The organism is Bradyrhizobium sp. 35, assembly GCF_023073215.1.
Lineage (GTDB): Bacteria > Pseudomonadota > Alphaproteobacteria > Rhizobiales > Xanthobacteraceae > Bradyrhizobium > Bradyrhizobium canariense_D.
Map to the genome: position 1 here is coordinate 1 of NZ_JADPJC010000043.1, position 176,359 is coordinate 176,359.

The 176,359-nt window shown below is 63.7% G+C and carries 153 protein-coding genes, 1 other RNA gene and 6 pseudogenes; 68 read left to right on the forward strand and 92 right to left on the reverse strand.

What is annotated here, in order from left to right:
* Positions 1–90: pseudogene (locus tag IVB36_RS06595) on the forward strand (IS5/IS1182 family transposase); the annotation flags it as partial.
* A 61-nt stretch (positions 91–151) separates the two neighbouring features.
* Here IVB36_RS06595 and IVB36_RS06600 read toward each other — a convergent pair.
* The 8 genes and pseudogenes from IVB36_RS06600 to IVB36_RS06635 form a co-directional block, all read right to left on the reverse strand.
* Entirely contained in the window at positions 152–355 is a 204-nt protein-coding gene (locus IVB36_RS06600) for a 4Fe-4S binding protein (protein WP_148740553.1), read from the reverse strand.
* Between the two features lie 619 nt (positions 356–974).
* A complete protein-coding gene (locus IVB36_RS06605; RefSeq protein WP_247391032.1) occupies positions 975–2,189 on the reverse strand; it encodes an EAL domain-containing response regulator in 1,215 nt (404 codons plus the stop codon).
* A gap of 1,692 nt (positions 2,190–3,881) precedes the next feature.
* Positions 3,882–4,762: pseudogene (locus tag IVB36_RS06610) on the reverse strand (SMP-30/gluconolactonase/LRE family protein); the annotation flags it as partial.
* Positions 4,763–4,770: 8 nt separating this feature from the next.
* The gene (locus tag IVB36_RS06615) at positions 4,771–5,586 is read right to left on the reverse strand and encodes a citryl-CoA lyase (RefSeq protein ID WP_247391033.1); all 816 of its coding nucleotides are present in this window, start codon (positions 5,584–5,586) and stop codon (positions 4,771–4,773) included.
* Positions 5,587–5,641: 55 nt separating this feature from the next.
* A complete protein-coding gene (locus IVB36_RS06620) occupies positions 5,642–6,907 on the reverse strand; it encodes a CoA transferase (protein WP_247284004.1) in 1,266 nt (421 codons plus the stop codon).
* Positions 6,908–6,961: 54 nt separating this feature from the next.
* Entirely contained in the window at positions 6,962–7,984 is a 1,023-nt protein-coding gene (locus tag IVB36_RS06625) for an ABC transporter substrate-binding protein (protein ID WP_247336565.1), read from the reverse strand.
* Between the two features lie 33 nt (positions 7,985–8,017).
* Complete coding sequence (locus IVB36_RS06630; RefSeq protein WP_247391034.1) at positions 8,018–8,791, reverse strand: ABC transporter permease; 774 nt, start codon at positions 8,789–8,791, stop codon at positions 8,018–8,020.
* On the reverse strand, positions 8,775–9,563 hold the full coding sequence (locus IVB36_RS06635) for an ABC transporter ATP-binding protein (RefSeq protein ID WP_247299133.1): 789 nt from the start codon (positions 9,561–9,563) through the stop codon (positions 8,775–8,777). The genes IVB36_RS06630 and IVB36_RS06635 overlap by 17 nt, the downstream gene beginning before the upstream one ends.
* A 166-nt stretch (positions 9,564–9,729) precedes the next feature.
* Between IVB36_RS06635 and IVB36_RS06640 the strand changes: the two genes are divergently transcribed.
* The 3 genes from IVB36_RS06640 to IVB36_RS06650 all read left to right on the forward strand — a co-directional run bounded on the left by IVB36_RS06640 (position 9,730) and on the right by IVB36_RS06650 (position 13,869).
* A complete protein-coding gene (locus IVB36_RS06640; protein WP_026232770.1) occupies positions 9,730–10,419 on the forward strand; it encodes an IclR family transcriptional regulator in 690 nt (229 codons plus the stop codon).
* A 920-nt stretch (positions 10,420–11,339) separates the two neighbouring features.
* Positions 11,340–11,552 carry a hypothetical protein gene (locus IVB36_RS06645; protein WP_247391035.1) on the forward strand — a complete coding sequence of 71 codons (213 nt, stop codon included), beginning with the start codon at positions 11,340–11,342 and terminating at the stop codon, positions 11,550–11,552.
* A gap of 610 nt (positions 11,553–12,162) precedes the next feature.
* Positions 12,163–13,869 (forward strand): outer membrane beta-barrel protein, encoded by a 1,707-nt coding sequence (locus tag IVB36_RS06650; protein ID WP_247391050.1) that lies wholly within the window; start codon positions 12,163–12,165, stop codon positions 13,867–13,869.
* A 470-nt stretch (positions 13,870–14,339) separates the two neighbouring features.
* Here the strand turns inward: IVB36_RS06650 and IVB36_RS40370 are convergent.
* Both IVB36_RS40370 and IVB36_RS06665 read right to left on the reverse strand, forming a co-directional pair.
* A pseudogene (locus IVB36_RS40370) lies at positions 14,340–14,882 on the reverse strand (glutamate dehydrogenase); the annotation flags it as partial.
* A gap of 723 nt (positions 14,883–15,605) precedes the next feature.
* Positions 15,606–17,033, reverse strand: a complete 1,428-nt coding sequence (locus IVB36_RS06665; RefSeq protein ID WP_247391036.1) for an MATE family efflux transporter — start codon at positions 17,031–17,033, stop codon at positions 15,606–15,608.
* Between the two features lie 786 nt (positions 17,034–17,819).
* Between IVB36_RS06665 and queD the strand changes: the two genes are divergently transcribed.
* Both queD and IVB36_RS06675 read left to right on the forward strand, forming a co-directional pair.
* On the forward strand, positions 17,820–18,182 hold the full coding sequence (queD, locus tag IVB36_RS06670) for a 6-carboxytetrahydropterin synthase QueD (protein ID WP_018454585.1): 363 nt from the start codon (positions 17,820–17,822) through the stop codon (positions 18,180–18,182).
* Between the two features lie 1,781 nt (positions 18,183–19,963).
* Positions 19,964–21,667 (forward strand): recombinase family protein, encoded by a 1,704-nt coding sequence (locus IVB36_RS06675; RefSeq protein WP_018454587.1) that lies wholly within the window; start codon positions 19,964–19,966, stop codon positions 21,665–21,667.
* On the opposite strand, the pseudogene IVB36_RS40375 reads toward IVB36_RS06675, so the two are convergent.
* From IVB36_RS40375 to IVB36_RS06705, 6 genes and pseudogenes are all read right to left on the reverse strand, one after another.
* Positions 21,649–21,729: pseudogene (locus IVB36_RS40375) on the reverse strand (acyl-CoA thioester hydrolase); the annotation flags it as partial. The gene IVB36_RS06675 and the pseudogene IVB36_RS40375 sit on opposite strands and share 19 nt — an antisense overlap.
* Before the next feature lie 69 nt (positions 21,730–21,798).
* Complete coding sequence (locus tag IVB36_RS06685; protein WP_018454588.1) at positions 21,799–22,716, reverse strand: metallophosphoesterase; 918 nt, start codon at positions 22,714–22,716, stop codon at positions 21,799–21,801.
* Positions 22,717–22,844: 128 nt separating this feature from the next.
* On the reverse strand, positions 22,845–23,903 hold the full coding sequence (gene ruvB / locus IVB36_RS06690) for a Holliday junction branch migration DNA helicase RuvB (protein ID WP_026232771.1): 1,059 nt from the start codon (positions 23,901–23,903) through the stop codon (positions 22,845–22,847).
* The gene (gene ruvA / locus IVB36_RS06695; RefSeq protein WP_018454590.1) at positions 23,900–24,517 is read right to left on the reverse strand and encodes a Holliday junction branch migration protein RuvA; all 618 of its coding nucleotides are present in this window, start codon (positions 24,515–24,517) and stop codon (positions 23,900–23,902) included. Before ruvA ends, ruvB begins: the two co-directional genes overlap by 4 nt.
* Complete coding sequence (gene ruvC, locus IVB36_RS06700; RefSeq protein WP_018454591.1) at positions 24,514–25,041, reverse strand: crossover junction endodeoxyribonuclease RuvC; 528 nt, start codon at positions 25,039–25,041, stop codon at positions 24,514–24,516. The genes ruvA and ruvC overlap by 4 nt, the downstream gene beginning before the upstream one ends.
* Before the next feature lie 71 nt (positions 25,042–25,112).
* Positions 25,113–25,859, reverse strand: coding sequence for a YebC/PmpR family DNA-binding transcriptional regulator (locus IVB36_RS06705; protein ID WP_018454592.1), 747 nt, complete (start codon positions 25,857–25,859; stop codon positions 25,113–25,115).
* 205 nt (positions 25,860–26,064) lie between these two features.
* On the opposite strand from IVB36_RS06705, the gene IVB36_RS06710 reads away from it, so the two are divergent.
* Both IVB36_RS06710 and IVB36_RS06715 read left to right on the forward strand, forming a co-directional pair.
* Complete coding sequence (locus IVB36_RS06710; protein WP_247336586.1) at positions 26,065–27,813, forward strand: methyl-accepting chemotaxis protein; 1,749 nt, start codon at positions 26,065–26,067, stop codon at positions 27,811–27,813.
* 109 nt (positions 27,814–27,922) lie between these two features.
* On the forward strand, positions 27,923–29,347 hold the full coding sequence (locus tag IVB36_RS06715; protein WP_247294131.1) for a methyl-accepting chemotaxis protein: 1,425 nt from the start codon (positions 27,923–27,925) through the stop codon (positions 29,345–29,347).
* 742 nt (positions 29,348–30,089) lie between these two features.
* Here IVB36_RS06715 and IVB36_RS06720 read toward each other — a convergent pair.
* A complete protein-coding gene (locus IVB36_RS06720; RefSeq protein ID WP_231191003.1) occupies positions 30,090–30,479 on the reverse strand; it encodes a hypothetical protein in 390 nt (129 codons plus the stop codon).
* Entirely contained in the window at positions 30,445–30,708 is a 264-nt protein-coding gene (locus IVB36_RS06725; RefSeq protein WP_083926371.1) for a hypothetical protein, read from the reverse strand. The genes IVB36_RS06720 and IVB36_RS06725 overlap by 35 nt, the downstream gene beginning before the upstream one ends.
* A gap of 175 nt (positions 30,709–30,883) precedes the next feature.
* Between IVB36_RS06725 and IVB36_RS06730 the strand changes: the two genes are divergently transcribed.
* From IVB36_RS06730 to IVB36_RS06750, 5 genes are all read left to right on the forward strand, one after another.
* On the forward strand, positions 30,884–31,219 hold the full coding sequence (locus IVB36_RS06730) for a hypothetical protein (protein WP_083926372.1): 336 nt from the start codon (positions 30,884–30,886) through the stop codon (positions 31,217–31,219).
* 366 nt (positions 31,220–31,585) lie between these two features.
* Complete coding sequence (locus tag IVB36_RS06735) at positions 31,586–33,490, forward strand: ATP-binding protein (protein ID WP_247336589.1); 1,905 nt, start codon at positions 31,586–31,588, stop codon at positions 33,488–33,490.
* A gap of 435 nt (positions 33,491–33,925) precedes the next feature.
* Positions 33,926–34,390 (forward strand): (2Fe-2S)-binding protein, encoded by a 465-nt coding sequence (locus IVB36_RS06740; protein WP_018454596.1) that lies wholly within the window; start codon positions 33,926–33,928, stop codon positions 34,388–34,390.
* Between the two features lie 8 nt (positions 34,391–34,398).
* On the forward strand, positions 34,399–36,576 hold the full coding sequence (locus tag IVB36_RS06745) for a molybdopterin cofactor-binding domain-containing protein (protein WP_026232772.1): 2,178 nt from the start codon (positions 34,399–34,401) through the stop codon (positions 36,574–36,576).
* Positions 36,573–37,916 (forward strand): cytochrome c, encoded by a 1,344-nt coding sequence (locus IVB36_RS06750; protein WP_018454598.1) that lies wholly within the window; start codon positions 36,573–36,575, stop codon positions 37,914–37,916. Before IVB36_RS06745 ends, IVB36_RS06750 begins: the two co-directional genes overlap by 4 nt.
* Before the next feature lie 190 nt (positions 37,917–38,106).
* Here the strand turns inward: IVB36_RS06750 and IVB36_RS06755 are convergent, their stop codons facing one another.
* From IVB36_RS06755 to IVB36_RS06775, 5 genes are all read right to left on the reverse strand, one after another.
* Entirely contained in the window at positions 38,107–38,931 is an 825-nt protein-coding gene (locus IVB36_RS06755) for a TIGR00282 family metallophosphoesterase (RefSeq protein WP_018454599.1), read from the reverse strand.
* Positions 38,909–39,505, reverse strand: a complete 597-nt coding sequence (locus IVB36_RS06760; protein WP_018454600.1) for a 5-formyltetrahydrofolate cyclo-ligase — start codon at positions 39,503–39,505, stop codon at positions 38,909–38,911. Before IVB36_RS06760 ends, IVB36_RS06755 begins: the two co-directional genes overlap by 23 nt.
* A gap of 228 nt (positions 39,506–39,733) precedes the next feature.
* Positions 39,734–39,893: non-coding RNA, 6S RNA (gene ssrS, locus IVB36_RS06765), on the reverse strand.
* Between the two features lie 48 nt (positions 39,894–39,941).
* Positions 39,942–40,325: a cell division protein ZapA gene (locus tag IVB36_RS06770; protein ID WP_007599950.1), complete on the reverse strand. Its 384-nt coding sequence runs from the start codon at positions 40,323–40,325 to the stop codon at positions 39,942–39,944.
* Positions 40,322–40,612: a DUF4164 domain-containing protein gene (locus tag IVB36_RS06775; protein WP_007599949.1), complete on the reverse strand. Its 291-nt coding sequence runs from the start codon at positions 40,610–40,612 to the stop codon at positions 40,322–40,324. Before IVB36_RS06775 ends, IVB36_RS06770 begins: the two co-directional genes overlap by 4 nt.
* Between IVB36_RS06775 and IVB36_RS06780 the strand changes: the two genes are divergently transcribed.
* From IVB36_RS06780 to IVB36_RS06820, 9 genes are all read left to right on the forward strand, one after another.
* Positions 40,611–40,769 (forward strand): hypothetical protein, encoded by a 159-nt coding sequence (locus IVB36_RS06780; protein ID WP_018454601.1) that lies wholly within the window; start codon positions 40,611–40,613, stop codon positions 40,767–40,769. The genes IVB36_RS06775 and IVB36_RS06780 overlap by 2 nt on opposite strands.
* A gap of 185 nt (positions 40,770–40,954) precedes the next feature.
* The gene (gene tkt / locus IVB36_RS06785; protein WP_018454602.1) at positions 40,955–42,940 is read left to right on the forward strand and encodes a transketolase; all 1,986 of its coding nucleotides are present in this window, start codon (positions 40,955–40,957) and stop codon (positions 42,938–42,940) included.
* Positions 42,941–43,087: 147 nt separating this feature from the next.
* Positions 43,088–44,095, forward strand: coding sequence for a type I glyceraldehyde-3-phosphate dehydrogenase (gene gap, locus IVB36_RS06790; RefSeq protein ID WP_018454603.1), 1,008 nt, complete (start codon positions 43,088–43,090; stop codon positions 44,093–44,095).
* 152 nt (positions 44,096–44,247) lie between these two features.
* Positions 44,248–45,444, forward strand: coding sequence for a phosphoglycerate kinase (locus tag IVB36_RS06795; RefSeq protein WP_018454604.1), 1,197 nt, complete (start codon positions 44,248–44,250; stop codon positions 45,442–45,444).
* Positions 45,445–45,511: 67 nt separating this feature from the next.
* Positions 45,512–46,579 carry a class II fructose-bisphosphate aldolase gene (gene fba / locus IVB36_RS06800; RefSeq protein ID WP_018454605.1) on the forward strand — a complete coding sequence of 356 codons (1,068 nt, stop codon included), beginning with the start codon at positions 45,512–45,514 and terminating at the stop codon, positions 46,577–46,579.
* Between the two features lie 274 nt (positions 46,580–46,853).
* Positions 46,854–47,879, forward strand: coding sequence for a class I fructose-bisphosphate aldolase (locus IVB36_RS06805; protein WP_018454606.1), 1,026 nt, complete (start codon positions 46,854–46,856; stop codon positions 47,877–47,879).
* 3 nt (positions 47,880–47,882) lie between these two features.
* On the forward strand, positions 47,883–48,557 hold the full coding sequence (locus IVB36_RS06810) for a thiamine phosphate synthase (RefSeq protein ID WP_018454607.1): 675 nt from the start codon (positions 47,883–47,885) through the stop codon (positions 48,555–48,557).
* A gap of 8 nt (positions 48,558–48,565) precedes the next feature.
* Positions 48,566–49,660 (forward strand): tetratricopeptide repeat protein, encoded by a 1,095-nt coding sequence (locus IVB36_RS06815; RefSeq protein WP_018454608.1) that lies wholly within the window; start codon positions 48,566–48,568, stop codon positions 49,658–49,660.
* An 85-nt stretch (positions 49,661–49,745) separates the two neighbouring features.
* Positions 49,746–50,531: an inositol monophosphatase family protein gene (locus tag IVB36_RS06820; RefSeq protein ID WP_018454609.1), complete on the forward strand. Its 786-nt coding sequence runs from the start codon at positions 49,746–49,748 to the stop codon at positions 50,529–50,531.
* A 33-nt stretch (positions 50,532–50,564) separates the two neighbouring features.
* Here IVB36_RS06820 and IVB36_RS06825 read toward each other — a convergent pair whose 3' ends face one another.
* From IVB36_RS06825 to IVB36_RS06840, 4 genes are all read right to left on the reverse strand, one after another.
* The gene (locus IVB36_RS06825) at positions 50,565–51,704 is read right to left on the reverse strand and encodes an AAA family ATPase (protein ID WP_018454610.1); all 1,140 of its coding nucleotides are present in this window, start codon (positions 51,702–51,704) and stop codon (positions 50,565–50,567) included.
* A 262-nt stretch (positions 51,705–51,966) separates the two neighbouring features.
* Positions 51,967–55,119, reverse strand: a complete 3,153-nt coding sequence (locus IVB36_RS06830) for an efflux RND transporter permease subunit (RefSeq protein ID WP_018454611.1) — start codon at positions 55,117–55,119, stop codon at positions 51,967–51,969.
* Between the two features lie 6 nt (positions 55,120–55,125).
* A complete protein-coding gene (locus IVB36_RS06835) occupies positions 55,126–56,319 on the reverse strand; it encodes an efflux RND transporter periplasmic adaptor subunit (RefSeq protein ID WP_085351844.1) in 1,194 nt (397 codons plus the stop codon).
* Between the two features lie 231 nt (positions 56,320–56,550).
* On the reverse strand, positions 56,551–57,570 hold the full coding sequence (locus IVB36_RS06840; RefSeq protein WP_247294142.1) for a cyclopropane-fatty-acyl-phospholipid synthase family protein: 1,020 nt from the start codon (positions 57,568–57,570) through the stop codon (positions 56,551–56,553).
* 216 nt (positions 57,571–57,786) lie between these two features.
* On the opposite strand from IVB36_RS06840, the gene IVB36_RS06845 reads away from it, so the two are divergent.
* From IVB36_RS06845 to IVB36_RS06860, 4 genes are all read left to right on the forward strand, one after another.
* Complete coding sequence (locus IVB36_RS06845; RefSeq protein WP_018454614.1) at positions 57,787–58,806, forward strand: flagellar motor protein MotA; 1,020 nt, start codon at positions 57,787–57,789, stop codon at positions 58,804–58,806.
* 4 nt (positions 58,807–58,810) lie between these two features.
* Complete coding sequence (locus IVB36_RS06850; RefSeq protein WP_018454615.1) at positions 58,811–59,839, forward strand: peptidoglycan -binding protein; 1,029 nt, start codon at positions 58,811–58,813, stop codon at positions 59,837–59,839.
* Entirely contained in the window at positions 59,839–60,285 is a 447-nt protein-coding gene (locus IVB36_RS06855) for a GNAT family N-acetyltransferase (RefSeq protein WP_018454616.1), read from the forward strand. The genes IVB36_RS06850 and IVB36_RS06855 overlap by 1 nt, the downstream gene beginning before the upstream one ends.
* A gap of 110 nt (positions 60,286–60,395) precedes the next feature.
* Positions 60,396–60,614 carry a hypothetical protein gene (locus IVB36_RS06860; RefSeq protein ID WP_018454617.1) on the forward strand — a complete coding sequence of 73 codons (219 nt, stop codon included), beginning with the start codon at positions 60,396–60,398 and terminating at the stop codon, positions 60,612–60,614.
* Between the two features lie 15 nt (positions 60,615–60,629).
* Here IVB36_RS06860 and IVB36_RS06865 read toward each other — a convergent pair whose 3' ends face one another.
* From IVB36_RS06865 to IVB36_RS06880, 4 genes are all read right to left on the reverse strand, one after another.
* On the reverse strand, positions 60,630–60,800 hold the full coding sequence (locus IVB36_RS06865) for a hypothetical protein (RefSeq protein ID WP_157642917.1): 171 nt from the start codon (positions 60,798–60,800) through the stop codon (positions 60,630–60,632).
* A 146-nt stretch (positions 60,801–60,946) separates the two neighbouring features.
* A complete protein-coding gene (locus IVB36_RS06870) occupies positions 60,947–61,120 on the reverse strand; it encodes a hypothetical protein (RefSeq protein WP_018454619.1) in 174 nt (57 codons plus the stop codon).
* Between the two features lie 25 nt (positions 61,121–61,145).
* Complete coding sequence (locus tag IVB36_RS06875) at positions 61,146–61,355, reverse strand: hypothetical protein (protein ID WP_018454620.1); 210 nt, start codon at positions 61,353–61,355, stop codon at positions 61,146–61,148.
* Between the two features lie 422 nt (positions 61,356–61,777).
* On the reverse strand, positions 61,778–63,604 hold the full coding sequence (locus tag IVB36_RS06880) for an ABC transporter ATP-binding protein/permease (protein WP_018454621.1): 1,827 nt from the start codon (positions 63,602–63,604) through the stop codon (positions 61,778–61,780).
* 220 nt (positions 63,605–63,824) lie between these two features.
* Between IVB36_RS06880 and rpmE the strand changes: the two genes are divergently transcribed.
* Entirely contained in the window at positions 63,825–64,052 is a 228-nt protein-coding gene (gene rpmE / locus IVB36_RS06885; protein ID WP_018454622.1) for a 50S ribosomal protein L31, read from the forward strand.
* 88 nt (positions 64,053–64,140) lie between these two features.
* Here the strand turns inward: rpmE and IVB36_RS06890 are convergent, their stop codons facing one another.
* Positions 64,141–64,650, reverse strand: a complete 510-nt coding sequence (locus IVB36_RS06890; protein ID WP_018454623.1) for a DUF1465 family protein — start codon at positions 64,648–64,650, stop codon at positions 64,141–64,143.
* Positions 64,651–65,180: 530 nt separating this feature from the next.
* Positions 65,181–65,366, reverse strand: a pseudogene (locus IVB36_RS06895) (DUF1192 domain-containing protein); the annotation flags it as partial.
* 111 nt (positions 65,367–65,477) lie between these two features.
* Here IVB36_RS06895 and IVB36_RS06900 point away from each other — a divergent pair.
* Both IVB36_RS06900 and IVB36_RS06905 read left to right on the forward strand, forming a co-directional pair.
* Positions 65,478–66,476: an NAD(P)H-quinone oxidoreductase gene (locus IVB36_RS06900; protein WP_018454625.1), complete on the forward strand. Its 999-nt coding sequence runs from the start codon at positions 65,478–65,480 to the stop codon at positions 66,474–66,476.
* A 154-nt stretch (positions 66,477–66,630) separates the two neighbouring features.
* On the forward strand, positions 66,631–69,507 hold the full coding sequence (locus IVB36_RS06905; RefSeq protein WP_026232774.1) for an EAL domain-containing protein: 2,877 nt from the start codon (positions 66,631–66,633) through the stop codon (positions 69,505–69,507).
* Positions 69,508–69,520: 13 nt separating this feature from the next.
* Here IVB36_RS06905 and IVB36_RS06910 read toward each other — a convergent pair whose 3' ends face one another.
* Positions 69,521–69,790: a hypothetical protein gene (locus tag IVB36_RS06910; RefSeq protein WP_018454627.1), complete on the reverse strand. Its 270-nt coding sequence runs from the start codon at positions 69,788–69,790 to the stop codon at positions 69,521–69,523.
* Between the two features lie 144 nt (positions 69,791–69,934).
* Between IVB36_RS06910 and IVB36_RS06915 the strand changes: the two genes are divergently transcribed.
* On the forward strand, positions 69,935–71,431 hold the full coding sequence (locus IVB36_RS06915; protein ID WP_247294148.1) for a diguanylate cyclase: 1,497 nt from the start codon (positions 69,935–69,937) through the stop codon (positions 71,429–71,431).
* A gap of 106 nt (positions 71,432–71,537) precedes the next feature.
* Here IVB36_RS06915 and IVB36_RS06920 read toward each other — a convergent pair whose 3' ends face one another.
* On the reverse strand, positions 71,538–72,413 hold the full coding sequence (locus IVB36_RS06920; protein ID WP_026232775.1) for a UTP--glucose-1-phosphate uridylyltransferase: 876 nt from the start codon (positions 72,411–72,413) through the stop codon (positions 71,538–71,540).
* A 203-nt stretch (positions 72,414–72,616) separates the two neighbouring features.
* On the opposite strand from IVB36_RS06920, the gene IVB36_RS06925 reads away from it, so the two are divergent.
* The gene (locus tag IVB36_RS06925) at positions 72,617–74,014 is read left to right on the forward strand and encodes a lytic murein transglycosylase (protein ID WP_198293349.1); all 1,398 of its coding nucleotides are present in this window, start codon (positions 72,617–72,619) and stop codon (positions 74,012–74,014) included.
* Positions 74,015–74,229: 215 nt separating this feature from the next.
* A complete protein-coding gene (locus IVB36_RS06930; RefSeq protein ID WP_018454631.1) occupies positions 74,230–75,918 on the forward strand; it encodes an SGNH family hydrolase in 1,689 nt (562 codons plus the stop codon).
* Between the two features lie 174 nt (positions 75,919–76,092).
* Here the strand turns inward: IVB36_RS06930 and IVB36_RS06935 are convergent, their stop codons facing one another.
* Both IVB36_RS06935 and IVB36_RS06940 read right to left on the reverse strand, forming a co-directional pair.
* Positions 76,093–76,461 carry a CsbD family protein gene (locus tag IVB36_RS06935; protein WP_018454632.1) on the reverse strand — a complete coding sequence of 123 codons (369 nt, stop codon included), beginning with the start codon at positions 76,459–76,461 and terminating at the stop codon, positions 76,093–76,095.
* A 73-nt stretch (positions 76,462–76,534) separates the two neighbouring features.
* Complete coding sequence (locus IVB36_RS06940; RefSeq protein WP_018454633.1) at positions 76,535–77,272, reverse strand: SDR family oxidoreductase; 738 nt, start codon at positions 77,270–77,272, stop codon at positions 76,535–76,537.
* A 99-nt stretch (positions 77,273–77,371) separates the two neighbouring features.
* On the opposite strand from IVB36_RS06940, the gene IVB36_RS06945 reads away from it, so the two are divergent.
* Positions 77,372–78,151, forward strand: a complete 780-nt coding sequence (locus tag IVB36_RS06945) for an SDR family NAD(P)-dependent oxidoreductase (protein WP_018454634.1) — start codon at positions 77,372–77,374, stop codon at positions 78,149–78,151.
* A gap of 201 nt (positions 78,152–78,352) precedes the next feature.
* Positions 78,353–79,240 (forward strand): TauD/TfdA family dioxygenase, encoded by an 888-nt coding sequence (locus IVB36_RS06950; RefSeq protein WP_018454635.1) that lies wholly within the window; start codon positions 78,353–78,355, stop codon positions 79,238–79,240.
* 157 nt (positions 79,241–79,397) lie between these two features.
* Here IVB36_RS06950 and IVB36_RS06955 read toward each other — a convergent pair whose 3' ends face one another.
* Positions 79,398–80,042: a YqgE/AlgH family protein gene (locus IVB36_RS06955; protein ID WP_018454636.1), complete on the reverse strand. Its 645-nt coding sequence runs from the start codon at positions 80,040–80,042 to the stop codon at positions 79,398–79,400.
* Positions 80,043–80,184: 142 nt separating this feature from the next.
* Here IVB36_RS06955 and IVB36_RS06960 point away from each other — a divergent pair, with 142 nt between their 5' ends.
* The 3 genes from IVB36_RS06960 to IVB36_RS06970 all read left to right on the forward strand — a co-directional run bounded on the left by IVB36_RS06960 (position 80,185) and on the right by IVB36_RS06970 (position 83,535).
* Positions 80,185–81,024: a protein-disulfide reductase DsbD domain-containing protein gene (locus IVB36_RS06960; protein WP_018454637.1), complete on the forward strand. Its 840-nt coding sequence runs from the start codon at positions 80,185–80,187 to the stop codon at positions 81,022–81,024.
* Positions 81,025–81,162: 138 nt separating this feature from the next.
* Positions 81,163–82,521 carry a flippase gene (locus tag IVB36_RS06965; protein ID WP_018454638.1) on the forward strand — a complete coding sequence of 453 codons (1,359 nt, stop codon included), beginning with the start codon at positions 81,163–81,165 and terminating at the stop codon, positions 82,519–82,521.
* 189 nt (positions 82,522–82,710) lie between these two features.
* Positions 82,711–83,535 (forward strand): sulfite exporter TauE/SafE family protein, encoded by an 825-nt coding sequence (locus IVB36_RS06970; protein ID WP_018454639.1) that lies wholly within the window; start codon positions 82,711–82,713, stop codon positions 83,533–83,535.
* Positions 83,536–83,582: 47 nt separating this feature from the next.
* Here the strand turns inward: IVB36_RS06970 and IVB36_RS06975 are convergent, their stop codons facing one another.
* From IVB36_RS06975 to cysG, 12 genes are all read right to left on the reverse strand, one after another.
* The gene (locus IVB36_RS06975; protein ID WP_018454640.1) at positions 83,583–84,371 is read right to left on the reverse strand and encodes a 3-hydroxybutyrate dehydrogenase; all 789 of its coding nucleotides are present in this window, start codon (positions 84,369–84,371) and stop codon (positions 83,583–83,585) included.
* Position 84,372: 1 nt separating this feature from the next.
* Positions 84,373–85,548 (reverse strand): patatin-like phospholipase family protein, encoded by a 1,176-nt coding sequence (locus IVB36_RS06980; protein WP_018454641.1) that lies wholly within the window; start codon positions 85,546–85,548, stop codon positions 84,373–84,375.
* Between the two features lie 78 nt (positions 85,549–85,626).
* Positions 85,627–86,130, reverse strand: a complete 504-nt coding sequence (locus IVB36_RS06985) for a CAP domain-containing protein (protein ID WP_026232777.1) — start codon at positions 86,128–86,130, stop codon at positions 85,627–85,629.
* A gap of 90 nt (positions 86,131–86,220) precedes the next feature.
* Positions 86,221–87,258, reverse strand: a complete 1,038-nt coding sequence (locus tag IVB36_RS06990) for a sulfate ABC transporter ATP-binding protein (RefSeq protein ID WP_026232778.1) — start codon at positions 87,256–87,258, stop codon at positions 86,221–86,223.
* Positions 87,248–88,159 carry a sulfate ABC transporter permease subunit CysW gene (gene cysW / locus IVB36_RS06995; RefSeq protein WP_018454644.1) on the reverse strand — a complete coding sequence of 304 codons (912 nt, stop codon included), beginning with the start codon at positions 88,157–88,159 and terminating at the stop codon, positions 87,248–87,250. Before cysW ends, IVB36_RS06990 begins: the two co-directional genes overlap by 11 nt.
* A 10-nt stretch (positions 88,160–88,169) precedes the next feature.
* Positions 88,170–89,006, reverse strand: coding sequence for a sulfate ABC transporter permease subunit CysT (gene cysT / locus IVB36_RS07000; RefSeq protein ID WP_083926373.1), 837 nt, complete (start codon positions 89,004–89,006; stop codon positions 88,170–88,172).
* A gap of 36 nt (positions 89,007–89,042) precedes the next feature.
* Positions 89,043–90,056 carry a sulfate ABC transporter substrate-binding protein gene (locus IVB36_RS07005; protein WP_018454646.1) on the reverse strand — a complete coding sequence of 338 codons (1,014 nt, stop codon included), beginning with the start codon at positions 90,054–90,056 and terminating at the stop codon, positions 89,043–89,045.
* Positions 90,057–90,164: 108 nt separating this feature from the next.
* Positions 90,165–90,896, reverse strand: coding sequence for a phosphoadenylyl-sulfate reductase (locus IVB36_RS07010; protein WP_018454647.1), 732 nt, complete (start codon positions 90,894–90,896; stop codon positions 90,165–90,167).
* The gene (locus IVB36_RS07015; protein WP_018454648.1) at positions 90,893–91,408 is read right to left on the reverse strand and encodes a DUF934 domain-containing protein; all 516 of its coding nucleotides are present in this window, start codon (positions 91,406–91,408) and stop codon (positions 90,893–90,895) included. Before IVB36_RS07015 ends, IVB36_RS07010 begins: the two co-directional genes overlap by 4 nt.
* Positions 91,395–93,050 (reverse strand): nitrite/sulfite reductase, encoded by a 1,656-nt coding sequence (locus IVB36_RS07020; protein WP_018454649.1) that lies wholly within the window; start codon positions 93,048–93,050, stop codon positions 91,395–91,397. The genes IVB36_RS07015 and IVB36_RS07020 overlap by 14 nt, the downstream gene beginning before the upstream one ends.
* Before the next feature lie 11 nt (positions 93,051–93,061).
* On the reverse strand, positions 93,062–93,379 hold the full coding sequence (locus IVB36_RS07025; RefSeq protein ID WP_007599842.1) for a DUF2849 domain-containing protein: 318 nt from the start codon (positions 93,377–93,379) through the stop codon (positions 93,062–93,064).
* Entirely contained in the window at positions 93,376–94,800 is a 1,425-nt protein-coding gene (gene cysG / locus IVB36_RS07030; RefSeq protein ID WP_018454650.1) for a siroheme synthase CysG, read from the reverse strand. The genes IVB36_RS07025 and cysG overlap by 4 nt, the downstream gene beginning before the upstream one ends.
* Positions 94,801–95,045: 245 nt before the next feature.
* Here cysG and cysD point away from each other — a divergent pair, with 245 nt between their 5' ends.
* The 3 genes from cysD to IVB36_RS07045 all read left to right on the forward strand — a co-directional run bounded on the left by cysD (position 95,046) and on the right by IVB36_RS07045 (position 100,236).
* Positions 95,046–95,840: a sulfate adenylyltransferase subunit CysD gene (gene cysD / locus IVB36_RS07035; protein WP_026232781.1), complete on the forward strand. Its 795-nt coding sequence runs from the start codon at positions 95,046–95,048 to the stop codon at positions 95,838–95,840.
* 19 nt (positions 95,841–95,859) lie between these two features.
* The gene (cysC, locus tag IVB36_RS07040) at positions 95,860–97,776 is read left to right on the forward strand and encodes an adenylyl-sulfate kinase (RefSeq protein WP_018454652.1); all 1,917 of its coding nucleotides are present in this window, start codon (positions 95,860–95,862) and stop codon (positions 97,774–97,776) included.
* 294 nt (positions 97,777–98,070) lie between these two features.
* The gene (locus tag IVB36_RS07045) at positions 98,071–100,236 is read left to right on the forward strand and encodes a malate synthase G (protein ID WP_018454653.1); all 2,166 of its coding nucleotides are present in this window, start codon (positions 98,071–98,073) and stop codon (positions 100,234–100,236) included.
* Positions 100,237–100,334: 98 nt separating this feature from the next.
* On the opposite strand, the gene IVB36_RS07050 is transcribed toward IVB36_RS07045, so the two are convergent.
* Positions 100,335–100,490, reverse strand: coding sequence for a Thivi_2564 family membrane protein (locus tag IVB36_RS07050; RefSeq protein WP_007599832.1), 156 nt, complete (start codon positions 100,488–100,490; stop codon positions 100,335–100,337).
* Between the two features lie 273 nt (positions 100,491–100,763).
* On the opposite strand from IVB36_RS07050, the pseudogene IVB36_RS07055 reads away from it, so the two are divergent.
* Positions 100,764–102,856: pseudogene (locus tag IVB36_RS07055) on the forward strand (methyl-accepting chemotaxis protein).
* A gap of 48 nt (positions 102,857–102,904) precedes the next feature.
* On the opposite strand, the gene IVB36_RS07060 reads toward IVB36_RS07055, so the two are convergent.
* On the reverse strand, positions 102,905–103,558 hold the full coding sequence (locus tag IVB36_RS07060; RefSeq protein ID WP_018454654.1) for a DUF2865 domain-containing protein: 654 nt from the start codon (positions 103,556–103,558) through the stop codon (positions 102,905–102,907).
* 17 nt (positions 103,559–103,575) lie between these two features.
* Positions 103,576–104,394: a L,D-transpeptidase gene (locus IVB36_RS07065; protein ID WP_204513289.1), complete on the reverse strand. Its 819-nt coding sequence runs from the start codon at positions 104,392–104,394 to the stop codon at positions 103,576–103,578.
* 210 nt (positions 104,395–104,604) lie between these two features.
* On the opposite strand from IVB36_RS07065, the gene IVB36_RS07070 reads away from it, so the two are divergent.
* The 5 genes from IVB36_RS07070 (at position 104,605) to IVB36_RS07090 (ending at position 108,715) form a co-directional block, all read left to right on the forward strand.
* Entirely contained in the window at positions 104,605–105,717 is a 1,113-nt protein-coding gene (locus tag IVB36_RS07070; RefSeq protein ID WP_026232782.1) for an AI-2E family transporter, read from the forward strand.
* Between the two features lie 78 nt (positions 105,718–105,795).
* A complete protein-coding gene (locus IVB36_RS07075; protein ID WP_026232783.1) occupies positions 105,796–106,167 on the forward strand; it encodes a DUF883 family protein in 372 nt (123 codons plus the stop codon).
* A 76-nt stretch (positions 106,168–106,243) separates the two neighbouring features.
* Entirely contained in the window at positions 106,244–106,699 is a 456-nt protein-coding gene (locus IVB36_RS07080) for a hypothetical protein (protein WP_018454658.1), read from the forward strand.
* Between the two features lie 176 nt (positions 106,700–106,875).
* A complete protein-coding gene (locus IVB36_RS07085) occupies positions 106,876–108,018 on the forward strand; it encodes an OpgC domain-containing protein (RefSeq protein ID WP_018454659.1) in 1,143 nt (380 codons plus the stop codon).
* Positions 108,019–108,085: 67 nt separating this feature from the next.
* Positions 108,086–108,715, forward strand: a complete 630-nt coding sequence (locus IVB36_RS07090; protein ID WP_026232784.1) for a TetR/AcrR family transcriptional regulator — start codon at positions 108,086–108,088, stop codon at positions 108,713–108,715.
* A 7-nt stretch (positions 108,716–108,722) separates the two neighbouring features.
* Here the strand turns inward: IVB36_RS07090 and IVB36_RS07095 are convergent, their stop codons facing one another.
* From IVB36_RS07095 to urtA, 15 genes are all read right to left on the reverse strand, one after another.
* Entirely contained in the window at positions 108,723–110,381 is a 1,659-nt protein-coding gene (locus IVB36_RS07095) for an HWE histidine kinase domain-containing protein (RefSeq protein ID WP_018454661.1), read from the reverse strand.
* Positions 110,382–110,676: 295 nt separating this feature from the next.
* A complete protein-coding gene (gene ureG / locus IVB36_RS07100; RefSeq protein ID WP_026232785.1) occupies positions 110,677–111,300 on the reverse strand; it encodes an urease accessory protein UreG in 624 nt (207 codons plus the stop codon).
* 158 nt (positions 111,301–111,458) lie between these two features.
* Positions 111,459–112,187: an urease accessory protein UreF gene (locus IVB36_RS07105; protein WP_018454663.1), complete on the reverse strand. Its 729-nt coding sequence runs from the start codon at positions 112,185–112,187 to the stop codon at positions 111,459–111,461.
* Entirely contained in the window at positions 112,168–112,785 is a 618-nt protein-coding gene (locus IVB36_RS07110) for an urease accessory protein UreE (protein WP_018454664.1), read from the reverse strand. The genes IVB36_RS07105 and IVB36_RS07110 overlap by 20 nt, the downstream gene beginning before the upstream one ends.
* A gap of 14 nt (positions 112,786–112,799) precedes the next feature.
* Positions 112,800–113,099 carry a putative quinol monooxygenase gene (locus IVB36_RS07115; protein ID WP_007599815.1) on the reverse strand — a complete coding sequence of 100 codons (300 nt, stop codon included), beginning with the start codon at positions 113,097–113,099 and terminating at the stop codon, positions 112,800–112,802.
* A 142-nt stretch (positions 113,100–113,241) separates the two neighbouring features.
* Positions 113,242–114,957: an urease subunit alpha gene (gene ureC, locus IVB36_RS07120; RefSeq protein WP_018454665.1), complete on the reverse strand. Its 1,716-nt coding sequence runs from the start codon at positions 114,955–114,957 to the stop codon at positions 113,242–113,244.
* A 37-nt stretch (positions 114,958–114,994) separates the two neighbouring features.
* The gene (locus tag IVB36_RS07125) at positions 114,995–115,534 is read right to left on the reverse strand and encodes an HD domain-containing protein (RefSeq protein ID WP_026232787.1); all 540 of its coding nucleotides are present in this window, start codon (positions 115,532–115,534) and stop codon (positions 114,995–114,997) included.
* Positions 115,535–115,591: 57 nt separating this feature from the next.
* A complete protein-coding gene (locus tag IVB36_RS07130; RefSeq protein ID WP_007599812.1) occupies positions 115,592–115,897 on the reverse strand; it encodes an urease subunit beta in 306 nt (101 codons plus the stop codon).
* Between the two features lie 9 nt (positions 115,898–115,906).
* A complete protein-coding gene (locus IVB36_RS07135; RefSeq protein ID WP_018454667.1) occupies positions 115,907–116,209 on the reverse strand; it encodes an urease subunit gamma in 303 nt (100 codons plus the stop codon).
* A gap of 24 nt (positions 116,210–116,233) precedes the next feature.
* Positions 116,234–117,064 carry an urease accessory protein UreD gene (locus IVB36_RS07140; protein ID WP_018454668.1) on the reverse strand — a complete coding sequence of 277 codons (831 nt, stop codon included), beginning with the start codon at positions 117,062–117,064 and terminating at the stop codon, positions 116,234–116,236.
* Between the two features lie 30 nt (positions 117,065–117,094).
* Positions 117,095–117,790: an urea ABC transporter ATP-binding subunit UrtE gene (gene urtE, locus IVB36_RS07145; RefSeq protein WP_007599806.1), complete on the reverse strand. Its 696-nt coding sequence runs from the start codon at positions 117,788–117,790 to the stop codon at positions 117,095–117,097.
* 3 nt (positions 117,791–117,793) lie between these two features.
* On the reverse strand, positions 117,794–118,555 hold the full coding sequence (urtD, locus tag IVB36_RS07150) for an urea ABC transporter ATP-binding protein UrtD (protein WP_018454669.1): 762 nt from the start codon (positions 118,553–118,555) through the stop codon (positions 117,794–117,796).
* A complete protein-coding gene (gene urtC / locus IVB36_RS07155; protein WP_026232788.1) occupies positions 118,552–119,730 on the reverse strand; it encodes an urea ABC transporter permease subunit UrtC in 1,179 nt (392 codons plus the stop codon). The genes urtD and urtC overlap by 4 nt, the downstream gene beginning before the upstream one ends.
* A complete protein-coding gene (gene urtB, locus IVB36_RS07160; RefSeq protein ID WP_247391039.1) occupies positions 119,727–121,334 on the reverse strand; it encodes an urea ABC transporter permease subunit UrtB in 1,608 nt (535 codons plus the stop codon). Before urtB ends, urtC begins: the two co-directional genes overlap by 4 nt.
* A gap of 84 nt (positions 121,335–121,418) precedes the next feature.
* Positions 121,419–122,741 (reverse strand): urea ABC transporter substrate-binding protein, encoded by a 1,323-nt coding sequence (gene urtA, locus IVB36_RS07165; protein ID WP_026232789.1) that lies wholly within the window; start codon positions 122,739–122,741, stop codon positions 121,419–121,421.
* Positions 122,742–123,220: 479 nt separating this feature from the next.
* On the opposite strand from urtA, the gene IVB36_RS07170 reads away from it, so the two are divergent.
* The 3 genes from IVB36_RS07170 (at position 123,221) to IVB36_RS07180 (ending at position 125,555) form a co-directional block, all read left to right on the forward strand.
* Entirely contained in the window at positions 123,221–124,762 is a 1,542-nt protein-coding gene (locus IVB36_RS07170) for a DEAD/DEAH box helicase (RefSeq protein WP_247391041.1), read from the forward strand.
* A gap of 23 nt (positions 124,763–124,785) precedes the next feature.
* Positions 124,786–125,073 (forward strand): translation initiation factor IF-1, encoded by a 288-nt coding sequence (gene infA, locus IVB36_RS07175; RefSeq protein WP_007599789.1) that lies wholly within the window; start codon positions 124,786–124,788, stop codon positions 125,071–125,073.
* Positions 125,074–125,342: 269 nt separating this feature from the next.
* Positions 125,343–125,555: a cold-shock protein gene (locus tag IVB36_RS07180; protein ID WP_007599788.1), complete on the forward strand. Its 213-nt coding sequence runs from the start codon at positions 125,343–125,345 to the stop codon at positions 125,553–125,555.
* Positions 125,556–125,656: 101 nt separating this feature from the next.
* Here IVB36_RS07180 and IVB36_RS07185 read toward each other — a convergent pair whose 3' ends face one another.
* The 4 genes from IVB36_RS07185 to IVB36_RS07200 form a co-directional block, all read right to left on the reverse strand.
* A complete protein-coding gene (locus IVB36_RS07185) occupies positions 125,657–126,277 on the reverse strand; it encodes a TadE/TadG family type IV pilus assembly protein (RefSeq protein WP_039799130.1) in 621 nt (206 codons plus the stop codon).
* 23 nt (positions 126,278–126,300) lie between these two features.
* Complete coding sequence (locus tag IVB36_RS07190; RefSeq protein WP_026232791.1) at positions 126,301–126,873, reverse strand: TadE/TadG family type IV pilus assembly protein; 573 nt, start codon at positions 126,871–126,873, stop codon at positions 126,301–126,303.
* A 270-nt stretch (positions 126,874–127,143) separates the two neighbouring features.
* Positions 127,144–127,638 carry a pilus assembly protein N-terminal domain-containing protein gene (locus IVB36_RS07195; RefSeq protein WP_018454676.1) on the reverse strand — a complete coding sequence of 165 codons (495 nt, stop codon included), beginning with the start codon at positions 127,636–127,638 and terminating at the stop codon, positions 127,144–127,146.
* Between the two features lie 152 nt (positions 127,639–127,790).
* Positions 127,791–128,618 carry a sterol desaturase family protein gene (locus IVB36_RS07200; protein WP_018454677.1) on the reverse strand — a complete coding sequence of 276 codons (828 nt, stop codon included), beginning with the start codon at positions 128,616–128,618 and terminating at the stop codon, positions 127,791–127,793.
* Between the two features lie 261 nt (positions 128,619–128,879).
* On the opposite strand from IVB36_RS07200, the gene IVB36_RS07205 reads away from it, so the two are divergent.
* The 10 genes from IVB36_RS07205 to IVB36_RS07250 all read left to right on the forward strand — a co-directional run bounded on the left by IVB36_RS07205 (position 128,880) and on the right by IVB36_RS07250 (position 137,800).
* Positions 128,880–129,044: a Flp family type IVb pilin gene (locus IVB36_RS07205; RefSeq protein WP_007599783.1), complete on the forward strand. Its 165-nt coding sequence runs from the start codon at positions 128,880–128,882 to the stop codon at positions 129,042–129,044.
* A gap of 73 nt (positions 129,045–129,117) precedes the next feature.
* Entirely contained in the window at positions 129,118–129,258 is a 141-nt protein-coding gene (locus IVB36_RS07210; protein WP_162496356.1) for a hypothetical protein, read from the forward strand.
* A gap of 122 nt (positions 129,259–129,380) precedes the next feature.
* Complete coding sequence (locus IVB36_RS07215) at positions 129,381–129,905, forward strand: prepilin peptidase (RefSeq protein ID WP_018454679.1); 525 nt, start codon at positions 129,381–129,383, stop codon at positions 129,903–129,905.
* A 127-nt stretch (positions 129,906–130,032) separates the two neighbouring features.
* Positions 130,033–130,830 carry a Flp pilus assembly protein CpaB gene (gene cpaB, locus IVB36_RS07220; protein WP_018454680.1) on the forward strand — a complete coding sequence of 266 codons (798 nt, stop codon included), beginning with the start codon at positions 130,033–130,035 and terminating at the stop codon, positions 130,828–130,830.
* A gap of 11 nt (positions 130,831–130,841) precedes the next feature.
* Positions 130,842–132,317, forward strand: a complete 1,476-nt coding sequence (locus IVB36_RS07225; RefSeq protein WP_026232792.1) for a type II and III secretion system protein family protein — start codon at positions 130,842–130,844, stop codon at positions 132,315–132,317.
* A gap of 17 nt (positions 132,318–132,334) precedes the next feature.
* A complete protein-coding gene (locus IVB36_RS07230) occupies positions 132,335–133,072 on the forward strand; it encodes a CpaD family pilus assembly protein (RefSeq protein ID WP_018454682.1) in 738 nt (245 codons plus the stop codon).
* Positions 133,069–134,337, forward strand: a complete 1,269-nt coding sequence (locus IVB36_RS07235) for an AAA family ATPase (protein WP_018454683.1) — start codon at positions 133,069–133,071, stop codon at positions 134,335–134,337. The genes IVB36_RS07230 and IVB36_RS07235 overlap by 4 nt, the downstream gene beginning before the upstream one ends.
* 21 nt (positions 134,338–134,358) lie before the next feature.
* On the forward strand, positions 134,359–135,822 hold the full coding sequence (locus IVB36_RS07240) for a CpaF family protein (RefSeq protein WP_026232793.1): 1,464 nt from the start codon (positions 134,359–134,361) through the stop codon (positions 135,820–135,822).
* Positions 135,823–135,838: 16 nt separating this feature from the next.
* Positions 135,839–136,816: a type II secretion system F family protein gene (locus IVB36_RS07245; RefSeq protein ID WP_026232794.1), complete on the forward strand. Its 978-nt coding sequence runs from the start codon at positions 135,839–135,841 to the stop codon at positions 136,814–136,816.
* A gap of 9 nt (positions 136,817–136,825) precedes the next feature.
* Entirely contained in the window at positions 136,826–137,800 is a 975-nt protein-coding gene (locus IVB36_RS07250) for a type II secretion system F family protein (protein ID WP_018454686.1), read from the forward strand.
* A 74-nt stretch (positions 137,801–137,874) separates the two neighbouring features.
* Here IVB36_RS07250 and IVB36_RS07255 read toward each other — a convergent pair whose 3' ends face one another.
* From IVB36_RS07255 to IVB36_RS07265, 3 genes are all read right to left on the reverse strand, one after another.
* Entirely contained in the window at positions 137,875–138,702 is an 828-nt protein-coding gene (locus IVB36_RS07255) for a tetratricopeptide repeat protein (protein ID WP_026232795.1), read from the reverse strand.
* Positions 138,703–138,796: 94 nt separating this feature from the next.
* Complete coding sequence (locus IVB36_RS07260; protein ID WP_247391043.1) at positions 138,797–140,341, reverse strand: metallophosphoesterase; 1,545 nt, start codon at positions 140,339–140,341, stop codon at positions 138,797–138,799.
* 245 nt (positions 140,342–140,586) lie between these two features.
* The gene (locus tag IVB36_RS07265; protein WP_018454690.1) at positions 140,587–140,790 is read right to left on the reverse strand and encodes a hypothetical protein; all 204 of its coding nucleotides are present in this window, start codon (positions 140,788–140,790) and stop codon (positions 140,587–140,589) included.
* Positions 140,791–140,992: 202 nt separating this feature from the next.
* Here IVB36_RS07265 and IVB36_RS07270 point away from each other — a divergent pair, with 202 nt between their 5' ends.
* Entirely contained in the window at positions 140,993–142,366 is a 1,374-nt protein-coding gene (locus IVB36_RS07270) for a leucyl aminopeptidase family protein (RefSeq protein WP_085361623.1), read from the forward strand.
* Complete coding sequence (locus IVB36_RS07275) at positions 142,359–143,249, forward strand: NlpC/P60 family protein (protein WP_018454692.1); 891 nt, start codon at positions 142,359–142,361, stop codon at positions 143,247–143,249. Before IVB36_RS07270 ends, IVB36_RS07275 begins: the two co-directional genes overlap by 8 nt.
* Before the next feature lie 6 nt (positions 143,250–143,255).
* On the opposite strand, the gene IVB36_RS07280 is transcribed toward IVB36_RS07275, so the two are convergent.
* The 6 genes from IVB36_RS07280 to IVB36_RS07305 all read right to left on the reverse strand — a co-directional run bounded on the left by IVB36_RS07280 (position 143,256) and on the right by IVB36_RS07305 (position 151,745).
* On the reverse strand, positions 143,256–144,893 hold the full coding sequence (locus IVB36_RS07280; protein WP_018454693.1) for an ABC transporter ATP-binding protein: 1,638 nt from the start codon (positions 144,891–144,893) through the stop codon (positions 143,256–143,258).
* Positions 144,894–144,897: 4 nt separating this feature from the next.
* The gene (locus IVB36_RS07285) at positions 144,898–146,079 is read right to left on the reverse strand and encodes an ABC transporter permease (protein WP_018454694.1); all 1,182 of its coding nucleotides are present in this window, start codon (positions 146,077–146,079) and stop codon (positions 144,898–144,900) included.
* Positions 146,079–147,188 (reverse strand): microcin C ABC transporter permease YejB, encoded by a 1,110-nt coding sequence (locus IVB36_RS07290; RefSeq protein ID WP_018454695.1) that lies wholly within the window; start codon positions 147,186–147,188, stop codon positions 146,079–146,081. The genes IVB36_RS07285 and IVB36_RS07290 overlap by 1 nt, the downstream gene beginning before the upstream one ends.
* A complete protein-coding gene (locus IVB36_RS07295; protein WP_018454696.1) occupies positions 147,185–149,065 on the reverse strand; it encodes an extracellular solute-binding protein in 1,881 nt (626 codons plus the stop codon). Before IVB36_RS07295 ends, IVB36_RS07290 begins: the two co-directional genes overlap by 4 nt.
* A 14-nt stretch (positions 149,066–149,079) precedes the next feature.
* Positions 149,080–150,981 carry an extracellular solute-binding protein gene (locus tag IVB36_RS07300; protein WP_026232797.1) on the reverse strand — a complete coding sequence of 634 codons (1,902 nt, stop codon included), beginning with the start codon at positions 150,979–150,981 and terminating at the stop codon, positions 149,080–149,082.
* Positions 150,982–151,190: 209 nt separating this feature from the next.
* Positions 151,191–151,745, reverse strand: coding sequence for a cytochrome c family protein (locus tag IVB36_RS07305; RefSeq protein WP_018454698.1), 555 nt, complete (start codon positions 151,743–151,745; stop codon positions 151,191–151,193).
* A gap of 219 nt (positions 151,746–151,964) precedes the next feature.
* Here IVB36_RS07305 and IVB36_RS07310 point away from each other — a divergent pair, with 219 nt between their 5' ends.
* Complete coding sequence (locus tag IVB36_RS07310; protein WP_018454699.1) at positions 151,965–152,705, forward strand: 3-deoxy-manno-octulosonate cytidylyltransferase; 741 nt, start codon at positions 151,965–151,967, stop codon at positions 152,703–152,705.
* A gap of 21 nt (positions 152,706–152,726) precedes the next feature.
* Positions 152,727–153,572: a prephenate dehydratase gene (locus IVB36_RS07315; protein ID WP_018454700.1), complete on the forward strand. Its 846-nt coding sequence runs from the start codon at positions 152,727–152,729 to the stop codon at positions 153,570–153,572.
* A gap of 45 nt (positions 153,573–153,617) precedes the next feature.
* Here the strand turns inward: IVB36_RS07315 and IVB36_RS07320 are convergent, their stop codons facing one another.
* Entirely contained in the window at positions 153,618–154,631 is a 1,014-nt protein-coding gene (locus IVB36_RS07320) for an LLM class flavin-dependent oxidoreductase (RefSeq protein ID WP_018454701.1), read from the reverse strand.
* Positions 154,632–155,031: 400 nt separating this feature from the next.
* Between IVB36_RS07320 and metF the strand changes: the two genes are divergently transcribed.
* From metF to IVB36_RS07335, 3 genes are all read left to right on the forward strand, one after another.
* Entirely contained in the window at positions 155,032–155,952 is a 921-nt protein-coding gene (gene metF / locus IVB36_RS07325) for a methylenetetrahydrofolate reductase [NAD(P)H] (RefSeq protein WP_204513271.1), read from the forward strand.
* A 6-nt stretch (positions 155,953–155,958) separates the two neighbouring features.
* Positions 155,959–159,822: a methionine synthase gene (gene metH / locus IVB36_RS07330; RefSeq protein WP_247391045.1), complete on the forward strand. Its 3,864-nt coding sequence runs from the start codon at positions 155,959–155,961 to the stop codon at positions 159,820–159,822.
* A gap of 448 nt (positions 159,823–160,270) precedes the next feature.
* On the forward strand, positions 160,271–161,278 hold the full coding sequence (locus IVB36_RS07335) for a DUF3592 domain-containing protein (protein WP_247294164.1): 1,008 nt from the start codon (positions 160,271–160,273) through the stop codon (positions 161,276–161,278).
* Between the two features lie 6 nt (positions 161,279–161,284).
* On the opposite strand, the gene IVB36_RS07340 is transcribed toward IVB36_RS07335, so the two are convergent.
* Positions 161,285–161,914, reverse strand: coding sequence for a glutathione S-transferase family protein (locus IVB36_RS07340; protein WP_018454705.1), 630 nt, complete (start codon positions 161,912–161,914; stop codon positions 161,285–161,287).
* 157 nt (positions 161,915–162,071) lie between these two features.
* On the opposite strand from IVB36_RS07340, the gene IVB36_RS07345 reads away from it, so the two are divergent.
* Together IVB36_RS07345 and IVB36_RS07350 are read left to right on the forward strand one after the other, a co-directional pair.
* Positions 162,072–163,019, forward strand: coding sequence for a threonine/serine dehydratase (locus tag IVB36_RS07345; RefSeq protein ID WP_204513269.1), 948 nt, complete (start codon positions 162,072–162,074; stop codon positions 163,017–163,019).
* Positions 163,020–163,298: 279 nt separating this feature from the next.
* Positions 163,299–163,652 (forward strand): hypothetical protein, encoded by a 354-nt coding sequence (locus tag IVB36_RS07350; protein WP_247391047.1) that lies wholly within the window; start codon positions 163,299–163,301, stop codon positions 163,650–163,652.
* A gap of 151 nt (positions 163,653–163,803) precedes the next feature.
* Here IVB36_RS07350 and IVB36_RS07355 read toward each other — a convergent pair whose 3' ends face one another.
* The 9 genes from IVB36_RS07355 to IVB36_RS07395 all read right to left on the reverse strand — a co-directional run.
* Complete coding sequence (locus tag IVB36_RS07355; protein ID WP_018454707.1) at positions 163,804–164,397, reverse strand: GNAT family N-acetyltransferase; 594 nt, start codon at positions 164,395–164,397, stop codon at positions 163,804–163,806.
* Between the two features lie 94 nt (positions 164,398–164,491).
* Positions 164,492–166,939 carry a penicillin acylase family protein gene (locus IVB36_RS07360; protein WP_018454708.1) on the reverse strand — a complete coding sequence of 816 codons (2,448 nt, stop codon included), beginning with the start codon at positions 166,937–166,939 and terminating at the stop codon, positions 164,492–164,494.
* A 46-nt stretch (positions 166,940–166,985) separates the two neighbouring features.
* Complete coding sequence (glpK, locus tag IVB36_RS07365; protein ID WP_018454709.1) at positions 166,986–168,488, reverse strand: glycerol kinase GlpK; 1,503 nt, start codon at positions 168,486–168,488, stop codon at positions 166,986–166,988.
* A gap of 356 nt (positions 168,489–168,844) precedes the next feature.
* The gene (locus tag IVB36_RS07370) at positions 168,845–169,618 is read right to left on the reverse strand and encodes a glucose 1-dehydrogenase (protein ID WP_085351716.1); all 774 of its coding nucleotides are present in this window, start codon (positions 169,616–169,618) and stop codon (positions 168,845–168,847) included.
* Positions 169,619–169,768: 150 nt separating this feature from the next.
* On the reverse strand, positions 169,769–170,911 hold the full coding sequence (gene pimD / locus IVB36_RS07375) for a pimeloyl-CoA dehydrogenase small subunit (RefSeq protein WP_018454711.1): 1,143 nt from the start codon (positions 170,909–170,911) through the stop codon (positions 169,769–169,771).
* Positions 170,912–171,043: 132 nt separating this feature from the next.
* Entirely contained in the window at positions 171,044–172,234 is a 1,191-nt protein-coding gene (pimC, locus tag IVB36_RS07380) for a pimeloyl-CoA dehydrogenase large subunit (RefSeq protein ID WP_018454712.1), read from the reverse strand.
* Positions 172,235–172,389: 155 nt separating this feature from the next.
* Positions 172,390–173,577, reverse strand: coding sequence for an acetyl-CoA C-acyltransferase (locus IVB36_RS07385; RefSeq protein WP_247294166.1), 1,188 nt, complete (start codon positions 173,575–173,577; stop codon positions 172,390–172,392).
* On the reverse strand, positions 173,574–175,268 hold the full coding sequence (pimA, locus tag IVB36_RS07390) for a dicarboxylate--CoA ligase PimA (protein ID WP_018454714.1): 1,695 nt from the start codon (positions 175,266–175,268) through the stop codon (positions 173,574–173,576). Before pimA ends, IVB36_RS07385 begins: the two co-directional genes overlap by 4 nt.
* A gap of 217 nt (positions 175,269–175,485) precedes the next feature.
* Positions 175,486–176,359: 3-hydroxyacyl-CoA dehydrogenase family protein (locus IVB36_RS07395; RefSeq protein ID WP_247391049.1), on the reverse strand; the 874-nt coding region annotated here is incomplete at its 5' end.

Below are 176,359 nucleotides of genomic sequence, written 5' to 3' on the forward strand. Positions count from 1 at the left end.
AGGCGTGTTGCTACTCGCTACGACAAACTTGCCAGAAACTTCTTGGCCGCCGTCCACCTCGCCGCTCTCGTCGCTTATTGGATCAATTGAGTCTGAACCCTAGTCCTTCGTTCGCGAAATCGAGCGGTGAAGCCTTCTGGACGCGGGCTGCTTATGCTGTCTTAGACGGGACACAGGTGTCAGGCACCGGACAGACCACAGCGCATTGCGGCGTGTCGGAATGGCCCTCGCACTCCGTACACTTTTTTGCATCGATAACGTAAATGTCGCGCTTGAGGCTGATCGCCGCGTTGGGACACTCGAACTCACATGCCCCACAAACGGTACATTGCGAAGCGACGATCTTGTAAGCCATGCCTTCCGACTCCTTAGGCGAGCGATGCCATTGGCGATCCCTTTCAAATGCCGTGCCAAGGACAGGCGCGCTCAATGATGGGCAATTTGCCCAATGGTGCTGTGCGGGGTCTGAGACCATGTTGCATCTGCGACAGCATGGGCCGCTTCAATATCAAGCCGTGCGAGCCCTCGGGCCCCTACTCCGATAGCCAGTCGCGACTCGACTGCAGCGAGCTTCCGTCGGTTTGTCTGGCATGGCAGCGCGGGGCCAAGCGACGCTCGACGATTCCCGAAACCGGCAGCGCGAGTAAAAGCCGCGAGCCGACGCACGTCTACGCCGGATGTCGGCAAACCTCCGGTCACACGCCCTGACCGGAGATTTTGTCCAAGCCGCGCTCACGCCTGCAACGTTAACTCCGCGGATTGACTCGCTGGAGCCTTGCCAAAAGGGCTTTGTGCTACAATAACCTTCGGCATCGCTTCGGAGGGAAATGAAGTTCGGCCGGGAGGAGCGATACTGGGTTTGCAAAGCGACCGATTAAATTGCAGTCAGCCGCATGCCTGGTGCCGAGTAGGCATGCCGCGCGGGCCAGCGCTGGTACGCTTTGCCTGGCTGTGCTCAGTCACTCCTCATACAACTATTTTGGACGAAGTGGAACAGGGCTGAAAGATGAGTGTGCAAATTGCTTCAGCGGCATGGCCTTTCCGAACAGATGGCCCTGCGCAAGGTCGAAGCCGAGTTCGGTCACAGCGATCAGGTCGGCGTGGCTCTCCACGCCTGCGGCGACGGTGCGCACACTGTACTCTTTGGCTAGATCGACGATATGGCGGCACACCGTTCGCTTCAGGGGCCCATTTCCGCAACCGGCGACGTACTGCCGGTCCACTTTTAATTTCATGAACGGGAATTTTTCGAGCCCCATCAGCTGCGGCCAATTGGCGCCGATATTGTCGATTGCAAGGCCAATGTTGTGAAAGCGAACCTCACGCGCGACCTCGATCAGGAGATCTAGGTTCTGGATCGCTTCCTCGCTCTCGATTTCGATCGTCAAGCCGCCGAAAGCGGGGTGCGACGGCATGCGCTGACAGAGATCGCGTACCGCCTGCGGGTCAATCAGGAATGCTGCCGGGAGATTGATGGAGAGATCGGTCGAAGTTTGCTGCTCCAGAAGATACTTCCAATCCTTGATCGCGCGGTCGATCACGAACTGCGACAAGTCTCTAAAATGCGGATCGTGAGCCTCCGGGATGAAATACGCTGGTGGAACAACGCCCCAGGTCGGATGCCGCATTCGCACAAGCGCCTCGGCGCCGCGGCGGCTGAGGGTACACGGGTCAAAGTTCGGCTCATACCAGAGCTCAAGCCAGCCAGCGTGTAAGGCTTCTCCGACATGGACTGCGGGACGGGGCGCCGGCTCTCTGGGCAAGAGCATGGCGACCCGATCGCGCAGCGTCTCGGCTGCAAACGGCGTCCTCAGCGGCGGCAGCATATCAAGTCCATATTCGCCCCCGACCTGCTGCACTGCCGTCATGACGATCGACTCGCGGGCGCCGAACGCCAGCACTCTGCCTGCAAATTCTTCGCGTACGAGTATCTCGAGCAATCGTCCAGGCTCGATGCGATCCGAGCCAATGCCGAGCAGGATCAGATCAGGGAAGTCCGTGCAGAGTACGCGCGGCAGCTCGTCAGCAGTCCCGCATTCGCTGATCACAAACCCCATATCCTCTAGCACATCGCGTAGAAAGGCGCGCAGATGCCGCTTGCCCACGGCCACGCACGCTCGCGGCCGCACCTTACGCTGGCCGAAGATTACAGGTTTCCCTCCGACCAGTTCGGCCTGCCCATGCTCCATCGCAACCACTCCCCTTCCGTGAAGGTCCCTTAAACGAGGAGCGAAGGTCCAAACAAGCATTGCTTGCCATTATCTTTCGATTCTTCGAGGTAAGCTTAAGATAGTGCATTAGCGTGCAAAATCTTTTCGCTATGTTGTTCAGACGATTTTGTCGGGCGAACGCGTATGATACCTGTCCCGGCTCGCGCAACTTTGTACGAGTGACGCACACGAGTGTGGGGAATCTCACCTTCGGACGCGCCGAGCTGATGCGCCCTATGCCACGGCGATGATCATGCTACATGATGTACTGAATCGACTCTCGTGAGTGATGATCAGCAATCTCTCCTACGAAATGTTTGATCGGCATGGCCGGCCTGCCCACGCGCGAATGTGCCGTCTCGTGGATTCCCTATCTAGTCGAAGGAGATCCAACTGAGTTCGCAGCGGGTCAAGCCGCGGTCGATTCTGAGAACGGCAACAGCTTGCACTTACCTCACCTCTGTTGGTTATAGCGAGTGCGGACGTCCTATTCCCTATCGAGCTTGATAGTTTCTCTCAGTTGCGTTCTCTGTATCCTTCTGAACATGGATATCCTCAAGGGGACTGGAGGGACTAACGTGACGGGTGTTCGTGTTGGCGCTGAAGCGCAAGGCTTGCCCCACGGGGGCACGGCTTTGCGCAAAGGCGTGCCAGGAGATGAGAACGCGATCGTAGAAGCCGTCGGAAAGCTACTTTCTGAATTAGGTGGTCCCGGACCAGAGTTCAGGCTTGAAGGCGCAAAGCAGACTGCTTTGCGCCTGATTCAGGATCCCGAAGAGGGCTTCATTTTTGTCATCGAGGAACAAGCCACCGGGCAGATTGTAGGGATCGCTGCCATCTCCGCCGTACTGGCCGTGAGAGCAGCTGGAGCGTACGGCTGCTTCAGGAGCTATGGATTTCTCGGGACTTCCGAAGCTCTGACCGCGGTGGGCATCTGCTCGAGGCGGTACGTTCGGAGGCGAAGCGCCGAGGCTGGCAGATGATTGAGGTTGCGTTGCCCCCTGATGGCTATCCGGCCTTAGAACGGGTACGCCGTTTCTACGAGGAGAGGGGATATCGGGTTGGAGGATTGCGCGCGCGCAAGAGGCTATGACAGTACTGCGACCTCTGCTCCACACTTAAAAGCGCTCCTGGTCCTGTCACTAAAGACTTTCAAGGCAGAAAATCCTGCTGCTTGTTGCTTCTCGAAACGAACGCTCCAACGCGTGCGTCGCGGCCGAGGACAATCGAGAACCTCGGCGCTGATGCGGTGCTTACTCCCACTGCGAGCGGGTTACCTCTTCGACTTTTTTGGCGGGTATCAACCATCAAATCGTTCTTCATGGTGCGGAGCGATACGATGGTCTTGTCAAGGCTCGTGGACCGCGAGCGGAAACCTGCCCGGCTAGAAGGCGCGGAGCCAGGTCGGCGGCGGCCCGTTGCGGGCGAAGCCCGACCCAGCCTTACAAACGATAGCCGAGTGGTTCTTTCGTGCTTCCCACACGATGCCGCCAGTTTGGGATCACCGCACACAAATGCGATCCATTCGTCGCCAAGTCCAATGCCTCGGCAACTGGCAAGCCAATCATCTATGGGGCTTCTTCCTGCAACTTGATTCGGTGGACCGTCGCGTAAAGGGATTCGGTACCACGCTGTCGCTCCTGCTGGCGAACGTTCAAGGAAGGTGACGAAATCAGCCATCAACACTGATTCGGTAGAGGATTCCGTAATGAGCAATGTGCCGTTTGCCGCCTCCAATACGAGGTTCGTGCAGGTCGCCCCAGCGCAGGACTTGATGCGCCCGATCGTTTCGCCGTTCGGCGCCATGATGAAGACGTGGCCGAGGGAGGCGAGCGCGACAAAGAGCCGCCCGTTTTGATCCATCGTCAGCCCGTCAGGACCGCTGGTCCCGAAGGACAAGCTGAACCGTCCCACCTTCGCAGCCCCGCCGTCACGCATCAGCGGCACGCGCCAGCTGCTGTTGTCGCGCGTCATTGCAACGAACAACACGGCCTCGTCGGCGCTGAGCACCAGCCCGCTCGGGCTTGGCCAGTTCGAAATCAGGCAATCGAGCCGGCCGGCAGGACACAGTCGGACACCCAGCCGGTCGGATCGTGCACTCCAGTTCGCCCCTGATCGGTGAAATAGATGTCGCCGTTAGTCGCGGTATGCAGGTCGTTGCAGCCTCTGAAGGACTCGCAATTGCGGTTGCCCCAGAAGCGGGCTGATAGTATCCCGCTGCGGATCGAGCTCCATGAGGCCGTTCATGTAGTCGGCCACCAGCCCCCGGCCATCAGGTGCGATCTTCAGACCAATCGGCCAGCCGTCATATTCGATTGTCAGAGACCAGATCCCGTCGCGCGAAATCCGGAAAATGGGGCCGAAGGGGATATCGACGACGTAGAGATCCCCGGACTTGTCGAACGACGGCCCCTCGATGAAACAATCCACCGATGGCCTCCGCGGTTGGCATCCGGCCCATTTCGAGGAAACACCACGGCGACGAAATTCCGCGGCATCGACGAGAACACGCGGGTCTCAGCCAGCTGAGGCGGCTTGTCGAGATACATCATGACGGGCCTCACAGCGTGCGGCGCGGCTGTCCCTCATATTTGTAGCCAAACTGCTTGGGCATCGGTCCCTTGTTACGATCCTTGCGCCTGGTCTGTTCCCAGGCGTGGGCCAGGATTCCGACCGCGCGCGACAGGCAGAAGACGCCGCGCGCCAGCGGCGGCGCGAATCCGAGCTCGCCGTAAATGACCGCGGTCGCGCCATCAATGTTCATTGGGATGAGTTTGCCCTTGCGCTGCTGCATCACCCGCTCGATCGCGCGGGCGGCCTTGGCATAGTCGCCGCTGACACTGCCCTCAGCACTTGCGTCATCCACCAGCGCCAATAGCGGTGCGGCGCGGGGGTCGACCGAATGAAACCGGTGGCCGAAGCCGGGCAGATATTTGCCGCGCCTTGCAGTGAAATGGTCAATTGCGGCGGCCGCGGCCTCGCCGATCTCTAGGCCATCGCGCCTCCGCAGCACATCTTCGTAGAGTTCGACCGCCTGCTCCCCTGCTCCGCCGTGCACCTCATCGAGTGTATTGATGGCGGAGGCCATCGCACCATTCAGGGGCAGCCCGCAGCTCACCGCCATCTGCGCAATTGCGATGGAGGGCGCGTGCGGACCGTGGTCAACGGACGCGACCAGCGCAGCTTGCAGCAGCCGCTCCTGCGCTGGCGTCGGCAGATCGCCGCGCAACATCAGCCAGATCATGGCGGGAAAGGAAATCCGGCCGATCAAATCTTCGATTGGATAACCCCGATAGGCGATGCGACCGGGCGCGATGTCGCAGATGGAGGTTCGCCACCAACGGGCCGCTTGCTGCCGCAATTCTTCTTCGCTCATTTGCGGTTCCGCCCCTTCAACCCTGCCATTGCCGATCGCCGCAAGCCGTCGAATATCATGATATTGGTCCGTCCGCGGCTACGCGGACGGGCAGGAAATCAGCCGCCCGTTGCTTTGGCGTCCCGACGGCCCGGGTTGAGACCAGCTGCTCGACCTCCGCATACGAATAGCCGAGCCGCTGCAGCCATCGCTCGGTGTCTGCTCCGAGCGTCGCAGGTGGTGAAGGCACCGAAAACTCCTCATCCAGCCGGAAGCCCGGCCGCATGATTCGTAACGGCTGCGCACCATCTTGTTCTGGGGCCAAAGTCTCGACGAATCCGCGCTCGAGGAGCTGTGGCTGCTGCAAGATTTGGGAGACCGTCAGCACGCAGCCTGCGGGGACTCCAGCCAGATTCATTTGGGCCTCCCATTCTTCAGCGGGCTTGCAACTCAACGCCTGGTTCAGCTCCGTGTTCAGCGCTGCGCGATGGACCTTGCGTATCTCGCGCTCAGCAAAGCGTGGATCCGTCTTCAGGTCCGGTCGGCCAATCAGGTCGCATAGGGCTTGGTACTGCTTCTGCTCGTTGGCGGAAATGTTCAGCGGGCCTGTTGCGGTGCGGAACGTGCCGGAGGGAGCCGCGGTGAAGTTCTCGTTGCCGATGGGCTGCGGCTCGACACCAGCGTTCAGGTGGTTGGAGACGACCCATCCCATCGCTGCAACGGTGGCTTCGAGCAGGGACACGTCAATGAACCGACCGCGGCCGCTATGCCGCTGTTCGACCAGAGCCGCGGCTATGGCAAAGGCAGCAGTCAGTCCCGCAATCGTGTCCGAGATCGGAAAGCCGGTACGCAGGGGAGCCGAGGCCGTATCGCCAGTGACGCTCATGGCACCAGACAGACCCTGAACGATCTGGTCATAGGCCGGACGGGCGGACCACGGCCCGCTCTGCCCAAAGCCGGAGATCGCGCAGTAGACGAGACGCGGGTTGTGCCTGCTGAGCACATTAAAGCCTAGGCTAAGCCGTTCCATCACCTTCGGCCGGAAGCTTTCGAGCACCACATCGGCTTCCTTGACGAGTCGCAAGAATACCTCGCGGCCCGATTCCGACTTCAAGTCCAGCGCCACGGATTGCTTGCCGGCGTTCACCGCGACAAAAGAGAGGCCCTGCAAGCGCTCTGCCCTTTGCGGATCGGCGCCGAGGCGCCGCGCGAGGTCGCCGCCGTTCGGATTTTCGACTTTGATGACCTCCGCGCCAAGACGCGCGAGATGATAACCGCAGAACGGACCGGCCAACACGTTCGACAGGTCCAGGACGCGGATGCCGGTGAGCGGCAGAGACATCTGAAGACGCCTTCCTTTAGGTGATCCGATGGTGAGGGCTTGGCCGGCTGGCAGCTATTTCAGTTGTTGTGCGGCGCGTTCCGCGAAACGATTGGTGAAGGTTTTGTTCAAGTCGATCTTTGCGGCAGCGATTTTTGGATCAAAGTCGCTTAAGACAGCCAGCGGGACCTTGGCCGCCTCGATGTCCATCTGTCCGGTTGGCGAGAAGAGCGCTTTCGATGCGTTCATGATTTCGATATTCACCTCGCGATTGTCAGTCTTGTAACCAGGAGGAATCGTATCGACGAGCTGCTCCGTCGGCGTTGCGTTGATCCAGCGGTGAGTTTTGAGCAAGGCGTTGACCAGGCGCTGGACCGTTTCGGGATTTTTGTCGATGAAAGTCTGCTGAAGGTAGAGACACGCGGTCGGATAGGACCCGCCGAAGGCCTGCTTTGAGCCTTCGATCGTGCGCGCATCGAACAGCGCTGTCGCGTTCTTTTTGCGCGCGAGAAGCGTCGCGATGGGATCGAAATAGACCAGGGCATCGACATTCATGGCCTCAAGCGCCACCATGCCCGGTGCGCCGCTGCCGACGGCAATGATGTTGACATCGCGTGAACCCAATCCTGACTTCTTGATGTAGTAGCGCGCCATACTCTCCGTCGATGACCCCGGCGCCGTGATCCCGAGCCTGAGACCCTTCAGGTCGGCGCCGGTTCTGACCTTGTCGGCGAGGTCGCTGCGGACACCGAGCAGGACGCCGGGAATGTCATTCAGCAGGAACACGCAGGAAATTTGCTTACCCAGCACCTGCATCTGAATGGTATGATCGTAAAAGCCGATAGTCCCGTCGACAGAGCCGCCGATCAGGGCCTGCAGAGCCTTAGAGCCACCGGCCTGGAAGTTCTCGACGGTAACGTCAAGGCCTTCTTCCTTAAAGGAGCCAAGCTTCACTCCAAGTTCGACAGGCATATAGTTGAGGATTTTTGACCCCACCGCGATCTTCAATTTTGTTTTCTCGGGCTCGGTGGCATGCGCCAAAATGACCGAGAATGCGGCGAGCGCCACCACCGGCATCAACCTTATGGAAACGTGCATGCGAACCTCCATAATTGATGGGAGAGCGTACGATCAGCTTTCGTGCGCAGGCGCCGGCCGCCAGACCAGGAGCCGCTTTTCCGCGCAGTCGACGATGGCATCGAGGGCAACGACGAAGGCGGAGAGAACGACAATTCCTGCGAACACTCCGGTCGCATCGAGGACGCCTTCGGCCTGCGCAATTAGGTGCCCCAATCCTGCGGACGAGCCGAGATATTCCGCGACCACGGCTCCCATCACAGCCATGCCGACGGACACCCGCAGGCTCGACAGAATCCAGGTCGTGGCGGACGGCAGGTAGACGTGCCGTAGCAGGGACGACTTCGAAGCACGCAGCAGGCGGGCATTCGCCAGCACGACCGGATTGACCTCGCGGACGCCTTGGAACGTATTGAAGAATGCGACGAATAGAACCAGCGTGACGCCGAGCGCAACCTTGGAGGTGAGGCCCAATCCGAACCAGATGACGAAAATGGGTCCAAGCAAGATCCGCGGGATTGCATTGAACATCTTGATAAAGGGCTGAACGACTTCGGCAGCAAATGGGCTTAAGCCCAGCCAGATCCCAAGTGCTGTGCCGATCCCGATGCCAGCCAGGAACGACAGGACCGTCTCCAGCAATGTTATGCCAATATCGCCCCAAAAGTCCGCCGTCGACATCCACTCCCCGATCCTCACGACAAGTGTCGACGGCGCCGGAAAGAAGAAGGGATCAATCAGTCCGGCCCAGACGCCCAATTCCCAGATCAGGATCATGCCAAGCAGGATGGCGAACTGCGTGAGAGCGACCCTACCCCTGCGTGACATAGCTTTTCTCCACTTCGGCGCCGAGCAGCGACCAAATTTCACGATAGAGCGCGACGAATTCGTCGGTGGTCTGCAGCGCAGAAACATCGCGCGGACGAGGGAGCGTGATCCTGACGTCGGCAACCATGCGGCTGGCGGGACCGGCAGACATCACAACGACGCGGTCCGCCAGCGTGATCGCCTCATCGAGATCATGGGTGATGAAGATGAGCGAGCGCCGGTCCGCCTGCCAGAGGTCGAGCAGGATGCGGTGCATGAGTCGGCGTGTGTGAACGTCCAGCGCGGAGAACGGCTCATCCATGAGAACGATTTTGGGCTCCATGATCAGGGTTTGTGCCATCGCAACGCGCTTGCGTTGGCCGCCGGACAATTGATGCAGATAGCGCTCCTCGAATCCCTTCAATCCGACCTTGGCGAGCCAGGGCCGTGCCTGCTCGCGCGCTTTCGCGACCGACCTGCCCTGAAAGACGAGCCCGAGGCCGACATTGTCCTGGGCGGTCTTCCAGGGCAGCAGCCCTTCCTGTTGAAGCATGTAGCCGGACTGACCGTTCAGGCCCGTAAGAGACTTGCCGAAAATGCGAACGTCGCCGGCGGCGGGCTTCAGCAGTCCGGTGACAGTGTTGAGAATGGTCGATTTTCCGCAGCCGGTCGGACCCACCACTGCAACGAATTCCGTCTCGGCCACCTGGAGGTTCATGCTTTTGACTGCCGTGAAGTCGCCGAAGCGAATCATGACGTCGTGCAAGTCCACGGCAAGTCCCGGCCGCCCCATTGTTTCGCTCCATAGAACTTGTTCTGAAACCTGGAACCGAGTAGCTCGCGTTCTCACGAGGAGTCAATCGTATTATTCTGACGTGCGGAATTGTGCTCGCGCTAGCTTGGTGGACTCCTGGCGTCAGTTTGACTATTGGTTCTGCACAGCAGGACTAGAGGTATCGATGGTAAGAACAGGCGTTGATGCGGTCACGCGGGCACTGGCAATCCTTAAGGCGTTCGACCCGGAGCGCGCCGCGATGACGCTGACGCAGATTGCGGATGCGACTGACCTCTACAAGAGCACAGTCCTTCGCCTTGCCGCATCTCTGGAGGCGGGTGGGTTCCTGGTGCGGGGTACGAACCGGCTATTTCGACCCGGACCGGAGCTATGGCGCCTTGGGGCGCTCTATCAGCGCGGGCTCGACCTTGGTGACCTGATCAGACCCTCGCTCCATCGTCTGGTCGAGGCTACCGGAGAGACCGCATCCTTCTACATCGCGGAGGGCGACGAGCGCATCTGCCTTTATCGCGTCAATTCTCCGCGTTCGGTCCGGCATCACCTCGAAGAGGGTCACCGATTGCCGATTGACCGCGGCGCTGCCGGCCGTGTTCTTACCGCCTACCGCGATTCTGCATCAACCGATGGAAAGAAGGTCAGAGATCGTGGCTTCTACGTCTCGATCGGCGAGCGGGATCCTGAGGTCGCGGCTGCAGCTGTGCCTGTGATCGACGTTCATGGCCAATTGCGCGGCGCTCTCTCGGTGTCCGCCATTCGGAGGCGCTTTGATGCAGATGCTCGGAAGGCTGCGATTCTAGTTCTGAAGTCCGAGGCTAAAGCGCTGATCGGTCTGCTGCCCGCAAGCGAGCGCTGAGCTACAATGGCAGCGTTCCGTTTATGACGCACAGCTCAGCGGGTGCCGCAAGGGCCTCTCCTGAGCGCAGCGTGCATTTTTTACATTGTTGAGGAGCATCGGGACGCGAATCGGCGAGGCGTTCTTTTGCGACAAGAATTTGGTGGTGGAAGGAATGCCCTGACAAACGACAGAGCGTCGTGCAGTGGTGACGCCCCTGAAGCCGTTCCTGGAGTCGTTCCAAGTGATCCCGCCGCAGATCATCCTCGAGCTCGACGCCACCTACCTGTACACGGGCATAAGGAGGGAGGCTTCTTCAAAGGCTACGCTGCTGGATATATGTGCTGGGCGCGCTGACATCGATGCAAGCGCGGCCAGAACGTTGCGCAGTTGTGCGGCCGTTCGACCCATTTGGCCCCCATCTTCGGCGTGGTGGTGTTGAACTGGCGCGCGGCGGCGTGCATTCCTCAGTGCCGTTTCCACACACCGCACCATGGCCTCTCGACCTTTCGGCGCTCCTTGAGAGCTTCTGGCAGGCTCGACATCCGCCTGATACGCCGCCTATCTCAGTCCGTCATCACCCAGCTTATTCAGAGATCGAAGTGATCGATGATGATCTCGGTCGTTCAGCCGCCGGCGGCTTACACACGCCGGCTTCGAGCGAATGGTAGCGGAGGTTTGCCTTGGTAGGGTTGGTGCGGTTTGCGCCCGCGACGTCTCGCGCTTCGCTCGCAACAGTCGGGATTGGCAGCAACTCATCGAGATGTGCCGCGTGGCCGATACCGGTTCTGGTCGATCAGGAGACCATCTAAGCGCTGAGGCATGGCAACGACCGCCTGCTGCTCGGGGTAAGGGGCAGCCTCAACGAGTACGAACCGGATCTGTTGCGCCAGCGCTCGCTCTCGGCACGCTGTGAGAAGGCGCTCCGGGGCGAGTTGGTTATGGCAGCGCCCGTCGGCTTCATGAAGGCCCTTATGAGAAAGACCCGGATCGGCGCGTCCAGGATCAAGATGGTGTTCGACCAGGTCGAGGAACTGGGCGGATCGCGACAGGCGCGTTGCTGGCGCCACGGGTCCAATCTCGATCCCGGTGAAGCAGACCAACGGGGACACGGCCCGGCGGCGACCACACTACTCCGCCATCGGCAGGCTTAAACACCGGGATATGGTAGTTCGAGCGCATTGATGTGACGCGCTCGGGGTACGCGATTGCCGTTGCCGGTCTTGAGGCCATTGCGATTGAGGGGGCGGCAATGAGATCGTCGCTGGCGATCAGCACCAGTCGGCGCGCGGTTGGATGGTGTCGGCGGAGAGCATCACGCAACTGATGCCGCCGTTCTTTAGCTCTCTTGCCGGCCGCGGTTGCAGCGGCGATCGCCCCGGGGACCGACGACACCAAGCCGCGCTTCCTCGATCACCGCGCTGAACGATGCGGAGTTGCATGCCCTACACCGGCGTATTGAGGGCGATGGGACAACTGTTCGAAGCGCGACGCCCTGTCGGACGATAGCAGCGCAGACTGTCAGTCTCGAGACAAATGTCAGCAACTTGACGCTACACACCTCACGGAGTGCCTGCAGAGCTTCGAACTCTCTTCGGCACGAGGTTTGCTTTACTCAGTCATCATCATCACCACGCAGTGCGATGGTCTTCGGGACGGGCTCGGCGCATCGCCGTTAGCGTCTGGTCCGCCCGACGTTTTGCTGCGGCGATAACTTAAGGGCGCTCGGTTGTCGACCGAGAAAATGCAGGGAAGGAAGTATTGGTGCGATCTGGAGTTTTTCTTTCGGGAGCCACAACAATTGCGCTCATCGCAACCGGTGCAGCCAATGCGGCGGACCTTGAGCCAGAAGTGAAACTGCCACCAGCAGTGTGGAGCTGGTCCGGAGGCTATATTGGCGGGCACGTCGGCGGTGGGTACGGCCGAACCTCCTTCGGTAATCCCTACGGTCCGTCAATCTATGGCGGCGTCGTCGATACCCCAGTGTTCCTCGCAGGAGGCCAGATCGGCTACAATTGGCAGAAGAACGGCTGGGTCTTTGGCGTCGAACTAGATGCCAGCGGCGCTGTCTCCGATGGCACAAATACTTGTCTGGCCGCCTCCGGCTTTGTTGTGAGCGCAAACTGCACGGCTGGTCCAAACCTCTTTACCACCGGGACCGGTCGCGTCGGTTACGTGTTGGACGCTCTCGGCCATACGCTGGCCTATCTCAAGGGAGGCGTGGCTTGGCAATACAATCAGGGCAACGTCCTCAATAACTACGAATTCAATGACCTCGGGCTACAGAAGAAAACTCATTTCGACTATGGTCAGGTCGGTGGCGTCATCGGGCTGGGCGTCGAACAAGCGCTTACGCCTGCATGGTCGGTCAACGTAGAGTATGACTATCTGCATTTCGGTGGGCCAAGCGTCGCAACGCCTCCGACGGTGCAGCTTCCGCCGTTCGCAATTCTTCCGGCGAACACAACGAGCCTGTCCAGCAGCTATCACATCGGAAAGATCGGGTTGAACTACCATTTTGGCGCCGCCCCATGGGCGGCGCAATGGGCCGATGCGCCGCTGTATGCGAAAGCACCTGCCGGCGCGCCGCCGATTGCTTACACGGCCGGTTGGTCGTTCGAAGGCGGATCGCGGCTCTGGCTCAGCCGGGGACGATTCCAATGGGACGCCAGCGCTGTTCCCCATGGGATCGCTACTGGAGATCCTAACATTCTTGTATCAAGGCTCACATACCATGGCCTCGACGGACTTTCCGGGGAATTATTTGGCCGTCTTGACAGCCCGTGGGGAGTGTTCCTGAAGAGCAACGTCGGCATCGGGCGCTTCGATAAAGGAAAGATGAACGATGAAGATTGGAGCCTCCCTCGCGGGGTCTCTTATAGCAACACGATATCGGGCCAGGCAAACGGAAGGTTCACCTATTATACGGTCGATGCGGGTTACGATTTTTTGCGCGGCGCCAACTACAAGCTCGGCGGATTTATCGGCTGGGCCTATTACGCCCAGAACTCCGATACGATGGGATGCATGCAGATTGCCAACCCCATGACACTATGCCCGGCGTCGGCTGATCAAATCATTGGCAGCCAGGATACGCAGTGGAATGCACCTCGCGTCGGCCTGAGCGCCGAAACCATGCTTACCGAGCGTTGGCGTTTAAGCACGGATGTCGCTTACCTGCCTTGGACCGATTTCGCTGGTCGCGACCACCATCTGTTGCGCCCGAGGACTACCTTTATTGATCATCGCGGGAATGGAGGCGGGGGTGTACAGGTCGAAGGCGTGTTGTCCTACTTCATCACCGATAATCTCAGCCTCGGCGTCGGCGGGCGCTATTGGGCAATGTGGACCCAAAAGGACAGCGAAGCGATATGCACAGGCTGTTATCCGGGAACCACTGCGGCTCAGTTTTCAAAGTTCAGCATGGAGCGCTGGGGTACGTTCTTTCAGGCATCTTACAAGGTCAATTGAAAACGCCCCACCTTAGTCAGCTCCAGACACCAGCCCTGCTGGACGAGCATCCTGAAGCCGTACGCGTTTCCCTGGCAGAAGTATCTTGAACCGTCCTAGGCGTTTTCGAAGCTGGAAGTCATTACCGGCGTGGCCCGCCCGGATTTACGTTGGATTCCGCCGCCAAATAATAGTGAGATACTGTCGAGCAGCTGATGGAAACGTGGAAGCGGCGCCAGGCTGAAATCGGTAACTTCAACAAGCTCCGCATTTGCCTTTGTAGGACGATTCGCGAAGTGTGACGGGTGAAAACAAGGTTCAATTCTGATCGACGGGCGGTTCGTAAGACGCACGCACTCACTCACTAGTAAAGAAGGGGCCGCCGCCGTGAACTTCGGCGGTGACCCACCTAGGCCTACGGTGCAGAAACTCCGGTCCGTCATCGGCCCAACATATCGAACTTGATAACAAAGACATTCAGCGAGATCACATTAATGGGGATACCGTCCGCGTGTTTCTTTTGCTCCACGAACGCGCTCGACACCTATCGCGATGGCTGCCGTGCGATTGTTTTCACGTTTGCTTCGCGCCAAGACGCGCTCGAAAGCACGATCCAAAGTTGTTACTCCCTACTCGTGACTTCCTCCTCCTCCCAGAATAGTCGTTGGAAGCCCTGCACCCCCCATTCAAAGTAGCTGACCACGACACCGCCCGAGTTGCGGAGAATATGGGGATGAGAAAGATCTGCTTCTGATGGCCTTGCTACTGGCTGTTTCGGGGTCGATGCCCCGTTCCGGGCAGCCGGAACAAGCACGTCACACGGGATCGTCAGCAGCTCGCCTGGGTCTAGAGCAAGCTCGCTGGAGTGGCCATCCAGGCTACCTAGGAGGCAGCATGTCCGACCAGCTGTGGTATATCGAGCGCCGAGGTCGATAAAGCGCGCCCGTGTGATCTCTGACTCCGATCACTTTCGCTCGCATATTGTGTAGCTCGAGTGCGGTGATCGAACCGACATCTCCAAAGCCTTGAACAATACCGTGACAGATTCCTTCGGCATCAGCAGGCGGGTTCTTAGGTCGTCTGGTATCCTCGGGATAATTCGCGATCAGTTCGAATTGCTTTACGGCCATCTCAAACACTTGCCCAGTGCAGACAGTCACGGATAGCTCCTGAGCCTGGATATGAAACGTCGGAATGCTTGTGCTTCAGAGCACCGAGCTCCCTGGTGCGTGTTGCGCGTTTCAGACGCGGGTGAGACAACTAGTCCAATCAGCAAGATTGCGTCTCGCGGTCACGCCAGAAATATCACCAATGCGATGAAAGCGAGATTGACCGAGGCGGCCACGACGGCCCAACAGCAAATCGTGGCAGGCGAAAATTCAAGAGCGTCCTGCGAAGTGTCGACCCAAAGCGGCGGCATTCAAGTCAGCTCCAAAGACGCGGGTTAAGAGACAAACCTGCATAAGCGCAGAAACCACCCACTCTGCTAAAGCCGAGCCTTTCGACCTTGCGTAGAGCCCTTGCCACCCCGCCTGGCGAGCGGGAGCACATCGGCTATCGCTCGCCGAACTGCCCGATCCGTCCGCTAGGCGAGCCGGTGCGATCCGCGAGTGCGAGGAGCACGGCTGGAGGACGGACCGCGCGGATCGCACGCCCGCGAGCCCGCAAAATCCGTGCCCACTGGCAGCCCGTCTTGCCGCGAGCTTCTCGGGAGGCTTGCGCCCAATGCTCTGGGTTCGATGACATCCATTCTAAGGTCAACCCGCTATCCCGATCGCTCTTGAGCCACGGTGCCGGAGCGCTCGTCTGAGCTCACCGAACTGATGGAACATGACGAACAGAGCGATCATTCCGGCGCCCAGCTCAGCGATTGCTTGACTGGCTAACAGCCCATCGAAACCCGCAACCACCGGGAATAACAGTACGGCCGGTATGAAGAGATAGCCCTGCCTCGCCAGGGCCACAATTGCACTGAGGCGTGCTCTCCCAAACGCTAGAAGCATTGCCGTCACGAAACTCTGAACCCCAAACAGTCCAAAGAAGAGATGGAACACGATGCAGGACGAGACGGCTATTTCCGTGACATTCTCGTTATCGCTAAATAGACTCACCAAAGGCCTTGCAAAAACAACAACGGCCGCAGAATACGCGATGGAGAATGCGACCGTCACGAAGAGCATGAACTTCGCAGCCTTCAGAATACGAACATAGTCGCGTGCGCCCCAACCGAAACCCAGGATAGCTTGAGCGCCTATGCAGAACCCGGTGATAGGCAGTGCGCCGACCATCAAGATTCGCACAGCTATTCCAACTGCAGCGATGGAATCATCGCCGAACGGTGCGGCAGCTCCGTACAAGAGCATAACCGCAAGAGCCGATAAGATACTCGTCATTGTCGCTGGCGCGCCCACCAACGCGAGCTGTCTGATGCGATCTGCTCGCAATGATATGTGAGATATCCTGACGAGAACTGTCCCGCCAAGCTTCGCAAAATACGCAATATACAGTCCAATAGCGGCGATCTGCGATACCAGCGTTGCGAGGGCTGCGCCACGCACACCAAGGTCAAACAAGAATATGAAGACAGGGTCAAGCACAGCGTTCAGTAGAAACGAGGTAAGCATCGCCCACATGCTGAATCGCGTATCGCCTTCGGCTCTGACAATGAACCCGCTAACGATGTTTAGAAGCATCAGGGTGTTCCCGAACAAAAGCGTTCCCGCGTAGTCGAGCGCCACGGGCATGATGGTTGGAGTCGCTCCGAGGATTGCGAATATCGCTGGCAGACTTGGAAGCAGAGCGACGGTAACTATGATGCCAATCGGAGCGGTGAGCGCGAGAGCTGTACTTGCGCCTCGACTCGCCTCTAGGTACTCACGAGCGCCCAGATGACGAGATATGAAGGACGCCGTTCCAACACCGATTCCCTGTGCGGCTGCCGCGAGCAGGACCATGATCGGCAAGGTCATGCTCACAGCTGCGGTCGCCTGCGCGCCAAGTGCGCCAACAAAGATCGCATTGACGACCTGCTGTAAAGCATGGATCGATAAACCAACAACAGATGGAATGGCGAGCCGCAGGATAAGGCTCGAGAGATTCGGGTCCGATAGATCGATGTGCTGTTTCTTCTGTGGCATCAAACTTCGCTCGCTCTCGAGCGCGAATTCCGTATCCGGCTCATTCATGCATGAACGTGTCGCGATTTTCCAAATTCGCTGATCGCGCACTCAGCGCAAGCTTTTCCGATCCGCTCTTGCACAGCGGTACATAAGTTTATCTGCGCCGATCGATCGTCGTGATCGCGTGGACCCGTTTGACGTTTCACAAGCTGATTTTTGCCTTGGTCGATTTTCCCTAGGCATGACGCCTCCCGCCAGTCGCAGGCTTCTGCGGCTCTTAAGTAGAACAACGAGGATCCTGATTGAGGTGTCCGTGCGTAGCCACCTAGGTTCTGCCAGTCATATTGTGCCGTTCTGCCCTTTGTTGACTTCTCATCCGTTGCGTTTTTCCTCGATGATGATCGGCGGGGGAACGCGGCCGGACCCTAGAGCCTCAACTTGGCTTTGGCATCTACCGGATCTTGTAGTAGACGCTCCATCGTCTGCATGGCACACGCAAGGAACGTGCCCAGAACCAGTGTTAGGTTCGGCGACGATGTCGTGCAAGCGCTCCATGATCTCGGGTTCCTTGTCGCGATCGAGACGAACGGCAGGCTGCTGGTCCCGGCCGGCGTGGTAACTGGGTTTGCGGCAGCAAATCGCGCCGCACTGGCCATCGCTCGCGGACACGAACTCAAAATTCGTGTAGCCGCAGCCGTGTGCCGGCGGTTCGATGAGAGGGCTCGGACGATTTCTGCTTCGGCCCACAGACGGCCCTGGCGCCGTCGACCACATGCGGCAGGCCGTCGCGCAACGCCTGACTCATCGGAAATGGCGAATCAGCGTGCAATGTCACAAACATCCCGGCATCAGATGAAGATATCCCAGGTATTTAAGTTCGAGGCAGCGCACCGACTTCCAACCGTCCCGCAGACACATCGCTGTCATCGGACGCACGGTCATTCCTATCGCGTCGAGGTCGTGCTGAACGGGCCCGTCGATCCGCACACCGGGTTCGTAATGGATTTCTTCAGCATGGAAGAAGCGTTCGGTCTTCTTCTAAAGAAGCTCGATCACCATTGCCTGAACGAAGTCCCGGGACTCGAAAATCCGACGGCGGAAAATATCGCCATCTGGATCTGGCAGCACGCGAAACCGCGCCTTGCGCAACTCTCGAGCGTGAGGGTGTACGAGACGACAGATTGTTGGGCCGAATATGAGGGGCCCGATCGCTGAATTCCGCGCTCATTTTGGGCTGTATTGATGCGGCGCGCCTGTCCTTCTTCGGCTCCGAAACCGACGATCTGCGCTTCGGCTCCTCATCGGCCCGATCCGCGGGCAGATTCCCTCGCTCACGGGAGGCCCTTTGGATCTCGCGGGAGGTCAGACGACGGCGCCCTGCAAGGCTAGGATCTCAAGGAGCGCGAGGCAGCCATCGACAGCGCCATGAGCCGCCGCCTTCATCAGCAAATGCGGCAGCCGTAAGCCTCCGAAGCCGCCGGACCAATTGCCCGGGTTGAGCGGATTTATGCCTCCCGCGACGACCTGGTGTATGTGCCTGCATGGATGATGATCAGGACCTTTACGCGAGAGGCGGCCTTGAGGGACGACCGGGTTTGACGGGAATCTGAGTCGAGAAGGCCCTCATCATAGGGCACTTTCGGCTTCGGTAGGTTCCCCTTCCACGCCACGCTCGTCGAGCGCTTGACGCGCCGCGCCGGTGAAGCCATCCGGCGTCAGCCTCGAGGGACTGGCACGGCGCGAGCCGTACAAGACGGCCCTTGCGCAGAGGGGTGCGAAGCGCGCGCAAGGCCTGATCTTCACCGCCGAGCTTGGTGAACTCACACACTAGGAAGACAGCGTCATCCTTCTTGCGCTCGATCTTTTCAAGCGAGGTCTGATGCTTTTGCATCGTGGTCTCCGTTCCCACAAAACATGGACGCATAAACGCGAAGACGTTCAATAAAATAGGACAAAACATAATTACACCACTCCGACGCACCGAGGCGGCCATCCTAATGCCTCGACGGAGCCGCGATTCCCGTTGCGGGCTGGCTGATTCCTCGTGGAAAACGGCGAAGGTATCCTGTCCAACCCGATCTTGGCCGAGACGGCAGACTCGGCGTGCTCTTCCCACCACAGGCCAGCGGGTCGCGTATATCGCCAGCGCTGGTGAGGCGCCACGGGGCATCATCGACGGTGTGTCGCCAGCCGACAGGGAGGAAATCCGCGGGGATCCAGACGCCGGACGGGAGCTGAAGCGAGTTCAGTTTTGAACTACTTGGATGCCGGAACGGGAGGACTCTGTCAGAAGTAAGCGTTTTTCTGACAGTGCTTTTTCGACGCGCGCTTGCGGAGCTCACCCACACGCGAGTGCTTGCTCTTGGAGGCTCGACGCAAGGGTCATCGAACCAACGGAATAAGAAAGCCCCAACCAGCGACGGTTCCTTGGGTCGAACCACGGCGTCTGGGCTGTGCGCGACAATCCGTCCGCCAGCGGTTGATGGACGAGCCGGCGCTCCGCGCCGGCCACTACACATCTGTACGAGAAGCCTCATGAACCGAGAACGGGTCCGCTAGGCACAGCTCACGCAGCCACGGACTTCGTCGCCGTCACCCGCAAGTATTTTTACTCCGCTTTGCTTAGCGTATCTGCTCTCGACTACGCGCCTCATCGCTAGGAATGCCCTCACGCGCGCCGCGGCACTTCAACAATTTCATTTTCATTCGACGCTGCCGAAGTCAGCATGCGAGAAGCGTTGCGAGTAATCGCTGCGGCTTGGCTGTAGCGCAGCGCAGAAATTTAGGCTAGCTTCTGCTCGCGAGTTTGCAAATGCGTACCCGCACCCGATCTCTCCGAAGACAACGAGCGATCATTCGACCGCTCGCCCCCTCACATCCTCAGAGCTGGGATAATCCGGACAATGAGGAAATCTGGTTTGAGTTGGCGCGCGCTATCGGACGTCAGGTCGCACGGAATGAAAATCACGGCTCGGGGCAGCCGATAAAGGACCGACATGACGACAGCGTCATCGAAGAAAACGGCCGTACTATACGCCCGTTATTCCAGCGACATGCAAAAGGCGACCTCGATTGATGGTCAGCTATTGCTCTGCCGGAAGGTCGCATTGCGCAACGACCTCGATGTCATCGGCGAGTTTGTCGATGCCGCAAAATCTGGTCTTACCGAAGGTGCGCGGGACGGCTATCAGCGTTTACTCAACGGTGTGAGAAACCGGGACTTTGACGTAGTCGTCGTTGAGCATTTCGACCGCTTGTCGCGCGATCCCGCAACCATCCAGCGTCTCAAGCAGGTCTTCGAGTTCAACGGCGTTGAGCTGATGGATCAGAAGGGGGTCTATGCGACCGCCACTGACATCAGCATCGCAAGTCTCTACAACACGATTTACAAGCCGCAGCTCGCCGAAAAGGTTCGGCGCGGCCATGACAACGCTGTTGCCAACGGAAGAATTCCTGGCTCATGCGCCTATGGTTATCGGCCGAGGCCGGGCGCGCCGGGCGAACGCGTGATCGATGACAACGAAGCAAAGATTGTGCTCCGCATCTTCAGCGAATATGCAGCGGGCCGCTCGACCCGAACTATCGCCGCTGATCTCACCCGCGAAGGCGTGCCCTCACCAGGGGCAACTCGTCACAAGAACAAGGCTGATCGTACCACCTGGAATCACCAGTGCATTACAGGCGGCCGGCATGGTCGCGGTATTATCGGCAACGATCTATATATAGGCGAGATACATTGGAACGTTCGCTCGACAATTCTCAACCCGGAGACCCAGAAGAAACAGAAGCGCCGCAATCCAGAAGAGCGCCACATCATAGTTAAGAAGCCGGAGCTACGGATCGTGCCGCAAGCGCTCTGGAATCGAGCGCATGAGGTTCGTAGCGCGCGCGCCGTATCTATGTTCGGACCGACTGGCAAGCCGCGGCGTCGCGCCGTGATCCCGCGCAACAACGAGCACCCGCTTGCCGGTGTGCTCCGGTGCGGCGTCTGCAATGGCCACATGCGAATCGCTCAATCCTCGCGTAACGGTGCACCGCGCGCGGCATGCGCGAGCGCGCATCAGCGGGGCACGTGCGAGCACACCCGTAGCTTCGACATGGACGTTCTGCTCGAGGATGCCTCCGACAAAATCCAACTGAAATTGCTTTCGCCGAAAGCCATTGAAGAGGCGATGTGTGCCTGGAAGGAGGAGCGCAAAAACGATCGGAACAAGGGCAGCGAACACTCTAAGCTAGAGCGTCGACGCCGCGTGTTGACTACCGAGATGGAACGCCTGTCATATGCCATCGCAAATAGCCGCCGGAAGCCGGACGAGTTGCTCAAGCGCATCGATGAGTGCGACCTGGAGCGGGAAAGCGTTGAAGAGCGCTTGCGGCTGCTGGGCGCTGGCGGCGAAAATGTCATTGGCTTCGATCACCCGAAATTCGGTGACCGATACCGTTCGGAGGTTAGAAGACTGGTCACCGCGCTCAAGGCCAATCCGAAGGCGATCGAAACTCGCGTAGCCTTCCGCAACTTGATCGAATGCATAGTAGTGCATCCGGTTCGCAAGCGGATGCCCTACGAATATACGCCCTACCTGAACAGCTCCGCGCTTTACGGCAAGAACCTTTTCCCAGAAAACCGCAGCAAGGCGCGAGAAATCAGCACGTTTGCCTACTACGACAATGGCAAGTCAGGGAAATCCGTGTCCTCGTAATAGACGCGGACCTGCATATGGTGGCTTCCGTCGCGGATCTCGCCGTCGAGATGAGCTGTCACGTCGCGAGCCTCTTCGCTTTTCGGTAACCAGCCCGTTTTGCGCAAAAACGGCCGGCTGCGCAAGCGTGGCTAGACCACCGCCGGCCCACGCCCCAGCGTCACCTCGACGATCTCCGGCGGCACGCCGACGCGGAGCGGCATGATGCTGCAACCGAGGCCGCCGGAGATGATGACGTCGCATTTCAGCCGGACATGACCATAGGCGAGCCGGATGCCGTGCTGCGGCGGAACCGCCGGCGACCAGCCGAGCAGGCGGACCTGGCCACCATGGGTGTGGCCGGACAGTTGCAGCGCGACGCGGGCGGGCATGCGCGGCGCGATATTGGGCTCATGCGCGAGCAGGATGATCGGCGCGTCGTCGGTGACCTTGGCAAGCGTCGCGTCGAGATCGTCGGCGCCGAAGCGTCCCGTGCTCCGGAAGCGTCGCGCCGGCAGAAAGGCGAGTTGATCGCCAAGGCCGGCGAGCCAGAATGCGCGGCCATCCTTGGCGAGCCGCACGACGTCGTTCTCGTAGACGGGAATGCCGGCCGCCTCCAGCGCGCGATGCGCGACCGTCGGCCCGTGGCCGGCCTGCTGCACGGTCCTATCGGCCCAATAGTCATGGTTGCCCATGACGGCATGGACGCCGAGCGGCGCTTTCAGGCCGGCCAGCACCTTGGCCCATTCGCTCGCCGGAATGATGCGCGTGACCTGGTGCAGACCGGCAACATAGTCGCCGAGCAGCACGATGATATCCGCGCTGAGCGCATTGGTGCGGTCGACGATGGCTTCGATCCGCTCCAGCGGCATCCAGGGATCGCAGGCATGGATGTCGGCGATCACGGCAATCTTCAGCGGGAAGTCCGCCGGCCATTGCCGCGGGGTTGGATGATAGCGGGTGACGCGAAGCCGCAGCACCGGCTCGACGCCGACGCCGTAGGCCGCGGTCGAGACGGCGAGAGCGGAGAGGCCGCCGAAGGAACGGATGAGGTGACGGCGCGTGATCATGGCAGCCCGATCGTGATGCAGCTTGTTGATGCGACCCGATTGAAGCGGAAATGGGGTGCGCTTGTGCAGACCCTCTGCACGAGATCACCGGAAATTCATGACGGCCCGACCGTCCGTACTTGCGCAGATCAGTCGTCGCTCTCGTCGGTGCCGAACAGGCCGAACTGTGCCGCCGCATCGCGCGATGGCTCGCTGATGCCGAGATGGCGAAAGGCGTGCGAGGTGAGCAGGCGGCCGCGCGGAGTGCGCTGCAGATAGCCGCACTGGATCAGATAGGGCTCGATGATGTCTTCGATCGCATCGCGCGGCTCCGACAGAGCGGCGGCCATCGTCTCGACGCCGACCGGGCCGCCGCCATAGTTCTGCGCGATGGTCGTGAGGTAACGGCGGTCCATCGCGTCGAGGCCGGCGGCATCGACCTCGAGCGCGCTCAGCGCGTGGTCGGCAATCTTGCGATCGATCCTGTCGGCATCGGCCGCCGAAGCAAAATCGCGCACGCGGCGCAGCAGCCGGCCGGCGATACGCGGCGTGCCACGCGCGCGTCGCGCGATCTCGTTGGCGCCATCCGCGCTCATGCCGACGTTGAGCACGCGGGCACCACGGGTGACGATGCTTTCCAGCTCCTCGATGGTGTAGAAATTCAACCGGACCGGAATGCCGAAGCGGTCGCGCAAGGGATTGGTGAGCAGACCGGCGCGGGTGGTGGCGCCGACGAGGGTGAATTTCGATAGCTCGATCTTGACCGAGCGCGCCGCCGGACCCTCGCCGATGATGAGGTCGAGCTGGAAATCCTCCATCGCGGGATAGAGTACTTCTTCCACCGCCGGGCTCAGGCGATGGATCTCGTCGATGAACAGCACGTCGCGCTCTTCGAGATTGGTGAGCAGCGCGGCGAGATCGCCGGCCTTGGCGATCACCGGGCCCGACGTGGCACGAAAGCCGACGCCGAGCTCCTTGGCCACGATCTGCGCCAGCGTGGTCTTGCCGAGGCCGGGAGGACCGACGAACAACACGTGATCCAGCGCCTCGCCGCGCTTGCGCGCCGCCTCGATGAAGATGGACAGATTCTTGCGCGCCTGCTGCTGGCCGACGAAGTCGGACAGCGATTGCGGACGCAGCGCAGTGTCGCCGACATCGTCGCTGCGGCGCTCGGGCGTGACCATGCGGTTGGCCTTAGGATCGCTCACTTCGCGAGCTCCTTCAGGCCAAGGCGAATGAGCTGCGCGGTCTCCGCATTCTCACCCGCGCTGCGCGATGCAGATGCAATGGCCGCGGCAGCTTGCGGCTGGCCGTAGCCGAGATTGACCAGCGCGGAGATCGCGTCCGCCACGGGCCGCGGCGCGCGCTGGTCGTCGACGGCGCCGGCGAGGTGCACGACCGCCGGATCGACATTGGCAAAGGCCGGCGCCTTGTCCTTCAACTCGGTGACGATGCGCTCTGCGACTTTGGGGCCGACACCCGGCGTGCGCGCCACCGCAGCCTTGTCGCGCAACGCGATCGCGTTGGCGAGGTCGGACGGCCCAAGCGTGCCGAGCACGGCGAGCGCGACCTTGGCGCCGACGCCCTGCACGGTCTGAAGCAGGCGAAACCATTCGCGCTCCTGATCGCTGCGGAAGCCGAACAGCTTGATCTGATCCTCGCGAACATAGGTCTCGATCGACAGCACGGCGGCCTCGCCCGGCGAGGGCAGATGCTGCAGCGTGCGCGTCGAGCAATGCACCTGATAACCGACCCCGCCGACGTCGAGGATGACGAAATCCTCGCCGTAGGAATCGATCAGGCCCTTGAGCTTGCCGATCATAAGCCTGCCACCTTCAGCCGCAGCGCGGTGCTCTGGCGATGATGGGCATGGGTGATGGCGATGGCGAGCGCGTCGGCGGCGTCCGCGGACGGCGGATCGGCCTTCGGCAGCAAAATCTTGAGCATCATCGCGATCTGCTGCTTGTCGGCGTGGCCGGCGCCGACCACCGTCTTCTTCACCTGGTTCGGCGCGTATTCGGCAACACTGATGCCGAACATCGCAGGCGCGAGCATGGCGACGCCGCGGGCCTGGCCGAGCTTCAGCGTCGCGACGCCGTCCTTATTGACGAAAGTCTGCTCGACCGCGGCTTCCATCGGCTTGTGACTGGACAGGACGGCGGCCAGCCCCTCATGGATCGCGAGCAGCCGGCTCGCCAGCGGCAAATCGTCCGGCGGCTCCACCGAGCCGCAGGCGACGTAGATCAGGCGGTTGCCCTCGGCCTCGATCACGCCCCAGCCGGTGCGGCGCAGGCCAGGGTCGATGCCGATGATGCGAACGGGGCCACGAATCGGGAGCGTCGTCATGAGCCAGTGATAGCGGCTGGCCGCCGTGGGGGAAACAGAAACAGAACGGAAGTAACAGGGGAAGTGCCCCCCTACCCGCCCATCTTCGCCAGCAGCGCGTCCGACACCTCGAAATTGGCGTAGACGTGCTGGACGTCGTCGTGCTCGTTGAGCAGGTCCATCAGCTTGAGCAGCTTCTCGCCGGTCTCGTCGTCGACTGCGACCGTGTTCTGCGGCTTCCAGATCAGCGCGGCCTTGCGCGGCTCGCCGAACTTGGCCTCCAGCGCCTTGGCGACGTCGCGATAGCCTTCGGTCGAGGCGTAGATCTCGTGGCCGCCTTCGCTCGAGATCACGTCGTCGGCGCCGGCCTCGATCGCGGCATCCAGCACCGCATCGTCGGAGGCGATGCTGCGGTCGTATTCGATGATGCCGGTTCGGTCGAACATGAAGGAGACCGAGCCGGTTTCACCGAGATTGCCGCCGGACTTGGCGAAGAAGGAGCGGATGTCGGAAGCCGCGCGGTTGCGATTGTCGGTCAGCGCCTCGACGATGACGGCAACGCCGCCCGGGCCGTAACCCTCGTAGCGGATCTCGTCATAATTCTCGCTGTCGCTGCCGAGCGCCTTCTTGACGGCGCGCTCGATATTGTCCTTCGGCATGTTCTCCTGGCGCGCCGCGGTGATGGCGGCACGCAGGCGCGGGTTCATGTTGGGGTCGGGCGTCCCCAGCTTGGCCGCGACGGTGATTTCCCGCGCCAGCTTGCCGAACAGTTTCGACTTCTGGGCATCCTGCCGCCCCTTGCGGTGCATGATGTTCTTGAATTGGGAATGTCCGGCCATGCGTGATCTTCTCTAGGGACTCGTGCGCCAAGGTGAGCGTGGGAAGCGCGGCCTTATAGGCCGCGCCCCCCCTGGAAAGAAAGAGGCTCTACGACTTTAAGGTAACACCGTACGGGCCCGTGCCTAGATGTCAGGCATCGTTAACCCTGATTTCATTCCAGCCTGCGAAAATAGCCTCCGACCGTCCCGTGACAAGAGAGAGCTGATGGCATTCGAACTATTTCGGAAGCGTCTGCCGGACATGGCTGCAACTGCGGCTGCCCCGCAGGCCGCGCAGCCGGCGGCCCATCCCGAGCCTGCCGCGGCCGTCGAAAGCGATTCGGCCAAGGAAATCCTGGAACTGCTGGAACTCGAGCTGGGCGCCATGATTCGCCAGCTCGAGCGCGCCGCCAATTCGGTGGCCGGCGGCGCCGAGGCGACCGCCACGACGCTTGCCGCCATTCGCGACCGCACCGACGCCCTGACCGGCCGGACCAACGCCGCGCAATCGAATGCCTCCACCTTCGCCCATGCCGCCGACAAATTCACCCAGTCGGCGCTGGGCATCGGGGCGCAGGTTCGCGAGGCCGGCAAGCTCGCCGACGAGGCCAGTGCCGCGGCACAGGAAGCCCGCGCCAATGTCGATCGCTTGCGCGAATCCTCGGCCGCCATCGGCAACGTCGTCAATCTGATCGCACAGATCGCGCGGCAGACGACGCTGCTCGCGCTCAACTCGACCATCGAGGCCGCGCGCGCGGGCGCTGCGGGAAGAGGCTTCGCGGTCGTCGCCACCGAGGTCAAGGCACTCGCGGTGCAGACCCAGGGCGCGACGGAGGAGATCACCAAAAAGATCGACGCTCTGCAGCGCGACGCCGCCGGCTCAGCAGATGCGGTGCACCGCATCTCGCAGGCGATCGAGGCGATCCGTCCGGTGTTCGAGACCGTCAACGGCGCGGTCGCCGAACAGAATGCCACCACCAGCGAAGTCTCCGGCAACGCGACCAGCGCGTCGCAGTTCATCATCTCGGTCGGCGAAAGCGCAGCCGAGATCGATGCTGCGACCAAGGCGGCCGAGAGCCACGGCGAGCACGTCGCCAGCGCAGGCAAGGCCGTGACCGCCTTCGCACAGAAACTGAAATCGCGCTGCGCCGTGCTGCTGCGCCAGAGCGAGCACGACGACCGCCGCAAGACCGAGCGGCTGCCCTGCCATCTCAAGCTCGAAACCGCCCGCGGCGTGCTGCCGGTCTACGAGATAGCGATGGACGGCGTGCTGATCGGCGGCGCGGACGCGGGCCGCCTTGCATCGCAAGCCATGGTCGAAGGCACCCTCGAAGGCGTCGGTGCCTGCCGCCTGCGCGTGGTCGAGCAGTCCAAGGCCGGGGCCCGCGCGCAATTCGTTAGTCCCAATGCCGAGCTACGCGAGAAGATCGAGGACAGGCTGTGGTCGATCCACGAGGAGAACACGGAGTTTGTCACCCGCGCCATGGAGGCGGGTAACGCGCTGACCGCGATCTTCGAGCAGGCGGTTGCCCGCGGCGAGGTGAAGATCGACCACCTCTTCGACACCGATTATGCCGAAATCGCCGGAACCAATCCGCAGCAGTACCGCACCAGATATCTGGATTGGGCCGATCGCGCGCTGCCGGCGTTCCAGGAAGCCTTTCTGGCGAAGGACCCGCGCATGGCATTCTGCGCCATGGTCGATCGCAACGGCTTCCTGCCGGTGCACAATAGGATCTATTCGCATCCGCAGCGGCCTGGTGATGCCGCCTGGAACACGGCCAACAGCCGCAACCGGCGGATGTTCAACGATCCGGCGGGGTTGGCTGCCGCGCGCAACCTGCGCTCGTATCTGGTGCAGAGCTATGCACGCGACATGGGCAACGGAAATACGGTGATGATGCGCGAGATCGACGTTCCGATCCGCGTGCAAGGCCGGCACTGGGGCGGATTCAGGACGGCCTACAAGCTCTAGTGCGCGCTCAGGCAAGACGCCAAAGCGCGAATCACCTCCTAAGATCGATATTGGAATGGGAATGCCGCGGAGAGCCGGCGAATGGCTCTGACTGGAGGACTCTCAAGACATGTCCGTCGTACAACTTGCAGTACTGGACACCGGCTCCAACCGAACACTTTCCGAACGGCTGATCGATCAGCTCGCCGACCGCATCGGCGGCCTCGGCGTGGAACTGGCTGACATCGCCGGCAACGTCCAGGAAGTCGCAAGCCGCGTCGCGAACCAGTCGGAACGTTTCCACCACCTCCAGGAAACCGCCGAGACGATGGTGTCGGCCAACCACGACATCGCCAATGCGTCACAGGCGGTGCAAACGACCACGTCAGCGGCGGTCGGCGAGATCGCGCAGTCGCGCGGCGCAGTCGACGCCGCGGTTAGCCACATCTCCGAACTCGTTGCAGCCGTCGAACGCATCGAGGCGCGGCTCAGCGCAGTCGGCTCCGCGCTGGCACAAGTCGCAAAGGTCTCCGGCTCGATCGAGGCGATCGCGAAGCAGACCAATCTGCTCGCGCTCAATGCCACCATCGAGGCGGCACGCGCCGGCAATGCCGGCCGCGGCTTCGCGGTGGTGGCAAGCGAGGTCAAGAACCTCGCGGAAGCCACCCGCCAGGCCACGCACCAGATCTCCGACACCGTGCGCGATCTCGACGGCCAGATCGAAGGTCTGATCGGCGAGAGCAGCGATGCCTCGCAGCGCGCGAAGACGGCCGGCGAAGGCGCCCAGCGGATCTCCGGCATCATCTCGCGGGTTCAGCAGGGCTTCGCCTCGGTGGAAGCGGAGATCGGCAGCGTCACGCGCGCGGCAACCTCCAACCTCGGACACTGCGACACCGTCATCAGCGAGCTCAACGAACTCGCCAAGGGCGTCGATCTCTCCTCACGCGATCTCAAGAACGCCGATCAGCGCGTGACCAAACTGCTCGACACGTCGGAAGGGCTGATCGCGCTGATCGCCGACAGCGGCGTCGAGACATCGGATGCGCCGCTGATCCGAATTGTCGTCGAGATCGCAAAGCGGATCTCGGACGAGTTCGAAGCCGCCATCGGCCGCGGCGAGATCACGCTCGACCAGTTCATGGACGAGAACTATCGGGAAATCCCCGGCACCGATCCCAAGCAGTACAACACCAACTATGTCGACTTCACAGACCGCGTGCTGCCCGCGATCCAGGACCCGATCCAGAAATCCGATCCCCGCATCGTGTTCTGCGTCGCCTGGGCCAAGGGCGGCTATCTGCCGACGCACAACCCGAACTACCGCCTGCCGCAGGGCAAGGACCCGGTCTGGAATAACGCCAATTGCCGCAACCGCCGCCTGTTCACCGATCGCGCGGTGCAGAAGGTCGCGGCCAACACCAAGCCGTTCCTGCTGCAGACCTATCGCCGCGACATGGGCGGCGGGCAGTTCGTGCTGATGAAGGACCTGTCCTCGCCGATCATGATCCGCGGCAAGCACTGGGGCGCCTTCCGGATGGGCTTTCGGCAGAGCTGAGGGTCGTCGCGACGCGCTTGCGGCGGGGGCGCATGGTCTCCCTGAATCAGAAACCTCGAAAACAACCCCATGCACAGTAGCCGGGGCGGGCAGAATCAATGGCTTAAGCGCCTGATGAATCCCTCGATCCAGACGCCTCTGAAGCGCTTGCGCCGTCGGGCAAAACAGGCGTATACTGCTATTATTCCGAAATTTCCATCCCCTCCTCTTCTCCCCTCGCGAGAGAAGCCGATTTCGATAGCCCCGCCCCGCTTTCCGTAGACGGCGCTGGCCGCGCGCTGTACGGCCTTCCGGGCCTACGCTTGGGCGGCCCGGTAGCTGTGCTTGGCAATGAACGGACTACTTCTTTTGCTCGGTGGTCGTCGTGGCGGCCGGGGTGCCGTCGCGAGCGTCCCGTCGCTCGTCGCGTCCCGTACGCCTCTCTTGGCGCCGCTCTGTGCGTCCCGTGCGGCGTTCCTGGCGGCGCTCTGTTCGCCCGCTGCGCCGCTCCTGGCGGCGTTCTGTGCCTGACTTCGGCGCGTCCGCTGGCGGCGTGGTAGGCGCGGCGGCTGGCGCAGTGGTTTGAGCAACAGCCTCTGAGGCCGCCAAAATTGAGGACGAAACCACAAGCCCAAACACCCCTGCGTATCCAAGGAAGGTTAGTGCGTTGCGACGACAGACCTGTTTCGGCTCCGAACGTTCATTCATGGTCAGGCTCCCGGTTGCTGCCCCTTAGAGCATGTCACCAGCGTCGGTGGCCTAGTTATTGATCTGGATCAACTTGGTTCGGTGCTTCGAGCCACGTTGGGATTTCGGCCGATGGGATCGACACTCTCGGAAAGTGAGGGATGACAGTCCCTGCACTGACGATCAGTCCGTCGTTGAATTTGGTTCGCGCAAAATCCTTGGCTGCTGCTTCGCTTTCAAACGTGTTGGTTAGCCGCGGATGTCGCCGTCTTGACAGTGTGCCATCCAGCGGCACTTCAAAAGTGACGTACCAAGTGTGTTTCATGCCTAAAGCCGCCCCGTCGGTACCGTGGCCTATCCCCGCCAGACAAAGCAAAGCCGCCACCGGGACGAAGCGATGGCGGCTTCTTCCTGGCTTGCGAAACCGGCCTTTACCGCCTGGCTCCGACACGATTGACGCCACCATTCGCATTGCCGCCGGCGTTATGACGGACTGCGGCGCGCGCCACCGGGCGGGGCCTGAGCACGACGCCTGCCCGAGCAACGCAACCCGCTGGGTAGGCAGTGTATTGGCAATACACGACCGCATTGGCTGGGCCTGGATTGAGCGTGAGACCTGCAAGGCCCAACAGGGCGCTGGCAGCAATCCCGGCAACAGTCGCTGACCTGATCGAAAGATGCTTGCTCGGATGCATGGCGGACCTCTCTCTTGGAACTTGCGCAACTGAGGCTCATCGCCTTCTCAGGTGCGGCAGAACACAGCGTAGTCGCCGCAGTGCGCGGGTTCGATTGATCTACATCAAGCTCCTGCGCGGAGAGAGCCGCAATCTCGCGAGCGGGGCTTAAGGAATTCATGGAAGGGTTTCTGTCATGCTCCGCTTCATTCTTGCTTCTCTTGCAGCTTTCGTTTTGCTCACCGCCTGCTTGATCCCCGATGATGCCGAGGCTCGGCGCGGCGGAGGTGCCTATCGGGGTGGCGGCGGTTATCGCGGCGGTGCGGTCGCAGTTCGAGGACCGCGAGGCGGCGGCGCTGTTGCGGTGCGCGGCGCAGGCTACCGTGGCTACGGCTATCGGGGCGGCTATCGCGGCTACGGCTATCGGGGCTACGGTGTAGGAGCGGCAGCGGTAGGCGCGGCTGCCGTTGGCACTGCTGCGTACCGCCGCAGTTGCTACGATGCTTACGGAAACTATATTTGCGCCTATTAACCCGTCGACCGCGACTTCCATCGTCTTCCGCTCAAGTCCGCGCCTGATCGAGCGAATAGGCGTGGACGGTGAAGAGCGGCTTCGGGCTTTGGCCGGGACCGGCTGATAGACGGTGAACGGCTTCGGGCTTCGCATGGCTTGCTCCTGTTGAAGCTCGGGCGAACCCCGAGCTTCAACTTTCAGCCACCGTTAGCGCGTGCAGTTAAACCAAGATTTCGGCTGGAATTCATTGTCCCCGGAATCGTTGCGGTCCGCTGCCGCTGGGTCCAGTCCTGATCGCTCTCCCCGGCCAAGCCGCCGACAGCCGTTTTTCGGCCTATTAAACATTCGGCCGTGCCATTAGGCTCCGGGACCGAGGGGACTAGGATGGCAATGCGGTTTTGCCTGTTCTCACTATCCTGGCGATCCTTTTGCAGGCGGACCTTCGCCGCCCCGCTGGTCGTCGCATTGTTGCTGGCAACACTGGGGCCGGGTCGGGCGGCTGATCCTGAGCCCAAGCGCGTTTTGATGCTGCAATCATTCGGCCTCCGCTTCAAACCGTGGACCGATTTCGCTGAGTTTCTTCGCCCTCAAATGATCAAGCAATCGAAAGTCCCAATCGACTTTCAGGACCACTCGCTGCTAAGCGCCCTTGTGGACGACGACAAGGCGCTCGCACCCTTTATCGGTTACCTCCAAGCATTGTACGGGGCCAAACCTCCCGACCTCATTGTCGCCCTCGGTGCGCCAGCTGCCGAGTTTGTGCAGCGGTATCGCGCTCAGCTTTTCCCCAAGACACCAATGATGTTTACTTCCGTCGAGGCGCGACGGGTCCAATACGACAAGCTGACCGAGTATGACACCGTGGCCGCTGCGGCTCATAATTTTCCTGCCGCCATCGAAACTATTCTGAAGGTGTTGCCCGACACGAAAGTGATCGCCGTCGTGAATGGGGCTTCGCCCAATGAAACATTTTGGCAAGGGGTATTGGAGCGAGAACTCGCACCGTTCAGCGGGCGGGTTGAACTACGATGGTATAACAAGCTGTCATTTGAAGATATCCTGAAAGACGCGGCACATCTTCCACCTCACAGCGCCATCTTCTGGCATCTGATGAGCGTTGATGCGGCGGGTGTTACACATGAGGGCACTGCCGCCTTGCACAGGCTCTCGGCTGCCGCCGATGCTCCCATCTTTTCCTATCTTGACGGATTTTTTGATGGCTCGATTGTCGGCGGCTCTATGCATTCGATCGAGAAGGGCATGACTATCGCAGCCGCGGCGGCAATCCGTATTCTAAACGGTGAAAAAGCTGGCGACGTAAAGGTCGCACCCAGCCAATTCGAGCTGCCAAGGTTCGATTGGCGGCAAATGCAGCGGTTCGGGATCAGCGACAGCCACCTGCCGCCCGGCAGCACGGTCTACTTCCGCGAGCCATCGGTGTGGGAACGGTATTTATGGCTGATCGCATCCGTCGTCGCGGTTTTTCTCATACAAGCCGGGCTTATTGCTATCCTGCTACGTGAGCATCGCCGTCGTCAATTCGCCGAAGTACAGTCGCGACAGCGCATGACTGAACTGGCCCACGTTAATCGCTTCGCGACCGCTGGCGAACTGACCGCCTCGATTGCTCACGAGATCAACCAGCCGCTTGGGTCTATTCTGACGAACGCCGAAACCGCAGCCGCGATCCTGCAATCGCAGCGTCCCGATATCGCTGCACTTTCCGATGTCGTTGAACTCAGGGAAATTGTGAACGATATTTTACAGGATGACCGGCGTGCCACCGAGGTCATTCGCAGGATGCGCAGCCTCCTAAAGAAGGCGCCGTTCGAATTGAAGCAACTGGACCTCAATGAGGTTGTGCAAGAGACGGTCAGATTTCTTTCGGCGCTAACCGTCAGCCGAAAATTCGAAATGGTCAACGTGATCACGCCAGATGCGCTACCGATCCTCGGCGATCGCATTCAGCTTCAACAAGTCATTTTGAACCTTGTGCTGAACGGGGTCGAGGCTATGAAGGACACGTCTCACGAAAGCCGCACTATCAGCATCCGGACCGCGCGCGTCGAGCAATTCGCCGAGCTATCCGTGTCAGATCGCGGACCCGGCATTCCAGAAGACAAATTGAAACAGGTTTTCGAGCCGTTTTACAGCAGTAAAGCGGAAGGCATGGGCATGGGCTTGTCCATTGCGCGCACCATTATCGAAGCACACAACGGGTTCATATCAGCGAGCAATCGGGAGCATGGCGGTGCCTCGTTCGCGATCAGGCTTCCCTTTGTCGCTTGATCCAAAACGGCGCCCGTACGCGGAGACGGACCCCTCACCCGAATGAGCCTGCGTCTACCGGCCTCGCTGCCCTCTCCCACAAGGGGAGAGGGCACAACAATGAGTCGCGGCAATTGATCGCGCCGTCGATCGACTTCCACAATCGCACGAGTTTCGTCATCGCATGATTTTGCGCATTCGCACGATCTTCTGTGGCCATCAATGACGCTTGTGAGCAAAATGCGTCAGAAAATGACGATTATCATATCAATTAGCCCAAAATTACTGCAGTGATCGCCGCACAAATTCGTGAACGTCATGGCCTAACGCGCTCACTGCGCAAAAATGCATTGCCGGACATGTCGACGCTTCATCGTTTCGCATCGATATGATTATTGTGCGCGCAAATTCGCTGACTAGATCGCCGCAAGCGATCGAGCGAGCAAGGGGATGCATATGGCAACTGTTCTCACCATCAACGGCGAAACGAAATCGTTCGACGCGCCACCTGACATGCCGCTGCTGTGGGTGCTGCGCGACGTCCTTGGGATGACCGGCACCAAGTTCGGCTGCGGGATTGCGCAGTGTGGCGCCTGCACCGTGCACGTCGACGGCAAGGCAGTCCGCTCCTGCGTCTTGCCGGTCAGCGCGGTCGCGAACCGCGCCATCACCACGATCGAGCATGTCGGCAGCACGCCAGCGGGCGCAAAGGTGCAGAAGGCCTGGCTCGATGCCGAAGTGATCCAGTGCGGCTACTGCCAGTCCGGCCAGATCATGTCGGCCGCGGCACTGCTGGCGGCAACGCCCAGCCCTGACGATTCCGACATCGACGCCGCGATGGCCGGCAACATCTGCCGCTGCGGCACCTATGTGCGCATCCGCGAGGCCATCAAGCAAGCCGCCTCCGGCCGTCAGTCGTGAGGTCCGCCATGATCACCGACAAGACTCTTCCTGACGTCTCCCGCCGTGCGGTTCTGACCGGCGGTCTCGCCACCGGCTTCCTGCTCGCCTTCCATCTGCCGCTCCGCGCCGCCGTCAACGAGCCGGAGCAGCCGAAGGACACGACCGACGGCAAATTCGCGCCGAACGCCTTCATCCGGGTCGAAGACACCGGCCGCACCGTGCTCCTGATGCCGCAAGTCGAGATGGGCCAGGGGGTCTATACCTCGATTGCGATGATCCTGGCCGAAGAGCTCGACGCGGATTGGGCAAAGGTTGCGGTGCTGCACGCGCCGCCCAACGACAAGCTCTACGCCAATCCGGCGTTCGGCCTGCAGGCCACGGGTGGTTCGACCTCGATCCGCGCCTGGTGGAATCCGTTGCGCGCCGCCGGCGCCAGCGCGAAGGCGATGCTGGTGCAGGCCGCAGCGGCGCAATGGCAGGTCGAGCCGGCAAGCTGCACGACATCGAAAGGCGAGGTCGTGCATGCCGCAAGCGGCCGCAAGCTCGGCTATGGCGAACTGGCACTGGCCGCACAGGGCCAAACGCCGCCGAAGGACGTCCGGGTGAAGGACCCCAAGGACTTCGTCATCATCGGCCAGCCGCTGAAGCGGCTCGACACGCCGGACAAGGTCAATGGCAAGGTCGTCTACGGCATCGACGCGATCCTGCCCGGCATGAAGATCGCCGCGATCGCCAATTGCCCGGTCTTTGGCGGCAAGGTCGGCAAGGTCGACGACAGCGCGGCGGTCAAAATTGCGGGCGTACGCAAGGTCGTGGTGCTCGAGGATGCGGTCGCGGTGATCGGCGATCACATGTGGGCCGCAAAGAAGGGCCTCGATGCGCTCAAGATCGAGTGGAACGAGGGACCGAACGCGAAGCTCAGCACGAAGGACGTCTGGCAGCATCTGCGCGCCGCCAGCGAGAAGGACGGCGTGGTCGCGAAATCGGTCGGCGACATCGCCAAGGGGCTCGCCAGCGGCGACAGGTTCGAGGCAAGCTTCGAACTGCCGTTCCTTGCGCATGCCTCGATGGAGCCGATCAACGCCACCGTTCACGTCAGGCCGGATGCCTGCGAGATCTGGACCGGCACGCAGATCATGACGCGCGTGCAGTCGGAGGCGGCGAAGGCTGCGGGCCTCCCGGTCGACAAGGTGATTGTCAACCAGCATCTGCTCGGTGGCGGCTTCGGCCGCAAGCTCGAGCCGGATATGGTGGTGGCCGCCGTGAAGATCGCAAAGCAGGTCGACTATCCCGTCAAGGTGATATGGACCCGTGAGGAGGACATCCAGCACGACGTCTACCGTCCGGTCTATCGCGACCAGGTCACGGCGTCGCTGGTCGACGGCAAGGTCGCGGCCTGGAAGTACAAGGTCGCCGGTTCCGCCGTGCTGGCGCGCTGGCTGCCGCCGGCGTTCCAGAAGGGTATCGACATCGACGCGGTCGATGCCGCCGTGGATGCACCCTACGACTTCACCAACTTCCATGTCGAATATGTCCGCGCCGAACCGCCGGCGGTGCCCACCGGCTTCTGGCGCGGCGTCGGTCCGAACAACAACGTGTTTGCGGTCGAATGCGCGATGGACGAGCTCGCGCGCAAGGCCGGCAAGGATCCGGTCGAATTCCGCCGCTCGATGCTGACGAAGAATCCGCGCATGCTCGCGGTGCTCAATCTTGCCGCCGAGAAATCTGGCTGGGGCCAACCGCTGCCACCGCGCGTCGGCCGCGGCGTCTGCGTCCAGCCGTCGTTTGCAAGCTTCCTCGCCACCGTGGTGGAAGCGGAGATCGACGATATCGGCGAGATCGTGCTCCGCCGTATCGTCTCGGTGGTCGACACCGGCATCGCGGTCAACCCCGACACGGTGAAGGCGCAGATCGAAGGCGGCCTGGTGTTCGGCCTCACCGCCGCACTCTATGGCGAGATCACCATCGAGAAGGGCCGCGTGCAGCAGTCGAACTTCCACGACTACCGCATGATGCGCATCAATGAGACACCGAAGATCGAGGTCGTCGTCGTCAAGAGCGGCGAAGCGCCCGGCGGCATCGGCGAGGCCGGCGTCAACGCCGGCCCGCCGGCGCTGCGCAACGCCATTTACGCAGCAACCGGCGTGGCGCTGCGGCGCCTGCCGATCGATCGGAAACTGCTGGCTGCGGGGAAAAAGGCATGAGCGGCAAGATGCGTATCCTCACTGGCATCGTCGTGATCGCCATTGTCGTCGTGGCGCTCGGCGTCTGGATCATCCGCGGGCCCGGCCCGCTCGACTTCGCCGGCGGCACCAAGGTGGCGCTGGCGGATTACCGTGCCGGCAAACCGGCCGGCGTGCCGGCAAAGTTGGAGAAGGCGAGCCTGGTCGAACGCGGCGAATACCTGGCGAAGGCGGCCGACTGCATGGTTTGCCACACCAAGCCCGGCGAGACGGACTATTCCGGCGGGCTCGGCTTCAAGCTGCCGTTCGGCACGCTCTATTCCACCAACATTACGCCGGACACGGACACCGGCATCGGCAATTACAGCGACCAGGATTTTCTCAACGCCGTCCAGCGCGGCAAGCGCCATGACGGCGCCCGGCTCTATCCGGCGATGCCCTACACGTCCTACACCTACATGACCGACGACGACGTGCTGGCGGTGAAGGCCTATCTGTTCAGCCTGCCTGCGGTGCGCGCGAAGCCGCCGGAGAACACGCTGTCCTTCCCTTTCAACCAGCGCTGGGCGATGATTGTCTGGTCGGCCGTGTTCAATCCGGACACGCGCTTTGCGCCCGATACGTCGAAGAGCCCGCAGTGGAATCGCGGCGCCTATCTCGTGGAGGCGCTGGCGCATTGCGGCGAATGCCACACGCCGCGCAATCTCGGCTTTGCGCTGGACAACCGCAAGAAATTTGCAGGCGCGATCACGGCCGGGTGGCGCGCCTTCAACATCTCCTCCGACAAGGCCACCGGCCTCGGCAGCTGGCGTGACGAGGACCTGGTCTCCTATCTGTCGCTCGGCCATGCGCCGGGCCACGGCTCGGCGTCGGGTCCGATGGGCGAAGCGGTCGACCACAGCTTTAGCCAGTTCGCGCCTGAGGACATAAGCAGCATCGTCGCTTATCTGCGCAGCGTGCCGCCGCAGCCCTCGCCCGACCTGCCCGCAATCACCGCGCCCGTCGCACCCGCCTCGCACAAGGACGGCGTCACGGCGGATGCGCGCGGCAAAATGGTGTTCGCCAGCGCCTGCGCCAGTTGCCATGGCTGGAGCGGCGAAAGCCCGGTCTCGCCGATGGCGACGCTGACCGGCACCTGGGCCGTCAACGACCCCGCCGCCACCAACGTCGCGCAAATCGTGCTGTCAGGCACCAAGCGCGACACGCCGGACGGCGCGCTGTCGATGCCGGCGTTCGGCAAGGCCTATAGCGACGACGAGATCGCGGCGGTGGCGAACTACGTGACAGCGCGGTTCGGCGCGAAGGGCTCGAAGCTGACGGCGAAGGATGTTGCGGAGTTGCGGGAGCAGACGGCGGAGTAATTCTCGCGCCGACTGACGCTGCACCCTCTCCCCTTGCAGGAGAGGGTGGCTTCGCGAAGCGAAGCCGGGTAAGGGGTTGTCTCCACGCGTCCAACTCGCATTTGAATTCGCGGAAGCGACCCCTCATCCGGCGCTTCGCGCCACCTTCTCCCACAAGGGGAGAAGGTGCAGCGGGATCTGCCGCTGCAATTCAGCTCAGCCAGAATTTCGGCGTCGTCGGCTCCAGCCTGCCGCCGGCGCGCACCGGCCCAATACGGAGCGCAAGCCCCGTCGCGTCATCCGTCTCGACCGCAACGCCGCTGAGCGTCGCAGCGCCCGCTGCCGGCTCGAAGCGGCCTGAGGGGATCCCGGAGGTGAACCTGCGCAACGGCTCCTCCTTCTGCATGCCGATGATGGAATCGTAGTCGCCGGTCATGCCGGCATCGGTCATGTAGGCGGTGCCGCCCGACAGGATCTGGTGGTCGGCGGTCGGCACATGGGTGTGGGTGCCGACGACGAGGCTGGCGCGGCCGTCGCAGAAGAAGCCGATGCCCTGCTTCTCGCTGGTCGCCTCGCAATGGAAGTCGACGACGATGGCGTCCGCGGCAATGCCGAGCGGGCAGGCGCCGAGCTCGCGCTCGAGGGCCGCGAAGGGATCGTCGAACGGGGTCATGAAGACGCGGCCCAAAGCGTTGACGACGAGCGCGTGCTTGCCGTTCTTGGTCTCGACCAACGCGGCGCCACGGCCGGGCGTCCCGCGCGGATAGTTCGCCGGCCGCACCAGGCGCTCCGCGCGCTCGATGAACACCAGTGCTTCGCGCTGATCCCAGGAGTGATTGCCGAGCGTCACCGCGTCGGCGCCGGCGTCGAGAAACTCCTGATAGATCGCTTCCGTGATGCCGAAGCCGCCGGCGGAATTCTCGCCGTTGACGACGACGAAATCGAGCGACCAGTCCTTGACCATGCCAGGCAGATATTCGGCGATGGCATTGCGCCCGGCACGGCCGACGACATCACCCACGAAGAGAATGCGCAACTTCAGAACTCCGGAAATCGAATACGTCCGATTCCGTTAGCACATAATCCAGCGCCACGTCGTGGGCTAGTGCCGGAACCGCCTTGATCTCCTGCGCTGCAAAAGCGAGCCCGATGCCGACGATGGTCTTGGTTTTTCGCAGATGCGCGAAGGTGTGGTCGTAGTGCCCCGCGCCATAGCCGATGCGATGGCCGAGACGATCGAAGGCAGCGAGCGGCGTCAGCATGATGTCGGGAATGACTTCAGCGGCCCCAGGCGACGGCTCGGGAATGCCGAGCGGGCCGAGCATCAGGCGATCGTTCGGATGGAAGATGCGGAAGATCAGCGCCTGGCCCCGCGCAGTGACGCAAGGCAGCGCAAGCCTGGCACCCTGCTCGGCGAGCTTCTTCAGCAGCGGCATCGGATCGATCTCGCTGCGGATCGGCGAATAGCCCGATACGATGCTGCCAGGCAGAAGCTGGAATGGCAGCCCGCGCTTGGCGAGCTTGGCGGCGGCGGCGATGCGTTTCTTTTCGCTCAGCGCATCGCGCGCCGCGAGGGCTTTGGCACGGAGTTCGGCTTTGGTGTTGGTCATGCGCGCTTGCTCCGAAGGCTGAGCCTTGCTCCGCCGTCATCACCCGCCTTGTGCGCCCTTGCGCACTGGGGCGGGTGATCCAGTATTCCAGAGACGCCAATGCAAAAACCTCGACAGCGCGGCGTACTGGATGCCCCGCCTGCGCGGGGCATGACACCGAAATCAAACCGCGAGCGTGTCGGGGACGCAATTTCGACAGGCACGAACCAGAAGGAAGAAAAACAAAAGTGCGAAGCCGCGAACGCCGTTGAAGCACTCGATCCCGGAGTTCCCTACGAAAGTAGGTGGGCACCATATGTCCGAGCCCACGGGCCCGGCCAGGGACAGTTCCCTAAAGGATCGATAAGGCCCCGGGGATAATGGCTCCTGACGCGCGTCGCAGCCCCGCTTGGGCAATGTAACAACGATGCTGACGAATCGCCAGCCCGGTGAAGGGTCAGCCGATGGCGATCCCGTTGCCGACGGTGCGGTTCAGGACCTGGGTCGACTTCTCGATGCGCTCGGCGGCAGAGTTCAGTGCGTTCACGACCGCGGTCTGGGTCAACCGGGCGCGCTCGACGGCGGCGTTGCGGAAATCCCGCAGTTCGGTCAGCTCCTGCTCCATGGTCCGGATGCGGTTGCCGGCATCGACCAGTTCGTCGCAGACGGTCAGCGCCGCCATCACGGTGAGCCTGGCATCACCGATCTCGCCGAACTTTCCGCGCAGCGACTGAATCCGCGTCTCCAGGCTTTCAGCCAGCTTGAGCAGCCGCACCTCCTGGCCTTCCTCGCAGGCCATGCGGTATTGCCGGCCGTTGATGGTGACGTTGATGTGGCTCATCCGTCCTCTCCGGTATCGAGCACCGAACGTATCGTGACGATCGCGGAATCCAGCCGATCGGAGATCTCGCGGCTGGAGCGCTCGAGCTTGCGTGCCTTCACCAGCGCGCCGTCGAGCTCGTCGGCAAGCCGCGAGCGGTCCGCGCCGAGCGCCTGAATCCGCGCCGCGAGCTCGTTCTCGTCGCGATCGGCATCGCGCCGCCGCTCCACCGCGCTTTCGAGCGAGTCGAGCGCCGCCATGAGCCTGCGGGTCGCGATCTCGATCTCGACGGCCGAGGACTCGGTCATGGCAGAGCTGTTGGATACGCGATCGTTCATGCAGTCAGCGGCGGAACCTGTGGCCTTGCCCTTGGAGTTTTCCTTTGGGCTTTTCCTGGGGCTTGCCGTCCGGCAAAAGACTCGGTTCGGCAAGCGGTTAGAAGCAGAAATTTACGTGGCAAGCTAGGGAATCGCAACGCCGCCGCGAAACCTATGCACTGCTAAGCAACTTTTGCGGCCAAACCGGCGTTTGATTGCCTTGGCCTGTCGGAACCGAGATGCTATCCCAGCCGCGACCCCAGCGGCCGAAAGGCTCCTTCCGGCGCGGCCAAATCCAGCCACAAGCGCCTCATTTCAGACGGATTTTCAGACATGACGCAGGTCGATCACAACCGTATGGCCAATGCGATCCGCGGCCTTGCCATGGACGGCGTCGAGAAGGCGAAATCGGGTCATCCGGGCCTGCCGATGGGCGCCGCCGACATGGCGACCGTGCTGTTCACGCAATTCCTGAAATTCGACGTCGCCGCGCTGGACTGGCCGGACCGCGACCGCTTCGTGCTCTCGGCCGGGCACGGCTCGATGCTGATCTATTCGCTGCTGTATCTGATCGGCAGCCCAGAGATGACGATCGACCAGCTCAAGGACTTTCGCCAGTTGGGATCGCTGACACCCGGACATCCCGAGCACGGCCACACCAAGGGCATCGAGACCACCACCGGTCCGCTCGGCCAGGGCATTTCCACCGCCGTCGGCATGGCGCTCGCCGAGAAGATGCTCGCCGCCGAGTTCGGCAAGAAGATTGTCGATCACCATACCTATGTGATCGCTTCCGACGGCGATTTGATGGAAGGCGTGTCGCAGGAAGCGATCGCGTTGGCCGGGCACTGGAAGCTCAACAAGCTGATCGTGCTCTATGACGACAACGGCATTTCGATCGACGGTCCGACCTCGCTTTCCGACTCCGTCGACCAGGTGAAGCGGTTCAAGTCGGCGGGCTGGGCCGCCGAAAAGATCGACGGCCACGACCAGGCCGCAATCGCCGCCGCGATCACGCGCGCGCAGAAATCAAACAAGCCGACGCTGATCGCCTGCCGCACCACCATCGGCTTCGGCGCCCCGCATAAGGCCGGCACCAACAAGGTGCACGGCGAAGCGCTCGGCGCCGACGAGCTCAAGGCCGCCAAGGAAAATCTCGGCATTTCGCTGGAGCCGTTCTCGGTGCCCGACGACGTGCTCAAGGCCTGGCGCGCGGCCGGCAGCCGCGGCGCGGCGGCACGACAGGAATGGGAAGCAAGGCTCGGTGAACTCGGCAGCCGCAAGCGCGCCGAGTTCGAGCGTCGCCTGCGCCACGAGCGCCCGGCCGCGCTCGCGAAGGCGGTGCGCGCCTACAAGAAGGAGCTGCTGGAAAAGCCGATGAATGCGGCGACCCGCAAATCCTCCGAAGCCGTGATCGAAGTGATTGCCGGCGCGATGCCGATGGAATTTCTGGCGGGCTCGGCCGACCTCACCGGCTCCAACAACAACAAGGCGAAGTCCGCAACCGCGTTCTCGGCCAAGACGCCGAAGGGCCGCTTCATCCATTACGGCATCCGCGAGCACGGCATGTGCGCGGCGATGAACGGCATCTTCCTGCACGGTGGTTTTGCGCCGAACGGCGCGACCTTCCTGGTGTTCACCGATTATGCGCGGCCCGCGATGCGGCTCGCCGCATTGATGGGGACCGGGGTCGTTTATGTCATGACCCACGATTCCATCGGCCTCGGCGAAGACGGCCCGACCCACCAGCCGGTCGAGCATCTCTCAGCACTTCGCGCCATTCCCAACATGCGCGTGTTCCGTCCGTGCGATTCCATCGAGGTTGCCGAGTGCTGGGAGCTCGCGCTCAACCGCATCGACGGCCCGACAGTCTTGGCGCTGACCCGTCAGAACCTGCCGCAACTGCGCACCACCGCACCGAACGAGAGCCCCTGCCGGTTCGGTGCCTACGAGCTGGTGGCCGCCCAGGGCGAAGCCAAGGCGACGCTGTTCGCCTCGGGCTCCGAAGTGGAGATGGCCGTGGCCGCCCAGAAGCAGCTCGCCGAGCGCGGCATTCCGACCCGGGTGGTTTCGGTTCCCTCGCTCGAGCTCCTGCTAGCGCAACCAAAGGAGCGCCGCGACGAGATCATCGGCAATGCCCCCATCAAGGTCGCAATCGAGGCCGCCGTGCGCTGGGGCTGGGACGCCGTGATCGGCCAGGATGGCGAGTTTATCGGCATGCACTCCTTCGGCGCCAGCGCCCCTCTCAACAAGGTATTCCAGCACTTTGGCATTACCGCCGAGGCCGCGGTTAACGCCGTTCTGAAACGCGTTTCCTGAGAGTTGAGATTACCGAAAAAAAGGACTACCTAACGTCCCATATGATCAAGCCCCGCCCGGCCGAACCGGGCGTCCGCCCTAAAAAAACCCTCGCAGGCGCGCTAGCGCGTTGTGCGGGATGACAACGGTCATTGAAGGAGACGAAACATGGCAGTCCGCGTCGGAATCAACGGTTTTGGCCGCATCGGCCGCAACATTCTGCGGGCCATCGCTGAGTCCGGCCGCAAGGACATCGAGGTCGTCGGCATCAACGACCTCGGCCCGGTCGAGACCAACGCCCATCTGCTTCGCTTCGACAGCGTCCATGGCCGTTTCCCCGGCACCGTGACCGTCGATGGCGACACGATCAGCCTCGGTGGCAACAAGATCAAGGTGACCGCCGAGCGCGATCCCTCGAAGCTGCCCTGGAAAGATCTCGGCATCGACATCGCGATGGAATGCACCGGCATCTTCACCTCGAAGGACAAGGCCTCCGCGCATCTGACTGCCGGCGCCAAGCGCGTTCTCGTTTCTGCGCCCGCCGACGGCGCCGACGCCACCATCGTCTACGGCGTCAACCACGACACGCTGACCCGGGAACATCTGGTCGTCTCCAACGGCTCCTGCACCACCAACTGTCTTGCGCCGATCGCCAAGGTGCTGAACGACCTCGTCGGCATCGAGACCGGCTTCATGACCACGATCCACGCCTATACCGGCGACCAGCCGACTCTCGACACCATGCACAAGGATCTCTATCGCGGCCGCGCGGCTGCGATGTCGATGATCCCGACCTCGACCGGCGCCGCCAAGGCGATCGGCCTCGTGCTGCCGGAACTGAAGGGCAAGCTCGACGGCGTCGCGATCCGCGTGCCGACCCCGAACGTCTCGGTCGTCGATCTCAAGATCGTGGCCAAGCGCGCCACCGATCCGAAGGAAATCAACGAGGCGATGAAGCGTGCCTCCGAGCAGCAGCTCAAGGGCATTCTCGGCTACACCACCGCGCCGAACGTCTCGATCGACTTCAACCACGACCCGCACTCCTCGACATTCCACATGGACCAGACCAAGGTGCAGAACGGCACGCTGGTGCGCGTGATGTCCTGGTACGACAACGAGTGGGGCTTCTCGAATCGTATGGCGGATACCGCCGTCGCGATGTCGAAGGTGATCTAACTCCGCTCTCGTGTCCCGGACGCGACGTAGCGTGAAGCGCTGCGTCGCAGAGCCGGGGCCCGTTTAACTAACCGCGGGACTCGCCGCAATTTGGGTCCCGGTTCTGCACGGCGGCACTACGCGCCGCGGTGCGCCCGGGACAAGGGCCTCCGATGACGAAATCATTCCGCACCCTCGACGACGTCGATGTGAAGGGCAAGCGCGTGCTGCTGCGCGTTGACCTCAACGTGCCCATGGAGAACGGCCGCGTCAGCGACGCAACCCGGCTCGAGCGCGTCGCGCCGACCATCACCGAAATCTCGGACAAGGGTGGCAAGGTCATCCTGCTCGCGCATTTCGGCCGGCCGAAAGGGCGCGATGCCAAGGACTCGCTCAAGCCCGTGGCCGAGGCGCTGTCGAAGGTGGTGAAGAAGCCCGTCGCCTTCGCCGACGACTGCATCGGCGAGCCCGCGGTCAAGGCCGTTGCCGGCTTGAAGGACGGTGACATCCTCTGTCTCGAAAACACCCGCTTCCACAAAGAGGAAGAGAAGAACGATCCGGCCTTTGTCGCGGAGCTCGCAAAACTCGGCGACATCTGGGTCAATGACGCGTTCTCGGCCGCGCACCGCGCCCACGCCTCGACCGAAGGCCTCGGCCACAAGCTGCCCGCCTATGCCGGCCGCACCATGCAGGCCGAATTGGTCGCGCTGGAGAAGGCGCTGGGCTCACCGACCAAGCCTGTCATCGCTATCATCGGCGGCGCCAAGGTCTCGACCAAGATCGACCTGCTCGAAAACCTCGTGACTAAGGTCGACGCGCTCGTGATCGGCGGCGGCATGGCCAACACCTTCCTGCACGCCCAGGGCGTCGGCATCGGCAAGTCGCTGGCCGAGAAGGATCTCGCCGCGACCGCGTTGCGCATCATGGAAAAGGCCGAAGCCGCCAACTGCGCCATCATCCTGCCGGTCGACGCTACCGTCGCCTATCATTTCGCGGCCAACGCGCCGTCGCACGCCTATGGCCTCGACGCGATCCCGGCCGACGGCATGATCCTCGACGTCGGTCCGCAGTCGATCGCACGTGTCCATGCCGCGATCGACGATGCGGCGACGCTGGTCTGGAACGGACCGCTCGGTGCCTTCGAGATGCAGCCGTTCGACCGCGGCACGATGTCCGCCGCCAAGCATGCCGCCGAGCGCACCAGGGCCAAGAAGCTGATCTCGATCGCGGGCGGCGGCGACACCGTCGCGGCTCTCAACCAGGCCCATGTGGCCGGTCAGTTCACCTATGTCTCGACCGCCGGTGGCGCATTTCTTGAATGGATGGAAGGCAAGCCCCTGCCCGGCGTCGAAGTTCTGCGCACCAAGTAATCGGTCGGCAAGTCGTCAGCCGCCTTCAAGCAGTGGCCTTGCAGGCCCAAACGGGAGAAAAACACAGATGGCTCGGATCACGTTGCGTCAATTGCTCGACCATGCGGCGGAGAACGATTACGGCGTCCCGGCCTTCAACATCAACAACATGGAGCAGGCGCTGGCGATCATGGACGCGGCCAACCAGGTCGACGCGCCCGTCATCATCCAGGCCTCGCGCGGTGCGCGCTCCTACGCCAACGACGTCATGCTCAAGCACATGATGGACGCGGTGACCGAGATCTACCCGCACATCCCGGTCTGCGTGCATCTCGACCACGGCAACGAGCCGGCCACCTGCATGACCGCGATCCAGGCCGGCTTCACCTCGGTGATGATGGACGGCTCGCTCAAGGCCGACGGCAAGACCCCCGGTGACTGGGGCTACAATGTCGGCGTCACCAAGACCGTAACCGACATGGCCCATCTCGGCGGCATCTCGGTCGAGGGCGAGCTTGGCGTGCTCGGCTCGCTCGAGACCGGCATGGGCGACAAGGAAGACGGCCACGGCGCCGAGGGCAAGCTCAGCCACGACCAACTCCTGACCAATCCGGATGAAGCCGTGAAGTTCGTCCAGGAGACCCAGGTCGACGCGCTCGCGATCGCGATGGGGACGTCTCACGGTGCCTACAAATTCACCCGCAAACCCGACGGCGACATCCTCGCCATGAACGTGATCGAGGAGATCCACCGCAAGCTGCCGAACATGCATCTCGTCATGCACGGCTCCTCCTCGGTGCCGCAGGACCTCCAGGACATCATCAACGCCTATGGCGGCAAGATGAAGCCGACCTGGGGCGTGCCTGTTGCCGAGATCCAGCGCGGCATCAAGAACGGCGTGCGCAAGATCAACATCGACACCGACAACCGCATGGCGATGACCGGCCAGATCCGGAAAGTGCTCAAGGACAATCCCGAAGAGTTCGATCCGCGCAAGTACCTGAAGCCCGCGATGGAAGCGATGACCAGGCTGTGCAAGCAGCGGCTCCAGGAATTCAATACCGCGGGCCAAGCCTCCAAGATCAAGAAGGTGCTGACCACGGCCGAGATGGCCAAGCGCTACGCCAAGGGCGAGCTCGCCCCGAAGGTGGCGTAAGCTGCTCTATCCTTCCCCTCTCCCCGCCCTTCGCGGGGAGAGGGTTGGGGTGAGGGGCTCTCTCGGCAGATGAGATGACTGCGGGACCTGTACCCCCCTCACCCGGATCGCAAGGGCGATCCGACCTCTCCCCGAAGCGGGGCGAGGTGAAGAGTCGCCCGGCCGGCCCAACGCTGCCCCAGCCCTTACCCTGCGACGAACGTTAACTCGGCATTTGCCCGAGAACGGTCTATTTTCACCGGCAAGGGCAGAATCGTTTTGGGAGGACATCTCGATGAATCTGACTGAGCTGAACAGGATCGCGACCGCCCTGGTCGCGCCCGGCAAGGGCATCCTTGCCGCCGACGAATCCTCCGGCACCATCAAGAAGCGTTTCGACGCGATCGGCGTGGAATCGACCGAAGAGAACCGCCGCGACTATCGCGAGATGCTGTTCCGCTCGAACGAAGCCATGAGCCGCTACATCTCCGGCGTCATCCTCTATGACGAGACGATCTGGCAGAACGCGAAGGACGGCACGCCCCTGGTCAAGCTGATCGAGAGCAGCGGCGCCATCCCCGGGATCAAGGTCGACGAAGGCACCCAAGCCCTGCCGATGTGTCCGGGCGAGCTCGTCACCGTCGGGCTCGACAAGCTCGCCGAACGGCTGAAGAAATATCACGAGCGCGGCGCACGCTTCGCCAAATGGCGCGCGGTGATCGACATCGGCAGTGGCATCCCTTCCATGACTGCGATCAGCGTCAACGCCCACGCGCTGGCGCGCTACGCAGCGCTGTGCCAGGCCGCGCAGATCGTGCCGATCGTCGAACCCGAAGTGTTGATGGACGGCGATCACGACATCGATCGCTGCTATGAGGTGACGAGCCGTGTGCTCAACAAGACGTTTCAGGAATTGCGCGTGCAGCGCGTCGCGCTCGAGGGCATGGTGCTGAAGCCGAACATGGCCATCTCCGGCAAGAAGTGCGCGAAGCAGGCTTGCGTCGAGGAGGTCGCGGAGAAGACGATACGGCTGCTCAAGGCGTGCGTGCCCGCGGCGGTGCCCGGCATCGCCTTCCTCTCCGGCGGCCAATCGGATGAAGAGGCAACGGCGCATCTCAACGCCATGCACAAGCTCGGCCCGCTGCCCTGGGGCCTGACCTTCTCCTATGGTCGCGCACTCCAGGCCGCGCCGCAGAAGGCCTGGTCAGGCAAGGCCGAGAACGTCGCGGCCGGACAAAGCGCATTCAGTCACCGCGCGCGCATGAATGGCCTCGCCTGCAAAGGCGAATGGCAAAGCAGCCTGGAACAGAAAGCGGCCTAGATCTTGTCGAACAAATCTCCTCCGCCGCGCCCGGCGCCGCGCCTTTATCTCGCGACGCCTGTCGTCGACGATCCCGCTTCGCTCCTGGCCGAGCTGCCCGGCCTGCTCGCCGCCGCCGATGTCGCGGCCGTGCTGCTGCGGCTGAAGCAGACCGATCAGCGCACCATGATCTCGCGGATCAAGGCCTTGGCGCCGCCGGCTCAGAAAGCGGGCGCGGCGCTGCTTGTCGATGGCCATCCTGAGCTCGTCGCACGCGGCGGCGCCGACGGCGCGCATCTGCCCGGCATCGCCGCGCTGAAAGAGGCGCTGCCATCGCTGAAGCCCGATCGCATCGCGGGCGTTGGCGGGCTGACGACGCGGCACCATTCGATGGATGCGGGCGAGATTGGCGCGGATTACGTGCTGTTCGGCGAACCCGACGCAAAGGGCCAGCGGCCGTCGTCGCAAGCGATCGCTGAGCGGCTGGACTGGTGGGCCGAGCTGTTCGAACCGCCCTGCGTCGGCTTTGCCATCTCGCTGGAGGAGGCCCACGAATTCGCCGCCAGCGGCGCCGATTTCGTGCTGGTGGGCGACTTCATCTGGGCCGATCCGCGCGGACCCAAGGCTGCGCTGATCGAGGCCGACGCTGCGATCAAGAAGGCTCATGCGACTGCGCTTGCAGACCAGGAGCACGGCTAGCGCCCGACATGAAGCTCCCGCGCATCATCATGCTGGCCACGCTGCTGCTGACGGCGCCCGCGGCCGCGCAGCTCCAGATCACGCCGCCGGTGGCAACGCCGGGCGCTTCGGCCGAGAAAACCAAAGACAAGCCGAAGGCCACGCCGCACACCATCACCAAGAAGAAGGAAGCGCCGCCGGCACCCAAACCTTCAGCCTCCCCGAAACCTTCCGCTTCCCCAAAGCCTGCTCCGGCCGCGACCGTGATTCCGGCGCCGCCGACCGACAACCCCAACGTCGATCTGGTGTACGGCGCCTATCAGCGCGGCCAGTACAAGACCGCCTTCGAACTCGCCACGGCCCGTGCCGAAACCGGCGATGCCAAAGCGATGACCATGCTGGGTGAGCTCTATTCCAACGCCATGGGCATCCGACGCGACTACACCAAGGCGCTGCAATGGTACAAGCGCGCCTCCGACGCCGGAGACCGCGAGGCGATGTTCGCGCTCGCCATGCTGAGGATGACCGGCCGCGGCGGCCCGGTCGACAAAAATGAGGCGGTCAAGCTGATGGCGTCCGCCGCCAAGCTCGGCGAACCCAAGGCGGCCTATAATCTCGCGCTGCTCTATCTCGACGGCCAGACCCTGCCGCAGGACGTCAAGCGCTCCGCCGAGCTGCTGCGCCAGGCGGCTGATGCCGGCCTGCCCGAGGCGCAATACGCGCTCGCGACCTTCTACAAGGAAGGCACTGGCGTGCCGAAGGATTTGGAACGGGCGGTGCGTCTGCTCCAGGTCGCCACGCTGACCGACAATGTCGATGCCGAGGTCGAATACGCCATCGCGCTGTTCAACGGCACCGGCACGCCGAAGAACCAGCCGGCGGCCGTCGCCCTGCTCCGCAAGGCGTCCCGCCAGGGCAGCGCGATCGCGCAGAACCGGCTGGCCTGGGTGCTGATCAACGGCATGGGCACGGCCGTGGACAAGGTCGAAGGCTTCAAGTGGCATCTGGTGGCCAAGACCTCCGGCAAGGGCGATCCGGAGCTGGACAAGCAATTGTCCGATTTGCCGGCCGAGGACCGGGCCAAGGCCGAGGCCGCCGCCAGGAAATGGCTCGGGGCCAAATGACTTGACGTTGAGGCCCCCGCAGGGCACCCCATCCCTCAAACAGGCGCGATTTCGCGCCATTTCCCCCGATCAAGACCGGAAGCTCATGCTATATTCCGCAACTATCAACGTCATGGTCAAGGCCGCGCGCCGCGCCGGCCGCAGCCTCAAGCGCGATCTCGGCGAGATCGAGCATCTCCAGGTCTCGCTGAAGGGACCGGCGAATTTCGTCTCGCTGGCCGACAAGCGCGCCGAGGAGATCCTCTACCAGGACCTCGCCAAGGCGCGGCCCGGCTACGGCTTCATCGGCGAGGAAGGCGGAACGCGCGAGGGCTCCGACAAGAGCCACACCTGGATCGTCGATCCGCTCGACGGCACCACCAACTTCCTGCACGGCATCCCGCAATTCGCGATCTCGATCGGGCTTTCGCGCGAGGGCACGATCATCGCCGGCGTGATCTACAATCCCGCCAATGACGAGCTCTACATCGCCGAGCGCGGCAAGGGCGCCTTCCTCAACGACCAGCGGCTGCGCGTGGCCGGCCGCCGTCAGCTCAACGAATGCGTGGTGGCCTGCGGCCTGCCTCATATCGGCCGCGGCGACCACGAGGAATTCCGTCGCGAGATGACCGCGATGCAGGAGCGCGTCGCCGGCCTGCGCCGCTTCGGCGCCGCCTCGCTCGACTTGGCCTTCGTCGCCGCCGGCCGCCTCGACGGCTACTGGGAGCGCAATTTGCAATCCTGGGACATCGCGGCGGGTCTGATCATGCTGCGCGAGGCGGGCGGAACGATCACCGACATCGATACGCCGGGCGACGCGCTGGTGACAGGCAATGTCGTGTGCGGGAATGAATACGTGCACGGGGAATTGGTGAAGATCTTGCGGAAGTAGGCCGCAGCAGCACGACGGCTCGATCGACGACGGTTAGGAATCGTCGTCCTCATCGTCCTCGTCGGCTTCGTCGTCGCGATATTCACCGCCGATGGTCAGGCCCTCGATCGCCGTGGCGCCTTTCGACTTGATCACCCGGCGGAGCGGGACCGAACTCTCGCTTCGCAGTGCGTCCATCAACTGTTCCGAATGGGTGACAATCCAGATGTCGGCGCGGCGCGATGCCTTGGCGATGAGCCGGGCCAGCGGCGCAAGCAGCGACGGATGCAGGCTGGTCTCGGGTTCGTTCAGCGCAATGAACGGCGGCAGCCGATAGCCCATGAATACCGCGAGCAGGCAGATGTATTTCAGCGTCCCGTCGGACAGTTCATGAGCCCTGAACGGCCGCGGCATATCCGGCAATTGCAGATCGAATTCACACCTGCCATTTTCTTCCCATGCGCGGAGTTCGGCACCCGGGAATGCATCCTGGATCGCGTCCTGCAGGTCGTCGGCGTCTTCCCGAATGACATAGAGGGTCGCCAGGGTGGCAGCCAGATCGATGCCATCGGCGCTGAGCGAGGGCGTTGCGATCGCCAGACAAGGCTTTCGTATCGGTGACGCCGGATCAGTGCGAAAGTCATGATAGAATCGCCAGCCCAGCATTGCATTTCTGATCAGGTCGATTTCCGGGCATTGCTTGCCATCGGAAAAAGCCGCAAGCGCGGTCTCTGACGGCAGCACCGCATCCTTGTGAGCGTTCCAGGCGCCACTCTCGCCGCGGACGCTGATGAGCGAATTGATCCGCTCCATCAGCTTGACCGTGCGTTTGCCGCGCGTCGTTTCGATCGTTTCGGCCTTGATCATCGGCTCGCCGGAAAATGCCGCCTGAAGCGGGCTGGGAAATCCGAGCTCGATGGAATATCTCATGCCGTCGAATGTCGCCGACAGCCGCAGCCGCCCGTCTTCGCCTCGCTTGCGTATGCCGGACCAGCAGACCGAATTCAAACCGCCTTCATCGGCGATCGTGCGGGTGATCTGACCGGTCGCCGCGTCGCGCAACAGCGACAAGGACTTGTAGAGATTGGACTTGCCGACTCCATTTTCGCCGACGAACACCGACAGGGGATGGATGGGTATGGAGAGCCGCCGAATGGAGCGATAGTTCGAGATCGCAATGTCGGTCGGACGCATCACATGCTCTCAATCGGCGGGCTATCTCCGCATTCGCAGTAAGGTGCGAATACGATGTTTCAATCCAGGGGTGCAGTCTGGATTGAGGCCTCCGAGAAATCAAGCCGACCGATCCGGCGTTCAATGGCCGACTCTCACCAGCGCAAACCCGACGGTCATCATCCGCGAAGGCGGATGATCCAGTATTCCAGAGACGCCGCTCGGATACGGAAAGGCCGCGGGGTACGGCATGCCCCGCCTGCGCGGGGCATGACACCTCACCTTACAGCTCGGCCGGCGCCGGCGGCCCGTACATCTCGCCCTGCTTCGCCGCCTTCTCCCGATCCCCGCCCAGCACGCGCTGCACCGAGACGAAGAACACCGGCACCATCAGCAGCGCCAGGATCACTACCGCGATCATGCCGCCCATCACGACACTGCCGAGCGCCTGCTGGCTGGCGCCGCCGGCGCCATGGGCGATGGCCATCGGCAGCACGCCGCAGATGAAGGCAAGGCCGGTCATCAGGATCGGGCGGAAGCGCAGGCGGCAGGCCTCGATGGTGGCGTCCACCAGCGGCTTGCCTTCTTTCCGCAGATCCTTGGCGAACTCGATGATCAGGATCGCGTCCTTGGCCGCAAGGCCAATGATGGTGATCAGGCCGACGGTGAAATAGACGTCGTTGGGCAGGCCGCGCAGCATCGCCGCGACCACCGCGCCGACGATGCCGAGCGGCACGGTGAGCAGCACCGCGAGCGGAATGGTCCAGCTCTCGTAAAGCGCGGCCAGACACAGGAACACCACGAATACCGAGAGCCCGAGCAGGAACGGCGCCTGCGAGCCCGACAGCTTCTCCTGGAGCGACTGCCCGGTCCATTCATAGCCGAAGCCGCGCGGCAGCTTGCCGGCAAGCCGTTCCATCTCCGCGATGGCATCGCCCGAGGTGAAGCCGGGTTTCGCCTCGCCCGAGATGCGCACCGCCGGATAATAATTGAAGCCGGCGATCTGCGTCGGTCCGCGCGCCCATTCCACGGTGGTAAAGGACGAGAACGGCACGAGCTGGCCGCGGCTGTTCTTGACGTTGTAGTTGAGGATGTCCTCGGTCCGCATGCGGTCGCGGGCATCGGCCTGCACCACGACACGCTGCATGCGGCCGCGGTTCGGGAAGTCGTTGATGTAGTTCGAGCCGAGATTGGTCGAGATCGTATTGTTGATGTCCTCGAAGGTGACGCCGAAGGCGCCCGCCTTTTCGCGGTCGATCACGAGATTGACCACGCCGGCCTCGGGCAGGCCCTCGACATAGACCTTCTGCAGCACAGCGCTCGCATTGGCCTCCGCGATCAACTGATCGGCGGCGCGCATCAAGGCCGGATAACCCTTCTGGCCGCGGTCCTGGAGACGGAACGAGAAGCCCGAGGAGTTGCCGAGATTGTCGATTGGCGGCGGCTGCAGCGCGGAGATTTTTGCGTCGCGGATCGACGACGACAAATCGCGGTTGATGTCGGCGACGATCGCGGCCGCAGAATCCTTCGGCCCGCGTTCCGACCAGTCCTTCAGGGTGATGAAGGCCTGCGCGGTGTTCATGCCCTGGCCGGAGAAGCTGAAGCCGGTGAGGAAGGTGACGTTGTCGACGCCCGGACGCTGCGCCAGGTATTTTTCCACTTTCTCGATCACCGCCTCGGTTCGGCCGTAGGACGAGTCCGACGGCGTCTGCACGTCGGTGGTGACGAAGCCCTGGTCGTCGACGGGCAGGAAGCCGCCGGGCAGATTGACGAAGGCCCAGGACAGGCCGGCGAGCAGCGCGACATAGACCAGCATCAAGCGGCCGGTGCGCTTCAGCGAGAAGCCGACGGTGCGGGAATATCCCTCCTTGCTGCCGTCGAGCATGCGGTTGAACCAGCCGAACACGCCCTTCTTGGCATGGCCATGACCGGCCGCGACGGGCTTGAGCAGCGTCGCACACAGTGCCGGCGTCAGCGACAGCGCGAGGAAGGCCGAGAAGCCGATCGCGGCGACCATGGTCACGGAGAACTGGCGGTAGATGATGCCGACCGAGCCCGGGAAGAACGCCATCGGCACGAACACGGCCATCAAGACCAGCGTGATGCCGATGATGGCGCCGGTGATCTGCGACATCGCTTTCCGCGTCGCTTCCTTGGGCGGCAGCCCCTCCTCGGCCATGATGCGCTCGACGTTCTCGACTACGACGATGGCATCGTCGACGAGGATGCCGACGGCGAGCACCATGCCGAACATCGAGAGCATGTTGATGGAATAGCCGGCGAGCAGCAGCGTGGTACAGGCGCCCAGCAGCGCCACCGGCACCACGATGGTCGGAATGATGGTGTAGCGGATGTTCTGCAGGAACAGGAACATCACCACGAACACCAGCACGATGGCTTCGACCAGCGTCGACAACACCTTCTTGATCGAGGCCTCGACCACGGGCGTGATGTTGTATGGAATCTCGTAGCCGATATTGGCCGGGAAGAAGCGAGACAGCTCCTTCATCTTCTCTTCGACGGCGCTCGCGGTCGCCAGCGCATTGCCGGTCGGCGACATCAGCACGGAAAGACCGGCGGTCGGCTTGCCATCGAGACGGGTGTTGAACTGGTAGCTGAGGCCGCCGACCTCGATCCGCGCGACATCGCGCAGCCGCACGGTCGACCCGTCGGCATTGGCGCGCAGGATGATGGTACCGAATTCATCCGGGGACGAGAGCTGGCCCTTGACCAGCACCAGCGCGGAGGTGCGCTGGGTCGAGGTCGACGGCTCGGCGCCGATGCTGCCCGAAGCGACCTGCGCGTTCTGCGCGGCAATGGCCTTGTTGACGTCGTCGGCGGTCAGGCCATAGCCGACCAGCTTTGCCGGGTCGACCCAGACGCGCAGGCTACGTTCCGTCGAATACAGCGTGGCGCGGCCGACGCCGGGGATGCGGCGGATCTCGCCCAGCACGTTACGGATCATGAAGTCGCCCAGGCCGACCTCATCCAGGCTGCCGTCGGTCGAGTTCAGCGTGATGATCTGGAGCACCGCGCTGGAGGCTTCCTCGATCAGAATGCCCTGCTGGATCACCGCGCGCGGCAGCCGCGCCTCGACGCGCTTGATGCGGTTCTGCACCTCGACCGAGGCGGCGCTGGTATCGGTGCCCGGCACGAAATTGGCGATGATCTCGACCTGGCCGAGCGAGTCGCTGGTCGATTCGAAATTGAGGATGCCGGAGGCGCCGTTGAGCTCCTCCTCGATCAGCCGCGTGACGCTGTTGTAGAGGTTCTCGGGCGAGGCACCGGGATAGCTGGTCGAGATCGAGATCGAGGGCGGCGCGATGATCGGGTACTGCGCGATCGGCAACAGCGGAATCGAAATTGCGCCGACCAGACAGATGAACAGCGCGACGACCCAGGCGAAGATCGGCCTGTCGATGAAGAAGCTCGCCATGGTCTATTACCGCATCAGCTTCTGGGCGTGCCGGTTGTCGGCGGTCGCATCCGCTTCCGACCAGGATTGCGGCTTGACCTTGTCGCCGGCGGCGAACTTCTGGAAGCCTTCGACCACGACCTTGTCGCCAGCCTTCAGGCCGTCGGTGACGAACCAGATGCCGTCCTGCACCGAACCGGTGCGCACCGGCTGCACCGAGATGCGATTGTCGTCCTTGACGACGAACACCTCGCTGCCGCCGCCGCCATTGCGCTGAATCGCCTGCTGCGGCACGGCGATCGCATCGCTATCGAGACCCTGGTCGATGCGGACGCGGACATACATGCCCGGCAGCAGCTCGCGCTTCGGATTGCGGAACTCACCACGCAAGGTCACCTGACCGGTATTGGCGTCGACCTTGGCATCCGAAAACAGCAACTTGCCGTCGAGCGAGTAGAGGGTGTTGTCGTCGAGCACGAGATGCACCTTGGCGGCGTCGGGCGCGATGCGCTCGAGGTCACCGCTCTCGAAGGCGCGGCGGAGCTGGTTGAGCTCGTTCACCGACTGGGTGAAATCCGCATAGATCGGATCGAGCTGCTGAATGGTGGCCAGATTGGTCTCGTTCTGGACCGCGAGCGCGCCCTCGCTGACCAGGGCGGCACCGACGACGCCGTCGATCGGCGCGCGTACGGTGGCATAGTCGAGATTGAGCTTTGCGCGCGCGAGATCGGCCTTGCGGCCCTCGACCTCGGCATGGGCCTGGCGCTCGGCCGCGATCGCCTTCTCGTTCTCGGCTTCGGGCGCGGCGCGCTGGCTGGTGAGCGTGGCGATGCGGCGCGCCTGCTGCTGGGACTGCATCAACGCGGCCTCGGCCTTGGCGACCGCAGCCTCGTTGGCCATCACCTCGACCTCGAACGGACGCGGATCGATCCGATACAGTGGATCGCCGGCCTTCACCTCGCTGCCCTGCCGGAACAGGCGCTCGACCACGATGCCGGACACGCGCGGCCGCACGTCGGAGACGCGCGTCGGCGCAATGCGGCCCGGCAGCTCGCGCACCACGGCACGCGGCTGCGGCTTGACGATGACGATGCTGACGTCGGGGTCGTTGGGCTGGGCGGCTGAAATGGCGGAGCTGGATTCGTCGCAGCCCGCCAACAGCGGCGTAAAGGCCGCGAGCATCATTGCAACGCATGCCGATCGCGCGCGAAGTCCTGACATGAAATGGGGTGCCCCGATATTGTTGAAACCGATCCCGCTCGGCGCGAGGCCCGTTCTGGGCCATGGCACGCGGCTGATGCGGTCAAAATAGAGCGGACGTGCTGCGACGCAACGCACCTTGCGGGCGGCCCAATGTCACACGGCCTAGGGTGCTGAGTTCACGGCGTTTTTCGCGTCTCACCCGATTGTGAGTCCGGTTCCATCACCGCGTGCTGCGTCAGAAGACCGCAATTACCCCGCCGCCTTCATGCGGTAGTGGCTGACGCCCCACTCGGTTCCGTCGGCATAGCCGAACAGGCCCGAGGTCGCGAGAAAGAACCAGCGCCAGCGTCGCATTCGCTGGGCGGTCTCCTCGCCATGGATGTTGCGCAAGGCCGCTTCGATGAAACAGCGATGCGCGTCGAAATTGGCGAGCCAGTCGTTGGCGGTGCGCTGATAGTGCGTGCCGCTCCAGCACCATTCCTTCTCGACTGTGAAAATATCGTCGAATTGCCTGACGAGGTGATGGCTCGGCATCAGCCCGCCCGTGGAGACGCGCTGCGCGATCCAGTCGTCGCGATCGGCCCGGTCGAACAGGTGAGAGCCGGAGCGATGGGCGACGATGTGCATGAAGAACCGCCCCTCCGGCGCGAGCCATGATCGCAAGCGCGTCATCAGCTTGCGCCAGTTCATCACATGCTCGAACATTTCGACCGACACGATGCGGTCGAATTGCCCGTCGGGCGCGAACACGTTGATGTCCGCGCAGACCACCCGCAGATTAAGAAGACCGCGCAGCCGCGCCTCTTCCTCGATATGGGCGCGCTGCGCCTGCGAGCTCGACACCGCCGTCACCTTGGCGTGCGGAAACTGCCGCGCCATCCACAGCGACAGCGAGCCCCAGCCGCAGCCGAGTTCGAGGATGGTCTGACCATCGGCGAGAGCGGCATGCTCGGCGGTCTGACGCAGCGCCTCCTCCTCGGCCTCCCGCAAGGTGGTCGCGTCGGTCTTGTAGAAGCAGCAGGAGTATTTGCGGTTGGGGCCGAGCACCTTCGCAAAGAACGAAGCGGGCACCTCGTCGTGCTCGGCATCCGCGTCCTCGGCGATCGGCCGCAGCATCATCCGCCCGGCGAAGGCGGCATCGTCCGCCCCGCCCAGCGCGGACAGGCGCGTCACCGTGCGCGAGCACAGGCGCTGGATCGCCGCGCGGATCACGACATCAGGCAACGGCACCCGTTCGGCAGTCCCGATGATCGCGGACACGACGCTCATGCGACGACTCCGTCTTGGGCGGCGGGTTTTGGCGCCAGGGGAAAAGTGCGACTTGAACCTGTGGAATGCCGACGATTTGCAAAGTACGTCCTTACCAAAGCCGGTTTCAGCCTTGGGTTCCCCAGCTCTCCCCGAAATCGGCGCATCCGGCGCTTTTTTTGGGCTGGCGCTGTGCCATAGTGCGCGCCGCAAGCAAGTTAACGGATGATACCGGCCATGCCGCCAGGCGCCTCGCCCCGCTCCTCCCTCGACATCGAATACACCAAGCTATCCTCGCCCAGCGTCTTCCTGGTGCGGATGCTGGTCTTCCTGGTGCTCTGCACCCTGGTGGGCGTGGTGCTCTATAAGCAGATCATCCAGGCCTTCTTCGCCAATCCCGGCCTCAATGCCCTGATCGGCGGCGTGCTGTTCATCGGCATCATCCTGGCCTTCCGCCAGGTGATCCGGCTGTATCCCGAAGTCTCCTGGGTCAACAATTTCCGCATCGCCGATCCCGGCCTTGCGCCCGCCCGCCACCCCAAGCTGCTGGCGCCGATGGCGATGATCCTCGGCGGCGAGCGCACCGGGCGGATGTCGATCACCCAGACCACCATGCGGCACCTGCTCGATTCGATCGCGACCCGCCTCGACGAGGCCCGCGACATCTCCCGCTACATGACCGGGCTTCTGGTCTTCCTCGGCCTGCTCGGTACCTTCTGGGGCCTGATCGAAACGGTCGGCTCGGTCGGCAAGGTGATCGACGGGCTCAAGGTCGGCGGCGATTCCGGCGCCCTGTTCGACACGCTGAAGGAGGGGCTGGCCGCCCCGCTCGGCGGCATGGGCATCTCGTTCTCGAGCTCGCTGTTCGGCCTCGCCGGCTCGCTGATCCTGGGCTTCCTCGACCTGCAATCGAGCCAGGCGCAGAACCGTTTCTACACCGACCTCGAAGACTGGCTTGCCACCACCGTGCGCGAATATGGCAGCGGCGAGGTGGCTGTTGCCGGCACTGGCGGTGGCATTGCCAGCGGCGAGCTTCAGGCCGTCGTCGAGCGCTTACGCTCCGTGCTCGAGGAAGGCAGCGGCAGCCGCGGCACCACCGCGGCGATGGCGAGCCTCGCCGAAGCCATCCAGGCGCTGGTCTCGCATATGCGGACCGAGCAGCAGATGATCCGCGAATGGGCCGACGGCCAGGGCGAGCAGAACCGCGAGATCCGGCGCCTGCTGGAGCGCATCGCGCGTCAGCCCGAGAAGGGTTAGCGACATGGCACTGGCGCGCGGTCGCCGCGGCGATACCTCCTTCAACTACTGGCCCGGCTTCGTCGACGCGCTGTCGACGCTGGTGCTGTCGATCGTGTTCCTGCTGTCGGTGTTCCTGGTCGTGCAGTTCTTCCTGTCGCAGGAGGTCACCGGCAAGGACAAGGCGCTGGAGCAGCTCAACGCCAAGATCGCGCAGCTCAACGAATTACTGTCGCTGGAGAAGCTCGGCAAGCTCACGCTCGACGACCAGGTCTCGTCACTGAAAGCCGGCCTCGCTTCGGCCGAGAGCGAGCGCGACCGCATCAAGGGCCTCTATGAGGGGCTCGCCGCGGCCGGCAACGATGCGCAAGGCAAGTCCTCCGAGCTCGGCAAGGCGCTGGATTCCGAGAAGGCGGTTTCGGCCCGGGCGCTGGCGCAGATCGAGGTGCTGAACCAGCAGATCAGCGCGCTGCGGCGGCAATTGGCCGCGCTGGAAGAGGCGCTCGACGTTAGCGAGAAGCGCGACAAGGAATCGCAAAATCGCATCGCCGACCTGGGCTCTCGCCTGAATGTCGCCCTGGCGCAGCGCGTGCAGGAATTGTCGCGCTATCGCTCGGAATTCTTCGGCCGCCTGCGCGCCATCCTCGGCAACCGCCCCGACATCCGCATCGTCGGCGATCGCTTCGTATTCCAGTCCGAAGTGTTCTTCGACACCGGACAGGCGGTGCTGCTGCCCGAAGGCCGCGCCGAGCTCGACACGCTCGCAACCGCGCTGATCGATCTCGACAAGAAAATCCCGAACGAGATCCCCTGGGTGCTGCGTGTCGACGGCCATACCGACGTGCGCCCGGTCAACGGTCCGAACTTCAAGTCGAACTGGGACCTCTCGGCCGCGCGCTCGATCTCCGTGGTGCAGTACCTGATCTCGCTCGGCGTGCCGGCCCAGCGCCTGGTCGCCGCCGGCTTCGGCGAATTCCAGCCGCTCGACACGGCCAACACCGAGGAAGCCTACAAGCGCAACCGCCGCATCGAGCTGAAGCTGACGGAGCGGTAGTGAGCGCCCTCCACCTCCGCCGTTACCGTCCCGAGGACGAGGCCGCCTCGATTGACCTGTGGCATCGCACCTGGCAGCAGGCCTATCCGCAGATCGACTTCGCGGCCCGCCTGGACTGGTGGCGCGAGCGCTGGCGCAAGGAGCTGGTGCCGAAGGCTTCGATCGTGGTCGCGGAGCAGGACGGCGCGCTGACCGGCTTCGTCACCATCGACGGCGACGGTTATCTCGACCAGCTCGTGGTCGATCCCGCGCACTGGGGCTCGGACGCGGCGCGGCTGCTGGTGGATGAGGCCAAGCGCCTGTCACCGGCGGGCGTGACGCTGCTTGTCAACAAGGACAACAGCCGCGCCATCCGCTTCTACGAGCGCAAAGGCTTCGCGCATGCCGGCGACGAGGTGAACCCGACCTCGGGACGTCCGGTGCTGAAGATGATTTGGCAACCTTAGATTCTGGCGATCTTGATTCTGGACGCGTGACGGCCGTCACGTCGGGATCCCAGGACGTCAGCTAGTCGTTGTGCCCGCAAGTTGCGCCGGCAAGCGGATGGAGATGACCGATGAAATTGAGCGATCTGGCCAAGGGGTCTTCGGTCCTGCTCGGCGTCATCGTCGCCGGATATGTTTCGACGAGCTATGTCGACCAGCACCTCGCCACGCCGGTCAAGACGACGAGTGCTCCGACGAATGGCCTTGGGCCATCGGCCTGCGTTGATGAGGACGGGAGCTGGAAGAACTGGCCATGGCCGAACGTGCCGGCGCTGTCGCCGAAGTGCTGATAAGCAGTGCTGCCGTCAACTCGCCGCGGTGCGCTCTCGGCTCAAGCGGAGTTCAAGCTCGAACTGCCAGCTTTCGGCTTGGCGGATCGCGCGTTGGCTGTCTTCGCGAAGCCGGATCGACTCATCGATCGCTCGCTGCGCCCGCTCCAAAAGTTCGTGGGTTTCCTTGCTGAATGGCGGGGCCATGAGGCGCACTCCCATTGAGGCGGGAGCACAAATCATCTCTCAGGCACCGACGCCTACGGACGAGCCTTTGGCCGGCGATACCTGATTAGGCGCCACATCCGGGGGAACTGCAAGGTTCATCCACTCGGCTCAGGGCGCGGGCTGCCCTATCCGAAATTCCGGAAGCCCACGATGGGCAATCCGAAACTCAGCACAACGATGACGCCGCTACCAGCGACAACAAGCAGCGCCGCTTTCCACCCCGCAAGGCCGCGCATCTGCTGTCGAATAGCGAACAGGATGAGGAGGATGAACAGTACCGGACCGATCAGAACAATCATTCACAACACCGTCCACTCCGTCAGCTCAACGAACAACGCCTGCCGCATCGTTCTTGCTAGGAACCACCCAATCGATTGCGAGCAGGCAACTTTCGACGACAATGAAGGCGGCCAGACCGCCGAGCCAACCGAAGAAGACCACGGAAAAGGTAGCAAGCAAGAGCGCGCAGAAGACGTCGGCGACAAGCTTGCCGTTGCGCTCGCCTCGGGTCTGGTCGGCTGTCGAATAAGGCATTTGGCGTCTCCTGGGTCGGCCCGAACCCTAGCTTCAGCAGCCGCGGCCGTCCACTCCCTCCGGGCGCGCCAACGCTGTCCGAAATTCCGGAAGCCAACGACGAGCATTCCGAAACTCATCAAAACGACGACGCCCATGTTCTGCGACAGCCAGCAGCGCCGCTTCCATCGATCACCTTACGATGTGGCCGATTCGAATCGCGCAGCCGATCAGATCGACAAATGTCCGCTATCGACCCGGCTACGAAGGGAGACCACGTGGTGCGACGCTCTCGCCAAAAGCTCCGCTGTCATTCCCCGCGGAGGCGGGGAATCCAGTACGCCGCGGCTTATCGCTTGATCACTTCCGTCTCGGAGTACTGGATCGCCCGCCTGCGCGGGGGATGACAGCCTGAATGAAGCGGCAGTCCAGACTACCTCGCCTCACGCCCCCTCGAACTGCAACCTCGCCAGCCTGGCATAGAGCCCGTTCGCAGCGACGAGCTCCGCATGCGTGCCCTGCTCGACGATCCGGCCCTGGTCCATCACCAAGATGCGGTCGCACGACAAGACGGTTGCGAGGCGGTGCGCGATGACGAGCGTGGTGCGGTGGCGCATCAGCTCTTCCAGCGCGGTCTGCACCAACGTCTCGCTTTCGGCATCGAGCGCGGAGGTGGCTTCGTCCAGAAGCAGCAGCGGCGCATCGCGCAGGATCGCGCGCGCAATCGCGATGCGCTGGCGCTGGCCGCCGGACAGCGTCACGCCGCGCTCGCCGAGCGGGGTGTCGAAACCTTCGGGCAGGCGGCGGATGAACTCGGCGGCGTGCGCCAGCTCGGCCGCGCGCTCGACCTCGGCATCGGTGGCATCGGGCCGGCCGAAGCGGATGTTGTCGCGGGCACTGGCCGCGAACACGTTGGATTCCTGCGGCACCAGCGCAATGCGCGAACGGAATTCACGGGGATCGGCGGATTTGACCGGCACGCCGTCGAGCGAGATCGCGCCGCTGCGCGGATCGTAGAAGCGCAACAAGAGATGAAAGATCGTGCTCTTGCCGGCGCCGGACGGACCGACGATCGCGACCTTCTCGCCGGGACGCACGGCGAACGACACGGCATCGAGCACATTGACGTCGCGCCGCGCCGGATAGGCGAAGCTGACCTGGTCGAAGCCGACTTCGCCGCGCGCCGGCACCGGCAGCGCGCGCGGCGACGCGGGCGCGGTGATGTCGGGCTGCACATGCAGGATCTCGAACAGGCGCTCGGCAGCGCCTGATGCCGCCGAGATCTCGCCCCAGACTTCGCTGAGCTGGCCGAGGCCGGCCGCGGCGAAGGCCGCATAGAGCACGAACTGGCCGAGCCGGCCCGGCGTGATGGTGCCGGTCAGCACGTCGTGCGAACCGATCCAGAGGATCGCGACCACGCTTGCGAACACGATGAAGATGATGATGGCGGTGAGCACGGCACGCGCCTGCGTGGAGGTGCGCGCGGCTTCATAGGCCTGCTCGACCTCGCCGCCGAAGCGCCTCTCGGCGAGGCTCTCGCTGGTATAGGCCTGCACGGTACGGATCGCACCGACCAGCTCGCTCGCATAGGCGGAGGCCTCGGCCAGCGTGTCCTGCGCGTTGCGCGACAGCCGCCGCACCCAGCGCCCGAAGGCGACCAGCGGCAGCACGATCAGGGGAATCGCCAGCAGCACGAATCCCGACAGACGCGGGCTGGTGATCACCATCATCGCCGCGGCACCGAAGAACATCATCAGATTGCGCAGCGCGATCGAGACCGAGGCGCCAACGGAGGATTTGATCTGCGTGGTGTCGGCGGTGAGGCGCGACACCAGCTCGCCGCTGCGCGCGGAATCGAAGAAGGCCGGCGACAGCGAGAGCAGATGGGCGAAGACGTCGCGCCTGAGATCGGCGACGATGCGCTCGCCGATCGTCATTACGAGGTAGTAGCGCGCGGCACTCGCCAGCGCGAGCACGGCGACGACGGCGATCATCACCGAGAAGTAACTGTTGATCAGCTCGATGCCCTCAGGCGTCAGGCCGAAATCGATCATCCTGCGCACCGCGACCGGCACCAGCAGGGTGGTCAGCGCCGCGATCGTCAGCGCGACAAAGGCCAGCGCCGCCCGGCCGCGATAGCGGGCGACATAGGGCGCGAGCGCCAACAGCGGCCGCAGCTTCGCGCGGCTCTTCGCCGGCGCCTCGATCAGGTCGGCCTCGATCGACGGGGCTTCCGCGGGCCCGGTTTCAAGCCGTTCTACTGCGCTCATGAGATCCGACCAAAAGACAAAGAGAAGGTGGTCCGTCCCAAATAGGCCGGGCGAGCGGGAGTGGCAAATCCGGGAAGTCCCTTAGGGGGCAGCCCGGCCCGCTAAGGCCCTCAAAAGGCTTGCAATGGCTTGTTTTACAGGGGCCCGTGGGGTATAGACCCCGCCAAATCCGTCATTCGATAGCCACTCAAGTGAGGCGCCGGGGCGCCGAGGAATTGCCATGAAAGCCGAAATTCACCCGAACTATCATACGATTAAGGTCGTGATGACCGACGGAACCGAGTACCTGACCCGCTCCACCTGGGGCAAGGAAGGCGACACGCTGAACCTCGACATCGACCCCAAGTCGCACCCGGCCTGGACCGGCGGCAACGCGCAGCTGCTGGATCGCGGCGGCCGCGTCTCGCGCTTCCAGAAGAAGTTTTCGGGCTTTCTCAAAAAGGATTGATCCGGCCCCTCGAGGCTGGAGACGAAAACGCCCCCGGAGAGCCGGAGGCGTTTTTTGTTTTGGGGGCGCTCGTCGCGATGACGGGAGCTTACCGCTCGAACGCCGCCTTCAACGCGTTGAGATGCGGCACCAGCGGGTTGCCGATCGAGGAATGATCGACCGGCGGGGTGTGGATGGTGTTGTCCAGGCGGCGCACGCGGGTCTGAAGGCTCATCGAGCGATGGATCAGGTCCTGGAGCTGCGACGGCAGCTTCTCGATGGTGTCGGTTGAGCCGGGATCGGCGGCGGAGAGCTTGACCTTGGTCTTTTCGCGATTGGCCTGGCCCAGCGTCATCTCGCCTTCCTTCACGGCGCGGTGCAGCAGCAGCCACGAGGCGAGCTGCATCAGGCGGGTGGTCAGACGCATGCTCTCGGTCGCATAGGTGAGGCTGACGGCACGATCGAGCGCCTTGGCCTCGGTGCGGCCGGCGCCATCGAGATAGGCGGCGGTCTCCTCGACCAAGTCCATGCCCTCGCGGAAGAGGACGCCGAACGCCGCAGAATTGGTGAACCGCTCGCTGAGTTGAACGAGAGCGCCTTCGGCTTGCAAACGTTCCATGGTTAACGCCCCTTACGCAACTGTCTGACGCCCGGCTTTGGCACCGGCTTATGATGAACAAATCATTGCGCGGGCGAGACGCCGAGTCCAGTGACAAGCGCGGATATGGTTTCCGCGGGTCTTTGCCCGGAATTCAACCGCGGCGAGACGCAAAAAGGCGGAGCTGGGCGCAAAAAAAGAGCCGCCGGAAAACCGGCGGCTTTGAAAGTTGATAACAGGGAGGCGTCAAACAGAGTGGACAGGAGCCACTCGGTGTCCAAACGAGGACAGTTCCCAGTCATAAACTCGAAAGCTTAATGTGGAGTAAACGAGCGATTATCTTGAGGGTTCGTTAGCCATGTCGGTCAGTGGCCGAGTGGGCCCGCGGAACAAACTGCCCGTCATGCCCGGGCTTCCACGTCCTCTCCTTCGGCGAAAGATCAAGAACGTGATGGCCGGGACATAGGCGAGCGGAAGCGACGCCGTCCTTCGGACGTGCCCGGCCATGACGCCGTGGAAGTGGCTGGCGCTCCTCTTCCAATCCGCAACTTCTTGAAAACGCTGTTGGCCGCATCACGCGAGGCGCGCTTCTTTGTTGCGGCTTCTTCCAATCTTGCGATCTCGCCCTTGAGAAGCGCGATGCGGTCGGTCAGTTCCTCCACCGACAAGAGTGAGAGATCCTGTCCGATGTCATGGCTGATCTTCTTGCGCGGGCGGTCGTCGTCTTCCATCGCCATCCTGGTTCCTCCTGCGTTCGCCTCACAAGCGGCTGAGGCGGTTGCCAGCCTGCACCGCGCTGGCTAAGCAATGGCCTCGTTCCATCCCGCACCTTTGCTCAAGGACACATCATGGACAAGCTGCCCGCGCAAATGACCGTGGTCGCCATCTCGAAACCCGGCGGACCGGAGGTGCTGGTGCCGGAACAACGGGCGCTGCCGCAGCCCGGCCCCGACGAGATCCTGGTCAAGGTGCAGGCCGCCGGCGTCAACCGGCCCGATGTCGCGCAGCGCTCCGGCGCCTATCCGCCGCCGCCCGGCGCCAGCGACCTGCCCGGCCTCGAAATCGCCGGCGAAGTGGTGGCCGTCGGCAGCAACGCCAAGCGGCACAAGATCGGTGACAAGGTGATGTCGCTGGTCGCCGGTGGCGGTTATGCGCAGTACTGCATCGCGCAGGACGGTCAGGCGATGAGCGTGCCGCCGTCGCTGTCGATCAAGGAAGCCGGCGCACTGCCGGAAACACTGATGACGGTCTGGCACAATGTGTTCGAGCGCGGCGCCCTGAAGGCCGGCGAGACGCTGCTGATCCACGGCGGCTCTTCCGGCATCGGCACCATGGCGATCCAGCTCGCAAAAGCTTTCGGCGCCAAGGTGATCGTCACCGTGGGATCGCAGGACAAGATCGATGCCTGCCTCAAGCTCGGCGCGGATCGTGCCATCAACTACAAGACCGAAGACTTCGTCGCCGTGGTCAAGGCGGAGACCAACAATGCCGGCGCCAATCTGATCCTCGACATGGTCGCCGGCGACTATGTCGATCGCAACTATGACGCCGCAGCGCTCGACGGCCGCATCGTGCAGATCGCGACCCTCAACGGGCCCAAGGTCACCGTCAACATCGCCAAGGTGATGGTGAAGCGCCTGACCCATACCGGCTCGACGCTGCGCCCCCGTAGTAATGCGGACAAGGCGGCGATGGTGGCCGCGATCGAGGCGAAAGTGATGCCGCTTTTGCGCGAAGGCCGCGTCAAGCCGCTGATGGACAGCACTTTCCCGCTGGAAAAGGCATCCGACGCGCACCGGCGGATGGAAACCTCGGCACATATTGGCAAAATTGTGTTGGAGGTCTAGGCCAACGGCCCACAGGGCAAGCCGGAAACCCTTTGATTTTCCTTGCTTTCGTGGCATCTATCGCGACGCACCGAACCACCTTGTTCCGTTCGGAAAACGCCGTGCACCGAAGAGCCTGCACCGAAGAGTTTGCGTCGAACGCGGAGAACTGACCTTGCGTCTGATCAGGTGCCTCGCGCCCATAGCGCTGGGCCTCATGATTCTCGTCTGCGCGTTCCCGGCGCGCGCGCTGGACGCTGTCAGCGTCCGCGGTGACGCGCCCGCGATCGACCTCACCGGCGTGCTCGAGCATCAGCGCAGCGACGCCGACCGCATCCAGGTCTCGACCGCGCCCGGCACCGACGGCATCGTCCGCCGCATCGAGGTGCGCGCCCGCGAAGGCGGCCAGAACTGGGTGGTGTTCGCGCTCGCCAACAACACCGACGACCAGCTCGACCGCCTGATCGTCGCTCCGCATTACCGTATCGTCTCCTCGGGGCTGCTGTGGCCCGACCTCGGGCTGTCGCGCATCGCGACCATCACGCCCTCGACCGGCGACCGGCCGGAGCGGCAGGAGAGCCCGACCGCCGACGTCTTCCGCGTCACCCTCGATCCCGGCGCGGTCGTCACCTTCGTCGCGGAGCTGCGCACCGACAAGCTGCCGCAGCTCTATCTGTGGGAGCCGGAATCCTACAAGGACAAGGTCAACTCGTTCACGCTGTACCAGGGCATCGTGATCGGCATCTCCGGCTTGCTGGCGCTGGTGCTGACAATCCTGTTCGTGGTCAAGGGCAGCATCATGTTCCCGGCCGCCGCGGCGCTGGCTTGGGCGGTGTTGGTCTATATCGGCGTCGATTTCGGCTTCTGGGGCAAGGTGCTCGACATGTCGAACAACGCCGAGCGCATCTGGCGCGCGGCGGGTGAGGCGATCCTGGCGGCGACGCTGCTGGTGTTCCTGTTCGCCTATCTCAATCTCAGTCGATGGCACGTGCGCTATTCCCACATCACCGTGGGCTGGCTCGCGTTCCTGGGATCACTGGTGGCGCTGGCCCTGTTCGACCCTGCGGTGGCCTCCGGCATCGCGCGCATATCGCTGGTGCTGATTGCCTTCGCCGGCTTCGCGCTGATCGTCTATCTCTCCACCCACGGCTTCGACCGCGCTGTGCTGCTGATCCCGACCTGGTTCCTGCTGGTGGTCTGGGTGGTCGCGGCCGGCATGACGGTCGCAGGCTCCGTCACCAACGACATCGTCGGCCCTGCGCTGCTCGGCGGCCTCGTGCTGATCGTGATGCTGATCGGCTTCACGGTGATGCAGCATGCGTTCGCCGGCGGCGGCGCCACCACCGGCGTCGTCTCCGACATCGAGCGCCGCGCGCTGGCGCTGGCCGGTTCCGGCGATTTGATCTGGGACTGGGACGTGTCCGCCGACAAGGTCTTTACCAGCCCTGAGACCGAGGCCCTGCTCGGCCTCAAGCGCGGCACGCTGGAAGGCCCGGCCGCCTCCTGGCTCGAAGTGCTGCACCCGCTCGACCAGGACCGTTTCCGCGCCGCGCTCGACAGCGTGCTCGACCAGCGCCGCGGCCGCTTGGTGCAGGATTTCCGCCTGCGCACGCCGGACGGTCACTTCATGTGGTTCGCGCTGAAGGCGCGCCCGGTGGTCGGCTCCGACGGCGAGGTCTCGCGCGTGGTCGGCACCCTCACCGACGTCACCGAGCTGCGCAACGCCGAGGAGCGCCTGCTGCACGATTCGGTGCATGACAATCTCACCGGCCTGCCCAACCGCAAGCTGTTCATGGACCGGCTCGGCGCCGTCGCGCATTTCGCCAAGACCATGCCGACGCTGCGGCCGACGCTGATGGTGATCGACCTCGACCGCTTCAAGCAGGTCAACGATTCCGTCGGCATCGCGGTCGGCGATTCCATCCTGCTGACGCTGGCCCGCCGCCTCACCCGCATCCTGAAGCCGCAGGATACGCTGGCGCGGCTCGCGGGCGACCAGTTCGGCTTGATCCTGCTCTCGGAGCAGGACCCCGCCCGCATCACCGCCTTCGCCGAGACCATCCGCAAGACCATCCGCGCGCCGATCGCCTTCAACGAACGCGAAATCTTTCTCACGGCCTCGATCGGCCTCGCCTTGTCCGATCCGCAAGTTCAGCTCACGGACGAGATCATCAAGGACGCCGAGCTCGCGATGTATCACTCCAAGCGCATCGGCGGCGACCGCATCGACGTCTACAAGTCCGCGATGCGCGCGCGAAAAACCGACCGGCTGACGCTGGAGAGCGAACTGCGCCGCGCCATCGAGCGGCAGGAGCTCACGATCCTGTACCAGCCGATCGTGCGGCTTGAAGACCGTTCGGTCGCCGGCTTCGAGGCGCTGGTGCGCTGGGATCATCCCAAGCTCGGACGCATGGCGCCCTCGGAATTCATCACCATCGCGGAAGAGACCGGCCTGATCATCGACCTCGGCATGTTCGTGCTCGACCAGACCGCCAAGCAGCTCTCGATCTGGCAGCGCGCGATGCGCTCGCGCGAGCCGATCTTCGCATCGGTCAACGTCTCCTCGCGCCAATTGCTGCGCCACGATCTGATCCACGACATCCGCACCGTGCTGTCGCGCTCCTCGGTCGCGCGCGGCACGCTGAAGCTGGAGCTGACGGAATCGCTGGTGATGGAGAATCCGGAGCACGCGGCGCAGATGCTGACGCGCATCCGCGAACTCGGCACCGGGCTGTCGCTCGACGATTTCGGCACCGGCCATTCGTCGCTGGCCTATCTGCAGCGCTTCCCGTTCGACACCATCAAGATCGACCAGTCCTTCGTGCGCACCACCAACCGCGGCACCCGCCCGGTGATCCTGAAGTCCATCATCGCGCTCGCGCACGACCTCGGCATGGACGTGGTCGCCGAAGGTGCCGAGACCGATTCCGACGCGGTCGAGCTCTACCAGATGGGCTGCGAATACGCGCAAGGGTTTGCCTTTGGCGAACCCATGGATGCCGACGCCGCGATGCGCCTGCTCACGGAAGTGCGCCTGGAAGCGGCGAGCTGACTTTCCCTTCGCCTCACCCAGGCCTGCGCCGGTCACTCTTCAGCTTGGTGAACCGCACGCTCGCACCGTCCGGCATCCGCATCGCCTTGAAACCCGCGGCGAGGCAGGCTTCGCGTTGCGGCATCTGGATATCCGGGCTGCGCAGGCTGTCCCACCATGAGGCACGATTCGCCGCGCGCGGCAGGGCCGCGCCGATAATCTCTTCGATCTGTTCATAGGTCAGCACGAATTCCGCCTGCTTCTGCCGCATCAGATAATCGCGCAACGCGTCGTAGTCGTTCACCGCTGTCCTCTTCGCTGGTCGAAGCTCCGCTTTGCCCAAAAACGTGAGCCGCGGAAACCAATTTTTAACTCATTCCGGCAGCGCCGTCCCGGCTTAAACACTACTCAAGCTTTCGGGCGCATTCACTGGTGTCGGGAGCAAACGATGTTGTCTCGATGGCGCGACGTCACGGCCCGCCGGCCATGGCGGCTTTCGGCGAAGCTGCTGATCATCTCGTCCGTGGTGACGGTGATCGGCTTTTCCGCCATTTGCGTCAACGTCATGCTGGACATGCGCCGCGGCGAGGAGGCGCTCGCCCGCCAGACGCTGGAAAACCTGGCGACGACCATCGAGTCCGACGTCAGCCGCAACATCGAGATCTACGATCTGGCCCTTAAGGCGGTCGCCAGCAACATGCTGCTGCCGGAAATCGCCACGGTCTCGAAGCCGATCCGTCACCTCATCCTGTTCGACCATTCGACCACGGCGAGGCATTTCGGCGCGATCCAGGTGTTCGACGCCGACGGCCGGTTGACCATTGACGCCTCGACGCTCGATCCCGTTGTCGTGAACCGGGGCGACGAGGATTACTTCAAGGCCCATCGGGACAATCCGCAAGCCGGGCTCTTCATCAGCCGTCCCATGCTGTTCCGCGGCGCTTATTCGATCGTGCTGAGCCGGCGCATCAGCGATACCGACGGCGGCTTTCTCGGCGTCGTCGCCGGATCGATCCGCTTCAGCTATTTCCACGAATTGTTCGAGCGGCTGAGCCTCGATCCCGACGATACCATCACCGTGCTCAGGCGCGACCGTACCGTCATGATGCGGCGGCCGTTTGATCTCGACGTGATCGGCACGAATCTGGCCGACCGGCCGGTCTGGAAGGCCGAAAATCTGAAGGTCGGCAGCGCATTCGCCGGACAGGGGCCGATCGACGGCACGCCGCGGCTCTATGTCCGCAGCGGTGGGACCAGCCCGCTATTCGTGGTGGCAGGTAAGCCACTGAACACCGTGTTCGAGCTCTGGCAGAGGGAAGCCTACCGCATCGGCGCCGTGGTCGTGGCGCTCAGCCTGTTCATGCTGGCATCGACGCTGGTGCTCGCGCGCGAGATCGGCCGGCGCGCCGAGGCCGAGCGCAAGCTCGAGGAGATGGCGACGACCGACGCGCTCACCGGCCTGAAGAACCGCCGCAAGTTCGACCAGGTGATCGACGTCGAATGGCGCCGCGCGATGCGGCAGCAGACGCCGATCGCGCTCTTGATGATCGATGCCGATCACTTCAAGGCCTACAACGACACGTTCGGCCACCAGGCCGGCGACCAGGTGCTGGTCGGCATCGCCATCTGCATTTCCGATTCGGTGAGCCGCGCCGGCGACTGCGCCGCGCGCTATGGCGGTGAGGAATTCGCCGTGCTGCTGCCGGGCACCTCGGTCACGGACGCCCTCCTGGTGGCCGAGACGATCCGCGCCAAGGTGCAGGGATGGTCCGACGACCACACGAGCTCGACGGTGTCCTGCGGCATCGCGAGCCTCGTTCCCACCACCGGCATGGACTGGCCGATCCTGGTCGCCGCCGCCGACAAGGCGCTCTACGCCGCAAAAGCCGGCGGCCGCAACCAGTCGGTGGTCGCAAGCTTGCCGAAGCTGTCGCTGGTGGCGTGAGGGTTTCGTTCCGTCATTGCGAGCGAAGCGAAGCAATCCAGACTGTCTCCGCGAAGACAGCCTGGATTGCTTCGTCGCTTCGCTCCTCGCAATGACGAGCGGAGCGCTACTGCCCCAAATACTTCTTCATTTCCGCAATGAGCCCGTCACGCAGCTCCGGCCGCTTCAGGCCGTAGGCGATGTTGGCGCGGAGGAAGCCGGGCTTGGAGCCGCAATCATGGCGCTCGCCCTCGAACTCGACGCCGTAGAAGCTTTGCGATCTGGCGAGGCCGATCATGGCATCGGTGAGCTGGATCTCTCCGCCGGCGCCGCGCTCCTGGGTCTCCAGGATCTTGAAGATCTCCGGCTGCAGGATGTAGCGGCCGGTGATCGAGAGGTTGGAGGGCGCGGTGCCCTTGGCCGGCTTCTCGACCATGCCGTCGACCTCGAACATCTTGCCGGTGCGTTTGCCGACGCCGCAGATGCCGTATTGATGGGTCAGATGGTCGGGCACCGCCTCGACCGCGATGACATTGGATTTTTCGCCGAGCTTGCTGGCGGTGTCGATCATCTGCTTCAGGCAGCCGGGCGAATTGAGCACGAGCTCGTCCGGCAGCACGACCGCGAACGGCTCGTTGCCGACGATGTCGCGTGCGCACCAGACCGCGTGACCGAGGCCGAGCGGCGCCTGCTGGCGGGTGAAGCTGACGGCGCCGGCCTCCGGCTGGTTCTGCGCCAGAACGTCCTGCTCGGTCTTCTTGCCGCGCGCGGCCAGCGTCGCATCGAGCTCGAACATCCGGTCGAAATGATCTTCGATGACACTTTTGTTGCGGCCGGTGACAAAGATGAAGTGCTCGATGCCGGCTTCCCGGGCCTCGTCATAGACGTACTGGATCAGCGGCTTGTCGACGATCGTCAGCATTTCCTTCGGCATCGCCTTGGTGGCGGGCAGGACGCGGGTGCCGAGGCCGGCAACGGGAAATACGGCTTTGCGGATTTTCATGGGATTGATCGAATACCTGAGGAACACGTGAAGGGAGCAATGGCATCTTGCTAGCTTGTTTGCAGCCGCCAACAAAGGCGGATGTGGGGCCTCATCCTCACAGAGTTAAGAAAAAGGCCACCATCAAAATTTCACCTTTGTTAAGCTGTTGGCAACCGTAACCAGGCCTCCTGATGGCGGATTTTGGCCGGACAGGTGTGGACATGATGCAATCAATGGCAGGGCTGGCAAAACGGGGCGGGTCCGTGACCGGTGCGACGATGATTGCGACCGCCCTGCTGTTCCCACTTCCCGCCAGCGCGCAGGCTCAGAACGGTTTGTCCAATCTGTTCGGCGGTATTTTCTCCGGCCCGAACCAGGCGCCTTCGCCAGCAGCGCCCGGGCCCAGCGGCGCTCAAACGGGAGTTCAACCTTGGACCGGCGAGGATGGCGCCTCCGGGCATCCGCTGATGACAGCCGCCGCGATCCGAGAGGCCGCGGGTAACTTCAACAATTGCGTCGCAGGCATGTGGCCCGATGCCGCACGGCGCAACATCACGCAGGAAAATTTCCAGCGCTTCACTGAAGGCCTCGCGCCCGATCTGCGCATCATGGACCTGATGGATTCGCAGCCCGAGTTCACCAAGTCGATTTGGGATTATCTCGACATCCTCGTGAACGACAACCGCCTCGCCAAGGGCCGCGAGGTCCTGGCCAAATACAAGGCGCAGTTCGAGGCCACCGAAAAAGCCACCGGCGTCGATCGTTATGTCATCGCCTCGATCTGGGGCATCGAGTCCAACTACTCGACGCAGATGGGCGACCGCAGCGTGCTGCAATCGACCGCGACGCTCGCCTGCATCGGCCGCCGCCAGGCTTACTTCAAGGACGAATTCCTCTCCGCGCTGGAGATCCTCAACCGCGGCGATCTCAGGCCCGAACAATTGCGCGGCTCCTGGGCCGGCGCCTTCGGCCCGACCCAGTTCATGCCGACCGCGTTCAAGCGCTTTGCCGTGGACGGCGACGGCGACGGCCGGCGTGACGTCGTCGACAATCCCTCCGACCTGATTGCGTCGACCGCCAACAATCTGAAGAAGGACGGCTGGCAGGCCGGCCAGACCTGGGGCTACGAGGTCGTGGTGCCCCAAGGCTTCAACTACATGCTGGCCGACCGCGCCAAGGCGATGACGGTAGCGCAGTGGGAGAAGCTCGGCCTCAAGCGCCCGACCAACCAGCCCTTCCCGCATCCAGCCGAGAAGGCCTATCTGCTGGCGCCGGCCGGTGCCCAAGGGCCCGGCTTCCTGATGCTGCAGAACTTCCGGGTCATCATGAAGTACAACCCGGCCGAGGCCTATGCGCTGGCGATTGGCCATTTCGCCGATCGCCTCCGCGGCGGCCAGCCGTTCGTTCAGCCCTGGCCGCGGCAGGAACGGGAGCTGTCCCGGACCGAGCGGCTGGAACTCCAGCAGCTGCTGGCCCAGCGCGGCTTCTACAGGGGCACCCCCGACGGCCAGTTCGGCGGCCAGACCCGGGAAGCCCTGCGCAACTTCCAGGCCTCGATCGGGGTCCCCGCGGATGGATTTGCCTCCTCCGACGCGCTGAATCGGCTGCGGGGGCAGTAAAATCGCGCCGAAAGTAACCCTGAACAGGGATTTTGGCCGGCGGTCTTGACCGGGGCGGCGGTTCGCCGTGTATGGGCCAATAATTCTGGGCCGAGAATCTGGGCCCAGAATCTCAAGGATCTGAAGAGAATCTGAAAGAGAATCTGCCCGTTTGGCGCCCGATTCCGTTATTATATCGAGCCTGTCCTGATCCCTATTGCACGTGCCGAGATCGCATGTCGAAGAAGTCCCTGTTCAAGGTGCTGACCGAGACCGGCCCGCTGATCGCGCTGGGGACGGCGCTTGCGATTCTGGTGTCGGTCGCGGGACCCGCCTCGGCGCAGTTCTTCAACTTCCCCGGCTTCGGCGGCCCGCCGCAGCGCTCGGCTCCGCCGCCGCCGCGCAACGGCGGAGGCGGAGGCGGCGGATGGTTCGGCGGCGACTTCTTCGCGCCGTTCCAGCAGCAACAGCCGCAAGCGCCGCGCCAGGATTTTTCGCGCGCACCGGCGCCGGCCAAGCGCGACACCATTCCCGACAGGAACGTGCTGGTGATCGGCGACGCCATGGCTGACTGGCTCGCCTACGGCCTGGAGGACGCCTACACCGAGCAGCCCGACATGGGCGTGATCCGCAAGCACAAGACCACGTCGGGCCTAATCAAGTACCAGCCCAAGGGCGAGCCCTCGGACTGGACCGCTGCTGCGAAAGGCATTCTCGAGACCGAGAAGCCCGACGTGATCGTGGTGATGCTCGGCCTCAACGACCGCATCGCGATCCGCGAGGCGGCAGCACCCGATAAATCGGACAAGGCGACGGACAAGGACAAGAAGAACGACAAGGGCGCGCGCGGCAAACCACCGGCCAAGCCTGGCGATGCCAAGCCCGGCGACACCGCCGCGAAGCCGGATGACAAGCCGGCCGATGCCGACCTGCCGCAGGATGATGCCGACAACGCTGACGCACCGGCGGTCGCCGCGCCCGAGAAGACCGCGCGCAACCCGAACGGCCTCTACGAATTCCGCGACGAGCGCTGGGTCGAGCTCTACGGCAAGAAGATCGAGGAGCTCGCCAACGTCCTCAAGTCCAAGGGCGTGCCGGTGCTCTGGGTCGGCCTGCCCGCCATCCGTGGCCCCAAGGGCACCGCGGACATGCTGTTCCTGGATTCGCTCTATCGCGAAGGCGCGGCCAAGGCCGGCATCACCTATGTCGACGTCTGGGACGGCTTTGTCGACGAAGCCGGCCGCTTCTTGCAGAAGGGCCCGGACTTCGAAGGCCAGATCCGTCAGCTCCGCAGCGGTGACGGCGTCTATTTCACGAAACCCGGCGCGCGCAAGCTCGCCCACTATGTCGAGCGCGAGATCACCCGCCTGCTCGCCGGGCGCTCCGGCCCGATCGCGCTGCCGAGCGAACCGGCGACCCCCGACACCAGTGCCGAACCCGGCAAGCCCGCGCCGCGGCCGCTGGCCGGTCCGATCGTGCCGCTGGTTGCGGCCTCGATCTCGACCGATCAATTGCTGGGTGGGCCGGGCTCACGTCCTGCCGCCGTCGATGCGCTCGCTGCGAAGACGATGGTGAAGGGCGAGCCACTGGCTGCGCCCGCCGGCCGCGCCGACGATTATGCCTGGCCGCGCCGCGAAGTCGGCCGCGAGCAGGCCAAGGGCGATACGCCGGTCGCCACGACGACACCCGATGGCGGTACGCCGGGTGCGGCCGCGGCGATCGCCCCGCCAAAGCTTGCGCCGAAGAAGCCACCGGCGCCGCAGCAACCGGCACAGGCAGCGCCATCGATGCGCGATTTCTTCGGCTTTGGCTCGCCGCCGCCCCCGCCGCGTCAATTGGCGCCGGCGCCGCGCAATCCGAATCCCAACCCTGCGATCCCGCGTCCGCCTGGCAACGTCGGGCGATCGGCGGAAGTGTTCCGATAATTTTCTAAGCTGAGCTCTCGTGTCCCGGACGCGCTGCAGCGGGAAACGCTGCTGCGCAGAGCCGGGACCCAGCTCGTCCGACAGTCACAAAAAGAATGGGCCCCGGCTCGGCAACGCGGCGTACGCGCCGCGCTGCGTCCGGGGCCCTGATGCTTATCGCGCGTTGGCTTTAGCCTAGTAGCGCCAGCGCGGCGGCGGGCGGCGCGAAGGCCGCGCCATCAGCAGTGCCAGTGCAAAGCCGATGCCGCCGGCGACCAGCAGCGCGCCCATCGGGTTGTCCTGCACCTTCTGGGCAATCGCCTGCGAGCCGTCACGCAAGGTTTCGGCCGGCTTGTCGTAGGCGTCCTTGGCATAGCTTGCCGCGGTGTCCGTGGCGTCACGTACGGCATCCTTGGCCTGGCCGTAAAGATTCTGCACACTGCCGGCGGCTTCGCGTGCCTTGCCGGACGCCTGTGTCTGCGTATCGCTAGCCAAATCTCCGATAGCGCCTTCCGCGCGTCCGGCGAATTCCTTGGCCGATCCGACAATCCGATCCTTATCCATGATGCTCCTCCTCGGGGGTCAGCCCAAGTAACCGATCAGGAGCGGCGCAGTTCCATCTGACTTGAAATTGGACTCAGAGAATCAGCCCGCCGTCGACGACCAATGTCTGGCCGATGATGTAGGACGACAGCGGCGATGCCAGGAACAGCGCCGCGCCCGCCATGTCAGCCGGGGTGCCCAATCGCCGCAGCGGAATGCGTGAAAGTGCACCTTCGAGCCGCTTGGGATTGTCGGTCGTCACCTTCGTCATCTTGGTGTCGACCAGACCGGGCGCGATGCCGTTGACGCGGATGTCATCTTCGGCCCAGGCCTCGCCCAGCGTCCGCGTTAGTCCGACCGCGCCGGTCTTCGACGCGTTGTAAGCGGGATTGCCCATGGTGGAATGATAGGCCGCGGTCGAGGACACCATAATCAGCGATCCCCGCGCGTCCCGCAACATGGGATGGAAGCGCGTGGCGCAGGCCATCAGGCTCATCAAATTGACCTCGACGACCTTGCGAAAGCCCGCCATCTCGAACTCGCCGCGGCGATAGAGCACCGCGCCCTGTGCGAGCACCAGGATATCGAGCCGATCGAACGACGGCTTGAACGCTTCGACCGCTCCGGCATTGCCGACGTCGAGCTGCGCATAGGAAAGACCGGTGAGATCCGAGCCTTCAGCTTGCGAATATTCCTTCGCGTGAGCACGCGTGCCGCAGACCGCAACCTGCGCGCCCCTGACGCGAAAGGCTTGCGCAATGCCGTTGCCGATGCCGCTGGATCCGCCGACAACCAGCACCTGCTTGCCTGAGAAATCGAGCTCGTTCGTCATCGCTGGCCTCCCTCATTGTCTTGCTTGTTTGACCTGTCTGCGGATCGATGACAGCCTTGTCAATCACAACAAGAACAAGCAGGGCTCAGAGGAAACAGCATGGCCGATTTCAAACAACTCAGCCGGTCCGTGAAGGGCCTGACCGTTCTCGTTACCGGCGCGGCCAGCGGCATGGGACGCGCGACGGCGCGCGTGTTTGCCACTGAGGGCGCGAACGTTGCCGTCACCGATTATGACGAGCAGGGCGCGCTGGCCGTCGCGAAGGAGATCGTGGCAAGCGGCGGCGCCGCGAAAGCCTGGAAGCTCGACGTTGCCGACGGCGATAAGATCAAGCGCGTGGTCGGCGACGTCGCTGCACATTTCGGTGGACTCGACATCATCGTCAACAATGCCGGCATCTCCGTGCGCGTCGCGATCGACGACGACGCCTATGAGGAAGCCTGGGCCAAGGGCCTCGCGGTGATGCTGACGGCGCATCCGCGCATCATCCGCGCCGCGCTGCCTCACTTGCGCAAGTCGAAGAGCCCGCGCATCGTCAACATCGCCTCGACCGAGGCGCTCGGCGCCACCGCATTGCACGGCCCCTATTCGGCGGCGAAGGGCGGCGTCGCCAGCCTCACCCGCTCGCTCGCGGTGGAGCTTGGCCGCGAGGGCATCACCGTCAACTGCATTTGCCCGGGGCCGATCCGCACCGCCATCACCGACCGGATCTCGGAAGAGCACAAGACCATCTACGCCAAGCGCCGCACGGCACTCGGCCGCTACGGTGATCCGGAAGAGGTCGCGCACATGACGCTGAGCCTGTGCCTGCCGGCAGCGTCCTTCCTCACCGGCGCGGTCATCCCTGTCGACGGCGGCCTGATGGCGCGCAACGCGTAAGCGGCACCAAAGGTGCGTAGCCTGGATGGAGCGCAGCGCAATCCGGGGTTCTCACATCGCAGGAAGACTCCCCGGATTACGCTTCGCTCCATCCGGGCTACGGGCAGCTATGCGCGCCCAGCGTTGACATCGCTTGTTACGGGAGTAACTTTTTCCTCGACAGAGCGGGACCAACCGCTCGCGGTTCGCGGGAGAAACGTCATGACGATCGCCATCCGGCAGCTTCACAAACATTTTGTCGGCGAGGTCTCGGGCCTCGACCTGCGGCAACCTCTCACCGAGGCCGAGGCGCGCGAGATCGAAGCCGCCATGGACAAATATGCAGTGCTGGTGTTCCACGACCAGGACATCACCGACGAACAGCAGATGGCCTTTGCGCTAAACTTCGGCCAGCGCGAGGACGCGCGCGGCGGCACGGTCACGAAGGAGAAGGACTACCGGCTCCAATCGGGCCTGAACGACGTTTCCAATCTCGGCAAGGACGGCAAGCCGCTGGCAAAGGACAGCCGCGCGCACCTGTTCAACCTCGGCAATTGCTTGTGGCATTCCGACAGCTCGTTCCGCCCTATCCCGGCAAAATTCTCGCTGCTGTCGGCCCGCGTGCTCAACCCGAAGGGCGGCAATACCGAATTCGCCGACATGCGGGCGGCCTATGACGCGCTCGACGACGAGACCAAGGCGGAGATCGAGGATCTCGTCTGCGAGCACTCGCTGATGTATTCGCGGGGATCGCTGGGCTTCACAGAATACACCGACGAGGAGAAGGAGATGTTCAAGCCGGTGATGCAACGTCTCGTGCGCACCCACCCGGTCCATCGCCGCAAGTCGCTCTATCTCTCATCGCATGCCGGCAAGATTGTCGGCATGAGCGTCCCCGAGGGAAGGCTGCTGCTGCGCGATCTCAACGAGCACGCCACACAAAGCGAGTTCGTCTACGTCCACAAATGGAAGCTGCATGACCTCGTGATGTGGGACAACCGCCAGACCATGCACCGCGTCCGCCGCTACGACCAGTCGCAGCCCCGTGACATGCGCCGCGCGACGGTGGCGGGCACGGAGCCAACGGTGCAGCAGCAGGCGGCGGAGTAGTTCTCCAGTCGTCCTGGACCAGCGAGCGAAGCAGCGCCGATCCAGGACCCATTACCACCGATGTCCAGTTCGGCGAAGGCTGGTGGTTGCCAGCCTGCTTCAACAATTGCAGCCTGGGGTAATGGGTCCTGACCTTCGCCAGGACGACACTGAGGCGCTACGCGTGCCCCGCCTCGTTCGAGAGCATGCCAGGATCGATGCCGATCTTACGCAGCGCGCGTCCGTATTTTTCGTCGACGTCGTCGCCGAAGATCAAATCCGAATCCGCGTCGCAATGCAGCCAGCCATTGCTCTGGATCTCGGTCTCGAGCTGGCCCGGCGCCCAGCCGGCATAGCCGAGCGCCAGGATGGCGTGCTTGGGGCCGGAGCCGTTGGCGATCGCGCGCAGGATGTCGACGGTCGCGGTGAGGCAGACGCCGTCGTCGATCCGGAGCGTCGCATTCTCGATGTAGAAATCGCTGGAATGCAGCACGAAGCCGCGGCCGGTATCGACCGGACCGCCGCGCAGCACCTTCATGCTTTCGGCATTCTCCGGCAGCTTGATGTGCTCGCCCTTGTTGATGATGCCGAGCTGCTGCAACAGCTCGGGGAAGTCGATGCTGCCGGCCGGATGGTTGACGATGATGCCCATCGCGCCTTCGGCGGAGTGGGCGCAGAGATAGATCACCGAGCGCTCGAAGCGCTCGTCGCCCATCACGGGCATGGCGATCAACAGCTGGCCGTCGAGGTAGCCCGCCGAACTCGGGAGCGCGGGGGCTGGCTTGCGGGTGCTTTCGCCCGTCCTCTTGCCTGTGGGAGCCATCGGTGAAGCACTCCGGTTTCAATTCCTATCCTGATGTCGGGCCGGGCCGCTGTCAAATCAAGGCTTTCAGGGACTTGATTCAAGTGCATCCATCACAAGCAATTCAATGGTTTGCCGCCGGGCGACCCTGTAAAGACGTACCATGCTGACAAGAGTTCCCCGGCGTGCGGCGATTGGCGTCGCGACAACCCTGCTCGCGTCCTCGCTGGCGCTTGCGGCCCATGCCGACGACGCATCGCCGTGGCAGCGCGACGGACATTCCGCGGTGCGGTTGCTGGCAGGATCGCGCAGCGGCGCCGTCCTGCTCGGCGGTATCGCCTTCCAGATCCAGCCCGGCTGGAAAACCTATTGGCGCATGCCGGGCGATTCCGGCGTTCCGCCGCGCTTCGATTTCTCGAAGTCCGACAATGTCGAAGCGGTGACGGTGATGTGGCCGGCCCCGCAGAAATTCGACGACGGCGCGGGCGGCCATTCGATCGGCTATCACGACCAGATCGTGCTGCCCCTGCGCATCATCGCCAAGGCGGCCGACAAGCCGGTGACGTTGCGCGCCGAGATCAATTATGCGGTGTGCGAAAAGCTTTGCATTCCCGTCGAGGCCCGCGCCGAGCTTGGCTTCAACAGCGTCGCCTCGACCGAGGACGCCAATTTGCGTGCAGCGCTCGACACCGTGCCCAAACCTGCCGCCATCGGCGATCCCAATCCGCTCACCATCCGCGACGTGAAGCGTGATGGGCCCAAGAATGTGGTGGTCGACGTGGTCGTTCCGGATGCGCGCACCGTCAGTCTGTTCGTGGAAGGTCCGACGCCCGATTGGGCGCTGCCCATCCCGGCGCCGGTCGAGCCCAGCCCACCGGGCGTGAAGCGATTTTCTTTCGAACTCGACGGCCTGCCGCCGGGCGCCCAGCCCGGCGGCGCAGCGCTGAAGTTCACGCTGGTCGGACCGGAGAAGTCGTACGAGTTCAATACCAATCTGGAGTGAGTGGTCGTCCTGGCGTTCGCCCGGACGACATCTTTGATCCAACCGAATCTTAACGAATGGTTGCTAATCCCCAGGGCTACTGCGGCAAGTCTGCCGCAGCATTCGTGTGCGCCTCGGGGATCCTTCGAATTGGCCGTGATGGATGCAGAACCCGCAACGACCGGACCTGCCGGCCTCATCGCGCGGCTGCGCGACAAATTGACGGGCGGGTCGAGCGAAGCGTCGCTGACGCGGCGGCTGGCAGGCACCATCTTCCTCATCCGCGTGATCAGCGCCGGCCTTGCATATTTCTCGCAGGTCCTGCTCGCGCGCTGGATGGGGACGTCGGACTACGGCGTCTATGTCTATGTCTGGACCTGGGTGCTGCTGCTCGGCAGCATGATGGACTTTGGCATCTCGGCCTCCGCGCAAAAGATCATTCCGGAATACCGCAGCCGTGGCGAGCATGCGCTGCTGCGCGGCTTTCTCTCGGGCAGCCGCTGGCTGACCTTTTGCGCCTCCACGCTGGTCTCGCTCGGCCTCGCGGGCATCGTCAAATTGCTCTCGCCCTGGATCGATCCCGCCGAAGTGCTGCCGCTCTACATCGGCTGCATGACGCTGCCCGCTTTCGTCGTCGCCAACACCCAGGACGGCATCGCCCGTTCGCATGACTGGATGCAACTCGGCCTGATGCCGCAATTCATCATCCGCCAGACACTAATCATCGGCATCACGGCTTGCGCCTTCCTGCTCGGCTATCATCTCGGCGCGGTTGCCGCGATGATCGCGAGCGCAGGCGCGGTGTGGATCGCGATGACCGGGCAGATGGTGGTGCTGAACCGCAAGCTCGCCGATCACATCGAGGCGGGCCCCAAGGCCTACGACGTCGGCGGCTGGCTCGCCGTGTCGCTGCCGATCCTGCTGGTCGAAAGCTTCTATTTGCTGCTGTCCTATACCGACGTGCTGGTGCTTCAGCAATTCCGCCCCTCCGACGAGGTCGGCGTCTATTTCGCCGTGGTGAAGACGCTGGCGCTGGTCTCCTTCATCCACTACGCGATGTCGGCGACGACCGCGCATCGCTTCGCCGAATACAACGCGGCTGGCGACAAGGCGCGGCTGTCGGCTTACGTGGCGCATGCCATCAACTGGACGTTCTGGCCGTCGCTGGCGGCGACCATCGTGCTGCTCGCGCTCGGCAAGCCCCTGCTCTGGCTGTTCGGGCCGCAATTCGTGATCGGCTACGACATCATGTTCGTCGCCGCGATTGGCCTCGTGGTCCGTGCCGCGATCGGCCCGGTCGAACGGCTGCTCAACATGCTCGGCCAGCAGAAGATCTGCGCGCTGGCCTATGCGCTGGCCTTTGCGATGAACCTGGTGCTCTGCATCGCGTTGGTGCCGCGCTTCGGCGGCCATGGCGCGGCGGCCGCGACCTCGATCTCGCTCAGTTTCGAGACGGTGCTGCTGTTCTGGATCGTGCGACAGCGGCTCGGCCTGCACGTGCTGGCGTTTGGGAAATAGACTTCCGACTGCCTTCGCGTGCTGCTCTCGGGGAACGGCTGCTTCGAAGCATGCCCGGGAACAACGCGAAACACCTATTTATTGCCAAGGGCACAGCACGATTTTTTGGCCCAAGCGGTTGCACCGCAGGGAAAGTTTATTCTACGTCGTATTGCCCAACTGACGAGATAAACCTAAGATTCCCTGGACATGATCGATCCACTCTACGTCGCCTCTGGTTTCGGCGTCGGCCTGCTGGTCGGGATGACCGGCGTCGGCGGCGGTTCGCTGATGACGCCGCTGCTGATCCTCCTGTTCGGGATTCATCCATCGACCGCGGTCGGCACCGACCTGCTCTATGCTGCCGCCACCAAGACCGGCGGCAGCGTGGTGCATGGCTGGTCGCGCAGCGTGCACTGGCCGGCGGTGCTGCGGCTCGCCTGCGGCAGCCTTCCGGCGAGCGCGCTGACGCTGCTGGTGCTCTGGAAGCTCGACCTCAAGAGCGATTCCGAGCGCAATCTCGTCAACCTCGTGCTCTGCTTCGCGCTGCTGCTGACAGCGACCTCGCTGATCTTCCGCAGATCGATCATGGAGCGCTATCGCCGGCGCCTGGAGCAGGTCGATGACCGCGCCACGGCGATCGCGACGGTCGTCACCGGGATCGTGCTCGGTGTGCTGGTCTCGATTTCATCGGTCGGCGCCGGCGCGGTCGGCGTCACCGTTCTGCTGCTGCTCTATCCGCGCCTGCCGGTGGCGACCATCGTCGGGTCCGACATCGCCCATGCGGTCCCGCTGACGCTGATCGCCGGAATGGGGCACTGGGCGCTTGGCGACGTGGATTGGGCGCTGATGGGCGTGCTGCTGTTGGGCTCGCTGCCCGGCATCGTCGTCGGCAGCTTTAGCGCGACGCGCGTGCCCGAGACGGTGCTGCGCCTCACACTCGCCAGCGTGCTGTTCGTGGTCGCCGGCAAGATCATGTTCGCGGAGCTGCACCTGTCCTCGGCATTCGAGACGGCGCTGGCCTGGACGCACTGAACGAAAATGGCGGAGCTCGGCTTCCGCCATTCGCCAGCGATCGCGGTCTACTCCGCGGTCCAGCCGCCGTCGATCGACAGATTCGTGCCGGTGATCTGCGCGGCATCGTCGCCGCACAGGAACAGCGCGAGGGCTGCGACCTGCTCGGAGGTGACGAACTCCTTGGTCGGCTGCGCGTCGAGCAGCACGTCGTTGATGACCTGGTCGCGCGTGAGGTTACGGGCCTTCATGGTGTCGGGGATCTGCTTCTCCACCAGCGGCGTCCAGACATAGCCGGGGCTGATGCAGTTGCAGGTGATCTTGCTGGTCGCGACCTCGAGCGCCACGGTCTTGGTCAGGCCGGCGATGCCGTGCTTGGCCGAGACATAGGCCGACTTGAAGGGCGAGGCGACCAGCGAATGCGCGGAAGCGGTATTGATGATGCGGCCCCAGCCCTTCTTCTTCATGCCCGGGACGGCGGCGCGAATGGCATGGAACGCCGAGGACAGGTTGATCGCGATGATCTGATCCCATTTCTCCGGCGGGAATTCCTCGATCGGCGAGACGAACTGGATGCCCGCATTGTTGACGAGAATATCGACCGAACCAAAGCTCTTCTCGCCGAGCGCGACCATCCCGGCGATCTCGGCCGGCTTGGTCATGTCGGCCGGCGAATAGACCGCCTTCACGCCGAAATCGGACTCGATCTTGGCGCGCTCCTTCTCGATGTCCTCCGGCGAGCCGAACCCGTTGATGACGACATTGGCGCCGGCGGCGGCGAAGGCGCGCGCATAGGCAAGTCCGATGCCGCTGGTCGACCCGGTCACGACGGCGTTCTTGCCTGACAGACTACCCATATTATTCGCTCCTTCTTGGCGGGGGCGCAGTGACGTCCCCCGTGAGATCGTAGGTCACCATGGTCTCGCCGGATTGCGGCCGCTCGAGCCAATCCTTGTGGCGCATCGACAGATGCACGTCACGCACGCCGGCTTCCCAATGCTCGACCATGGCGACATGCGAGAAATCGTAATCCTTGGACGAGGATTCGTAGTTCTTGCTGCGGTAGATCAGGTGCACCACAGTCACGGTGCTTTCGCGCGATACCTTGGCAAGGAATTCCACGGAAGGGTCGTTCTTGAGATAATCGGGCAATTTGGAAATCAGGTCGCGCACGGCCCTGCGGGCGTTGTGCACCTGCTTGTTCTTGTCGGTGTTCATCCGCGTGCGGCTCGAGAAGCGGATGTCCTTCTCGCGCTCGGTCGCCTCGAGTAGCGAGGTCGGCAGATCGCCGCGGGCGCTGAACAGGTCGATCTGGAAGATCAGGAGATCGCGGTCGGTCTCGGCGTCCAGCACGTAGTCGAGCGGCGTGTTGGAGGCAATGCCGCCGTCCCAATAATGCTCGCCGTCGATCACGATGGACGGAAAGCCGGGCGGCAGCGCGCCGGAGGCCATGATGTGCTCGGGTCCGATTTTCTTGCCGAGCTTCCTGAACTCGAAATTGTCGAAATATTTGAAGTTGCCGGAGGTAACGCCGACTGCACCGACCGACAGCCGCGTCTTCAGATCGTTGATGCGGTCGAAATCGACCAGACGCTCCAACGTCTTCTTCAGGGGTGCAGTATCGTAATAGCTCTCGGCCTGGGGGCTGCCGGGCGGCCAGAGCGGCGCGGGCGGCATGCGCGGAACGAAGAAGCCGGGCACGCCGAAGGTCGCGATCAATGCGGCGCTGGTCGAATTGAACAGTTCGCGGCTGTGCTCGCTTTTGCCGATCGGCTTCCACGGCACCGGCGCGGAGACCATCTCCCAGAATTCCTTGAGCCGCTTGACGCGCGTCTGCCCTTCGTTACCGGCGATGATCGCGGCGTTGACCGCGCCGATCGAGATGCCGGCGACCCAGTCCGGCTCGAAGCCGGCATGGCAGAGCGACTGATAGGCGCCGGCCTGATAGGAGCCGAGCGCGCCGCCGCCCTGGAGGACCAGGACACGTTGCGCGTTCGCGGGGATAGTTGCGACTTCCGGGCTATGATCGGTCATGCGGGAACAGTAGCAGATGGCGAGCGACCGTGGCGACAGTCTGCCGCGGCGTCAATGCATCCCGTGATCAAGTCTGGCTTATCGGGAGTCCGTCGAGGCCAGGATCATGGTCCAGAACACCTTGTATTTGGTGCCGGGAGCATAGCCCGCCGCAATGCCCAATTTTGTGACACCGCTCTTGAGCATGTTCGCGCGGTGCGGGGGCGAGTCGCGCCAGCCGGAAAACGCTTCCGCCAGCGTATGATAGCCGGCCGAGACGTTCTCGACCGCAACGGTCGCCGGATAGCCGCCGGCGCTGAGGCGCTTGGCCAGCGGCGCGCGGACGTCATGGTCCATCTTGTTGGCGGCAGCCATGGCCTGGGACTGAGATTCGGCGAGCCGCATCAGTTCGGGGTCGATCACGAGGGTGCCGAGCCCGTTGTTCTGGCGGTATTGCGAGATCATGATCGCTGCGGCCTGCGCGTCGAGCTTTGCGCCCGGGACAGCCATATCGGCATACATCGAGGGCTGCTGGACCGATGCTTCGTTGCCGGCGCAGCCGGCGAGCAGCAAAAGGATTGATATCGCGGCCGCGACGCGCATGAACAGGAGCCCCCAAATCAGGCGCCGTTGTTGCATACCAACCGTGGCTGAAAGGTGAATATTGAGGAAAAATTGACCGGTTGACCCCGCTCAGGCGCCCCCAAATATCCGGTAGCGGCGGGGCTCCAGGCCGATCGTGTCGCCGGCGCGCAGTTCCCTGTCCCGCGGAGCGTCGATCTCGATGGTCTCTCCGCCTGATAATGCCACCTCGGCCCGCTGCACGGGACCGAAATTCCGGACGTGCTGCACGGCGCCCTCGAAGGCACCGCTGCCGGGCGGGCCAACGAGCATGTCGTGCCGCCGCACGAACAGTCTTGACGCGCCAGGCGCAAGCCCATCTGCCGCGAGCTGAAGCGGCCGGTCGCCAAGCCTGATGACGCCGTCGGCGATCAGGACCGGAAGCTCGATGGATTCGCCGATGAAGCTGTGGACGAAGGCGGTCGCCGGGCTCTCATAGACGTCATCGGGCGAGCCGATCTGCTCGATCTTGCCCTTGTCCATCACCACGACGCGGTTGGCGACTTCGAGCGCCTCCTCCTGGTCATGGGTGACGAAGATCGAGGTGACGTTGATCTCGTGGTGCAGCGAGCGCAGCCATTTACGCAGCTCCTTGCGCACCTTGGCATCAAGCGCACCGAAGGGTTCGTCGAGCAGCAGGATACGTGGCTCGATCGCGAGCGCGCGGGCCAGCGCGATGCGCTGGCGCTGGCCGCCGGAGAGCTGGCTCGGGTAGCGGTCGGCGAGCCAATCGAGCTGCACGAGATCGAGTAGCTCCTTGACGCGCGCACGGATGGTCGCTTCGTCCTTGCGGATCGCGCGCGGCTGCACGCGGAGGCCAAAGGCGACGTTCTCGAACACCGTCATGTGGCGGAACAGCGCGTAGTGCTGGAATACGAATCCGACGTGCCGCTCGCGCGCGCCCTGCGCCAGCGCGTCCTCGCCGTTGAAAGATACCTCCCCGGAATCGGGCCAGTCCAGCCCCGCGATGATCCGCAGCAGCGTGGTCTTGCCGGAGCCAGACGGACCGAGCAGCGCGAGCAGCTCGCCGTCATTGACCTTGAGGTCGACGCCGTCGAGAGCTTTGAAGCTGCCGAACTTCTTGACGAGATTCCTGACTTCAATGCTCACTTGCGTCATGTCCTTCGTCGAGATGATTTTCGAGAACGGTTTTCGCGACCAGCGTGATCAGCGCCAGCATCGCGAGCAGCGAGGCGATCGCGAACGCCGCGACGAACTGATATTCATTGTAGAGAATCTCGACCAGGAGCGGCATCGTGTTGGTCTCGCCGCGGATATGGCCGGAAACGACGGAGACCGCGCCAAACTCGCCCATCGCGCGCGCGTTGCAGAGCAGGACGCCGTACAGCACGCCCCATTTGATATTGGGCAGCGTGACGCGGAAGAAGGTCTGCAGGCCCGAGGCGCCGAGCGAGATCGCGGCCTCCTCCTCCTGCGTGCCCTGCTCCTGCATCAGCGGGATCAACGCCCGCGCCACGAAGGGGAAGGTCACGAAGGTGGTCGCAAGCGCGATGCCCGACACCGCGAACAGGATCTGGATGTCGTGATCGCGCAGCCAGCCGCCGAAATAGCCCTGCGCGCCGAACAGCAGCACGAAGACGAGGCCCGAAATCACCGGGCTGACCGAGAACGGCAAATCGATCAGCGTGATCAGGAAGGTCTTGCCCGAGAATTCGAATTTTGCAATCGCCCAAGCCGCGACCAGGCCGAAGACGAGATTGAGGCCGACGGAAATTGCAGCAACCAACAGCGTCAACTTGATCGCGGACAGCGCCTCCGGGTCGGTCAGCGCGGCGAAATAAGCGCCAATTCCCTTCGAGAAGGCCTGCGCGAACACCACGACCAGCGGCAACACGACGAAGACTGATAGAAAGGTCATCGCCAGCGCGATGATGACGATGCGGACCGCGCGCGGTTCGGTGCGAAGGTTGTTCCGCGCGGCGGCTGCGTACGCGCGTGCCTTGGCGTCGGAGGCCGGGAGTGGGACGGAATCTGCGATCTGCATCGTCATGGCCCCGTCCTCACCGCACCGGAATCCGGCTCTGCGCCCAGCGCTGGAGCCGGTTGACCGCGAAGATAATGACGAAGGACACGACCAGCATGACAACCGCGATGGCGGTCGCATCGGCATAGCGGAATTCGGAGAGCCGGATCACGATCAGCAGCGGCGCGATCTCGGAGACGTTGGGCAGATTGCCGGCGATGAAGATCACCGAGCCGTATTCGCCGACCGCACGCGCGAAGGCGAGCGCGAGTCCGGTGAGCAGCGCCGGACCGAGCGAGGGCAGGATCACGCGAATGATGGTCTGCCAGCGGCTCGCGCCAAGGCTGCCCGCGGCCTCCTCGATCTCTGGGTCGAGATCCTGGAGCACCGGCTGCACCGTGCGCACCACGAACGGGATACCGATGAAGATCATGGCGACGAAGATGCCGACCGGCGTGAACGCCACCTTGATGCCGGCCGCCGCAAGCGGCGCGCCGAGCCAGCCCTTCTCGGCGAACAACGCGGTCAGCGCGACGCCGGCAACCGCCGTAGGTAGCGCGAACGGCACGTCGACGATGGCATCGAACAGCCGCCGACCGGGGAAGCGGTAGCGCACCAGCGCCCAGACGATGATGCTGCCCATCACCAGATTGACGCAGGCGGCTGCGAAGGCGAGTCCGAAGGACACGCGCAACGCATTCAGGGTGCGGCGGCTGGAGAGGATGTTCCAAAACTGCTCGGGACTCAGCTCGACCGATTTCAGGAACAGGCCGGCGAGCGGAATCAGGATGATGATCGACAGCCAGGATAGCGTCAGCCCCATGGTGAGACCGAAGCCCGGCAATGTCCGGCGTCGTGCTGCGATTGCGCTCACCAGGCCCCCTGTTTAAGCCCCGCCGACAGCGCCCGATCAGTTCTTGTAGATCTGATCGAAGACGCCGCCGTCGGCAAAATGTTCCCTCTGCGCCTTGGTCCAGCCGCCGAAAAGTTCGTCGATCGTGAACAGCTCGACCTTCGCGAAGGAGTTTTCATGTTTTTTGGCGATCTCGGGATCGCGCGGACGATAGAAGTTGCGCGCCGCGATTTCCTGACCTTCCTTGGTGTACCAATATTGCAGGTAGGCATCGGCGACACTACGGGTGCCTTTTTTATCGGCAACCTTATCGACGATCGTCACCGGCGGTTCCGCCAAGATCGAGAGCGGCGGCGCCACGATCTCGAATTTCTCCGGACCGAATTCCTTGAGCGCCAGGTACGCCTCGTTTTCCCAGGCGAGCAGCACGTCGCCGACGCCGCGCTCGACGAAGGTCACGGTCGCGCCGCGCGCACCGGTGTCGAGCACCGGCACCTGCTGATAGAGCTTTCCGATGAAATCCTTGGCCTTGTCCGCCGAGCCGTATTTCTTCTGCGCAAAGCCCCAGGCGGCCAGATAATTCCAGCGCGCGCCGCCTGACGTCTTCGGGTTCGGCGTGATCACGGCGACGCCGAGCTTGAGCAGATCGTCCCAGTCCTTGATGGCCTTGGGATTGCCCTTGCGGACCAGGAACACAATGGTCGAGGTATAGGGCGACGAGTTTTGCGGCAACCGTTTCTGCCAGTCGGCCGTCGTGAGGCCTTTGCCCGCGATGGCGTCGATGTCGTAGGCGAGCGCAAGCGTCACCACGTCGGCCTGCAATCCGTCGATCACGGCGCGCGCCTGCGAACCGCTGCCCCCATGCGACTGCTTGATCTCGACGCTCTTGCCGGTTTCCTTCTGATAGGCACTCGCGAACGCCTTGTTGAACTCGACATAGAGCTCGCGCGTCGGATCGTACGAGACGTTCAGCAGAGTGATGTCAGCGGCAAGAGCCGCGCTTGCCAACAAGCCTGTCACGAGCAGTCCTGCCGCGAGCGGAACGATACGACGCATCATGTCCATCTCCATTCACATCAATGACGTCGGCGTCATCGATGGCAGGCATAACTCGGGGCGAAACGCGCTTAAGTCAACGGAACCGGATTTTCTTGTTCGTAGCCGGGCAGCGTAACTTTGCTACGAAGTCTTCATCGTGTGGATGCCGCATTCCGTCTTGGCCCGGCCACGCCAGCGACCGGCACGCTCATCCTCGCCTTCGGCCGTTCTGCTCGTGCAAGGCATACACCCAACCGATAGAAATCCCGACGCGACCAGGGGATGACGCGGCAATTTGGCGCGGGCGAAAATCGCCTCGAGTTCCTCCCGCGAGACATTGGCGAAGGGATTGAACTTCAACCGCGTACCGTCGTCCTCGACCACCGGGATGTCGGCGCGCGAGTTGCCCTGGAAGCGCTTGCGGCCGTTGAGCCATGCATCGAACGGTTTCAGCGCCCGCGCCAGCGGCTCGACCTTGCGGATACGGCAGCAAGCGTCGGGATCGGAAAACCAGAGGTCGCGGTCGGGATCTCCGCGCGACAGCGTCTCCTCGGCAGGCTTGATCGAGCGGACGTCCTTCAGGCCCAGCGTCGCGATCAGCGTATCACGATAGGCCAGCGTCTCCTCGAACAGCCAGCCGGTGTCGAGGAAGATCACCGGGATCGCCGGATCGACATCCGCCATCACCTTGAGCAGCGTCGCCGATTCCGTACCGAAGGACGACACCAGCGCAAGCTTGTCGCGCCCGACCGTCTTCAGCGCAGCGGCGATGATTTCGGCGGGCGAGGCATCGCGCAAGGCGCGATCGAGGTCCTCCGCCGAGGGCAGCGCCGAGGCGGAGATTGCCGAAATTGGAGACGCGATTGCGTTCACGTGCCGACACCCTCGGAATGACGCAGCTGCATGCGCCGGTGCAGCGCCGTGATGCGGCCATCGCCGGTGGGCTGGTAGAAGACCGAATAGCGCTTCGCGGTCTGCATGAACGCTTCCGCGTCGGCCTGCTTCTTGACGTCGAAGGAATCGAAGCCAGCGCGCAGCATGAACACGAACTGGTCCCGCAGGATCTGGCCCGTCGCACGCAACTCGCCGCGGTAATTGTAACGCTCGCGCAGCAGCCGCGCCTGGCTGTAGGCGCGTCCGTCGCGGAAGGTTGGGAACACCAGCGCGACGACGGCAATCTTGCCGAGATAGGGCACCAGCTCGGCGATGTCGCGATTGTTCGGCCAGATCACACCGACCTTGCCGGTCCGCTTGAGCAACGCATCCGCCTCGCCAACGAAACGCTCGGCCGGCACCAGAATGTCGCCGCCCTCGGGCAGCGGCGTGTCGACGGCGAGCTTGACGAAGCTGTCGTCGGCGATCTTTCCGCCGTTAACGAGTGGCATAAACGCGCTCCTTGAAGGGTTCGACGCCGAGGCGTTTTACCGTGTCCATGAACAGCTCTTCGGGCCGCTCGCGCAGCGCCAGATAGGCTTCCACGATGTCCTCGACGACGTCGGCGACCTCGTCGAACTTGACGCCGGGGCCGATCAGATTGCCGAGTGCGGCACTCTCGTCGGCGCGCCCGCCGATGGTGATCTGGTAGACCTCCTCGCCGTTCTTCTCGACGCCGAGAATGCCGATATGACCGACATGGTGATGGCCGCAGGCGTTGATGCAGCCGGAGATGTTGATGTGCAACCGGCCGATCAGATTGGCCAGCTCATGATTGGCGAAGCGCCGCGTCAGTTCCTGCGCGATCGGGATCGAGCGCGCATTGGCCAGCGAGCAATAGTCGAGACCCGGGCAGGCGATGATGTCAGTGATCAGATTGACGTTCGGCGTCGCCAGCCCGAGCTTGTCGAGCGCCTTCCACAGCGCCGGCAAGTCACGCTTGGCGACATGCGGCAGAGCGAGGTTCTGCTCGTGGCCGACGCGGATCTCACCGAAGGAGTATTCGTCGGCGAGATCGGCGAGCGCATCCATCTGCTCGGCGGTGGCATCGCCCGGAGGCGCGCCGATCGGCTTCAGCGAGATCGTGACGATGGAATAGCCCTGGGCCTTGTGCGGGGCCACCGAGTTCTTGCGCCATGCCTCGAAATCGGGATCGGCCGCGGCCTGGCGCAGCTCGTCCGGCATGTGCGGCAGCTTCTCGTAGGCAGGATAGGTGAAGCGCGAGCGGATGTCCTCGACCACCTCGTCGTCGATCTGGAGCGAGGAGTTGCGGATGTGCTGCCACTCCTCCTCGACCTCGCGCGAGAACTTCTCGATGCCGAGCTCGTGCACCAGGATCTTGATGCGCGCCTTGTAGATGTTGTCGCGGCGGCCGTACTGGTTGTAGACGCGCAGAATCGCCTCGATGTAGCTGAGAATGTCGCGGCCGTGGACGAAATGCTTGATGGTCTTGCCGATGAACGGCGTGCGTCCGAGCCCGCCACCGACCAGCACCTCAAAGCCGGTCTCGCCCTTCTCGTTCTTGATCAGCTTCAGCCCGATGTCGTGGATCTTGATCGCGGCCCGGTCGTGGTCCGACGCGGTGATCGCGATCTTGAACTTGCGCGGCAGGAACGAGAATTCCGGATGCAACGTGGTGTGCTGGCGGATCAGCTCCGACCAGATGCGGGGATCCTCGATCTCGCCGGGCGCGACGCCGGCCCACTGATCCGAGGTGACGTTGCGCATGTTGTTGCCGGAGGTCTGCATCGCATGGATGCCGACCTCGGCGAGATCGGCCAGCGCATCCGGCAATTCGGCGAGCTTGATCCAGTTGAACTGGATGTTCTGCCGCGTCGTGAAATGGCCGTAGCCACGGTCGTATTTGCGCGCGACGTGGGCGAGCGCCCGCAGCTGGTTCGACGCCAGCGTCCCGTAGGGGATCGCGACGCGGAACATATAGGCGTGCAGTTGCAGATAGACGCCGTTCTGCAGCCGCAGGATCTTGAACTCGTCCTCGGTGAGCTCGCCGGAGAGGCGGCGCTTCACCTGGTCGCGGAATTCCGAGACGCGCTCGTTGACGAGCGTGCGGTCGATTTCATCGTAAGCATACATAAGAAAGCGCCTTAAACCTGAACCGGCTGTCCGATGGTCACGCCGGTGCGGCGGATCTGTTCGCGCAGATTTCCGGGTTCGACCTTGCCGTCTGCACCGACCTGTACCGGCGCGATATAGGGGCCGATCGCGCCGACGTCATCGGCAACGGATTCCGCAAGCAACGCCTTCGCCTCGTCGGAGTTGCGCACGATCGCGGCTTCCGACAGGTCCGCGGACCAGCTCTTGGCGGCGGTGCGGTAAACCACGATGCCGTCCCAGGTGCGGTTGGCGGTCACGACCGAGGGGCCGGCGATCTTGATCTTCTTCTGTTCAAGCGGGGAGGTCATTCGGCTGCATCCAATAGGTCAGAGATGATTTGCTTTGGGGTTTGGCGGCGAAGCGAGCCGGCATGCCGGACCACATCGCCGATGATGAGAATGGCGGGACCGCCGTTGGTCCGGCGGACCAGTTCGGGCAGATCGCGCAGCGTGCCGATCTCGCCTTGCGCATCGGGACGCGTGACGCGGGCGAATACGCCGACCGGCGTCTCCGGCGAACGGCCGGCGGCCAAGAGGCCGGCGCGTATGGCCGGCGCAGCCGTCATGCCCATGTAGACCACGACGGTCATCCTGGCGTCGGTCAGCGTCGACCAGTCCACGACTTCTGCGTCGCGCGCCTTGTGCGCGGTGAGGAAGGTGATGCGCGTTGCTTCGTGACGATAGGTGAGCGGCACCTCGAAATCGGCGGCGCCGCCGAGACCTGCGGTGATGCCGGGAACGATCGAATAGGCAAGGCCGGCGGCACGAAGTGCTTCGACTTCTTCGCCGCCGCGGCCGAACACGAAGGGATCGCCGCCCTTCAGCCGCACCACACGCTGGCCGGATTGCGCGGCCTCGATCATGCGCTTGTTGATGGCGTCCTGCCCGATGCCGGGCTTGCCGACGCGGCGGCCGACCGGCACGCGCGTGGTGTCACGGCGGATGCGGTCGAGAATTTCAGGCGAGACCAGCTCGTCATGGAAGACGATGTCGGCATCCTGGAGCGCGCGCAACGCCTTGATGGTGAGCAAATCCGGATCGCCAGGCCCGGCGCCGACCAGCGCGACGGATCCTTCCGGCTTGTCGGCCCGCGCGAACGCGGATGGATCTGAAATCGCCTTGAGCGCTGCGTCCGCCTCGCCTTTGCGGCCGGCCAATACGGCGGCACCGATCGGGCCGTCGATGACGCGCTCCCAGAAGCGGCGGCGCAGCGGAAACTCGGCAATACGTTCGTTGATGGATTTGCGGAAGCCGCCGATGAACTCGGCGAGCTCGCCGATGCGCGCCGGCAGCAGCGCCTCGATCTTCTCGCGCACGCGCCGCGCCACCACCGGCGACGTGCCGCCAGTGCCGACGGCGACCACGACATCGCCGCGATCGACGATCGCCGGAAAGATGAAGCTCGAATGCTCGAGATCGTCCATGACATTGACCGGCAGGCCGAGCGCCTTGGCGCGGACCGACATCGCCACGCCGACATCGCCGGCGCCGGCGCAAACCACCGCGATGATTCCCGAGAGATCGGCGGTCAGCGGATCGGTGGCCGAGATGTCGATACGCGCCGCGTCCTCGGAGCTCAGACCCAGGTCGTGATTGCCATCGATCGCATGCACGCGAATGCGCGCACCGGCAGCGGTCAGCACGCGCAGCTTGGCGCGCAAAAGCTCACCCGCACCGATGAGGACCACCGGACCGGCCTTGAGATCGAGGAACACGGGCAAGAACCGCATACGATACTCGCTTACCCCACATGCGGGGTTGACTGGAATTATTTTCTATATATGTGTCGTTTCAGGCGCGCAAAGAGAAAATTTTTTCTTCTCTCTTGCACCGCAACTATAGAATTTTCGCCTCCAAACGCAAAGTGGCAGAGATGCATCTTCTCAAGGACAATTCCACTGCTGGCGGGCTGAGCAGCCCCGCTCTCGCCGAGCGCGTGCCCGCGCAAGAATTTTCTTCTGACCTTGCCCCGAGCATGGACCATCTCGACCAGCTCGAGGCCCAGAGCATCTACATCTTCCGCGAAGCCTTCGGCCGCCTCAAGAAGATCGCCCTGCTGTGGTCGCTCGGCAAGGACTCCAATGTCATGATCTGGCTGGCGCGCAAGGCATTCTTCGGCCGTCTGCCGTTCCCGGCCCTCCATGTCGACACCGGCAAGAAGTTTCCGGAGATGTATCGCTTCCGCGATCACTACGGCAAGGAATGGGATCTCGATCTGCGCGTCGAGCCCTGCCCGCCGATTGATGCCGTCGACCCAACGCTGCCGCCCGCCGCCCGTTCCGCCGCGCGCAAGACCGAGGGCCTCAAGATGGCGCTCGCCAAATACGGTTTCGACGGTCTGATCGCCGGCATTCGCCGCGATGAGGAGGCGACGCGCGCCAAGGAGCGCGTGTTCTCGCCGCGCGGCTTGGAGGGTAATTGGGACGTGCGCGACCAGCCGCCGGAGTTCTGGGATCATTTCAATGCGTCGCCGCCGCAGGGCGCGCATTTGCGCATCCATCCGATCCTGCATTGGACCGAGTCCGATATCTGGGCCTACACCAAGCGCGAGAACATCCCGATCATCCCGCTGTATCTGTCGCAAAACGGCAAACGCTATCGCTCGCTGGGCGATCAGGACATCACCAATCCGGTCGCCTCAAACGCGTCGACTATCGACGAGATCCTGATCGAACTCGAGCAGACCAAGGTGCCGGAACGTTCCGGCCGCGCGCTCGACCACGAGACCGAGGACGCTTTCGAGCGCCTGCGCGTCGCCGGCTATCTCTGATCAAGGACGCGAGCGTCGTATGAACATGATCGTCACCCCCGCATCGCCCGCCACCCCGAACGGCACCACGCGTCCGCAGGTCCGCATCGTCATCGTCGGCCATGTCGACCACGGCAAGTCGACGCTGGTCGGCCGCCTGCTGCACGAGACCGGCAGCCTGCCCGACGGCAAGCTCGACATGCTCAAGGCCGTCAGCGCGCGGCGCGGCATGCCGTTCGAATGGTCGTTTCTGCTCGACGCGCTCCAGACCGAGCGCGACCAGGGCATCACCATCGACACCACGCAGATCCGCTTCCGCACCAATTCGCGCGACATCGTACTGATCGACGCGCCCGGCCACGCCGAATTCCTGCGCAACATGATCACCGGCGCCTCGCAGGCGGACGGCGCGGTGCTGATCATCGACGCGCTCGAAGGCGTGCGCGACCAGACGAGGCGGCACGGCTATCTCCTGCATCTGCTCGGCGTGAAGCAGGTCGCGGTCGTCGTCAACAAGATGGACCGCGTCGACTTCTCCGCAGCGCGCTTCAAGGAGATCAGCGACGAGATCTCGGCGCATCTGCAAGGCCTCGGTGTGAAGCCCACGGCCGTGATCCCGATTTCCGCCCGCGAGGGCGACGGCGTCGCTGAGCGCACCGACCGCATCGGCTGGTACAAGGGTCCGACCGTGGTCGAAGCGCTTGACCGGCTCGAGCCGGCCCGGCCGCTGGAAGCGCTGGCGCTGCGGCTGCCGGTGCAGGCGATCTACAAATTCGACGATCGCCGCATCGTGGCGGGCCGGATCGAATCCGGCAGCCTGGTTGCCGGCGACGAAATCGTGATCATGCCCGCCGGCAAGATCGCCAGAATCAAGACGGTCGAGAGCTGGCCGGTGACGCCGGTCGCAGGCCGCCAGGGTGCGGGCCGCTCGGTCGGCATCACGCTCGACCGCGAGCTGTTCCTCGAGCGCGGCGACATCATCGCGCATGCCAACAGCGCGCCGCGCGAGACACGACGGCTGCGCGCGCGGATCTTCTGGCTGCACGACAAGCCGCTGGCCAAGGGCGACCAGCTCCTGGTTCGCTGCGGACCGAAGGAAAGCCGTGCCACCGTCGTCGCCATCGAGAAGGCGGTCGATCCCGGTGAGCTGTCGAGCGTCGAGAACAAGGCAATCGGCCGCAACCATGTCGGCGAGATCGACATATCCCTTTCGAATCCGATTGCCACCGATCCCTACACGGAAAATCCGCGCACCGGCCGTCTCGTGATCGAGGTGTCCGGGCGCATCGCCGGCGGCGGTCTCGTGCTGTCGGTCGATGCCGGCCAGCGCGCCTTGCCCGTCGACATCGTGCCGGTGGAATCCGCGCTGCGGCCCGACGAACGCTCCGCGCGCTATCGTCACAACGGCGCCGTGGTCTGGCTCACCGGCCTCCCCGCCTCCGGCAAGTCGACTCTAGCCAAGGCGCTGGAGCGGCGGTTGTTCAGCAATGGCGGCTCACCGATCCTGCTCGACGGCGACACGCTGCGTGCCGGGCTCAACAGCGATCTCGGCTTCTCGGCCGCCGATCGCAGCGAGAACATCCGCCGCCTCGCCGAAGTCGCGACGCATCTCGCCCGTAACGGCCACATCGCCATTGTCGCCGCCGTCTCGCCCGCCCGCGAGGACCGCGCCACCGCGCGCCGCATCGCCGACACGTCGTTCCGCGAGATCTACGTCGCGACGCCGGCGGAAATTTGCGAGGAGCGCGACCCCAAGGGCCACTACAAGAAGGCCCGCGCCGGCACGCTCGCGTCGTTCACCGGTATCGGCACCGACTACGAGCGGCCCGAGGCCGCCGAGCTCGTGATCGACACCTCGACGCGGACGGTCGCCGAGGCGGCGGACGAGATCGAACAGATGCTCAAGACGACCGGCGTGCTGTTCGACGAACTCGTGGACCTCGCCGCGAATATTTGAAGCCGGGCTGCTGCTCCGCTGTCGTCGCCCGGCTTGACCGGGCGACCCAGCATTCCACCGACAGCAGTGATTCAGGCGAGAGGCCGCGGCGTACTGGATTTCCCCGCCTTCGCGGGGAATGACACCGTGCGTGGGCCGCCCACCTCGCCTTGACATTTTGACAACTTTTGGGGGCCTTCTCACGGCCCCGATTTTGGGGCTAATAAGACCCCGAAAGCCGCTCCTTGGAGCGCATTTTGCTGCTGTCGGGTCAAAAGCAGCCAAAAACAGCCATTTCCAACAAGAAAGCCCATCATGAAACGCGTCGACGCCCACGGACTGAAGATCGCTCCCGTCCTGTTCGATTTCATCGCCAAGGAAGCGGCCCCGAAGACGGGGATCGCGCCGGATGCGTTCTGGGCCGGGCTCGCCGCCATCATCAAGGAGCTGGGGCCGAAGAACCGCGCGCTGCTGGCGGTGCGCGACACGTTGCAGGCCAAGATCGACGACTGGCACCGGGCCAACAAGGGCAAGGCGTTCGACCTCAACGCCTATACCGCCTTCCTGAAGGAGATCGGCTATCTCCTCCCGGAGCCGGCGACGCAGAAGGTCGAGACCGCCAATGTGGACGAGGAGATCGGCAAGATCTGCGGCCCGCAGCTCGTCGTGCCGCTGACCAACGCACGCTATGCGCTGAACGCGGCGAATGCGCGCTGGGGCTCGCTCTATGACGCCTTCTACGGCACCGACGCGATCCCGCACGATCCATCCGAGAGCGGCAAGGGCTACAACAAGGCGCGCGGCGACAAGGTGATCGCCAAGGCAAAAGCGTTCCTCGATGCCGCCGTGCCGCTGGCGACCGGCAGTCACACCGACGTCACCGCCTATAGCGTGGTCGCGGGCCAGCTCGCGGTGAAGCTGAAGAGCGGCAACGCCACCGCCCTGAAGAACGCCGCGCAATTCGCAGGCTTCCAGGGCGACGCAGCCGCACCGAGCGCGGTACTGCTCGTCAACAACGGCCTGCACGTCGAGGTAAAAATCGACCGCACCAGCGCGATCGGCAAGGACGATCCGGGCGGCGTCGCGGACATGGTCATGGAGTCCGCCGTCTCCACGATTCTCGACATGGAAGACTCGGTCGCTGCCGTCGATGCCGAGGACAAGGTGCTGGTCTATCGCAACACGCTCGGCCTGATGAACGGCACGCTGTCGGCCGATTTCGAGAAGGGCGGCAAGACGCTGACGCGCTCGCTCAATGCCGACCGCAGCTACAAGATGCCTGACGGCAAAGGCGAAGTGAAATTGCACGGCCGCAGCCTGCTGCTGATGCGCAATTGCGGTCACCACATGTTCACCGACGCGGTGCTGGACGACAAGGGCGAGGAGATTCCGGAAGGCTTGCTCGACGCCGCCGTCTCCGGGCTTCTTGCTGTCCATGATCTGAAAGGCAACTCCAAGGTCAAGAACAGCCGCACCGGCTCGGCCTATATCGTCAAGCCGAAGATGCACGGCCCCGACGAGGTGTCGCTGACCTGCGAGATCTTCGACCGCGTCGAGAAGATGCTGTCGCTGCCCGAGAACACGCTCAAGGTCGGCATCATGGACGAGGAGCGGCGCACCACCGTCAACCTCAAGGCCTGCATCCAGCGCGCCTCCAAGCGCATCATGTTCATCAACACCGGCTTCCTCGACCGCACCGGCGACGAGATCCACACCTCGATGGAGGCGGGTCCGATGATCCGCAAGAACGAGATGAAGGCGCAGCCCTGGATCAAGTCCTATGAGGACTGGAACGTCGATATGGGCCTGACCTGTGGCCTGCCCGGCCATGCCCAGATCGGCAAGGGCATGTGGGCCGCGCCGGACAAGATGGCGGACATGCTGGCGCAGAAGCTCGCCCATCCGCAGGCCGGTGCTATCACCGCCTGGGTGCCCTCGCCGACCGCCGCGACGCTGCACGCGCTGCACTACCACCAGGTCAACGTCACCGCGCGCCAGCAGGAGCTCGCCAAGGGCGGCCCACGGGCAAAGCTCGAAGACATCCTCACCATCCCCGTGTCGAAGTCGAACTGGGCGCCCGACGACGTCAAGCAGGAGATCGACAACAACTGCCAGGGCATTCTGGGCTATGTCGTGCGCTGGATCGACCAGGGCGTCGGCTGCTCGAAGGTGCCTGACATCCACGACGTCGGCCTGATGGAAGACCGTGCCACCTTGCGCATCTCCAGCCAGCACCTCGCCAACTGGCTGCACCAGGGCGTGATCACCGAGGCGCAGGTGATGGAATCGCTCAAGCGCATGGCGGTGGTCGTCGACAAGCAGAATGCGGGCGATCCCATCTACAAGCCGATGGCGCCCGCCTTCGACGGCACAGCCTTCAAGGCGGCCAGCGACCTCATCTTCAAGGGACGCGAGCAGCCGAACGGCTACACCGAATACATCCTCACCGCCCGCCGCCGCGAGGCCAAAGCCCTTGGCTGACAACGCCCTGGCTGACAAGGCGGCCTGCCGACCCGACTAGAACACCAAAAGCCCCGGCTCGCGCCGGGGCTTTTTCGTTGCGCTAGCTAAGCGCCCGGCTAAAACACTGCCAGATATTTCAGCAGCGAGACGATGCCGATGATGATGACGACGACGCGCGCGATCTGCTTGGCGCGGCCGTCCATCGGCAGCATGTTGATGAGGTAAAGTACGAGAATGACGACGAGAAAGGTGACGAGTACGCCCACCAGCATCGCTAGGACCCCCCTTTAGGCAAAATTGCTGACAGTCTCCTAACGCGCAGCTCGTGGCTTGGTTCCATCGACGCAACCCTTTGCAACTTCTAGTAAATACGTACTTCTACGATCAGCCGGCCTGCTGAAAACTTTACCCTTTTCCTTTCAGATGCGGAAACCGTTTGGGCCCTGAGCCGCAAACGGCATGCGATTGCCTTGTCTGACGGGCCCCTTTTTCTGCTGTTGCCGGGGCGCCTTTACGAACTTTGTATTGGGAATTGGGGGACTTCGATGCTGAATCGACTGACCGTATCCGCGCTGCTGAAGGCGGTGATCGCGATCACGTCGATCTGCGTGGTGATCGCGCTCTCGCTCACCGCCTACGAGTCCTGGGATCGCCTGAAGACCGCCAACCGCATCTCGCAGATCGCCGACACGTCCGCCGATCTGTTCAAGGCGATGCACAATCTGCGCACCGACCGCTCGACCACGGTCCGCCTCCTGAATGCGACCGAGCCGATGGACGGCGAGATCGAGAAATATCTGCGCGCGCTGCGCGATGCCCAAATGCCCGCCATGGCGCGCGCGATCGAGCTGCTGCCGGCCATGGACTTTCCGCAATCAGGCACGCTGGTACCGGAGCTTGCGCGCCTCTACAAGCTGCTGATCGAGGAGCAGAAGCAGTTCTGGGAGGATGTAGCCAAGCCGAAGGACCAACGCCGCGCCGGTCTGCCCAAGGAATATATGGAGACAACGCAGGGCCTGCTCGACACGCTCGACAAGCTCTCGAACACGTTGGCCGCCACGGTCAATCACCTGGACGCCGCGATCGACCAGCTGCTGTCGATCAAGCAGAACGCCTGGCTGCTCCGCAACACCGCAGGCGAAGCATCGCTGATCGTCTCGACCGGGCTGGCCGCCGGCAAGATCACGACGGAGGGCCGCTACGCCTATACCCAACATGTCGGCGGCACGAGCGCGATGTGGAAGGCGCTGGAGCTGTCGACGTCCGGCATGCAGTTGCCGTCGGGGCTCGCCTCCGCGATGGCCTCCGCCAAGACCTCGTATTTCGAGCCGCAATATCTGGCCTTGCGCGACCGTCTCACGGACGCGCTGGTCAAGGGTGAGAAGCCCGAGATGACGGCGAACCAATGGAGCCCGCTCACGGTCGCCCGTATGGCGAGCGCCGTCACAGTGGCAGAAGGTGCGCTCGATGCTGCCAAGATCCACACGCAGGAGCAGCGCGGCGCCGCACAGCGCGCACTGATCGTGCAGCTTACGCTGCTGGCGCTCGCCGTGGGGCTTGCCGTCGGCGCGATCATGCTGGTCAGCCGCCGCGTCATCACTCCGCTCAACACCATCCGGGACGCCATGCTGAAGGTCGCCGGCGGCGACCTTGCCGTCGATAGCGGCTATCTCGACCGCAACGACGAGATCGGCGCGCTTGCCGGCGCGCTGGAGACCTTCAAGCAGCAGGCCAACGACAAGCTCACGATCGAGGCGCAGGAGCGCGAACGCAATGCGGGCGCCTCCGCGCGCCAGCGCGCGGTCGAGACCTATGTCGGCGAGTTCGAGGGCGCGGTGCGCAAAACGCTCGGCGAATTGAGCGAAGCCTCTGGCGAGATGCGCAAGACCTCGGGCGATCTCTCCGCGGTGTCGCGGCAGACCAACGACCGCGTGCAGATCGCCGGCAAGGCCTCCAATGACGCCTCCATGAGCGTCGACAGCGTCGCCGCCGCCGCCGAAGAGCTGAGCGCCTCGATCAACGACATCAGTCAGCAGGCCGCGCATGCCGCGGGCATCGCCAGCCGCGCCGTGACCCAGGCGCGCGAGACCGACGGCACGTGCAGGGACTTCAAAAGTCGGCCGGCCGCATCGGCGAGGTCGTCGGCCTGATCAACACCATTGCGCAGCAGACCAATTTGCTCGCGCTTAACGCCACGATCGAGGCGGCCCGCGCCGGCGAGGCCGGTCGCGGCTTTGCCGTGGTCGCCTCCGAGGTGAAGTCGCTGGCGAGCCAGACGGCGAAGGCGACCGAGGAGATCTCCGAGCAGATCGCCGACATCCAGAAGGTCGCGGCCGACGCCATCAGCGCCATCCAGACCATCGGCGGCATCATCGGCGAAGTGAACGAGGTCGCGACCGCAATCGCCGCCGCCGTGCAGGAGCAGGGAGCGGCCACCCAAGAGATCACCCGCAGCACCCAGTTTGCGGCGCAGGGCACCAAGAACGTCTCGGACAACATCACCGGCGTCAAATCCGATGCAGACGCTGCTGCCGCTGCCGCCGACAACGTGAAACACGCCTCCGAGATGCTGGAGAGCCAGAGCCGCCAGCTCGGCCATGACGTCAGCGACTTCCTCGGCAAGATCCGGGCGGCATAGCCCACACTCTTGGTGTCGTCCTGGCGAATGCCAGGACGACGTTGAGGCCTATTCCTTCGCCACCACCGGCACCTGGCGGAATCTTGCGCGAACCGAGTCGGGCAGCGGCGAGAAATTCATCGCGACGCCGCGGCGGTCGTTGGCATTGCGGCTGGCGACCACCAGGCCGTCCGCGCCCGCGACGATGTCGCCCTTGCGCAAGGTGGGATCGTCGTCGACCTTGACCTGAGCGAGCCCGACCGGATCCTTGCCGTTGCAGGTACAGCCTGCAACAATCTCATTGCGATAGCGGAACGCGTTAGGCAGGTCGGAATAGGATTTCCCCTTATCCGTCGTCGCGTCGTCGATGTTGCCGCCATAGACCAGCGAGGTCTCCGAGGCCGGGCAGAAGCTCTTGCAGGATTGCGCCTTGCTCTCGGAATCGTTTCCCTGCGCCGGGAAATAACGTCCGTCGCAGCCGCGCACGCAATAGGCCGTGCCGCCACCGTAGGAGGCCCGCTGGCGCGGCGGGTCGTAGCGCGGCGTGTCATCGGTCTGGAAAGGCATGCGAATCTCGGGCGCCGGCCGTCCGCGGAAGCCGCCGAACAGCGCCGAGAAAAAGTCCTCCGCATGGGCGGATGGCGTCAGCGCGAGGCCGAAGGAGGCAATGGCGACGAACGCCGCCGCGCCCCCGGCGAGTTTGCCGATCGAACGTCTCTTCATGTGACCTCACTCGACCCTTAGTTCACGGCCGAATTCGAAATGTTCAGCGCCTGCCGGCCTGAGGGCAGCGCGGTCACGGCTGGGCGCTTGCGCACGGAATCACTGCCTTTCGCCATCAGCGGCGCGTTCTTCGGTAGCACGACCACCTTGGCGCCGACATTGACACGGCCGAACAGGTCGGTGACATCCTCATTGGTCATGCGGATGCAACCGGACGAAACGAACTTCCCGATCGTGGTGGGATCGTTGGTGCCATGGATGCGGTATTCGCTCGACCCGAGATACATCGCACGGGCGCCGAGCGGATTGCCGGGGCCACCAGCGACGAAGCGGGGCAGATAGGGTTGGCGCGCGATCATCTCAGCCGGCGGATGCCAGTCCGGCCACTCCGCCTTGCGGCTGACGCTCTGCACGCCCGACCAGGTGAAGCCCTCGCGGCCGACGCCGACGCCATAACGGATCGCGCGGCCCTGGCCGAGCACATAGTAAAGGTAAGTATTGTTGGTATCGATGACGATGGTGCCGGCCGGCTCGCTGCGGTCGAAGCTGACAATCTGCCTGCGCAGGCGATCTGGCAGCGCGGCATCCTCGTCGGGCGCTTGCGCGTTCTGACTTGCATAGCCTTGGTTCGCATAGCCCTGGTTCGCATAGCTTGGGCTCGCATAACCCTGCGAATAGCCCTGGTCCTGCGGGTAAGCCTGATCTTGCGGATAGGTGTAGCCCAGCGTCTGTGCGCTTGCGGCGCCGAACGGCACTGCCAGCAAAGCGGTTGCAAAGGCAAAAGCGGTGATGCGGCGCTGCGATAAGCGGCGTCGGACTGCAGAGAACTTCGTCATGTGCTGCCCCGTGTGGATGCCTGCATCAGGGTGATGCGCTGGTTTGTTCAACGCGGTCCAACCGCTACAAGTTCCGCGGCGGGATGCAGCAGCGACGTCAGAGTCAAGCGAGCGCTTCTTCGCGAAGCCGCGATGGAACCCGCAGGGCGCGAGGACGTTCTCCCCTGGTCATGGGCGCGAGGACTGAAGTCTCCGTGCCGGAGAGGTATTGTGCGCGTCCTTCCCAGTGAACGTATGACTCCCGGCAATGGCGAAGGCACTCCGCTTCCCGAGAGCCACGGCGAACTCCCGCCGGTGATCCGCCGCACCGAACTCGTCGCCTTCTCGCTCGCCGGACTGCTCCTCATCGCAATCGTCGCGGTGCTCTATGTCGGAAAGGCGTTCTTTTTGCCTGTCGTGATGGCGTTCGTCACCGGCACGATGCTCTCGCCGGCAGCGACCTTTCTGGAGTACCGGAAAGTGCCGCGCGGGCTTGCCGCCGTCTTGATCGTGTTCGCGGTGACCGCCGTGGTCGGCTTCATCGTCGCGCTGATCGCCTCGCCGGCGATGGAATGGAGCTCGCGCCTGCCCGAACTCGGCGCGCAGTTGAAAGACAAGGTCCACGTGTTCGACCGGCCGCTGGCGCTGTGGCGAGAGCTGCAGACGATGCTCGGCGGCTCGGAGGGATTGCCAAGCTTCCAGATGCCGAAATTCGAGTGGGTGCAGCCAACGATTGAATTCCTGTCACCGACCTTTACCGAATTCCTGCTGTTCTTCGTCACCCTGATCCTGTTCATCGCCAGCTGGCGCGACCTGCGACGGGCAATGATCATGACCTTCAGCGATCACGACGCACGGCTGCGCACGCTTCGCATCCTCAACGAGATCGAGGTCCATCTCGGCAACTACCTTTTGACTGTGACCCTGATCAACGTCGGCGTCGGCGTCGCCGCCGGAATCGTCTGCGCCCTCACCGGAATGCCCAATCCGGCTGGCCTCGGCGCGCTGGCGGCCACCCTCAATTTCATTCCGATCATCGGACCGGTGGCCATGTTCGCCATTCTGGTCGTGGTGGGGCTGGTCACCTTCCCGACCGTCAGCGGCGGCCTGATGGCGGCGCTCGCCTTTGGCGGCATCACCTTCCTGGAGGGACATTTCGTCACGCCGACCATCATCGGCCGGCGGCTGGCGCTCAATGCGCTCGCGGTGCTGCTGGCGCTGGCGTTCTGGACCTGGCTGTGGGGCCCGATGGGCGCGTTCCTGTCGTCGCCGCTGCTGATCGTCGCCCTGATCCTGAAGGAGCATCTGTTGCCTGAGGATTCGCCGCAGCTCCCGCAGGACTGACCGGTTTCCGTGAACGGAACTTACACCACGACGAAACGTTTCCCGGCTGTCTCAACCGTCAACAGCCCGGAGCCCCTGATGTCCACCACCAATGCCGAAGCCGGGATGAGAGACTGGACCGACAAAGCCACCAGAGAACGCCTCGAGAAGGATGTAGCAGCCGTGAAAAGCGATATCGCCGCCCTCACTGATCAGATCACCGACGCGCTCAATACTTTTGCCAACTCCTCCAGCAAGCAAGCCCGCCGCGGCTATAGCCAAGCGCGCGAAAACGTGGATTCCGCGATCGACGACATGTCGGAACGCGGCAGCGCGATGATGGGCGCGGCACAGGAGGCCTACGGCTCGATCGAGGAGACGCTGGAGGACGCGATCACGCAGCGGCCGCTCGCGACCGTCGGGCTTGCGCTCGGCATCGGCTTCCTGATCGGCGCGGTCTGGCGTCGCTGAGATCGCGAACGGGTATCGAGACGGTGGCGCAGCGGCGCCGCCGGTGCCGGCTTGTGGGGATCTGAGGAGCAAGACCATGTTTCAGCGCATCATCGACGGGATCAGCGCATCCACCGGCACCACTGTGCGGCTGACCTCGCTGGCAGCAGGCGCGGCGTTCGCACTCTTCATCACCACGTGCTTCCTGTGCGCGGCGGCATTCATTTCGGTGCTCAACAAATATGGTCCGGTGCAGGCCTGCCTCGCCGGTGCGGGCATTTTCTTTCTGCTGACCCTCACCGCGGCGGTGAGCTATTGGGTCTACAAACGGCAGCTGCGCAAGCAAGCTCATATCGCGGCCGAGCGCGCCACGAAATCGGCGGCCTCGAGCATGCTCGCGGACCCCATGCTGCTCGCCACCGGTCTCCAGATCGTTCGCGCCATCGGGATCAAGCGGCTGTTGCCGATCCTGGCGATCGGCGGCGTCGCCCTCGGACTCATGGCGAGCCGCGCCGGCGTACCCGACGAGGCCTCGGCTGAGCCTGCCGAGTAGCAGCTACCGGGTTAGAAAATTTCGTCACGGGTCCCGCGAACGCGCCTATCCAATCGGCACCGGCGGCCCCGCGCCAATTTCGCGCCGTTTGCCTGCGCCATCACGCAAACGCTACTCGGATAGGCAGGCGGTTGCCGCTAAAAGCAGCGCCCCTGATTCCAAAAGCCATTTTTTCGATGAAACCGTCCGTCCAGGCGAACCTCGCCGCATTTCAACACGACCCCCGGCTCTATTTGACGCTCGGTATCGCCAACTGGTCGGTTTTCGTCGACCACATCCCGAACAACGTCGTCAATTTGCTGACGCTGCGCAATTTCGGCTTCAGCGGCGCCGCAGACTTGTTCGTGTTCGTGGCCGGCTATGGCATGGCCATCATTCACGGCAAGATCGCCCTGGAGCGCGGCTACGTCGTCGCGGCGACGCGCATCTTCCAGCGCATGTGGCGGCTCTACGCCGCCTATGTCGTCCTGTTCGTGATCTACATCGACGCCATCGCCTATGTCGCCTCGCAATCGATGGCGCCCGAGATCATCAACGAATACAACATCTCGGGCATCATCGAGCATCCGCTGCGGATCCTGATACGCGGACTGGTGCTTCAGGAAGAGCCGCTGAACCTCGATCTTCTTCAGCTGATGATCCCGCTGATGGCCCTCCTTCCACTCGCGCTGTGGGGGCTGTTGCGGCGTCCGAACCTGACGCTGGCGGCGTCGGTCGCGCTGTACGTTGCGGCGCGCTGGTTCGGCTGGAATTTCCGGGTTTATCCGGACCAGGAGTGGACCTTCAACCCGTTCTGCTGGCAGATGCTGATGGTGCTGGGCGGCTGGTTTGCCGTGACCGGCACGTCGGGCCGCGCGCTGCATGGCCTGTCCTGGCTGCGCGTGCTCGCAGGCGCCTATCTCGTATTCGCGATGGCAATCACGCTGATGCGACACTCGCCGACGCTAGCGGCCTATTTGCCGGATATCGCGCTCAACACCATCACGCCGACCGACAAGGAAGACCTCGCCCCCTATCGCGTGGTCCACTTCCTCGCGCTCGCTTTCCTCGCGACATATTTCGTCCCGGCCGATCATCCCGGCCTGCGACTGAAGCCGCTTCAGGCGGTGATCAGATGCGGCGAGGAATGGCTCGCGGTGTTCTGCGTCGGCGTGTTCCTGTCGTTTGCCGGCCATCTCATCCTGATCACCGGCGCCAATTTGGTGGTGATGCAGATTGCCGTGAGCCTGGCCGGCTTCGCGGCGATGGCCGCGGTCGCATATTACATCGCCTGGTCGAAGCGGCAGGACCTGCCCGCGGCCTTGCGGCAACAGGCCTAACCCGGCACCTTCCGATTCCCCTAGGCCGGCCATTACGGCTGGGCTATGCGGAGCGGCAGCGGATTGCATGGGGAGGCCGGGCGTGGTGATGGCGAATGGCGGGGATGAGGGAGCCGACGGCGCGCCCCGGCGCGGCCGGCCAAGGTCGATCGAGACCACCAACGCCATTCTCCAAAGCGCCTATGCGCTGATGGCCACTACCGGCCTTGCCGCCACCACCATTGACGCGATCGCGCGCCACTCCAGCGTCTCCAAGATGACGATCTACAAATGGTGGCCGTCGCGCGAAGCCTTGCTGATCGACGCCTTTCTTCACCATGCCGCGCAGATGCTGCCGCTGCCGCATGCAAGCTCGGGCAGCCCCGCCGCGCGCGCACGCCGCCATGCCGCCGCCTATGCCGAAGCCCTCCAGGGCGAGTTCGGCAAGGTCCAGCTCGCCGTCATCTCCGAATGCATCTCCAAGACCGGCTCGGCGGAGCTGTTCTACGCCCGCTACCTGCAATTCCGCCGCGACGCGCTGATCGAGATGATCGCCGCGGGCCAGAACGACGGCAGCATTCTGGCGGAAGCACCGCCCCAGGATCTCTACGACGCGATCTATGGCAGCCTGTTCTACCGCTACGTCTTCGGCATCGCGCCGATCACGCCGGCCTACGCGCGGACCCTGGTTGACCTCGTGCTGCGGCCGAAGAGCTAGCCTCGAATTACCGCGCAGGCCGGATCGGTGCTGACAGCTTGTCGGTGCGGTCGCGCTCGGTCATGTCCTCGACCGTCTCCATCGGCGCGGTCAGCTCGTAGACATAGGAGACATCGGTGAAATAGCGCTTGGCGGTGCCGCCGAGCGCCTCGGGCGCGACGCGGTCGAGCAGGATCAGGCCGAAGTCGGAATCGGGGCGGCGCGTCGCTTCGCTGGTGTTGAACTCCTCCCAGCGGAAATAGAAGACCTCGCCGGACCCCTCGTTCGTCACCGTCCAATTGGCAGTGATGTGCGGATGCTTGCCGACAAGCGACAGGCCCTCGTCGGAGTGCGAGGCGAGCTCGAAGAACAGCAGCGACAGACTCTGCGCCGCGCGCGCGCTGACTGCGATATCAGGACCGGTGACGGCAATGCGGTCGGCATGCGGGATGGCGCGCGCCTCGAACAGGCCCTTCAGCTTGACACCCTGCCACTGGCTCTCGCTGAGCAGCGAGACGACGTTGGACATGGCGTGGATGCGGCCGATCAGGAGCTCGCGCGCGACATCGATGTCGGAGCCATGGCGCAGCGTGCGGGTCACGATCGACTGGATCACCGCCAGGATGTTTTTGACCCGATGGTTGAGCTCGTCGATGACAGCCGTCAGCCGGCGCTCGAAGCCGATTCTGACCTGGATTTCCCGGCTGAGCCGCAAATTGTTGTAGGCGACATAGCCGAACAGGCCGCACACCATCGCGGTGATCGCAAGGCCGATCGCCGCCACGATGATCGCAGTCTGCTCGGCGCGGCGCGCCGAATTGGTCTTGGCGTAATAGCCGAGCTGCCAGTCGCGACCACCGAAGCTCACCGTGCGCGTCGCCGACGGCGCCGGCCCATCGGCCGCTGTCGGGCGGGCCGAGACCACGCCTTGATCGTTGGCGACCAACTCGCCACCCTCCCGGCGCGGATCCTTCAGCGCAACCGCGAACAACGACATGTCGTCGTTGGTCAGCATCAGGGAAGAGAGCTCATAGGAAAATGTGATGAAGCCCGCCGGCTCCGTCGCGCCCTCCGGGATGACGGGAGCCGCCACAATGATGCCGATCGACCCGTCGCCACGCAGGAGGGCAACCGGTTCTGAGGCAACCGACCTCTTCTCCACTCTGGCGCGCGCCAGCATGGCGCCGCGCACCTGATCCTGGTCGTAACTGCGGCCGGGCAGCCCCTTGGTCTCGTTGCTGCGCGGCTCGAGATCCATCAGCACATCGATCGGCTGGGTGACACCTGCCGGATCGATCGGCTTGTCCTCATAGCTGCGGATTCGCGGATTGGGGAAGCCGGCGCTCGCGATCGCGGCTTGTGCTGCGGCAAGCTCGTTCGGCTTCAGGCGGGCGACCCAGCCCGCCACCACGAAATCGGTCTTGAAGGCGTAGATGGCCGAGCGCAGCGGCTCGAGCATGTTGGGCTTGAGCACCGACGGCGCCCGGAACAGGCCGGAGGCAACCCGCGCGAGCAGTTCGCGCTCGGTGAGCCGGTCCTGGACCAGGCTCGCATGGACATCGATCGCGCGCGCCAGCGCGATCCGGTCCAGCGCCAGCTCCTGGTCGTGGACGCGATAAGCCGCAAGCCCGGAGAGCAAGGCCCCGAGAAGAGCAATGAAGCCGATGATGAAACCCAGCCGGACCACGCGACTACTCAGGCGAAAGCAGGAGGTCGGCAATAAATACGGAGCATATGGACGCCGCTCGAACGGGCACGTGCCGAAACAGGGTGAACCCCAATCGCCGAGATAATGAAGGAGGAGGCATCGGTACGCAACTTGGTCGCCTGAGAAGCTTAAATCGGCCCGCCGATGGTCCGGCCGAGTTGGATTTGCTCCGGGCACCGGAGGTAATCAATTGCCGTGACCGAAATTTGTTCCGCGGACACGGCTCTGCCCACGGTGTTAACGGGGAAACGCCTGCGTTAGGTCGTCGCGCCGGTCAGCCGGCCCGTTTCAAGCCGCCTTTGGCCTCAATGAAGCCGATGATGCGGTCCAGCCCCTGGCTCTTTTTCAGGTTGGTCATGACGAACGGCCGCTCGCCGCGCATCCGCCTGGCGTCCGTCTCCATCTTTTCCAGGGAGGCGCCGACATGGGGCGCCAAGTCGATCTTGTTGATGACAAGGAGGTCGGACCGGGTGATGCCGGGGCCGCCCTTGGACGGGATCTTGTCGCCGGCCGCCACGTCGATGACGTAAATGGTGAGATCGGCGAGCTCCGGGGAAAAAGTGGCAGCGAGGTTATCACCGCCGGATTCGATCAGCACGAGATCGAGTCCGGGAAACTTGGCGCGCATATCCGCCACCGCGGCGAGATTCATCGAGGCGTCCTCGCGGATCGCGGTGTGCGGGCAGCCGCCGGTCTCGACCCCGGCAATGCGATCCGGCGTCAGCGAGCCCGAGCGTACCAGGAATTCCGCATCCCATTTGGTGTAGATGTCGTTGGTGATCGCGGCGATGTCGTAGCGCTCGCGCATGGTCTTGCAGAGCAGGTCCATCAGCGCAGTCTTGCCCGATCCGACCGGACCGCCGATGCCGACACGCAAGGGGCCGTGAGATGTAGCCATTGCTTTTTTTCCTATCGTCGTCCTGGCGAAAGCCAGGACCCGTTACCACTGAATCCGATTGTCACGGCACGCTGCAGCCACATCTGTGCATAACCACGCGCACCCGTGGTTATGGGTCCTGGCTTTCGCCAGGACGACAGTGAAAGCGACGAACCCGCTCAAGATCTGAACAGCCGCGTATATTGCGTCTCGTGCCGCACGCTGGCGAGGTCGGCGCGGAACGTCGCGCCGCCGACATCGTCCAATGTCGCATTCAGCGCACGATTCGCCGTCGCGGCAACCGCGGCTTCCAGCCTCACCAGCACGCGCTGGCTGTCGGTCTGGCCGAGCGGAATGAGCCGGCTGGCCGCGGAAATCCAGTTCGAGACCAGCGCATGCAGGAAGGCGTGCAGCGTCGGCGCCAGCGGCACGCCGTGCATCGCAGCGACCACGCCAACGGCAACGGGATAGACCAGTGGCGTACGGCATGCCGCAACCATCGCATCCAGCCCGTCTGCATCCCACGCGGCGCGGGCGATGTCGATGAAGGCACGGCCCTGCGATGTCGTCTCCAGCTGCCGCTCGCGCGACGGCACGAAGGCCGCGGCGAGCTCGGCGATATCGCCCAAGGTGTCGCCCTCGCCCGCTTCAGTGGCGCGATAGGCGTGGACCAGAAACGTCGCATCGCAGAAGCCAGAGCCATCGCGAAGCATCGCATCGAGCCAGTCCGCCAGCGACGCGGTGTCGTTGATGTCACCGGCTTCGACCGCCCATTCGATGCCGCTGGAGTAGGAAAAGCCCCCGACGGGAAACGCCGGCGACAGCCAGGTCATCAACCGGTACAGCGCCGCCGCCTCGCACTCCGCGAGGTCGCGGGCCGCGACCGGCTCATTTGTGGTCATGAGCATGCTTGTGGCCGTGGTGATGGTCCGGGTGATCGCAATGCTCGTCGTGGTGGTGATGGTGATCGTGACCGTCGCCATGTGCGGCATGATCATGATGGTGATCATGACCGTGATGATCATCGTGGCCGTGATCGTGATGCGCGTGGTCGTCGTGTCCATGCGCATGTCCGGCATCCGCATAGGCGCCGCCTTCGGGATCGAACGGCGCCTCGATCTCGATCACGCGCGCGCCGAGGCCCTTCACCATGGCTTCGATGACGTGGTCGCGGCGGATGCGCAGGCTCTTGGCCATGATCTGCGTCGGCAGATGGCGATTGCCGAGATGCCAGCCGACACGAATAAGGTGGTGCGGATCGTGGCCGCGGATCTCGAGCAGCGGCTCGGGCGCAGCGACCACCTCGACCAGCCGGCCGTCCTCCAACACCAGCGCATCGCCGCCGCGCAGCGCGACGGCATTCTCCAGGTCGAGCAGGAACTCGAGTCCCCGCGTCCCCGTCATTGCCATGCGGCGGCGGTGCCGATCGTCGAAATCGAGCACGACCGTATCCGCCGGCGCTTCCGCGAAGCGGTGTTGTCCCCTGACCTGCGTCGCCCGGATCATCCGCGTTTACCCCGTTACCGTGTCTCGACCTTCTCGGGCGTGATCACTTCGATCTTCGGCGGCGCCGTAAAACACTTCACCGCGACGCGGCCGAACGTCTTCATGTGCTCCATGGCGCGATGCGGCACCAGCGCCTCGGCATTCTCCCACTGCTCGACGAACACCATCTTGGCGGGATCGGTGACGCTCTCATGCAGATCATAGGCGATATTGCCGGGCTCTTTCCGCGTCTCCTTGATGCAGGCGGTGGCGGCTGCAATGAATTCGGCGCGCGTTTCAGGCTTGATGGTCAAGGTGGCGACGACGTAGATCACGAGAAATCCTCCCGGCTTTTCTTCTGGGCTTCAGATACCGGGCGGGACCTTAGACCAGGCGGGATCGAACGCAAAACCCGGAAAAGCCGCTCCCGGATATGCGACCAGGACATGGTCCTGGGACATGCGTTGAGGCGCTATTTCAGTACATGAAATATCGCTGCGCCATCGGCAGCACCTCGGCGGGGGCGCAGGTCAAAAGCTCGCCGTCGGCGCGGACCTCATAGGTCTCAGGATCGACCTCGATATTGGGCGTGGCGTCGTTGTGGATCATGCTTTTCTTCGAGATTTTTCCGCGGGTGTTCTGGACCGCATAGAGCTTCTTGTCGATGCCGAGCTTACGCGCGAGGCCGCCGGTGATGGCGGCCTTCGAGGTGAACACCACCGAGGACGCGGTGCGCGCCTTGCCGAAGGCGCCGAACATCGGCTGATAATGCACCGGCTGCGGGGTCGGGATCGAGGCGTTGGGATCGCCCATGGGAGCGGCGACGATCATGCCGCCCTTGACGACGCAATCCGGCTTGACGCCGAAGAAGGCCGGCGACCACAGCACGAGATCGGCGAGCTTGCCCTTCTCCACCGAGCCGATCAGCTTCGAAACGCCATGGGCGATCGCGGGATTGATCGTGTATTTGGCGATGTAGCGCTTGACGCGGAAATTGTCGTTGTCCTTGCCCTTGTCCTGCGGCAGCGAACCGCGCTGCTTCTTCATCTTGTCGGCGGTCTGCCAGGTCCGGATGATGACCTCGCCGAGGCGGCCCATGGCCTGGGAGTCCGAGGAGATCATCGAGAGCGCGCCGAGATCATGCAGGATGTCCTCGGCCGCGATGGTCTCCTTGCGAATGCGGCTTTCGGCGAACGCCAGGTCTTCCGCGATCGAGGGATCGAGGTGGTGGCACACCATCAGCATGTCCAGATGCTCGTCGATGGTGTTGCGCGTGAAGGGCCGCGTCGGGTTGGTCGAGGACGGCAGCACGTTCTTCAGCCCTGCGACCTTGATGATATCGGGGGCGTGACCGCCGCCGGCGCCCTCGGTGTGGAAGGCGTGGATGGTGCGGCCTTTGAACGCCTTGATCGTATCCTCGACGAAGCCGGATTCGTTGAGCGTGTCGGTGTGGATCATCACCTGGATGTCGTAGTCGTCGGCGACCGACAGGCAATTGTCGATCGCGGCAGGCGTGGTGCCCCAGTCTTCGTGCAGCTTCAGCGCACAGGCGCCGGCCTTGATCATCTCGACCAGCGCGGCGGGCCGCGAGGCGTTGCCCTTGCCGGAGACGCCGAGATTGACCGGGAATGCGTCGAACGATTGGATCATCCGCCCCATGTGCCACGGCCCCGGCGTGCAGGTGGTGGCGAACGTGCCGTGCGAGGGGCCGGTGCCGCCCCCTAGCATCGAGGTGACGCCCGACATCAGCGCGTGCTCGATCTGCTGCGGACAGATGAAATGGATGTGGCTGTCGAAGCCGCCCGCGGTGAGGATCTTGCCTTCACCCGCGATCACGTCCGTGCCGGGGCCGATGATGATGGTGACACCGGGCTGGATGTCGGGATTGCCGGCCTTGCCGATGCCGGCGATCATGCCGTCCTTGATCGCGACGTCGGCCTTCACGATGCCCCAGTGATCGACGATCAGCGCATTGGTGATGACTGTGTCGGCCGCGCCCTGCCTGTTGGTGACCTGCGACTGGCCCATGCCGTCGCGGATCACCTTGCCGCCGCCGAACTTCACTTCCTCGCCGTAGCTGGTGAAGTCCTTCTCGACCTCGATGATGAGATCCGTGTCGGCCAGCCGCACCTTGTCGCCGGTGGTCGGGCCGAACATGTCGGCATAGACGGAACGCTTTATTTTGACGGACATCACAAGCCCCGTTTGCGTTTGAATTCTGGATCGGTGCTCACAGAGAGGTTCTCGCTGTGAGCACCATGTCGTCGAAGGTCGTATCGAGCCAAGAGTTACCGCCGCGGCAACCAGCGACAACCTGTTCGGCCCAGTCGGTATAATCGACGAGATCGTCACGTTCCTCGGCCGTCGGATCCGAATGTACGCGCGCGCCGATATTGCTGATCTTGTCGGCGATCTTGATCAGCCTGGCGCCAGCCGATTTTTTCGGTGCGTCGAGCACCTGACGCCGCCGCCGCTCCGGCTTCGACAGGCTCATATCGTCGGTGCACTCGTCGACAAGCGACGCGACACGGTCGGAGAATTTTTGCGCGAGCTCCTCGCGCGTGGTGTCGGTGTCCTCGATCGCATCATGCAGCCAGCCGGCTGCAACCAGTTCGGCGTCGGCGCCGTCGGTCGCGGTCGCAAGCAGGTTCGCGACCTCGGCGAGGTGGTTGATGTAAGGCTCATGACCGCGGCCCTTGCGCGCCATGCCGTTGTGACGGCGCGCGGCGAGTTCGGCGGCTTCGGAGACGAGGCGGACAGGTGACAGCATGGCAAAGTCCTCCGTTTTCGCCTCAACCATGCCGCGCCACGCTCGTTCCTGTGGAATTCACAGCTTCCCCATCACGTCGCCGCGGAAGCCGTAGATGGTCTTCTTGCCGGCCACCGCGACGAGTTGGACGTCGCGGGTCTGGCCGGGCTCGAAGCGGACCGCGGTGCCGGCGGCGATGTCGAGGCGCATGCCGCGGGCCTTCTTGCGGTCGAACTTCAGGGCCGGGTTGGTCTCGAAGAAATGGTAGTGCGAGCCGACCTGGATCGGGCGGTCGCCGGTGTTGGCGACCGTCAGCGTCACCGTCTTGCGGCCGGCGTTGAGCTCGATCTCGCCGTCCTGGATGAAGAGTTCGCCGGGGATCATGCTTCGCTCCTACCTGATCGGCTCGTGCACAGTGACGAGCTTGGTCCCGTCCGGAAACGTCGCCTCGACCTGGATGTCGTGGATCATCTCGGGAATGCCCGGCATCACCTGGTCGCGGGTGAGAACCTGCGCACCCGATTGCATCAACTCGGCGACGGTGCGGCCATCCCGCGCGCCTTCGAGGATGAAATCGGAGATGAGCGCGATCGCCTCCGGATGGTTGAGCTTGACGCCGCGATCCAGCCGGCGGCGGGCCACGATCGCCGCCATCGAGATCAGAAGCTTGTCCTTTTCGCGAGGAGACAGGTTCATACGAAATCTCTTCCGTTCACTTCGTCAATTCAACCAGAGCCGCGGCAGCGCCGCGCCGGTGCGCGCCAGCACGGTCATCATGTCTGCGCGCAGACGCGCCGCATCTTGGGCACAGAACCGCGCCATTGCAAAGCCATTCCAGGCGGATATCCCGACCTCGCTGGCGAAGGATTCCGAGGCCTCGCGGATGCGCTCGATCAGGGCCTCGTCGCCGGGCACGATCAGCGCCGTGCCAATCGCAGCGCCGCCCCTGGCCACCGCCGATCGCGCAAGCTTTGCGCCAATATTGCCGTCGAGCCTGACGGTCTCGGCGAACACTAGCTTGCCGCCGCGACGCAGCCGCCAGCGATCGACGAACTCACCCTGCTCCATCCGTTCGCCCATCGCGGTACGGCCGAACACCACGATCTCGCACAGCAGGAGCGAGGCAGTCGCATCGAGGTCTATGTCGAAGCGACGACGCACGCGCGCGCGGTCGAACAGGATCGTCTCCTGCGGCAGCCAGCCGAGATGTGCGCCTGCGGCAACGTTCAGTGCGATATTGAGCTCCGCCGCCTGACCGGGCGCGCGATAGACCTTTTCCGCGGCCGCCGTCGTCAGCGTCAGCTTCGAACCATCTGCGGCAGCGATCTCGATGTCGAAGCGATCGCCGCCGGCGACACCACCGGCCGTGTTGACGAACACGCCGGAGAGCCCCTCGTCCTCCGGCGAAGGGAAGCGCACGCGCAGGGAGCCGGACTCATGCAATATCCCGCGACGTGTCACACCGTCGCGCGCGTGGACGTCGAAGCGCACCGCGCCGCGGGCACGGTTGGCGTCGAACACCGAAGATGCCGTTAGAACGTCGCTGCGCATCCGCCCCCCAGCCGGTCGCGGCAGAATGGCCTACAGCGCCATCTGGCGGCTGATTTCGCTCGCGTCGAGATTGGAGCGGTCGCAGGTGAACTTCACCGCGCCGCGATCCATCACCGCAAAACTGTCGCCGAGTTCGCAGGCAAAGTCGAGATATTGTTCGACCAGCACGATGGCGATGTTGCCGAGATTGCGCAGGTACGAGATGGCACGGCCGATGTCCTTGATGATCGAGGGCTGGATGCCCTCGGTCGGCTCGTCGAGCAGCAGCAGCTTCGGCCGCATCACCAGCGCGCGCCCGATCGCGAGCTGTTGCTGCTGGCCGCCGGAGAGATCGCCGCCACGCCGTCCGAGCATGGATTGCAGCACCGGAAACAGGGAGTACACGTCGTCCGGAATGTGCTTGTCCTCGCGCCTGAGCGGCCCGAAGCCGGTCTTGAGATTCTCCTCGACCGTCAGAAGCGGAAATATCTCGCGCCCCTGCGGCACGAAGCCGATACCCTTGCGCGCGCGCTCATAGGGTTTCAGGCCCGTGATATCGTTGCCGTCGAGCACGATGGCGCCCGAGGAGATCGGGTACTGCCCGACCATGGCACGCAGGAGCGAGGTCTTGCCGACGCCGTTGCGCCCGAGCACGCAGGTGACCTTGCCGGGCTCGGCCGCAATCGACACGCCGCGTAGTGCCTGCGCCGCGCCGTAGAACAGGTTGATGTCCTTGACCTCAAGCATCGCTCAGCGCCCCAGATAAACTTCGATGACCCGCTCGTTGGACGAGACCTGGTCGATGGTGCCTTCCGCGAGCACGGTACCCTCGTGCAAGCAAGTGACCTTGACGCCGAGCTCGCGCACGAATGTCATGTCGTGCTCGACCACCATCACGGTGTGGGTCTTGTTGATTTCCTTGAGCAGCTCGGCGGTGAGATGCGTCTCGACGTCGGTCATGCCGGCGACGGGCTCGTCGACGAGCAGTAGTTTCGGATCCTGGGCGAGCAGCATGCCGATCTCGAGCCACTGCTTCTGGCCGTGGCTGAGGCTGCCGGCGAGACGGTTGCGGGCATCGGTGAGGCGGATCGTCTCCAGCACCTTGTCGATCTGCTCGGCCTCCGCCCGGCTGCCGCGCCAGAACAGCGTACCCTTGACGCTGTGGTCGACATTGAGCGCGAGCAGCAAATTGTCCTGCACGGTCTGGCTCTCGAACACGGTCGGCTTCTGGAATTTACGGCCGATGCCGAGCTCGGCGATGCGGGTCTCGTCCAGTCGCGTCAGATCGGTGACTCCGTCGAACAGCACGGTGCCTTCGTCGGGCTTGGTCTTTCCGGTGATGATGTCCATCATCGTGGTCTTGCCGGCGCCGTTCGGGCCGATGATGGCGCGCATCTCGCCGGGCTCGAGCGTCAACGAGAGGTTGTTGATGGCGTGGAAGCCGTCGAACGAGACGTGCACGCCGTCGAGATACAGCATTGCGGAGGTCGCGCGGGTGTCCATGACGTTCATTGCGCCTCCTCCGCCATTTTGGGTTGGGTGACGCCGTCTTCGGCCGCGGCGCTCGCAATGGTCGCGGCGTCGCGCCTTTCCTTCGACGAGTCCCACCAGGCGTTGAAAGTGCCGACGATGCCCTTAGGCAGCAGCAACGTTACCAGGATGAACATGGCACCCAGCATGAACAGCCAGTAGGGCGCGAGCATGCCGGAGGTGAAGAACGTCTTTGCGTAGTTGACGACGACGGCGCCGAGCGCGGCGCCGACCAGCGTACCGCGGCCGCCGACCGCGACCCAGATCACGGCCTCGATCGAATTGCCCGGCGCGAATTCGCTCGGGTTGATGATGCCGACCTGCGGCACATAGAGCGCGCCGGCGACGCCGGCCATGCAGGCCGACACTGTGAACACGAACAGCTTGTAGGATTCGACCCGGTAGCCGAGGAAGCGCGTGCGCGATTCCGCATCGCGCACGGCGATCAGCACCTTGCCGAGCTTGGACGAGACGATGGCGCGGCAGATCAGAAAGCCGGCGATCAGCGCCAGGCAGCTCAGCGCGAACAGCGCAGCACGCGTGCCCTCGGCCTGCACGTTGAAGCCCAAGATGTCCTTGAAGTCGGTCATGCCGTTGTTGCCGCCGAAGCCGAAATCGTTGCGGAAAAAGGCGAGCAGCAGTGCATAGGTCATCGCCTGGGTGATGATTGACAGATACACGCCAGTGACGCGCGAGCGGAAGGCGAGCCAGCCGAAGGAAAAGGCGAGCAGGCCCGGCACGATCAGCACCATCAGCGCGGCAAACCAGAACATGTCAAAGCCGTACCAGTACCAGGGCAGCTTCGAATAGTTCAGGAACACCATGAAGTCCGGCAGAATCGGATTGCCGTAGACGCCGCGGCTGCCGATCTGCCGCATCAGGTACATGCCCATCGCGTAGCCGCCGAGCGCGAAGAAGGCACCGTGACCGAGCGAGAGGATGCCGCAATAGCCCCAGATCAGGTCGATCGAGAGCGCCAGGATCGCGTAGCAGACATATTTGCCCCAGAGCGCGACGAGATAGGTCGGCACTTGCAGGAACGAACCTGCGGGCAGCAGCAGGTTGGAGAGCGGGATGAGGATGCCGCAGGCCACGACGATGGCAAGGAAGATGGTCGCGCCGCGGTCCAGCGATCGCGTCAGCATGTGAGGGGTCATGCTTCCACCGCGCGGCCCTTGAGCGCGAACAGGCCGCGCGGCCGTTTTTGAATGAACAGGATGATGAGAACGAGGATGGCGATCTTGCCGAGCACGGCGCCGGCGACCGGCTCCAGGAATTTGTTGGCGATGCCGAGCGTGAAGGCGCCGACCAGCGTGCCCCAGAGATTGCCGACGCCACCGAACACCACGACCATGAAGCTGTCGATGATGTAGCTCTGGCCGAGATTGGGGCTGACATTGTCGATCTGCGACAGCGCCACGCCGGCGATGCCCGCAATGCCCGAGCCGAGACCAAAAGTCAGCGCGTCGACCCGCGAAGTGGCGATGCCCATCGAAGCCGCCATGCGCCGGTTCTGTGTCACCGCGCGCATCTCGAGCCCGAGTGCCGTGTAGCGCAGCATCGCGAGCAGAATGACGAACACCGCGAGCGTGAAGACAAGGATCCAGAGCCGGTTATAGGTGACCGTGATCTGGCCGATCTCAAACGCGCCGCTCATCCAGGAGGGGTTGCCGACCTCGCGGTTGGTCGGGCCGAACATGGTGCGCACGGCCTGCTGCAGCACCAGCGACAGGCCCCAGGTCGCCAGCAGCGTCTCCAGCGGACGGCCATAGAGAAAGCGGATGATGCTGCGCTCGATCACGACGCCGAGCGCGCCGGCCACCAGGAAGGCGAGCGGCACGGCGATCAGCAGCGAATAGTCGAACAGGACGGGATAGCGGGTACGGATCACCTCCTGCACCACGAAGGTGGTGTAGGCCCCGATCATCACCATCTCGCCATGGGCCATGTTGATGACGCCCATCACGCCGAACGTGATGGCAAGCCCGATCGCAGCAAGCAGCAGCACCGAACCGAGCGAGAGGCCGTACCAGGCATTCTGCACCATCGACCAGACCGCGAGCGAACTCTGGATCGAGCCGATTGCGCTCGCGGCAGCCTTGGTCACCGAGGCCGGCTGGTCGCCCATGCCGGTCAGCAGCGCCATCGCCTCCTGGTCGCCGCGCGCCTTGATGGTGGCAACGGCTTCGAGCTTCTCGAGCTCGGTGGCATCCGGCTTGAACAACAGGATCGCCGCGCGGGCGTCGCCCAGCGCAGCCTTGACGGATCGGTTGGTTTCCTTGGCGAGCGCGCCATCGACCGCTTCGAGCGACGTCTCCTCATGCGACTTGAAGACGGATTGCGCGGCCTGGAGCCGCGCTCCGATTTCGGGTGACTGCAGCGTCAGGCTGCCGATCGCCGCATCGACGCTGCGGCGAAGGCGGTTGTTGAGGCGGACCGCGCTCGCACTGTCGGGCACGCTGGCCACGGCCTGACCGGTCGTGGCATCGATCGACTTGCCGTCGGTGCCGCTGACGTAAACCTTCTTGCTATCAGGGTCGGCCATGAGCCGGCCGTCCTGGAGCGCGCTGATGATCGGAAAGGCCAGCGTATTGCCGCTGCTTGCGACCACGCCGATCGCCTCCTCCGTGTCGGAATAATCGTCGTTGGCGAATTTGGCGACCGCATCCTCGAACGGGCCGGCCAAGGCCGGCAGTGCGAACGCGATCAGGAAGAACGAGAGCAGGAGCGAACAGAGGCGGGCGGACAAATTGGCTGGCACTGTGAAAGACCCCGGCAGAAAAGGGTGGAGAAGGCGGCGGGATCGCCGCCTTCTCCGATCGTGCAATGGAGCGTCAGATCCGGATCAGGAGCCCGAACCGAGGCACTTGTTGGTTTTGGTGTTGAAGTTACCGCACTTCTTGCCGACCCAGTCGCCGACCAGGTCCTTGGAGCCGTCGAGCTCCTTCGACCAGGCGTCGCCCGCGACAAGACCCGGGGTCTTCCACACCACGTCGAACTGGCCGTTGGCTTTGATTTCGCCAATGAACACCGGCTTGGTGATGTGATGGTTCGGAAGCATCTTGGAGGTGCCGCCGGTCAGGTTCTTGGCTTCGATGCCGGGGAGCGCATCGATCACCTTGTCCGGATCGGTCGACTTCACCTTCTCGACCGCCTTGATCCACATGTCGAAGCCGATCACGTGCGCTTCCATCGGATCGTTGGTCACGCGCTTCGGATTCTTGGTGTAGGTCTGCCACGCCTTGATGAACTTCTCGTTCTCCGGCGACTTGATCGACTGGAAATAGTTCCAGGCGGCGAGATGGCCGAGCAGCGGCTTGGTGTCGATGCCGGCGAGTTCTTCCTCACCCACCGAGAACGCGACGACCGGGATGTCCTTCGCCTTGATGCCCTGGTTGCCGAGCTCCTTGTAGAAAGGAACGTTGGCGTCGCCGTTGATGGTCGAGACCACAGCGGTCTTCTTGCCGGCCGAGCCGAACTTCTTGATGTCGGCCACGATCGTCTGCCAGTCGGAATGACCGAACGGCGTGTAGTTGATCATGATGTCTTCCTGGGCGACACCCTTGGACTTCAGATAGGCTTCCAGGATCTTGTTGGTGGTGCGCGGATAGACGTAGTCGGTGCCCGCGAGCACCCAGCGCTTCACCTTCTCGTCCTTCATCAGATAGTCGACGGCGGGGATTGCCTGCTGGTTCGGCGCGGCGCCGGTGTAGAACACGTTGCGCTCGCTCTCCTCGCCCTCGTACTGCACGGGGTAGAACAGGATGCTGTTCAGCTCCTTGAACACCGGGAGCACCGACTTGCGCGACACCGAGGTCCAGCAGCCGAACACGACCGAGACCTTGTCCTTGGTGATCAGCTCGCGCGCCTTCTCGGCGAACAGCGGCCAGTTCGAAGCGGGATCGACGACCACGGCTTCGAGCTTCTTGCCGTTGACGCCGCCCTTCTTGTTCTGCTCGTCGATCAGGAAGAGGATGGTGTCCTTCAGCGTGGTTTCGCTGATGGCCATGGTGCCGGAGAGGGAGTGAAGCACGCCGACCTTGATGGTGTCGTCCGCGGCTTTCGCACCAGAAATGGAAGCCAGACCAAGCATCAGTCCGGCGGTCGCGGCGAGAACGCCACGGCGGCTAAATGGCGCCGCTATATCGTGAGTGGATTTGCTATGCATGAGTGTCTCATCTCCCTGACGCAGACGTGAAAAACGCTGCGAAACGGCCCCAACGGCCGCCTGCGATTAACGGATTCGCAAGAACTGTGCCATGGATTAGACACCCTTCAACCGATTGTTTTTGCTGGTGAAATTGACAGAAAACGAAGTATCGCACAGGCCGCGCCGCCTAAACATTGAGCAACTCTAATGTATGCGAATGCGGCAGGCAGGTTATTTTCTGAGCAAATTTGTCACTCTGGCTAAATTTCCGGCATAACTATTTCTGCACCGCGATCGCCGTTTCTGTGGGGCGTGCCTTGAAAGCGCCGCCTCAATGTTCCATATGAGGTCGAGGTCTCTTGCGAATCAGGAGACCGTTGCGAGCCGCGTGTTCTTAAGCCCTTACGGGCGTCTGGCTTGCCCCATCCCATCAAGCCATCCGACACCCCAAACACGCAGGTGTCCCACTCGACACCCTTTTGCGCGCGCCGCGCCGAATGCGCCGGGCGCCCGCTTTTGACATGGAAAGAACCCATCTTTTGACTTCGTTTCAGGATTTCGGCCTCGCCGAGCCCATCGCCCGTGCTCTCACCGAAGAGAACTACGTCACCCCCACCCCCATCCAAGCCCAGACAATTCCGACCGCGCTGACCGGCCGCGACGTCGTCGGCATCGCCCAAACCGGAACCGGCAAGACCGCGTCCTTCGCGCTGCCGATCCTGCACCGCCTGCTCGAGAATCGCATCGAGCCGCAGCCGAAGACGACCCGCGTCCTGGTGCTGTCGCCGACCCGCGAACTGTCCGGCCAGATCCTCGACAGTTTCAACGCCTATGGCCGTCACATCCGCCTGTCCTCGACGCTCGCCATCGGCGGCGTGCCGATGGGCCGTCAGGTCCGCTCGCTGATGCAGGGCGTCGAGGTGCTGGTCGCCACCCCCGGTCGTTTGCTCGACCTCGTGCAGAGCAACGGACTGAAGCTTGGCAGCGTCGAATTCCTCGTGCTCGACGAGGCGGACCGCATGCTCGACATGGGCTTCATCAACGACATCCGCAAAATCGTCGCCAAGCTGCCGATCAAGCGGCAGACGCTGTTCTTCTCGGCCACCATGCCGAAGGACATCGCCGAGCTGGCCGACGCCATGCTGCGCGACCCCGCCCGCGTCGCGGTGACCCCGGTCTCCTCGACCGTGGAGCGCATCCAGCAGCGCATCATCCAGGTCGACTTCTCCGCCAAGCCGGCGTTCCTCGCCCAGCTGTTGAAGCAGGAGCAGGTCAACCGCGCGCTGGTTTTCACCCGCACCAAACACGGCGCGGACAAGGTGGTGAAGACGCTCGAGAAGGCCGGCATCCCCGCCAGCGCCATCCACGGCAACAAGTCGCAGAACCACCGCGAACGGACACTCGCTCTGTTCCGCACCGGCGAGATCCGTACCCTGGTCGCCACCGATATCGCCGCCCGCGGCATCGATGTCGACGGCATCACCCACGTCATCAATTTCGATCTGCCCAACGTGCCGGAGACCTATGTGCACCGCATCGGGCGCACCGCGCGCGCGGGTGCCGAGGGCACCGCGATCTCGCTGGTCGCAGGCGGCGAGGAACTCGCCTATCTCCGCGACATCGAGCGGCTGATCAAAGTGGCGCTGCCGCGTGAGGATCGCCGCACCGACGCCGGCCGCCGCGATGCGGGCCCTCCCCCGCAGCAGCAACGACAGGGTCGGCCGGGCCGCCCGGGCCAGCGTCCGCAAGGCGCAAGGCATGGTGAGGGACGCCACGCTGACGGTCGCCGTGCCGACGAAAGACATGCGGACGGGCGCCACCACAGTGCCGCCAAGCAGGGCGACGGAAGGCCCGGCAGTGGCCCGAAGGCAGCTCCTCGCAGCCGCTCCGGAGGCAAGGCGCATTCTTCGCCAAACGCCCGTCCGGAACAGCGTTCCGCGCATAGCGCCGGGGCGTCTGATGGGATACAAGGCGTTGCCTTTTTGCGCCGCGAGAGTCGGCCGAACGGCCAACCGAACCGCAAACCCCATTCGCACTAGCCGTCCACGACCTGGAGAAATTCATGGCTAAGGAAGAGCTGATCCAGTTCGAAGGACTGGTCACCGAAATCCTCCCCGACGCGCGCTACCGCGTGCAGCTCGACGCCGGACACGAGATCGTCGCCTACACCGCCGGCAAGATGAAGAAGAACCGCATCAAGACTCTGGCGGGCGACCGCGTGACGGTAGAGATGTCGCCCTATGACCTCGAAAAGGGCCGGCTGATTTTCCGCCACAAGGACGAACGTCCGAGCGGGATGGGCGGACCTCCGCGTCCCGGACAGCGCGGCGGCCAGTTCCGCCGCCGCTAGCGGGGGCCCAGCGCGCGAGCGCGGACCTGTAATTCCGACGTGTATGCTGATCCGCCGTGACCATCACGGCGGATCAAAAAATCGTGCACGTCAGCATTGTTTTGGGTGTCTGTTTCCAATAAAATGACTTAATCGATTTTCGGCCGGACGACATTAGCATCCACCGGTACAGCCGGTTCAGACACGCTGACGACCCTTCCAAAAATTCGATCTAACCTGTCCGCGCAAGCGGGCTCTGACATTGTGTTATCTGAGAAGGGACTACCCCCATGAGCATGGGAACCGTGAAGTGGTTTAACGCGACCAAAGGCTTCGGCTTCATCCAGCCCGACGATGGCGGCCAGGACGTGTTCGTTCACATCAGCGCTGTGGAGCGTGCAGGCCTCGGCACGCTGCGCGAAGGTCAGAAGATCTCCTACGAGATCGTCGCCGACCGCCGTTCCGGCAAGTCGGCAGCCGACAACCTCCGCTCCGCCGGCTGAGCCTACCGCTTACGGGCCCCGATCGGCTCGAGCGAACCAATCAATGAAAAGGCCGGGCGCGATGCCCGGCCTTTTTTTATTCCAGGATCTGCTCTCGTATTTCAGCACGGCGACTTTACACCCGTGTAAGGAACGCAGGTGACCTGGCGCGGCCGCGTGTAGGAGACATCGCTCAGCGTGATGCCCGTCTTCAGGACGAATTTGACAGAAGGCGTGTAGACGTAACTCGCCTGACTGAAGATAAGGTAGGTCGACGCGATCAAGAGCGATGGCGGAATCATCGAGGTGACCGTGGTGCCAGCTACCAGAGTCGGGGGCGGAGCCGTCAGCGTGGCCTGCGTCGCACCGTTGGCAATGGTGGCGGACTTGCTCCATTGAATCTTGGCGACCTTGCTTGAGTCGATATAGATCTGAAGGACCGTGCCGTTCACGAGCGTAGCGTCGTACGGCATGATCATCGATATGCTTGCCGTGAACGTGTCCTGCATGTCGCCATCGTCGACCGATGTCGACTGCGACGTCAAATCGGACAGAGTCCGTGCAATCATTGTGACTTTGCGATTGATCGCCACGGCCGATGAAAATTCGACGGTCCCGAAGAACATCACCAGCATCAGCGGCACGATGACCGCGAACTCGGTCGCCGCGATCGCACGCGTGTCGGCGACGAAGTCGCGCACGGAGTTACGGGCATTCCTCCAGATATTCGCAATCGCCTGCATCTGTCCGCTCGGATCCATCTGTCTCAGAAGGGTTCATTCTTGAAGGCCGCGGTCGCAATCAGCAGCCGCTTGTTGTTGCAGCCCATGTTGAAGCCAAGGCCAGTGACGAAGAGCGGCCACTGATAGAACAGCCGCACCACGACGACCTGGTTGGCGGCCCCGGCACTGTACTGCACGCCGGTTGGATTGAAGCTGCAGGAATCACCATAATTGGTGAGGCTCAGCGCTCCGAACGAGTTTGTACTCACGACGTCGACGTAGAGCTTGGTGCAATCAAACAGCGCCGGGATCTGGCTGCAGACGTAAGCCTTGAACGTCGTTTGCGAGCAGGGTGTGCTGACGCCGGAGACCGCGCAGGCCGTGAGCGTGCCGGATTGCGCCTGCCCGGTCAGCAACACGCGCGCAGAATTTTGCGAGGCACTCTCGAGCACCTGGCTCGCCAGGAACATCAGCGCCGACTCGATGATGGCGAACAGCAACGCAAAGAACATCGGCGCAACGAGCGCGAACTCGACGGCTGCGGAGCCGCGGCGGCTGCCACGAAACCGGCGCAACGTGGCGAGGAGCCTGAATCTCGTAGGTGCAGGCGAAGGCATCAAATTCCCCAGCAGCAGCAATCATCTGCCATGTTCAATAGCGGAAACTGATTGTTTAAGTGTTTCAGGCGATCCGCACCCGGCGGCCCGGGCCGTTAAGAGCGCGTTAACCGCGAACGACCCGGACCAGGGAGACGAGGACACGGAAAGAGAAACTCGCGCGCGTGCGGCGGGCGGGGACGATCCTTGCCCCCAAATCCGCCAATCAAACTTGCTGGTTGGTCTTACTTGGTTCGTCTTACTTGGTTCGTCTTGCTCAGTTCGCCTTAGTCAGTTCGTCTTGGCGCCCGCACCGGCACTGCCGCTCGCCGAGCTGCTCAACGAACCGGCCTGGCTCATCGTGCTGTTGAAGTAGGTGTCGCTGTCGCCGAGCGTCACGCGGCGCTGGCAAAGCGGCGCGCAGCTGTAGGACTCGCGTTCGATCCCGCGATAGACGGTAACGAGCCGGTCGCTCGGACCTTCGACCTGGACCTGGCGGTCGACCAGGATCTCGCCGCCGCGGTCGAGCGCGATGAAATTGGTGGCGCCATAGCCCTTTCCGGTGACGACGATCATGCCGCCGGGCTGGAGCGTGACGTCGGCGATCAGGGGATTGCCGACCACGATGGTTGCCACCTTGCCAGGCAGCCGCACCAGCTTGGCCTGGTCGACATTGACGGCGATGGTATCGGCGGACTCGGCAATGACGGCAGCCGGCGATGCCAGCACCGCTGTCGCAACCAGAAGACAGACGCGCGCATGACGGCGCAGCAGTTGTTTACGCATACTCTTACCCCCGGGACGTCACAAACCGGCAGAAGCGATCAGATAACAGCCGAGCCGGTGCCCGACCCGGCTAACCTGCCCTCAATTCGTGAACGTTCCGCAAACTCTCGGACTATTGTTTGAACGGACTGGCGTTCGCGGCTCTCGAGAACCTAGCGGCGGAACGGATAGGCAAGCTGCCCTCCGATTTCCTTCGGCATGGTGGCTTCATCCTTGCCGTAATCCTGCGGCAGTTGCCCCTCGGGCATGCGGAAAGTGCCGAACAGCAAGTCCCAGATCGGGAACGTGCCGGCAAAATTGGTGTCGCCGCCCTCTGCTAGCGCGGTGTGGTGCCAACGGTGGAACACCGGCGTCGCCAACACATATTTGAACGGCCCGAAGGTCCAGTTCAGGTTGGCGTGCACGAAGGCCGAATGGAAGGTCGTGAACGGGGCGAGCCAGACCATGGCGTTCGGCGAAATGCCGGCCATCAGCAGCACGACGTCGACCGCGATGGTACCGAGCACGAGATTGACGGGATGGAAGCGTGCCGCAGAAATCCAGCTGATCTCCTCCGAGGAGTGGTGGATCGCGTGGTACTTCCAGAACCCACCGCCGTGGAACAACCGGTGCAGCCAGTACAGCATGAAATCGGACAGCACCAGGAACAGCATGGCCTGGACCCAGAGCGGCAATAGCGCCAGCGAGCCGTGGCCATTGTCGTAGAAGGCGATGAGCCCGTCGGCATCATGGATGTTGAAGACGAAGCTCGCACCGACGATCAGAAGGCCGATCCGCATGACACGTGCGAACACCGGAACGATAAACCAGTAGCAGATGTCCGTGACGATCTCCCGCTTGCGCCACCACGGCACGCCGGGATTGCAGGCCCAGACATGCTCGAGCACGGTGAAGACCACCGCGAGCGCGAAGGTCGCGGGGATCACCTTCGCGATGGTCTCGCCAAGCATCAGGGCGATTTCCATGGGCAGGCTCGACATTGTCGCCTCTCTTGCGAATTGCTGGTCCCGCCTACGCGTACTCCCCCAAATTTAAGGGAGGGTGAAGCCGGTGCTGCGCTTGCTGCACATCCGGAACCGGAACGAATTGCAGCTGGCTGCCTTAAGGCGAAATTCACTCTGGCCAGCGGCAAGCGCGTTTGCCCGATCGAATTAACTCTCCCGAAAGAGCTCGGATCTCATGGTCGTTGCGTCAAGCACACCGCCGAACGAGGCGATCCCACCCCAGATGGAGTTTTGTTCATGAAGAACCTGATTGCGCGTTTCGCGAAAGATGAATCCGGCGCCACCGCCATCGAATACGGTCTGATTGCCGCCGGCATCGCGCTGGCCATCATCACCGTCGTCAACAATCTCGGCACCACGCTGAACGCCAAGTTCACCTCGATCAGCAGCTCGCTGAAGTAGGCGATCGATCAACGACTGCAAAAGCCCCGGATTTCCGGGGCCTTTGTTTTTAAGACGGCGAGTTCCAGTGGCGTTGAGCAAGTACAGAACCGATGCCGTGGTCGCGGCGAACGCGGCCGAGGCGGCGCAGACCGGCTCGCCGGCTTACTGGGTCTGCCTGGCCCTGCTGCTTGCGACCGTCGCGCTCGCCGCACGCATCGCCTCCCTCTGGTGAGCACGCCTTCGGCTGGTTCTACCCCTCAAGACCGCCGCCGCCGTTTTCGGTTTGTTTAGCACTGCCGGCTAGAATCCGGCGACGCCAGCTCCGCGGCACACCCAGGCCTCAAGACGCAGCCCATGATCCTCGACCTTGCGCGCCTTCTGCTCTTCCCGGCCCTGATGGCGTTTGCCGCCGCAAGCGATCTCTTCACGATGACGATCTCCAACCGCGTATCGCTGGCGCTGGTCGCCGGCTTTTTCGCGCTCGCTCTCGCCGGTGGCATGGCACCTTACGAGATGCTGGGCCATGTCGGCGCCGGCGCGCTCGTCCTAGTCGTGGCCTTCACCTGTTTTGCGATGGGCTGGGTCGGTGGCGGCGATGCCAAGGTGGCGGCCTCCGTCGCGCTTTGGTTCGGGTTCGCACAGCTGATGAACTTCCTGCTCTACGCCTCGCTGTTCGGCGGGGCGCTGACGCTGCTCCTGCTCCAGTTCCGGCAGTGGCCGCTGCCTTACGGGCTCGCTGGCCAGACCTGGCTCGCGCGGCTGCACGCCAAGGACAGCGGCATTCCCTACGGCATCGCGCTCGCACTGAGCGCGCTGATGGTCTACCCGGAGACCGAATGGGTGAAGGCGATCGACCTCGCTCACCTCGCATTGCGCTGAACGCATCGGGTAAACCCGGCGTTAAGGCGATTTAGATACGCCTCATTAACCATGCTTTGACGAATAGCTGGTCAACTGCCGATTACGGCGGCGTCAGCGTCGCGGCGTTTGTTGGAAAGTGAAGCGTATGAATAGGGCACGCATTGTCGTCCTGACGGTCGCCATCTGCGCCGGCGGTGTCGCCGCGTATCTGGCGAGCGGCTCGGACAATTCTGCACCGCCTCCTGCTCCGGTCGCGCAGCTTCCCACCGTCGACGTCCTGGTCGCGAAAAACGACATCGGCCTCGGCCAGACCGTCAAGCCGGAAGACGTGCAATGGCAGACCTGGCCGTCCGCGACCGCCAGCGCCACCTTCATCCGCCGCAACGAGCGCCCCGAGGGGGTAACCCAGGTCACCGGCTCGATCGCACGATCTCCCTTCATCCAGGGCGAGCCGATCCGGGACCAGAAGCTGGTCAAGGCCGAAGGCTCCGGCTTCATGGCGGCAATCCTGCCCACCGGCATGCGGGCGATCTCGACCGAGATCTCGCCGGAAACCGGCGCAGGCGGCTTCATCCTGCCCAACGACCGCGTCGACGTGCTTTTGACGCGCCGTCTCAAGAACCCGGACCAGAGCAGCGGCGCTCCCGATGTCGTCACGTCCGAGATCATCCTGGCCAATATCCGCGTCCTGGCCATCGACCAGGCTCCCAAGGAGAAGGACGGCCAGAACGCGGTGGTCGGCAAGACCGTCACTCTCGAACTCAATCCTGCGCAGACTGCGACGCTCTCCTCCGCACGCCAGAGCGGCACGCTGTCGCTGGCGCTGCGCAGCATCGTCGATGTCAAGCTGAGCGAGATCACGCTCGATGACTCCGCACAGAAGCGCGAGGGCATTTCGATCATTCGGTACGGTATCCCAAGCTCGACGGCGAAGGCACGATGAGGACTGTCGACATGAAATGCAGGGCGAATTTGGCGACGATGCGAACCCCGGTGGTCCGCGCCCTGTCGTTTTCGGCCGCCGTCGCGCTCGCGCTCAACCCGGTGCTCACCCCTGTGGTCGCCGCCGACTATCGCCCTGTGGCGCAGGCTGCGGCCGACGGTCAGATGAACGCGCGATTCCTCTCGCTCGGCATCGGCAAGTCGATCGTGATCGACCTTCCGCGCGACATCAAGGACGTGCTTGTCGCCGATCCGAAGATCGCCAACGCGGTCGTCCGCTCGGCGCAGCGTGCCTACATCATTGGCGCCTCGATCGGGCAGACCAACATCGTGTTCTTCGATTCCGCCGGCCAGCAGATCGCGGCCTATGACATCGCGGTCAAGCGCGACCTCAACGGCGTGCGGGCCGCGCTGAAGCAGGTCCTGCCGAACTCAGACATCCAGATCGACGGGCTAGGCGACGGCATCATCTTGACCGGCTCGGCCGCGAATCCGGCCGAAGCCCAGCAGGCCAACGACCTCGCCGTGCGCCTCGCCGGCGGCCCCGAGAAGGTCGTGAACTCGATCGTGGTCCGCGGCCGCGATCAGGTCATGCTCAAGGTGACGGTCGCGGAAGTGCAGCGCAGCATCGTCAAGCAGCTCGGAATCGACCTCACCGCCAACCTCAGCTACGGCACCTCGGTCGTCAGCTTCAGCAACTCCAATCCGTTCACGGCTCTTGGCCACAACCTCGTCGACGGCAATAACCTGACCACGAAGTTCGGCGCGGCCCCGTCGGTGCAGGCCACGCTGCGTGCGATGGAGACCGCGGGCGTGATCCGGACGCTGGCCGAACCGAACCTGACCGCGATCTCCGGTGAATCGGCAACGTTCATTGCCGGCGGTGAATTTCCGGTGCCTGCGGGCTATGCGTGCGACCCCACCACGCACGTCTGTACCACCCAGATCAGCTTCAAGAAGTTCGGCATCTCGCTCAACTTCACCCCCGTCGTTCTCACGGAGGGCAAGATCAGCCTGCGGGTAATGACCGAGGTGTCCGAGCTCTCGAACGAAAACGCGATCACGCTGTCCCAGGCCGTGACCTCGACCTCGGTCAACTCGCTCACGGTGCCCTCGATCAAGACCCGCCGCGCAGAAACCTCGCTGGAAATTCCCTCAGGCGGCGCGATGGCGATGGCTGGCCTGATCCAGCAGCAGACCAAGCAAGCGGTCAGCGGACTGCCAGGTCTGATGCAGCTCCCGGTCCTCGGCACGCTGTTCCGTAGCCGCGACTTCGTCAACAACGCGACCGAGCTGGTCGTGATCGTGACGCCCTACATCGTTCGCGCAGTTGCGCAAAAGGACCTGTCGCGGCCGGATGATGGCTTCTCCGCACCGGCTGATCCGCAGGCCGAACTGCTCGGCAACATCAACCGCATCTACGGCGTGCCCGGCCGGACCGAACCGGCCAAGAACTACCGCGGCACCTACGGCTTCATCACCGACTGAGGCGGAACGGGGACTTCATGAAGATCACTAGACCACCCCAGATTCGCAGGCGCGCCATCCACCTCGGCGGCGCGCTCGTCGGCATGGCGCTCGCCCTAGGCGGCTGCCAGCATGACGAAGCGGTCACGGCCTCCATTCCCGACGACTACAAGCAGCGCCATCCGATCGCGATCGAGGAGCAGAATCGTTCCATCGTCGTCTTCGTCGGCCATGCCCGCGGCGGCTTGACCGCCGCCCAGCGCGCCGACGTGATGGGCGTCGCGTCGGCCTGGATGCACGAAGGCACCGGCGCGATCCGGATCGACGTACCGTCCGGCACGCCCAACGCGCGTCCGGTCGCGGACACCATGCGCGAAATCCAGGCAATGCTGTCGGCGGCGGGCGTTCCGCCGCGCGGCATCAACGCCCGCTCTTACACGCCGGACGACAAGCGATTCCTGCCGCCGATCCGCCTCACCTATTCCAAGATCGCCGCAGTCGCGGGTCCCTGCGGCCTGTGGCCGGAAGATATCGGCCCTTCGATGAAGAACAAGAGCTGGTTCGAGAACAAGGACTACTACAATTACGGCTGCGCCTATCAGCGCAACCTCGCAGCGATGGTCGACAATCCGTCGGATCTCGAGCAGCCGCGGCCCGAAACGCCGTCCTACACGCCGCGGCGGACCGCCGCGTTCGAGAAGTATCGCAAGGGAATGCCGACGGCGGTCGCCTATCCTGAGGCCGACAAGGCCAAACTCAGCGACACCGGCAGATGATCAGCTACGCTCGCCAGCCCCAAGAAGATCAGTCCGAGGCATCGCTCCCACCGGTCGAGGAGCATATTGCGCCGGCGCCCCGCGTTTCCGTCCAGGCTTTCTGCGAGACCGTGGAAACGGCGGCCGCCGTGCAGTCAGCCGGCGAAGATCGCCGTCTCGGCAAGGCCCATCTGAAGATCCAGATGGGCGGAATGGCGGCTGCGGTGGAAGCCTACCGCTCGGCCCCCACGCCGAACGTGATCGTGCTCGAAAGCGACGGCCGCAACGACCTCCTGGGCGGGCTCGACCATCTCGCGACCGTCTGCGATGCCGGCACCCGCGTGGTCGTGATCGGCCGCATCAACGACGTCACGCTCTACCGCGAGCTGGTCCGCCGCGGCGTCAGCGACTACGTGCTCGCGCCGGTCGGCGCGATCGACGTCGTGCGCTCGATCTGCAACCTGTTCTCGGCGCCGGAAGCCAAGGCCGTCGGCCGCATTATCGCCGTGGTCGGGGCCAAGGGCGGCGTCGGCGCATCAACCATCTCCCACAATGTCGCCTGGGCGATCGCCCGCGATCTCGCGATGGACGCGGTCGTCGCCGACCTCGACCTCGCCTTCGGCACGGCCGGACTCGACTACAACCAGGATCCACCGCAGGGCATTGCCGACGCCGTATTCTCACCCGATCGCGTCGACACCGCCTTCGTCGACCGCCTTCTGTCGAAATGCACCGACCACCTCAGTCTGCTGGCGGCGCCGGCGACGCTCGACCGGGTCTACGATTTCGGCGCCGACGCCTTCGATTCCGTGTTCGACACGTTGCGCTCCACGATGCCCTGCATCGTCCTCGACGTTCCGCACCAATGGTCGGGCTGGACGAAACGCGCCCTGATCGGAGCGGACGACATCCTGATCGTGGCGGCGCCCGACCTCGCCAATTTGCGCAACACCAAGAACCTGTTCGATCTCCTGAAGGCCGCGCGCCCCAACGACCGGCCGCCGCTCTACTGCCTGAACCAGGTCGGCGTGCCGAAACGGCCCGAAATCGCCGCGGCGGAGTTCGCCAAGGCGATCGAGAGCCAGCCGGTCGTCTCGATTCCGTTCGAGCCGCAGATCTTCGGCTCGGCGGCCAATAACGGCCAGATGATCGCGGAGATCTCGGCCAACCATAAGTCGATCGAGATGTTCCTTCAGATCGCCCAGCGCCTGACCGGCCGCAGCGAAACGAAGAAGCAAAAGTCGTCCCTGCTTTCACCCCTGATTGACAAGTTGCGGGGAAAATAGGTCGCCGCATGGAGTTTTTAAGTGTTCGGTAAGCGTAGCGGAACAGACGCCGACGCCCGGGCCCCGAAGCCCGGTGCCGTGTCGCCAGAGCCTGCCCAGGCTTCGGCGCCCGCCATGTCGCGCGTGCCGCCGCCGCCGGCAATCTCCTCGCCGCCGCTCGCCCCGGCGAAGCCTGCGCCGACCATGGAAGCCCGCCGCTCGGACAATTATTACGAGGTCAAGGCGACCATCTTCGGCGCGCTGATCGAGGCCATCGACCTCGCCCAGCTTGCCAAGCTCGATTCGGAGTCCGCGCGCGAGGAAATCCGGGACATCGTCAACGAGATCATCGCGATCAAGAACATCGTGATGTCGATCGCCGAGCAGGAAGAGCTGCTCGACGACATCTGCAACGACGTCCTCGGCTACGGTCCGCTGGAGCCGCTGTTGTCGCGCGACGACATCGCCGACATTATGGTCAACGGCGCCGACACCGTCTACATCGAGGTCGCCGGCAAGATCCAACGCACCGGTATCCGCTTCCGCGACAATCAGCAGCTCCTCAACATCTGCCAGCGTATCGTCAGCCAGGTCGGCCGGCGCGTCGACGAATCCTCGCCGATCTGCGACGCCCGCCTGGCCGACGGCTCCCGCGTCAACGCCATCGTGCCCCCGCTGTCAATCGACGGCCCCACGCTCACGATCCGCAAGTTCAAGAAGGACAAGCTGACGCTCGATCAGCTCGTCAAGTTCGGCGCAATCTCGCCGGAAGGCGCGGAAATCCTCCAGATCATCGGCCGCGTCCGCTGCAACGTGCTGATCTCCGGCGGTACCGGCTCGGGCAAGACCACGTTGCTCAACTGCCTGACCAACTACATCGAGCACGACGAGCGCGTCATCACCTGCGAGGACGCCGCCGAACTCCAGCTCCAGCAGCCGCACGTGGTGCGACTGGAAACCCGCCCGCCCAACATCGAGGGCGAGGGCCAGGTCACCATGCGCGAGCTGGTGCGCAACTGCCTGCGTATGCGTCCCGAGCGCATCATCGTCGGCGAAGTCCGCGGACCCGAGGCGTTCGACCTGCTCCAGGCCATGAACACCGGCCATGACGGCTCGATGGGCACGCTGCACGCCAACAATCCGCGCGAGGCGCTATCGCGCTGCGAATCCATGATCACGATGGGCGGCTTCTCCCTGCCTTCACGCACCATCCGCGAGATGATCTGCGCCTCGATCGACGTCATCGTCCAGGCCGCGCGCCTGCGCGACGGTTCACGCCGCATCACCCACATCACCGAAGTGATGGGCATGGAAGGCGACACCATCATCACCCAGGACGTGTTCCTCTACGACATGGTCGGCGAGGACGCCAACGGCAAGATCATCGGCCGGCACCGGTCGACCGGAATCGGCCGCCCGAAATTCTGGGAACGCGCCCGCTATTACGGCGAAGAGAAGCGCCTTGCCGCGGCGCTCGACGCGGCGGAAGTGGCGCCCACGACGTGAGCAGGTCAACGCAGCCATGAACATGCAAGTCCTTGCCCTCGCCTTCCTTGCCACCGCCACCGTCGGCGGCCTCGCCTGGGTCTTCCTTTATCCAATGCTGTCCGGGGAACGGAAGGCCGAGAGCCGCCGCGCCTCGATCTCGCGGGCCGAGGCGCCCACGGCCCGCGCCGCCGAGAAGACGCAGCGCTCGCGCCGCGAGCAGGTCGAAACCTCGCTCAAGGATCTCGAGGCGCGGCGCCAGCAGGAGAAGAGCGTACCGCTCAGTGTCCGCCTGTCGCAGGCCGGCCTCGATTGGGCGCCGCAGAAATTCTGGATCGTGTCCGCCGTCGTGGCGGGCGTGCTGTTCGCAGTCGCCTTGTTCATCGGCGGCGGCCTGCTCGGTGCCGCCGGCTTCGCGTTTGCCGGCGGCCTCGGTCTGCCCCGCTGGGCGCTCGGCTTCCTGAAGAAGCGCCGTGAAAACAAGTTCCTGGCCGCCTTGCCCGATGCCGTCGACGTCATCGTCCGCGGCATCAAGGCGGGCCTGCCGCTGTTCGAATCGATCAAGGTGGTCGCCGCCGACGCGCCAGAGCCGCTGCGCTCCGAGTTTCTGTCCATCATCGAGACGCAGGCGATCGGCATGCCGCTCGGCGAGGCCTGCACGCGGCTCTACGATCGCATGCCGCTGCCCGAGGCCAATTTCTTCGGCATCGTCATCTCCATCCAGCAGAAATCGGGCGGCAACCTCTCCGAAGCGCTCGGCAACCTTTCCAAGGTGCTGCGCGACCGCAAGAAGATGAAAGAGAAGATCCAGGCGATGTCGATGGAAGCCAAGGCCTCGGCCGGCATCATCGGCTCGCTGCCGCCGATCGTGATGTTCCTCGTCTACCTCACAACGCCAGGATACATCTCGATGCTTTGGACTCATCCCACCGGCCAGCTCATGCTGGTCGGCTGTGTTGTCTGGATGTCGATCGGCATCATGGTGATGAAGAAGATGATCAATTTCGACTTCTGATGGTGTCTTATGGTAGAGTTCCTCGTTGCGAAACTTCACGACGTCCACTTCATGACGATGCTGCTGGCGGCCATTGCCGCCAGCGCCACCGTCTATACGCTGGTGATGCCGCTGTTCGCCGGCGAGGGCCTTTCCAAGCGCATGAAGGCGGTGGCGAACGAACGTGAGCGCATCCGGCAGCGCGAGCGCGAGCGCCTCCACAAGAGTGAAAAAGTCTCGCTGCGCCAGACGCCGAAGCAGCTCGTCTCGAAGGTCGTCGATGACTTCAACCTGACCAAATGGCTCGCGCAGGAAGCTGCGCGGGACAAGCTCATCATGGCCGGCTATCGAGGCCAGGCGCCCTACATCACCTTCCTGTTTGCCCGCCTGGTTGCCCCGATCGTGCTGTTCGTCGGTTCGGTCGTCTACGTGTTCCTGATCGCGCATATGCAGCAGTCCATGCCGATCAAGATCGGCATCTGCGTCGGTGCGGCCTATCTCGGACTCCAGGCGCCGATGCTGTTCCTCAGGAACGCGATCTCCAAGCGCCAACTCTCGATCAAGCGCGCCTTTCCCGATGCGCTCGACCTGCTCCTGATCTGCATCGAATCCGGCATGTCGGTCGAGATGGCGTTCCGGAAGGTCGCGGTCGAAATCGTGGGCCAGTCGATCGCGCTATCGGAGGAGTTCACCCTGACCACGGCCGAGCTGTCGTATTTGCAGGATCGCAAGGTCGCCTACGAGAACCTCGCGCGGCGCACCGGGCTCGAGGGCGTCAAGTCGGTATGTCTCGCGCTCCAGCAGGCGGAGCGTTACGGCACCCCGCTCGGCCAATCCTTGCGGGTGATGGCGCAGGAAAACCGCGACATGCGCATGAACGAAGCCGAGAAAAAGGCCGCGGCACTGCCGCCGAAGCTGACGGTACCGATGATCCTGTTCTTCCTGCCGGTGCTGTTCGTCGTCATCCTTGGACCGACTGGCATCAAGGTCACCGAGATGCAATGACCTTAGACGTGGACCGCGTACGGTCCGAGGATGCCTTCAAGATTGGAAGATCAAGATCGGAAGATCACGTCTGATCAGTCGGGCAGGCCGAGCGAGGCGACCGGCGTCCGCTTCGGCGCACCACGCCGGACGTCGCTGCGGGTCAACATTTCCTTGAGATAGGCGACATTGGCCGTAGCCTGGTCCGGCGGCAGGTCCGCCTTCACAATAGTCTCGGCTTCGGCGAAGCGGCCCTGGAGACCGACGACAAGACCGAGATTCTGCCGCACCCGCGCGCTTGCGTGCGGCGAGGCATAGGCTTGGCGCAGCGCGTCTTCGGCCTTCGGCAGATCTCTCGACAACATGTAGGACAGGCCGAGATTGGAGAGCACGCCGGGATCGCCAGGCGCGATCTTGAGCGCACTCGCATAGTAGGAGCGCGCTTCCTCGTGACGCCCCATCTGATCGAGCGCGGTACCCTGCACCGAGAGCAGGCGCCAATCCGGGTTATCGGGCGAATGCGCCTTCGACAGCACGTCGAAGGCTTGCTGGAAATTGCCGTTGTCGGAGAGCGCGCGGCCGTATTGGGCCATCAGCGCCTTGTTGCCGGGATTGGCGATGGTCGCCTGCTCGAGCACGGCGGCAGCCTGGGCGCGCTGGCCGTTGGCGCGCAGGGCCTGGCCGTAGGCGAGCGCCGCGTCGGCGTCCTTGGGATTGGCACGATAGCGCTCGCCATAGACTTCAGCAGCGCGCGCGGGATCGGTGGGAGCGGCTTCCGCCCGCGGCCCGACCGAGCCCGTGACGTCGGAGAGTTTCGACATCGCCGTGCAGCCGCCGAGACCCATGGCCACCGCTGCGACCAGCGAGGTGGACGCAAGAAGCCGGGCAAGACTTAACCGTTCACGACTGAACCGTTGACGCATGACGCTTTGACTCTCGAGCCGATTGATCGAGCCGAACGCGCCAGCAATAGACTGTTAACCCTAACGGCCGGTTAATGCTCCCGGCCCGGGCCCGTCACTGCGGCGCCTGCGGCGGCACCTCGCCGCCGAGACCCGCATCGAGGCCGAGCGCCTTCGCCTGCTCGTTCAGGTCCCGCAGCAATTGCAGTCGTTGCCGCGTCTCGATCGCGACATCGATGCCCGGACGCACGACCCTCGGCAATTCGCGTCGAAGATCGTCACGATTGACCAGACGCCTCGCGCGGAGCTCGTCGAGCTGAACGTCGTCGATGCCGAGCACATTTGCAGATTGCTCGATCAGTCGGCGCATTAGTGACGTCACCGCGGCCTCGACATCATGCTTGCGTGCGGATCTCGAGAACTTGCTTTCCAGATCGGCCCAGACATGAGAGGTCACGAGATAGACGTGGAGCAAATTGGCCCAATCCACCTCGTCGTCGGCATAGAAGGCGCGGCGCAGCAGGAGCCGGCGCGCGAATGCTGCGACCTGATTCCGTTTCAGCGTGGTGCATGCGTCGATCTCGATGCCCGATTGGACGGCCGGATCTCGGGAAAAATCCCGTCCGGCCGGCAGTCTGACGACGCCGTGCGGCAGGTTGGAATCGAGCGGCCTGAAGACACCATCCTTGCGCGGACGTGAGTAGCGGGCGATCGCGAAGCGATACTCTGTGCGGCCGCCATGGGACATCGGGTCGGACATCGGGCCGAAATGGATGACGTTGAAGCCGGCATCGTCACCGGCCTGCCCGGTCGATGACGGACAGGACAGGACGTAGATCGTGCGCCAGAATGCTTCAGCGCTCTCGCTCGACGTGGCGCGCGGATCGGGAATCGAATAACGCGTCAGCCCTTCGACATGCCGGTGTCCGTGCAGGACCAGATCGACATTGAGCGATGTCGCCGCTTCGAGGAAGGTCGCGGGCGCGGCGAGATACATCAGCGGCTCGTCGGGCACGCCGAGAAACCGCTTTCCTTCTCCGGTCGCCTGCGGCAGTGGATGATGGTGCAGCGCCAGCACGCGCACGAGGTTTTCCACCGGCTCGGCATAATCGGCGCGGCCGCCCGACCCGAGGCTGCCCGCGAGCTTGACGCTCAGCCGCGCGGAATCCGAAACCATGGCGCTATAGGCGCTCTGGTCGACGTTGCCGCTCACGAGCGTCGTGAGGCTCGCGCGGTTGGAATCCAGCAGCACCAGATCGAGGCCGGCCTGACGGTAGTAGACGCTCTTCGAGGTCCGCGGCAAATGCAGGTAATCATAAACATCGTGGCGACCTGCACGCTGGCTCGGTCGCTTGACGTCGTGATTGCCGGCAATTGCCTGGATGTCGGTGAACAGCCCGGTCTGCCGGAAGGACGCAATGACGGCGATCGCTTCGTCGAGCGCAGGCGGCGCCGGGTCGTCCACGATATCGCCGGTGATCAGCAGGATGCGATCGGGAACATCCGCGAAGTCCGCCATCCTCTCGCGAATTGCGGCATTGAGCGTCTCGATGGTCGCAAGCAGTCGACCAGACCCGTCCAGATGCAGGTCGGAAATCTGTACGATGACGAACGATCTATCCATTTTGCGTCGCTTATTTGCGAATGCCGCGCCGCGCAAACGATGAGAGAAATGCCTTCGACGATCAGGTTCAGTCCGGTATCAATCAGCCCGGGCCATGATGAGCCGGGTAAGAATTGACCCCATCCCCTGTTGTTGCACTCCGTGCAGAACCGTACGACACAATCTAAAATATTGGGCAATAATGCCACAACCGCAGCGCTAGTAAAGCCCTGCGGCCGCTCGCGTGGATCGTGTCCTCGGCATGAGACGGGGCTCGCCCGATGATGGTTTCGCTCACCCGATCAATATTCGATAGCGAGCCTCTTGCGAATTTCATCAATGCGCTTGTCCAATGCATCGAACCGCGCGTGAACGGAGCGGTCGTGGAGATAGAAGACGTAACCGCCGGCAAGGAACGCGAATATCCAATGATGATGCTCGACATAGCCAAAAATCGCCTCGACCGCCTGCCCGATGAAGGTGACCACGCTCCACACAAATTCCATTGCATTTCCTCCCGGCCGGCTTTGTCGTCGGCCGCCGGAGATCTGCACACCTGACGGCCGTTGCCGGAACCTAGCATGGCCCCTTTGCTGCGAGTAGCGGACCGCCGAACGGTGGCAGCAAAGCTGATTGCGGCGGCGGCAAAACTCTGCGAAATCTCGTCCGTTCGTATGACCCGCTCGATCTGACGATCCGGACCCGCCAATGCCTTCTGTCTTCGAGACGTCGCCTACCGCCATCCCGATCACCTTCGTCACCAAGTCGAGCTGGGATCAGGTCGCCGAGGGGCTACCGGCGGCGCAACGCCAGTTCGCCACCGCGAGCGCCTTCACCGCAAAGCCGGGCGGCTATCTCGCGCTGCCCGCGCCCGATGGCGCGATCGCGCAAGTGCTGTTCGGGCTCGAGGACGAGGGTGCAAAATCGCGCGACCTGTTCCGACCGGGCGCCCTGCCCGGCCTCCTGCCGCCGGGCATCTATCGCTTCGCCAATGCACCGCAGGATGCACGGCTCGCCGCACTCGCCTTCGCGCTCGGCAGCTACCGCTTCGCCCGGTACCGCAAGGCCGATCGCCCCGAGGTCAGCCTCGTTCCCCCCGACGGCGTCGACGCGACCGACATCAATCGCATGGCGGACGCCGCAATGCTGGCGCGCGACCTCATCAACACGCCGGCCAACGACATGGGGCCGGAGGAGCTGGCCGCAGCCGCGCAGGATCTCGCCGCCGAATTCGGCGCAAGCTTTGCCTGCACCATCGGTGACGACTTAAAGACGAATTTTCCACTGATCCACGCCGTCGGCATGGCATCTAGCCGCGCGCCGCGGCTGATCGACATTGGCTGGGGCGACCCGGCTCATCCCAAGGTGACGCTGGTCGGCAAGGGCGTCTGCTTTGACACCGGCGGGCTCGACTTGAAGCCTCCGAGCGGCATGCTGATCATGAAGAAGGACATGGGCGGCGCCGCCAACGTGCTGGCGCTGGCGCGCATGGTGATGGATGCGAAGCTGAAGGTGCGACTGCGCGTGCTGATTCCGGCCGTGGAGAACGCGGTCGCGGGCAATGCCTTCCGCCCGCTCGACATCTTCACCTCGCGCAAGGGCATCACGGTCGAGATCGGCAATACGGACGCAGAGGGGCGGCTGGTGCTCGCCGACGCGCTGGCGCTTGCGGACGAGGAAAAGCCGGACCTGCTGATCGATCTCGGCACGTTGACGGGAGCGGCACGCGTCGCGCTGGGGCCGGATTTACCGCCCTTTTACACCAATGATGAGACGCTTGCCGCTGACGTCGCACGATGCGCGGCGAGGGAGAACGATCCGTTGTGGCGCATGCCACTGTGGCCGCCTTACGATGCGTGGCTGGATTCCAAGACCGCCACTATCACCAACGCACCATCAGGCGGCTTTGCCGGCTCGATCATTTGCGCGCTGTTCCTGCAACGCTTCGTCGAGCATGCCAGGAGCTGGCTGCATGTCGACATCTACGGCTGGACGCCGTCGGCGAAGCCCGCACGCCCCGAGGGCGGCGAGTGCCAGGCCGCGCGCGCGATCTACACATTGCTGAGCGAGCGCTATGCGTGATCCAGAACACGATCTAAGCCACGATCCAAGTCACGATCCAAGATACGATCCAAGGCTGACACCGTCGCGCGGCGACATCGCCGCGAAATACCTCGAAAGCAAGGTGCAGGCGGATCGTTTCGTCACGGGCGAGGAATTCGAGATCATCGCGGCGATCGCGCCCGTGCGCGAGCAGCCGTCGTCGAACGCGATGCTAATGACACAAGCGTTGCGCGGCGAGGGCGTCACGGTTTACGACCGCAACGGCGAAGGCTGGGCATGGGGTCAACTTTCAGGTGACGGCTATGTCGGCTGGCTGCCGGACGCAGCGCTCATGAAGCCCGCGGCCGCGCCGACCCATATGGTCAGTGCTTTACGAACCTTTGCCTTCCCCGGTCCCTCGATCAAGCTGCGGCCAGCAGACACGCTGGTGATGGGATCGAAGATCGCGGTTGCACGCGAGGACGGCAGCTTCGCCGTGACACGCGACGGACACTATCTGCCGAAGGCCCATCTCGCCCCGCTTGGTCATTGCGAGCCGGATTTCGTCGCAGTCGCCGAGCGTTTCGTCGGCACGCCCTATCTCTGGGGTGGCAAGAGCAGCCTTGGCGTCGATTGCTCCGGCCTGGTCCAGATGTCGCTGACATCGGCGGGCATCGGCTGCCCGCGCGACAGCGACATGCAGCAGGCCGGCCTCGGCCGCGCGCTGGAGCCCCATGAGCAAAGCAGCTTGCTGCGCGGCGATCTCATTTTCTGGAAAGGTCATGTCGCCATCGTCCGCGATGGCAGCACCATGGTTCACGCCAATGCGCATCACATGGCAACGGTGATCGAGCCGATCGAGCCGGCAATCGCAAGGATCAAGCAAGCCGGCAGCGAGGTCGCCGCGATCAAGCGGCTCTGACGGAGGCTACGTCGCCGCGGACCCGTTCTCCGCCGTCTCCAGCCGGAACGCCGCCGCAAACAGCGCGCGCGTGTAATCCGTCTTCGGGTTCTTGAAGAGCTCGGCGGCCTGACCTTCCTCGACCACCTTGCCGCCACGCATCACGATCAGATGGCTGGCGAGCGAGGCGACGACGCGCAGATCGTGCGAGATGAACATGTAAGTGAGATCGCGCCGGCGCTGCAATTCACGCAGCAGATCGACCATCTGCGCCTGAATCAGCATGTCGAGCGCACTGGTCGGCTCGTCCAGGACGACGAAATCCGGCTCCAGCACCACCGCCCGCGCGATGCTGATGCGCTGGCGCTGGCCGCCGGAGAATTCATGCGGATAACGGTGGCGAGTATCCGGTTTCAGTCCGACGTCCTCGAGCGCCTTGACGACGCGCTCCTCCCGCTCGCCTCGCGAGAGCTGCGGCTGATGCACGGTGAGGCCTTCGGCGACGATGTCGGCGACCGACATGCGCGGGCTGAGCGAGCCGAACGGATCCTGGAACACGATCTGCATGTCGCGCCGGAACGGCCGCATCTCCTTGAAGCGCAGGCCCTGGATATCTTTTCCCAGGAACACAATGCGTCCGTTCGAGGAGATCAGCCGCAGCAATGCGAGCCCCAGCGTGGTCTTGCCCGAGCCGGACTCGCCGACAACGCCGAGCGTCTCGCCCTTGCGCACGGCGATGCTGACGCCGTCGACCGCCTTGATGTGGCCGACCGTCTTACGCATCAGCCCCCGCTTGATCGGGAACCAGACCTTTAGGTCGTCGGCGGACATCACCACCGGGGCATCCGGCTGCGGCGGCGCCGGATCTGGCTTCGGCTCCGCGGCGAGCAGGTCGCGCGTATAGGGATGCTTCGGGGTCTTGAAGACGTGCTCGACCGGCCCCTGCTCGACGATCTCGCCCCCCTTCATGACGCAGACCTGGTCGGCGATGCGGCGCACGATGCCGAGATCGTGGGTGATGAAGAGCAGGCTCATGCCGAGCCGGCCGCGGATCTCTGCGAGCAGCGTCAGGATCTGCGCCTGCACGGTAACGTCGAGCGCCGTGGTCGGCTCGTCCGCGATCAGGAGGTCCGGCTCGTTGGCGAGCGCCATCGCGATCATCACGCGCTGGCGCTGGCCGCCGGAGAGCTGGTGCGGATAGCTCTTCAGCCGCGTTTCAGGCTCGGGAATGCCGACCTGCGTGAGCAATTCCAGCGTCCGCCTGCGCGCCTCGGCATTGCTGGTCGGATTGTGCAGCTGAATGATCTCGCCGATCTGCGCCTCGATCGTATGCAGCGGGTTGAGCGAGGTCATCGGCTCCTGGAAGATGATCGAGATGTCGCTGCCGCGAATCTCCCGCATCTCCTGCTCCGACCGGTCGATCAGTTCCTGGCCCTTGAAGTGGATGCTGCCCGAGGGATGCGAGGCATTTGGATAGGGCAAGAGCTTGAGAATCGAGAGCGCGCTGACCGACTTGCCGGAGCCGGACTCGCCGACCAGCGCCAGGCACTCGCCGCGCTTGATCTGGAACGAGACCTTGTCGACCGCGAGCGTGGTGGCGCCCCCCTGGTGGAAGGCCACCGAGAGGTCGCGCACGCTGAGCAAAGGCTGGTTGATCGCGTCCATTGGCTTACCTGAACGTTTTGCGCGGATCGAATGCGTCGCGCACGGCCTCGCCGATGAAGATCAAAAGCGACAGCATGATCGCGACCGAGAAGAAGCCGGAAAAACCGAGCCACGGCGCCTGCACGTTGGACTTGCCCTGCGACAGCAACTCGCCGAGCGACGGCGAGCCGGGCGGCAGTCCGAACCCCAGGAAATCGAGCGCCGTCAGCGTCATCACCGAACTCGACACGATGAACGGCAGGAACGTCATGGTCGCGACCATCGCGTTCGGCAACAGATGCCGGAACATGATGACCTTGTTCGACACGCCGAGCGCCCGCGCCGCCTGGATATACTCGAAATTGCGCCCGCGCAGGAATTCCGCGCGCACGAGTCCGACCAGCGACACCCAGGAAAATAACAACAGGATGCCGAGAAGCACGAAGAAGCCGGGCACCAGCACCGACGACAAGATCAGCAGCAGATAGAGCGAAGGGATCGCAGTCCATATCTCGATGAAACGCTGGAACAACAGGTCGATCCAGCCGCCGAAATAGCCCTGCACCGCGCCGGCCGCGATGCCGACGATGGAGGAGACGATGGTCAGGCAGAGGCCGAACAGCACTGAGATGCGGAAGCCGTAGATCAGCCGCGCCACCACGTCGCGGCCCTGATCGTCGGTGCCGAGCCAGTTGTATTCGAGATCGCGGCAGCTCTTGAGGCCTTTCTTCTCGACGACGGGCTTGCACTGCGCTTCCGTCAACATCCAGGTCGGCCGCGACGGCGCCGGCGTCGGCAGATCGAGATTGTGGGTGTCGTAGGAATAGCGGATCAGCGGCCAGACGATGCTGCCGCCCTTGTCCCTGATCAGCTTCTGCAAATAGGGATCGCGATAGTCGGCCGCGGTTTCGAAGTCGCCGCCGAAAGTGGTTTCCGAATAGGTGACGACGGACGGCCAATAAAGGTGGCCGTCATATTTGATCAGGAACGGCCGATCATTGGCGATCAGCTCGGCGAACAGCGACACCACAAATAGGATCAGGAAGATCCAGAACGACCAATAGCCGCGCCGGTTCGCCTTGAAATTCTGCCAGCGGCGCCTGTTGAGCGGCGACGGCACGAACGGTTTGCGAGTGATCGGCACGGCACTGCCGAGCGGCGACTTCGCAGTGGTTTCGATCGGCGTGGTGGGGGCGGCCAGCGTCATCAGACCTCCCGCGCCTCGAAATCGATTCGTGGATCGATCCACATATAGGTCAGGTCAGAGATCAGGTTGATCACGAGGCCGACGAGCGAAAAGATGAAGAGCGTGCCGAACACCACGGGGTAGTCGCGATTGAGAACGCTCTCGAAACTGAGCAGTCCCAGTCCGTCCAGCGAGAAGATGGTCTCGATCAGAAGCGAGCCCGAGAAGAAGGCGTGAATGAAGGTCGAGGGAAAGCCGGCGATGACGATCAGCATCGCGTTGCGGAAAACGTGACCGTAAAGCACCCGATTCTCGCTGCAGCCCTTCGCGCGCGCGGTCATCACGTATTGCTTGCGGATCTCGTCCAGAAACGAGTTCTTGGTCAGGAACGTCATGGTGGTGAACGCACCGAGCCCCATGGCGATCAGCGGCAGCGTCAAATGCCAGAAGTAATCGATGATCTTCCAATACCACGGAAACTGCGACCAGCCGTCTGACGTCAGTCCGCGCAGCGGGAACCAGTTGAAGAACGAACCGCCGGCAAACAGGATGATCAGGAGGATCGCGAATAGAAAGCCGGGAATCGCGTAGCCAAGTACGAGCACGCTCGACGTCCAGGTGTCGAAGCGCGTCCCGTCCCTGACCGCCTTGCGGATGCCGAGCGGAATCGAGATCAGGTAGGTCAGCAGCGTCAGCCAGATGCCGAGCGAGATCGAGACCGGCAACTTCTCCTTGACGAGCTGCAGGACGCTGACGTCGCGAAAATAGCTCTTGCCGAAATCGAAGCGGGCGAAATTCCAGACCATCAGCGCGAAGCGCTCCGGCGCCGGCTTGTCGAAGCCGAACTGCACTTCCAGCTTCTTGATGAAATCGGGATCGAGGCCTTGCGCGCCGCGATACTTCGAGTTGATGGCGTCGCCGCCGGCTCCCAACTGCCCCGGGGCGCGCTGCGCAAAGTCGCCGCCGCCCGAAATGCGCGAGGTCCCGCCGGTGTCCGCGCCCGAGAGCTGCGCGATCACGCGCTCGACCGGGCCGCCCGGCGCGAACTGCACGACGATGAAGGAGACGAAGAGGATCCCGAGCAAGGTCGGGATCATCAGCAGGATGCGGCGGGCGATGTAGGCGCTCATGGCTGCTTCGCCTGCTCGAGCCTGGCGGCCTTGCCGCCATCGTACCACCAGATGTCGGGAGCGCCGACGCCGTTGGCATAACGCGGCGGCTTCTGCGGATGACCGAATTGGTCCCAATAAGCAAGCCGGTGCGTCTTGTTGAACCAGTGCGGCACCCAATAACGGCCGGCGCGGAACAGGCGATCGAAGGCGCGGCAGGCGACGGTCAATTCCTCGCGGCTGTCGGCCGCCATGATCTTCTCGATCATGGCATCGATGGCCGGATTGGCGACGCCCGCAAGATTGTACGAGCCCTTCGTTGCCGCGACCTGCGACGAGAAGAACGAGCGCATGGCGTCGCCCGGCGTTGCCGACATGCTGAAGCGCTGGGTCGTCATATCGAAGTCGAAATCTTCCTGGCGTACCTTGTATTGCACGGCGTCGACGAGGCGCACGCTCGCTTCGATGCCAAGCGTCGCGAGATTCTTGATGTAGGGCCCATGGTGCGGCTGGAACGAAGGCTCGTCCAACAGAAATTCGATCCTGAAGATCTCGCCGTTCGGCAGCATCCTCTTGCCGTCCTTGATCGGCAGGCCGGCCTCGCTCAGCAATCGCTGCGCCCTGCGCAACAGGCTGCGATCCTGCCCGGAGCCGTCGGAGACGGGCGGCGTGAACGGTGCGGCGAACACCTCGTCCGGAACCTGGCCGCGAAACGGCTCCAGCAGCTTCAGCTCTTCCGGCGGCGGAGGCCCATCGCTCGCCATGAGGTCCGAGTTCTGAAATGGCGATACCGTGCGGGCATAAGCACCGTACATGATGGTCTTGTTGGTCCACTCGAAGTCGAAGGCGTCGATCAGTGCCTCACGCACGCGAGGATCCCTGAATTTTTCGCGCCGCGTGTTGATGAACCATCCTTGCGCGCCGGACGGCGTGTCGTCGGGCACGACCTCCATCTTGACGCGACCCTCCTTGACCGCGGGGAAGTCATAGCGGGTCGCCCAGATACGAGCGGTGAACTCTTCGCGGTAGAGATAGTTCTTGCCGGTGAAACCTTCAAAAGCGACATCGCGGTCGCGGTAGAATTCGTAGCGCACGACGTCGAAATTGTAGCTGCCACGACAGGGGGGCAGGTCGGCAGCCCACCAATCCTTGACGCGTTCGTATTCGATGTAGCGGTTGACCTCGAACTTGCCGACCTTGTACGGGCCCGAGCCCAACGGGATATCGAGCGATGTTTCGTCGAAAGCGCGAGAGGCATAATATGCTTTCGAGAAGATCGGCAGACTCGCCACATAGAGCGGCACGTCACGCGCGCGTCCCTTGGCAAAGGTGACGACCAGCGTCGCATCGTCAACGGCTTCCGCGCTGACCATGTCGCGCATCTGCACGATGATCAGCGGATGCCCCTTGGCCTTCAGCGACGTCAGCGAAAACGCCGCGTCGTGAGCGGTAAGCTTGGTGCCGTCATGGAATTTCGCCTCTGGCCGCATGGTGAAGCGATAGACCAGCCTGTCTGCCGATATATTTACAGACTTGGCGGCAAGCCCGTACATCCCGTCCGGTTCGTCATTGGCTCGCACCATCAGCGGCGCAAAAGTCATGTCCATGCCCTGCGCGCCATCGCCTTTGAGGATGAAGGCATTGAGCGAGTTGAAGGTCTGGTAGGACTGGTTGTACGCGCGCACCGACGGGATAAGCGAGAAGGTGCCGCCCTTCGGCGCGTCGACATTGACGTAGTCGAAGTGATGGAAGTCGGCGGGATATTTGAGGTCGCCGAAGGCCGACATGCCGTGGGCCTCTGCAGGCATCTCGGACGCTGTCGCGCCCCGGAGCCAGGCGGCGCTGAACGCGCCACCGGCACCCAAGGCCAGCACATGCCGGCGTGAAAGCTGCGCCATGCGAGAAATGCCCTTCACGACTTCTTTGCGATCCGCGCCGCCTTGTCCGCGTCGTACCACCAAATGAACGGGAAGCCGGACTGACCGTATTTGGGTAATTCCGCCGGCCGGCCGAACCGATCCCAGCGCGCGGTGCGCACCTTCGTATAAGTCCACTGCGGTACGACGTAGTGATTCCACAGCAGCACGCGGTCGAGTGCCTTGGTTGCCGCGACGAGATCGTCGCGACCCTTGGCGTAGATCACCCGCTCGATCAGCTTGTCGACCGCCGGATTCTTGATGCCGGTGATGTTGCGTGAACCGGCGATGTCAGCCGTCTTCGAGGACCAGAATTCGCGCTGCTCGTTACCCGGCGACTGCGACTCGCCCCAGGAGTTAGTGACGATGTCGAAATCCCACTCGCGCGTCCTGTTCTCGTACTGAGTGGGATCCACCGTCCGCACGCTGACAGCAATGCCGAGCCGTTCCAGCGACGGCTTGTAGAACAGCGTGATCCGCTCGAAGCTTGGATCCGAGTTCAGCAATTCAAGGGAGAACTGGGCGCCCGTCTTGACGTCGATCAGCTTGCGCTCGCGCACCTCGTAGCCAGCTTCCTTGAACAGGCGCAGCGCCTCGCGCAGATTGTCGCGAACGGCTTCCGGACTGCCGCCGACCGGGTTGGTGTAGGCCGTGGTGAAGACTTCGGGCGGGACCTCGGCGCGGACTGTCTCGAGGATCTCGAGCTCCTTGCCCTGCGGCAACCCGGTCGCCATCAGCTCATCGATGCCGTCGAAATAACTGCTGATGCGCTTGTACTGGCCGTAGAAGATCTGCTTGTTCATCTCCTCAAAGTCGAACGCGTAATTGAGCGCGCGTCGCACGCGCGGATCCTTAAACTTGGCGCGGCGCAGGTTCGGCACGAAGGCCTGCATGACGCCCGAGCTGCGATTGGCGAACTCCTCGAGGATCACGCGTTTTTCGGTGACGGCCGGGAAATCGTAGGCTGTCGCCCAGTTCTTCGCGCTGTTCTCGGTGCGCCAATCGACCTGATCGGCCTTGAATGCCTCAATCGCCACGGTGGCGTCGCGGAAATACTCATAGCGCAGCTCGTCGAAATTATTGCGGCCCACATTGGCGGCGAGGTCGCGCCCCCAATAATCCTTGACGCGCTCCAGCGCGATCGACCGCCCGGCAACGAATTCCTTGACCCGATAGGGGCCGGAACCTAGAGGCACTTCAAGCGTGGTGGCGGAGACATCGCGCTTGCGGCCCTGCGCATCCGTGCCCTCCCACCAATGCTTCGGCAGGACCGTGAGCTGCCCGACGATCTGCGGCAGTTCGCGGTTGCCCGGCGCGTCGAACACGAATTTTACCTCGCGCTCGCCGACCTTCTCGGCTTTCGTCACATGGCTGTAATAGGCCGAGTACTGCGGGTGGTGCTTCTTGAAGGAATCGAGCGAGAAGATCACGTCATCCGCGGTTACCGGCTTGCCGTCGTGCCATTTGGCTTGCGGCCGCAAGCGGTAAGTCACGAAGGAGAAATCATCCGGATGGCTGACGGCCTCGGCCAGCGCGCCGTACTCGGTCGAGACTTCGTCAAGCGAGGCCGTCGTGAGGGATTCGTAGATGAACGCCACGGCACCGGCGACTTGCCCCTTCACACCGGAGACGACGATGTTGAAATTGTCGAATGTGCCGACGGCGATCTGGCGCGCGACGCCGCCCTTGGGCGCTTCCGGATTGACGTAGTCGAAGCGCTTGAAATCCGCCGGGTATTTGATCTGTCCGAACAGCGACAGCGCGTGCCGCCAGGTGGGCTCGTTGGCGGATTGCGCGTGTGCCACGCCGACGCCGGAAAGGCCCCCTACGGAACCAAGGGCGGGGAGCGTTGCGGCAGCAGTGCCGGTGAGCAGGAGATCGCGTCGGGTAAGGGCCAAATCAACATTCCTGTCTTGAAGGAGGCTACTCCTTTAAGTTCCCAATATAGGCGAGGTTTCGACGGAATATGTTGCTTTTTCCTCATCTTGGAGGGCCAGCTGGCCGATCGCTGCGGCCAAACGCCCCGATAACAACGCCGCGAGGCCCGGATAAGCAAACGGCCAGGCTTTTCAGCCTGGCCGCGTACTAAGATCGAAGTCGATAGGCCTTACTTCGCCGCGGTCGGCAGCGGCTTCGGGCTGTCGGAGAGACTGTTCAGGTAAGCGATCACGTCGGCACGCTCGCTATCCTTCGGGATGCCAGCAAAGCCCATCGCGGTGCCCGGGACAGCTGCCTTGGGATTGGCGATGAACTTGTTGAGCGCATCGAAGTCCCAGGTGCCGCCCTTGGCCTTCATCGCGGCCGAGAAGTTGAAGCCGCCGCGGCCCTCGCCAACATGGTCGCCGACGACGCCATAGAGGTTCGGACCGACACGGTTCGGGCCGCCCTTCTCGAAGGTGTGGCAAGCGCCGCACTTCTTGGCAGCGGCGGCGCCCTTCTCGACCGAGGCGGTCTGGAGCAGCTTTTCGATCGGCTCGGCAGCCGCGGCGGCAGCGCCGCCTTCCTTGCCGTGGCCGGCGTCTTCCTTCACGGCGATCTCGAAGCCCGGCTTCTCCGGCATCTTGGGCGAGAACAGCGCACTGGCGGTGAAGCTCGTCACCAGCAGAAGGAGACAGGTGCCGAGCACGGCACCGAGAATCTTGTTCAGTTCGAAAGAGTCCATTTCCGGCCAGGCCCCACACCGCAAGAAGGATCGAGCGGCCCAGTGCGGCCGCCAGGACGAGCCTCGGAGAATCAACGTTCCTTACTGTTTCCCCGAGTTTTGCCATTGAGATATCGGTTTGCCCGGGGTCTGGCAACCCGTATAAGCGAGCGGGCTTCACCCCCGTCCCCACCCCATTTCCCGGCGCGGAAAACGCCCCGTTTCCAGGCCCTTGAACCGATGATCGATCCCCGCATCCTGGTGCTGATTCCGGCCCGCATGGCCGCCACCCGCCTGCCCGGCAAGCCGCTAGCCGATATCGCGGGGCAGCCGATGATCGTGCACGTGATGCGCCGTGCCGAAGCGGCCGGGATAGGCCGGGTCGCGGTCGCAACCGACACCGCGGAGATCGCATCCGTCGTGACCGCCCATGGTGGCGAGGCCGTGATGACCCGCCCGGAGCATCCGTCCGGCTCCGACCGCATCCACGAGGCCATGCAGAAGCTCGATCCGGACGGCAAAGCCGAGATCGTGGTCAATCTGCAGGGCGATTTCCCGACCATCACGATCGACAACATCCGCGAGGTGTTGCCGCCGCTGCAAGACCCCGCCGTGGATATCGCAACGCTGGCGTCGCAGATCCACACCGAGGAGGAGGACCTCGCGCCGAGCGTCGTGAAGGCGATCGGAACCTCGCTCGGCGGCAGACGCATGCGCGCACTTTATTTCACCCGCGCAACCGCGCCGACCGGCGACGGACCGCGCTACCACCATATCGGTCTCTATGCCTATCGCCGTGCCGCGCTGGAGCGCTACGTCCGGCTTCCGCCGTCGCCGCTGGAATTGCAGGAGAAGCTCGAGCAGCTCCGGGCGCTCGAGGCCGGAATGCGCATCGACTTCACCATTGTCGATACCGTGCCCCGCGGGGTCGACACGCCGGCGGACCTGGAAACCGCCCGCAGCATCCTTTCCAAATCCTGAGCCGCTGTTACAAGGCCGAGCATGAGCAAGCTGAAAATCGCATTCCAGGGCGAGCCTGGGGCCAATTCGCACATCGCCATCGTCGAGGCCTATCCCGACGCCGAGCCGATGCCCTGCGCCACCTTCGAGGACGCCTTGTCGGCGATCTCGTCGGGCGAAGCCGATCTCGGCATGATTCCGATCGAGAATTCGGTCGCAGGCCGCGTCGCCGACATCCATCATTTGCTGCCGGCCTCCGGCCTCTTCATCATCGGCGAATGGTTTCTGCCGGTCCGGCATCAGCTGATGGCGGTGAAGGGGACCAGGCTCGAGGACATCAAGAGCGTCGAGAGCCACGTGCACGCGCTCGGCCAATGCCGGCGCATCATTCGCAAGCTTGGCATCAAGCCAATCGTGCACGCCGACACCGCCGGCAGCGCCCGCGACATTTCCGAGCGTAACGACAAGTCCGTCGCCGCGATCGCCTCGCGCCTCGCCGCGCAGATCTACGGCCTCGACATCCTCGCGGAGGACATCGAGGACGAGGCCCACAACACCACGCGCTTCGTGGTGCTCGCGCGCGAACCGAAATGGGCCGCACAGGGCTCCGGTCCGTTGGTCACGACTTTTGTGTTCCGGGTGCGCAATTTGCCCGCCGCGCTCTACAAGGCGCTCGGTGGCTTTGCCACCAACGGCGTCAACATGACCAAGCTCGAGAGCTATATGGTCGACGGCAATTTCTTCGCCACGCAGTTTTATGCCGACGTCGACGGCCACCCCGCGGACAAGGGCCTCGCTTTCGCGATCGAGGAGCTGAAATTCTTCTCACGCGAATTCCGCATCGTTGGCGTGTATCCGGGGCACCCGTTCCGCGCGACGATGGAATAGATTCGTGTCCCGGACGCGCGAAGCGCGAGCCGGAGCACCAGAGCCTTATCCGACCGCCTTAAGCCCGAACGCCTCCGCCAGCAGCGAATATGATTTCTTTCGTGCCTCGTGATCGTACACGGCGGTAATCACCATCAACTCGTCCGGCTTGCTCGCATCGATCAACGGCTGCAGCGTCTTCTGCACGGTTGCCCGGCTGCCGACGAACAGACGGGAACGGTTGCGCCGCATCGAGGCGCGCTCCGAGTCGGTATAGGGATAGGCCAGCGCCTCTTCGACGCTCGGCAACGGAAGATACTGGCCGCGGTCCCGGCGCAGGCGGTTGAGGTCGAAAGACGCGGCGAGCTTTTCGGCTTCGTCATCCGTGTCGGCCGCAATGACGGCGACCGCGAGGATCGCGCGCGGGCTCGCACTCCAGGCCGAGGGCTGAAAACGATTGCGATAATGCACCATCGCATCGATCGCATCGTGGGACGCAAAATGATGGGCGAATGCGAACCCCATGCCGATTTGCGCGGCGAGCTCCGACGAATAATCGCTGGAGCCGAGCAGCCAGATCGGCGGCAACGGCGTATCGTCGGGCATCGCAACGACGTTGTGATAGGGATGGCCCGAGGGGAATTCCCGGGTCTGCCACAGGATCAATTCGTGCAGCCGCTCGAGGAAATCGTCGCCTTCGCGACGGTCGAGCCGGCTGCGCAGCGCATAGGCCGTGGCGCCGTCGGTGCCAGGGGCGCGGCCGAGGCCGAGATCGATGCGGCCCGGAAACAGCGCCTCCAGCATCTTGAAGCGCTCGGCCACGACCAGCGGCGCGTGATTGGGCAGCATCACGCCACCGGAGCCGACGCGGATGTGCTTGGTCACCGCCGCGATCTGCCCGATCATCACGTCGGGCGCCGGGCTCGCGACGGAGGCGAGGTTGTGATGCTCGGCGAGCCAATAGCGGACATAGCCGAGCCCATCGACATGGCGCGCCAGGTCGATGCTGTTGCGCAGCGCCGCGGCGGGCTTTGTGCCGGTGGTGACGACGGAGAGGTCGAGGACTGAGAGCGGGATCATGGCGCGCTAACGTAGTGGAGGGCAGCGCGGCGGCCAATGGGAGGGCGCGCAGATCTGACGTGCAGGCCAGGGCCCGCGCGCTCCGGACCCGCGCCGCGGCGTTGGGACAATGATCAATCTGGCAACATGACTTTCATATTGCCCACTCAATATATTGCGCCAGTTAATCCGCAAGTTCTCCCTACTTGGCTGGTATATTTATCTTTTTATACCAAACCGAGCTTCCCACTTCGATTCTAAATCACCGAATATTTTATGCCAACACCGCCAAAGTGGGCCACTTCCCATTACCGATGGGCTGTCGGATGCGGCCGCTTTGGCTTATCTTGGCCTTTCGCAATCTAGACCTGACCGCCGGCCGCCAACGACCCGGCGCGCCCTTGGAGAGTGAGTGGTGCCCATGACTGACGCGACAATGCCTGCCCACACCGGCGGGCAAGACGGGTACCTGAAGCGGCCTGCGATTTCCTTCGAGTTCTTTCCGCCCAAGACCGAAGATATGGAGCGCAATCTCTGGGACACCATCAACCGGCTGGCCCCGCTCGACCCGAAATTCGTCTCGGTGACCTATGGCGCCGGCGGCTCGACCCGTGAGCGGACCCACGCGACCATCTCGCGCATCCTGAAAGAAACCGCGCTGCTGCCGGCCGCGCATCTGACCTGCGTCGGCGCCTCCCGCGGGGAGATCGACGAGATCGTCGACCGCTATCACGAGGTCGGCGTCCGCCACATCGTCGGCCTGCGCGGCGATCCCCCGGGCGGCATTGGCACGGCCTATTCTAGCCATCCCGATGGCTACCAGAGCTCCGCCGACCTCGTCGCCGGCATCAAGAAGCGGCACGGCGATATCGAGGTGTCGGTCTCGGCGTACCCTGAGAAGCATCCCGAGGCGCGCGACTTCGACGATGACATCGACACGCTGCAGGCCAAGGTCGATGCAGGTGCGACCCGCGCGATCACGCAGGTGTTCTTCGATAACGACCTCTATTTCCGCTATCTCGACCGCGTGCGCGCGCGCGGGATCAACATCCCGATCGTGCCGGGCATCATGCCCATGCATAATTTCAAGCAGGCTCGCAATTTCGTCACCCGCGCCGGCACCTCCGTGCCGGACTGGTTCGCCGCGAAATTCGAGGGGCTCGACGAAGACGCCGAGACCCGCAAGCTGGTGGCGGCGACCGTCGCGGCCGGCCAGGTGCAGAAGCTGGCCAAGCACGGCGTCGACACCTTCCATTTCTACACCATGAACCGCGCCGATCTCGTGTTCGCGATCAGCCATTTGCTCGGCATCCGCGCCAAGAGCGCGCAGAAGGCGGCTTAAGACACCATGACCGTATCCACCTCTCCCAAGCGAACCGCCCTGCTCAACGCCGCGCGCGAGCGCATTCTCGTGCTCGACGGCGCCATGGGCACGATGATCCAGAATCTCCAGTTCGACGAGGCCGCCTTCCGCGGCGAGCGATTCAAGAACTTCCATCGCGATTTGCGCGGCAACAACGACCTCTTGATCCTGACCCAACCGCAGGCGATCGAGGACATCCACGCCGCTTACTTGCGCGCCGGCGCCGACATCGTCGCGACCAACACCTTCTCCACGACCTCGATTGCCCAAGCCGATTACGATCTCGCCGACATCGTCTACGAGATGGCGCGAGAAGGCGCCCGCCTCGCCGGCAACGCCGCACGCCGCGTCGAGGCCGAGGACGGCAAGCCGCGCTTCGTCGCCGGCGCCATCGGACCGACCAACCGCACCGCCTCGATCTCGCCCGACGTGTCCAATCCCGGCTACCGCGCCGTCACGTTCGACGACCTGCGCAAATCCTATGGCGAGCAGATCAACGGCATGCTCGACGGCGGCGTCGATCTGCTGCTGGTCGAGACCATCTTCGACACGCTGAACGCCAAGGCGGCGCTGTACGCGATCGCCGAGATCACGGAAGAACGTGGCATCGACATGCCCGTGATGGTGTCGGGCACCATCACCGACAAGTCCGGCCGCCTGCTGTCCGGCCAGTTGCCGGAAGCGTTCTGGCATTCGGTCCAGCACGCCAAGCCCGTCACCATCGGCTTCAACTGCGCGCTCGGCGCGGAAGATCTGCGCGCGCATATCGCCGATATCGGCCGCGTCGCCGACACGCTTGTTTGCGCCTATCCCAATGCCGGCCTGCCCAACGAGTTCGGCCAGTATGACGAGACCCCGGAATACATGGCCCGCCTGGTCGGCGAGTTCGCGCGCGATGGCCTCGTCAACATCGTCGGCGGTTGCTGCGGCACCACGCCGGACCATATCGCGGCGATTGCGGCTGCGGTCGCGCCGCACAAGCCGCGCATCGTGCCGGAGATCGAACCTCGCTTGCGGCTCTCCGGCCTCGAGCCGTTCATCCTGACCGACGCCATTCCCTTCGTGAACGTCGGCGAGCGCACCAACGTCACCGGCTCCGCCCGCTTCCGCAAGCTGGTCACCGCCGGCGACTACACCGCCGCGCTGCAGGTCGCGCGCGACCAGGTCGAGAACGGCGCGCAGATCATCGACGTCAACATGGACGAGGGTCTTCTGGACTCGGAAGCCGCGATGGTGACCTTCCTCAACCTTGTCGCCGCCGAGCCCGACATTGCCCGCGTCCCCGTAATGGTCGACAGCTCGAAATTCTCCGTGATCGAGGCCGGCCTGAAATGCGTGCAGGGCAAGCCGGTCGTCAACTCGATCTCGATGAAGGAAGGCGAGGACAAATTCATTCACGAGGCCAAGATCGCCCGCCGTCACGGCGCGGCCGTCGTGGTGATGGCGTTCGACGAGGTCGGCCAGGCCGACACGTTCGCCCGCAAGACCGAGATCTGCAAGCGCGCCTACGACATCCTGGTGAACCGCGTCGGCTTCCCGCCGGAAGACATCATCTTCGATCCCAATATTTTCGCGATCGCAACCGGCATCGAGGAGCACAACAATTACGGCGTCGACTTCATCGAGGCGACGCGCTGGATCCGCAAGGATCTGCCGGGCGCGCACATTTCTGGTGGTGTGTCCAATTTGTCGTTCTCGTTCCGCGGCAACGAGCCGGTGCGCGAGGCCATGCACTCGGTGTTCCTGTATCACGCCATCAAGGCCGGCATGGACATGGGCATCGTCAATGCCGGGCAGATGATCGTCTATGACGATATCGATCCCGAATTGCGCCAGGTGTGCGAGGACGTCATCCTCAACCGCGACCCCGGTGCGTCCGAGCGTCTGCTGGCGCTTGCGGAAAGATTCCGCGGCAACAAGACTCAGACCAAGGAAGCCGATCTCGCCTGGCGCGAATGGCCGGTGGCGAAGCGGCTGTCACATTCGCTGGTGCACGGCATCACCGAATTCATCGAGCAGGATACCGAAGAGGCCCGCAAGGCCTCGACGCGGCCACTCGACGTGATCGAGGGACCGCTGATGGCCGGCATGAACGTGGTCGGCGATCTCTTCGGCGACGGCAAGATGTTCCTGCCGCAGGTGGTGAAGTCGGCCCGCGTGATGAAGCAGGCTGTCGCCTGGCTGATGCCGTTCATGGAGGAGGAGAAGGCGCGCAATCTCGCCAACGGCATCGGCACGGAAGGCTCCTCGTCCGCCGGCAAGATCGTGCTCGCGACCGTCAAGGGCGACGTCCACGACATCGGCAAGAACATCGTTGGCATCGTGCTCCAGTGCAACAATTACGAGGTCATCGACCTCGGCGTGATGGTGCCCGCGGCCAAGATCGTCGATACGGTGAAGGCGGAGAAGGCCGACATCGTCGGGCTGTCCGGCCTGATCACACCCTCGCTCGACGAGATGGCGTTCTTCGCCGCAGAATTGCAGCGCGAAGGCCTCAAGCTGCCGCTCTTGATCGGCGGCGCCACCACGAGCCGCGTGCATACGGCGGTGAAGATCGACCCGAGCTATCGCGCAGGCCCCGTGGTGCATGTCAACGACGCCAGCCGCGCCGTCGGTGTTGCGTCGGCGCTGCTGTCGCCCGAGAGGCGCGAGGCCTATGCCGCGGAGGTGCGCGCCGAATACGCAAAGATCTCGGACGCCCATATGCGCGCCCAGGCCGACAAGAAGCGGCTGAAGCTGGCGACCGCCCGCGCCAACCGCGTGCCGGTCGACTTCACCGCGAACAAGCCGGTGAAGCCGACCTTCCTCGGCACCCGAAGCTTTGACGACTACGATCTCGCCGAGCTGGTGCCCTATATCGACTGGACCCCGTTCTTCCAGACCTGGGAGCTCGCCGGACGCTTCCCCGCCATCCTCGACGACGCCAAGGTCGGCGAAGTTGCGCGCTCGCTCTACGGCGACGCGCGCAAGATGCTCGACCTGATCGTCAAGGAGAAATGGTTCCGCGCGCGCGCCACCGTCGGCTTCTGGCCGGCCAATGCGCAGGGCGACGACATCGTGCTCTATGCCGACGAGAGCCGGACCAGGACGATCGCGACGCTGCACACGCTGCGCCAGCAGCTCGAGAAGCGCGAGGGCCGTTTCAACGCCGCGCTGTCCGACTTCGTCGCGCCCGCCACAACCGGCGTGCCCGACTATGTCGGCGGCTTCGTCGTCACCGCCGGCATCGGCGAGGATGTGGTCGCTGACCGTTTCAAGATGGCCAATGACGACTATTCCTCGATCCTGTGCAAGGCGCTGGCCGACCGCCTGGCCGAAGCGTTCGCCGAGCGCATGCATGCCCGCGTCCGCCGCGAATTCTGGGCCTATGCGCCGGACGAGACGCTCTCCCCCGACGAGTTGATCCTCGAAAAGTATCAGGGCATCCGTCCCGCCCCCGGCTATCCCGCGCAACCCGATCACACCGAGAAGGCCACGCTGTTCGAGCTGCTCGATGCCGAGAACACCGCCGGCGTGAAGCTGACCGAGAGCTATGCGATGTGGCCGGGCTCCTCCGTGTCGGGGCTCTATCTCGCCAATCCAGAGAGCTATTATTTCGGAGTCGGCAAGATCGAGCGCGATCAGGTCGAGGATTATGCTGCGCGCAAGGGCATGAGCGTCGCCGAGACCGAGCGCTGGCTCGCGCCGATTCTGAACTACATCCCGACGCGAGAGGGTGGGAGCGACAAGGCGGCGTTCACGGCAACGCCGGCGAACGACGAGACGTCGAAGGAGCTTGCGTCGCATCCGCCGGGCTGCACCTGCGCGGTGCACCTGGTCTGGCAGAAGAAGCGCGCGGGCGCGGGTTAGGCGCCCTCCAAACAGAAAACGAGAAATCAACCCCATGCACAGTAGGCATGGGGTTGAAAAAGCTCGATAATTTTTGCGGTGTCACCGAATAATTTTTCGATATTACCGAAATTGCTTGCGGCGTCGGGCAAAACACCTGTAACATTCCATCATCGCCGACCGTGCCCGTTTGATACTCCCTCGCCAGTCGCCATCACGGCGCGTGCCACACGTTCGCTGTCGTCCTGGCGAAAGCCATCCATACCGGGTGATCCATTGGTGGCCATCGCAGGCAATACCGAACGACCAATCTTCGCCAAATGACCCGCTGGGGCAATGGGTCGTGGCTTTCGCCAGGACGACATTGGTGAAGCAATGCCTGGCATGTGCTGGGGCAACGCACAGCATCGAACGCAAAGCGCGTTTGCCGCGACCAATGGCGGTCGTCGCCGAAGCGCAGGGGAATCGGATGCTGAACGCCCAACAATTGATGTGGACACAGATTGCCGCCGGCATCGCCGTGCTGCTGTTTGGATTGACGCTGTTCAATCTGATCCGCATGCGGGGCCGGATGGTGGCGGCGCGGAGCTGGGACAAGGTGGAGGGCATCATCACGGTCTCCCGGGTCGACCAGCCGACGGCGCATTCCTCGGACGATCGGAACGACGCCAAGCCCATCATCCGCTATCGATATCAGGCCGGCGGCCAGGAGCTGGAAGGCGACAAGATCTTTGTCGGCGGCACCGTCATCACGACGAGGGTCCTGGCCGCAAAACTGACCGGACGCTATCCGGTCGGCGCCCATGTCGAGGTCCATGTCGATCCGAAGCAACCGACAGAGGCGCTGCTGGAGCCTGCCGCCGCGCAGAACGTCGCGGCCCTGGTGGCGTTCACAATGGTGTTCGGCGTCATCGCCGCCACCCTGACCGCGCATTCGTTCGCGGGCCACGTGCTCTACGCCGACAAGGGCGTCCCGCTGTTCGCGTTCGCGGTGCCGATCATCGTGCTCGTGGGCGGGGTGTTCCTCGCCGCCGATTATGTCCGGACGCGCCGGCTGGCGAGCGCCAGCCTGCGCTGGCCGACCGCGTCGGGCAGGGTCACCCATTGCGACGTGATCGAGGAAATCATCGAAGAGAAGACCGAGCACGACAATCGACCGACGACTTCAAAGCTCGTCCACCGCTATCAGATCGACCTGCGCTACGCCTACAGGGTCGGCAAGCGCGACTTCATCGGCACCGAAGTCGATTGGAACGGCACCATGATCTCCGGCCTGCGCGAGGCCGCCGAAGAGGCCGCGGCGAAATATCGGCCTGGGAAGAGCGTCCAGGTCTATTACGATCCGGACCAGCCCGGACAAGCCGTGCTGGAGCCTGCAAGCCGGGGAGGCGCGCTGGGGCCGCTGATCGGTGCCGCGGTCTGCGCGGTTGTCGGCGGCCTCTTCCTGACGATCCTGATCAAGGTCGGGTTCGCATAGCGGCGATCACCCCTTCGGCGGTGCCAGGGGCTGCACAATCTCCTTGAACGGCGCCAGCGCCTCGCACGCGTCGGCATGCGCCGACAGCGCCGGATAGCGCGATGGCTCGAACAACTGCGGATGGGCCTCGCGGGTGAAGCGGACGACGCAGGCGACCACAATATCGGCGTGGCCGATGCGCTCGCCCAGCCAGTACGGCGTGGTCACCTTGGCGCGCTCGGCCTCCAGCGCTTTCAGCACGTCCGCGATCTGCGCCTGGCAGCGCTCGACCCATAGCGTAAGCTGCTCCTTCCGCAGCACGCGTTCGTAGAGCAGGCTCACGGCCTTGTCGCCGAGGCCGGACGCGAGCGCGCAGATGCGCAAGTGATGCCGGCGCTCGGCGCCGGAGCGCGGCAGCATCGCCTTCTCCGGCCCGGCGAGCTCGTCGAGATAATCGAGGATGAACGTGCTCTCGATCAGCGCCTCGCCGTTGTCGAGCACCAGCGTCGGCACGCGGCGCAGCGGATTATAGGGCGCGATCTTGTCGGCGTCGCCGAAGGTCGACCACGGCCTGTGCTCGAAGGCGAGGCCGTAAAGCCGCAGCGCAATCGCGACGCGGCGGACGAAGGGGGAATCATATTGGCCGATCAGGAACATGGTTTTGCGCTCTTCTCTGGCTTTTGGACGAGGCAGGGCCGATCAGTTTCCACGGCAAGGCCGCAGTGGCGCAAGCAAAATCATGGAAGTGGAGCATTGCGCTGCATGCAACGGCGCCGCGACAGCGGCTGCCGGATGCGTTATCAAGGACGGCATCATGACAGCAACAATGGACATCAATCGGGAGCGGATCGCGGCGACCGAGGCCGTCATCCGTCCGCACATACGGCGCACGCCGCTCGTTGAGGCCGATCTCGCCGATTTTGGCCTGCCGGCTTCTCCCGTCACGTTCAAGCTCGAGATGCTGCAGCATTCCGGATCGTTCAAGGCGCGGGGTGCCTTCGCCAATCTGCTGTTGCGCCGGCTGCCGGAAGCCGGTGTCGTCGCCGCATCGGGCGGCAATCACGGCGCGGCGGTGGCGTATGCGGCGCAGCGGCTCGGCATCCCGGCCACGATTTTCGTGCCCGACATCACCTCGCCGGCCAAAGCCGAGCGTATCAGAGGCTATGGCGCGAAACTCGTGATTGCGGGCAGCCGCTATGCCGACGCGCTCGCCGCAAGCGAAACCCATGTCGCGCAGACCGGCGCCATGGCGGTGCATGCCTACGACCAGGTCGAGACCTTGCTCGGTCAGGGCAGTGTCGGAATGGAGCTGGAGCAGGATGCACCGGGCATTGACACGGTGCTGGTTGCAGTCGGCGGCGGCGGCCTGATCGGTGGCATGGCAGCCTGGAGCGCCGGCAGGACGCGCATCGTGGCGGTCGAGCCCGAGCAATCGCCGACGCTTCACGCCGCCTTCGCGGCAGGCGCGCCGATCGATGCGCCGGCGGGCGGCATCGCCGCCGATAGTCTCGCCCCGCGACGTGTCGGACAATTGATGTTTCCGATTGCGCGGGCCCATGTCGAGCGGGTCGTCCTGGTCGCCGACGACGCGATCAAGCAGGCGCAGTCGGCCTTGTGGTCGAGCCTGCGCCTGGTGGCCGAGCCCGGCGGCGCCGCCGCATTTGCCGCCTTGCTCTCCGGTCGCTATCGCCCCTCACCCGGCGAGCGGGTCGCGGTGCTGCTTTGCGGTGCAAACACCACGGCGGTGAATTTCAACAGCTAGCGAGCTTCGCATGATCGGGTATCGCGGACTCATCGCCGCACGGAGCAGAGCGATTTGACTGCTGACCAGCCTCCCTCACTCACTCTCCTAGGCGCCTACTCCTTCAGCGCTGATAATGCTGCCTATGCCCGTTTCCTCCGGGAATTGATCGACTCACACGATCCCCCCAATTTCAGCGAAGAGGTGAACGCTCTGCTGCGGAAAGCCGGCAGGGGCGATGAAATAGTGCCTCTGACTGGTGAGGACCGGCGGAAATTGGAAGACAATCTACGAGGTTACATGGATGACGCTGTAATTCTCGAGGTGCTCGTGGCGAATCCGGACGCGCGGTTCAATCCTCATGATTTTACCCAAATCGATCCGTCCAACCCGGAAGGCCACGCAGAGATGGCGTGGAACGAAACGTTCCTGACCGCGGATGGCGAGACGGTGATCGAGACCGACTACAAGCAAAGACTGCCCGCGGCGAAACAGTATCGCGTGGTGTTCGTCATCCATCGTTGGGAGCCTAGCCTCCCACTGCTCTCCAGCTACGGAGAGCTGTATGCTCCGCCCGTGCAGCCATTGACCGAGCGATTACGGCGTCTCGCTCCCTATGATCTTCCGGAACCGAGTGTTGGCGTGATCCGGTGATCCCGCCACGCGTAGCCCCAATGAAACGCGACGACAGCGCCACACTCCGTCATTGCGAGCGCAGCGAAGCAACCAGTATCTCCCACGGAACCAGACTGGATTGCTTCGTCGCAAGGGCTCCTCGCAATGACGGCGGAGAGGCAGCTGCTACCTATTCGATGATCGGCACATGCTTTGCCGCGGACCGCGGCGCCGTGCCATCGAGCCGCGGGTCGTCGGCGATCTCGATCTGGCGGCGGAACGGACGGAAGCCCGAGCGCTGGTAGAATGCGACGGCGGACGGATGGTCGAACGTGCAGGTGTGCACCCAGACGCGGGACAGGTCGCGTGACCATGCGAGCTCAAGCGCGCGGTTCATCATAAAGCGGGCGGCACCGCTGCCGATCAGTTTTGCGGTGACACCGAAATACACCAGCTCGCATTGGCCGGCCTCGCGAAAGTCCAGCTCCAGCAGGCCCTCATCGTGGCCGTCCACGACAAGCGCATATACCTCGACGCCCGGTGCATGGATGATTGCGGCGAGCTCGCCGTCGTTCATGCGCGCCCGCGAAAACCACAGCCACTCCTCGCCGACGCGGCGATGGAGGTCGCGATACCAATGAAGCGCGGGAGTATCGACCTTGCGCAGGGTCCATGCGCCAAGAGGATTGTCACGCAGCGGCGGACGCGCTGTCATCTCGAGATGCGTGACGACGGCAGCGATCTTGCTGGCGGGAATGTCGGAATAGCCGTCGGGGAGGATCATGGGATGCGTCCCTTAGAAGCTGAACGCCGGCAACACATTCCGGGTCGTCCTGGCGAAAGCCTGGACGACGGCGGGATTTCTGGATACGCCTCATTCACCGCGGCGTCAGCGTGATCGCCTCCGCCGTTGCAGCCTCGACCGCGGCGCGGCTGTAGAGCAGCGGCACATACTGGCCGGTCGCCCAGAGCGGCGCGAGGTCGCGATAATGGCCGCTGAAGGGATCGCCCGACTGGCCCGGTGTGTTGATGGTGCGGCTCGCATCCCAATTGCCGACGTCGAGCACCATGCGGAACGATGCGCCAGCGAACAGCTGATAATCGGTGCGGCGATAGGTGGCCGCGCGCGGCACGTTGGCGGCGCCGCCGTAGGCCAGCGGACCGACCGAGAGCTGAGCGGCCGTCGCCTTGTCGGCCAGCGGCATCAGAGCATGGTCGAATTTTGCGACGTGCAGGCGGCCCCAGCGCCAGGTTGAGGAATCGGCCCCGAGCTTGGCTGTGACATCGGCCACCGCGGCGCCGAGGCTGTCGCGCAGGATCTGGTCGCGCGCGGTGGCGGGATCGGAGCCAAACGACGCGTCCGGAGATTCCAGAAAGGCGACAAGCGCCGAAATGCTGGACGCCTCCGGCGCGATCAGGTCGGCAGCCTTGGGCGCCGTGGTCTTCAGCAGTACCGGTCCAAGATGATTGGAGATCCAGACCTCGAACACCGCAGCAGCGGCATTGTCGGCGGCATCACGGGCGTCCCAAGGCTTGAGCAGTTCGAGGCCCTTCTTCACGTTGGCATCGTCCGAAGTGAGCGGCTGCAACAGCTTGACCAGCCGCCGGCCCAGCATCGTGGTGTCGTCGTTCTGCAGATCCATGGCATCGGCCAGCGTCACCTTGCTGTTGGCCTTCAGGACCTCGGTGATGCGCTGCCAGCGCGCACTGTCCGCCCATTCGAAGCCGACCTTGCGCTCGCTGACGGGATAATCCGCCGGCAGGTTCATCTGGTTGGCGGTGGCGAGAAAGCCCTGCTTGGGCTGATAGGTCTTGGGCAGTTCGTCGAGCGAGAGAAAACCCTGCCATTCGTAGCGGCCGTCGCCGGGCACCGGCATCAGGCCATCATAGTTGGCGCGCCGCGGCGTCTTGCCGGCGGCGACCCAGCCGATATTGCCCTTGGTGTCCGCATAGACCTGATTCTCCGACGGCGCGCCCCAGCGCCGCATGGCGCCGAGGAATCCGTTCCAGTCCTTCGCGGTCATGTAGTCGGAGGAGCCGAAATAGGCCGAGGTGCCGGGCTCGAACCAGATCGAGCGGACGGCGAAGGCCCGCTTGTTGGCGTCGTCGACGTAGATCACCGGACCATGCCGGGTGAATTTCAGCTCGAGATCGCGATCGCTCTCGCCTTTCACCTGCTCTTTCTCGTGGACGATGCGCATGTCCTCCCAGCCAGCGCCATAGCGGTACTGGTTGGGATTCTGCGGATTGAGCTCGTAGATGTAGAGGTCTTCCTGGTCGACGTTGAAGATGGTGAGACCGAAGGCGATGGTGCCGTTGTGGCCGATGGAGATGCCGGGCAGCGCGGGCTCGCCCGCGCCGATCACGGAGAGGCCGGGCGCATTGAGGCCGACGATGTAGCGCAGCGAGGGCACGCTGTGCTCGCGATGCGGATCGTTGGCGAGGATCGGACGCCCAGTCGCGGTCCGTGACGCCGCGATCACCCAATTGTTGGAGCCGATGGTGTCGCGTTGCAGGTCGGCCTCGGTGAGGTACTTGTCGGGATCGTGCGCGAGTGCGGCCTGGCGATCTTTCGGCGCGGCAAAGGCGACCGGGCGCGTCGCCAGATCGTAGGGCGCCAGCACCGCCTTCGGCACGCTGCAGGGATCGAGACCATCTGGAATTTTCGTCGTCCACGCCGGCTCGAGCTTGACGCGAAACCGATCGGCATCGAGGCCTGCCGCGCAGGCGACCAAGGAGCGCTTGACCTCGGAGGCGACATTGCGCGTCAGGCCGTGGCTGCGGATGCGGACGATGTCATCCGCCGTCCACGCATCCGGCATCGTGCCGGCGATCCTGAACTCGATCGGCAGCGGGCGCTTGCCCGCGCGCACATCGGCGACGTAGGCGTTGACCCCGGCGACGAATGCCTCCGCATAGGTCTTCCCCTTGGGGCCGTAAGCCGCCCATTCCGCATTCATATCGCCGCGATAAAGAAAGAGACGCAGCGCCTTGTCCTGTTCGGCATAGGCCGGGCCGAAATCCTTGGCCAGCAGACCAAGCCCTCGCTTGCGCCAAAGATCGATCTGCCAGAGCCGGTCGCGCGCGGCGTTAAAGCCTTGCAGGAAGAACAGGTCGTGCTCATTGCCGGCATAGATGTGGGGGATACCCCAGACATCGACCAGAATCTGCGCGGGAGCATCGAGACCGGCGACGTCGGTCTTGACCTGCCGCGCGCTGCCGAGCGGGTCCGGCTTCTCACGCGCGAGGGAGGTCGAGGTGAGCAGCGCGGCGCAGATCGCGGCGCCGCAGAGCTTTTGGACGACCCGGTTGAAATCCGTGTTCATTGTCGTTTCTCCCGTTTGTTGTTGTTGGGCGCGTCGTGCGCGCCCGTTATTCGCCCTCGTCGCTCGCGAGCACGCCCTTCACCGCCCTCGTCCATCCCGCAAGCTTCCGCTCGCGCGTCGCCTGGCTCATGTTGGGCTTGAAGCGGTGCTCCAGCCGCCAGTTATCGGCGAATTTGGTCGGCTCGGGATAGACGCCGGCCTCGAGGCCGGCAAGATAGGCGGCGCCAAGTGCCGTCGTCTCCTGGATCACGGGGCGATCGACCGGCGCATCGAGCAGGTCGGCGAGGCGCTGCATGGTCCAGTCGGATGCGGTCATGCCGCCATCGACGCGGAGCACGACGCTTGCCACCTCCGAGCTCGGCCAGTCGGCGCGCATTGCGGCCCAGAGATCAAAGGTCTGGTAGCAGACGCTTTCCAGGGCGGCGTGGGCAAGCTCGGCCGGGCCGGTGTTGCGGGTGAGGCCGAACAGGGCGCCGCGCACGCGCGGATTCCAGTACGGCGCGCCCATGCCGACGAAGGCCGGGACGAGATAGACGCTCTGCATGGAGTCCGACTGATCGGCGAGAGGTCCGGTCTCGGCGGCATGCTTGATGATGCCGAGGCCGTCGCGCAGCCACTGCACTGCCGAACCTGCGACGAAGATCGAGCCTTCGAGCGCATAGGTGCGCTTGCCCCCGAGCTGGTAGGCGATGGTGGTGAGCAGCTTGTTCTTCGAGGCCACGGGCGTGGTGCCGGTGTTGAGCAGGGCGAAGCAGCCGGTGCCGTAAGTCGATTTCATCATCCCCGGACGGAAGCAGGCCTGGCCGATGGTCGCGGCCTGCTGGTCGCCGGCGATGCCGCAGATCGCAATGGCGCCGCCGAACAAATCCGGCGTGCTCTCGCCGAAACGGGCGGAGGAATCCTTCACCTCGGGCAGCATCGAGCGCGGCACGCCGATGATCTCCAAGAGCTCGTCGTCCCACTGGCCGGTGTGGATGTTGAACAGCAGCGTGCGCGAGGCGTTGGTGGCGTCGGTGGCGTGGACCTTGCCGCCGGTGAGACGCCAAAGCAGATAGCAATCGACGGTGCCGAACATCAATTCGCCGCGCGCGGCGCGCGCCCGTGCGCCGGGGACGTGGTCGAGAATCCAGGCGACCTTGGTGCCGGAGAAATAGGGGTCGATGATCAGGCCGGTCTTCTGCGAGATCACGGGCTCGCGGCCGTCGGCTTTCAGCTTGGCGCAGATGTCGGCGGTGCGGCGGTCCTGCCAGACGATGGCGCGGTGCACGGCCTGCCCGGTGGCGCGGTCCCACACCACGGTGGTCTCGCGCTGGTTGGTGATGCCGATCGCGGCGATGTCCTTTGCGCCGATGCCGGCCTGCGCGATCGCGTCGCGGCAGACCGTCACGGTCGAGGTCCAGATGTCCTCGGGCTCGTGCTCGACCCAACCCGAGGCAGGGAAATGCTGCGGAAACTCGGCCTGCGCCTTCGCCGCAATGGAAATGTCGCCGCGAAACACGATCGCGCGCGAGGAGGTGGTGCCCTGGTCGATGGCGAGGACGAAAGACATGGAAGCAAACCTTGGGGTTTCTTTGGCGTTTTCCCGGCGTTGTCCGGTGAGGGGCTATTGTGTTTCGCCAAAGGGAGCGGATTAGGGCGGGAAGGTCAAGACGGCTGTCCTCCCACCCTCCCCTGGAGGGCAGGGTGGGCTCGCATGCAGCGAAGCGGAACGCGAACCGGGGCGGGGTGACAGACTATCCGCGAACTTGATGAGCAGCAGCCGTCTCGTCGACGCAAGCGATACCGCCTTTGCGGCTTCACCCCACCCCGCCTCGCGTTGCGCTCTGGGCAACACGAAGCGACCCTCCCCCTCTAGCGGAGGAAAAGTGAAGCGCGCCCGGCGTACAATTGCAAGTAGAGCAGAAGTTACGGCGCCGCCGTGGTCACGCCGCCGTCGATGACGATCGTTTGTCCCGTCATGAAGCTCGACGCGTCGGAGGCGAGGTAGGCCACTGCGCCTGCGATTTCGTCGGGTTCGCCGATACGGCGGAGCGGCGTGGTGGCCGTGCGGCGTTTCAGATTCGCTTCGTCTTCCCACAGCGCGCGGGCGAAGTCGGTCTTGACGAGGCCGGGCGCGATGCAGTTGACGCGGACGCCTTTCGGGCCCCATTCGCCGGCGAGCGAACGACACAGCGCGAAGTCGGCGGCTTTCGAGATGCCGTAGGCGCCGATCACGGTCGAACCGCGCAAGCCCCCGATCGAGGAGATGATGACGACTGAGCCGTTGCCGCGGTCGGCCATCTGCGGGATCGCAAGCGCGGAGAGCCAGATGTTGCTCTTGACGTTGCTGCCCATGATCTTGTCGAAGGCCTCGTCGGTGATGTCGAGCAGCGGGCCGTAATACGGGTTGACCGCGGCGTTGCAGACGAGGATGTCGATCTTGCCGTAATGCTTGATCGTGCCCGCGATCAGCGCCTCGACCTCCTGCTTGCGCGCGATGTTGCAGGGGATGACGGTGGCCTCGCCGCCGGCCGCCTTGATGCCGTCGGCGACTGCCTTGCAGGCATCGGCCTTGCGCGAGGAGACCACCACTTTGGCGCCGAGCTTTGCGAGCAGCTCGGCGGAGGAGCGGCCGATGCCGCGGCTGGAGCCGGTGACCACGGCGACCTTGCCGGTGAGATCGAACGGGGTGTTCTTCATTGTTGTTGGGCTCCGTTGAGGCCACTTGTTCAGACGTCATCGCCCGGCTTACCCGGGCGATCCAGTATTCCAGAGACGGCGCGGCTAGAACCGAGAAGCCGCAGCGTACTGGATCCCCCGCCTGCGCGGGGGATGACAGCGACCTTGTAGCTAGATCAACCCGCCACCGTCCGCCACGCGGCGCTGGTGGTAGTCGGTGTCGCCGAACGAGTTCTCGATCATGGTCAGGCGCTTGAAGTAATGGCCGATCTTCGCCTCCATGGTCATGCCGATGCCGCCGTGGAGCTGGATCGCCTGCTGTCCCACGAACTTCAGCGACTTGCCGATCTGCACCTTGGCCGCGGCAATAGCGTTGCTGCGCTCCTTGGCGTCCTGGAAATCGCCCGCCATGGTCGCGAACATCGACATCGATCGCGCCTGCTCGGTGGCGACGAACATGTCAGAGGCGCGGTGCTGCAGCGACTGGAACGAGCCGATCGGCACCCCGAACTGCTTGCGCGTCTTGATGTACTCGACCGTGGTCTTGAGCGATTCGTCCATCAGGCCGACCGCTTCGGCGCAGAGCGCGATGCGAGCTTCGTCGACCACACGCTCGATCAGCGTGAGCGAATCGTCGGGATTGCCGAGCACGGCATCGGCACCGATTTCGACGCCGGTGAAGGTGATGTCGGCGGCGTGCAGGCCGTCCTGGGTCGGGTACGACTTCTTGGCGACGCCCTTGGCGTCGGCCGGCACCAGGAACACGCCGATGCCGCTCTTGTCGCGGCGCTCGCCCCTAGTGCGCGCGGTCACGATGAGGGTATCTGCATTCTCGCCGTTGAGCACGACGAACTTCTCGCCGTCGATGACCCAACCGTCGCCCTTCTTCTTCGCCGTCGTGGTGACGTCGAAGAGATCGTAGCGCGAGTTCTTCTCGAGCTGGGCAAAGGCGAGCGTCTTGCTGCCGTCTACGATGCCGGGCACATGCGCGGCCTTCTGCGCATCGCTGCCCGCATGGCGCAGGAAGCCGCCGCCGATCACGACGGTTGCGAGGTAAGGCTCGAGCACCAGTGCCTTGCCGAGCGCCTCCATCACGATCATGGTCTCGACGCCGCCGCCGCCGAAGCCGCCATCGGCCTCCGCGAAGGGCAGACCGAGCAGGCCCTGCTCGGCGAGCTTGCCCCAGACCGCTTTGCTCCAGCCGCCCTTCTCCTTCATGTACTTCTTGCGGCTCTCGAAATCGTAGGAATCGGTCAAGAGGCCGTCGATGCTTTCCTTGAGAAGCCGCTGCTCCTCGTTCAGATCAAAATCCATGTTCTTTGCTCTCCGGTATCGATTTCGTCATGCCCGGCCTTATGCCGGGCATCCACGTTCTTTCGTGGCGCTAGGCGTGGATGGCCGGGTCAGGCCCGGCCGTGACGGTGAGTGCGTGTTGATGGTGTACGATCAAAGCCCCAGCACCGCCTTGGCGATGATGTTGCGCTGGATCTCGTTGGAGCCGCCGTAGATCGAGACCTTGCGGTTGTTGAAATAGCTCGGCGCGATCTGGGCGGTCCAGTCCATGGCTTCGTTCGAGCCGTCGTCGCCGTGCACGTCATAGGGTGCCGCGAACGGGCCGATCACCTCCATCAGCAGCTCGGTGGTGGTCTGCTGGATCTCGGAGCCCTTGATCTTCAGCACCGAGGAAGCCGGATTGGGCTTGCCTTTGCCGTGCTTGCCTTCGTCGGCGACGACGCGGAGCTGGGTGAGTTCGAGCGCCTTGAGCTCGATCTCGCAGGCCGCGAGCTTGTCGCGGAAGGCCGCGTCCTGAATGATCGGCTTGCCGCCGGATTCGACCTTGGAGGCGAGATCGCGGATGCGGCGGAGCCGCTCCTTGGAGACGCCGACCCGCGCGATGCCGGTGCGCTCATTGCCGAGCAGGAATTTCGCGTAATCCCAGCCCTTGTTCTCCTCGCCGATCAGGTTCTCGATGGGCACTTCGACGTCGTCGAAGAACACCTCGTTGACCTCGGCGCCGCCGTCGATGGTCTGGATCGGGCGCACCGTGACGCCCTTCGACTTCATCGAGAACACGATGAAGGAGATGCCCATCTGCTTCTTGGCGGACGGGTCGGTGCGGCAGAGGCAGAAGATCATGTCGGCGTGCTGGGCGAGCGTGGTCCAGGTCTTCTGGCCGTTGATGATCCACTTGTCGCCCTTGCGCTCGGCCTTCGTCTTCAGCGAGGCGAGGTCGGAGCCGGAGCCGGGCTCGGAGAAGCCCTGGCACCACCAGTCGTCGACATTGGCGATGCGCGGCAGATACTGCTTCTTCTGCTCTTCATTGCCGAAGGTGTAGATGACGGGACCCACCATGCTGACGCCGAAGGCGAGCGGCTGCGGCGCCGGATAGGACTGCAGCTCCTCGTTGAAGATATAGTGCTGCACGGAGGTCCAGCCGGTGCCGCCATATTGCTTGGGCCAGTGGCTGACGCCCCAGCCCTTCTTGTTGAGGATGCGCCACCACGTCACCATCTCGTCCTTCGAGAGGTGGCGGCCCTCGACCAGCTTGCGCCGCGTATCCGGCGGCACGTTGTCGCGGAAGAATGACCGCACTTCCTCGCGAAACGCCTGCTCTTCTTTCGTGAATGCGAGATCCATCGGATCCTCCTGTGAATGTGTCGTCCCGGCGAAGGCCGGGACCCATAACCACCGGCCTTCGTTGGTTTGCGAAGGCCATTGTTGTTCGCGTGCCACACTCCTGCTGCGGAGTATGGGTCCCGGCTTTCGCCGGGACGACGGTTACTGGACGACGGCTACTGCAACACCTCGAAAAGCCCCGCCGCGCCCATGCCGCCGCCGACGCACATGGTGACGACCGCGTACTTCGCCTTGCGGCGGCGGCCTTCAATCAGAGCGTGGCCGGTGAGGCGCGCGCCCGACATGCCGTAGGGATGGCCCACCGCGATCGCGCCGCCGTCGACATTGATCTTGTCGGGGTCGATGCCGAGCTTGTCGCGGCAATACAGCACCTGCACCGCGAAAGCTTCGTTCAGCTCCCACAGGCCGATGTCGTCGACGGTCAGGCCATGACGCTTGAGCAGGCGCGGCACGGCGAATACCGGGCCGATGCCCATCTCGTCCGGCTCGCAGCCGGCGGAGACGAAGCCGCGGAAGATGCCGAGCGGGTTCAGCCCGCGCTTTGCCGCTTCCTTGTCGCTCATGATCACGCTCGCGCTGGCGCCGTCCGAAAGCTGGCTGGCATTGCCGGCGGTGACCGAAAATCCCTCGCCACGGACGGCCTTGAGGCCGGCGAGGCCTTCTGCGGTGGTCTCGGGGCGCGGGCCCTCGTCCTGCGACAGCGTGACGTCCTTGAACGAGACTGCACCGGTGGCCTTGTCGGTCACCGCCATCCTGGTGGTGATCGGCGCGAGCTCATCCTTGAACTTTCCGCCCTGCTGCGCCGCGGCGGTGCGGCGCTGGCTCTCCAGCGAATATTCGTCCTGCTTTTCGCGCGAGATGCCGTAGCGCTTGGCGACGATCTCGGCGGTGTCGATCATGGGCATGTAGACCTCGCCCTTGATCTCGAGCAGCGCCGGGTCCTGCGCGTGGAAGCCGTTCATCTTGTCGTTCTGCACCAGCGAGATGGACTCGCCGCCACCGCCGACCGCGATCTCGACACCGTCGAAGATCACCGAACGCGCGGCGAGCGCGATCGCCTGCAGGCCCGAGGCGCATTGCCGGTCGATAGTGGTGCCGGCGACGGTGACGGGGAGACCGGCACGGAGCAGCGCCTTGCGCGCGATGTTGCCGCCGGTCGCGCCCTGCTGGAGTGCTGCGCCCATCACGACGTCCTCGACCTCCTTGGGGTCGATCTTGGCGCGCGCGACGGCCTCGCCGATGGCGTGGCCGAGCAGCGTTGCGCCCTCGGTGGCGTTGAGCGCGCCGCGATAGGCCTTCCCGATCGGGGTGCGGGCGGTGGAAACGATGACGGCGTCGGTCAAGCGCGATCTCCTGATGCAAGTCGGGTGGCAAGTTGGGCGGATTGTGACGGTTTCTGCCGCTGGCGCAATTCGTGGCGCGACAGCTTTCCGACCGGCGTGCGCGGCAGATCGTGGACGAATTCGACCTCCGCCGGCAATTCGTGCTTGCCGAGCTTGCCGGCGAGCTGAGCGCGCAGCTCGTCGAGCGAGAACGGCTTTGCATCCGTCTTCAGCTTGATGAAGGCTTTGGCGGCCTCGCCGCGGTACTGGTCGGGAATACCGAGCACGATCACCTCGTGCACGCCTGGTATGGTATAGATCGCCTGCTCGATCATCTGCGGATAGACGTTGAAGCCGCCAGAGATGATCATGTCCTTCTTGCGGTCGACCAGGAAGAAATAGCCGTCGGTATCGACATAGCCGATGTCGCCGGTGAGGAAGCGGCCGTCGACGAAGGCCTCCGCGGATCCTTCGGGCTTATTCCAGTAGCCTTTGGTGACGTTCGGGCCCTTGATGCGAATCTCGCCGACTTCGCCCGGCGGCAGCACCTTCGAGGGATCGTCCAGGGAAACGACGTCGAGCTCGATGCCGGGCAGCATCAGGCCGATCGAGCCGGGCTTATCGGGACCTGTAGGCGGATGGCCGGTGCCGGGCGAGCAGGTCTCGGTCATGCCCCAGCCGCTGCGGAGCTTCTTGCCGACTTTGCGCTCGAAGAAACTCGCGATCTCCACCGGCAGCGGCGCGCCCCCGGAGCCGATCGTCGCCAGCGAGGAGAAATCGCGCTTGTCGAGATCGGGAAGGGCTGCGATCGCGATCCACATCGTCGGCACGCCGGGAAAGTAGGTTGCGCGCTTGATTTCGATGTCGCGCATCACCGCTTCGACGTCAAAACGCTGATGCAGCGAGATCAGATTGCCGCGCCTGAGCGAGGACAGCAGCACGACGGTGAGCGCATAGATGTGGAACAGCGGCAGCACGCAGATCACGCGCTCGACGACGTCGCCACGCGTCGCGCGCGACGGCTTGCCCCAGACGTCGTAGATCGACACGGCCGAGGTGAGATTGCCGTGGGTCAGCATCGCGCCTTTGGGCAAGCCGGTGGTGCCACCGGTATATTGCAGCAGCGCGACATCGTCGGCGCTCACTTGCGGCCACTCTGCCGGCGCGGTGGCGCCCTCGACAAAGGCCTTGAAGGTGACGATGCGGGGATCGCTGGGGATCGCAGCCTGCGGCGTGCCGACCTTACCCCAATTATCGTCCTCGCAGACCACCAGGCGGTCGATCAGGCCCTTCTCCAGGAATTTCAGCGCGGTCGGCAGCAACGCCGCCAGGTTAGAGGTGACGAGCAGGCGCGAACCGGAATCGGAGACCTTGTGCGTCAGCGCGATCTCGCCGTCGAGCGGTGAGAGATGCGCGACGCGGGCGCCGGCCTTCAGCGCGCCGAAGAAATTGACGGGATGGTCCGGCGTATTGCCGAGGAACAGCGCGACCGAACTGTTCTTGCCGTAGCCGGCGCGCAGGAAGGCGGCGGCTGCGCGCTCAGCCATCGCGGCGAGTTCGCTGTAGGTAATCGGATGGTCGCGGAATTCCAGCGCGGTGCGCGGGCCGTACTCGGCGGCGGCTTTTGCCAGCAGATCAGGCAGCGTGCCCTGGACGATGGTGTCGTCCCAGCGCACGCCCTCGGGATAAAACTGTTCGCCGGGATGGGTCATTAGGGGTCGTTACTCTGCAAGGCGGCCGCGACGATACCGTGTGAGGTGGGCACAAGCGGACCGGCTCCCTTCCCCCTTGTGGGGAAAGGTTGGGGAAGGAGGTGGCCACAAACGCCGGCGCCCGGGCCTGCCCCCGTCCCTGACCCTCCCCCACAACGGGGGAGGGAACGGAGAGAGCGTTGCCCGGGACGAGACATCACAGCCACCGCCAATCCAATCACGCCGCTTTCGAGCCCGCCGCGAGCGAGGCGAAGGTCTTGCCTTCGGCCGCGAGCTTCTTCAGCAGCGGCGCGGGCTCGAGGCTCGGATCGTTGGTCTCCTTGGCGTAGAAGGAGAGCCGATCGGCGATGTGCTTGAGGCCGACGGTGTCGGCCCAGAACATCGGGCCGCCGCGGTAGATCGGCCAGCCATAGCCATAGAGCCAGACCACGTCGATATCGGACGGGCGCGCGGCAATGCCCTCTTCCAGGATCTTCGCGCCCTCGTTGATCATCGGGTACATCATGCGCTCGAGGATCTCATCGTCGCTGACGACGCGCTTCTTGCGGCCCAAACGAAGCAGCGTCTCGTCGATCAGCTTCTCGACTTCGGGATCGGGCAGCGCCGAACGGGAGCCGGCTTCGTATTTGTAATAGCCCTTGCCGGTCTTCTGGCCGAAGCGTCCGGCTTCGCAGAGCGCATCCGCGATCTCCGACTTGATGCCGCGGTCCTTGCGCGAGCGCCAGCCGATGTCGAGGCCGGCGAGGTCACCCATCGCGAACGGCCCCATCGGCATGCCGAACTTCGTCACGACGGCGTCGACCTGCTGCGGAAGCGCGCCTTCGAACAGCAGTTTCTCGGACTGCTTGCCGCGCTGGGCCAGCATGCGGTTGCCGACAAAGCCGTCGGAGACGCCGACCACGGCCGGCACTTTTGCGATTTTGCGCGCGATCGAGACCGCCGTCACAAGGGCATCCGGCGCGGTCTTGTCGGCGCGCACGATCTCGCACAATTTCATGACGTTGGCGGGAGAGAAGAAGTGCATGCCGAGCACGTCCTGCGGACGCTTGGTCGACTTCGCGATCTCGTCGATGTTCAGGTAGGAGGTGTTG

Excerpts from the sequence above, each read along its gene's own strand:
- pimA (WP_018454714.1), bottom strand. The coding sequence starts at position 175,268 with ATGACCCATCCCGGCGAACAGTTTTATCCCGAGGGCGTGCGCTGGGAC.
- IVB36_RS07310 (WP_018454699.1), top strand. The coding sequence starts at position 151,965 with ATGATCGATCCCCGCATCCTGGTGCTGATTCCGGCCCGCATGGCCGCC.
- IVB36_RS07355 (WP_018454707.1), bottom strand. The coding sequence starts at position 164,397 with ATGATCCTCCCCGACGGCTATTCCGACATTCCCGCCAGCAAGATCGCT.
- IVB36_RS06620 (WP_247284004.1), bottom strand. The coding sequence starts at position 6,907 with ATGTCTCTGCCGCTCACCGGCATCCGCGTCCTGGACCTGTCGAACGTG.
- IVB36_RS06930 (WP_018454631.1), top strand. The coding sequence starts at position 74,230 with ATGTCGAAGAAGTCCCTGTTCAAGGTGCTGACCGAGACCGGCCCGCTG.
- IVB36_RS06815 (WP_018454608.1), top strand. The coding sequence starts at position 48,566 with ATGAAGCTCCCGCGCATCATCATGCTGGCCACGCTGCTGCTGACGGCG.
- IVB36_RS06740 (WP_018454596.1), top strand. The coding sequence starts at position 33,926 with ATGGCAACTGTTCTCACCATCAACGGCGAAACGAAATCGTTCGACGCG.
- IVB36_RS07170 (WP_247391041.1), top strand. The coding sequence starts at position 123,221 with ATGCGCCGGGCGCCCGCTTTTGACATGGAAAGAACCCATCTTTTGACT.
- IVB36_RS07045 (WP_018454653.1), top strand. The coding sequence starts at position 98,071 with ATGAAACGCGTCGACGCCCACGGACTGAAGATCGCTCCCGTCCTGTTC.
- IVB36_RS06735 (WP_247336589.1), top strand. The coding sequence starts at position 31,586 with ATGGCAATGCGGTTTTGCCTGTTCTCACTATCCTGGCGATCCTTTTGC.
- IVB36_RS07340 (WP_018454705.1), bottom strand. The coding sequence starts at position 161,914 with ATGTTCCTGATCGGCCAATATGATTCCCCCTTCGTCCGCCGCGTCGCG.
- IVB36_RS07080 (WP_018454658.1), top strand. The coding sequence starts at position 106,244 with ATGTTTCAGCGCATCATCGACGGGATCAGCGCATCCACCGGCACCACT.
- IVB36_RS07335 (WP_247294164.1), top strand. The coding sequence starts at position 160,271 with ATGCTGAACGCCCAACAATTGATGTGGACACAGATTGCCGCCGGCATC.
- IVB36_RS06600 (WP_148740553.1), bottom strand. The coding sequence starts at position 355 with ATGGCTTACAAGATCGTCGCTTCGCAATGTACCGTTTGTGGGGCATGT.
- IVB36_RS06615 (WP_247391033.1), bottom strand. The coding sequence starts at position 5,586 with ATGAGCGAAGAAGAATTGCGGCAGCAAGCGGCCCGTTGGTGGCGAACC.
- IVB36_RS06850 (WP_018454615.1), top strand. The coding sequence starts at position 58,811 with ATGGCACTGGCGCGCGGTCGCCGCGGCGATACCTCCTTCAACTACTGG.
- IVB36_RS06685 (WP_018454588.1), bottom strand. The coding sequence starts at position 22,716 with ATGATCACGCGCCGTCACCTCATCCGTTCCTTCGGCGGCCTCTCCGCT.
- IVB36_RS07270 (WP_085361623.1), top strand. The coding sequence starts at position 140,993 with ATGCCTTCTGTCTTCGAGACGTCGCCTACCGCCATCCCGATCACCTTC.
- rpmE (WP_018454622.1), top strand. The coding sequence starts at position 63,825 with ATGAAAGCCGAAATTCACCCGAACTATCATACGATTAAGGTCGTGATG.
- IVB36_RS06955 (WP_018454636.1), bottom strand. The coding sequence starts at position 80,042 with ATGGCTCCCACAGGCAAGAGGACGGGCGAAAGCACCCGCAAGCCAGCC.
- IVB36_RS06675 (WP_018454587.1), top strand. The coding sequence starts at position 19,964 with ATGACGACAGCGTCATCGAAGAAAACGGCCGTACTATACGCCCGTTAT.
- IVB36_RS07295 (WP_018454696.1), bottom strand. The coding sequence starts at position 149,065 with ATGGCGCAGCTTTCACGCCGGCATGTGCTGGCCTTGGGTGCCGGTGGC.
- IVB36_RS06705 (WP_018454592.1), bottom strand. The coding sequence starts at position 25,859 with ATGGCCGGACATTCCCAATTCAAGAACATCATGCACCGCAAGGGGCGG.
- IVB36_RS06665 (WP_247391036.1), bottom strand. The coding sequence starts at position 17,033 with ATGAATGAGCCGGATACGGAATTCGCGCTCGAGAGCGAGCGAAGTTTG.
- IVB36_RS07015 (WP_018454648.1), bottom strand. The coding sequence starts at position 91,408 with ATGCCACTCGTTAACGGCGGAAAGATCGCCGACGACAGCTTCGTCAAG.
- IVB36_RS06640 (WP_026232770.1), top strand. The coding sequence starts at position 9,730 with ATGGTAAGAACAGGCGTTGATGCGGTCACGCGGGCACTGGCAATCCTT.
- IVB36_RS06890 (WP_018454623.1), bottom strand. The coding sequence starts at position 64,650 with ATGGAACGTTTGCAAGCCGAAGGCGCTCTCGTTCAACTCAGCGAGCGG.
- IVB36_RS06845 (WP_018454614.1), top strand. The coding sequence starts at position 57,787 with ATGCCGCCAGGCGCCTCGCCCCGCTCCTCCCTCGACATCGAATACACC.
- glpK (WP_018454709.1), bottom strand. The coding sequence starts at position 168,488 with ATGTCTTTCGTCCTCGCCATCGACCAGGGCACCACCTCCTCGCGCGCG.
- IVB36_RS07180 (WP_007599788.1), top strand. The coding sequence starts at position 125,343 with ATGAGCATGGGAACCGTGAAGTGGTTTAACGCGACCAAAGGCTTCGGC.
- IVB36_RS06825 (WP_018454610.1), bottom strand. The coding sequence starts at position 51,704 with ATGCGTCCGACCGACATTGCGATCTCGAACTATCGCTCCATTCGGCGG.
- IVB36_RS06795 (WP_018454604.1), top strand. The coding sequence starts at position 44,248 with ATGACGAAATCATTCCGCACCCTCGACGACGTCGATGTGAAGGGCAAG.
- metH (WP_247391045.1), top strand. The coding sequence starts at position 155,959 with ATGACCGTATCCACCTCTCCCAAGCGAACCGCCCTGCTCAACGCCGCG.
- IVB36_RS07050 (WP_007599832.1), bottom strand. The coding sequence starts at position 100,490 with ATGCTGGTGGGCGTACTCGTCACCTTTCTCGTCGTCATTCTCGTACTT.
- IVB36_RS06935 (WP_018454632.1), bottom strand. The coding sequence starts at position 76,461 with ATGGATAAGGATCGGATTGTCGGATCGGCCAAGGAATTCGCCGGACGC.
- IVB36_RS07275 (WP_018454692.1), top strand. The coding sequence starts at position 142,359 with ATGCGTGATCCAGAACACGATCTAAGCCACGATCCAAGTCACGATCCA.
- IVB36_RS06720 (WP_231191003.1), bottom strand. The coding sequence starts at position 30,479 with ATGGTGGCGTCAATCGTGTCGGAGCCAGGCGGTAAAGGCCGGTTTCGC.
- IVB36_RS07200 (WP_018454677.1), bottom strand. The coding sequence starts at position 128,618 with ATGTCGAGCCTGCCCATGGAAATCGCCCTGATGCTTGGCGAGACCATC.
- IVB36_RS06605 (WP_247391032.1), bottom strand. The coding sequence starts at position 2,189 with ATGGAGCATGGGCAGGCCGAACTGGTCGGAGGGAAACCTGTAATCTTC.
- IVB36_RS06625 (WP_247336565.1), bottom strand. The coding sequence starts at position 7,984 with ATGCACGTTTCCATAAGGTTGATGCCGGTGGTGGCGCTCGCCGCATTC.
- IVB36_RS06635 (WP_247299133.1), bottom strand. The coding sequence starts at position 9,563 with ATGGGGCGGCCGGGACTTGCCGTGGACTTGCACGACGTCATGATTCGC.
- urtD (WP_018454669.1), bottom strand. The coding sequence starts at position 118,555 with ATGAACGTCATGGACACCCGCGCGACCTCCGCAATGCTGTATCTCGAC.
- fba (WP_018454605.1), top strand. The coding sequence starts at position 45,512 with ATGGCTCGGATCACGTTGCGTCAATTGCTCGACCATGCGGCGGAGAAC.
- IVB36_RS06830 (WP_018454611.1), bottom strand. The coding sequence starts at position 55,119 with ATGGCGAGCTTCTTCATCGACAGGCCGATCTTCGCCTGGGTCGTCGCG.
- IVB36_RS07105 (WP_018454663.1), bottom strand. The coding sequence starts at position 112,187 with ATGCTCATGACCACAAATGAGCCGGTCGCGGCCCGCGACCTCGCGGAG.
- IVB36_RS07185 (WP_039799130.1), bottom strand. The coding sequence starts at position 126,277 with ATGCAGGCGATTGCGAATATCTGGAGGAATGCCCGTAACTCCGTGCGC.
- IVB36_RS06860 (WP_018454617.1), top strand. The coding sequence starts at position 60,396 with ATGAAATTGAGCGATCTGGCCAAGGGGTCTTCGGTCCTGCTCGGCGTC.
- IVB36_RS06745 (WP_026232772.1), top strand. The coding sequence starts at position 34,399 with ATGATCACCGACAAGACTCTTCCTGACGTCTCCCGCCGTGCGGTTCTG.
- IVB36_RS06865 (WP_157642917.1), bottom strand. The coding sequence starts at position 60,800 with ATGGCCCCGCCATTCAGCAAGGAAACCCACGAACTTTTGGAGCGGGCG.
- IVB36_RS06965 (WP_018454638.1), top strand. The coding sequence starts at position 81,163 with ATGGATGCAGAACCCGCAACGACCGGACCTGCCGGCCTCATCGCGCGG.
- IVB36_RS07285 (WP_018454694.1), bottom strand. The coding sequence starts at position 146,079 with ATGACGCTGGCCGCCCCCACCACGCCGATCGAAACCACTGCGAAGTCG.
- IVB36_RS06730 (WP_083926372.1), top strand. The coding sequence starts at position 30,884 with ATGCTCCGCTTCATTCTTGCTTCTCTTGCAGCTTTCGTTTTGCTCACC.
- IVB36_RS07190 (WP_026232791.1), bottom strand. The coding sequence starts at position 126,873 with ATGCCTTCGCCTGCACCTACGAGATTCAGGCTCCTCGCCACGTTGCGC.
- IVB36_RS07025 (WP_007599842.1), bottom strand. The coding sequence starts at position 93,379 with ATGACCTCCCCGCTTGAACAGAAGAAGATCAAGATCGCCGGCCCCTCG.
- cysG (WP_018454650.1), bottom strand. The coding sequence starts at position 94,800 with ATGCGGTTCTTGCCCGTGTTCCTCGATCTCAAGGCCGGTCCGGTGGTC.
- IVB36_RS06985 (WP_026232777.1), bottom strand. The coding sequence starts at position 86,130 with ATGCGCGTCGCGGCCGCGATATCAATCCTTTTGCTGCTCGCCGGCTGC.
- IVB36_RS07090 (WP_026232784.1), top strand. The coding sequence starts at position 108,086 with ATGGGGAGGCCGGGCGTGGTGATGGCGAATGGCGGGGATGAGGGAGCC.
- IVB36_RS06840 (WP_247294142.1), bottom strand. The coding sequence starts at position 57,570 with ATGAGCGTCGTGTCCGCGATCATCGGGACTGCCGAACGGGTGCCGTTG.
- IVB36_RS07230 (WP_018454682.1), top strand. The coding sequence starts at position 132,335 with ATGAAGATCACTAGACCACCCCAGATTCGCAGGCGCGCCATCCACCTC.
- cysC (WP_018454652.1), top strand. The coding sequence starts at position 95,860 with ATGAACATGATCGTCACCCCCGCATCGCCCGCCACCCCGAACGGCACC.
- IVB36_RS06870 (WP_018454619.1), bottom strand. The coding sequence starts at position 61,120 with ATGATTGTTCTGATCGGTCCGGTACTGTTCATCCTCCTCATCCTGTTC.
- IVB36_RS07215 (WP_018454679.1), top strand. The coding sequence starts at position 129,381 with ATGATCCTCGACCTTGCGCGCCTTCTGCTCTTCCCGGCCCTGATGGCG.
- IVB36_RS06750 (WP_018454598.1), top strand. The coding sequence starts at position 36,573 with ATGAGCGGCAAGATGCGTATCCTCACTGGCATCGTCGTGATCGCCATT.
- IVB36_RS07060 (WP_018454654.1), bottom strand. The coding sequence starts at position 103,558 with ATGAAGAGACGTTCGATCGGCAAACTCGCCGGGGGCGCGGCGGCGTTC.
- IVB36_RS07245 (WP_026232794.1), top strand. The coding sequence starts at position 135,839 with ATGAACATGCAAGTCCTTGCCCTCGCCTTCCTTGCCACCGCCACCGTC.
- IVB36_RS07290 (WP_018454695.1), bottom strand. The coding sequence starts at position 147,188 with ATGAGCGCCTACATCGCCCGCCGCATCCTGCTGATGATCCCGACCTTG.
- IVB36_RS07350 (WP_247391047.1), top strand. The coding sequence starts at position 163,299 with ATGGATGACGCTGTAATTCTCGAGGTGCTCGTGGCGAATCCGGACGCG.
- IVB36_RS07085 (WP_018454659.1), top strand. The coding sequence starts at position 106,876 with ATGAAACCGTCCGTCCAGGCGAACCTCGCCGCATTTCAACACGACCCC.
- IVB36_RS07020 (WP_018454649.1), bottom strand. The coding sequence starts at position 93,050 with ATGTATGCTTACGATGAAATCGACCGCACGCTCGTCAACGAGCGCGTC.
- IVB36_RS06820 (WP_018454609.1), top strand. The coding sequence starts at position 49,746 with ATGCTATATTCCGCAACTATCAACGTCATGGTCAAGGCCGCGCGCCGC.
- IVB36_RS06915 (WP_247294148.1), top strand. The coding sequence starts at position 69,935 with ATGTTGTCTCGATGGCGCGACGTCACGGCCCGCCGGCCATGGCGGCTT.
- IVB36_RS07250 (WP_018454686.1), top strand. The coding sequence starts at position 136,826 with ATGGTAGAGTTCCTCGTTGCGAAACTTCACGACGTCCACTTCATGACG.
- IVB36_RS06900 (WP_018454625.1), top strand. The coding sequence starts at position 65,478 with ATGGACAAGCTGCCCGCGCAAATGACCGTGGTCGCCATCTCGAAACCC.
- IVB36_RS06880 (WP_018454621.1), bottom strand. The coding sequence starts at position 63,604 with ATGAGCGCAGTAGAACGGCTTGAAACCGGGCCCGCGGAAGCCCCGTCG.
- IVB36_RS06645 (WP_247391035.1), top strand. The coding sequence starts at position 11,340 with ATGGCAGCGCCCGTCGGCTTCATGAAGGCCCTTATGAGAAAGACCCGG.
- IVB36_RS06835 (WP_085351844.1), bottom strand. The coding sequence starts at position 56,319 with ATGTCAGGACTTCGCGCGCGATCGGCATGCGTTGCAATGATGCTCGCG.
- IVB36_RS06780 (WP_018454601.1), top strand. The coding sequence starts at position 40,611 with ATGGCAGAGCTGTTGGATACGCGATCGTTCATGCAGTCAGCGGCGGAA.
- IVB36_RS07075 (WP_026232783.1), top strand. The coding sequence starts at position 105,796 with ATGTCCACCACCAATGCCGAAGCCGGGATGAGAGACTGGACCGACAAA.
- IVB36_RS07195 (WP_018454676.1), bottom strand. The coding sequence starts at position 127,638 with ATGCGTAAACAACTGCTGCGCCGTCATGCGCGCGTCTGTCTTCTGGTT.
- pimD (WP_018454711.1), bottom strand. The coding sequence starts at position 170,911 with ATGGATTTTGATCTGAACGAGGAGCAGCGGCTTCTCAAGGAAAGCATC.
- IVB36_RS07005 (WP_018454646.1), bottom strand. The coding sequence starts at position 90,056 with ATGGAGATGGACATGATGCGTCGTATCGTTCCGCTCGCGGCAGGACTG.
- IVB36_RS06875 (WP_018454620.1), bottom strand. The coding sequence starts at position 61,355 with ATGCCTTATTCGACAGCCGACCAGACCCGAGGCGAGCGCAACGGCAAG.
- IVB36_RS07370 (WP_085351716.1), bottom strand. The coding sequence starts at position 169,618 with ATGAAGAACACCCCGTTCGATCTCACCGGCAAGGTCGCCGTGGTCACC.
- IVB36_RS07265 (WP_018454690.1), bottom strand. The coding sequence starts at position 140,790 with ATGGAATTTGTGTGGAGCGTGGTCACCTTCATCGGGCAGGCGGTCGAG.
- IVB36_RS06715 (WP_247294131.1), top strand. The coding sequence starts at position 27,923 with ATGTCCGTCGTACAACTTGCAGTACTGGACACCGGCTCCAACCGAACA.
- IVB36_RS07280 (WP_018454693.1), bottom strand. The coding sequence starts at position 144,893 with ATGGACGCGATCAACCAGCCTTTGCTCAGCGTGCGCGACCTCTCGGTG.
- IVB36_RS06710 (WP_247336586.1), top strand. The coding sequence starts at position 26,065 with ATGGCATTCGAACTATTTCGGAAGCGTCTGCCGGACATGGCTGCAACT.
- urtA (WP_026232789.1), bottom strand. The coding sequence starts at position 122,741 with ATGCATAGCAAATCCACTCACGATATAGCGGCGCCATTTAGCCGCCGT.
- IVB36_RS07065 (WP_204513289.1), bottom strand. The coding sequence starts at position 104,394 with ATGACGAAGTTCTCTGCAGTCCGACGCCGCTTATCGCAGCGCCGCATC.
- IVB36_RS07235 (WP_018454683.1), top strand. The coding sequence starts at position 133,069 with ATGATCAGCTACGCTCGCCAGCCCCAAGAAGATCAGTCCGAGGCATCG.
- pimC (WP_018454712.1), bottom strand. The coding sequence starts at position 172,234 with ATGGATCTCGCATTCACGAAAGAAGAGCAGGCGTTTCGCGAGGAAGTG.
- cysD (WP_026232781.1), top strand. The coding sequence starts at position 95,046 with ATGGACCATCTCGACCAGCTCGAGGCCCAGAGCATCTACATCTTCCGC.
- ureC (WP_018454665.1), bottom strand. The coding sequence starts at position 114,957 with ATGTCCGTCAAAATAAAGCGTTCCGTCTATGCCGACATGTTCGGCCCG.
- IVB36_RS06775 (WP_007599949.1), bottom strand. The coding sequence starts at position 40,612 with ATGACCGAGTCCTCGGCCGTCGAGATCGAGATCGCGACCCGCAGGCTC.
- IVB36_RS06725 (WP_083926371.1), bottom strand. The coding sequence starts at position 30,708 with ATGCATCCGAGCAAGCATCTTTCGATCAGGTCAGCGACTGTTGCCGGG.
- cpaB (WP_018454680.1), top strand. The coding sequence starts at position 130,033 with ATGAATAGGGCACGCATTGTCGTCCTGACGGTCGCCATCTGCGCCGGC.
- ureG (WP_026232785.1), bottom strand. The coding sequence starts at position 111,300 with ATGGCTACATCTCACGGCCCCTTGCGTGTCGGCATCGGCGGTCCGGTC.
- IVB36_RS06925 (WP_198293349.1), top strand. The coding sequence starts at position 72,617 with ATGATGCAATCAATGGCAGGGCTGGCAAAACGGGGCGGGTCCGTGACC.
- IVB36_RS07140 (WP_018454668.1), bottom strand. The coding sequence starts at position 117,064 with ATGCGCAGCGACGTTCTAACGGCATCTTCGGTGTTCGACGCCAACCGT.
- urtE (WP_007599806.1), bottom strand. The coding sequence starts at position 117,790 with ATGCTTGAGGTCAAGGACATCAACCTGTTCTACGGCGCGGCGCAGGCA.
- IVB36_RS06945 (WP_018454634.1), top strand. The coding sequence starts at position 77,372 with ATGGCCGATTTCAAACAACTCAGCCGGTCCGTGAAGGGCCTGACCGTT.
- IVB36_RS06975 (WP_018454640.1), bottom strand. The coding sequence starts at position 84,371 with ATGGGTAGTCTGTCAGGCAAGAACGCCGTCGTGACCGGGTCGACCAGC.
- IVB36_RS07360 (WP_018454708.1), bottom strand. The coding sequence starts at position 166,939 with ATGAACACGGATTTCAACCGGGTCGTCCAAAAGCTCTGCGGCGCCGCG.
- IVB36_RS07305 (WP_018454698.1), bottom strand. The coding sequence starts at position 151,745 with ATGGACTCTTTCGAACTGAACAAGATTCTCGGTGCCGTGCTCGGCACC.
- IVB36_RS06950 (WP_018454635.1), top strand. The coding sequence starts at position 78,353 with ATGACGATCGCCATCCGGCAGCTTCACAAACATTTTGTCGGCGAGGTC.
- IVB36_RS07125 (WP_026232787.1), bottom strand. The coding sequence starts at position 115,534 with ATGCTGTCACCTGTCCGCCTCGTCTCCGAAGCCGCCGAACTCGCCGCG.
- IVB36_RS07345 (WP_204513269.1), top strand. The coding sequence starts at position 162,072 with ATGACAGCAACAATGGACATCAATCGGGAGCGGATCGCGGCGACCGAG.
- metF (WP_204513271.1), top strand. The coding sequence starts at position 155,032 with ATGACTGACGCGACAATGCCTGCCCACACCGGCGGGCAAGACGGGTAC.
- IVB36_RS07135 (WP_018454667.1), bottom strand. The coding sequence starts at position 116,209 with ATGAACCTGTCTCCTCGCGAAAAGGACAAGCTTCTGATCTCGATGGCG.
- IVB36_RS06630 (WP_247391034.1), bottom strand. The coding sequence starts at position 8,791 with ATGTCACGCAGGGGTAGGGTCGCTCTCACGCAGTTCGCCATCCTGCTT.
- IVB36_RS06920 (WP_026232775.1), bottom strand. The coding sequence starts at position 72,413 with ATGAAAATCCGCAAAGCCGTATTTCCCGTTGCCGGCCTCGGCACCCGC.
- IVB36_RS06980 (WP_018454641.1), bottom strand. The coding sequence starts at position 85,548 with ATGACCGATCATAGCCCGGAAGTCGCAACTATCCCCGCGAACGCGCAA.
- queD (WP_018454585.1), top strand. The coding sequence starts at position 17,820 with ATGAAGATATCCCAGGTATTTAAGTTCGAGGCAGCGCACCGACTTCCA.
- IVB36_RS07110 (WP_018454664.1), bottom strand. The coding sequence starts at position 112,785 with ATGATCCGGGCGACGCAGGTCAGGGGACAACACCGCTTCGCGGAAGCG.
- IVB36_RS07130 (WP_007599812.1), bottom strand. The coding sequence starts at position 115,897 with ATGATCCCCGGCGAACTCTTCATCCAGGACGGCGAGATCGAGCTCAAC.
- IVB36_RS07255 (WP_026232795.1), bottom strand. The coding sequence starts at position 138,702 with ATGCGTCAACGGTTCAGTCGTGAACGGTTAAGTCTTGCCCGGCTTCTT.
- cysW (WP_018454644.1), bottom strand. The coding sequence starts at position 88,159 with ATGACGATGCAGATCGCAGATTCCGTCCCACTCCCGGCCTCCGACGCC.
- IVB36_RS06960 (WP_018454637.1), top strand. The coding sequence starts at position 80,185 with ATGCTGACAAGAGTTCCCCGGCGTGCGGCGATTGGCGTCGCGACAACC.
- gap (WP_018454603.1), top strand. The coding sequence starts at position 43,088 with ATGGCAGTCCGCGTCGGAATCAACGGTTTTGGCCGCATCGGCCGCAAC.
- tkt (WP_018454602.1), top strand. The coding sequence starts at position 40,955 with ATGACGCAGGTCGATCACAACCGTATGGCCAATGCGATCCGCGGCCTT.
- urtC (WP_026232788.1), bottom strand. The coding sequence starts at position 119,730 with ATGACCCCTCACATGCTGACGCGATCGCTGGACCGCGGCGCGACCATC.
- IVB36_RS06805 (WP_018454606.1), top strand. The coding sequence starts at position 46,854 with ATGAATCTGACTGAGCTGAACAGGATCGCGACCGCCCTGGTCGCGCCC.
- IVB36_RS07225 (WP_026232792.1), top strand. The coding sequence starts at position 130,842 with ATGAAATGCAGGGCGAATTTGGCGACGATGCGAACCCCGGTGGTCCGC.
- IVB36_RS07320 (WP_018454701.1), bottom strand. The coding sequence starts at position 154,631 with ATGATCCCGCTCTCAGTCCTCGACCTCTCCGTCGTCACCACCGGCACA.
- ruvC (WP_018454591.1), bottom strand. The coding sequence starts at position 25,041 with ATGACGACGCTCCCGATTCGTGGCCCCGTTCGCATCATCGGCATCGAC.
- infA (WP_007599789.1), top strand. The coding sequence starts at position 124,786 with ATGGCTAAGGAAGAGCTGATCCAGTTCGAAGGACTGGTCACCGAAATC.
- IVB36_RS06760 (WP_018454600.1), bottom strand. The coding sequence starts at position 39,505 with ATGACCAACACCAAAGCCGAACTCCGTGCCAAAGCCCTCGCGGCGCGC.
- ruvA (WP_018454590.1), bottom strand. The coding sequence starts at position 24,517 with ATGATCGGCAAGCTCAAGGGCCTGATCGATTCCTACGGCGAGGATTTC.
- IVB36_RS06940 (WP_018454633.1), bottom strand. The coding sequence starts at position 77,272 with ATGACGAACGAGCTCGATTTCTCAGGCAAGCAGGTGCTGGTTGTCGGC.
- IVB36_RS06770 (WP_007599950.1), bottom strand. The coding sequence starts at position 40,325 with ATGAGCCACATCAACGTCACCATCAACGGCCGGCAATACCGCATGGCC.
- IVB36_RS07315 (WP_018454700.1), top strand. The coding sequence starts at position 152,727 with ATGAGCAAGCTGAAAATCGCATTCCAGGGCGAGCCTGGGGCCAATTCG.
- IVB36_RS07205 (WP_007599783.1), top strand. The coding sequence starts at position 128,880 with ATGAAGAACCTGATTGCGCGTTTCGCGAAAGATGAATCCGGCGCCACC.
- IVB36_RS06970 (WP_018454639.1), top strand. The coding sequence starts at position 82,711 with ATGATCGATCCACTCTACGTCGCCTCTGGTTTCGGCGTCGGCCTGCTG.